Below are 193,009 nucleotides of genomic sequence, written 5' to 3'. Positions count from 1 at the left end.
GTCAAAGACATCCTGATCGCTTGTGTTGATGGACTGAAAGGCTTTCCAGATGCAATCAATACCGCCTTCCCTGAAACGCAGATCCAGCTCTGTATCGTCCATATGGTGCGCAACTCGGTGAAGTATGTCCCGTGGAAGGACTACAAGGCTGTTACCGCTGATCTTAAGCGGATTTACCAATCAGTGACGGAAGAAGAAGCCCTGCAGGCACTGGATCAGTTTGCCGAGCGCTGGGACGATAAATATCCCCAGATCAGCCGTTCATGGCGCACCCATTGGGACAACCTGAACACCCTGTTTAACTACCCTCAGGACATTCGCAAAGCGATCTACACGACCAACGCGATTGAGTCTTTGAACAGTGTGATCCGCAAGGCGATCAAGAAACGGAAGCTGTTCCCGACGGACGATGCGGCGAGAAAGGTCGTCTATCTGGCGATCCAGGATGCCTCTAAAAAACGGACCATGCCCATCAGAAACTGGAAGGCAGCCCTGAACCGATTTATGATCGAATTTGAAGACCGCTTGGCGGATTACATTTAACCCTGGCAGTTACACAGAATTATTTACAGGGTCGGTCTGAATTACTACACCTGACCCATTCTGGAAAAATCGGCAACCGCCAGACCAAGTATGAAGTACTACTATTAAAAATCACACATAATTACTTGCAGGAAGCCGTTAGATTTTCAGTACCTCTCTAGTCAAGCCCAATGGATGCGCTCCACCTGCCATTTACACAAAATGACACATCAGTCTGATCAGTCATTTTAAAGCTGAGAATCCGCCGTGAACCATCCAAAGACGCTTCCCACTCTAACTTGCAATCGATGTTGTCGCATTGACCAATAAAGCAACGATCGTCACGTTGAGTAAAGCTCCCGCGCCGCTGGCAACAGGGGCATTGCTCAAGCTCTTTTATTATATCTACACTAGTATTCAATACTGCCAGACTTAGACTCGCATTTTCGGTTTTCAGCTGACTTCCTATTTTACCCAGCTCTTCACAGGAAGGAAGGGATACCAAGCGGCAACTCTTTGATGATAAGTACTCAAACGCTGAACTATCAGCCATCATTTTCATCACAGACTTGGGAATCAGGTCGATTTCCTGCCCATACTTCTGCGCCGTTTGCTTCAGTAGCCAAACACTGAATAGCGAAACAACCCGTTCCTCGACATAAAAATCAAGAGGCGAAAGTACCAACGGACCATCATCGGCTCCATCTATCCAAGCGGAAGGGTGAGGTACTGCATGATCGCTGTACAAACAACAGGGGATGCTGAGGTCACTGCCCTTGGTATAGCTACGGAGCCCCTCTGAAACCCAAGAGACAATAGGGACTAGCCTGATACAGGCCCCAGTCTTTTCGCTAGTAACCTCCCAATGAGACCCGTCAGAACTAACCCTTAACAAGTTTGATAATCGTGTAAGGTCAAAACTACTATCTGAGCTCTGCACTATGTTGTAACCAAGCTCTTTCAATGCCCGAAATACAACAGAGCCACAATAGTCAAAGTATGCCGCTTGCTTCCTTACATTAGCCTCAAGCGTCTCTTCAGGTGTGAGGTTATCGTTGTGATTTTCTTTGCGTAGGGTATTCCAGATTTTTGGTAGGTGCCGGTAATGCTGGTCATGTGAAAGAATATTCGTCTGCTCTACTTGACCCGCAACTTGAGCTGATTTTGGAATCAGCCGGTAGAACTTCTGTTGTATCAAACCCCTAATGCTTTGATGCTGTTTCTGGAGTTGCTTTAGAGTTTTTTCAAGGCTGTCTAAGGCCTCGAGCGCTGCACCATCATTCGTAAAGGTTTCACCCCAGATTGAATAGAGCTTTCGGCTAAGCCGATAGTTGATCTGATCTGAACCCTCTAATCTAAGTGCATCTGTCAGGTTTTTAGTTAAAGCCTCAATTTCCTGAATGCGCCTGGCTAAAAACTGCTCCAAGCGATCCAGTAGCCTCACGTAGACCCTATTCTCATAAAGGTGAAACTCATCCTCACTAACCATACCCATAATTTTGCGTGGCTGAATTCCGGTTAGCGTTCTACGCTGCCAACACTCGGAATGTGCTGCAAGATGTCTTTCGGCAGTATGAGCCAAGCGTTTGGCTCTACTGACTGGCAGTACCATTTCATCGTACCGCATGTCAAAACGAGGGCGACAACTGATTTCATGTAAGTGCCCCCTGTCAATAACATTACCCAGCAACACCTCCAGCTCGTTCAAAACTCCCTTTTCATTAAAGAGTCGAGACGGAAGTAAAGGTGACGGAAAGTGCCGCCCTTCAAAATCAATAAGTTCACTTATCTGCAGTAGCGCCAGTTCAACATTTTGCTGATCTTTATCCCCTTCGTTCATGCTGCATGCAAAGCTACAATCCTCCAGCGTAACCCGCTCGGAACCGTCTTCAGCCAAAATACTGCCGGAAGCCAACTCTGTATGGTCATTGATTCTATTGTTAGCTAATAGTTTGTATCTCGCAGCGATAAACGGAGAGGGCACGTCCCTCTCGCTTATCTTTTGTTGCGTCAACCGGTCAAAAAGCATTAGAAGTTACGCTCCATTCGCTTCTTGTCTTTAGTTATACAATCCAAAGAACCTTCAGGTACACCTGTGAGCTTGAGCGTCTTCCAAGTACTTAGTAGTGCATCTTCAATCGCATCCAAGTCACTGATGTTAATGTCAAAACGCCCCGTCACCTTACCGCGTCGGAATAGCTTGGTAGCGAGTAAATGATCAAGCCCTTCCTCCATCGTTCCGCCCGCCTCCATTACCACCGGAATAAACCGACTAGCATGACGCTCAAGGCGATTGCCCCAATTTAAATCAAGACGATCTTCCAGAGTCATTAACAGTTCGCTCTCAATCAACCCCTTGAGCAATTGATCTATACCGCCTTTATTCTTCAGGCAAGCGGTATCAAAGGCTTCAACCAGCGAATTGAAGCTGTAAAGTACATTCGGCTCGTAGGCATCAGCATTAAAGCGATCTTCATTTCTGACTAATTCCATCACATGGGAACGGTCGTATGTTTTATCCGCAAACTCATTCGTGGTTTCATCATGGTTAGCCGTACCAACAAACCAGATATTCTCCGGGACCTTTAGAACTCTCCCATCCTTAAGCAGGTGAGGTGAATTTTTCTGATCATTTTCAAGTAGGACGATCTCACGGTCCTGCGGCTGCTTTTCCATAGCGGAAAGAAAGTCAGCAAAGTACTGTTCCGGGCGTGACAGGTTCATTTCATCCAGCAGAATAATATTAATTCTGTCTTTATACTCCGGGAGCTGAGCACGATATAACGCTTGTAGAACCTCACGTTCATAATATTTCTTCTCAAACGCGTTATAGTGTCCCAGCAGATCATCTTTATCCCGCCAACCAGCCTGGACTGCGATATCTGTACAATTCCCACCCACCACTTTAGCAAAAGCCTTTGCCAAACTTGTCTTGCCAGTTCCGGACATTCCCTGAAGGATATGTAGATTACTCATAGCCAAACCACCCAGAAACAGCCGAATATCTTTTTCCCGGTAATAGAGCGGTGCTTTAGGATAAATACACGCTATGCCAAAGCGTAACTGGTCAGCAAAGCCCTTAAGTCCTGGAATAGGCTGAAGATTAACAGCCTCCCTCTTATGTTTTTTATCCATCATTGAAAGTGCAGGAAAGACCTCACTTCCTTGTTGTTTTTCAATCAGATCATCCAACTGGACTTGCAGCCCTGAAATAGCAGAATCCAGCGTTTTGTTGTGCAACTCTAATATTCTTTTTTCTTTCTCCAGGTTGTGTTTTGCAGCTGTACTTAACCTGGTTTTGTGTAATTCATTGTTGGCTTCTTCTAAATCACGACGCAGCTCTGAAAGGGTATCGCGCTGATCACCAACCAGCTCCTCCAGAGCTTCACACTTTTCTTCTAGGTCATCCTGATCTGATGTATGCAGTTTTGCTTTAAGCGCCTTATTTTTCTGTCGTAACTCTTCAAGTTCATCCTGAACGTCTTTGATATCTGCATCATCTAAAGATCGTTGAAGATCCTTAAACTGAATCAGCTCCTTTTGTAACCTTGCGAGCTTGTTCTGATCCTGTCGCCGATTATCCCGCTCCTGTTCGAGCTGACTCTGGAGGCAGATAATTTCAGAACTGAAGCCATCTTTAACTTTGCTTTCAAGCTCGCTTTCCCATTCTTGCTGTGCCCGCTTTCTAGCCTCCAAAATCAGCCGCTCTTGCAACAAGGCTTGTTGACTATGTTCCACGCTGGCTTTTTCACGCTCCAAATTCTTACGTTCAGCATTTAATAAAGCTTGCTGTTCGGAACTCTGTCGAGACCTGTCTGCCTCAAATAATTCCCTCTCACACTTTAAGTTATTCTGGTGCTCAGTTTGCTCAGATTCAATTAGCTTATACAGTTCAAGCAGCTCATGCTCCAGACTGCTTTTCAGGTCTTCGACCTGCAACAACGCCGCCTTCTGTTCAGAAACAAAACCAGCTTTAGCATCAGCTTCACGTTTACCCAACTCACGTTCTTTTTCCAGTAAGGTTCTCTCGAGTTGCCTCAGAGATTCCCAATCATTTTGCAGCTTCTGGTTATGCTCTTTTTCAAGCTCAGTAAGCGACTTCCGTTTCGCCTCCAGCGCCTCTCTCTGCATATTAACAAACCCTGCTGAGGCTTCAGACTGCAAGGTTTCAAGCTCATCCTGCCACTGGACCTGGGCTTTCATCTGTTCACTAAGGTCCAACTGCTTATCAGATAACGCAGCTTTTTCCTCTACAAGGCAATCCTGCTGGCTAACTAACTCTCGCTCCCTCTGTTCTAATTCTTCCCTGAGTTTTTCCGCTTGCATGGAAAGTTTTTCATAGTTATTTTTGGCAGTTTCATGCTCATAAATGGCCAGTTTAACTGCCTCCAGCAGATGAAGAATTTCAGTCAAAGCGGCTTCAGCCTTTTGCTTATCCTCTGTATTCGCATCTTGAAGGACTGTTATATCTGCTCCCAACGGCTTTAAGTTTTGATCGCTGGGTAGAGCAGAGTTTATTTTCTGCTTCAGCTGCTCAAGAACGCCACTATTAGCCTCTGTATTTTTCTTAGGTGGCGACGTTCTATTTCGTGAATTCCTTGATTTCTTAGACATAACTTACTTCATATTCCCTAATAAAGTTTGAATCCATTGTGAGGTGAAACGAGCACACTCAAGTGCCTGCTCTCTGTTTGATTGCTTCCCTGAAGCATGAGATACCGCATTGCGGGCATCTGCTATATCTAGAATTTTTGAGATAGCTAACTCTTCTGGCTCAAAACCAAAGAGCGGATGTGCATTTTGTGAAGGCAGAGTAAAGAGAGTCGCGGCCAACAGCGGTCGTAGTGAGCCCTTGTATTCACGGCTGGTCGCGGCATGATGAATACTGCCTGATTTCTGGGATGCCAAGTTATCCAGATCAGAATCTGCTAGGAATGCACGCCCAATTTCCTCTAAAGCGCTGCGTATATCATCCCGCTGCCAGTTGCGTTTAATGAAATGCTTATTGGCCACAGGCCAATCATCCAACATCCACTTAAAGCAGCATTCAAATACTTTTTGTGCCTGTACGATCAAATCATTACAGTCTTCAACCCGAATATCCTTATCTTCCTTGGTTTCTGACAATATCTGTTCCCGACGCAGTAAAGCACCAAGGTACATCATCAAATGAGGAATCTTATGAGCCTGGTTAAAGTGCGTAAACGCTTTAAAATCGACTTCAGCGGCCAACCGCCGGTTCATCTCTTCCCAGGTTTCCTTCTCAGGAATCTCTCCAATGAATTTACTTAATTTTCTGGCAAAACCCTGATTTTTTCGCGCTTGCATGAACACTTCTTCACGCAAAAACTCAGCCTTGGGTGTAATGGCCAAAGGATCAGTAACGGCCCAGTGCTCGGTTTGATCTTCAATCGCCCAGCAAAACACATAGGCCTTAAGCGGTTTAAACTCGATAAGATCAATTTCGTCAGCTTTAAATTCCTTCTGCCGACAATCCAGCTCACCACGTACCTTCTGATTGTGGATAGCATTGTTTCCTTGCTGAACGGCTTCCCAAAACGATCGGATGTCGGGCCTATCAGGGGTACTGACGTGACAACTCAGCACAAAAGGTTTTTCCTCCCAGCCCGTTTCCCGGTTAGCCATAAATACAGGATACCCTTCAGTTGCTGCTGGTTCCGGATCGATATAAGGCAGTGAATGAGCCACCCTCGGCCAGAGTTTCAGGCTGAATACATCCTGAAATACATACGCAGTAGTCAGACTACGACGGGCCTCCAAATCATTTTCGAGTAACCGGCAACCTTCATCCGTGAGTTGACCTTTTGAATCCAACCACCCATTAGGCTGTAATTGAGAGACGGTAATATAAAGCACCATCTCCTTCTCTATACCCATCCAGCCCGCTATCTCATCAGCATTTGATTTACCCGCCTGTATCAAACCCAAGATCGTGCGCTGAAAAAGGTTCAGATGATTGCGGCTAGCATCTGGTGCAAGCACCTCCCAGACCCACACTGGCCAAAGAAAAGACGTCCCTCGGGGAGCCCTTTTTCCTTCAAAAAAATTAAGGTAGCGATTAGTAAACCTGTCCATGAGATCCTTCACACAACTTATAGAATGCTGGTAATGATGGGGCCGCTCTCTCCGCAGCGGGATGAGTAGCCATTGCCTTGTCTCCCACCAGGATCAACAATCGGTGTTGCCGGCTCATAGCCACATTGAGACGATTATCTAATCGCAGGAATCCATAAGCTTTGGTCAGCGCATCGTCATCATCCGGGTCTATATGCCCCTGAGATGTCCGAACGATCGACAACAACACCACATCAAATTCTTTACCTTGAAAGGCATCCACTGACCCCACCCGTAACCGCTCTTTTTGCTTTCCCTGCTCATCGCTGAGAGATTGCCATTCCGGTTTAATCTGGGGCGTATTGCCTTTTCCAGCTTCCGTTAGCCCTTCAGATATCATCGCCTTAAGAATATGATTCACTTGCGCACTGTAAAAAGTAATCACTCCCACGCTCAAATCAGGGCAGCTTTTTAGTATTTGTTTCGCCTCTCTGGCTATAGCCCCGGCTTCTGCATCCCGCTGCAAACTTCCCTTGTAACGGTAACTTTTACCATGTGATACCGGCACATCAATCCAGCCACACACCTTGCCTTCGTAACCGGGGACATGGTGTTGAAAGTCACTTTCTTCCAGTCCTGGTTTGACTTCATCAAGCCCGTATCTTTCGTAGAACTGCTCACTGATAAACTTCCCTAACATCGGGTGCATTCGGAACTGGGTATCGAGCATAACAACCCGTTTTGGTTGTCCTTTATCCTCCAGCTCTTTTAAATTCTGCATCATACGCTGGAACAAGCTGGTGTTGAGCATCTCCTTATGCACCTCACTAAGTTCAAATTTTTCAGCCAGCTCATTTTCCACTTTGGGCTCAAGAAGATGTGGCAGCTGACGATGATCTCCGACAAGCACAATACGCTGTTTACCCATGGACATAGGTACCATTAAATCGAGAGGGTTAGCTCGTGCGGCCTCATCCACGATCACTGCGTTAAACTTCAGTCCATCTTGATAAGAAACCTGCTTTAAATTCGTCATTTGCTCACCTGCCGCCTGCTGGCAGGTAGCCCCTAATACCGAGGAGTATTCTGCAACAGCTTGTCTGATGGTGTCTGGTGTATGTTTCAGTGCCGAGCGATATTCATCCAACACGGTCAGATACGCTAATGAGCGGGTGGATTTAATCTGCTGCTTAATTTCATCATGTATGTCATTGAGCAGCTGGCACGACTCTGCGCTGATGACCTGTTGAACGTGGCGGGGGCGATAATCCGGCATCAGTTGATCAATTAGCACTTTCTTCAACCGCTTCAGCCTAGCAAGCTGCTCGCCACCAACCCGACCTCCATTTACAAAAAACTCAAGTAACTGCCGGTTCGGTTCAGCCAGGCTGAAACCCTGACGTTCACAACTATCCAGTAGCCGGATGCACTGAATAACACCATCGTCATCAAAAGACTTGGCTGTTGTTCGTAACGCTCTGACTCTGCAAATCAACAGTCTATTATCTGCCGCTGTAGCGGTGGACACTCCCTCCAAAAAAGCGTCCGTCCATGTTTGCCAGCGCTGTTCAACTGACGGAGACAGCCTGATCTGAAACTGCTCCTCCAGCCTATCTAAGGAACTATTGATACGTTTAATCAGCTCCTGCTTTTGCTGGAAATCCGGTTTGGAAACCCTCAAAACAGTCAGCTGCTTTTGCAAGGTTTTCATTTCAGAAAACACCGGTTCATCAGCCAACAGGGGAGTCAAACTAGCATCTAGTGCATTTACTTTTTCCCGGCACCAACCCGTTATCGGGTTTTCATTCTGATCACCGTATTTACGACGTTTGCCACCTACTTTAATGGCAGGGAGGCCAAATACATTTGATCGCTCCATCACGTTATCAACAGCATCATGCTGAAAACTCGAGACCAGCATCTGATGCTGTATGGGCTGATCCTTTTGCTCTTCTGACAAACGTACTTGTAATGCGGTGATGACCTGGGTTTTACCGGTTCCGGGCGGGCCGATAATGATAGCAACATCGGGAGTATTCATAGCGACCTTCAACGCCTCTCTCTGCTTAGGCGTTGGCTCCCCTTTAAAACGTTTACGTGCTGCGGCACTGAGCGGTCTTATCTTTTTAGGTCGCTCATAGGGTATTGCGCTCCCTTCCAGTAAGTAATGCAGTTGAGGCATAGGGTTATTACGTTGCTGAATACTGTTAACGGCCTGTTGGCGCCTTGAGCGCACAGTGCGGTCACCACGCATAGAAATGCATATCACTCCCTCTTTCGGTGGTGGTTTATCTCTATCCGCATCCAGGCGAAGTGTTACCATCCCATCATCAATATCGATAAGCTCACAAAGCCAAGGAACTCCTCCCGCTTTGCCCAAACCGGTACCTTCTAGATCTTGAGTGTGCTCTAACCAATCTGGGAGATCCCGCATCACTTCGAGCATCAGATCACCCCGTGCACTTTTCTCCTTTCCCAGCAAGATTTTCCATTTTTCAAGGAACGCTTTACCTCTTTCGGATATGACACTGAAAATCCATTCCCTCGATTGCTCTCCTTTGTCACACTCTTTGAATGACAGCGCGCCTAACTGGGTAGCCGCTTCGAGGTTCATCACCCATTCCATATCGCTGTACTGCTGCCAGAGCTGCATATAACCACCGTGGCTTCGCACCGTTTCTTCCAGTGCGTGCCGATGAATCGGATTACTAAGCTGACCGGCAACGGATGCATCAACAAATTTTATATCACCTGTTAACAACCTTAGTGCAGCTCCACTGCGCCGGGAGCGGGAGAGCTTAGTCAGCGTCCAGTAACCATCCAGCTCATCCAGAGTCGCTATCCATTCTCGGCCGCGAATCTCCAGCGTCCCCTCTTGACTGCCAGCATAAACTGATACAAAAAGCCGTGGCTGATCATCCCCTTCCAAGATGAACTCATCAGTCAACCACTTCGAGGCAGCCTCGATAGAGTCATCGGCAATTTCATTACTCTTTCTAAGCACCTGTGCATTTCGAGTACTGATACCAATATCAATATTGAGCACTGTCGGCGCATCTGCAATCTCGACACTGCGTATATAAAAGCGCCCTTTCTTAATAGATGTCAGCGTCCATAAAGCCTGTGCTCTAGTGATTTTAAAGCGCAGATCTTCGGCAGATTGAGTAGGCTTTACCTTTAAATTCTGATCGTTCTGAAACAGATAAAAATAACCGCCTTCTTCTGTTACCGTTATTTCATCGCCAATAGACCAGGCCTTAGTGTCTATCCGTTGTTTATCACAACTGGATAACTGTATGGCCCGCGGAGCCAGGCCTGAAAATGTCCCTAACTTCATACCACCTCCTACCAGACAAATTTCCAGACCGGGTGGGAACTGTAACCCGCCTCATCCTTGTGACGCAGATGAAGCGCATATTCCTCACCAGCACGACTTTCATTTTTTAAGCGCTGCAACCTGTCCAGCACGTATGCTTTTCCATCTCGTTTCCGCTGTAACTCAACATAGCCATCAGGGGCCGGCACAATAAAAACACCATCGCCACGAAGTATGATGGAACAGATTATCGGAGACTCGCTATACAGCTCCGTGCCTAAAGGCGCTAGGTGAAAATCAGTTTTTTGGTCAAGATTCAGTAGCTGTACCGAGGGGGTAGATATCCAGGGAGATTCACCTGAAAGGGCGTCTTCATTGTAGAAATAATGGTGCAAACACAGATGAGAACGCTCAGGTTGCACGGTTTCACAAAAAGGACATTCAAGAGCCGTATTGTAAATAAATGTAGCACCACACTCTGTTTTGTTACTACACACCAGTGTTGAACCAGATGCTTCATCTAAGGCGTCAGCCCATGTACTCATATCCGGGCGTTCGGATAAGCAGTCACGCCCAACGCTGAAACACCGATTGAACAATTTCCTTAGCTTTTGAGTGGTGACAACTTCCCAAGGTAATCCATTTCCAGGTATCCAAGCATTGCTGTCATCACCTTCATCGTAAATCCAGGGAAGCTCACCGCGCTCAGATTTTTCCTGAGCCCTTTCCATCTCACCATCATCCAATTCAGCATCTTCCATGACCAAACCAGAATTATAAGGATGGCAATGCGCAAGCAGTTGCAGCGCAATCACGGCAAAGCTCCAGCAGTCGGTGGACATATTCACACCAGATTCCTCCCGCATAATTTCGGGAGCCCCATAACCTGGCGTGTGATAGTCCCCGTAACCACCACGCTCGCTAACACAAATATTGTCGCAATCGATCAACCACAGTTGATGATGTTCTGTCGATTCGGAAATAAAGATATTGGCCGGAGATAGATCACCGTACGCCAACCCTCTGGCATGGAGATTGGCCATGGTTCGGGCCAACTCTTTAAGCAGTAATAATCGCCGCTTGAGGCCACCCGTCTGGTTATACCCTTCCAACGGGGTATCTTCGTTTTCAGCTAATGCAAGATGCGCCTTTTCCAAGGACTGCGTTAATGGTTCCAGACCATCCATCAACTCCATCACATAACCATTTTGGCTAGCAGGCTTAGTAATCACCTCAACCGGGCGGGCAATGTTTAGTCCATCCAAATCCTGCTGCATTAACCATCTAACGTGACGTAACCAAGACTTTCGCTTTTCCAGGACTTTTTCTGTCTGAATTTTCACCAGTACACCAGGCATATCCGTCGCGCAAACAACACCCTGCCCACCCTGCCCAATTTTAGCTTTTAGGGTGTAAACCGTGCCCTTACGGTCTGCAACTTTACGATTTCCCACTTTTTTCTTTTGAGTACTCGCCTGTACCTTCGCTTCTTCTGTCATCTTACATCCTGTAAATCAGCGCGATTGTCTTATCGTCAGAATGAGACGGAGTAGGCCAAGACTCCAACTCATTAGTTATCCACTGTTTTCCATAGCGCCGCCCCATATGCCTCATCTTCATGATCACCTCAGGAACAAATGTATCCATTTGTTCAAGATCATCACTAATACCATCGGTCATCAGCGCTAAGCCTTGTTTCGGCTTCGTTAACCAAATTGTGCGACAGACCCAATCACTGTACTTACGCGATACCCCTAGGCCCGTCGTCTCGTTACCAAAGGTATTTTCAGAACGTCCTGACAGCAAACCACGTCCATCATTAGCCTGATATAGAACCGCACCGTCCCCTAGCTGTAGCAATCGTGTTTCGCCTGTATTTTTACCCCAAGCAATCAGACTGGTAGCAACGGCATCGTTCGCTGCAATAGAACCGAGAAGAGCCAACCAGTTTTTGTAAATGCAGTGAATAAGCTCCCGATCGGGTACGTCAAATGGCAACGCCTTTACCGCCATCAACACCGCCTTACAAACAGATCGGGAGCCAATATCTGAATGAGGCCTGGATCCCATTCCATCACTGACAACCGCTAACCAACCCGTCCTCCAGCGACGGGTGAGAACCGCATCCTGATTGGACAGGTTTTGAACAATATGACCGGGGCCCCGGACAGAGGCCGCCTGTAAATAAAATCCCACTCTAGAAATCCAAATCTAATTCATCATCTTCTGGGATCTCATCGTAGGTAATAGCAACTGGTTGATTAGGCGTCGTGCTACGCGAACGACTGGTAACACTCATACTCACAGCCCGGAAGAACTTAATAATGTCCTGTGCATTACTGGCTCTAAACAATGGCGCCTCCAGATCGTTGATGAAGTCATTCATCATCACTTCATCAGCATCGCTGCCAATGGCCATCGCCATGCGCGTTGCCTTTTGTGCTCGTTCAGCACTGCAGAACGCACTGAACTGCCCCTCCCAGTCGTCAGTTGGATGGCCATCGGAAATCAGCACAATTACCGGACGGTATGCACGTGAAGAAATTTTCTCTTTATCTTCAATAAGCTCTTTAGCAATAGTCAGCGCCTCCCCCATAGGTGTGCCACCAGTTGCGTAAAAGTCTTCAAAATGGGTGATTTGATGAGCAGGGGTTAAAGCAAGGTGTGTCTCAGCGTTCCCGCCAAAAGTGATAACCGAAAGGTGTATCTCAGCATTTAGTCGACTCTCTTCGGCAAAGCTGGCAATCATTCCGCGAATTGCCTGATTCATAGCATCAACTTTTCCGTCGACGCTCATGCTTCCCGAGGTATCAGCCAAGATAATAACCGGAATTGGACGCGCACTCTTAGCCGCAAATTTTTTCATGTTTATCTATGTCCTTATAAAGTTTTGAATATATAGATTGTTTAAGTCTATTCATGCCAGTTCCAGAGCGGCCGTTTTTCGAGTACAAATGACAGAAAGTGATACCACTTATTACTCTCATCACCGTGAATCAGTGTAAGCCTCTCTCACGACGACTCGTGGGACGAATCTGGCGAAAATTTCTATTTCGGTAGACGGTCAAAATTCTATTTGAGATCTCATCCACAACCACCTGAATATTTTCCAACGCTCTAACATCGATACCCGCATGACTAAAGCGTTCTACATCTTTATGACCGACTACATAAAAACGAGCTCTACGACTATGAATAACCCTGCCATGCTGCAACACCGATTGAACCTCCCCCAGGTTAATTGATCGTTGCGACATCCGTGTCTGGGCATGGTGAGACAACTCAAAGTGTTCATCATTATCCGTTTTATCGGCTTGGGTAAGATTGGTGTCAACAATGACGTCTCTCATAATATTTATCCCAGCAGTGATATTTACTACCACTATTGCAGATAGCGTGCCACCTACAAAAAATAAAATTATCCATTTAATATCAATCAGTTAACAAAATAAAAATAAAACAAAAGACAACCAACCAATACAAAAAATTACCCAAAGATAAATAAATTTACCCCACAAGATCGTTACCTAGTCCCTTATCTACCTCCCATCCCCAGACACCCAGTACCTGAGTACCTGAGTACCTGAGTACCTGAGTACCTAGTCTTGTACTCAGTCCTAATGAGTAACGCCATGTCAACTTAACTCATCCTGAAAAATCCATTCAGGGGCATCCCCCGAAGGCAGACAAAAATGATCGTCGTCCAGGCAAAATGGGATAACGTGCAAACTCAGGTATTTATCATAATGAAATACCGGTAACGGTTGACTTAAGCGCCCATGCTTTGGGTAAACCAAATAAACGCATCCGGTGCCCCCCAGATATTTCTGACCATAGGCATAAAGTTGGTATATATCTGCCTGACTCAGGCCATAAGTTTTTTCATCGTTACCCGCCACATGATTTTTATTCTGATCAAGTAACTTCCATTTACAGTCCAGCACTGCAACCGGCTTAGCTCTGGTCCTAATTAAAAGGTCCGGCCGAAGCTGAAATAGACTTTTGTCATTATGTGAATCGATAAGATAACGACTAGCCGCCTGCTCCCTCAGCTGAAACCCGGTAGCCAACTGTCGCTCAAGTACACGCGCTACATACTTCTCGAACAGATCGTTCATAGGAAATAAAAAGGACTGGCCAAAATGGGCGCCCGCAAGCGTAAATGGCGTTTGTTCATTTAGAATAAATTCGCACCATGGCTTACACGCCCGGTAGTGCTGCATATTTCTATCTAGCTGCCATCGACTAAAATCGTTGCGGTATTGACTGGACGCAGGAATGTCATCAAAAACAAACAACAATTCACGGGCAAGGCGCTGATTCTCCAACGACTGACTCCAACGTAACACCTGCTTAAGCGAAGAATGAAGCAGTCGGTTCTCCGGCCTGTCAGGCAGAAAGTCATCGTACTCGACCTGAAAATGATGCTGCCGTCCTGGTGGCTGGCGCAGCTGAGCCGCTATTTGTAACCGTCCACGCAAATAGGTGGTTTCATCTCGCTGGCTGCGGTAGTCAGCGCGAATACCACGCCTGACTAACTGCTTAACCTCTAACAGAAAGTGGCCAATCAAAACTTCCGGTAAGGGCTGTTTAAATAACTGGAGATGAGCGCGCTCAAACTCGCGCATATTAAGGCCATACACCCGGTTAAGCATTTTTATTAACAAGCGACGGCCACACAACAAACTGGCCTCATCAGAGTGTTCACTGTGCTTAGGAAGAATCTCGATATGCGTACCACAAGGTGTGGTTACCGACCCCACGTAGTTAAGCACCTGCAAGTGCAAATGCCCATCTGCCTTTCGGGGCCGAACAAGCTGTTTATGCTCGCCGTCACCACAGGCCTCAGTAAGCAGCCAGTCCCAAGCTGAAGCCGGTATCACCTGCCTATTGAGATCAGTGCTTATAGAGGATGGCAAGCCCTCCCTAGCCAGCAAGCCATATTCTCGTATGACAAAACCAGTCATACTTAATTATCCGCCTTGGCTGCCGTATCACTGGCCGGCGAATATATACCGATATAAGCATCAGCATTTTTTAGCGCTTCCGAATTAAGTTTCCACACTGACTGGATATTAGTATCCGCTTTCCAATTTGCCCCCATCAAACGCCGCATCGTTTGGTCAGTGTGCCGCTGGACAATAAATTGAAGATGTTTTTTATTCTTAAGGTGATCGCCCAGTACACGGTGGATTATTGCCCAATCTTCAAAGAAATATTCTTCCAAAAGCGGGATAATTTGCGTCTTAAAGATAGTAGCCAGGTCATCAATACCGGAACTTGAGGACAGCCCCATAAAATAGCTATGACCAATGGTATGATCCCGGTCATAAAACAGCTCTATACGCTGGTTGATCGTTTTCAGAAGAAGACGAACATCAATACCTGCAACGACCACGCCTCTTAGTTGGTGCATATCGGGCATCACTTCAACAAACTGAAACCGGCGGCGCAGGGCAATATCAATTTTCGCCAAACTGGTATCGGCGGTATTCATTGTGCCTATTACATGCAGGTTAGCGGGTATCGAAAACTCCTCTTTGCTATAAGGTAGTGTTACCGACAAAGCCTCTGCCTGCCCCTTACGCTTACCAGGCTCCAGCAATGTAATTAACTCACCGAAAATTCTGGAAATATTACCTCGGTTAATCTCATCGATAATTAACACATGAGGAGAAGCCTCAACTGAATCGCTGGTTACACCTTTGTCGATGTTATAGGTATCATATACATACTTTGCTATGGACTTCACATAGCTTCCACAATAAAGATTTTCAGGTATCTCACCGAGGGCAACCTTCTTTACATGGTCAATATTGGCAGGCAGCTCACGCTGTTCCATCGAAGCCTCTGGCAAACAACTAAATGTTTTACCGCCACGATATGACACAGAGAATCGTTTACCTGTAGCTGTCAATAATCGAAGAGGTTCCTCCGAACACAGCTCTTTAACCTGAGCAATAGCCTCATCAAGCCCGCCTGAATACCTCACTGGGTCAGCTCGCTCACAAATTTTCTTAAAGAGCCCATCTTCAACTGAGTAACTAATCTGGCCGCCATTACTTTCTGCCTTTAATCCCTCGACAAAATCCTCATAGCTAAAACTCTGATGAAAAGTAGTAAATACAATTTGTCCTGCCTGAAGCAACTGATCAAAACGACCCTTCAGGGTCAACCTAACCTCATTAGCCGGCAGAGCTGACTCAGACAGGGATTTGACCAGCGCCGGGTCTGCTATGCTCACCGCCTTTTCAATGGTGCTGTAAGTCTTACCTGTACCAGGGGGGCCGTAGAGTATTTGATTTATCCCAGTTAAACCCGAAGAGGGCTTAATCACGGAACCGGATATAGTCGGGGGATAGATAAGAGCGGTCTGAACATTAGTACCGGGCTCTGGCGCACCATCAAGAAGGTATTCCTTCAGTGAATAAACAAACGTATTTACCAGAAAATCATCTTCCTCCTCTAAGCCGCACATTCTAATATCTTTCATAACTCCGGCATTTAAATCAAACCAATTTCCTGAACTATCAACATTAGCCCCATACTTCTTTTCGTTCCATTTAGATATGAAATTTTGCAGATGACTAAGATTTAAAATAGTACACAATAGATCGGGAGCGCAGGCACAGAAAAATCGATTAATGACGCCATGTTTTACTGACGTAAACAGACCACCCTCCTTTGCCTTTTTTGCCCACTTAATAATTTCTTTATAGGTTTCAGCTGAAGGGTTATTTATTATTTTTCGACTAATATCCGGTAATTGCTTCTTGAGGTTAGTAAATTCATGGGTGCTAAGCATTCCCGGCTGAACACCTGAAATACCATTACTTGCTGACCGCCAATAGTTCTCAAGAAAGTCATCCGCCGTAAAATCAAACGTACCTACATCAATTTCAGAACATGACTGGCAGCGATTTCGATAGGAATTGATCCATTCAGTACGAGGGTTACTCTTATATTGAGTAAAAAGCCTGATCAGCTCACTGTTTTCATCTGCAATAATTTTTATATCCATACCCATCTCTCTGGCACGGAGAATAAAACCATTGATATTACCCCTTCCCCACTGATTGCTGACGTAGAATTTTTGTCCATCAACATCAAGCACCGGATCGCTTAAGAAATATCGTTTTTCTACATCTATCGATTTCTCAAGCTTGGTTTGATAAGCAACCTCATCCAAAACAACATCTTTTGCATTGGAAATATCCAAAAAATTTTCGCGTATATCTAAGTATGAAAAACCCGATTGATTAGCATATTCCCTAACCACGTTAAGAACCAACGGCCCTTTTCCATACGTTTTCCCATTAAACTGATACTGCGTATTATCCCTTGGCACCGTACTATCACTCCATAATCAACGGGCTTAAACAAAAACATGCCTATCTCTACTGCTTGAGAGTTTTCCCGACACTCAGTTCCGGCATACCCCCCTTTGGGAAGCCTATACCTAAGCGGGTATTTACTACGAACCAGTTATCTAAAATAAGGGCTAAGCCACACTCTCTGCCATAGCATTAGCATTCACCTTCCGAATGCGGCTAAATAGCTCAACCACCTTATCTTCGTCAAAGAAGCCGTAAGCACTTTCAGAGTGATCATCGGTAAACGGCGGCTCAAAGATATGTCCCATATCCAGAATGCCGTTATCCATCAGATGATCGATCACCTTATTGACGAAGTTGATCTGCTCAGCGTTATAGATACCCTCATCCAGGAAATCACTGAAGGCTTCTTTGGCGGCTTGCATATCCAGCCCCACCAGCTGCCTGATAAAGCTGCCCAGTGGCTTATCTTCAAGGACTTTTTCACGATACGCCTCAACATCAGACATACCGCTGACATCCAGCAACAAGCCTTCCAGCACATCCAGATCAGATTGGGTAATCGGCTTGTTACGTTTCAGCTTTTGGATGGTGATTTGGTCTTGATGTTCTTTGATATAGAGCTCGGTTTTCTTCCGGTATTGGGCCAGATCGATACCCGGTGAGGCATAAACACCCGTGACATCACGTATACCCGTGATCTCATCTTCGAAATCGGTATACACCACCTCTTTCTGCTCTTTATCCAGCGCAAACATCAGATTACGCAGGCGACGGCGCATATCCTCCAAGGTGCTGACATGCACATCCTGCCAGAATGCGATGGTTTGCACGGACTGAATCAGCTCCAGTTGTGCCAATACATCAGGAATGGTGGTTTTCGCCTCCAACTGTTGAGCAAACTCCATCACCCGTGTTCGGCTCGCGTCTGGAATCATCCCTTTTTCCAGCTGTGCCAGTTGCATAGTCAGTACAATATTGTCGAAGCGATTCGCCAGGTTGTTCACCTGCTCATCTTCATTGAACGCCTGCGCTTCAGTCGGCAGCTGTGAGATCTGGTTTTCCAGCTCCGTGTGTTTGGTATCATCAATATCATCCCAGTGGGGGCGCTGTAGAAAAGGTTCCACCGCTTTGCGCTTTGGACGGACGATAAAGTTATCCAGATTCATCCCGCTCACCTGATGGTGCAGCATATCCAACTGATAGCCATTCAATGTGGTGAGCAGCTCACAATCCTCTGGATGCTCCTGCCGATACTTCGCGTCGCGCAGCCGCCCATTAAGCAAAGTACTTAAACGCACCCGCTTTTCGAACACCTGCTGTGTCACTGGTTTCGCAATATGAGTGGGCACACCGTTAGGGTTGGCATCAAAAAATTCAAAGTTCTGACAGTAATCAAACACCTTAAAAGTGGTTTTATCGTCCCGAGGCCCAAACAGGTTGGGACATAAACGCGTGCCGCGACCGATCATCTGGGTGAACTTCACCTTGGATTGCACCACTTTAAACAACACCAGATTAACCACTTCCGGCACATCAATACCGGTATCCAGCATATCAACCGAGATCGCAATCCTGAGTGCCGGATTCTCCTGATCAAAATCCTTGCCATCATCTTCACTAAACGCATCAATCAAGCTTTGGGCATAAGAGTTCTTATAGGTGATAACTTGTGCCAGCTTTCCTTTCCACTTGGGGTAGTTCTTGTCGAACATCTTTTGTAGAAATTCAGCATGGTCGTTGTTCGCCGCAAAAATGATCGTTTTACCGATCACATCTCCGCCTTCCACATGAATACCACCGTGCTCATCTTTACCCAGCAGCTGGGCAAACATCTTCTCGGCGGTGTCTTCGTTGAACAGGAACTTATTCAATTCAGACGGCAGCACCTCATCCCGCCCTTCCAGCTCAGATTTAGCTTCCCACTCCGCCTGCTCTGCCTTACTCAGTTTGTTGTACTGAATACCTTCACGGATAAATTGAGTTGCGACGGATATTTTGGTCGGCGGTACCAGATAATGTTCGGCGTACGCACTTTCATCTTCATACGCATAGGTGGGCATACCATCTTGCAGATCAAAGATATCGTAGGTGTTCTTTTCCACTTCATCTTTAGGAGTGGCGGTTAAACCCACCAGCAGGCCATCGAAGTACTCAAATATCTGCCGGTATTTGGCATAAACCGAGCGATGCGCCTCATCCACCACAATCAGGTCAAAATACCCGACGCCAAACGGACGCTCGTCGGCGGGCCGATCAAGCAGGTTTTTCATGGTGGGATAGGTAGAGAAGTAGAGCCGATTTTTCAGGCTGTCTTTCTGCAAGCCTGAATCCAGAATCGTGCAGCTGATACGTGGCAGCTGTTTGACGAAGTTCTTTTTCGCCTGCGTTAACAGTGCATTGCGATCCGCCAGAAAGAGGATATTTTTGATCCAGTCATGTTTAACCAGCAGATCTACCAGACTGATCACAGTGCGGGTTTTACCGGTGCCGGTTGCCATGACCAACAGGGCTTTACGCTCCCGCTCCTGCTCGAAGTGCTGCAAAATATGGGTGATCGCCGCCTTCTGGTAATGACGGTTGGTAATATCGTCGTTGATTTTGGCGCTGAGGCTACCGGATTCAGGCGCAAAAAACGGCTGGCGATCATGTCGCCGCTTAATCATCAACGCCAGCTCTGCCTGCGTGTAAAAACCCTGCACGCTGCGCGGCGGATACTGGCAGTCATCCCAAAGGCGGGTTTCATAGCCATTGCTGTAAAAGATGATCGGGCGGACGCCACACTGTTTTTCTAAACAATCGGCGTAGAGTTTCGCCTGATGCTGCCCATCTTCCGGGCTACGTTGCGTACGTTTCGCTTCTACCACCGCTAAGGCGGTACCATCATCCCCCCAAAGCACATAATCCACATAGCCGTTGCCGTTAGGATTTGCCTTGGAGATTGACATACCGGTGACGTTGTATTCCCGGTCACGCTCTTTATCCAGCGGCCAGCCTGCTTCATGCAGCAGCGCATCAATCAGGTAGTGACGGGTTTCCGCTTCGTTATAGTCGTGTTTGTCTTCACTGGCTTGTGCGGTTTGTTTGATTTGTTCTATCTGCGCCAGCAGTGCTTCGTTTTGCGCGCGCTGCTCAGCGTTTTCCTTTAAGAGTCTCTCATGTTCTTCGCGCTTAGCCTGATCGGCGTTGGCTAACTTTTCCTCCAGCGCCTTAACCTTTTCAATGCTCTTAATGGCCTGCTGGGCCAGCTCAAGTTCGAGTTCGACGCGTTGCGGAATCAGGGCCTCATCAAAGGCAGGAATGCTGAATTCACTGCGCAGTATGCCCGCGGGCAGCGGCATATAGGTGCGGACAAACCAGTACAACACATGGTGCAGATCTTTCACACTTTGCAGGGCAGCACGTTGCGGCGGCGGTTTTTTATCGTGCACCGCCGCATTACCGATCTGGATAATCAGTTTGAGCTTGGCGAACAGTCCATGCTTCAGGTTCTGCTTAAAGTCCTTATCGTGGATCAGGCTCATCAAGGTAGTATCGTGGCGCGGACGCTGGAGCCAGTTATCGATATCAAAGACGGTTTCGACCATCAGCTCCAGACAGTTGCGGGCATAAAAGGCACTGACACGCGGATCGCGTTTAATCGCCACTTCCGCCTCTTGCGCCCGAACCAATAACTCATCACAAGCGGGTAATTCCACCGCCATTTGAGAGAGAAATACAAAATTGGATTGCTGAGCCATAAAACCGTCCTTAGTTTCTGATCACGATAGCTGTTGTTTAAGCGACCTGTTGAGCGGGGTTTAGGTTAAGTTCACCTTTGAAGGCACGTTGCATGAGGGAAGAGAAACCATCACTAACTAGGACTTTCATTGACTTATTCATCAACTTTTCTGCTCTCAGCTTAAGGTATATCTCTTCGTACTTCTCTTGAACATCCTTTGGCGGAAGGATTACCTCAAGAGTTTTCAGTTTGCCCTTAGATATATTTTTCATTGAGCCTCCAGAACCGCTAGCAAGCTTACTAATTTCTGCTCGCATACCAATATTCGTTAAAAGCTGCCATACAAAAACTGATGAGATATTCTCTTCATCAACCCAAACAAGCCGCCATAACTTATCTGGCAAAACTAAACCTGAAAACTCGTCAAAAACCATCGTCGTTGCACCAACCAACTCTGTCGTATTTGCTCGACTAAACAACAGATCATTTTTTCGTACAAAATGCTCTTCAGGCGGCTCATAGTCATTTGGCAACGGTTTAACCTCCTGAGACTTAAACTCTCCAGAAGTAACTGCACTAATTTTTAGAACCTTATTCCTATATTCAGTGCTATCGTCATCTGCCGCTACCAGACTCTTACCCCCAACATAATCAGAAACGATGGTAGACAGAGGCACTTTATCCCATCCTTTCGGATTGTTCACTGGATCACCAAACATATCAATAAAGACAGACTGGGCGAGGTTGTTTAGCTCCTGCTCCATCTGCTGGCAGTCTTTACGCAGTTGATCGGCTTTTTCTAAGACCGCGGCAATCTGCTTTTGGGTTTCTAGTGGGGGGAGTGGGATTCTACTCTCCTTAATCACCTTATCAGTTACGGCAGGATAGTTAGCACCCGTAGCTTTCCTAACCATATCTGATATGAACTGAGCGGACTGCACCCAAAACTTCAGATAGTTAGGACAAAGTGTTTTGTTATTCGCTCGTAATACACTGTATCCCGTTGAGGCTGTAGCACCGTCCAACTCATCTGGAACCATCGCTACACCATTAAGATTTGGCCTGACGGTTGAAACCAATACATCATCCCGCTGGACTAACTGTCTCGCGCGACTTGGAGCCTCTGACGGAAGTAAATTGAGAACTGCTGAAACATCTACGTTCTTGTCATTTTTATCGACAGAACTTAGATCTATATATTTAAACCAGTTTTGGAGGTCCGAACTCTTGGGGTTCCAGGTTTTTACTTTTTCGACATGTTCCCCTATTGGAAAAGACATTAAACTCACAACAATCCCTCCAATTCTTTCACACCCGCCGCCATCTTATTCTGCAACGCCTTAATCCGCGTCAGAATCTCCTTCGGGCTGTCGTACTGAATCTCTTCATACACCACTTCTTTATAGCGATTCAAACTCAGGTCAAAATCGTTACTTTCGATATCCGCCACCGGCACCATAAAACTCTGCTCGGTACGCTTACGTGAGTATTCTGGACCGTCTGGATTAACCCGCCCGTTATCCGTCAGGCTTTGATAGCGGCTGATAATATCGCTGATATTGCTCTGTTTATGGGTGGGGGTTTCACCCTCTTTACAGAGCTGAGTGCGTTTATCATCCAGCGAATAACCGTCGGCCTGCATATCGTAAAACCAGACGTTATCGGTGCCGCCGGAGTTGGTTTTGGTAAAGATCAGAATCGCGGTACTGACACCCGCGTAAGGCTTAAATACACCGGAAGGCAGCGAGATCACCGCTTCCAGTTTCTGGCCTTCAACGATCTTCTGCCGAATCGCTTTATGGGATTTGGTGGAACCAAAAAGTACACCATCCGGCACAATCACCGCTGCACGGCCACCGACTTTGAGCATCCGCAGTATCAACGCCAGAAACAGCAGCTCGGACTTTTCGGTCGGTTTCTTTTTCTTCACCTCAACCTGTATTTCGTTGCCATCTTCATCAAGCTCGATTTTAAAGGTGGGCTTAGGTTTTTTGGTGACGGGGCTTTTACCCAAGGCGCGCAGCAGATCCGGCGCGACAATATCGAAATCCACAGAGCCTTTAAATGGCGGGTTGGCCAATATCAGGTTGAAGGCTTCGCTGATATTGTCGTCGCCCTGATCTTGCAGGCTGTCGCGGTAGTGCACGGCAGGGTTTTCAATCCCATGCAGCAGCATGTTCATAGCACCGATGCGCAACATATGTTTATCGAAATCGTAACCGGTAAACATATCGTTGTTAAAACGCACGCGGTTCACCGGCTGGTTAATCTCCTTGCTGTGATGCGTCTCGACATACTCTACGGCAGCCATTAGGAAGCCACAGGTGCCCGAAGAAGGGTCACAGATCGTGTCGCCCGGCTTAGGCTGCATCAGCTCAACCATCATGCCGATGATATTACGTGGGGTACGGAACTGACCGTTCACACCCGACTGTTGTAGCTTACTTAACAGGTATTCGTACAGATCACCTTTGGTGTCTTTGTCGTTCATATCAATGGCGCTGAGTAACTGCACCACCTGATCCAGTAGCTTGGCAGACGGGATCATAAAGATCGCGTCTTTCATATGCTCAGCAAAACTACCCTCTGCCTGTAGTGTTTTGATCTTAGGAAAGACTTTGTTCTGTACGATATCCAGCATCACGTCTGGATCTTTATCTTTGAAGTTGTTCCAGCGCAGCGTTTGCTCATCCGGGCCAAAGGTCGGATCTTTCAGCGGCAGGCCAGTTGCCTGTGATCGGCGTTCTGCGGTACGTTGCAGCTCGTCCAAACGGCGAATAAAAAGCAGGTAGGAAATTTGTTCGATAACTGAGATCGGATTGGCCACGCCTCCCGTCCAGAACATCTCCCATACCTGATCGATCTGACCGCGAATTTTACCTGTTAGCATCTGTTTCTTATACCTTATCTGCTGAACAGCTTGTTCATTACGTTCAGCATTTATTGCTTTTGACGATGGCAGCAGCTGCATAATATTTATTACCTGGTAAGTATTGATATACAGGTAAAGGCGAAAGCCGTGCCAACTGTTAATTGATGTCTAATTTCTCTATGTAGTTGCTGAGCGTCTGGTAGTTATTTAATCCCAACAGCTCGGCCGCTTTTTTCTTTTTACCCTGTGCTACTTCCAGCGCCAGAGGAATATAGTGGCGCATGACATCATCACATAATGCCTGAACATCAATACCTTGCGAGACATCCTGGCCTAAGAGATCGGATTCCCGCTCAGGCATACGAAACAATGCCTGATCGATATCGGCCCGTGTAATCACATCAGACTGGCTCCACAGGGCTGCGCGAAGCAATGTAGAGTGCAACTCGCGTATGTTACCTTGCCAGGGCTGCCTTAAAATAAGATTTCTTCCCTCGACAGACACTTTTTTATCTTTCAGGTGTGAGTCAGACTGGCCAATCGCCGCCAATAGGTAATCGGTTAACCGGGATATATCCCCCTGCCGCTCTCGCAATGGTGGAAGGTGCAACACCCCCACTGCCACACGATAGAACAGATCCTCCCGAAAACGACCTTCACTTACCTCCAACATCAGATTTCGATTGGTTGCGGTGATAATACGTACATCAACCTGCTGCTCACTCTCAGCACCTATTGACGTAAACGAGCCGTCTTGCAAGACACGTAACAAGCGCACTTGCACGGATGCTTCCAGCTCACCAAACTCATCCAGAAACAGAGTGCCACCATTGGCTTGCGCAAACACCCCGGCTTTATCGACATTGGCGCCTGTGAATGCGCCTTTCTTATGCCCAAACAAAACGGAATCCACCAGATCAGTTGGAAAAGCGCCGCAGTTAACCGCAATAAACGGCTTGCCAGCACGCTGACTGGCGTTATGAATCGCCCGCGCAAACAACTCCTTGCCCGTGCCGGACTCACCGTAAATCAGCACAGGAACTTCACGCTCAGCCAGCACAGTGGCTTGCGATTTGAGGGTTTGCATCTGTGGATTATGCGTGATGATGTCATCAAAGGCGGCATCAATCGGCACCTCAGCCGCAGCAAGTCGACTTAAGGTCGCCGCCGACAATTTATCTGCAGCGGGCACATACTCTGCGGAAATGTCGAAGGGGATAACTGCCTGCTCGACACCCTGTTCCCGGGAAGACTGCCAGAAAGTCGCGGTATAACGCGTCTTGCCCAACAGAATCCATACCGCCTGCATGGCGGGGGTTCCGGGGCTTAATAGGATGTGCAGCTGATGTTCGTTATCGCGGCCTATCACCTCGGCCAGTAACGACTCAGCGCTTTGATATATCTCACCGAAGTGAATGGGTGATGAAAGGTCTACCCGACGCGCATTGATACTCTTCCCAGTCTGCTGTTGTAACCAGCGAAGGTAAGGCTCAACTTCTTGCTCAGGGTAATTATAAAGTAGCTCAACACAATCGTAGGATTGTGCAGACAGCGTAGCAATGAGTGGCCCACGGTCAGCGTCTTCAGCGTCGTTGCATTTTAGATCGTGGCCACCGATCCAGCTGACCAGTGTTCGTTCCATGAATATGATCCTTGACTCGCTGCAGCAGATCGGACAATCCACAAATGAATAACTCACAGAGTTGTACGATTGCGTCCAGATCAATTTTCTGAGCAGTTTCTTTATGATGCAATGCTACTGCATTAGCGGTGAGGATAGAACCAACATATATTGCCAACCAAAATCATCAAGCGTAACAGGAGAAACTTACCAACACGCCAACACAAATAGCCCCTAGTATTGCCGCCAGATTTCTACAGCTTAATCAACACTCCTTTCTTGGCTTAAGTTAACGCCTTTTATATCACCCCTCACATCCGCCAAACCTATCCCTGCACCTTCTATCAAGAAGTAGAGGCGTCCACATTTGAATTTGTTGATACTCGATATATCAGGATAAAAAGAAAATGATGATTAATCACGTAGGAGGCATATCCATTTCAAACTGTTCACACCAGTCATCGGGCTTTGTATGGCGTTCTCCGGCAACCAGATCACACAACATCGGATAGATTAGAGGGGGGCGATTTACAAAACACACAGCAGATTTCGGACCATCGAGCCTCAGTTCATTACTGGGCCGGATGTAGTAGCGACAATGCCAACAACAGTGGCCCGATTCCAGACAACGTTTTTCTGAGATGCCCATGAGAATGCCTGCCCAGGTTCAACCACACATATTCATTATAGAGCCGTATTACCCACTCATTTCTGATCAGTTACGCATTTTTCTCAAAAACCACCGGCACTTTTGATACGCACTCTCACTGAACGAGAGAAGCTAACTTTCAACCCTCCCCCCTTCTCCAGGAAGAAAGAAGTACATCAAAAAGCAGACCTCACTTCTATCTAAGCAATGGGGATTGAGCACTCGAAGTTAACCAGCTATTTGTAAACTAATAACCCACTCAGCGAACCTAAACGCCACTAACCTCCCAATGCATCGCCCTTACCAAAGTTAGTGCCAGTTAGGCTATCCGTTCTAGCCTTATAGAAAGCCAGTGAACGCATGACCCTATACTGACCCTAATTCAGACACAAACAAAAACAGCCGCTCGGCATGATCCGTAAGCGGCTGTTTTTGTTAATAATTTTGGTAGGACCAGGCGGATTCGAACCGCCGACCTCTACCATGTCAAGGTAGCGCTCTAACCAACTGAGCTATGGTCCTGAAGTGCCGCGTATTATAGATTTCTTTGTTGCTGACGCAAGCCCAATTTTCAATTTTTTGGCAACAATGTTGTAGCAGAGCACAATTCAAAGCACGATACTTACATCTCAGTTTCTAGGCTCGCCCTTGCCACAGAGATATTTACACACCAATCGGTCCAGCTCTCCCTGGTCTTCAAGACGCGTGATACTCTCGTTCATCGGTTTTAGCAGTGCCTTTTTATCCACATGTAAACGAAACATCACGGGATTACTTTCGTACGGCAGTGAGATTTCGTACTTTAGATTTCCTTCACGCTGGTAACGCAGGGCCAGAACTTCCTTCATCAGTCCGACCTCATTCCATCCTCGGTGCACCCGTTGAGCAATCTGCCACTGGTTAGAGAAGTCTTCGCGAATCAGGTCATCCGGGACGGAGGTACCACGAACGGTAGCCACACGACGGTTCTCCAGGTCTTTGAGGATAAACACCGGAAAAGAGAGTTCCGGACTGTAGATAATCACTTCATTCACAATGCCAAACGGACGGCTATAAAGGGATACTTGCTTTAGTTCAGGAGGTACTTCCAAATTCACCGACACTCCCGCTTCAATGTCGATTTCTCCTGATACAAAGTGGCGGCGCAAACGGGCCTGTGAAAGCGGCACAAACTCCAAATCTACGTCCAGGTCGGCGGCCACCAACCGTAACGTATCAACGTACACACCCTGATATTCACCACCGTCATCACGCCAGAAGAACGGAATCTGCCCCGGTAACGGCATCCCCACGCGCAATGTTTCGGCAAGTGCAGTGCCACACACACTCCCCAGCAGCAGATACGCTAACACCTGAACGGGGGAACACCTCCCCAAAATGGCACGCAAGGACATATTTCAAATATACTCTGTGTTAGTCTTATTTCAGATGGCTTAGAACATAATTGATCTTTACATGCCAACCCATTCAGCTCAACCGCCTATGTCGGTACTAATGTCGGTGACACTGCCGTGCACGTAACAACAGTCTCCGCAAAACTGCTCGAGCCGGTACTGCAACTGGCACGCCACTTCCGTCAGGCAGCAGGTCAGGATCTACAGAAACAGATTCTGGACATTGCTGCGCTCTCTGAGCAGGAGTTTACCAAACCCGGTGCTCGTTTTCCGGCAGCACGTTATCCCGCCGTACTGGAAACATTAGCCACCGTCAGCAATAACCCGCTCATAGCGCTTAACCTTGGTGAAGCAACTCAGCCCCGAATGCTGGGCTCGATCGGCTTCTTGATGTCCACAGCGCAAACGCTTGAATTGGCGTATCAGACACTGATCGATTATCTGCCGCTGCTGTTCGAAGGCGCGGTGTTGCAGATGGAACAGACCGTTGAAGGCACGCAGCTGACGCTTGAACTGAATCATAACGATCCACGGGCGGTGGAATACTTTCTCGCATGTCTGATCAATTGGCCACGCTGGTTAACCGGCCATCAGGTACCTGCCCGCGCGGTGCATCTAACGCTATCGGAACCGGAGAATATTCAGCCTTACCAGCAGTTTTTCGCTGCTGAGGTGACCTTTGGCGCGCCGCGCAATCAGTTGATGCTCAGCAGTGAATACCTCAGCCTGATCTGTCTTGATGCCAACAGTGAGATGCATCAACTGCATCGGGAGTTTGCCGATTCTCTGCTGAGCAAAGCGGCACTGCAAAACGCGCTCACCGCACAGACTCGCAACCTGATCCGTCAGCAGTTAGCCGAAGGCGGCGGTTCGGTGCGTCGCGAACAGATCGCTGCTGAAGTAGGTTTAAGTCTTCGCACTCTGCAACGAAAACTCGGCCAGCAAGGTAGTAACTTTCAGGACATTTATGACCAGACCCGTCGCGAGGTGTGTCTTCAGCTAATCCAGCGAGGACAGTTGAGTTTCGGAGAGATATCCTTTCAGCTCGGTTTTTCCAACCAGTCTGCTTTTCAAAAGGCCTTCAAGCGCTGGATGGGCATGGCGCCCAGCGAATATCGCCAACAGGTTAAACCTGCTGAAATTGATGCCATGGCCGTGCAGACACCCCAAACACAGGATGTAGACTGGCTCCAGGGCGATGATCGTGAGCTGATACTGAAGCAAAAACTCCGCAGCCTCAGTCATTTCAGTCGGGAGCTGCTCGAATGGGCTGCCATTTCAGGACACGTTTTCGATCTTAATCAACTCACCGATGTCACGGGAAATCCACTCGCCCGACTGGCTATTCACTTTTGGCCCGCAGAACAAGCCGGATTGATCATCGCTCTGAACGATAACGAGGATAAGACCCGTTACCGCTTCGCAAATGACGAGATATGGTCACACACCTACGAACACATTCAGATAGACGATCGCCAACACCGGCATCAGCGTTACGGCGAATCGTTGCATGACGCGTTACCGGCAGATGCAGGCTTAGAACGGATCAGCGAAGTGCTGCTTCATCTGGACCAAAGCCCCGTCGACACCTGCACACCTGATGCATTGCGCCAACGGCTGAAACTCACACTAGATGCAGCCTCACTGGCCAGAGAGGTCCAGGATTATCAATCAGCCAGCCACTATATGAGCGTCGCCAGCAGGCTACCTGAGGTAGAGGGACTACCCTCCCTTAAAACACGCAGGCTGCAGTGTGCCGATCTTCTGCTACTCGCGGGTGATATTGCTGAGGCCGAGCATACGATAAACGCACTTACGATCTCTGACCTTAACGTCACCGAAGCAGGTCAGATTGCTTTGATTCGTGCACGGATATATCAACATCAGGGACAACACGCTAAAGCGCTAAAGTATCTGCTTGAACAGCTAATACAACTTGATCTGCCACTGCCTGATCACGCCAACGATCAGCTGTCACTGCTGCTTAAACAGCTCACGTTTATCACGGCACAGTTCAGCGCTCAGGCGCTGACAGAGATGGGGGAGTCAACGGATGATCAGCAACATATCCGCCTCCAGCTGCTGGAACAGGTTAGTCTGCTTGCCCGCCAGCAAAGCCAACCGCTACTGTCCGCTTGTGCCATCGGCCGGATGACTGAGCTGAGCTTGCACCACGGTCGTACCCCCCAAACCGCATTTGCCTTCGTCAGCTATGCCTGGGTTGCCAGCTGGTTCTGTGCCGACTTCTCTTTGGCGCAGACCTTCTCAGCACAAGGCATGCAACTGGCCTCTCAGTTCGGCGGCGTACCCCAACCGGAAAACCATCTGTCTACCTACAAGAGTGGCAATCTCACCACCAGCGCAGCCCTAATCCACAGCAGTCAGGTGCAGCACTGGTTCACGCCGCTGGAAAAGGTGCAGGAACAGCTGGAACACATCGATTCGCTAACCGGTAGCGAAGGACAATGGCTGCAACAAAGTGAATGTCGCTTGCTGCAGGCACAGCTGAACCTGTTTAGCGCCAAACCACTCAGAGAACAACGGGAACACCTTCAGGCACAACATCAACAGATGCTGGACCAACAACAGCAACATCAGGCCGACCGCTTACAGGATTCTGTTCTGAGGTTGATCGATCAGCTCACCGATCAACAACCCGTCCCATCAAATGTGCAATACAAAGACGGCTGGCAAGCCGTCAGCACCATCATCAGCGCCCTGTTACTGGACCAGCAACACCTCTGGCCTCAGCTTTATCCGTGGGAAGCCCCTCTGGAGAATGAGCTGGCGGGCTACTTCAGTGTCAGCGAAGCGCTGTTCTGTACTGCGATGATGCGGCTGATTCAGGCTCAGCAACAACAAGCCTTAAGCCGCCGCCGTCAACTGGAGGTGGCCCATCTTGAATCACGCATGGAAATTTGGGCCCGCCACTGCCCGGATAACTTCAACGGTCAGCTATACCTGTTACGGGCAGAACTGGCCCGGTTGAACGACGAATCTCCGGGACGATTTTTTGAGCAAGCGCTGAATGCAACCGAACGTCAGAACTTCAGCTTTCACCGCGCGCTGATCTACGAACGTTATGCTGACTATCTCAGCGCAGATGAGCAAAACCATCTGGCCCGATTCTGCCTCAATGAAGCTCGTTGGTTCTACGAAAAATGGGGGGCAGACGCCAAGTTAAAACAGCTGGCACAGCGCCTCGCTTTGCTGGCAAAATAGTCATTCAAATAACAAGAATTGCAGTAGCGTATGACACCCTGGAAAGTATTGGTCGTAGATGACGAAGAAGGTATCCACGGCATTACCCGGATGATTTTCCGTGGTTACGAGTTCGAGCAGCGTCCCATTGAGCTGATCAGCGCCATGAGCAGCGCCGAAGCCAAACAGATGCTGACACAACATCCCGATACTGCCCTAGCGCTGCTCGATGTAGTGATGGAAACCGACAATGAAGGTTTATTGTTGGTGGAACATATCCGCAACCATCTCAATAATCAGGATATCCGTATCGTTCTGCGCACTGGCCACCCGGGGTACGCACCTGAAGCCCAAGTGATTGTGAACTACGATATCAACGATTACCTGAGCAAAGCGGAACTATCAGCATCACGCCTGCTGACCTCTGTGGTTGTCGCCCTGCGTTCTTTCCGGGATATCAAATCAGCACGGCAGCAAGCCGCAGCCCATCCGGAATCCTCAGCGACTGACAATCAACTACTGCAATCCGCTGCGGATCAGCTGAACAGCCAAATACAGCCGATTTTGAAACAGAGCCAGCGCCTGCAACAGTTTGATCTGAACCCGGTCGCCAAAGACCTAAGTGCTAACCTTCACGCCCAGCACCAGCGTTTGCATAACAGCATCAACCTGCTTCAGGAGCACGATACCGATCACAGTACCGACCTGATCGAGCCGGTTAAGCTGATGGATGAAATGTTACACACCTTCCTGCCACAAAGCCGAAGCGATGGCTGGTTGCTGGATTACAGCATCGATAGCGCACTTCCTGCGCAGATCAAAGCCGATCCGAAACTGTTACGGCGTTTAATGATGAGTGCGGTTGAACTGGCGATTGTGCAAGCTCACGGCCACGACCTGAAGCTCACTATGCAACGCGCGCCTCAGAACGATCAGTTCATCTTCTCGGTCGAACAAACCAATGGGCGGACAGTATTTAGCCGTGATACCTGGGCTGCGCATTTGTTGGTACAGATCGAATTGTTAGCACAACAGCTTCATGGACAACTGCTGGAAGTGGAAGACAACGGCGCGCTGCGCTGTGTTTTACCGTTGTAGCGGACTCATCTATCTTCGTCAGTGTGTGGGTATCGCCTTTAGCTCGACCCAACCTGCAGATCTGTTCCTCGCCCTCGGGCAGCTGTTCAGCTGTTCAGCTGCCGGTAGCCTAAAGACTGCCCTACAATTTTTCCGCGATAAATTCAGACACCAACCTAGTTCTCTTGCCCACCTCAAAAGGCTGGATACGTGCTATCCGGCCAAAAGATATACCTGTAGGGCAGCTTTTAAGCTGCCGGTAGTCTGGAGGACTACCCTACAATGTGTGCGTAATTCAGATCAGCGGATAACACCAAACGGTATCTCTTGAATTACCTCTACTAGGAAGTCGGATACGCAAACCACGCACACAAATGTCTCTGATTACCAGCCGATACGCCTGTAGGGCCGCTTTTAAGCTGCCGGTAGTCTGAAGACTACCCCACAATGTGCGTGCAATTCAGATCAGCGGATAACACGAATTGGTCTCTCTTGAATCACCTACTTCGGGAAAAAGGATACAGAAACACAAATCGCACGCACGGATGCTGATCAATTCAGGCGGGATGGGTGGGGATTCGGGATAAAAAACGCAAAAGGAGGGGCAGCAGCTGCATAGCAGCTGCTTGGGGTAGAAAACAACAGGGCTTCAGCTGTTTCCCGCCGCTCTGATATCTGCGCATATCAAAGCGGTTGAGCTCGGTAGTGGTCTGATTGACGCTTAGTTTTCAGACAACATGTAAATCGTCGCTTCTTCTCGCTGACGGTCGATCCATAGATCAGCGTCTTCACGGCTGTGGCTAAAGAACACCACACGTGACGTGATGCTCAATGTGCCATTGCGGCCAATTTCGTGGCGGTATACCCACCAGCTGTTGTCAGCAATCTGGCGAACTTTCAGTGCAAAATGAATCAGAGCGGCCGGGCGGAACGGATTTGTGGAAGTCATGATAGCGTCGTGTATTTTTTAGGGTCCAAAGTAAAAATTAAACGCTGCGCCCTCGCCCGAGTGCACAGCAGCATGTATTTCAGAGTGTTCATCACAGTAACGGCCCAGAGCTGAACCGTTACTGACTTCATACACAGGTTTATTTTGCCTGTGCCAGTTCCAACAGTTCACGGATTGCGACGGTATAGATAGCGAAATCCTGCTGGGCGCTGTTACGGATGTCGAGCAACAGACGCTGCCAGCGGTTCAGCAACACTTCGTTGCTCTCGAACCAACGGCTGACCAGTGCTTCTCCGCTCTCATCGGTATCCGCTTCAACATCTTCAACATCAGCACTCAAGACGCTGACAGTGATTGCTTGCTGATGGCGGGTCAGGTCTTCGCGGAAACCGTCACGCGCCATAGTTTCCCAATGGTTGCTGGTTTCCAGCTCTTTCACCTGATGGTCGAACCAGTGCAGCTGCAGACGATCGCCCAGACCAAAGTGGATCTGTGCAACTTTCTCCAGCGGTTGATTGGTCTCTTCCGCCGCCTGAATCACACCCAGCAGGGCATACAGGCTGTCCGCGCCCGCCACCACAGTGGCCAGTTCGGTTGGCACACCGGCAGTGACCAGATCATTGTGTTTCTGCTGCCAGCGTTCCAGCGGCTCACCGTTAAGCAAGGACTGCAACTGGCTGCTGATCTGCTGTACCGCTGGGCGGAACTGAGACACCGCACCCGCCACATCCATGGATGGACGCTGATGACGCAGGAACCAGTATGTCGCACGACGCACCATGCGGATCAGGTCAGCCATCATCTGCTGCTGCAGTGCCGCTTCAACCTGGTTATCCAATGCTTCGATATCACGCCACAGCTGCTGGACGCCAAACACATCACGTGCGATGACATAAGACGCAGCCACCTCAGCAGCCGCTGAACCGGACATCTGGCTCAGGCGGTCAGCAAAGGTAATACCCACGGTATTCACCATGCCGTTGGCAATCTGGGTAGCGATGATTTCGCGACGCAGACGGTGCTGATCGATCTGCTGATCGTAACCGTCGATCAGACGCTGAGGGAAAGCGGTCATCACTTCCTGACTCAGGTAGTCGTCTTCGGTGATCCAGGAATCGCTCAGTCCTTCTTTCAGTTCAGCCTTGATGTAGGAGATCAGAACCGACAGTTCCGGACGCGTCAGACCTAAACCGGCCTGCTTACGCTCCTGCAGCTGTTCTTCCTGCGGGATAAATTCCAGCTCACGGTCCAGCTTACCGTCATCTTCCAAACGGTTAATCAGGCGAGTGTATTCATCCATCGAGTTACGGGCATGGTTATGCGCGATACTGATCGCCTGTGCCTGCTCGTAGTTGTTCTGCAATACCAGGTCAGCCACTTCGTCAGTCATCTCGCGTAACAGCGCGTTACGCTGCTTCACGGTCAGGTCGCCATTGGCCACCACTTCGTTCAGCAGGATCTTGATGTTGACCTCGTGGTCGGAGCAATCCACACCACCGGCGTTATCGATAAAGTCGGTGTTGGACTTACCGCCGTTGGCACAGAACTCCATACGGCCCAGCTGAGTAAAGCCGAGGTTACCGCCCTCACCCAGTACACGACAACGCAGCTCATTACCGTTCACACGCAAACCATCGTTGGCCTTGTCACCGACATCCGCATGGCTTTCGTGGGTCGCTTTCACGTACGTGCCGATACCACCGTTCCAGATCAGATCGACCGGTGCTTTCAGCAACGCATTGATCAGATCATTCGGGTTCAGACGGTCCGCTTCAATCGCAAAGCGTTTTTTCATTTCAGGCGTAATATCGATCCACTTCGCAGCACGACTGAAGATACCGCCGCCGGCAGAGATCAACTCGGCGTTGTAGTCTTCCCAGCTGGAACGTGGCAGTTCAAACATGCGCTTACGTTCAACAAAGCTGCTCGCTGTGTCTGGGTTTGGATCGATAAAGATATGCAGGTGGTTAAAGGCAGCGCACATCTGAATGTGTTCAGACAGCAGCATGCCGTTACCGAATACATCACCGGCCATATCACCCACCGCAATCACACTGAACGCTTCAGACTGCGTATCCAGCCCCAGTTCACGGAAGTGCAGCTTGACGGATTCCCATGCGCCACGGGCGGTAATACCCATGCCTTTATGGTCATAGCCCTGCGAGCCACCGGAGGCGAATGCATCACCCAGCCAGAAGCCACGGTCTTCAGCAATTTCGTTCGCGATATCAGAGAAGGTCGCGGTGCCTTTATCTGCCGCTACTACAAAGTACGGGTCGTCTTCGTCATGACGGACCACATCCACCGGCGATACCACTTCACCTGCGACCAGGTTATCGGTGATATCCAGCAGTGCGCTGATAAAGATCTTGTAGCTGGCGATGCCTTCGTTCAGCCAGGCTTCACGACCACCTGTTGTTGGCAGCTGTTTCGCAACGAAACCACCTTTCGCACCCACCGGTACGATGACGGAGTTTTTCACCTGCTGGGCTTTTACCAAACCCAGTACTTCAGTGCGGTAATCCTCCAGACGGTCGGACCAGCGCAGACCACCACGAGCGACTTTACCGCCACGCAGATGCACACCTTCAACCCGTGCGGAGTAGACAAACACTTCAAACATCGGACGCGGTAGCGGAATATCGCTGATCTCACGCGGGCTCAGTTTGAAGGAGAAGTAATCTTTCAGTTCACCATCAGCGGTACGCTGGAAGAAGCTGGTACGCAACGTGGCTTTGATCAGCTCAAGGAAACGACGCAGGATCTGGTCTTCGTTGAGATTCGCCACTTTATCCAATGCATCCACGATGCTGGATTCAATACGACCAGCCAACGCAGCAACCTTGTCACTGCCCTGACGCTGAGGCTCAAAACGTGCACGGAACAGGGCAACCAGCAAACGGGTTACCTGAATGTGGCTGGACAATGCACCGGCGATATACGGCTGCGAGAAACCAAAACGGATCTGCTGACTGTAACGGGAATACGCACGCAGCATAGCCACTTCGCGCCAGTTCAGGTTCGCACCGATAACCAATTGGTTGAATTCATCATTTTCAGCACCGCCGCTCCAGATTTTGGCGAAGGCATCCTGGAAGACATCCTGCACTTCATCCAGTTCTACCGGCTCAGATCCCTGATAGATCAGCGTGAAATCGTGCATCCAGAACTGGCGGCCGTCTTCACGGCGTACGGCGTAAGGGTGCTCACCCACCACGCGCATGCCGAGGTTTTCCAGCACGGGGATCACGTCGGACAACACCAGCGGCTCATCAGCAACAAACAGCTTAAAGCGCAGGATTTCAGAGCTTTGTTCCAGTACGCGATAGAAGCTCATCGTGATCGGCTGTTCGGCACTCAGGGCTTCAATGCGCTGAATATCGTATACCGCGCTGGCTGGGCCAAAGTGTTCGCGGTACGCGCTGGTGAATGCAAAACGGTAGCTGTGCAGCAGTCGGTTGCCCTGCTCTTCACCACACACATCGGTCAGCGCCGCATGCAGATCATCGCTCCAGTCGCGGGAGATATTCACCACGTCCTCTTCCAGCTTGGCCATATCCAGCGTCGGAGGGTTATCCGGGTCGATACGCAGTACAAACTGTACGCGAGCCAGAACAGATTCACTGAATGTGGTGGTGAAGTCCGTACCGGTAGCACCGGTGGCCTTCATCAACAGATCCTGAATCTGCAAACGCAGTTCGGTGGAGAAAATGTCACGCGGTACAAAATAGAGGAACGTCATGAACTGATTGCAACGATCCGCACGTACCAGCAAACGGGCTTTACGGCGTTCGTTCAAACTGAAGATGCCCATGGCGATCTCCAGCAGCTGTGCTTCAGTGGTCAGAACCAGCTCATCACGTGGCAGATCATTCATGATCTGCAGCAAATGCTTACCATTGTGGCTACGCGGATCAAAGCCAATACTTTCCAATACCGCTTTGGCTTTGTCACGCACAACAGGGATAGCATGCATCGGCTCGGAATAAACCGCCGAGGTGTACAAACCGTGGAACCGGATCTTACCAACAACGTTGCCGTCTGCATCAAACTGCTTCAGTACAATACGGTCCATGTAGGCCGGACGGTGTACCAGTGAGTAACGTGCATCTTTTGCAAACATCAGCGGCGACGGTTCCAACAGGAACTCCCGCTCAGCATCGCGCAGGTCACCCAGAGTACTGTCTGAAGCGGCGGCTTTATCTAGCTTAAAGATACCCAGCTCAGAACCCGCCACGGTCATCACCTGATCACCTTCAATACGGATCTCATCGTATCCGAGGAAGGTAAAGTGATCGTCCAGCATCCAGCGCAGGAACGCCTGAATCTCTGCTTGCTCACCCTGTTTTTCGAGATCGGCCAGCATCGCTGCTGCACGGCCCTGCATCTCGGAATAATCGCTGACTGCCACACGGACATGCTCAAGCACTTTATGCAGGGCAGAGAGGATCGCTTTCAGTTCAGCATCATCACTGGTGCGATCGACTTCAAGATAAATAAACGACTCGGCAGACGTACCTTCTACGGACTTGTCACACAACTCCAGCAGATCACCGTTATCATCACGACGGGTAAACAGGATCGAATTATGGATTGTGTGAATCACCAGACCACGGCGGTTCAGTGCCATACGGACCGAATCAACCAGAAACGGCATATCGCTCTGTACAATCTCGATGACGGTGTGCTGAGCACGCCAGCCGTGTTGTTCCAGATCCGGGTTGTAGAGACGTACCTTTGGCGCGTCTGCATTAAAGTTCTGCAGGAACTGCCAACACGACAATGTCGCGCCGTAGAGGTTATCCAGAGAGCGTTCATTCAGCTCTTCGTGGGTCGCGGTCTGATAGTAACGACTTGAAAAGTCGGTCACCTGCGTGGCCATATCGGCAGACAGACGTTGCTGTAAAAGGTCAGTAAGCGGTGACAGCAACGAACTGCTGTCGCAGAGTTGGTCAGACATTGTCGTTTATTTATCCTGTTTAGACGTTAATTTTATAGTTATGCAAGTATAGAAGCATGAACAACTTAGTGCTGCTCAGTACGTAGATTCTTTTCCCGAATTTCCACCCCAAAACAGGACAAACTCCCGTTTTTATGACCTTTTCTTACCGGATGATTTTTAGCTCAGTTTTTGAGCAAAAGGACAGAGCAATTGGCACGTTCAACGACCCGCGCAGACACTGACCCAAGTAGAAATTCGTCTACCCGCGAACGATGATGGGCGGACATCACCACCAGATCGATCGCCTTATCTTTTACATATCCCACAATTTGCTCAGCCGGTGAACCTTCATACACTTTCAATACAGGCTTCACTTCTTCCGGCAATTCATCCTTGGCAAACTGCTTAAACTGACGTGCGACTTCGGTCACCGCTTTCTGGTGCTCTTTCTCGCTGAAAAACGAAGCGACCAGCGAGTTACTGAAACCCGGTACAACGGTGATCAAATGTAACTCTACCCCGTTTTCGCGAACTTCCCTTAGGGCCAGTTGAAGGGACTTTTTAGTGAACTCTGGCTCAGCCAGATCCACCGGTACTAGTACTTTTGTAAACATCAGCCATTCCTCCGGCAATACCCGACTGCATAACCATGCAGTCGGGATGCACATGTTTATGCTGCAGCAGGTTGTGCCACAGGTTCTTCTTTACGACGACGTCGCTGCAATACGATCAGCAAAGCCAGCAAGGCGATCGCCGGAATATAGATCAGCTGTTTTGGCGGCTGCACTTGTGGCGCTTCCGCTCCGGTAATCACTTGATCGAAGGCCAGACCGGCATGTTCCGCCGCACTGTCAAAGCCCACGTAGTCGACGATGGTTTTGCCATCTTTGTCCAACAATTCGATACCGGTTGATGCCAGTCGCGCGGCGCCGTCTTCACCTTCACCCAAATTCAGGATAGCCAGGAAGGAACGCGCGTTACCCACATCATCTTCACCATCAATCCAGATACGCAGCTCGGTACCCGGTTGCAGATTCCCTGCTTCCTGCACCAATGCGGACGGGCTGATCTGCTGATACGGCTCTACGATGCGATCCATCCAGAAGCCCGGACGGAACAACGAGAACGCAATCAACAGCAACAGACAGGTTTCGTACCAGCGGTTACGGGCAAAGAAGTAACCCTGTGTGGCCGCGGTGAAGATCAGTATGGCGATGGTCGCCACGATAAAGACCTGAATACCTTCCAACCAGGTCACATCAATCAGCAACAGGTCGGTATTGAAGATAAACAGGAATGGCAGCGCGGCCGTACGTAAGCTGTAGCTAAACGCCTGGAAACCTGTCCGGATAGGATCACCACCGGAGACGGCTGCCGCGGCAAATGAGGCCAGACCAACCGGTGGGGTCACGTCTGCCATGATGCCGAAGTAGAACACGAACAGATGCACCGCGATCAACGGTACGATCAGTCCGGATTCCTGACCCAGTGAGATCACCACTGGCGCCAGTAAGGAAGAAACAACAATATAGTTGGCCGTAGTTGGCAGACCCATACCCAGAATCAGACTGAGAATCGCGGTCAGAATCAGCATCAGCAGCAGGTTGCCCATCGACAACACTTCCACCAGATCAGCCAATACTGATCCCACACCGGTCTGAGACACCGCGCCAACGATGATACCGGCGGTCGCGGTCGCAATACCGATACCGATCATGTTTCGTGCACCCACGATCAGACCGTCAACCAGTTCATTGGCACCCTGACGCAGACGTGCACTCAGATTCCCCTGCTGGCGGAAGTACGCCATCAGCGGACGCTGAGTCACCAGAATCACGATCATCAGGATGGTTGCCCAAAATGCAGACAACCCCGGTGACAAACGCTCGATCATCAAACACCACACCAGCACGACGACCGGCAACAGGAAGTGCAAACCGGATTTAACGGTTGGCCCAACTTCCGGCAACTGCAGCATCGGTGCGTTTGGATCATCCAGCGCCAGATCAGGCACACGGGATGCAAAACGGATCAGGTAGAGATACACCACCACCAGCAACGCCGCGATCACCATGCCCGCAAAGTCACCAAACACCGGTTTAATCCAGCCAATGCCGTAGTACACAATTGCAGCAATACCCGCCGTGGTCAGGAACCCGGTCAGGATACCGATCAGACGCAACTGCCATGCTTTCACTGCAGTACGACGTGGCAAGCCATACATGTTCTGTTTCAGTGCTTCCAGATGCACGATGTAGATCAGCGCGATGTAGGAGATCAGCGCAGGCAGAAATGCATGGGTGATAACTTCCACGTAGGAGATCCCCACGTACTCCACCATCAGGAACGCCGCAGCGCCCATCACGGGTGGCATAATCTGTCCGTTCACAGACGAAGCGACTTCAACCGCACCGGCTTTTTCGGAGGAGAACCCCACCCGTTTCATCATCGGGATGGTAAACGTACCCGTGGTCACCACGTTGGCAATAGAGGAACCGGAGATCAAACCGGTCAGACCGGACGATACCACCGCCGCTTTTGCCGGACCGCCACGCATGTGACCCAGCAGCGAGAACGCAACCTGAATGAAGTAGTTACCGGCACCCGCTTTATCCAGCAGCGCACCAAAAAGAACAAACAGGAATACAAAGTTGGAGGAGACGCCAAGCGCAATACCAAAAACGCCTTCCGTGGTTAGCCATTGATGGTTAACAAGCTCTTTTAGTGTGACGCCTTTGTGCGCAATCAGCTCCGGCATGTACGGACCGGCCAGAGAGTATGTCAGGAAGACGATTGCAACGATCATCAACGGTGGACCCAAAGTACGACGGGTCGCTTCCAGCAACAGGATCAAACCGGTGATAGACACCACCAGATCCTGAGTATTTGGCAAACCCGGACGGCCCACCAGCTGCTCGTAAAACAGATAAATATAAGACGCACTGAACGCACCCAGCAGGCACAGGACAGTATCGGTCACAGGAATATGGTGTCGGGGAGATCGGGCCAGCGCAGGATACGCGGTAAAAGCGAGGAAGGTCGCAAATCCCAGATGGATCGCCCGGACTTCGGTGTCGTTAAAAATGCCAAAGCTGCCAATCAGCGGCCAGTCATAAAACGGCAGTGGAGATGCTATCCACAGCTGAAACAGGGACCAAAACAGCGCAACTGCCAACAACAGCTTACCCTGCCAGCCTTCAGGAATTCGTGCGCCCGTATCATTGGCAGCAACCATCTCCTGAAGTTCTTTTTCGTCGACCTGATCCTGTCTGCTTTGCAGATTCGTCATATCAGCTCCAAAAAAACAGAATGAAAAAAAGAGACCTCTGCCCTACTCGGGCTGATCTGCACATCAGAAAGTGAGCAAGACAAAGGTCTCTGGAGAAGGCTTAAAGCCTCCTAACTAAAAAAAGCGCGGGAATGCAGGCTTACATCCAACCCTTTTCTTTGTAGTAACGAACCGCACCGTCATGCAGAGGAGCAGACAGGCCGCCAGAGATCATCTGCTTAGGATCCAGGTTGTTGAAAGCAGGGTGCAGACGCTTGAAGCGATCGAAGTTATCGAATACCGCTTTAACCACCTGGTATACAGTGTCAGCGTCAACGTCAGCGGAGCTTACGAAAGTTGCAGCGTTACCGAAGGTTGCTACGTCTGCGTCAGAACCTTTGTACAGGCCGCCTTTGATGGTTGCATTTGCATAGTAATCGTTTTCAGCGATCAGCTTGTCGATCGCAGCACCTGTTACAGGGATCACTTTTGCATCACAAGAAGTCGTTGCTTCTTTGATCGCACCGGATGGGTGGCCAACGGAATAGATCATCACGTCCAGCTTGTTGTCACACAGTGCCTGAGCCTGCTCAGAAGCTTTCAGCTCAGCTGCCAGCTTGAAGGAATCACGCGTCCAGCCTTTCTCAGCCATGATCACTTCCATGGTGCCGCGAGTACCGGAACCTGGGTTGTTCAGGTTGACACGTTTGCCGACCAGATCATCGAAAGATTCAACACCGGAGTCTGCACGGGCAACAACAGTGAATGGCTCGTTGTGTACGGAGAACAGTGCACGCAGGTTTTCAAACTTACCCTGATCCATGAAGGTCTTGTGCTTAGTGCCGTTCAGCGCGTGGAACTGCCAGTCAGACTGGGCCATGCCCATGTCCTGCTGACCCTGACGGATAGCGTTGATGTTCGCTACAGAACCGCCGGTAGAAGGCGCAGTACACTTGATGCCGTGGTCTTTAGTTTCACGGTTTACCAAACGGCAAACAGACTGGCCTACAACGTAGTACACACCTGTCTGACCACCCGTACCGATAGTCACATAGGTTTGTTCTGCACTCACTGTGGTTGCAGAGAAAGTAGCAGCCAGACCAACCGCTGAGGAGAAAAGCGTCGTTGCGAGTTTGTTCTTCAGAGACATGGGAACCCTTCTTATCGTTATTTACCCGCAATGCGGGCAGTAAATAAGTTCTTTACAGCAGCTCACTCGCTACTGTCCTTTTTCCCTGCCATCTAATGTGAAACACATCAATGTGACAGGAATACCGTCTTAAAGGAGACCCCTCTAACATAGGGGAAAGGCAGCACCACCCAGACCGCCTTCCATGCCAACAAAACCTCCTCGCGTGCCACTTTTCACAATACCCTGCGCTAAGTTGCCAAAAAGGGCTAAAGTCTGCCTATATAAGCCGTGGCCGATGGTGTTATTTCCCGCTTGTTTAACGCCAGCGGTTTGTGAAAAACTTTCTGCCTCAGCGATCACTATTAGGAAGACGCTTATTTATGAAAAACTGGCTGTTTCTGGGTGTTGCCATTGCATCAGAAGTCATCGCGACCACCGCGCTAAAATCCAGCGATGGTTTTTCTAAGCTGTGGCCCTCCCTATTGGTGATCTCAGGGTATGGTGTTGCCTTCTATGCACTGTCGATGACCCTGCACACAATACCTTTGGGGGTAGCGTATGCGATCTGGTCAGGACTGGGGATTGTATTTGTGAGTGTTCTGGCGCTACTGATTTACGACCAAAAGCTGGACCTTCCCGCAGTCATCGGTATCGGCCTTATTGTTCTGGGCGTGATTGTGATCAATCTGTTTTCCAAAACCTCTTTGCACTAGATAAAGACGCTATGAGCCTGCTGCAACGCATCAACCAACTTCGTTATCAAAAGCCATTGGGGATTCGCCTGCTGGCGGCAATCTTGCTATGCAGCTCCGCGATCACACTGATCGCCACCGGCACACAGCTCTGGCTCGACTACCGTTACGAACTCTCCGCCATTGATGAACGCCTGCAACAGATCGAAGCCAGCTCGCTGAACAGCCTCTCTAACAGTCTGTGGGAAATCAGCCCGGATCAGATTCAGGTTCAGCTGGACGGTCTCTATCAACTGCCCGACATCCAGTATCTGGAGATCAGCTCACAATATGGCGACTTCTATGCAGCGGGTAAGCGACCGGAAACCGGTCCGATCGTTGAGCGACACTATGATCTGCAGCACAAAGCCGCTAACAGCACCGTGTATGAGGTGGGCAAACTGACCCTGATTATCAGTCTGGATGAGGTCTACCGCCGTCTGGGTGATAAAGTGCTGGTGATCCTTGCCTCACAGGGGATCAAAACGTTTCTGGTCTCGATCTTTATCCTCACCATCTTCCACCGTCTGATCACCCAGCATCTGGGCACGATGGCGCAATATGCCCGTCGCCTGAAACTGGATCATCTGGACCGCCCGCTGATTCTCAAGCGCAATGGCAAAGCCCGCGATGACGAACTCAGCCAGGTGGTGGATGCGATGAATGGCATGCGGGAATCAATGCTGAAAGATATGAGTAAACGTGCCGAAGCTGAACATGCCCTGGAGAAACTGAACACTGAGCTGGAACAAAGGGTCACGGATCGCACCCAGCAGCTGGAAGAGCGTAATCAGGAACTGCATGAGACACTGGAAAAACTGCAAGCCACCCAGCAACAGCTGGTTGAATCCAAGAAGCTGGCAGCCCTGGGGGGACTGGTAGCGGGTGTTGCCCATGAGATTAACACCCCAATAGGCATTGGTTTTACAGCAGCCTCTTTCCTTGCGGATCAGGCCACACTGCATAAGCAACAACACCCAGACGATCCACTGGCGGATACCGCGGTGGAGAGCAGCCAGTTAATCTGCCAGAATCTGGAGCGTGCCGCCCAGCTGATCAGCGCCTTCAAACAGGTATCGGTCGATCAATCGAGCGAGCAACAGCGTCAGTTCGACCTGATCCAGTATCTGGATGAGATTTTGCTCTCCCTGCGTCCACGCCTGAAACGCTGTAACCCTGAAGTTATCATCAACGGTCCTGACCATCTTCTGCTCGACAGCTATCCGGGCAGTTTCTATCAGATCTTCACCAACCTGATTTTGAATTCGCTGCTGCATGGGTTTGAAAATCAGCCCGGTGGAAAGATCACCATTACACTCACGCCACAAACGGACAGCCTGAAGATCGATTACGCGGACAACGGTGTGGGAATTCCAGACGGCTGGCAGTACAAGCTGTTTGAACCGTTTATGACCACCAAACGGAATCAGGGCTGCAGCGGTTTAGGGATGCACATCACTTTCAACCTGGTGAGCCAGCTCTTAAACGGACATATCTGTTGTGTACCCGATGAGAGCGGCGCTCACTTCCAGATTGATCTGCCATTAGTGACCACGGCTTCAACTGAAGCGATCCGCTAAAGCACTTACCGGAGGTGTTAGGGCTGGAGCAGTCCAGCGTCCTGGAAGTAGCGTTGCGCGCCCGGATGCATGGGCGCCGCCAAAGACGGCTTCACCATATCTTCAATCTTTAAGTCGACAAAGGCAGGATGCATGCGGCGGAAACGCTCGAACTGACTGAACAGGGATTTCACCACGGCATACGCCACTTCATCCGGCAGATCAGCACGGGTAAACAGAGTCGCATTCACACCCGCAGTTGTGACATCAGGCTGACTCGCATCATAGTAATCCCCCCGCAGGGACAGCGGGTGATAATGAGGATTGGTGGTGGTCAGGGTTTCAATATCTTCCAATGACAGGCTGACCAGCTGACTGTCGCAGTCACGCAATGCTTCCTTAATCGCACCGCTGGGATGTCCCACCACATATAAGGTGGCATCGATGCGGTTTTCACACAGCGCATCGGCCTGATTCGCCGGTGCCAGCTGATGCACCTCAGCGAAATCATCCAGGCTCCAGTTGCGTGTTGTCATCAACATCGCCATTGTGATCCGCTGACTACTGCCCTCTTTGCCAATATTGATACGTTTATTGTAAAGATCAGCGAAGCTCTTGATGCCGCTGTCGGTGCGGCTGAGTACTGAGATGTATTCTGGGTACAGGCTGATCAGCGCACGCAGTTGTGGGTCCGGGCGGTCAAATTTACCGCGACCGTTCACCGCGTTGAAAAGCTGGCCCGCTTCAGCAATGCCCATGTCCAACTTGCCGCTGGAGACTTTTCGAAGATTCGTAACAGAACCGGGCGTATTACGCACCGCACAGCGAATGCCATGCTGCTCTCGGGTCAGATTCACCAGACGACACAAAGCGCCGCCAGCCGGGTAATAAAGACCCGTAACACCACCGGTACCTAAAGATACGAGACGATTTTCCGCATAGGCGGGGTTCAGCGCGCACAGGCTGAATGCAATGCTAAATACTACGCAACCGGTCAGTTGCTGCAGCCAATCTCTCATTATTGTTCTCTTGGATCTGCACAATCAGCGATGGGCCAGTGTATCAAAGTTCCGAGCCAGTCACATAGAAAGCAACAATACGTCAGTGGCATCCAACACTGGGCAACTAAACCAAACCTGTAGGGCACCCCTTCAGGGTGCCGGCAGGCTGGAAGCCTGCCCTACAATATACAAACACCATGTAGGTTGGCGACGAGCTAAGCGATTCCCAACATCCATCCGATTCCACAATCACAAACTGATCAGGTTGTGCTCCAACGCATACTTGGTCAGCCCTGCGGCCGTTTGAATATTGAGCTTCTGCTTAATGTTCTGACGGTGGGTTTCAACTGTACGCACGGAGATATCCAACGCACGGGCGACTTCTTTATTTACTTTCCCTTCGGCGATCAGCTTGAGCACCATCTCTTCACGCTTGGTCAGACCGGTATCCGGTTTTTCGGGCTGGTCACTTTTGGAGAACTCACTGAACAGCGCCTCGGAAGCCCCCGCGCTAAAGTAGGTCCCACCCTGATGAACGGTCTGGATCGCACGAATCAGCTCATCGGATGATACATCCTTCAACACATATCCCGCCGCGCCACTCTGGATCATCTTGACAATATATTCGCGGTTCTCATGCATGCTAAGGATCAACACCCGCGCTTCCGGCTGATCGTTCTTAAAATGCTCTGCCGCTTCCAACCCATTCATCACCGGCATGGAGATATCCATCAACACCACATCAGGTTTGAGTTCGGCCGCTTTTTCCAGCGCCTGCTGCCCATTGTTGGCCTGCCCAATCACCTCGATACCGGGTTCGCTTTCCAGCCGGGCACTGATCCCTTCCAACACTAACGGATGATCATCCACCAGCAAGATACGGATGGTGCTGACTGCCGGATTGTCCTGGGTTCCGATGTGAGGCATAAGGTTCTCTTCTTAAATTGGGATCAGGTTACAGGTTCCAGCCTAAACATAGCACGCACGCGGGTGCCCATGGAGGGACGACTGCGAATCTCAAAACTACCGCCCAGCAATTCGGCCCTTTCGCGCATATTCATCAGACCGATCCCTTCGTGCTGTGAGCGGTTTGGCAAGGCAAAACCACAACCGTTATCTTTAAGATCAATCCGCAGGGTATTGTCCTGCGGCCAGATTCTGAGCACAACTTCAGTTGCCTGCGCATGACGCTCTACATTGGTAATCGCTTCCTGCACGATACGGTACAGGGTGATCTCAATATCATCGGGCAGTCGATGCTCAGGCAACTCTAAACGGATATTGTTATGGATGCCGGTGCGTTCAGCAAAATCATCCAGCATACTCACCAGCGCAGCTTTCAGCCCCAGATCATCCAGCAGGCTCGGCCGCAGATCATGGGAGATCTGCCGAACTTCCTGAATCGCCTGATTTAACACATCACCGGCTTTATCCAGATTTTCTTTCGCACTCGCCGGGTCAGACTCTAGTCGATCACGGCCCAGCTCAATCCGAAACTTCACCGACACCATCAACTGGTTAATCCCATCGTGCAGCTCACGGGCAAAGTTGCGTCGCTGATTCACCTGAAACTGCACGTACTTGTGGATAATCGCGCGTAACCGCTTGTCCGCTAACTGACCCGCATGCACGTTAATCGCCACACCGATCAGAATAATAATGATCACCGTCCCGGCCAGAATCATCAGTACAGTGAAAAAGGTGTTACGGATATTTCGGTCAACTAGCCCACGCGTCTTAGCCACTTCTTCTGCGATATCGTCGACATACAGACCGGTGCCCATCATCCAGTTCAGCTTAGGAATATTCACCACATAACTGAGCTTGTCTTCCAGTCCGCCTTTTGAGGGTTTACGCCAGTGGTAACGAAAATACCCGCCACCGTCTTGTGCCTTTTGCAGTAACTCACGTATCACAAAATTGCCGCGTTGATCCTGTAGGTTAATCAGGTTTTCGCCCACCAGCTCCGGCTGCTTGGGATGGACCAGATTGATACCTTGCTGATCGTAGGCAAAAAAGTAACCGTCATCACCGTAGGTCAGACTGTGCAGAATACGCTTAATTTCAGACTCCGCCGCCCTATCACCCGGCTCATAATCCGCAACAATATGGGCAATAGAGGTCATCGCCAGGCTGAGATAGTTCTGCAACTCGTTACGTTTGGCCGCCAGCAACTGTTCTTCGAAGGTGCTGATCTCCTGTTCCGACAGATCATGCGCCTGCCGCTGACTGATCAGCGTAATCGCGGCTGTCATCAGAATCAGAGGTAGCAACGCCAGCAGGAGTATTTTGGACTTGAGTGACATAGGAGAATGATAATTCCAAATTGAATTCATCGTGCCTGACAGCTGAGTAAAATTCCATCAGCTGCGATCTATTCTAGGTAGTAATACGTAGAGATTGCGTACTAATACTCATCGTTTTCAGATTAGAATAACCGACAGTGATATGCAGGGATAACAGGGAAATACAGATGAACGATTCAGCAGCCACACTGATGCAGGATGTAGAACGAGTCACTCAAGGCGCACTGGCCAGTGGTGCATTGCAATCCATCGACACAGCCTATGAACATGTCACGGATGCCGGGCAAAGCTTTTTGCTACGCACCCTCTCCAACCTGAAACGCAAAGAAGATGCGGCACAACGTTTAAAGAAAGCGGGAGATACCCGCCGTAACCCCTTTAAACCCTATGACGAAGCCCTGTATGTACGCGATCTCGGCGATGACCATATCTGCTTGCTAAACAAATTTAACGTCGTCGATCACCACCTGCTGATCGTCACCCGAGAGATGGAATCTCAGCAAGATAAGATCAAGCAACGGGATTTTCAGGCACTGGCGCAGGTGATGCAGGAGATCGACGGACTGGCCTTTTATAACGGCGGCAAAATCGCCGGTGCCAGCCAACCGCACAAACACCTGCAACTGATCCCGCTGCCCATGACCGCCTGTCAGGAGCTGCCCTTCTCTGACGCCCTGAATCAGCTGAAACCGGGACACCCCAACAGCCGTCTAGAACTGGGCTTCCGTCATTCGGGAATGCAACTGCCTGAAGGCTTGTTTGATGATCCGTCCCACGCCGCCGATGCCTTGAAAAACACCTACAATCAACTGCGCGAAGAACTGGAGATTAAAGACGATGGGCTGCAAACCACCTCGGCTTACAATCTGCTGATCACCCGCAAGTGGATGCTGATGGTCCCGCGCACTAAAGAGTCATTCGAGGGCGTCTCATTTAACTCTCTGGCCTTTGTCGGTGCCTTGCTGGTCCGGTCAGAAGAGGAAGCGGTTAGGCTAAAAGAACATGGTTTGATGAAAGTGTTGGCGAGCGTTTGCTAACCCCTGAGGTGCATATCTCACCCATACCCGCTTCTTCGCACACCGCCAAATTCGCGAGTAACGTAAGCCACTGTATGGATTCCCACGGGGGACCATGGGAACCAGAAAAATACCCGGATCGTCGCACGCCGCCAAACTCTCTGGTAACGTAAGCCACTGTATGGATTCCCACGGGGGACCATGGGAACCAGAAAAAGCCCCGGATCGTCGCACGCCGCCAAACTCGCGAGTAACGCAAGCTACTGTATGGATTCCCACGGGGGACCATGGGAACCAGAAAAAGCCCCGGATCGTCGCACATCACCAAACTCGCGAGTAACGTAAACCACTGTATGGATTCCCACGGGGGGACCGTGGGAACCAGAAAAATACCCACATCTCCGTACACCGCCAAACTCGCGTGTAACGTATACCACTGTATGGATTCCCACGGGAGACCGTGGGAACCAGAACAAATTCCCATAGAGGAGCACGGGAATCAGAGCTATATCTGTAGCAGCGGTCTCCGACCGCGACACATTCCCACGACCAAGATATGTCGCCCTTGGAGAGGGCTGCTACAAGGGTCGGGTAGAGGGTTAGACGTCTATTCCTACCTCATCCGATTCAACAATCTCGGATTCCCGCTTACCCGCTTCAATCCACTCCTGCATGGCGGAATGATTCAGCACCGCTGCCATATAAGTACGGCTCAGATCAGACACCTCAATCCCATAGGTCTCAAAGCGGGATGCCACCGGGGCAAACATCACATCGGCGATACTGAATTCGCCAAACAGCCAAGGACCTTGATCGGCGAAGCGTGCACGCAAGCCCGACCAGATCGCATCAATGCGTGCCACATCCTGCATCGCAGCCGCAGATGGCTCGATCCTGCGTTTGGCTCGGCAGTTCATTGGCATCTCGCTGCGTAACGCCATAAAGCCGGAGTGCATCTCGTTCGCCACAGCGCGCGCCTCAGCACGGGCGGCTTTATCCACAGGCCAGCCGCGGCCATCCAGATAGGTTTCGCTGACGTATTCGCAGATCGCCAAAGAGTCCCATACGGTCAAATCACCGTCCAGCAGCACCGGCACTTTGCCGGCCACGCCCAGCTTTTCGAGCTCGCGGTAAAACGTATCGGTATGTAGCAGCAGGCGGGTGTCTTTGAAGTCGAGATTAAATGCGGCCAGCATCAGCCAGCCGCGCAACGACCATGAAGAGTAGTTTTTGTTGCCAACAATCAGTTCCATGAGTAAGTACCTGCTTCCGTTGAAAGTGCAGGTATTCTTACCGTTCGCTGGTGCAAAAACTAACGAATAGTATTGATGCCACCTATTCGTAACACTGATGGATCAGCAGCAACCGCCGCCACTGCTCTCACCCTGAGTGTCTGTCTCGAAGGGCATCAAGGTGCCGCAACCATCAAAGATACCGTAGTGGTTGTCCCAGTTGCCGATGTAATCAAAGTGTTCCTGGAAACGGGTATCGTGCAGCATCCGCCAGGTATTTCCGCACACCGGAAACACCTTACCCTTTTGGATACTATGATGCGCATCCAGCTCAAACACCTCCGGAATATGCTCGATGGTGCCTTTATAAACCACGACCTGACCGTAATCTTCACAAGCATCTTCCAGCTCCGCAATTTTGAACAGACGGTAGGTGGCAGAGTAAAACCCGATATGGCCGATCTTCTGCTCGATTCGTTCATTGTCGATGGTGATCGGGCGATCTTCCACCAGACGCGGATCGGCAAAACCCGCTTTCTTCGCCAGACGCAGGAAATCGTTCCAGTACAGTGCACCGGAGAGGCATTCGCCATAAAGCTCAGGATCAGATTTGAGTGATTCCGGCACACGGCGATCCGCGTAAACATCAGAGAAATACAACTCGCCACCCGGCTTCAGCAGACGGTAAGCTTCACGAAACACCGCTTCTTTATCCGGACTCAGGTTAATCACACAGTTGGAGACGATCACGTCGAAGCTGTTATCCGGCAGGTCCAGTTCATCCAACTTTTCAATATAGCCCTTGTGGAATTCGACATTGCCTTCGCTGTAACCAAAGGTGTCCTGATGATAGGCCAGATGTCGGTTCGCCACCTCCAGCTGCGCGTCGGTCATATCCACACCCACGACACGACCGGATTCGCCCACAAACTGCGACAACACATAACAGTCACGGCCACTGCCGCTGCCAAGATCAAGAATTGCACAGCCTTTCAGCTGTTCCGGTGCGACCAGACCGCAGCCGTAGTAGCGCGCCATGACCTCATCGTGCACCTTCGCCAAGGCATTTTTAACAAAGCGTGGCATTGAATCATCTGTGCAGCAGGCGTTTGTTTGCAGATCATCACTGCCCTGCAGTACCTCACCGTAGTATTCCTGAACCTGTTCGTGCATCACTCTACCTTTATTACTGAGCCCATCACGGATATCCAACGGATACCCCTGTATCGAAAATACTGGATTTGATCACTATCGAGAGCGGGTAATATATCCCGTTGTGGCGGTTCTTGAACACCGTCAGCCATCATCTCTGCACTCTCTAACCACATCCGAACCACATAATGACAACAATTCGGGTGAGATTGCTCCCCTCCTTCAATTCGGCTATAACTCAGCGCACGACCTTCAGCGGATGACACCCTCGCCACAACAACTGCGACAACACGGGCAATCATCGCCACCGACATGGATACCAAGGGATAAACGATGGATATCGAAGCACTGCGCAGCTTTATCGCTTTTGTGGATACCGGCAGCTTTACCCGTGCCGCCAAGCAGATCCACCGGACCCAAAGTGCGATCAGTATGCAGATGAAGAAGCTGGAGGAAGCGACCGGCAAGGAGCTGTTCATCAAAGAAGGCCGTAATCTGGGTCTGACCGAACATGGCCGTAAACTGGCCAGCTACGCCCGACGGTTACTGGCGATTCACGATCAGGCCCTGAGCGACCTCAAACACCGTAGCGATCACCCGCCACTGATGCTCGGCTGCCCCGATGACTATGCTGATTCTGTCCTGCCCACACTGATCGCCCTTCTGCTGGAAACTCATCCTCAACAGGAGATCAGCATCCTCTGCGCCAGCAGTACCCGCCTACGTGCCCTATTGGATCGCGGCGAGATCCACGCGGCGATTCTGACCCGCGCACCGGAAAACGATGAAGGTTACCTGCTGGTACATGACAAAGGTGTCTGGACTCACGGCGGGTACCCTGAACTGTTAGCACGGGATGTACTGCCGCTGGTGCTCTATGACGCCGACTGTAAATTTCACAGTACCGCCATTGATGCACTGGAAAAACAGAACCGTGCCTATCAACTGATCGCCACCTCCTCCAGCGCTACCGCTCTGAAAGGTTTGTTGCACAAAGGGATCGCGATCAGCGCGCTGGCACGCTCAACGGTTTCCAAGGACTTAACGGTCTTGGAAAGCAGCGACCTGCCAGACCTCCCGGCGATCGATATTGTGTTGGCGCTGGCGCCTCACCCCCACCCCGTATTAACGACCGTGGGCGCGATGCGCATATCAGACGCATTCGGTAAAAAAGAAGACAGCTGAAGCGCGGATGATAGCGCCTAACCCACAGCATACTCACACAACGTCTCTGGAAGATCTCCGCCGCCACGTCGCCGTGAGACAAAAATTGCACTACCCGGCAGCGCTTTGGCCTCTTTCTTAGCCTGTGACGCCAGCTCGGCCACCTCGTTGTGTGAATCACAACGCCCCGCATCCGGGTGTACTACACCAATCGCCAGCCCCAATAGTGGGAAGAACCGGGGTTCTCCGTGACGATCCAACGCTTCTATCCCCTTACGCTGCAGATCCTGAGGCGAATAGAAAGAACGCACCAGATCCTCAAACTCCTTAATGATGCGCTCGCAACTTTCCTGCCAGCCATCCCCCCGATAGATCACCACGAAGTCATCACCACCGATATGCCCAACAAAGTTATGGTTGCCGGATGCATGCCGGTTAAGCAGCTCGCCCATCAGCCGAATAACCTGATCACCTTTTGAGTAGCCATAGCAGTCGTTGTAAGGTTTGAAGTTATTCAGATCAAAGTATGCCACCCGGAAATCAATTAACTGGCGCAGCATTAAATCAATCTCACGGTTGATCGGCACATTGCCCGGCAGCAACGTCAACGGATTCGCGTAACGCGCATTGCGGATCTTCAGCTCGGTGATACGCTTCAACAGATCGCGCACACTGCCCATCCCCAGATAGCTGCCTTCCTGCGTAATAATAATGTCCTGCTTTAGCGCAAACTCATCCTGATCGGTCACAATCTGAGAGACGCGGGCCAGCGTCGTCGTGCTTTCAACTACCAGCACGTTCTGACTGAGCATCTTACTCACCGGTTTGTGCTCGTAGAGGGCACGCCCGTACTGTGATGAAAACATCTCCAGCAATTCGCTTTTTAACACCACACCGATCGGTTTACCTCCCACCAGCACCGGGATTGTGGTCAGTTCTGTATTCTGCCGAAACAACTGACTGACAAAACCGATTTTGTCATCAGGCGCGAGAGTCGGAGAGGATTTCAATAAGCTAAATGCGGTATCACTGATGTCTTGCGGACTCTCAGCATTGGCCTCCCAATAACTGGCATCGGGCAAAAACGTATCTGGCTCAAAAGTGGGGACCACACCGGGACGGCCTAGCAAATAGCCCTGACCAATCATCACACCCAGTTGCTGCAAGGCTCTCAGTTCATTACTGCGTTCGATCCCCTCAGCAATGATGTTACAACGCATCGTTTGCGCGATATTACAGATAGAGCGCACAAACTCCTTTTTCACCGGGTCCTGATCAATATTGGAGACAAAGTGCTTATCGATTTTGACGTACTCCGGGCGTAGCTCCGACCAGAGCTTCAAACCCGAGTAACCGCTTCCCAGATCATCAATCGCAATCGCAAACCCCATATCACGGTAATGCTGCACCGCTGCCGCAGTCAGGCCATAGTGATCAAACGGATGCTGTTCTGAGATCTCGATAACAATATCGCGGGTCGGGATATCCAACTCGCGCAACAGCTCTTCAGTGAAGCCGGTCTGATGTTCCGTCGAGCTTAAAAGGGAGGCGCTGATGTTCAGAAATAACTTAGCGTCAGGTCTGAGCTCTGCGTAACGTTGCAGGGTCACCCGCCGACAGGCAAGTTCAAGCTCATTCTGCATTCCCTGCTCGATGGCGACACGGAACAACGCATCAGGATATTCAAGATCAGAACCAGAAGGTCCTCGAATCAGGGCCTCATAGCCAACCACTTCATTGCGCCGCAGATCCACAATGGGTTGAAAGTGGGGATGAAGGAGGTCCTCATTGAGAATCCTCTTGAGGTAAACCATTTCGTCCGAACCCGAGCCTAACCTCTTCTCCATGTCTCACTCCAATGCGCTGTCAGTTCAAACCACGCTACAACATGCAGATTGCAGTGAGGTGACACCCGCAGAGATCACACCCCGAATCACCGGCCCAACAAAATCATCCCTATAAATAGTATGTTCGCACGCGATGGCATCATGCTCTGAATGCTGCACCGCAGCGTTCAGAAGCGGACAAAACAGATCAATCTCGGAAAATCCCTCTTAAGTGGTATGCGTTATATACGACTTAAGAGCGGTATATTTATTGACCAATCAGGCACATTTTTTGCGCCTTTAAATTTTCTGGATAAACCGCAGCATTGCGATATTTTTTCCTGCTAATAAAAAATCTTCAAAAAAATAAATCGAACAACCAGTGATAACCTAGATTTACTTCCTAAAAACAAAAGCAATAAAGATCCGGAGATTTCGTATGTTGATTGGTGTACCTAAAGAGATTAAGAACCACGAATACCGTATTGGTATGACCCCTGCTGGTGTACGCGAGCTGGTTGCTGCGGGCCATGATGTTATTGTTCAGCGTGATGGCGGTACAGCTATCGGCCTGACCAACGAACAGTATGAAGCAGCAGGCGCCAAACTGATCGACACGGCTGAAGAGATCTTTGCCAGCGCTGACATGATCGTTAAGGTAAAAGAACCACAGCCAAACGAATGCCGCATGCTGCGCCCAGGACAGATCTTGTTCACCTACCTGCACCTGGCTCCGGACCCAGAACAGACCAAACTGCTGGTCGAATCCGACGCAGTTGCCATCGCATACGAAACTGTTACTGACGAAAACCGTGGTCTTCCACTGCTGGCACCAATGAGTGAAGTGGCTGGCCGTATGGCAATCCAGGCAGGCGCACACTCCCTGGAGAAAGCACAGTCTGGCCTCGGCACCCTGCTGGGTGGCGTACCGGGTGTAGCACCAGCTAAAGTTGTTGTGATCGGCGGTGGTGTTGTGGGTATCAACGCTGCACGTATGGCCATGGGTATGGGCGCAGACGTTACGATTCTGGATCGCTCCCTGCCACGTTTGAAAGAACTGGATGCTTTGTACGGCCCACAGCTGAAAACCCTGTACTCCAGCGCTGAAAGCGTAGAGCAGGAAGTGGTTGCCGCAGATCTGGTGATTGGTGCAGTACTGATTCCGGGCGCAGCAGCACCTAAGCTGGTAACCCGTGAAATGCTGACGAAGATGAAAGACGGTGCGGTACTGGTCGACGTTGCAATCGATCAGGGTGGCTGCTTCGAAACTTCTCGTGCAACCACGCATCAGGAACCAACTTACATCGTAGAAGACGTGGTTCACTACTGCGTAGCGAACATGCCAGGCGGCGTAGCACGCACCTCTACCTTCGCTCTGACCAACGCAACACTGCCATTCGCACTGGCACTGGCGAACAAAGGTTACAAACAGGCACTGCGTGATGATGCACATCTGGCAAACGGCCTGAACGTACACCGCGGCACCATCAACTACGAAGCAGTCGCGAAAGATCTGGGCTACGACTACGTACCTGCTGAAGAAGCGATCGCTTAATCTATTGATTAATAGCTAAACGCTGAAACTAAAAATCCGGTATACCGCGAGGAATACCGGATTTTTTGTGCCCAATAGATATCGGCATGCTAGAAGAGATTGATGCTTCGTATTACATCGTGTCGAAATACTGCCGCAGTTCTTGCTCCGAGGCTTGATGACGAAATGCCAACTTACCGTCGATCAGAATATTGGGGGAATGGCGGATATTGTAGGTCTCAACCAGCTCAGGGTGATCCTCAAGGTACGCTATTTCATAGCCCACCCTCAGGTCTTTGAACTCCTTCTCTAGGTTTGGCACCGAAAAGTCCGTTCTGGTCACCAGTAACTGAACGCGCATTAGAGCACTCCCGGTCGGTTTGCTGGCTAAAGTATAGCAAGGGCGGTACACGTGAACGCCGCTACAGATCGCTTTTCCTGCGGGACCGATGCCCGTTGGCAGCATCACTTTTTCTCTGTGAGTAGATAAACCCCTAACCACCCCATGGGACCGAGGAAAAACACACAAGCTTGCACCTCAGCAATCGCAAGCGCATGGGTATCGCAGAACTGTTCACCCTTCCGGTGGTAGTAACGGCCCAACAACCGCACCGCACTCACACCACCGACACACCAGGTCGCAACCAACGCAATAAATAACAGCCCGAGAGAACTCATGGTATGACTCCTAAGCAACCCTCTGCTAAGTGCGAGAATAGCTTTCTGTGGCCAAGTCTCAGATTGAGATTCGTTCTCAATTGAGTATAACACTCCCCCAGTTTTGTCAGTTTTCGTCGCACGCGCCTTCATTTTCTTGCTGAAATTCTAAGCGCCGAGTTAGTCTGTCTTATTGTCCTGAATATAAGGCTCCAACACTTTAAACCAGCTTTGCACCGTATATTCATACTCTTCAATACACAGCTCCGCCCTCTCTTCCGAAAGCGCACCGTCCTCAAGAATCGCCGCATATTGCTCGGGATCGCTGCCGTACACATGACACAAGGTACTGAAATACCGCTGATCGTCTAAGCTGTGCTCATCCCAGAAATCTTCATCACCGAGTGTATCCCGGTCGTCACTTTCCAAATCAAACAGATCAGCAGCACTCAGTGCAATCTCCTGTCCATTATCGAAAAACTCGATCAGCAGAATCGTCGCCAGCGCATCGGCTGCATCTTCCTCTTTACCCAATACCGGCAGCTCATACATCGCTATGGCTGCATGGGCAAACTCATGAAACAGCGTATGCATCAGCGCATCTTTCGTGGCTTCCTCTGCGGTTACACCGGTTTCTTTATAGTTTGCCTGTTTAAATCGGTCTTTAATCTCGGTAACAAAGGAATACGGAATCAGGATTCTGTTCTCTGCCACATCATACAAAGGCCCCTCTTCCCCCCCGATAAAGAACACCAGTGATTCAGGCAGCTTAAAGTAACCGTCGATAAAGGTAGTAACTGATCCAATCGTGTTAGATGTCTTCAGTTCTTTGCTTATGGCGGTTTCGACCGCACCTTCGGGTTTGGCGTATTCGACGCGAACATCATTCTCAGCATAGGCGGCAGCCGAGGAAAGGAGAGAACATGTGACCAGTAGTAGTGTTCCAATGAGTTTCATGGATACTCCAGATTAAACAAACCCGTTAGCGATAGAGGCTGAAGAAAAGTAGTTCGCAAACACACCCTATCTCAACTCCGTACTGCTCGCCCTTCTCTAGTAGAAGATTCAAGCCGCCTAGTTGTTGTTTCTAGATCTCAACCAAGCATTCCAAGGCTTGAGAAGACATCGTAGGCACGATTTCTGTTACTTCATACGTGGCAAGACTTTCTCGATGAAACGGATCTTGCACAAGGATCTTATCCAGCTGCTCACGCCCGTCTACCGTGGCAAGAATAACCCCACCCGTACGAGGAACTTTGCGGCCAGACAGCTGAAAATTTCCCAAGCGGTATTGTTCGTTTAGGAACTCAACATGCTCAGGAATAAACTGATCAACGGTTTCCAGGGGTGCTACATAGGTCAGAGATACGATAAACAAGGTTATTCCTTTTTATACGTCAGCAAGCTTGCGGGGTAGTGAACATTTTACGTCTGAGGAACCTGTTGCGATCAACGCCACCTTAAGCGTACAAAAATCGCTGGTTAGACTTGTTGAGGCATGAAACAAAACCAACTGTTTTTGTTCCGCTTAAAAGCTGGGTTATACCGGCTTCGTTTTCACAGCCTAAGTCGGCTTTTCATTGCAGACAAGCATGTCGATGAATTTTGCAAACCGCCGCTGTCTGGTCTCGGGTTTCTTCGCACTTATCAATCCGTGCGCGATAACATAACGGCTCGATTTAGTGAGCGTCTCAAAAAACTGTTTCGCCTTCGGCTTACTCTCTAGTGCATCCAGGAAATCAGCCGGTACTTTCATTTCACTTGCCGTATAAGCATTCTCCCAACGGCCGTCTGCTTTGGCGGCACGAACGTGCACGAGTCCTGACTCCGTCATCCGGCCCTCGCTTATCAAACGCTCCGCATGCTCTCTGTTCCTTTTCGACCAGTTGCTTCGCGCCTTTCTTGGAGTGACCCGCTGGAGATAGGCTTGGTCATCAATCGATTTCTTCACGCCATCGATCCAGCCCCAGCAAAGCGCCTCGACCACGACATCGTCCCAAGTGACGCTCGGAATCCCAGTCTTCTTCTTGAAGATCTTCACCCACAGCTCTGTTTCAGTGGCGTGATTCACCTTGAGCCACTGGCTGAGATTTTTCGGTGATGTAAAGGTTATGATTTTTGCTGGATCGGGTTCTGGCATAGAACTAGATTCTCTTCGGCTGCTCCGACCTACAAAGAGCAGATACTTGGCTAGCGCAATTGCGCACAAAGTGAACGATCTTTGAGGCCCTTATTATGTAACTTCTCAGTTGAAGTACATGCCCAGATGTTCCATTAGCTCAGCTCTACTGTAATCAGAGTAGGTAACATATATCCCGTAAATGGCTAACACTCTAAGCCCCCACATCATCTTAGCTCTGGCTGATCTAGCTGCTTCAAAGAGAGGATCATCTTGATCTGTTTGCAAAATGATATATCTCTGGACCATGCCATGAAGCATTCCTCCAACGAGGAAAAGAGAAATTAGACCAATCAGCGCACCGTATTCTTCCGAATAGATCAGAAGCCCGAACGCTAAAACTGCTGAAAACAAACCCGGCATCCCTTCTCCTTGAATTCAGAACGTTCAAATTGGAGCTAAGAAAGCTCTCAAACGTGCACTGGTCCTACTCAAATCAGGTGCCACCGAAGCAGGCCACTTGGATTATTTTGTTAGCTGTTTCAGGCCACAGAGTAACCATTTTGTATATTCAGCACCAGATGATGAGTTTGTTTCAATTACTTTCTTTAAAGTAACTTCATAAATCCCATTAATTTCTGAGTGTTCAACTTCGCAAATTGACTCTTCTGATATCTTCCCAAAATAATCTTCATTATCAGATAAATTACGAACTCTATAGCGCTTTGTTTTTACATCCAAACCTAAAAGTTCTGCTTTAAAAATAACAGCCTCAGACATATCGATATTAATTTTGCTTACTGCTTTATAAGCATTTAATATTGTATCTTTTTTTAGCTCCAAACTCTTTCCTCGCTCGAGATTAGGCGACCCCCAGTCAACTTTTAATGGTGTATCTAATTTTGCGAGAGACTTCAGAAAGACTTTATATTTCGACGCGACTCTTCCTTGAAATTCATGCAGTTTGTTACTTATGACGTCTTCATTATCACCAGCTTCAAGTAGATTTATTAGTTCCATTATTGCATCCGATGCTAACGACCTATTAAACAAGTCGCTAGATGAGTCCGACTTAAGCTGAACACCAAAAGAACCATCAAAAATCTGTGTTGCTTTAAATTTTGTTTCACTTAATATATCGACTGCAATCGCCCCTTTTAAAGTAGGCTCACCTTCACAATATTGACCAAGGGAATCGACTAAACTTTGAAGTGATGTGAGTATTGTTCCAAAACCTTTTATTTCAAATTCTGGAAGCTGGCTATCCGTAGGGTAAAGATGAATATTAAATGTTTCTCTTCTAGACGAAATGGCTGCTTCAGTAGCATCGATTGCACCAAATCCAACTATATAAGGGCTATCAGTTTGTAAATATGCACCCGGCTTTGGAAGATCTTCAACGTTTATTTGTTCAGAGAACTTATAGTCAACTTTAGCTTCGCCTTCGAAGTTAGATTCTACGTGAAATAGATATCCATCTTCCGGTAGTTCGAATGCTTCTCGCAAGGTTATTTTTTTACTAACAACCGAAGATAATCTGTCATTTGAAATAGGAAGATATAGCCACTCGAAGCTATCATAGTCATCAAAGGTTGATAGCACTAAATACTGTGCACCTGACTTATTCCGACAACTAAATATTCTAGGAATATCGAAAAACTGAAATGTATTTACTAACCTCAGATCTCCTAAAACTGTATTTATTGGGAGGTTAAGCATTTAAAGCCACCTCGTTTTCTAAACATGTAAACTTATCAGCCATCTCTTTTTTATCTACCGATGACCATAGTGTGTTATGCTCATTAGAATTCCTTGATGGTGTTTCAGCTATTACGCCATCATTAGAATTGAGTTCTGCCACGGCTAATTTTTTCTTGGCTAATGCTGGAACTAAGTCAACCATTTGTTCACAAGCATTTTTATTTTTATATACAGAAAGACCTCTCGCTTGGCAAGCTTTTTCACCCCAATCCTGATCTGGTTTTAACTCAAAAAATGATTTGAAGTCTTTTTCTTTTGGATTGGCTCTATTGATGAATCTATATACCTTACCAGATACAGGCTCTGCGCACCCCGGTGGGCACTGCTCTGGAAAGTGATCAGGCCATTTTTTCATTATAAATTTCCATATTTGTAAAAACAGCTACCCCCTGCTTTGGGGCTGACTTGTAGCTACGAAAAGGCGAAAAGGCGAAAAGGCAGTCCCAGCCACGCAGTGGCGACAACAGCCGACTGTATGGTTACTTTCTCGCGTTTTTTATAACCCAATAAGCTCCGACCACTACCACAATACCGATCGCTGTATGAACAACTTGTTTGCTTATCGACTTGTCGTGTATAGCTCTATTTGCGAAGGATTCACAGTTATTTGCAACAAGGTTGTATATCCCCTTACCACCCCGCTTGATCTCTTCTATAGCTCTATTGGCAACCGTTAAGTCGGAATAGGCACCGTCATTTGCTGCAATTTTTATTTCACCGTTTGGCATATAACGCTTACAAAAGTCATGATATGTGGCAATTTGGTAACCCGTATGCATATTCTCCGCTACATACACATGACCATCTTCTAGGTTTTTCCCAAGAATTATTCCATGATGTTTGGGGCCTACATGACCAAGAGCCGTGATTGGCCCAACTATTCGAGAGCCGGTGACATCGATTTGTTGCAGCTGCATATTCATCCCTGTTCGTATGGTTGAAACCCAACATTTGTATAAGAAGGCCGCTCTCTTTGCCCCATAGATAAAATAGGACCTAAGGGCTACTAACAGTTTGACCGGAAAGGAATAATTGACAGAAAATCGCGGTATTCCTCCCTGACAAACCGAGCGTTCTCGCTTTGTGCAGATAATAGGCGGTCTCGTTATCTAACCCCACCCAACGTCTATCCATTTGACTTAGATGAAGTTTTAGCAGAAAGAGCGTTGGAAAACGAGCGCTTTAGGTCAATCAACGCTACGAAAATTGGGGCTGGTAGCAGCTCTCTCCATCTGCGCAGATGAGCACTTGTGGACTCTGGGTAATTTGGGCATTCATCGATAGGCGGCGATTTCGGTATGGGGATCGTGGAGGTGAGGTCAATGGTTCCGATGGATTTTTGGAAGTACCGTGGTCCAGCTGAAGTTGGGCAAGCAGGAATCCCAGCAGAGCGATACGAATGTAGAAACGAACGTGAAGGCATAAACGCCCGTTGGGCGTTGGCAGGCTAAAGCGTGCCCTACAAAATCAGAGGACATAAAAAATCCCCCGTTGCAGCTACGAACCACAGCGAGGGGAAACTTACTCAAGGTAAGTCCAGAAGGATGTGGCAGCACATCAAATCGATAGGCTGCCGGGGTGGAACTGGGTTGTAGCAGCTCGCTCCGAGAGCGACTGCCTGTTCGTTCCAAATGGGAGGTATGTCGCGGTCGGAGACCGCTGCTACAGAGTGTATTTTTTAGGATACGAAAGGGACGAAGATTATATCCCGTTAATTAGGCCATTTAGGTCAGGCCATAAAACGCTGGGAACAACAGGATCGAAGCCACTACCGCCACCTGCATCAGGATGAATGGCATTACACCACGGTAGATATCCACAGTCCGCACGTCAGGCGGTGCGACGCCTTTGAGATAGAACAGACTGAATCCAAACGGTGGGGTCAGGAAGCTGGTTTGCAGGTTCATGGCGATCAGGATGGCGAACCAAACAGGTGCGATACCCAGTGCATCCGCCACCGGTGCCAGAATCGGTACGATGATGAAGCTGATCTCGACGAAGTCGATAAAGAAACCCAGTATCAGAATTGCCAACATGGAGAGCAGCAGGAAGCCCGTTGCGCCGCCCGGCAGGTCGGACAGAATCTCTTCTACGATGTAGTCACCGCCGGTGTAGGTAAACGCCATGGAGAAGGCGGTGGCACCCAGCAGGATGGCGAAGACCATCGCGGTTACTTTGACGGTTTCTGAGGCGGAGTCGAAGACCATTTTCCAGCTGAACTGACGGTACATTGCCGCCAGCGCGATGGCACCAATACCACCCAAGGCAGAGGATTCAGTCGGTGTGGCGATACCGGCGAAGATAGAGCCCAGTACGATCAGGATCAGGGCCAGCGGCGGAATAATCGCTTTCAGCGCTTTCACATACTGCTGACGCTTGTTTTCAACATCCTCATCCATCGGCAGCGCAGGGGCCGCTTCCGGTTTCATCCAGCTGTAGATCAGGATGTAGATGATATAGGCGCCGATCAGTACAAAGCCCGGTCCAATCGCAGCCTGAAACAGGTCACCCACCGGAATACCCAGCACGTCACCGAGAATAATCAGAATGATGGACGGCGGGATGATCTGTCCCAATGTACCGGAGGCACAGATGGTGCCGCACGCGAGTGACTTATCGTATTTGTACTTCAACATCACCGGCAATGAGATCAGACCCATCGCGACCACGGATGCCCCTACAACGCCGGTGGATGCGGCCAGCAGTGCGCCAACTAAGACGGTCGAGATCGCCAGACCACCTCGCACACCGCCGAACAGTTTACCCATGGATTCCAGCAGCTGTTCTGCCAGACGGGTTTTCTGCAACACGATCCCCATAAAGATAAACAGAGGCACGGCCATCAGCACCGTATTTTCCATAATGCTTTGGATACGGAACGGCATGAAGGCAAACATCTCCGGGCCTTCTGCCAGTATTCCAAACAGCAGCGCAACGCCGCCAAACGTAAAGGCCACCGGGAAGCCAAACAACAACATCCCCAGCGCCACAAAAAACATGACTATACCGATCATAATTGTATTACCTGTTAGTGCGTTTAATGCGTAGGAGGCTGGTAGCGTGCAACCGGATGATGACCCAGCAGGGTATTGACTGATTTCAGCATCAGACCGACACCACTGATGGCGATAGAGAAGAAGGCAAAGGGAATCACCGCCTTGATAATCCAGCGATACGGCAAACCACCCGGATCACCGGAGGTCTCGCCCAGCTCATACGCTTCGCTGGCAAAACCTACGCCGTACCACGCCACCAGCAAGGCAAACGGCAGTAACAAGAACAGAGAACCCAGCAGATCGATCCACGCCTTTTTGTTGCCCGTCAGGCGTTCATAGATCAGATCGACACGTACGTGGCCACCCGTGCGCAGGGTGTATGGCACCCCCAACATGAACATGGCCGCAAACAGGTGCCATTCCAGCTCCTGCATACCGATCGATACATCGTTAAACAGGTAACGCATCACAACGTCGAAGAAGACGTTAAATAGCATCAGGATAAATAACAGGGCGGCAATCTTACCCAGCAGGTCAGAGAAGGTATTGATCGCGCGTTCCAGACGGAGCAGAAACATAACAGCGCCTCTAGAGTAGAGATGGGAGGAGACTGCGTGAAAGCGTCACGAGCGCAGCTTAGGCAAGGCAAAGCTTGGCGAGAACGCGCAGTCATCGTGCCCGTAGGGTATTACGAACCGTAAATGAGCATTTTGAGCCAAGCTTTAACGCCGCCTAAGCCAGCGCAGTAGGTTTCACGCAGTCTCCAGCGGATTTACTGAGACGACAGACTGTTCAAGTAGGCCTTATCGGAGATGTCGGTCCATACACGGGATTTCTGCATGTACATCGCCTGAGAGGTGATGATCTCTTTCGCCAGCGGATCAGCCGCTGCTTTCTCTTTCAGCAGTTCAGTGTTGGCGGTTTTCATCGCACCGATCACGTCAGCTGGGAACGATTTGATCTGGATATCAGGATGCGCTTTTTTCATCAGATCCCAGTTTTCCGCTGACATGTGGTAAGACTGGATGTACATGTCGTACGCCGCTGTACGCATCGCGACACGCAGGATCTCTTGCAGATCGGCAGGCAGTTTTTTCCAGGTACGCTCGTTCACAAGGAACTGCAACTCAGTCGCAGGCTCATGCCAACCGGTGTAGTAGTACGGTGCGATTTTGTGGAAACCCATACGCAGATCAAGAGATGGGCCTACCCACTCCAGCGCGTCGATGGTGCGGCGTTCCAGTGCGGTGTAAAGCTCACCCGCTGGGATGTTGGTTGGCTTCGCGCCCAGTTTTGCCAGTACTTCACCCGCAAAACCCGGAATACGCATTTTCAGACCTTGCAGGTCATCCAGCGAGTTAATCTCTTTCTGGAACCAACCGCCCATCTGGTTACCGGTATTACCACCCGGGAAGCTCATCAGGCCGTATTTGCTGTAAACCTTCTCCATCAGCTCCATACCGCCACCGTTGTAGAACCAGCCGTACTGCTCTGGCGCAGTCATACCAAAGGGCATGGTGGTGAAGTACAAGGTGTTAGGCACTTTGCCTTTCCAGTAGTAAGACGCGGAGTGGCCCATGTCGTACTGACCGGCACGCACCATATCGAAGATACCGAACGGTGCTTTGTGTTTGTTTTTGGAATCGATGGTGATCTTCAGACGACCGTTGGACATGGTCTCGGCCATTTTCGCCATGTTACGTGGCGCGTCACCAAAGATTGGGAAGTTGCTTGGCCAGGTTTCAGCCATCTTCAGGCGATAAACTTTGTCGTTATCCGCAGCCTGAGCAGGTGCAGCCAATGCCGCGACACAGGCTGCCGCCGCGATCAGTTTTTTAGTGAAGGTGAGCTTTATCATTTTTGTTTTATTCCTCAGTGTGGACTCTAATTCGGGACCTGAGCAGTACGGAGATAGATTGCCCTGCTAAGGCCAAAGCCAACATTCGGAATAGTTCGCAAGCCGCCTGAAAATACTACGTAGGCCCGTGCGTAGAAGTGCGTTGAGGTGTACGTAAAACTACGCAAACGCTTGTTTTAACAGGGATACAATTTGTTGTACACGTTAAGGAAGGGATTCTTCTGCGGGAAATCGACCAACAACTGATCAATTAATAACCACTGGATTTAAAAGAGTTTTTTGCGAAATTCGGTCTAGTACGGTTTAATGCGTGACTTGCTGCGCAGATCCTGTGGCAGCTGGGTTTCCCGTCAGTTTCCGGTAAGGATGTTTCTATGAACGATGCCTGCTTCCAGCTTAAAGGTAGCGCTGTCAGCATTATTGTACTCGAGCTTTATCACTACTCTGTTCCATCCTTTACCGAACTCCTTGGCGACAAAGTGCGTCAGGCTCCACAGTTCTTTCAGCAGTCACCGGTGGTGATCAGTCTGGAGAAACTTGAAGAGACTCAGTCACTGGATTTTGCCAGCCTGCTGGAGATCTGCCGCGAGTTTCATCTGCAACCGATGGCATTGCGTGGTGTACCTGAACATCTGCTGGCCTCAGCACGTGACTGCGGTCTTGCACTGATTCCGGCAAACCAGCGTAACAGCACAGAGCTGGACACCCGTCAGACAGAAGATCAACCCGATGCGCAGGCAGAAGTGGTTGTGAAGAAGATTGTTGAAGAGAAACTGGTCCGTCGCCCAAGTAAGGTGATCACCCGTCCGGTGCGTTCCGGTCAGCAGGTGTATTCCGAAGGCGATCTGATCGTGATGTCGCAGGTGAGTGCTGGCGCGGAAGTTCTGGCCGAAGGTGATATCCACATCTACGGCACATTACGTGGTCGCGCGCTGGCCGGAGTAACCGGTGATACGAATGCAAAAATTTTCTGCCAGAATCTGTCTGCCGAACTGATTGCGATCGCCGGTAACTTTATCTTAAGCGATTCACTACAGAATAAATGTTGGCAGGAAGCGGCCTACATCAGCCTTGAAGATGAAAACCTTCAGGTGCGGGCGCTGTCTTAACAGATCGCCATAACCACTAAATTTAGGGAATTTTCGAAAGCCGTCGAATGCGGTTCGGAAACATCCACACAAAATTCGAATAATCAGGAGAAGACCTTGGCCAAGATTATCGTCGTGACATCCGGGAAAGGCGGTGTCGGAAAAACTACTACCAGTGCAGCTATCGGAACCGGGCTGGCACTGAATGGCTTTAAAACCGTTGTCATCGACTTTGATGTGGGCCTGCGTAACCTGGACCTGATCATGGGTTGCGAACGTCGTGTGGTATACGACTTCGTAAACGTGATCAAAGAGGAAGCGACGCTCAATCAAGCACTGATCAAAGACAAGCGTACGGATAACCTGTTTATCCTGCCTGCGTCCCAGACACGTGACAAAGATGCGCTGACTCAGGAAGGTGTGGAGAAGGTACTGGACGAGCTGTCTGAAACCTTCGATTACATCATCTGCGATTCCCCTGCGGGTATCGAGAAAGGTGCGCAGATGGCACTGTACTTTGCCGATGTTGCCATCGTGACCACCAACCCTGAAGTCTCTTCTGTTCGTGACTCCGACCGTATTCTGGGTATTTTGCAGAGCAAATCCCGTCGTGCGGAAAATGGCGATTCTCCGGTAGAAGAACATCTGCTGCTGACCCGTTACAACCCCACCCGTGTCGAAGACGGCGAGATGCTGAGCGTAGCCGATGTGGAAGATATTCTGGCGATCCCTCTACTGGGTGTTATCCCGGAATCTGAAGCCGTGCTTAAAGCGTCCAACGCCGGTGTACCGGTGATTCTGGATACCGAAGCAGATGCGGGTCAGGCATACGACGATGCGGTTCAGCGCCTACTGGGTAAAGAATTGGAGCACCGCTTCCTGCAAGTGCCTAAGAAAGGATTCTTCCAGCGCATTCTGGGAGGCCGTTAATGAGTTTCTTCGACTACTTCCGCAGCAACAAAAAGCCTACGTCGGCTGAGCTGGCGAAAGAACGTCTGCAGATTATCGTTGCCCACGAACGTGGCAAGCGCACCAACCCTGACTACCTGCCTAAAATGCAGCAGGAGATCATCGATGTGATCAAGAAATACGTATCCATCGATCAGGATAAAGTCAGCGTGCAGCTGGATAGCAACGAAGATTGCTCCGTATTGGAAGTGAACGTTACCCTGCCGGATTGATCATCAATCCCGCTCTCCCAAAAAGGGGACAGATCTGTTTTCGCTTCACTGCGAATCATAAATCTGTCCCCTTTTTTGTGCCCCTTCTTAACTACCAATGCAATAACCGAGCAACTGTAGGGCAGGCTTCAGCCTGCCGGCACCCTGAAGGGGTGCCCTACAAATGTCTTGTAGCAACCATCGATCCCTGTTCCCTCGGGATCCCACGCTCTTACCCTACTAGCCGCTACCCATACTCTTCTCTGTTCCTACGTAATAACAGAGCGACTGTAGGGCTGGCTTTCAGCCTGCCGGCACCCTGAAGGGATGCCCTACAATAGTTGTTTTAATCCTTATTCTCCTTAAACTCACACTCGACCATCGCCAACCACTGCCCATTACTCCTTGACAGAAACAGGCACTGACCGCACATTATCGATAACAGCGACCTTAGCGATGGATACACCTCATGAGCACAGGAAGCACCAAGGATATTGCCCATCAACTCGCCCAGTTGGCCTATGCACTGAGCGCCGAGAAAGACCATGAGCGCCTGTTGGAGCAGATCATAGATGGCTGTATCAGCCTCTCTAATGCCGATGGCGGTTCGCTCTACACCCTCTCTGATGAAGACAGCAACGAACTGGTTTTCCGTGTGTTACGAAACCGTTCATTAGCGCTGAATACCAAACCAGAAAACCTGCCCAGTGTTCTGCTGCATACGGAAAGCGGTGGCGAATCCAAACTGGTCGCCGTTCAGACGTTCCTGACAGAAAAAACAATCAACGTTCCCGATGCCTATCGCTGCGGTCAGTACGACTTCTCCGGGACTTTGGCATTCGACGACCAGCTGAACTATCGCTCCCAATCCTTTCTGTCAGTGCCGCTGAAGGATCACGAAGGTCAGATGATCGGCGTCATGCAGTTGATCAATGCGCAGGACGAACAGGGTAATATCGTCGCGTTTTCCACTAAACAGGAAGCCCTGTTTGAATCGGTTGCGTCTCTGGCAGCAACCGCGCTGACCAAGCAAAAGCTGATGGACGGTCAGCGGGTGCTATTCGAATCCTTTATCCAGCTGATCGGCCGGGCCATTGACCATAAGTCACCCGTGACCGGTAAACACTGCGAACACGTACCTGAAATTGCGATGTTACTGGCCGATGCCGTGAACAGCGCAGACCATGGTATTTATGCGGATACGCAGTGGGACGATGAGGAGATGTACGAGCTGAAAGTAGCGGCTTGGTTACATGACTGTGGCAAGATCACCACACCGGAAGCGATCATCGACAAAGCGACTAAGTTACATACCTTAATCGACCGTATTGAACTGGTTGAAGGCCGCTTTCGTGAACACAAACAGCAACTTGAAATTGAGTTGCTGCGCGCCCTGCCCAGTTTAGACCTAACAGCAGCTGCGGATGCACAAACCGAATTTGAAGCACGCTGTGCACAACTGGACGATGACCTCACCTTCCTGCAAAAAGCCAACATCGGTGGCGAGTTTATGGCTCCCGAACATCAGGCACGTGTCGAGCGGATCGGCCTCTCTGAATGGGTGGATGTGAACGGCCAGACCCGACGTATGTTGTCCGACGATGAGATTAAAAACCTCTGCATCACCCGTGGCACTCTGACCGAAGACGAACGTCAGATCATGCGTGACCACATCAAAGTCACCATCGATATGCTGGAATCCCTGTCCTACCCTCGTAACTTAAGCAACGTGACGGAGATCGCCTGCAATCATCACGAAAGCCTGAACGGGAAAGGTTATCCCCGTGGGTTGGATGCTGAGCAGCTTTCACTGCGGGCGCGCATTATGTGTATTGCGGATATTTTTGAAGCCCTGACTTCGGCTGATCGTCCGTATAAGCAGGGGATGAAGCTATCACAGTCGATGACCATTATGGGCCGTATGGTGGAAGAGGGTCATCTGGACCCGGATCTGTTTGCGCTGTTTGCCCACAGTGGGACGTATCGGAAGTATGGGGAGCGGCATATGGCTGAGCGGCAGTTGGATGAGGTGGATTTGGGGAGTTTACCGGGGTTGAGGGAATACGCTTGAGCGTCTCTTCTTTGTGACTACGACTGATATTTTTCAATCATTGTTGTAGTACTGGTTTCGCTCTTGTTGGGCGAGGTAAGGGGAGTATCTGAACTCCCCTTACCAATCCCCGTCAGCCCCACTACTTGTTCTGCTTCGCAGAATACCCTGTGCGTTTCGAAATAAAGCTAAACGAATAAACTCGGCCTACAGCCTCAGACAGAATTCGTTTTTAACGCTTTCTTTCTGCAATGCTCGGCTGCGTAAAGGGGCCATACTCCCTCAGCAAACTGATACCACTTCACCCCGTAGAAAAAGTTAGATTCAAGGGCATTGTCTCAACGCTGGCACAATCGATAGCCCCTCTACGCAGCTGAGCACTGGAATAATCAGTCGGCTTAAAGCGAGGACTGTTTGAGGCCAAAGGCCGAGTTCCGCAGCTTCGACTGATTATGAAGCGCACAAGGAACCTCGCAACGCGAGGCAAGTAGTGGGGTTGGCAGGGATTGGTAAGGGAGGGCCAACACCCTCCCTTACCTCGCCCAACAGGGGCGAAAGTAGGTATATCCGAATAACACCCAATCCACATTAGGTGCAGAAGAAAAACCTACTTCGAAGAATGATTATGCACCCCATCCCAGTCATCAGCTGGCGCATCAATCTGGCTCGTAATCCGCTCCCGATACAATTCAATCAACACCGGGCTGATCACCGCCTCATCCATCTGATCCAAAAACGCCAGTGCCTGCTGCCATTCCCGCGAACGATACGCCAGTAACATCGCTTCAAACCGTTCAACCTGTTCAGCAGCGGCGGAGTCCAATTCGGATTCCAGACAAAGTGGCTGATACAGCGTCACCGGTTCAGCGCGCCCTTTCACACGCGCCCGATCCAGTTCCATAAACCGGTATTCAGGCACCCGTGCCACCAGCTCACCACTGACTAAGATCGACACCCCATAAAATTTAGTCAATCCTTCCAGACGCGCACCTAAATTCACCGCATCCCCCATCACGGTGTACGCCAAGCGGAAACTGGAACCCATGTTCCCTACGTTCATCTCACCACAGTGAACACCCATACCCACCGAGATCGCGGGTAAACCTTCACTGGCAAGCAACGCATTTACGTTTTCCAGTTCGGCCTGCATTTTCATCGCTGCATCCAGCGCATGGCGCGGATGTTTAGGATCTTCCAACGGCGCCCCCCAGAAGGCCATGACAGCATCACCGATATACTTATCCACTGTGCCCCGATAACTGTGGATCACTTCCGTCATCGGTGTCAGGTAGACGTTCATCATCCGTGTCAGCTGCTGCGGGGAGAGTGATTCAGACAACCCGGTAAACCCGCGGACATCCGAGAAGAACACGGTCATATCACGGCTTTCACCCTGTAGCTGCGCTTCTGCACCTTCGGTATTCAGCTCGGCCACAATCTCCGGTGGAATATACTGACCAAACACACCGGCCAGCTGCTTACGGTTACGGGTTTCGAAGAAGAAACCGGTCATCTGCTGGAACAGGAACAACACTACAACCAGCACCAGTGTGTAGCCCAATGGGATCACCCACATCAAGGCAGCCCAGGCATATACATTAAGTGCCAGCACCATACTGAGCCAGACCAGCGTCAGCAGCCCACCCCAGATCACCGACAAGCGTGGGATCAGCAACGACATCAGCAAACCACTGAGTACCAGCTGCACCAGTTCCACCGCCACGGTGTAATCCGGCTGGTGATGGATACGTTCATCCAGCATGCCGGACAAAATGTTCGCGTGTACTTCCACACCAGGATAACGGCTGCTCATGGGCGTAACCCGCAGGTCGAACAACCCCGCCGCCGTGGTACCGATCAACACAATCGCGCCGTCCAGCACGTTAGGATCGGCGGTGCCACGCAGGACATCGGTGGCCGACACATAAGGGAAACTGCCTTGCGGTCCACGGTAAGGCACCAGTACAGCACTGTGTTCATCAACCGGCACGGGGATACCTGCCACTTCCACTGCGGTGATCGCGTTGTGTTTTCCGGTGGCATCCGATTCGATCACCGGTACTACTTCGGTTTCGCCGAACAGCGCCATCATCATCGACAGCGCCAGTGATGGGTAATACTGATCTTCATAACGCTGTAGCAGCGGCACACGGCGATACACGCCGTCCACATCAACAGATGGATTGTCGAAGAACCCGCCCCATAATGTGCGTTCCTGTAGCAGCGGCAGGTTGCCGATCATGCCATCGGCGGTGGGAAACGGGATCGACTTCAAACGAGGGTCAGGTGCCAATACCGGCGCGGACAATGCCCCGACTGTTTGTGCACCGGTACGATCCAGCGTGCCGTGATCAAAGGGAAACCCTAATACCACCGGCCGTGAATCAATCGCATCGGCAAAACGCTGATCGGGATAGAGATAGGTGGATAACTTCAGCAGGTCTCTTACATTGAGATTGGACTCGCCTTCTGAGATTTGCTGCAAGGTGTACCGGCTGATCTGGGTATCGGGTTCAGGAAAGACCGCATCAAAACCCACAATCGCAACGCCGTATTGATCAAACAGTCGATCAACCATCGCCGCTACCTTGTCACGGCTCCAGGGCCAGCGTCCCTCTTGTGACATGGTTCTTTCATCCACATCCACAATGACGATACGCGGGTCCTGCTCGTTCAGCAGAGTCTGCTGCAACCGCAGATCGTAGAGATCCAGCTCAAACCGCTCCAGTAACAACGGCCGGTTACCGGTCAATACCGGGATTAGCACCAGCAGCGTCAGGAACAGGCCAAACAAGATGCGGATTTTGCGTTGATTCATAACGGTTTCATCCGTGATAACTCCGTTTAAAGTCGGGCGTGTTTATTCAGCAGCAACACGTTGTAGCTGTGGATAATCGAGATCACCGGACAGGATTTTGTTTACACCATCCGCCAGCAACGTCGTCATACCCTCTTCCAATGCTTGTCGGGTGATCTTCCCAACATCCGCGTTATGGTTGATCAGATCACGAATCTGGTCACTGGAGACCAACAGTTCATGGATCGCCATACGGCCACGATAGCCGGTGTTCCCACACTCGGCACACCCTTTCGGTTTGTAGAGGGTAGATGCCGGTGTCAGCAGCAGATTCGGATCACCCGATTTACGGACCAACAGCTCCACTTCACCCGGTGTCGGGTGGTACGGTTGTTTGCAGTCACTGCATAACTTACGCACCAGTCGCTGGGCCACAACCCCAACCAAAGCTTCTGAGAAGTCATCCGGGTCCAGATCCAGACCCAACAAACGGGTGATAGTTTCCGGTGCAGAGTTGGTATGTAGGGTGGATAACACTAAATGGCCGGTTAAGGACGCGTCGACCGCCGCTTTCGCAGTTTCCCGGTCACGCATCTCGCCAATCAGGATGACATCCGGGTCTGCCCGCAGGAAAGAGCGCAACGCTGCCGGGAAATCCAAACCAATCTTCGGCCGTATCTGCACCTGCAACAGGCCTGACTGGGTGATCTCTACGGGATCTTCCGCCGTCCAGATCTTCTTATCCGGGGTATTCAACTCTGACAACAACGCATGCAAGGTGGTTGTTTTGCCCGAGCCGGTCGGCCCCACCACCAGCAACAGGCCATGTGGACGGGTCATCAACGTCTTCAACTCACGTGCATTACGCGGGTTAAAGTTGAGTTTGTTGAACGGGATCGGCTCGCCACTCTGCAGCAGACGCAACACCATCGCTTCGCCATTCACCGTCGGGAGGGTGGCAACACGAAACTCCAGCAGCTGGTTTTGCATCCGCACGCTGAACTTACCGTCCTGCGGAATGCGGCGTTCGGAGATATCCATGTTCGCCATGATTTTGATGCGGGAGATGATCGCACGGGTGTGATTGTTGGGGATCTGGATACTCTCCTGACAATCTCCATCAATACGTAAGCGCACCCGTGTAGGCTCACGCTCTTTGCCCGGTTCTATATGCACATCCGAGGCGTTCCAGCGCTTCGCATCCAGCAACAACTGGTTCACCAACTGAACCACATCCGAGCCCTGACCATCCAGTTCTTCGATCTCTTCGATCTCTCCCAGTCGGTCATTGCTGGACAGTACCAGCTCAACTTCATCGGTTTGTTCGCTGGTGTCTTCAAACCCGAGCGATGCCAGGCCAAGGTATTGGTGAATATCATCCACCAGACCGACACAGATCTGCACATGACGCGTACCCAACAAGTGCGCCATCGACAGTACCCGCGAGGTATCGTTGGGGTCATCGATCAGGATGATCACCTGATCATCACTTTTGCCGTTCGTCAGCAGCGCCAGGTTGTTACTTTTCAGGTAACTGAGTTTGATGTTCTCGCATACGGGGTGGATCTGGTAGGTTTCAGGCGCATAAGGCACAAACGGTACTTGGTAATAACTTTCCAGAGAGCGCCCGATCTGCTCCGTGGTTAAGTGGGCATCATTGCGTAACAACCGGGTCAGCGGAAACGCGCTGCTCGCTTGCTTGATGTAACGTTGCAGCTGGTAGGGTTCCAGCAGCTGTTCATTGGTCAGGTATTCGTAAGGCCCATTGGTACAGCCAAAGTCTGCCCGGAATTTTTGCGCCAGTCGCTGAGCAAACGCTTCAGCCTTGAGCATATCCTGCTGATCAAAACTCGCGCCATCACTGCGATTGATAATCTGCAACACGCCCAGCAACACCTGTTTATGTTCGATGGGTACAACCACCATCGAGCTGGACTGAAAGGTGATATTTGCCGTGAAGCTATCGTTATACCGCAGGTTGGGATGGATCTTCTTCAATTCATCCGCATCACGGACATCTTTGATCAACAGCGGCTTGCGGGAAAATGCCACATATCCCGAGATGGAAGTGGTACTGACAGGCACGCGGATTTCGGTGAGATCATCACCACTTTTACAGCGGGAATAGATATCGGTGCTGGCGAGATTGCGCTGGTAGATGGTAATACGTTCTGCTTTGAACAAACGCAGAATCGCGTGTTCTACCAGCGGAAAGGCGTCTGTGAAACTGCTGGACTGATTGATCAGGCTCAGAACTTCGCTCAGGCTCGCATAAAACTGGGGCGAATCCTTTAACATCTCTTTACTCATACACACCTTGGCGCTTCAGGTCTCCGTTTGACCTGATTCTAAAGAGCGCCGGGCGTGCTGGAAAGCCTAAGTTAGTGTCGAAGCACTTAAGCCCACATTCAAGTGTCGCGGATAGAGGTGTGGGGGGCTCTTATTCCAACTGCCTGATGCGATACCCTTTTACCTGCAACTGCTTGAGCAAACCATCCGGTCCCAGCAAATGTGCAGCCCCCACCAGCACAAACTCCTGCTCCGGGGTATCAAACATATCTAGAATCTGCGGCATCCAGTTGTTATTTCGTTGCACCAGCAGCTCCTGATATAACTTCGGATAATCGGTTGGCATACCATCGAGCACCGCCTCTTCAAGCGCTTTTACATCACCGGAACGCCACGCATCGATGATGGTGCGAATACCCTCTCGGGTTTTATGCGCATCGTCCAGGGTTTGGCTGACAAACTGATCTTCAACGCCCTCGCCCATATTGGCCACAAACTGCAGGTGGTCATCGATCGACTCAAGCCCCTGAACCGGCTTACCACGTGCCTGAGCCTGATTGTGGAAGATGGTATCCACACCTTCATGCTGAATTCCCGCTTTGGCCAGTTCGATGCTTAGCACGGTCAGTGCAACACCGGCTGGCGTCAGGCGTTCAAACATCGTAATAGGCACGCCCTCGGCGCTCGCAAACGCTTGTAACTTGCCGAAGGTTTCGGCACTCACCACGTCACGCAAAGAGCGCCCATCCGAATAGGTCAGCATCCCCAGCAAACGCATGGAGTTCTCTGGCAAAGTCAGTTGCGAAACATCGGTCTCCAGTACCAGCACATCGGTATTGTCGAATATACGATGAAACGTGGCGGGCAACGGCAGATCACTTGATGACAAAACGTGGATCGTCCCCCCTAAATAGAGGCGGTCTTTTCCCTTCTCTATCTGCCACACTGAAGTTTCTGCATGGGCAACGCCAAAGGACAGCAACGCCCCTGAAATCCATAAGGCCAGCTTGTTCATTCCCTAGTCTCCCGTCATCCAATCAATATGCTTCAGCATAGCAGTCCACCCCACAGAAGCGCAGGCATGACTCAATTGTCATACAGATGAAAAATTATGTTAATTCAATAATCTGTAAATATGCGCTATGTTTATGATCCGAAAGCGAATAGCACACACTTTGAGGTTGTTGTAGAAATGGAGCGTTTGTCGCAAAGCGATCTGAACATCCTGCTGGTTGAACCATCAGCGATGCAACGGAAGGTCATCGAGCATGAGCTGAATCACGAACAAGTGACAGCAATCGATCAGGCAGCCACCATCCACGAGGCAGTACAGAGTATTGGCGCGGTCAGCCCCGATCTGATTGCCAGTGCCTTGTATTTCGAAGACGGCACGGCACTGGATCTGCTGCGACAAGTACGTGAACTGCCACACTGTGCTGAAACCCCTTTTATGCTGGTGACCAGTGAGACCCGTCTGGCACAGCTTGAAGTGTTTAAACAGTCCGGTGTTGTGGCCATTCTGCCAAAACCGTTCACCCGCCAGCATCTCAATAGCGCACTCAACGCAACGGTTGAATTGCTGTCGCCAGAAGAGCTGGAGCTGGAAAACTACGAAATCACATCGCTAAAAGCTCTGGTTGTGGATGACAGCACCATGGCCCGCAAGATGATTTCTCGGGTATTGAATAATCTCGGTGTCACGGACATTGTCGAGGCAGTTGATGGTGCAGAGGCGATCGCCGAGTTGTCGGAAACCATCGTGGATTTTGTCGTGACCGATTTCAACATGCCGAATGTCGATGGCGCAGAACTCACGACCTATATTCGCAACAGCAAGAGCTTGTCATCACTACCGGTGATGATGGTGACCTCTGAACAGGACGAAACCAAACTCAGCCATATTAATCACTGCGGTATTGACGCACTGATCGACAAGCCGTTTTCACCGGTCGAGGTTAAATGCCTGTTACACCGCCTACTGGACTGAATAACCGTCCCCACTGACATCAGAACAAAAACAGCCCGGTTGAGATTTCACCGGGCTGTTTTTGTTCTGGCTGACGCTGATCGCTTAACGCTCCTTCGCAGCCTTCAATGTGTCTTCCATCGCCTGCGCATAATCAGGTCTGAGCTGAGACCAACTCAGCGAATGAACATCAGGAACCTCAGCCTTCCCCTCACTCAATCTCGCTTTATGCCAGAGGATACAATCCGCAGCTATCTCGGCCTCTCGCCCAATATCCTTGCCGCAGTCGTCGTAGATATAAGATGCTGCAAACAACTCAGGGTAAACCTCCCGACCCGGTAACACCGGAATACACCCCATTGCCACCGCTTCAAGCACCGACAACCCCTGAAATTCATGGGTTGCGGTAGACAAGATCACATCTCCGGCATGCAACCAGTTCAAATATTCCTCACGGCTCTCGGCATAGCCAAACTGATCCAGTCGATGCGTGAATTCCATTTCAATCTGATCAAAGTCTTTTGGCGAATGACGAAAGCGCTCCCCCAACACACAGAGACGAAAATCGATCCCACGCAGCTCCAGTACACGCAGTATGGCCAGTAAACGATCCGGGCCTTTATCAAATTCCCAGCGGGCCGCCCAGATCAAACGTAAAGGTCGGTTGTTAAACGGTTGCTCGCTACTCCAGACAATTGCAGGCTCAGATGCGGGCAGGGAGTCTGCAAAAAGACTGTCGGGCAATGGCACATGCACCACCTCACAACGGGCCGCCAGTTGATCAATCAACCCTGTGGGTACTTGATCAGGTAACTTCTTCAACAGCTTTCGACTGCCGTTCAGGAAAGTGCTGCGGTTGTACTCGGTGTTAAACAACACCCGATCCGCAGCCAGCGCAGTATAGATATTGAGGATCTTCGGCTCGACACTGCCATATTCCCGGCCCGACTCAGGGTAGGCAAACTGGTTCTCGTGGAAATAGACCAGTGTTGGAATCGTCGCCAGTTGGGGGGCCATCCCTTTCAGCGCCGACAGATCCGTCATCGACGTGGCGATAATCAAATCATACGGCTGACTAAGAACAGCCTGCTCCCCAAATGCCCAACTCAGGCTATTCCCCCGAATCCGCCAGGAAAAGTAACGCGGCGGCAGGCTTAGTACCTGCCAGTCATGCTCAGGGAACTGAGCCACCAGCCCTTTACGCCAATAGATATGGCTGGTGGCATCATATGCGGAAAGCAGGAGAATTTTCATGGATGCGATAAAACCTTTGGAGCAACAGAGGCGCAATAATGGAAAACAGAAGAAACAGTTCAGCGGGCCATTCTAGCGCAATCGAACGAAGCACCTAGCAACATTCTTTCCTTGAGCGGGCTTTCATGAACATTAAACAAGCCAACCTATTAGACATTTGCCGCATCTTTCCTGTATAATCCGCCGCTTTTACCACTCCTGACAGCTCCCTCCGCGGGCAATTGTCTCTTTTTTGCATACAGGTATCCATTTAATGTCCGAATCTGGCACCCAGCCGACTACTTTCACCTCTCTTGGGGTTGCAGAGCCCATTCTGCGAGCGATTAACGAGATTGGTTATGAAACACCTTCCCCAATTCAAGCTGAAAGTATCCCGCCGCTGCTGGAAGGTTCAGACCTGCTGGGTATGGCCCAGACTGGTACCGGCAAAACTGCAGCATTTGCACTGCCACTGCTGACACGTTTGCAGACTAACCGTCGCGAGCCGCAACTGCTGGTACTGGCGCCGACCCGTGAGCTGGCGATTCAGGTGGCTGAAGCCCTGCAGAGCTACGCTAAGTACATGAACGATTTCCATGTCCTGCCTATCTATGGCGGTCAGAGCTACGAAACCCAGCTGCGTCAGCTGCGTCGTGGCGTACAGGTTATCGTGGGTACTCCGGGCCGTGTCATGGATCACATCCGTCGTGGTTCTCTGAAGCTGGATAAGCTGGAAGCACTGGTTCTGGATGAAGCAGACGAAATGCTGCGCATGGGCTTCATCGACGATGTTGAGTGGATTCTGGATCACACGCCACCAACACGTCAGATCGCACTGTTCTCTGCAACTATGCCACCACAGATCAAGCGTGTGGCACAGAAGTACCTGAACGATGCGAAAGAAGTGCGCATTGCTGCCAAGACAGCTACTGCCACCACAATTTCTCAGAAATACTGGCGCGTAAGCGGCCTGCATAAGCTGGACGCTCTGACCCGTATTCTGGAACTGCAGCAGTTTGATGCGATGCTGATCTTCGTACGCACCAAATCTGCGACCGAAGAGCTGGCAGAAAAACTGTCTGCCCGCGGTTACTCCGCTGAAGCGCTGAACGGTGATATGTCTCAGCAGCAGCGTGAGCGTACAGTTGAGCGCCTGAAAAATGGCCGTACCGATATTCTGATCGGCACCGATGTCGTCGCTCGTGGTCTGGACGTTGAGCGTATCAGCCACGTTCTGAACTATGACATCCCATACGATGCTGAGTCTTACGTACACCGTATCGGCCGTACCGGCCGTGCTGGTCGTACCGGTGAAGCGATTCTGTTCGTTGCACCCCGTGAACAGCGCATGCTGCGCACTATCGAACGTGCGACTAAACAGCCAATCGAGCGCATGGACCTGCCAAGCGTAGGTGATGTGAACGAGAAACGTGTTGAACGTTTCATGCAGCGCATCAGTGACACTCTGGATAATCAGGACGTATCTCCATACCTGGATTTGCTGTCCGAATATCAGAAAGAACACGATACCGATCCGTTGAACATTGCTGCGGCACTGGCACTGTTGGCACAGGGCGACCAGCCACTGCTGATGGTTGAGCCACCACCACGTCCAGAACGCGAGCGTCGCGATGACCGTGGCACACGCCGCGAACGTGGTGACCGTGATCGCGGTGATCGTGGTGATCGCGGCCGTCGTCGTGAATTCGACCGTGCTGCTAAGCCGCTGAAAGGTCGTCCGGATATGGATATGGAACGCTTCCAGATCGCTGTCGGTCACCAGCATAATGTTCAGCCTAAGAACATTGTTGGTGCGATTGCGAACGAAGGTAACATCACCGCATCGCTGATCGGCCAGATCGAAATCTATGACGATTTCAGCACCGTTGACCTGCCATCCGGTATGCCTAAGGAAACACTGGCGAAACTGAAGCGTACTTTCGTATGCGGTCAGCGCCTGAACCTGCGTCAGGCAGAAGATTCTGAAGGCGCACCTAAAGGTCGTCCACCACGTAAGCGTCCTAGCAACGGCGGCGGTAAGCGTCCACCTCGCAAAGACAGCTAATACAGTGAACGATTAAAAAAAGCGGACTCAGGTTTAACCTTTGTCCGCTTTTTTATTGCCTGCTTTCCAGAACCGCTATATTGCTCAGATTGCCTAATCGACCTGTCTTAGCAGCTCCTGATAGGTATCACTGCGCCGGTACTCACCCGGTGTCATCCCGGTCCACTTCTTGAATGACCGGAAGAACGCAGAGGGCTCATCAAACCCCATCAGACTCGCCACATCGTTGATCGATAGCTGCGGTGAGTTGATATACCCCAAGGCAGCCTTTTTACGACACTCATCTTTAATCTTCTGATAAGAGGTCTCCTCTTCCAGCAGACGACGACGCAGTGTGGATACAGACATGTTCAGGCGGCTGGACACCTCTTCCGCACTTGGTGCTTCACGGCTAAAGTCATTCCCCAGCAACGCCACCACCTGAGATTTCAGGCTGCTGTCGTCACTCACTGTTGCGATCAGCTGATAGGGCGCAGTTTTCAGGAATACCCGCAGTGACTCATCGTTATGTACCAGCGGATAATCCAGATAGTAGGAGGGAAAGACAAACGCATTGTCATGCTGGGAAAAACGCACCTCTGACTGAAAAAGACGACGGTAGTGCTCATGGTCTTCAGGTTCAGGATAGGCAAAATAGACCGCTTTCAGATCCACCCGCGTACCAATCATCCAGCACACAAAGTTGTGCCACATCGATAATGACGTGCGAATCCGTGCCGGATTTTCATCACGCAACAACTCATCGATGTCCATGCCAGATGCATCGGTGGTCGCAATCGACACTTTGGCGTACCGTCCTTTACGTACCAATAACGGCTTCACATTCGAGCCACGGCAGATTTCGTGAAACGCACTGGCCCGATAGATCGCCTTTTCCAGTGACTTTGCGTGAATGATGCTGTAACACATCATGCGAAACGTACCGTTAGGTACCTTACCGCCCCCTAACATGCCGAAATACTCATCCTGAGCGATGTACATCATACGTTGATAAAGCACACCCAGCTTTTCAGCAGAGAATTCACCCTGCCCGTTAATGTCGGACAGGCTCAACCCTTCTTCCTGTAGCAGCCCCTCAACATCGTATCCCTGTGATTCTGCCTGACTGATCAGATGTCTGACGTAGTTAGCCGGCACTGTTTTTTTATTTTTCATTACCACTCCGGAGCCCGAAAATACGGCTATTCTTAATCCGCCGATATGTGTACGAAGGTATTTATGGCTTGAATTTGACACCAAAGCAAGTCTCACCCGAACCATTTTGTCATTAAATGTGGAGCCAAATGTTATTGTTAAGACAGCCACCCAACCGCCAGTATTGGACACTACCGATTTAAGGTAAACAGGAGCAAACGGCGGCAACAAGGGTAAACAAGCTCATTAGGCCCTTTTTTATCCGCGCACGCTCATTCACCCCATCAAAAAATAACAATCTAAGGTGAACGAAATGGCAATAGATTTGCGAAGCACTCGCAAAGGCAGTTTCCCGCGAACGGCACCCCAGCGATACCTGTTACCGGTGCTTTTGGGAAGCTCCATCTTCAGCACCTCTGTTTCAGCAGTTGAATTTCAGCTGGGTGAGATTGAGGGACGTTTTGATTCTCAGGTATCAGTAGGCGCCAGCTGGCGTGCCACGGACCGGGACCCCGGCCTGATCTCTCCTGCCAATGGCGGCAGCAGCACCAGCCTCAACTCCGGCAGCTATGATGACGGCGACCTTAACTTTGATAAGGGCGATGCGTTTACCCAGATTCTCAAAGGTGTGCATGATCTCGAACTGCGTTACGAAAACGTAGGGGCATTTGTACGCGGTAAATATTGGTACGACTTTGAGCTGAAAGATGGCGATCAGGACCACGGTAATACGCTCAACGGTTACACCGCGAACAGCAGCCTGAGCGATAAAGGCTTTAACGATTACGCTAAGTTTTCCGGCGCCGAACTGCTTGATGCCTACCTGTTTGCAGAGCTGGAAGTAAACGAACAGCCACTGGATATCCGACTCGGCCGCCAGGTTGTTAACTGGGGTGAAAGCACCTTTGTACAGGGTGGCATCAACGTCATTAACCCCGTCGATGTGAATGCTTTCCGTCGCCCCGGGGCTGAAGTGAAAGAAGGCCTCTTGCCGGTGAATATGGCCTTTGCGTCTCTGGGACTAACGGACAACCTCAGCGTAGAAGGCTTTTACCAGCTTGAATGGGAACCCACCGCGGTCGATGGTTGTGGTACCTATTTCTCTACCAACGATTTTGCGGCAGAAGGCTGTAATGGCATCCGCGTTACCAGCCGAAATATCGCCGCGACACAAGTCCCTGACAGCACCTACTTTCAGGGCCCTCTGGTGGTAGAACGTAATGCCAACGGCCGCCGAGAAGCGGACGATGATGGCCAATACGGTTTTGCACTGCGCTACTTCGCAGAAGAACTGAACAGCACCGAGTTTGGTTTGTACTTCTCTCAGTATCACAGCCGCTTACCTCTGATCAGCGGTGTGAACACCCCAATCTCTCCAACGGGCTTGTTCACTCAACTGGTCGGCGCGGGTGTACCCTCCTCTGTCGCAACAGCACAAGCGTCCGCCGCTCCATTCATGAGCGAGTACTTCATCAGTTATCCGGAAGAGACCAAAATGCTGGGCCTGAGCTTCTCGTCCAGTTTGGGTGACATCGCCTGGTCTGGTGAAATCTCCCACAAACGTGATGTGCCGGTACAAATTAACGGTCCGTTACTGGTGGGCGCAATCCTGACTCAGTTTAGCGGTGGTATCGGTAACACCGGCGCTGATAATCTGATCTCCAGTTCAGGTCTGGGTGCGGAAATACAGGGTTACTCCCTGTTTGATGTAACCCAGCTACAGAACACCTTTATTCAGTTCCATGACCGCGTACTGGGTGCGAGTCGACTGGCACTGATCGGTGAGATTGCATGGACCCATGTCCACTCACTCGACGAAGGCGCAAACGCGCTGAAATATGGCCGTGCGGGTGCCTTTGGGTATACCGCAGGTGATACCGAAGGCTTTGTCACTGAAAACTCCTGGGGTTACGTTCTGCGAGCAAACCTGAACTACCCTGACGCGTTCTCCGGCGTAAACCTGACGCCACAGATCAGCTTCAAGCACGGTGTCGAGGGTTACGGTCCACAACCAGGCGCAGCGTTCAACGAAGGAGAGAAGTCAATCAGTCTGAGTCTAACGGCTGATTACCTGAATCAGTACAGCGTTCAGCTTGCCTATACTGATTTCTTCGGCGGCGACTTTAACGCGTTGGATGACCGTGACTTTATCTCTCTCAGTGCGTCCGTTTCGTTCTGATCAGCCCTATACTCAGGAGACTCTCACCATGCAATTTACACGTAAATCTCTGGCTCTGGGTATCGCGCTGCTAGCCGGCAGCTCCAGCCTTTTCGCCGCAGTATCACCGGAACAAGCCGCACAACTCGGCCAGACACTCACGCCGATGGGGGCAGAAAAATCAGGTAATGAAGCGGGCACGATCCCACGCTGGGAAGGTGGCCTAAGTACCAGTGACAACCGCTATGCCGATCCATTTGCCAACGAAAAACCGATTGTAACCATCACTGCTGCAAACCTTGATCAGCACAAGGCTTATCTGTCACCGGGTCAGCAAGCGATGTTTAAGAAATTCCCGGATACCTACAAACTGAATGTGTATCCAACCCATCGTACCGCGAAGGTGCCGGAAAATATTCAGGCCTCCACGAAGGACAATGCCCTCAACGCCGCATTGGCAAATGACGGCAACAGCGTCTCTAACCTGTCCGAAGGTGTAGCGTTTCCAATTCCGGCTAACGGTTTGGAAGCGATCTGGAATCACATGACCCGCTATCGCGGCGGTTCACTGGAACGTACCTTTGTACAAGTACCTGTGCAGGCGAATGGTAACTTCACGCCGGTGAAGATTAACGAAAAGATGTCCTGGCCCAACTATCTGGATGGCAAGAAATCGAATCAGGAAAACATCCTGTTCTACTTCGTGCAGCAGGTACAGGCACCGGCCCGCCTAACCGGTAACGTGCTGCTGGTTCACGAGACCGTCAATCAGGTCACACAGCCCCGCCAGGCCTGGACCTACAATGCCGGTCAGCGCCGTGTACGCCGCGCACCTCAGATTGCCTACGATGCACCTGGTACCGCAACGGACGGTCAGCGCACCACAGACAACCTGGATATGTTTAACGGGGCACCCGACCGTTATGACTGGAAGCTTGTCGGTAAGCAGGAGATGTATATCCCCTACAACAGCTTCAAACTGGCGGATCGGGAGCTGACCTATAAAAACATCCTCCAACCTGGCCACATGAATCCGGACCTGACCCGCTATGAGCTACACCGGGTATGGAAGGTCGAAGCAACGCTGAAGGAAGGTGCCCGTCATATCTACGCTAAGCGAACCTTCTACATTGATGAGGATAGCTGGCAGATCGCAGTGGTTGATCACTACGACGGTCGAGGAGAACTCTGGCGTGTCGGGGAAGCCCATCAGCTGCAATACCGTGATGTAAACGTTCCCTGGATCGCCGCTGAAGCGTTATATGACCTGCAATCCGGTCGCTATCTGGTCGGCAGCCTGACCAACGAAGAAGGCATCGGCTTCGATTTCAGTAAACGCTTTAAGTACAAAGACTTCACTCCACAAGCAATTCGCCGCTTAGGGAAGCGATAACACCTGACAGCCCCACAAAAAAAGCAGAGCTTAAGCTCTGCTTTTTTATTTCCGATAGCCCGGCCTCTTATTCACTTATCAGACATCAGCTCAAGACTCAGGGAAGTATCATCTGAGCCGTCCATAGATTGAAAATGAGAGATCAGCTCCTCCATCGAAACAGGTCGGGAAAAGAAATAGCCTTGCTGTTTATCACAGTTAAGGTCTTTCAGAATGCTACTACTGATCGCTGTTTCGCAGCCTTCGCCCACCGTGCGCAGGTCAAGGCTTTTCGCAAGCTGGACGGTCGACTGAACAATCGTGAAATGACGGAGATCCGTTTCCATATCGAAGATAAAGGAACGATCAATTTTCAGTTCAGATACCGGCAACCGACTCAGATAACTCAGCGAGGAGTAGCCCGTACCGTAATCATCGATGGAAAACTCCACGCCACGCTTCACCAGCGCCTGCATCATCGTGCAGGCATATTCAGGATCACTCATCAGTGCATTTTCGGTGATCTCCATCACCAACGTCGGACGCGCAGGAAAGCGCAGCATAATCGCTTCAACGGATGTCAGAAATCGCTCTTCCAACAGATTCAGCGCCGAGATATTAATCGACAACGCAAGCGGTTTTGAAAGATGAGGCTTTAATTGTTCATAGTCAGTCAAAGCTTGCTCAAGTACCCAGCAACTCAGCGCGTTGATATCGCCACTTAACTCAAGTGATGGGATAAAATCATCCGGCGATATAAAACCCTGTGTCGGATGCTGCCAACGAATCAGGGCTTCTAAGCCACTCACCGCACCCGTATCACTATCAATCTGAGTTTGGTAATGCAGACAGAACTGCTTGTTCTCCAAGGCCTGTTTGGCATCCGTCATCAGCGTCAGGTTATTCAGGGAATGTTCGTCCAGTTGAGGATCAAAGCGGGCAAACGCACTGCGACTTTTTTTACAGTGATACATGGCAATATCGGCAAACTTCATCAGCTGCTGCGCATCAGACGCCTGATCAGGAAAAGACACCAGACCAATACTGACAGACAGCTGAAGCTGGACAGCATGTAACAAAAACGGCGCCTCGAATTTTTGTAAAATGGTATCTGCAATCGTTCGCGCCGGGGCATCACCGTCAAGCACACATGCAAACTCATCCCCTCCCAGACGGGCGAAAAAACAATGCGGGGTCTGAAGACACTTTAAGCGCAGCCCAATGTCATACAGCACCTGATCTCCGCTCTGATGCCCTAACGTGTCGTTAATATTTTTAAAGTCATTAACGTCAAGTATGCCTAACCAGAACGATTTGCCTGCTTGAATGCGGGTATCCAACACCTCTTTTAGCTGAATTCGATTGGGCAACCCTGTCAGGGAGTCAAAACTCGCAAGCTTTTCGAGTTTCTGGTGCTCGGATTCGATCGTGCTTTGCAGGAGATTGAGCGACCCCACCAGCGTGTTCAACTCATCACCTTTGTTGAACTCCGTAACCGACCGTTCAATATTAAAGGGTTTCGCGCGGGAATAATGTTTGCCCAACTGATCAACCAGATGCCTCAGATGTCGCATGAGCATGCGATCAAACAGGTAGATGATAAACATCGATACCAAAAAGGTTTTCACCGCCTGTGTAATCAATATCACGACAAATGTATCCAGCAAACGGCCGTAGATACCTTGCAGTGACGCTTTAACATGTAGTTGGCCCAACAACCTTGGACTGTCACGATGGATATAGGTCAGCGCATAACTCTGTTGAAGCGCATCCTCATCAAGGTCCTCCCCAACGGACAACAGTGTTTCCCCGTCACCATCTTCGACGGAGATAAAACTGATGTCTTGCTGCCTCACCAAACCTTGCAACTGTATTTCCAGTGACGACAGGTTATAGGTCCAGACACTTTGGGAGATACTTTCCAGATTTGATATTCGGACCTGCTCCAGACGCTGATCCAGAACATTCAATTCATAACGATAGTCACGCCACAACTGCAACCCTGTCAGTAGCAACGTAATTGCAGTGCTGAAGAGAAGGATCAGGATCACAAACACCCGCGATACATCACCGCGAAATAATGATTGCCAGATACGTCTCAATACACCGCTCACGATTAGTCCTGAGAGCTCATGACTTGTTCGATAATTTGCGCCACCCGTCCCCTGTCCAGCATCTCCTGCAGCGCATCGCCTAACGGTTCAGCCAGGTCGGCATTGCCTTCATTTAATAGCAGATGAAGCGGTACTTCAGCGAGCGCAGGGGCATGCAGGTGAAATCTTGATATACCCTGCCTGCGCAATTCGTAGAGTCCATTCAAATCGCCCAGAAGTGCAACATCAATACGTTGATTATCGAGCATTTTGAACATCGCATCCGCTGAATCCAGGATGTGTGACTCTACAGGTTGAATACGGCGGATATTGTTCACATGAATTTTCCAGCCCGTGACCGTACCGACAGAATACGGTTTCAGATCATCCCACTGGGTAATACGGATTTCAGGAGAACGCGTAAACGCGACAAAGCGAGCGGTATAAAAGCTGGGTTTCACGGGGACTAAGGAGGGAAACTCACGCTCAATGATCGGCTTTACCCGGCAACATTCTGCATCATCGATACCTTCAGCCACCAATTGCAGCGAGCGTTCAGCGGATACCGGTTGCACATGAATATTGACGCCTATTGTCTGGCCCGCTTCGGCTAGCACCCGGCTATAGATCGTCGAGACCGGCGGCGTAAAGCCCGTATTTACATGCAGATCTCTCGCTGGTACATAAATTGCCACGGCCATCAAAACAACACCAAACAACACCTTCCCGATTCTACGTCGCATGTCTGCTCCCTCAGAAATAGATGGGTTCCAATCAGTCTAGCAGCAATTTTCCGAGCCGAATTTTTGACTAACCATTCATATTAGTACCCACGATAAGTCCGTGGGGATTGGAAGCATTCTCTTTCTACGCCTATTATGATCTGACGCATAGATATCAAACTGTTGATTTCGCTAATATCCTCCTCTGATTAAGGACTAGGTAACAGGGTTCCATGGAGGACTAGTGGGTCGAGCACGATCCGATCATCGGAGGATGCCATGGGCATCAAGCAGTCTCGACAGATAGTTTTCATTTTTTTAGTGCCCGCTTTACTGACGGTGATGTTGCTCGCCTGGTTTTTGCGCTCAGAACTTGAACATTGGGCCATTAAAAACTGGTCAGCCGATCACCATGAGTTTGCCCAGCTACTCGGCGACCAGCTCAGTAATGACGTCACCGAAGCCGCAAACCTGCTGCAATTCAGCGCTAAACTCCCGGCGTTTTCTGCGCCCCTCGACACCACGCTGATCGAACGTTCCTTGAACGGTATCCCGTTGGGTGAAGATCAGGAGAAGCGTGACATTCTGGATGAACTCAGCCGTCGCGGAGATTTCTCCGTACTGTTCCTACTGACGCCTGAGGGTGATCATTACCTTTCTCATCCCTACGAAGTACAGCGCTCCCTACAAAAATATAACCTCGCAGACCGTACATATTTTCAGTCAGCAACCCAGAGTAAAGCGCTCGTTATTTCTGACAGTTTTATAGGCGCGGACAGCATACCTGCGGTGGCCATTGATGTGCCTATTCTTGGGAACGACGGTGAGATCATCGCTCACCTTGGTGGCGTCCGATATCTACGCCAGATTTCAGAACGGCTGAATGAAGCTCATATTGCCCCGTTTGATCGGGCAATTCTAATCGATCGCAAAGGCAATCGTATTGCCGATAGTCATCCAGATGCCGCCGATCCACAGATGGAGCGCCCCATCGCTCAGACACCCGTCATTGAGCATGTCAGAAACGAGCATCAAGTGATTATCAACCAAACCACCGATCCGAACGGACTGGTCTGGCTCTCTTTTCGACGTCAGCTGAGTACTGGGTGGGAGTTACAGCTGCTGCGACGTATGGACCGGCTGCAGAGTGAAATATCACCTCAGGTCAAGAAAACGATCTGGTTAGGCATTGGGATCGTTATTCTCACCAGCATCATCGGCGCTCTAGTGGCTTTGAGGTTCAGCCGTCGCTGGCAAAAAGCCGATGCCGCGCTCAAACAGGCCAACGAAACACTGGAGCAGCGGGTCAGGGAACGTACACAAGACCTGGAACATTCAGAGATGCGCCATCGCACATTGTTTGAATCAACCGCGGATGCTGTGCTGCTGGTCCTCAACCACCAGCTCATTGATTGCAATGGTGCGGCCATGCGTATGTTTGGCGCCAGAAGCAAACTGGATCTCATCTCCCGATCCGTCTCCGATCTGTCTGCAGAACACCAAAATGGAAGCGCTGGGGCAAAACTCATATCGCTTATCGAACTGAAAATGGCTCAGGCTCACTCCGAGGGGAGCCTGCGTTTTGAGTGGCGGCACAAGCGATTGGATAACAACGAGACCTTCCATACTGAAGTCTTACTCAGCCGTCTGGTGTTAAATGGCGAACCTATGCTGCAAGCGACGATTCGGGATATCAGTGCCCGCATTCGTAACGAAGAACGTATCCGCACACTGTCACAAGCGATAGAACAGAGCCCGGTATCCGTTGTGATCACCGATACCGAAGGCAATATCGAATATGTTAACCAGGCCTTTGAGGAGATTACCGGATACAAAGAAGCAGAAGTGCTGGGTGAAAATTCACGCATGCTCAAATCCGGCAATACACCACCCCGTCGCTATAGCGAACTCTGGAAAGCTATTCAATCCGGTCAGGCATGGCAGGGCGAATTTCAAAACAAACGTAAAAACGGGGATATTTTCTGGGAACAAGCCCATATTGCACCGGTTATCGACACAGACGGCATCACTAAACACTACCTTGGTGTCAAACAAGATGTCACGGTCCATAAGCTGCAGGAAGAACGCATCCTGCATCAGGCACTGTTTGATAGCCTGACCGACTTGCCAAATCGCTTCCTGGCGCTGGATCGCCTTGATCAGATGATCAGCGATGCAAAACGTGACAATGACCTGATTGCGGTGATGTTTCTGGATCTGGATGACTTTAAGAAGGTCAACGACTCCCTCGGACATGAAACCGGCGATATCCTGTTACAGCACGCCGCCAAACGCCTGAATTGCGTTGTGCGAGAACAAGATACCGTCGGACGTTTAGGTGGCGACGAATTCATTGTCTTACTGGGCGGGCTTAAGCAACCGGAGGATGCACTGCCAGTGGCGGAAAAACTCCTGCATTGTTTTCAGGACCCGTTCAAACTCCAGCATCGCGAACTGGTCGTTACCGCCAGCATGGGTATCGCCATCTACCCTGACAACGGTGAAAGCCCTGCAGAACTACTGCGTAATTCAGATACCGCCATGTACGCCTCAAAGGCACAGGGCTGTAATACCTGTCACTTCTTCACTAAAGAGATGAACATGGGCGTCACCCGGCGCCTGGCACTGGAAGAACAACTCCACGGTGCGCTGGGGAACAGTGAACTTGAAGTGCTCTATCAACCCTTGGTGGATATCCACAGCCGCAGCATCATCGGAGCCGAAGCGCTGCTGCGTTGGCATAACCCAACACTTGGCGAAATATCACCCGACGAATTTATTCCTGTCGCAGAGCAAACAGGACTGATCATCCCAATCGGTGAATATGTACTGGCCCAGGCACTGGAAAAGACCGCCCAATGGGTGCATCAACGTCAATGGCCCTTCAAAATTGCCGTCAACCTCTCTCCCCGTCAATTCAGGGACGAAAGACTGGTCACCTTCATCGAACAACAGTTACAGGCAAACAGTGTTCCAGGCTCTCATCTGGAGCTTGAAATTACCGAAGGCGTGCTGATGGGCGATCACGGTTATATCAATAGCGCGCTGGAAACCTTGTGTCGTATGGACATCGGTATCGCAATGGATGACTTCGGTACCGGCTACTCGTCTCTCAGCTATCTGCGCAGCTATCCGTTTGACACCCTGAAGATTGACCGCAGTTTTATCAACGATATCAATGTGGATCCCGCTGATCGCGAGCTGGTCAACGCCGCGATTGCGATGGCCCACGGCTTGGGCTTAAAAGTGGTCGCAGAAGGGGTCGAAACCGAAGAACAGCTGGAATCACTGGCAACGCAGTACTGCGATGTGGCGCAGGGTTATCTGTTCAGCAAACCGGTGCCACCTGAAGAGATCAGCCGTATGCTCATCAAGGGGCGCTTTACGCGGTCTTAGTCCTCATAAAAAAAGCCACGACCAAGATAGATTTCCTGGCCGTGGCTTTTCTATTACCGGAACTTGTCGGGCAGCTATCACCACCCGATCATCTTTAGTTCAGACGTTCAAATACCGTCGCGATCCCCTGCCCCATGCCGATACACATGGTCGCCAAACCAAAGGTGCCATCCTTCTGATCCAATACGTTTAGCAGCGTAGTGGATATACGTGTGCCAGAACAACCCAGCGGATGACCCAAGGCAATTGCGCCACCGTTGAGGTTCACTTTGTCGTCCATCTGATCCAGCAATTTGAGGTTTTTCAGCACGGCCAAACCCTGCGCCGCAAACGCTTCATTCAGTTCAACCACATCCAGATCATCAACCGTCAGCCCTGCTCGCTTCAATGCTTTCTGGGAAGCAGGCACCGGACCAAAACCCATGATCGATGGATCACAACCCGCCACCCCCATGCTGACGATGCGTGCACGTGGTTTCAGGCCTAGTGCTTCAGCTTTGGCCGCAGACATCAGCAACATCCCAGACGCGCCATCAGAGAAGGCAGAGGAGGTACCCGCCGTCACTGTACCCACTTTAGGTACGAAAGCCGGTTTCAAACCACTCAAGGTTTCGACCGTGGTTTCAGGACGGATCACCTCATCCGCTTCCAGCAGGCTCTTAAAGCCGTTTTCATCATGCCCTTCAACCGGAATGATCTCGTTGTCCCAACGGCCTTCAAGCGCCGCTTCATGCGCCAGACGGTGGGAACGCGCACCAAACTCATCCTGCATCTCACGTGAGATACCGTTCATTTTGCCCAGCATCTCAGCCGTAACACCCATCATCATCGCCGCTTTAGCAACCTGCTTGGACATCTCCGGATTGATATCAATACCGTGCAGAATGGACAGGTGCCCCATATGCTCGACACCACCGGCCATATACATATCACCGTTGCCGGTCATGATGCCCTGCGCTGCGGAGTGCAAGGCAGCCATCGAGGAGCCGCACAAACGGTTGACCGACTGCGCCGCCACAGAGTGTGGGATACCTGCCAGTACCGCAGCGTTACGGCCAATGTTAAAGCCTTGCTCTTTGGTCTGGTTCACACAACCCCAGATGATGTCTTCGATCTCTGCGGCGTTGACCTGATCATTACGCTTCAACAGACCGTTCATCACAGCAGCAGACAGTGCTTCAGCACGGACGTTACGGAAAGAGCCATTTTTTGATTTGCCCATCGGCGTGCGCACTGCATCAACGATGACAACGTCATTAGGTTTCAGATTCATTGTTCTCTCTCCATCCTTAACCGAAGTAGGTTTCGCCAGCAGCGGCCATCTGTTTCATCTTCTCAGTCGGCTGATACAGCGGACCCAGTGCTTCGTATTTCGCGGCCATGTTGCAGAAGTTATCCAGCCCCATCTTATCCAGATAGTGCAGCGGGCCACCTAAGAACGGTGGGAAACCAATACCCATGATCAGGCCCATATCCGCTTCAGCCGGTGAGGCAACGATGTCGTCTTCCAGACAGCGTACCGTTTCGATACACAGCGGCACCATCATGCGTTCGATGATCTCTTCATCTGTGAACTCACGGGCAGAACCCACAACACCGTCCAATAGCGCATCAACGCTGTCATCCGGCAATTTCTTCGGTTTGCCTTTGCGATCCATTTCGTAACGGTAGAAACCTTTCGCATTCTTCTGACCAAAACGTTCCAGCTTGAACATCCGATCGATGATGTTTTCACCTTCGTGCTCCATGCGATCAGGGAAGCCCGCTGCCATCACACGATCAGCATGATGGGCAGTATCAACACCGACCACATCCAGCAGGTAAGCAGGCCCCATCGGCCAGCCAAAGCGCTCCATCACCTTATCGATCCGGCGGAAGTCGGCACCGTCACTCAGCAATGCAGAGAAGCCACCGAAGTACGGGAACAGGATACGGTTGACCAGGAACCCCGGACAGTCATTCACCACAATTGGGGTTTTACCCATCGCCTTGGCATACGCGACAGTACGTGCAATCGCGGACTCAGAGGTTTTTTCACCCCGAATCACTTCCACCAGCGGCATTTTGTGTACCGGGTTGAAGAAGTGCATGCCGCAGAAGTTTTCCGGCTTTTCCAACGCAGTCGCCAGATCGGTAATCGAAATCGTAGACGTATTGGAGGTCAGTACCGCACCTTCTGGCAGGTGTTTTTCAGTCTCCGCCAGTACCGCTTTCTTCACGTTTGGATTTTCAACCACCGCCTCAACCACCAGGTCGACACGATCAAAATCGCCGTAGCTCAGAGTCGGTGTAATGCGGTTGATTACCTGCGCCATCTTAGCCGCATCAATACGCTTACGTTTCAGCTGACCGCCCAATAGCTTATTGGCTTCGTCCAGACCCAGCTGCAACGCCGGTTCTGCGATATCCTTCATCAGGATAGGTGTGCCTTTAGATGCGGACTGATAAGCAACACCACCGCCCATAATGCCTGCGCCCAAAACGGCCGCCATTTTCACCGGCTCAGCCTGCGCTTCATATTTTCCGGTGATCTTCTTGATCGCCTGATCTTTCAGGAACAAACCCACCAAAGCACGGGTTACATCATTCTTCGCCAGCTTAGCAAAACCCTTAGCTTCAATTGGCAATGCTTTGTCACGGGGCAGGTTGGCGTGCTTCTGAATCGTTTTCAATGCTGCCAGTGGCGCGGGATAATGTGGACCGGCTTTGCCACCGATGTAACCTTTAGCACTCTCAAAGGCCATCATCTGTTCGATCTGATTCAGTTTGATCGGCGACTTTTTCTCTTCACGGCGCGCCATGTAATCAAACTTGCCTGCAATACAGTTGCGCAGCAGATCAAGCGCCGCTTCCTGTACCTGCTCGACCGCTACAACGGCATCTGCTGCACCGTCTTTCAGTGCGGCTGCGGCGCGCTTTTCCACACCGCCACAGATCCATTCATTGGCGTTATCCACACCAATCAGACGCGGCAGACGTACCGTGCCACCCCAACCCGGATAGATACCCAGCTTCACTTCCGGCAGGCCCACTTTCGCACCGTCCGCCATCACGCGGTAATCGGTACTCAGGCACAGCTCAAAGCCGCCACCCAGTGCGATACCGTTGATCGCAGTAACGGTTGGACAGGGCAGATCTTCGATGGTGTTGAAGATCTGGTTCAACTCCATCAATGCCGCAACAATGGCCTCCTCTTCATGGGAGAACATCTGGTTAAACTCTTTAATATCCGCGCCGACGATGAAACAAGACTTGGCGCTGGAAAACATCACACCTTTGAGATCATCCCGAGCCGACAGCTGAGTGACCGCTTCGCGCAGTTCCCCCAACGTCGCCTGATCCAGCTTGTTGATGGACTCGTTTTGGTTATCAAACACAAGATTGAAGAGACCTTCTTCAACCGCTTCCACACGGATCGACTGACCTTGGTAAAGCATCTGATTTGCTCCGTTTATTTTTATTCTCAACCGCGCCATCCGGCGCGGCCGCTATAAGTAAATAGTTGTTGCTTACAATTTGCCCGACATCTCAGGCACCACATCAAAGAGATCCGCAACCAGGCCGTAGTCAGCCACCTGGAAAATTGGTGCCTCCTCATCCTTGTTGATCGCAACAATCACTTTTGAATCTTTCATTCCAGCCAGATGCTGAATCGCGCCGGATATACCTACTGCAAGGTATAGCTCAGGTGCCACCATCTTGCCGGTTTGTCCTACCTGCATATCGTTAGGTACAAAGCCTGCGTCCACCGCAGCTCGTGACGCACCAACAGCAGCGCCTAGCTTGTCTGCCAGCGCATATAGCAGGTCGAAGTTTTCTCCGTTACCCATGCCACGGCCACCGGAAACCACCATCGACGCCGCGGTCAGCTCAGGGCGATCACTTTCTGCCAGCGCTTCGCCGACAAACTGTGACAGACCAGCATCACAGGCTTCACTGAAGGTTTCGATTGAGGCACTGCCACCTTCCGCTGACACCGCATCAAAAGCTGTACCACGCACAGTGATCACTTTCACCGCATCCGAAGACTGCACAGTCGCGATCGCATTCCCGGCATAGATTGGACGCTTAAAGGTATCCGCACTTTCCACGGTCATAGTGTCAGACAGCTGATTCACGTCTAACAGCGCCGCGACACGCGGTAGCAGGTTTTTACCGTTGGTGGTTGAGGGGGCCAGTATGTGGCTGTAGTCACCCGGCAACGCGAGAACCAGCTGGGTAATATTCTCTGCCAGCTGATGCTCATAGACAGGGGCATCGGCCAAAATCACTTTATCCACGGCAGGTACAACGGCTGCGGCATCAGCGACAATCTGACAGTTAAAGCCTGCCACCAACAGATCAACCTCACCGCCGATCTGTTGTGCAGCGGCCAACGTCGTCAGGGTGACCGGTTTCAATTCGTTGTTATCGTGTTCTGCAATAACCAGTAAACGCATCTGAATAGCCTCCCCTTAAAGTACTTTGGCGTCGTTTTTCAGTTTGTCGATCAGCTCATCGACCGAGCTAACCCGGATACCCGCCTGTCGCTCAGGTGGCGTTTCCACCTTCAGCAAGGTCAGCGCCGAGGTCACAGCAACACCCAGATCATCAGTACTCAGAGTTTCCAGCGGCTTGCGCTTGGCTTTCATAATATTGGGTAGGGAGGCATAACGCGGTTCGTTCAGGCGCAGATCGGTGGTCACCACCGCAGGCAGATTAAGTGCGACAGTTTGCAAGCCACCATCCACTTCACGGGTGACGTTGACCTTACCCGCGTCGACGTTTACTTCGGAGGCAAAGGTGCCTTGCGGCCACCCCATCAAAGCAGCCAACATCTGACCTGTTTGATTGTTGTCGGAATCGATCGCCTGCTTACCCAGTACAACCAATCCCGGCTGTTCTTTCTCAGTTACTTTAGCGAGCAACTTGGCAATGGACAGCGGGTCCATCTGAGCATCCGCGTCGACGCGAATACCTCGGTCAGCGCCCAGTGCCAGTGCGGTGCGGATCTGCTCTTCGCATTGTTTAGTGCCAATCGACACTACAACCACTTCATCCGCGATACCGCTCTCTTTCATCCGCACCGCTTCTTCAATTGCGATCTCACAGAACGGGTTCAGGGCCATCTTCACATTGGCCAGATCTACATCGGTGTTATCGGCTTTCACACGTGCTTTGACGTTGTAGTCAATCACACGCTTTACTGCGACCAGTACTTTCATCATCGGCCCTTCTTGATGTTCAGGTTATGCCTAAATACTAATCGGAGGGCTGATTTCAACAATGACAAAAACCAGCTCATTTACTGACAAAAAATACCAAGCAACAAAAAACACAACAATTTCAAACACTAAGACACAAACAAAGAACTAACACAAAGATTCAAAAACCATAAAAACGCCTAATATCAGACCATTCCAAAGGCGACATGACGTGTCCTACCCCAAACACCTTGTCGCGGTCGGAGACCGCTGCTACTTTGAACTGATGCCAATCACTAACAAGGATGTTACTCATGGCTTTATCACGCTTTCGTTCCCAAAACCTACGTATCGGTCGAGTTTCAGCAGACCACCAAATTTATATGGTTACTAGCGTCACCTATCAGCGACAGCAATACTTTCAGAATCTGTATGCGGGGCGATGCGTCGTACAGGCGCTTAGACAAGCAGAACAATCCACTCATACACTTGCTTACGTCGTCATGCCGGACCATCTACATTGGTTAATGCAGCTGAAAAAAGGCTCTTCGCTGGAAAATTCAGTACGTTTTGTTAAAGCAACCTCCGCTCGTTACATTCATCAGAATGCAGTTTTGTCAGGAAAAATTTGGGCAAAAGGTTACTATGATCAAGCAATACGCAATGAAGAACAGGTGAGGGATTTCGCACGCTACATCACAGCTAACCCTCTTAGAGCTGGATTAGTTAAGTCAGTTAAAGATTATCCATTGTGGGATGCAATCTGGCTGTAACAACGAACTTAGGCGGCCTACCGCGATGATTTTTTTGTAGCAGCCCTCTCCGAGGGCGACAAGATCTAGCACCAGTCTTACCTATTTTGTCGCGGTCGGAGACCGCAGCAACAACATAATTCGATACCGTAATGCACAAAAAAACCGGCACTAGGCCGGCTAAAACTCACGAAGGTGGATTGCTTGGGTGATCTGGCTCAGACCCTCATGTGGGTAATTCTTCGTTATACAGCTCAGGCAGGTAGGTTTTAATCACCTCGCTGTCCTGCGCCCAGGTACGGCAGGTGTTTAACATCACCTGCGCGCCTAACTTCATGACATCCGCTTTTGCACTAGGCCAGAGGGTTTGCACGGCTGTGGTGGCGATCGGCATCAGCAGCTCACTCAGGTGTGTACAGCCCTGAACGCCGCCTAATAGTTCTTTACTCTGACGCTGCCATCCGGGACCAATTCGGGTGCCTTCCAGCTTTTTAAAGACGCCCACCACCCCCGGACACATCCTGAACGGCGAGGCATCGATATACGCTTCAACGCTGTGAATCAACAACGTCTGATCGACGGTGATCCGCAAACCGAGGTTATGAAACGGCTCACCGGCAGCAACATAACCACCGCGCTCGGGGTTATCGATGGGTTTGCTTTTCACATCCTGCATGTGGCCTTCGATATCCCAAAGACCATCTTCACGCTGATAACCGTTACAATTTACCGTGCGCTGATGCGCTATCACACGGCGAGCGGGTTTCGATAATGGCATCAGCTCACCTTGTCCAGATCATCCAGTGTTGGCATCGGTTCTTTCAGCATTCGGCGTAAGATTTTTCCGACATTAGACTTTGGCAGATCGTCAGCAAATTCGACGTATTTTGGCACTTTGTAACGGGTCAGACGCTCTTTACACCAGTCACGAATCTCTTCCCGTGTCAGGTCTGGTGTTTTCGCAACGACAAACAGTTTCACCGCCTCGCCACTTGCCGCATCTTCCACACCGACCGCTGCGCACTCGATCACATCAGGATGGGAGCTCACCACATCTTCCACTTCGTTGGGATAGACGTTAAAGCCAGACACAATGATCATATCCTTGGCACGGTCGACGATACGGAAGTAACCGTCAGCCTGCCGTACGGCAATATCTCCGGTCATAAAGTAACCATCCGGCGTGAAACATTCGCGGGTTTCGGACTCACGTTGCCAGTAGCCACGCATCACCTGAGGGCCTTTCACGCAGAGCTCTCCCGGTGCATCCACTGGCTGTTCTTCACCATCCTGAATAATCCGCACATCGGTGTGAATCATCGGACAACCGATGCTGCCGATCTGCACCGAAGCGGGTTCATTCATACAGACCGCAGGGGATGTTTCTGTCAGGCCATACCCTTCGATGATGGTGCACTGTGTAGTGTCTTTCCAAACATCCGCTGCCGCATGGGTCAGCGCCATGCCGCCTGAGATGGTAATTTTCAGGCTGCTGAAATCCAGAGCCTGAAAGGACTCTTTGTTACACAGAGCCACAAACAGCGTGTTCAAGCCGATAAAGGTGGAAGGTTTCCACTGCCCCAGCTCTTTAACAAAGCCGTCGATATCCCGTGGATTGGGGATCAGGACGGAGTGCCCGCCAGAGATCAGAACCGCCTGCGCAATCGTAAATGCATAGATGTGATACAGCGGTAACGGTGAGATTACCAACTCTTGCCAGCCCTCTCCGCTCTCTTTGATACGTTGCTGGCCTTGCAGCATATTGGACAGCAGGTTCGCGTGGGTCAGCATCGCCCCTTTAGACACACCGGTCGTGCCACCGGTGTACTGTAACGCGGCAATATCCGAAGGGCGGCGGCGCACCAGAACAGGCACATCGCCCACGTATTTAAGCAACGCTGTGCGCAGAGAGATCGCCCCTGGAAGATGGTATTTAGGCTCCATCTTTTTCAGATACTTCACCGCAGCATTCAGTAACGTGCGTTTTACAAAGCCATGCAGATCACCCACCTGGGTCACAAACAAGTGCTTCACATCGGTGTTGTGAATAATCTTATCCGCTTTGTGCGCCATGCTTTTATGGATGATCAGGGCTTTAGCACCGGAATCTTTGAACTGGTGCTCCATCTCCGAGGCGGTATACAACGGGTTGGTGTTCACCACCACCAGCCCCGCACGCATCGCACCGTAAAGTACGACCGGATACTGAATCAGGTTGGGCAGCTGAATCGCAATGCGATCTCCCGGCTGCAGATCGGTTTCCTGTTGCAAGTAAACCGCAAACGCGGCCGATAAACGATCCAGTTCCGTATAACTCAGTGTACGACCAAAACTGGTGAAGGCCGGTTGATCCGCATAGTGACCAACGGCATACGCCAATACATCAGGGATAGTCTGAAAACCCTGTGGATTAATATCCTCAGGGATGCTGTCCGCTGCAGGGATCTGCCCTTCCATCACAACCTCGCATGCTGTTATTTTTATTGTTACGGTGTTTTAAAACAGTCGTGTAGTGTAGCCGCTAAATCAATTAATTGACCGGAAACAGTACCGCCAGTTTCGTCGCAATCATGATGTCACCTTCAGCCTGAATACGGCCCGTCATAAAGGCTTGCATGCCATCGGTCTCACCGGACATCACCTCCTCCAGTGTTGTGCTGTCCATGTTCAGGGTCACAGTTGGGGTATCGTGCTCACCTTCTGCCACCTGACAATCACTCTCGGCTACAGTCACACTCCAGTGTGCATCACCATCGATCACGTACTGAAAGACAGCATCCGTATCCGCTGCAGCAGCTGGGTTAAAACGGGCTTTCATCTCGGTAAAAATTGCATTCAAATCGGCCATGGAACTGGTCCCCTTATTCTTAGTATTGCGGTAACGTTTGGCATTCAGTTTCAACAGACCACGCGTTAGTGCGCGGCCTGCTGAGGTATTTAAAAAGCGTCTTAGCGTTTTCATCAGAACTGGAAGTGTTCATCATCAAGTGACATCAGGTTGTCAGCACCTGACACCATGGTTGCCACCAGACCACGGGTACGTGGCAGGATTCGCTGGAAGTAGAAACGTGCAGTGGTCAGCTTCGCTTCGTAGAACGCTTTATCGCTGTCACTCTCGGCCAGCTTCTGCTGCGCTGTTTCAGCCATGCGTGCCCAGAAATACGCCAGCGTGACGTAACCGGAGTACATCAGATAATCCACGGAGGCCGCCCCCACTTCATCGCGGTTCTGCATCGCTTTCATACCCACCTGCATGGTCAGCTCGCCCCACTCTTTGTTCAGCGTCAGCAGCGGATCGGTAAACTCTTTCAGACCGGTATTGTCAGACTGTGCCTGACAGTATTTGTGGATAATTTTGGTGAAGCGTTTCAACGACTCACCCTGTGTCATCAAGACTTTACGTCCCAGCAGATCCAGCGCCTGAATCTGGGTGGTACCTTCATACAACATCGAGATACGGCTATCACGCACATTCTGCTCCATGCCCCACTCGGCGATATAGCCGTGTCCACCAAAGACCTGTAAGCCGTGGTTGGCAGACTCGAAGCCCACTTCAGTCAGAAAGGCTTTAGCGATCGGCGTCAGCAGTGCCAGCAAACCATCCGCTTCGGCACGTTCTTCAGGAGAGGCCTGATGAACTTTATCGACCAGCTGTGCGGTGTAATAGATCATTGCGCGACCACCCTCAGCAAACGCCTTCTGGGTCAGCAGCAATTTGCGCACTTCCGGATGCACAATGATGGGATCTGCCGCCTTATCCGGGCATTTAGCGCCGGTCAGGGAACGCATCTGCAGACGGTCTTTGGCATACGCCAGTGAGTTCTGAAAACCCCATTCAGCATGTGCCAGACCTTGCAGTGCAGTACCGATACGCGCGGTGTTCATAAAGGTGAACATGCAGTTCAGGCCTTTGTTTGGCGGGCCAATCAGGTAACCGGTGGCTTCATCGAAATTCATCACACAAGTGGAGTTACCGTGAATCCCCATCTTGTGTTCCAGAGAGCCACAGCTAACGCCGTTACGATCACCCACACCACCAGCGGCAGGCATAAATTTCGGTACGATAAACAGAGAGATACCCTTAGTGCCTTCCGGTGCATCCGGCAGGCGGGCCAGTACGATATGTACGATGTTGTCTGCCATATCGTGCTCACCGGCAGAGATAAAGATTTTGGTACCGCTGATGCGGTAGCTGCCATCGTCGTTTGGCTCAGCCTTGGTACGCAACATACCCAAATCCGTACCGCAGTGAGGTTCGGTCAGGCACATCGTGCCGGTCCATTCGCCGGAAACCAACTTGGTCAGATAGGTTTCTTTCTGGTCCTGAGTGCCGTGTGCTTCGATGGTATTCATCGCACCGTGGCTCAACCCCGGATACATGCTCCACGACCAGTTCGCCGTGCCTACCATCTCATTCAGCACAATCCCCAGTGACTCGGGCAAACCCTGACCGCCCCACTCGGGATCATGGGCCAGTGACGGCCAGCCACCTTCAACAAATTGCTGATACGCATCGCGAAAACCTTCAGGAGTGGTCACACCCTCTTCGCTCCACTGGCAGCCTTGCTGGTCGCCAATCTGATTCAGCGGAGAGAGTACTCGCTCAGAAAACTTAGCTCCCTCTTCCATGATGGCCGCAACCATATCCGGTGTCGCTTCTTCGCAGCCGGGCAGGTTCTGATAGTGTGCATTCAGCTCCAGCACTTCATTCAGAACAAAACTCATATCACGTAAAGGTGCCTTATATTCCGGCATAACAAATCCCTCAATTCCTATTATTTTTCTGTCAGCCCCGGCCTGGGGATGCCCGATAAATCGATACAGGCTGACTGCCTTTTATTTAATAACAGGATGGTTCAAAGCCCTTAATCCGCCAATAACAAAAGCCACCAGTTTTAATGACAAAAATTACCACCACATCTAAAAACAACATTAACACACTGAATAAAAAGAACTTTTATACAGAAATATCAAGGCTATTTTTATGACAAGTTATGAATAAAAGACACGTTCAGGTAGACGAAACAGAGATACTGTTCACTTAGGAAAGCAGCCTTGATGGGGCTAAAACAGACAGTCACATGTGCTAAGTATGTGACGAGGCGTACAGGCGAGATCGGAACAAGTGCCACAGGTCTTATACAGACCTGTGGCAGCATCGGGTGGTTTAGCTTACAGCGGTATCCACTTCCTTAATCAGTGGTTTCAACGGTTCACTTAGCCCCGCCCGCAATACCAGAATATCGGTATTCAGCCGGTCCAATATCCGCTCAGCGGTATTACCCAGTAATGCTGCGGACATACCCCGTCGCGCATGCGTACCAATGACCACCAGCGACGCATCGATCTCCTTGCTGACGTTAGGAATCCAATGCTCGGGCGGCCCTTCGCCGATGTGTAGCTGATCAACCGTCAGATTCATATCACTCAGCACTTTCTCTGCACAACGCTGTGCGCGCTGGTCGATCAGCACCTGCGATTGCATTTCAGGCTCTGCCCCCTGCATCGCCGGAGGTGTTGCGATCACTGCATGCAGCGGCACGTCCAGTGCCCGCGCAATGAAACCTGCCAACATCAGGATGCCCTGATTATTCGCACGTAATGCGGGGTTATGGGTCGTCGTATTCACTGCCGCCAGAATCCGGCCATGTGCCCAGTGATGATCATGTTTCACCAGCAACACCGGACAGGGAGTATTACGTAGCAACTTCCAGTCTCTGGGGGCCAATAGCTTGCGGCTACTGTGGCGTGGATCACACCCTTTCACCAACAGGGCGAAGTGATCTTGCTTCCAGCGTTTACACACCGCATCAATCAGATCGTCAGTCACCACCTCCTGCGTGAAGCGGATCTCGGTTTTGGCCAAGGCATCCATATCCGCTTCGATACCACTCCAGGGAGTCGACTTCCCCACCCAGATTAGCTCCAGATCACAGACCATACGCTCCGCAATCAGCAGCGCCCGATGTAAAGCATTACGGCTCTGCGGACCACTATCCAGCACCACCAAAATACGTTTACTGAACAACATGAACTGGCTCCTTCTTTTTGCTATGCAGCAAACACGCTAACGCTGGCAGCAATATCAATGCGCCGAGCATATTCCAGATAAACATAAAGGTGAGTAACACGCCCATATCCGCCTGAAAACGGATCGGTGAGAACACCCAAAGCACAACACCAATCGCCAGGGTCAGTCCGGTAAAGGCCACCGACTTACCGGTACTTTTCAGGGTTTCAAGATAGGCATCAGACAGGCTGTAACCTTGCACCAGATAGGTATTAAGCTTGGAATAGATATAGATGCCGTAATCGACACCGATCCCCACCCCAAGCGCGATCACCGGCAGTGTCGCCACTTTTACACCAATACCCAACTGGGCCATCAGCGCCTGACACAGCAGTGATGTCAGCGCGAGCGGTGCGATGATGCAAAATACGGTTTTTATAGAACGGAAGGTCAGCAAACAGAGCAGACTCACCACCCCGTACACCCAGAACAGCATCTCGTATTGGGCCACGCTGATCACTTCGTTGGTCGCGGCTTCAAACCCCGCATTACCCGCCGCCATCAGGAATTGAATCTGCTCGGAGTTATGTTCACTGGCGAACACTTCAATTGCCTCCGTGACCCGCAGTAAGGTATCGGCCCGATGATCATCCAGAAAGATAATGACAGGCAGTAGTGAACAACTGGCATTCATCAATCCCGCAGGCACATACGCCAGCGACGCATTGATCACCATCTGATTGCGACTCACTGAACGCCACTTCAGGCTGCCTTCATTCAGGCCCGCCGTGACACGCTCTGAAACATCTGCCAGAGAAATACTGCTCTGCACACCCGCCACGTTTTTCAGGCTGTGCTGAAATTGATCCACCAACGTCAACGTCTCAAAGCTACTGCACTGCTCCTCGCCCGTTTTCACCATCACCACAAAGGTATCGCTGGAGGTAGAGTAGTTCTCCGTAATGAATTTGTTGTCCAAATTATATCGGGAGTCAGCGCGTAGCTCGGGTGCCCCCGTGTCCAGATCACCAATCTTCAGATCGCTGCTGAGCACAAAGCCAACCACCGCCAACCCACCCGCAACCATCAGGGCGGTCGCGGCACCACGGCGGCAAGTGAATACGGTCAGCACTGACCAATAACTGTGCTCACGATCAAAACTGTTGCGCGCTCGATTAATCGCACGCTGCCCCACCCCGGCATAGGACATGAGCACCGGCAGCAATAGCAGGTTGGTCAGAATGATCACCGCCACGCCAACAGACGCAGCCACCGCCAGATCCTGGATCACCTCAATCTCGATCACTCGCAGCGTAACAAACCCAATGCCATCCGATAGCAACGCGATCAGGCCGGGTATAAAAATGGCACGAAACGCACGCTGTGCTGCCAACCGACGATCTGCACCTTGTGCAGACTCCAGCGTAATCGTATTTACGATCTGCACACCGTGACTAACCGCAATGGCAAACACCAAAAACGGCACCAGCATTGAATAGGGGTCCAGCCCATAACCCAGAAGATTCAACAGACCCAGCTGCCAGATAACGGCAACAACTGAGCAGGCCAACGGAATCAGTGTGCCCATTACACTGCCTGAATAGAGGTAAAGCAGGACCAAGGTCACCACAAAAGCGATGGCAAAGAACAGCGCAACCTGGGTTGCACCGTCGATCAGATCACCGACGATTTTGGCAAAACCTGTGATATGAACCGCAATACCTGCACGTTCATACTTATCGCGAATCAGCGCTTCCAGCTGATGGGAGAACTGCTGATAGTCGAGCTTTTCGCCGGTCTGCGGGTGACGGTCAAACAGTGGCACCTGAATAATGGCGGACTTGAAATCGTTAGCGACCAAGCGGCCGACCTGCCCCGAGCGCAGGATATTGATCCGTACTTGTTCCAGACTGTCTGGCGAACCATCATAGGTTTGCGGAATCACCGGACCACCGACAAATCCCTCTTCAGTAACTTCAGTCCAGCGAACATTGGGCGTCCAGATCGATTTCAGTGCCGAGCGATCCACACCGGGAATAAAGAACACTTCATCGGTCACCTGTCTGAGGGTGTCCTGAAATTCAGCAGAAAATATATCGCCTTCTGTCGCCTCAACAGAGATACGTACGCTGTTGCCCAAACCTGCGAGATCATCACGATACTGAAGGAAATTATTCACATAGGGGTGATCGGACGGGATCATTTTGACAAAGCTGGCATCCGGCCGTATCTGACTGGCTTGCCAGATCAATCCCAATGTCAGCAAGGCAAACAGGCCAACAACCAAGCCTCGGCGGAAGAACAGAAAGCGCTCCAGCAACTGCTCGCTGGTTTTAATGGGTGTGAGTAATAAACGGGTCATGTTCATCAGGAACGACCTCCCTGATCTGAAGGCACTGTGGCCTGTGTCACGTTTGCATCCAGTGGTACACGCGTCACTCCCGCCTCACCCACTAATATAAGTTGCTGTCCGAGCACGACACCCGATGAAAAGCTGGTCCGTGTGGATGCAGCAAGGGGCACAAATGCGGTGTCCTGTTGCTGAAGTAACAACCCGCCCTGCCCCAGCAAAATCAGCTGTCCGTGTGAATCGGTGACGGCAGCATTGATACTACTGGTCGTTGAGACCTTGATCGGTGTCCAGCCTGTACCAGAATCTGAGCGAAACAGATGTCCGCGCAAGCCCATCAGATAGAGCCCCTTAGACTCCTGCATCGCAAAGAAAGACCCTTCATAAGGCGACTCGATAACCTGCCATGCGGTGTGCTGCTCATCACTTTTGATCAGCAACCCGGCCTCCCCCGCGAGAAACAACGAACCATCTGTTGTTGCCTGAATGGCATTCAGATGAAAACGATCAGGGTTTGGAATCAGATGATCCATGCTCTGCCAGCTCTGACCGCCGTCTCTGGTCTGTAATAGCATCCCATAAGCCCCGGCGATATAACCCAGATCCCGATTGGCAAACCATACGTCCAACAGCGGCGTACTGGCACCGTCTTCAGCAGCAAACTGCGCATCTTCCAGTGCATACTCCAGCGTCTCTCTATCGGTGCCTTCAAGCTCAGACGATTGATCCAATCCGGCGAGTGCCTGCTCCAGCGTTTCGATGCGGTTCTGATTAATGCCTTCACCGTCTATCTGCAGATGCCAGCTTTCACCGCCATCTTCGGTGCGCAATACAACACCATCATGCCCAACGGCCCAACCGTTCTGATCATCCACAAAGTTCACCGCCGTCAGTAGCACGCTGGAAGGTACCTTGGCCTGGCGCCAGCTGTACCCGGCATCGTCGGACAACAACACCGCACCTTGCTCTCCCACCGCGACCAGACGGGAGCCTGCCAAAGCGATATCCAGCAGCAATACGTTACTGGCAACGATTTGATCGGTACGGGTATGAAGTACTAACGACGGGCGTTCCAGACGATCTCCGGAAGCGGCCAATGCAGGAAACGAGAAAACGATGCCAGATAACAGGCAGCATATGGTCAACAGAATGGATGTTGAGCTTTTGTTCATAGGGGACCCGATTATTATATTTGTTTCGGTAATCACGCTTTGCCTCGTCCAAATCGATGCTCATTCCGAATTGAGACGTTCTATCAGCTGCTTCGCCAATACAAATAGCTGTCCATAGAAAATGGGCAATCAAAGCTGTTACAGCAGTGTCATGGATCAGGCTGTTAACAGCAATAACATTTCAACGCAGGTTTAATGACATAAATCGTTATCACCTGTGAAGATCAAGAATCAGTGGCTTATAAGGAAAGACCACATATCTCATAGATAGTGACTAATCTGTTCAGTCTGGCCTCAAGAACAATAAGATCAGGGGCGATCTATACAACCACCCCTGCAATCAGATTCAGATCGCTGCCGCCAGACGCGTCCCTTGATCAATGGCACGCTTAGCATCCAGCTCGGCCGCTACATCCGCACCACCAATCAGGTGAATGGGTTTACTGCTGATCTGATCAGCCAGTGTACGGTTGGGTTCCTGCCCCGCACAGACCACCACGTTATCCACCGCCAGCACTTCAGGCTCACCACCCACCAGCATGTGCAAACCCTCATCATCAACCTTCAGGTATTCACACTTGCTGAGCATATGAACACCTTTCTTTGCCAGATCGATGCGGTGAACCCAACCCGTCGTTTTACCCAACTGGGCGCCGACCTTGCTCGCTTTACGCTGCATCAAATAAACTTCACGTGCCGCCGGTTCAAACGACTTTTCAACACCTTCAACACCACCCCGTGCCTGCAGAGACATATCGATCCCCCATTCGGTCATAAAGGCTTCGATGTTCTGGCTGGTTGACTGGCCCTGATGAATCAGTACTTCGCTGATATCAAAGCCGATACCCCCGGCACCAATCACAGCCACTTTTTGTCCAACCTCGGCACCGCGCATCACATCCAGATAGTTCAGCACTTTAGGGTGATCGATCCCTTCAATTTCCGGGGTACGCGGGGTGATACCGGTCGCCATCACAACCTCATCGAAATCACCCTGCTCCAGCGCTTCGGCACTGACAAACTCACCCAGCTTCAGCTCCACACCTGTCAGCTCAACCTGACGCGCGAAGTAGCGCAACGTTTCGTAAAACTCCTCTTTGCCCGGAATCCGTTTGGCCACGTTAAACTGCCCACCGATTTCAGACTGCGCGTCAAACAGGGTGACCTGATGACCGCGCTTTGCAGCTGTTGTGGCAAATGCCAACCCCGCCGGCCCTGCACCCACTACCGCGAATTTCTTGGTTTCATTGGCTGGGCTGATCAGCAGCTCGGTTTCATGACACGCACGAGGATTCACCAGACAGCTGGTCAATTTACCTGCGAAGATATGGTCCAGACACGCCTGATTGCAACCGATGCAGGTATTGATCTCATCGGCCCGGGATTCTTCCGCTTTAACCACAAACTCCGGGTCAGCCAGAAACGGACGCGCCATCGACACCATATCGGCGTCACCTCTCGCCAGCACATCTTCTGCCACCTGCGGCATATTGATACGGTTAGAGGTGATCAACGGAATACTCAGCTCAGCACGCACCCGTGCGGTAACCCAGGTAAATGCCGCGCGCGGCACCTTAGTGGCAATGGTAGGAATACGCGCTTCATGCCAGCCAATACCGGTGTTGATAATGGTGGCACCGGCCTGCTCAATGGCTTTACCCAGTTGCACGATCTCCTCAAACGAGCTGCCGCCCTCCACCAGATCCAGCATCGAAAGACGATAGATAATGATGAACTGTTCGCCGACCGCTTCCCGTACACGGCGCACAATCTCAACCGCAAACTGGATACGCTGCTCGTACTCACCGCCCCACTGATCATCGCGGTCATTAGTGCGCGTGGCGATAAACTGGTTGATCAGATAACCTTCCGATCCCATGATCTCAACGCCATCGTAGCCGGACTCTTTCGCCAGACAGGCACAGCGTACAAAATCCTGCATCTGCTGCTCGATCTGGTCTTCACTCAGCGGCTTGGGAGGAAACGGGTTGATCGGTGCTTTAATCGCCGATGGCGATACCAACTGGGGGCTATAGGCATAACGTCCGGTGTGCAGAATCTGCATGCAGATCTTACTCCCCGCTTCGTGCACGGCATCCGTCACCACCCGATGTTTAACCACATCCTCATTACTGGTCATCATGGCGGAACCCTGATGCACTACACCCTCTTCATTGGGTGCGATCCCCCCGGTGACGATCATTGCCACGCCACCGCGCGCGCGTTCAGCATAGAATTCCGCCATACGTTCAAACCCGTTCGGACGCTCTTCCAGTCCAAGATGCATGGACCCCATCAGGATACGGTTTTTTAACGTGGTAAACCCCAGATCCAGCGGTTGAAACAGATTCGGGTAGTTCGGGTGGGTAGTGTTCATCTCAATGATCCTTTGGATTCTTATTTTATCGGCTCAGGCTTAAATCAAGGGTTCAGGCTTACGTCAGTGGCTCAGTGACTGGACGCAGACCTTCATAGTCAGGTGTGGTCTTCCCCATCTTAGCGGTGAAGGTTTGTATCATATCGGTCGGCTGGAACATCCCGGCCTGCCAAGTCGCCATCATCGTCAGGCTATCCGCCACACTGTGATCACGCGCATAGTTCATCATCTGTTTAGTGCCGGTGACAGCCAGCGGAGAACGCTCGGCGATCTGCTGCGCGATCTGCATCACCTCTGCCAGCATGCTGTCCTGATCGTCATACACACGATTCACAAAACCACACTGCAGCGCTTCAGCCGCGGGCATCTTACGGGCGGTATAGGCCAGTTCGCGTGCCAAACCGGGTGCAATTAGACGTGGCATACGCTGCAATGTACCCAGATCAGCAGCCAATCCCAATTCAGTTTCTTTCACCTGAAAGAACGCATCCGCCGTGCAGTAACGCATGTCGGCCGCGCAAACCATATCCACAGCACCGCCAATACAACCACCCTGGATGGCCGTGATCACGGGCATCCGCACCTCTTCCAGCACGTTAAAGCAGGCTTGTAGCTGCTGCACCAGACGGCGCATGCCTTCAGCCTGCCGACCCCGTTCTCCCTGAAACAGCGTTGGATTCGGATTACTAAAGACCTCCAGATCCATACCCGCGCTAAAGTGCTTTCCGGTTGAACTGATCACGATAACCCGCGCGTCAGCCGCTTCATCAATACTTCGGATGGCAGCGGGTAGATCACGCCAGAACGCCTGATCCATCGAGTTGTAGGCATCCGGTCGATTCAACTGTAAATGCGCGATATGCCCTTCCAGGGACAGGCTGAAGTTGGCGTAACTCATAGATAATCCTCACTTAGGTCTTCCGATGATCGATCAGTTTTCGAGCAGATCACAGACTCACGATACTGTTCAGATAGCTGCAAACTAACCCATCTTGACACCGTCAAGTTATAACTCAATGTTGACGCTGTCAAGATGCGTTGCTAGATTTCGCCCTATGACTCAGGACAAGAAGACTTATCATCACGGTGATCTACGCCAATCACTGCTTCAGGCAGCGACCGATATTATTCGCGAGGGCGGTGTGGATTCGCTGTCCATGCGCAAACTGGCTGACAACGTAGGCGTCTCACGTACCGCGCCCTACCACCACTTCAAAGACAAAAACGAACTGCTCTGCGCCATAGCCGAAATGGGTTTTAGTGACCATATCCACGCGGTCAGTGAGCTGCCGCAACAACATGCTGATCTGGATAAACGGGAACTGTTCGAGCTGTATGTATTGAGCTACATCCGCTTCGCGGATAACAACCCGGAAACCTACGACCTGATGTTTGGTAAAGAAATCTGGAAGCTGGGCAAACCGACCGAGTCGTTAAAAACGATCTCCAAACGCTGTTTTCAGCACTGGCTGGAATGGATTGAAACCTTGCAGGCACAGAAAATTCTAACAGACCAGCACCCGACATTGCGGGTTGCGCAAGCGAGCTGGGCGACACTGCATGGACTTTGCCGACTGCTCAACGACGGCATCTATGTGAACAAGAATGATCTGGAAGAGATGGGACGGACAGCGGCTGCGATGCTATTGGCGCAAAACCGAGTAGATTAGGTATAGTGCCGGACAATTCTAGCCGTCAGGCCGGTCACCAGCGTGTAAGGGATGGTATCGCAATATCCGGCGACCTCGTTGATGGATAGGTTCTCACCCCAGAGTTCGACGCTAGCACCGATCCCCGCAGAGGGGATATCAGTCAGGTCTACGGTCATCATATCCATGGAGACACGACCGATTATCTGCGTGCGTTCCCCATTTACCATCACCGGCGTACCGTTTTTAGCCTGTCGTGGATAGCCATCGCCATAACCCATAGCCACGGTTCCTACACGGGTTACTCTGTCTGCAGTCCAGCTCGCACCGTAGCCCACGCTTTCACCGCGTTGAATCTCCCGAATCGCAATGACCTCAGATAACAAACTCATCGCCGGTTTAAGCTGGGCAGCGTGTGTCTGATCAATATCGAAGGGAGAGATACCATAAAGCATGACACCGGGACGTAACCAATCACCTTTTGCTTCCGGCCAGCCTAGTGTTGCTGGGGAATTGGATAAACTATGCGGGGCCTGAATTCCCTGAACAGTTTGCTGGAAACATTGGATCTGTTGGTGTGTCGCAGGGGAACCCAGCTCATCCGCACAGGCGAAGTGGGTCATCAACACAATCTCGCCGATATGAGGCAGCGCGCGCAAACGCTCATAGGCGGAACGAAATTCTGTCGCGGGAATGCCCAGACGGTGCATCCCGGAATCCATCTTTAACCAGACGTTGATCGGGGCGGAGGGAGTGAAACGGGACAACGCATCAATCTGATGCGCGCTGTGCACAACACTCCATAAACCGTGCTGGTCGATCAAGGGCAGTTCAGATGGATCGAAGAAACCTTCAAGCAACGTCACCGGTACTTTCACACCGGCCTCACGCAAAACCATCGCCTCCTCAATCGAGGCAACACCAAACGCATCGGCTTCCGGCTCAAGCATACGCGCCACAGCAACTGCACCGTGGCCGTAAGCATCCGCTTTCACCACGGCGACAGCATTTGTCGTTGGATGCAGCGATTTCGCCAGCCGATAGTTGTGACGAATCGCGTCCAGCCGAACGATTGCCCGTGCTTTGCGACTCAAAGGTTTCTCCGGTAAGCGGCGAAAATTACTCGCCGATCACCATGATCGCTTCAACTTCGATGTCTGCTTCTTTAGGCAGCTGCTTAACAGCGTACGCAGCACGAGCCGGGTAAGGCTCTGCGAAGTAGCGGGACATCACTTCGTTAACAGTTCCGAAGTATTTCAGATCAGACAGCAGGATGGTGACTTTAACCACGTCAGCCAGCGTACCGCCGGATGCTTCAGCAATCGCATTCAGGTTCTGGAAAACGCGCTCAGCCTGAGCTTCAAACGATTCGGTAACCATCTCCATAGTTTCTGGTACCAATGGGATCTGGCCGGAGATGTATACAGTGTTACCCGCTTTCACTGCCTGTGAGTAAGTACCGATTGCTGATGGGGCATTTTCAGTGCTGATGATGCTTTTGTTCATGATTGTTCCTTCAAGACTAAAAAGACAAATTAGTTGATTACACGCTCAACCCGGTGCAGGACAAGTCGGGCCAATTCAGGTGACGTCCATATAATGACAGCAAAAAAGAAAAAAAACAGAGGCGGGAAAGCCCTCGCCTCCAAAGGTCATCGGACGTCATGAAGTGGGTTAAACGTTTACAGGTGCGGACCGGCATGTGACCGATCCACACAACTGTCTTAACTGTAGCGGGCCACGGACAGGCCTGCTGTGCTGATATGCGGTTCACGACCACAGATCAGATCGGCAACATAACGGCTGCTGCCCAGAGACATCGTCCAGCCCAATGTACCGTGGCCGGTGTTGAGGAACAGGCTCTTGTATTTGGTTTCACCCAGAACCGGCACACTGTCCGGTGTCATTGGACGCAAGCCGCTCCAGAATTCTGCTTTGGAAAGATCACCACCGCCGTGGAACAGGTCGTCCACCACGTGATCAACACTGGCACGACGTTTCTCTGGCAAGCCCAGATCGTAACCGGTGATTTCTGCGGTACCGCCCACACGGATACGGTCATCAAAACGGGTCACAGCGACTTTATAAGTTTCATCCATCACGGTAGACACCGGTGCACGGCTTTCATCAACAATCGGCAGCGTCAGGGAGTAACCTTTGATCGGGTATACCGGCACTTTGATACCGATCTGTGCCAGCAACAATGGACTGTAGCTACCCATCGCAACAACATATTTGTCAGCCGTCAGTAAACCGGCAGAGGTGTGAACGCCAGTCACGTCACCTTTTTCAACGTCTAGCGCATCAACGCTGGTGTTAAACATGAACTTCACACCCAGTGCTTCACACTCTTTGGCCAGAGATTGGGTAAACTTGAAGCAATCACCGGTTTCGTCACCCGGCAGGCGTAAACCACCCACAATCTTTTCGTTCACGTACGCCAGTGCAGGCTCTGCCTTCACACATCCTGCAGTATCCAGTGCTTCAAATGGCACATCACACTCTTTCAGGATCGCCATATCTTTGGCAGCACTGTCCAGCTGCTTCTGGGTACGGAATAGCTGCAACGTACCACCGGTGCGCTGTTCGTAATCAATGTCAATTTCTTTGCGCAGATCAACAAAGCAGTCGCGGCTGTATTCAGCAATACGCAACATACGCTCTTTATTCACAGCGTAGGCCGCTTCGCTACAGTTACGCAGCATTTTGCTCATCCAGATGTACATGCTACTGTCGAGCTTTGGCTGAATCGCGAGCGGGGCCAGATCCTGCATCATCCATTTCATGGCTTTGATTGGAACGCCAGGCGCGGCCCAAGGCATCGCATAACCAGGTGAAATCATCCCTGCATTGCCGTAGCTTGTTTCGAGCGCAGCTTCAGGCTGACGGTCCACGACAGTGACCTCGTGACCTTCTTTAGCCAAATACCACGCGTTGGTTACACCGATTACGCCACTGCCAAGCACAAGAACTTTCATTAATTCACCTCTGATTATTATTTGATCTATACGAGATATATAACCATTCTATGATAAGATCGTCAGAATATTTCTTTGTATTTGACCAGTTATCAGATAACAATCTAATAAAAAATAATAAGCGCAGAAAATATTATGGAATCTAAGCGTAAGCCTTTGAAAAAAAGAAAGTTTGACCGAATTGATCGCAACATTTTGCGGATCTTGCAGCAGGAAGGTCGTATCTCCTACACGGAGCTTTCAGACCGTGTGGGACTCTCAACCACACCCTGTATGGAGCGTGTAAAACGGCTGGAAAAGGATGGTGTCATTGAAGGCTACTACGCACGCATCCATCCCGAAGCACTGGATTATCATATGCTGGTGTTTGTGGAAATATCCCTCTCCTATCAATCACCGGACGCGTTTGGTCTCTTCAATCAAGCGGTGAAGAAGCTACCTTATATACAGGAGTGCCATCTGGTCTCGGGTGATTCCGATTATCTGCTGAAAGCGCGCATCAGTGACATGTCGCAATATCGGGAGCTGTTGGGCGATATGCTGCTGACGCTGCCGGGGGTAAAAAACTCGAAGAGTTACATCGTGATGGAAGAGGTTAAAGAGACTCAGGAACTGCCGGTGCCGGATCGCTAAGCAAGTGTCTGTAACCAGTCTCTCAGAACGCGGGCGCTGGATCCTTCTGCCGTTCCTTTAGGGATCAACAGGTAGTAGTCACAACAGGACGCTACCGGCGGGAAAGGAGCGATCAGGCGCCCGGATTCCAGCTCCTCGGATACCAGCGATCCCCGCGCCAGCGCAATCCCCAGACCCGCATCCGCCGCCGCAATTGCCATATCTGCCCGGTTAAAGTAGTGCCCCCGGGTACTGGAGACATTGTTTAATCCACACTGATCCAACCAGTATCGCCACTCCGCATCACGCGGTGAGTCCGGCCAGGGCATGGAATCATGCAACAGTGAGATTTTCTGCCAAACCGCCGGATCGTTCCAATCGGCATCCGGCATATAATTGGGGCTGGTCACCGGCAACAAGGTTTCGTGCATCAACAACTGCGCTTCAAAGTCCTGATACTCACCATTGCTGTAATCAATCGCCAGATCAAAATCGCCGCTGGTCAGATCCAACAAGGCAGCATCGGCATAGGTTTCAACACGGATATCCGGAAACTTGCGATTAAACGTACGCAGGTGGGGGATCAGCCATTTGAAGACGAATGATGGCGTGGATTTGAGACGAACCACATCTTCGGCGCTGCGTTTCTGCAGCATCTCGACTACCGATTCTATCGCCTCTACCGATTGCTGCGTTACGAGTAATAACTCTTTACCTTCCGGGGTCAGAAGAATACCCCGTGGCTGACGCTCAAACAGTTTCATCCCCAGCTTATCTTCCAACTTGCGAATCTGCTGACTGACTGCGCCGGTGGTCACGGACAACTCTTTAGCGGCATCAGAAAAGCTAAGATGTCGACCACAGGCTTCAAAATGAACCAGTGAAGCCAATGTCCGGGAGGTGAGTTTTGTCATCTATGACCTGTAGAAAATGCAGCCTTTAGTAAAACTAAACAGCCTTTAAGAAACTATCGTTTGTTTTATTACTGATCTGATCAGACAATAGTCTAATCATTTAAAGCAGGAATAGCGATGACCTCTCTGAACATTACTGCGGACGAAAAATCCCTGCTGAGTACCGGCCAGCCTTTAGTCTGGCTGAACCCTAACTATCTGAATGCAGAGGCCGCACCAGAGACTCCGGACATCGCAGGAATCTACGATGCAGAAGCACGCTTATTACGATTTGCACCGCTACTCAGCATCCTGTTTCCCGAATTGATCGAGGCTGACGGCCTGATTGAATCCCCTCTTCTTCCTGCTCCCACGCTCAACACAGCCATCAACCCTCTTGGGGGGCAACTCTTCCTTAAAGCCGATCATGAGTTGCCTGTCGCCGGTTCGATCAAAGCCCGGGGCGGTATCCACGAAGTCTTATGTTTTGCTGAACAGCTCGCCCTTGAAGCAGGCTTACTTGACGATACCAATGATGACTATACGAAACTTGCGCAAGAAGAAGGCCGCGCACTGTTTGCAGATTACACCATGGCGGTTGGCAGCACCGGAAATCTGGGGCTGAGTATTGGCATTATGGGTGCTGCACTGGGGTTCAATGCTGTGGTGCACATGTCATCGGATGCCAAAGAGTGGAAGAAAGAGCGTCTGCGTCATCGTGGTGTAAAAGTGGTGGAGCACACTGCCGATTACGGCGCCGCTGTCGCAGCAGGCCGCGCCGAGTCTGACGCCGACCCACGCAGTTATTTTGTGGATGACGAAAACTCCCCCCGCCTGTTTATGGGTTATGCGGTCGCTGCCTTGCGTTTAAAGCAGCAATTGGACGCAGCAGGCATCGAGATCAACGCGGACACACCATTGTTCGTATATCTTCCGGCCGGCGTAGGTGGCGCCCCCGGTGGAATCACATTTGGCCTGAAAACCCTGTTTGGCGAGAACGTCCACTGCTTCTTCGCTGAACCGGTACAGGCACCCTGCATGCTTATGGGCATGGCAGGTGATGCGGGACAGGAACCTGTTCCGATCTACGAATTGGGTTTGCAGATCGATACCGATGCCGATGGGTTGGCGGTAGGGACTGCATCCCAATGGGTGTGCGATGCAGTGCGTCATCAGGTTTCCGGTGTGTATACGGCAACCGATGAATCACTGTATCGGCACCTTCATCAGCTAAAAAAGCTGGAAAGTGTCGAAGTAGAGCCATCAGCAGCTATAAGTTGTCGTGGTCCGGCTATGCTTAACACAGGCACGGGCAAACAGTATCTGAACGCCCACAATGTAGCTAACTCATTGAAAAATAGTATACATATCGCCTGGTTAACCGGTGGCTCGTTTGTCCCTGATAAGGAATATCAACGCTATCTTGAAAAAGCGATAAAAATTTCCAATTGAAAAAAAGTTCAATAAGAGATACTTTGTTTCCTATTGGAAATAACAATCCAATTAGATAAACAAGGCAAGGCCACTTGCCGACGTCCTCATCAGGACAACCAGCGACTATAAAAATAACAAGGGGAGGTATCCTTCTGATGGAAGCTCTAAGTTCCATAATTGGTGACATTAACGGTATTGTGTGGGGTTGGCCGATGCTGATCCTTATTTTGGGCGTAGGTTTCTTTATGAGCCTGGGTCTGAAATTGATGCCAATTCTGAAACTCGGTACGGGTTTCAAACTGCTCGCAAGCGGTACATCCGCTAAAAAAGGCGAGGAAAGCGAAGGTGAGATTCCTCCTTACCAAGCTCTGATGACTGCAATGTCCGCGACCGTAGGTACGGGTAACATTGCAGGTGTAGCTACCGCGGTATTCCTCGGTGGTCCAGGTGCACTGTTCTGGATGTGGCTCACCGCTCTGGTGGGTATGGCAACCAAATACTCCGAAGCCGTTCTGGCCGTTAAATTCCGTGAAGTAGACGAAGAAGGCAACCACGTTGGTGGCCCGATGTACTACATCAAAAACGGTATGGGCAAGAAATGGGCATGGTTGGGTACAGCATTTGCTGTGTTCGGCGCAATTGCCGGTTTCGGTATCGGTAACACTGTACAGTCCAACTCTATCGCTCAGGTAATCGAAGCTAACTTTGCTGTTCCTACAGTAGTGACTGGCGTGATTGCTATGGTTCTGGTGGGTGCGGTTCTGATGGGTGGTATCAAGCGTATCGGTTCTGTTGCCGGTGCACTGGTTCCATTTATGGCTGTCGCGTACATCATTGCAGGTTTGGTCGTTCTGTCCATCAACGCTGATCAGATTGGCCCTGCCATCTCCCTGATCATCGACAGCGCTTTCACTGGCCACGCGGCTGAAGGTGGTTTCGCTGGTGCTGCAGTTTGGGCGGCTATCCGCTTTGGTGTGGCACGTGGTGTATTCTCTAACGAAGCAGGTCTGGGTTCTGCGCCAATCGCTCACGCGGCGGCACAGACTAAAGATCCAGTTCGTCAGGGTCTGATCGCTATGCTGGGTACTTTCCTGGACACCCTGATCGTATGTTCCGTAACTGGCCTGGTTATCGTAACGTCTGGTCTGTGGACTTCCGGTGAATCCGGTGCTGCACTGACATCTGCTGCATTTGCTCTGGCGCTGCCGGGTGTAGGTAACTATCTGGTTGCTATCTCTCTGGCAATTTTCGCCTTCACTACCATCATCGGCTGGTCTTTCTACGGCGAACGTTGCGTAGAGTTCCTGTTCGGCGTGAAAGCTATCAAACCATACCGCGTTCTGTGGATCCTGGCTGTACCTGTTGGTGCAACCCTGAGCCTGGACTTCGTATGGCTGGTAGCGGATACACTGAACGCTATGATGGCACTGCCTAACCTGATCGCTATCTTGGTACTGAGCCCAGTTGTCTTCAAACTGACTCGCGAGTACTTCGAGCGTCAGAACGGTACTCTGGCTGCAGAGAACAAGTAACAGCTGATCTAATCACTGTTCTGCAAAAAGGGGCCTTCGGGCCCCTTTTTGTTGGTCTGAGTTTAATAAGCATCCTACTTTCCCACCGAAAATGAACAGATTTGTGACTATTTTCAGTTTCAATTCATATCAACCCAATATTATGAACTCAACAACACCGGTGACCCTCAATCGCCCAGTTGTGTGCTTGTGATCTTCGATTCAGTTCATGCGTGTACACGAAGATCAGACTCAGAGTTCTCTAGACAACCCTACTTCGCCGCCTACCCCAAGGCGGCTTTCTTTTTTCTACCGACGCTGGCTTGGTAGAATGTCCTCTTCAGGACAGGGAACATCTTCATGACAAAACTTATCTACATTACCGATCCTCTTTGCGGTTGGTGCTGGGCCTCGGCACCGATAATGGCGGCCGCTAGCAAAACCGCAACAGACTTAGGGATTCCCTTTGAGCTCCTGCACCGGGCATTGTTTACTGGGGACATGGTGCGCTGGATGAGTCGAAGCTTTTCAGATTATGTGACGGAAGCAGATCAACGTATTACTGCACTATCTGGCCAGCAATTTTCTGATACTTACCGGAACAACCTGCTTTATCAACCTGACCTAATCTTTGATTCCTGGCCCACAGCGGTCGCGCTTCAAGTGATTAAAGCCCTCAAACCGGGTCAGGAATATGCCTTCTTTTGCCAACTGCAGCGCTTACGCTTTGATGAAGGTAAAATTATCACGGACAGCTCGGTACTCACCGAAGCCGCAACCCTGGTGGGTATTAAAGCGATCGATTTCCACAATGCATTTTCCTACAGCCCTTCGATAGCCGACGCAGCCAAGCTGCGATCAACGGGAAGCAATCAGCTTACAGAATCAGGCCCTGAGTCAGGGGGTTCCCTGTTTGTTGCTGGAACGTGATGGCAGTCTCGTTCGCCTTCCTCTCGAGTCCTGGTTTGCGGATCCCGAAGGCTTTACTCAGCTTCTTCAGCAACAACTGATCACATCGCCTTAATAGCGCGTGGCGTTTATAATGGCCGCCGCTTTTAATACCGGACCTGTAACATGCAACGTGCTGATATTCTTCTGACCGAACAAGGTCTCGCCCAATCCCGTACCCACGCCCAGCGTTTATTAAAAGGCGGCAAGGTTTCTATTCGCTCAGGCGCAGGCTGGCAGGTGATCAGCAAACCCGGCCTTAAACTGGACCCGGAGACAGAGTTTCAGGTGGAAACCGATGAAGCCGACCGTTTTGTGTCTCGTGGTGCACTTAAACTGTTGGGTGCCCTGCAACGATCACAGTTGGACGTTACCGGACTCATCGCAATTGATATTGGCCAATCAACCGGCGGCTTTAGCGACTGTCTGGTGCAGTCCGGCATTCAAAAAGTCGTCGGTATCGAAGTCGGCCATGATCAGCTTGCTGAGCGTTTGCGGCAGGACGAACGTGTGCTGTGCTTTGAAGGCGTCAATGGTCGCGATCTACCCGCAGAGATGCTCTTGAAACACAGTCACGCCGACGGCTTTGATTTGGCGGTGATGGATGTCTCTTTTATTTCCCAGACAAAAATACTGCCTTCACTAGCGCCTTTGTTGCGTCCGGGCGGTTACCTGATCTCGCTGGTAAAACCTCAGTTTGAGGTCGGTAAAGCGGGCATTGGTCGAGGTGGGATCGTACGTGATCCATCGCTCTACCCCAAAGTGGAAAGCACCATCAAATCTCACTGTGCAGAGCTGGGTCTGGAGGTGCGGGACTACTTTGAAAGTCCGATTAAAGGCGGCGACGGAAACCGGGAGTTTCTGATCATTGCGCAAAAACCGGAATTCTGTTGAAACGGCTAATTTCCGTTTCAATACACGGGATAGTGGATTCGACCCTTAGCTACTAGATATAGCTCACTTAAGAACCCAGATAGAGTTAACAACACTGACTTTTGACGAGTCACTTATTTCAGCATTTTTATCTGTGTTGAAGCATGTGAAGAGTCTCTATAAGGTAAACGGATAAAGGTTGCTGGACTAACCCATTATGTATATCGATCTGCAAGATCTCTTCTGGCTGGCACTCATCAGCTTCTTGTGTCTTCACTGGTGGAAGGCCCAGAAAGTTAAAGAGATCGCCTTCAAACACACGGTACGCCACTGTAAAGAGATGGACCTTCAGCTGCTGGACGGCAGTATTGGGTTACGCGCGCTTTGGTTGAAGCGGGGCAACGACGGTCGCCTGCACTTCTGGCGATCTTATGTGTTTGAGTTTACGGCAACCGGCGACGACCGCTATAAAGGCCAGGTCGTCATGCTGGGGCATAAAGTCACTGATATTCATCTCGACCCTCACCGCATTTGATACGGTGCCAGACCGGATCTTGATCCGGATCATCTCAGTCTTGTATAGGATCTTCACCGCGTCTCCAGCTGTACTAGACTGAGTGTGCTCCTTGTTTTAGAAACGTTTTTTCTGACCCTTTGCTGACTATTTTTAGTGACATTTCATGAGGACACGCCGATGAGCGAGTTACAGAATTTCCGCTTAATGGCCCGCTATAACCAGTGGATGAACGATACACTTACCGAAGCCGCACTCTCCCTGCCTGAATCTGCATTGATGCAAGATCAAGGGGCATTTTTCGGCTCGATCATGGGAACACTTAACCACTTGTTGGTTGGCGATATTATCTGGCTCAAGCGCTTTAGTACCCATCCAACTGGCTTCCACTCCCTGCATCCTCTGGAAACCATGCAAAAGCCGGACGCCCTGGATGCACGGCTGTATGATGACCTTGAAACCTTTTCCGTTGAACGTCAGGGGTTGGATATCATTATCAGTGAATGGTGTGATGAGATGAGCGAGGCTGATCTTGACCATAACCTGAGCTACAGCAATATGGCCGGTGTGCAATCCTGCAAACGCTTTGGTTTTCTAGTGCAACACCTGTTCAATCACCAGACTCACCACCGCGGACAACTCACCACACTGCTGTCCCAGCAGGATGTGGATGTTGGCATCACCGATCTGCTGACCCTGATCCCGGACGCACACTAACGCTTAAACGGCCTCAACGAAAAACGCCAGCGTCATATGGACCGCTGGCGTTTTTGTATCTGTGTCAGACGCTCTTTTATGAAGAGCAGGTCAAACTGATCCCGCCCGCCCAATCCGGCGGTGCGGCGGAATATCGCTCCATATCAGGATGTTCATCACCCGGATGGCGCAACAACGCAAGCAACTGATTAACCGGAACGTAGTTACCCGTATTGGCTTCGCGAATCGCTTCCTCTGCCATATAGTTTCGCAGCATATATTTTGGGTTCACCGAACGCATTTGCTGACGCCGGATCGGAAAACTGGCCGCCTCATCAGCCAAACGCACATCGAATTGATCCATCCAGGTATCAACCGCTTCGCGGTGAAAGAAGAACGGATATAACTGCTCACGATCACCCTGATAATCACACAACGTGCGGAAGAAACGATTGAAATCAACGCGCTGTGCCGCAAACAGGCTCAACAACGATTCTATCAAACCCGCATCATCTGCTTGAGAGGTGACTAACCCCAAGCGGGCTGAAAGGCGCTGATTTCGGTAGGCTACAAACTGGTGGGAATATTCACGTAACACCGCTTTCAGATCATCCTCCCCCACCATGGGTAGAAACGCCTCTGCCAATGCTGTCAGGTTCCACTGCACAATATCCGGCTGTTGCTTGAAGGCATAGCGACCAGTTTCATCACTGTGATTGCTGACAAAGTCGGGACGATACTCATCCATAAAGGTGTAAGGGCCGTAATCAAAGGTCTCACCCAAAATAGACATATTGTCGGTATTCAGTACGCCGTGCACAAACCCATACGCCTGCCACATTGCCACCATGTAGGCCGTACGTTCAGCGATCTGCTGATACATTGCCAGATAAGGGTTTTCTGCGTCTTTGGCATCAGGGTAATAACGCTCGATGCTGTAATCAGCCAAACGCTTTAGGTCTTCATGCTGCTTGCTGTAATAGAAATACTCGAAGTGACCAAAGCGGATATGACACGGCGTGACACGCAGCACCGCCGCACAAGACTCCATCCCTTCGCGCATCACCTGTTGCTCACTACCAATCAGACACAAGGCACGAGTCGTAGGAATACCGAGGCCCTGCATCGCTTCGCCTACCAGGTATTCACGAATACTGGAGCGTAAAACAGCACGGCCATCGCCGAAGCGCGAATAGCGGGTTTTACCCGCGCCTTTCAGATGTAGGTCCCAGCGCTGCCCCTGCTTGTTGACCACTTCACCCAGCAATAAACCACGCCCGTCCCCAAGATCCGGGTTGTAATAGCCGAACTGATGCCCTGTGTATTTCATCGCAAGTGCATCACTGCCCGGCAACGGCGCATGACCACCAAAATAATGGGCCAGTTCCGAAGGGTTGATCGCACAGGGGTTCAGATCCAGCAGGACAGCCACTTCTGGATTAAAGCTGATCAGATGGGAACCCGGCAACGCTTCCGGCAATACCTTGTGATAGAAATGCTCCGGTAAACGCGCATAGCTGTTATCAAAATTGAGCGATTCCAGTGTGGCGAAGGTCTCAGACATCAAGTACATCCCAGTGTTCGATTTGACCATTACCCTACCATTTTAATCAGGTATTTTCACCCCACAGCTTTTCCGTGAATTGAGACAATACACAGACTCCAATACGACTAATCACTCCGCCAGACGGGGATTATGTTAGATTAGAGCGATAAAAAATGTCAGCGACGAGAAATTCAAATGAACGAACCGAGCTATCAGGAGAAGTTCTGGCAGATCATTAGCCTGATACCGTCAGGCTCTGTCGCCACGTACGGGCAGGTCGCTGAACTCGCCGGATTACCAAGTATGGCCCGAGCGGTCGGACGTACATTGAGCCAACTACCAAAAGATACTCAATTGCCGTGGTTTCGGGTTATCAATGCCAAAGGTGAGATTTCGTTTCCCAAAGACAGCCCACCTTATCAACGTCAGAGATCTTTACTCGAAGCGGATGGAGTTGTTTTCATCCGAGGAAAAGTATCGTTGCGGCAGTATAAGTGGCAGCCATAAAGAGCTGCCATCCCTCACACCTTCAATACAACAATCTTTAACGGGAACTGGCCATCAGGTGACGGGAAGTCCACCTCTGGCGTAATAACTTCATAGTCCCGAACAGGACGACCCGCCTTATCCGCGCAGCGCCGCACGACAGCAAGCCACTCATCAAGGTCAACCTTAGCCACATTATTGGTACAGATCAGTGTGCCGCCCTCTTGGGTCGCTAACAGAGAGGGTTTCAGAACACTGGGGTAGTCGCGGATCAGGTCCACCGTGCCAAAATGACTTTTCGCCCAACGCGGAGGGTCCAGAAAGACCAGATCAAACTGCCGTTCATCAATACGAGGAAACGGGCGCGGCTTCTGACCTCGACGTACACGCTGTTTGACGGGGATACCCGCGTATTGCTTCGCAGCAGTAAAAAAGTCACTTTGCACAAACTCAATCCGAGCATCATCGATGCCATTCAACTCGGCATTTTCCCGACCGACATCCAGATTGCGTGTTGAGAAATCCACATTAACCACTGCTGTTGCGCCCGCCTTTGCAGCACAGACACCCACACCACAGGTGTAGGAAAAGAGGTTAAGTACCGATTTACCTTCTGCCAGCTCCAATATCTTGCGTCGCCCTGCCCGCATATCAAGGAACAGCAGAGGATCTTGTCCCTCATGTTTCCCACGTACGCGGTAATTGACGCCCAACTCTTGCCCTACGTATTCAGATCGCAACAGTCGGCTGTCATCGCTACGTCGGGAGTTCTTCGCACTACGGTCGTTATAGACCACTTCTTCTGGTGAAAAGATCGAAGTACATTGCTGCTCAATCTCTACCAAATTCGCATCGGATACCGGCTCATGGAAGCTCTGGATCAGCAACTGAGGACCATATCGGTCCACCGTCAGGCCGGACATACCTTCGTTCGTGCCATGAAACAGACGATAACAATCCGTATTTTCATTGTGCAGAGATGATAACAGTTCACTGCGATTATCCAGTGCTGTCGCCAATAGTTGTTTTAGATCGCTCATTTTCCACCTAACTGCTGTAACAATGACTGGATTGCATCAAGGCGTAACAGAGCATCATCACTTTCTAACAATAACTGCTTCTCTGCCGGACTAAACGGCAAAAACTCAGCCAGTTTATAACCCACCTCAGTGGCATTACGGTAATCTATTTCCAACCCGATCATCTCGATCATAGGGTGCTTTTGCAGATCCTTTAGCAACTGCACCAATGCCTGATGTTTTTCTGCCACATTTGTCTGCTGATCAGCGGCAAGATATTCACACTGACCAATCAGCAAACCATCCGCCTCTGCGCGATGAGTATGAATCATGACTTTATGAAGTCCATCCAGCTCAATACCCAACAGATCATTCGGCAATGGGTGCCAGTCGGCAATCTCACCGTAACAACCGACGGAACAAAATGGCTGACCTGGCTCTGATTTAGTCTTACCCGGTAGCGACTGGACCATCACGAACCCACTCTCATTTTTCATCGCCTCCTTTACCATCCTTAGATAGCGGGGCTCAAAAATTTGTAGCGGTAAACGTGTTCCTGGAAACAGCACAACCGGCAGCGGAAATAGAGGGAGATCGACCATAAGTCACCTTTGAGATAGGAGCGCCAGTATATCAAAGGCCAAATCGACTGATACCTTACACCGGGGCTAAAACGCAAAAAGGGCAGCCGAAGCTGCCCTTTTCTTAGAATAGCTAACAGGTAATTACTTACCAGCCAGTTACTTCTTTCAGTGCGTCACCAATCTGCGCCAGGGAGCGTACAGTCTTAACGCCTGCATCTTCCAGAGCCGCAAATTTCTCATCAGCAGTACCTTTACCGCCGGAGATGATCGCACCTGCGTGACCCATACGCTTGCCTGCAGGAGCAGTTACACCAGCGATGTAGGAAACAACAGGCTTAGTTACGTTTGCTTTGATGAAAGCAGCAGCTTCTTCTTCAGCGGAACCACCGATCTCACCGATCATAACGATCGCTTCGGTCTGTGGATCGTTCTGGAACATTTCCAGAATATCGATGAAGTTAGAACCAGGGATCGGGTCACCACCGATACCAACACAGGTAGACTGGCCGAAACCGTAGTCAGTAGTCTGCTTAACTGCTTCATAAGTCAGAGTACCGGAACGGGAAACGATGCCCACTTTACCTGGCAGGTGGATGTGACCTGGCATGATGCCGATCTTACATTCGCCCGGAGTGATAACACCTGGGCAGTTAGGACCGATCAGGCGAACGCCCAGCTCGTCACACTTAACTTTACATTCCAGCATGTCCATAACCGGGATGTGCTCAGTGATACAAACGATCAGTTTGATACCACCGTTAGCAGCTTCCAGAATGGAATCTTTACAGAATGGTGCAGGAACGTAGATAACAGATGCTTCAGCACCAGTCGCTTCTACAGCTTCTGCAACAGTGTTAAATACTGGCAGACCCAGATGCTCAGAACCACCTTTACCAGGAGTTACGCCACCAACCATTTTAGTGCCGTAAGCGATAGCCTGTTCAGAGTGGAAGGTACCCTGACCACCAGTGAAACCCTGACAGATTACTTTGGTGTCTTTGTTAATCAAAACGGACATGATTATTTACCCTCCGCTGCTTTTACTGCCTGCTGAGCTGCGTCAGACAAGCTAGTTGCGGCGATGATATCCAGACCAGACTCAGCCAGAAGCTTGGAGCCCAGGTCAGCATTGTTACCTTCCAGACGTACAACAACCGGTACGTTTACACCCACTTCTTTCACTGCGCCGATGATGCCTTCTGCAATCAGGTCACAACGAACGATACCGCCGAAGATGTTAACCAGTACGGTTTTCACCTTGTCATCAGCCAGAATCAGTTTGAATGCTTCGGTAACACGCTCTTTAGTCGCGCCGCCGCCAACGTCCAGGAAGTTAGCAGGGAAGCCACCGTGCAGAGCAACGATGTCCATAGTACCCATTGCCAGACCTGCACCGTTAACCATACAACCGATGGTGCCATCCAGAGCAACGTAGTTCAGATCCCACTCAGCTGCGTGCGCTTCGCGCTCGTCTTCCTGAGATGGATCGTGCATAGCCTGCAGATCTTTGTGACGGTATACAGCATTGCCGTCGATCGCTACTTTAGCGTCCAGACAGTGCAAGTTGCCTTCGTCAGTAATAACCAGCGGGTTGATTTCCAGCAGCGCCAGATCTTTTTCCTGGAACATCTGTGCCAGACCCAGGAAGATCTTAACGAACTGCTTGATCTGATCGCCTTCCAGACCCAGCTTGAACGCCAGCTCACGGCCCTGATAAGGCTGTGCGCCAGTCAGAGGATCGATTTCAGCTTTCAGGATTTTTTCTGGAGTTTCTTCTGCTACTTTCTCAATTTCCACACCACCTTCAGTAGATGCCATGAAAATGATACGACGAGAAGAACGGTCTACAACTGCGCCCAGATACAGCTCGTTAGCGATATCGGTGCAATCTTCTACCAGAATTTTAGCAACAGGCTGGCCGTTTGCATCCGTCTGGTAAGTCACCAGATTTTTGCCCAGCCAGTTTGCTGCAAACTCTTGTGCTTCAGCAGGGGAGTCAACCAGTTTCACACCACCAGCCTTACCACGGCCGCCAGCGTGCACCTGAGTCTTAACAACCCACTTATCGCCACCAATTTTTGTAGCTGCTTCAGCTGCAGCTTCTGGAGTATCTACCGCGATTCCTTTAGAAACCGGCAGACCATATGTGGCAAACAGTTGTTTACCCTGGTACTCGTGAAGATTCATGCTCTAATCCGTTGTGTTGTCACTAGTGTGTTTTTCTGCAATCTCGTATGGAGAGTTACGATGTTGCAGCCCAGATGGGATTTCAACGACAAACTTTCATACAACGGCCAGGTACCCCCGAAATGGTGCCTGGCCGAGTAGTTTAAAACGTCAGGTTAGCGTTTTTTACGATTCGCAATGTGGATTGCGTGGCCATCCACCGCCAGAGCGGCTTCGTGCACTGCTTCACTCACGGTTGGGTGAGCGAAAACGGTTAGCTGCAGGTCTTCTGCGCTAGAGCAGAATTCCATAGCAATCGCCGCCTGAGCAATCAGCTCGGATGCGATACCGCCAACCATGTGGACACCCAGAATGCGGTCAGTTTCTTCGCATGCAATCATCTTAACGAAACCATCGGTATCGTCAGCGGCCATTGCACGACCAGAAGCAGCAAACGGGAATTTGCCCACTTTGATCTTCACACCATCAGCTTTCAGTTCCTGCTCGGTTTTACCGACCCAGGCCAGCTCAGGATGGGTGTAGATGATGCTCGGAATCACGTCATAGTTCATCTGAGCTTTGTGGCCAGCAATGATGTCGGCAACCATAATGCCTTCTTCGGACGCTTTGTGCGCCAACATCGGACCACGTACGGAGTCACCGATTGCGTAAACGCCTGGTGCACCCGTGCGGCACTGCTCATCAACAAAGATGAAGCCGCGTTCATCCAGCTGTACGCCGGAATCTTCAGACAGCAGACCGTTAGTCTGTGGCTTACGACCAACAGCTACGATCAACTTGTCTACAGTGATTTCCTGCTCGCCTTTGGAGTCAGTGAACTTCACTTTAACTTCTTTGCCGTCAACGATCTCAGTACCGGTTACGCGAGCACCCAGCTGAATGTCCAGATTCTGCTTCTTGAACAGCTTAGCTGCGTCACGAGCAACATCTTTATCCGCTGCTGCCAGGAAGTCATCCATCGCTTCCAGTACAGTAACCTTGGTACCCAGGCGAGCCCATACAGAACCCATCTCCAGACCGATAACACCTGCACCGATAACACCCAGACGTTCTGGGATTTCATCGATATCCAGTGCACCAGCGTTGTCCAGAATCAGACCGTCAGTCAGTGGCGCAGGTGGGATGTTCACAGGTACGGAACCAGATGCCAGAATCACGTTCTCAGCATCGTATACCGCAGCAGTACCATCTGCAGCAGTAACTTCAACCTGCTTGTTCGCCAGCAGCTTACCCATGCCCTGCAGCACAGTAACGCCATTTGCTTTAAACAGACCACCGATACCACCGGTCAGGTTGCCAACGATTTTGTTCTTACGGGCAACCATCGCTTTAACATCCATAGACACGTCGCCTGTCTGGATGCCGTGCACATCAGCGTGCTGTGCTTTGTGGAACTGATGGGTAGATTCCAGCAATGCTTTAGACGGAATACAACCAACGTTCAGACAAGTACCGCCCAATACAGCAGCACCTTTGTCATCAACCCATTTTTCAACACATGCAGTCTTCAGACCCAGCTGAGCCGCACGAATAGCAGCTACGTACCCACCAGGGCCCGCACCTACGACGATTACGTCGAATTTCTGTGACATGTCTCTTTACCTATCCTATCAATTCACTCGTTATAGTTTTGGGCTGACTTAGACTTCCAGCAGCATACGTGCAGGATCTTCCAGAAGGTCTTTAATAGTCACGAGGAATTGTACAGCTTCCTTACCGTCAATCATACGGTGGTCGTAAGACAGGGCCAGGTACATCATCGGCAGGATTTCAACCTGACCGTTGACCGCCATTGGGCGCTCCTGGATCTTGTGCATACCCATGATTGCAGTCTGAGGCGGGTTCAGGATAGGTGTCGACATCAGGGAACCGAATACACCACCGTTAGTGATGGTGAAAGTACCGCCCTGCATATCGTCCAGACCCAGCTTACCTTCACGACCACGCTTACCGAAGTCAGCAATTGTCGATTCAACATCTGCCAGGCTCATTGCATCTGTATCACGCAGAACCGGAACCATCAGGCCACGATCGGTAGATACTGCGACACCGATATCCTGGTAACCGTGGTAAACCATGTCGTTGCCGTCGATAGATGCGTTAACCGCTGGGAATTTCTTCAGTGCTTCAGTCGCAGCTTTCACGAAGAAGGACATGAAGCCCAGACGCGTACCGTTGTGGGTTTTTTCGAACAGGTCTTTGTACTGCTTACGCAGTTCCATAACCGGCTTCATGTTCACTTCGTTGTACGTGGTCAGCATTGCAGCGTTCTGCTGTGCTTCAACCAGACGTTTAGCGATAGTGGCACGCAGACGTGTCATAGGCACACGTTTTTCAACGCGCTCACCGGTTACGATGTTCAGTGCCGCTGCAGTTGCGGAAGCTGCAGGTGCCGCTGCTGCAGGTGCTGCTGCAGGTGCTGCTGGCTTGTTTTTCAGGAAGTTCTGAACGTCTTCCTTAGTGATGCCGCCGTTTTTGCCGGTACCTGGGATCGCAGAAGCATCCAGACCGTTTTCGTCGATCAGCTTACGTGCCGCTGGACCAACTTTATCCGCATCGCCTGCTGGCGCTGCTTCTGCTGCAGCGGCAGGTGCTGCTGCACCCGCTGCGCCTGCTGTGAAGGTTGCCAGTACTTCTTCGCTCAGTACGGTGTCGCCTTCGCCTTTCAGGATCTCTGCAACAACACCGTCTTCAGGTGCTACTACTTCCAGTACTACTTTGTCTGTTTCGATATCTACAATCAGCTCGTCCGCAGAACACGCTTCACCTGGCTGCTTGTGCCAGGTTGCAACAGTACCGTCTGCTACTGATTCAGGGAAAGTCGGCGCTTTAATTTCGATGGACATGTTATTTCCTTTACCGTTGCTCCGTCAGGTGATTACTTTCGATCACCTGATCAACCGTTGATTGCTTCGTTAACCAGTTTTTCTTGCTGCTCAAGGTGTACAGATACGTAACCTACAGCAGGTGCCGCTGCGTGCGGACGACCTACACCTTCAAGGTGCAGATTAGGATTCTGAGCGTGCAGAATCGAACGCATGTGATGCTGACTGCAGTACCAGGCGCCTTGGTTCATTGGCTCTTCCTGACACCAAACCACAGACTCCAGATTTGTGTACTCACCAAGCGCACGCGCCAGATCCTTCTCAGGGAATGGATACAGCTGTTCGATACGAATGATGGCAACATCATCTTTTTCCAGCTCTGCACGACGGTTATACAGGTCGTAGTAGACCTTACCGCTACACAGAACAACACGCTTAACCTTGCTCGGATCCTGCTGATCAGTCTCAGCAATCACTGGCTTGAACATCGTGCCTTCAGCCAACTCTTCCAGAGTCGAGGTTGCCTGCTTGTGACGCAACAGACTTTTCGGCGACATAACAACCAAAGGCTTACGCAGAGGTCGAACGACCTGACGACGCAGCAAGTGGAAGATCTGAGCCGGAGTTGTAGGAACACACACCTGAATGTTGTGTTCAGCACACAGCTGGAGATAACGTTCCAGACGTGCAGAAGAGTGCTCTGGCCCCTGACCTTCAAAGCCATGAGGCAGAAGCATAGTCAGGCCACACAGGCGCTGCCATTTCTGCTCGCCACTTGTAATAAACTGGTCAATAACAACCTGAGCACCGTTAGCGAAATCGCCGAACTGAGCTTCCCAGATTACCAATGCATTAGGTGTAGTCGTTGCATAACCATACTCGAATGCAAGTACCGCTTCTTCAGACAAGTAGGAATCATGCAATGTCAGACGCGGCTGTTCTGGAGATAAGTTTTCCAGAGGCGTATGTGTTTCTGCATCTTTCTGGTTGTGAAGAACCGCATGACGGTGGGAGAACGTGCCTCGACCAACATCCTGACCGGTAATACGTACCGGGTGGCCTTCTGCCAGAATAGAAGCGTATGCCAACGATTCTGCCATACCCCAGTTCAGGGCCATTGCACCCGCAGCCATACGCTTACGGTCATCAATGATTTTCTGAACCTGACGCTGCACAGTGAATCCGTCTGGCACGTCACACAGCTTGTTACCCAACTCTTGCAGGAGCTTAAGGTCAACACCGGTTTCGTGGTCAAAGACCCACTTATGGCCAAGGTATGGACGCCAATCAACGAAGAGCTCTTCGTTTGGCTGCTGCACAAGAGACTGTACTACGTGCTCACCGTTTTCCAGTGCAGAACGGTAGTCTTTCTCCATCGCCTTGCTCTGTTCAGCGGTGATAACACCTTCGCTGATCATCTGCTGGGCATACAGCTCACGCGTTGTTTTCTGTTTCTTGATTTGAGCGTACATCAGTGGCTGAGTACCGGATGGTTCATCCGCCTCGTTATGGCCACGACGACGGTAGCAAACCAGATCGATAACAACGTCTTTTTTGAATTCGTTACGATAGTCTACCGCCAGCTGAGTCACAAAGCGTACCGCTTCCGGATCGTCTCCGTTTACGTGGAAGATTGGTGCAGACACCATCTTCGCGACATCAGTACAGTACTCAGAAGAGCGGGAGTCTTCTTTTTTGTTGGTGGTAAAACCAACCTGGTTGTTGATAACAAGGTGGATTGTACCGCCGGTTTTGTAAGCACGGGTCTGAGACATCTGGAATGTCTCCATCACCACACCCTGACCAGCAAATGCCTGATCACCGTGGATGTTGACTGGCAGTACCGTTGTACCTACCGCATCATCACGTCGATCCTGACGAGCACGTACAGAACCTTCAACAACCGGCGCTGAGATTTCCAAGTGGGATGGGTTAAACGCCATCGCCAAATGAACCTCACCGTCAGCGGTCATTACGTTGGAAGAGAAACCTTGGTGGTACTTAACGTCACCGGACGTTTCCACCATTTTCTTACCTTCAAACTCACCAAACAGCTCAGCCGGGTTCTTACCAAAGATATTCACCAGCGTGTTCAGACGACCACGGTGGGCCATGCCGATCACAACTTCTTTAGTACCCTGCTTGCCTGCACGCTGAATCAAAGAGTTCAGGCAGACAATCATGGATTCGCCGCCTTCCAGACCGAAGCGCTTAGCACCGGCGTAGCGGGAACCCAGATATTTTTCCAGACCTTCAGCAGCCGTCAGGCGCTCAAGAACCATCATTTTCTTCTCAGGCTCAACCACAGGGTGGGAACGACTTGGTTCCAGTCGGGACTGAATCCAGCGTTTTTCCTGAGTGTCAACGATGTGCATATATTCTGCACCGACGGTGCCACAATATGTCTTCTTCAGGTCAGCCAGAATATCTTTTAGCGGCGCTTCTTCTGGACCGAAGAACAGGGAACCGAGCTGGAAGACTGTGTCGTAATCGGCTTCAGACAGTTCATGGAAGCGAGGATCCAAATCAGGAACGTCTTCACGCTCCAGCAAACCCAGCGGGTCAATGGTTGCTACCTGATGACCACGTACGCGATATGCGTTGATCATTCGCAGAACGCGAACCTGCTTCTTCTCATGTTCTGAGCTAACAGAACTGACAGCAGCTGGTGCAGCGCGTTTCTGGTTTTTAGCGAGGTACAGGAAATGTTCCTGGATAGTTGAGTGCGGAACATCCTGTGTAAGGTTGTCACCCACTTTAGGTAAACGATCGAATTCTTCACGCCATTCTTGTGGAACAGCACTTGGATCCATCAGGTAGGTTTCGTACAGTTGTTCGATGTAGGAAAGGTTGCCACCGTAAAGGTGCGCATTTTTCCACATCAACTCCATGATGCCTTCTTGCATTCTTGATCACCCTGGCTCAGGGGGCTTTGCTAAGCTTTACCAGCCGATTCGCTGTCCAGCCTGCCCCTCTTTGACGTTACCGTATATTTACTCTGCCACCACAGGCGTCCCTGTGCTTGGCGGTTGCTATTCTATAGCTTTTCACAGGAAGCTTTAAATAATTCTTTGTGTGAATATCACCGAATTGTCATTTTTTTCTAATCGGACAATTAGTCTTTCTCATTCAGCACAAAAAGAACAAAAAAAAGCGGTGCCCTAGGGCACCGCTTTTTATTAGGTCGCTTGCTGAATGAGCATGTTGCGAATCTTACCGATTGCCTTGGTCGGGTTAAGACCTTTAGGACAAACATTCACACAGTTCATGATGCCGTGGCAGCGGAAGACACTAAAAGGGTCATCCAAATCAGCCAGACGCTCGCGCGTTGCGGTGTCTCGGCTATCCGCTAGGAAGCGGTATGCCTGCAGCAGGCCCGATGGGCCAATGAACTTGTCTGGATTCCACCAGAAAGACGGGCAAGACGTTGAACAGCATGCACAGAGAATACACTCGTACAGACCGTCCAGCTCAGCACGTTCTTCCGGAGACTGCAGACGCTCGATCGCCGGTGCCGGCGTATCATTGATCAGGAACGGCTTAATCTTCTCGTACGCTTTGTAGAACTGAGTCATGTCTACAACAACGTCACGAATAACCGGCAGACCCGGCAACGGACGCAGCACAAGCTTGTCGTTCTCTACCACTGCGGACAGCGGAGTGATACAAGCCAGACCGTTCAGGCCGTTCATGTTCAGACCATCGGAACCACAAACACCTTCACGGCAGGAGCGACGGTATGCCAGAGACGGATCTTTGTCCTTCAGAAGCTGAAGGAGATCCAGCACCATGATGTCCTTACCACCAGGGATATCGATATGGATATCCTGCATGTAAGGCTTGTCATCAGTCTCAGGATTATAGCGATATACACTTACCAGCATGATAACAACTCCTTAGTATGTACGAATTTTAGGCGGGAACGCATCCATGGTTTTAGGTGCGAAGTTAACCGCACGCTTACCGATACGTTTTTCACCCGGGAAGTACATGGAGTGGCACAGCCAGTTCTCGTCATCACGCTCGGTGAAATCGTTACGTGCGTGAGCACCACGAGATTCCTTACGGACTTCAGCTGCAATCGCAGTTGCTTCAGCAACTTCCATCAGGTTCTGAAGTTCCAGAGCTTCAATACGCGCAGTATTGAACGCCTGGCTCTTATCTTCCAGATGCAAGTTATCAACTTTAGCGCGAATACCTTTCAGCAGCTCCAGACCTTTCTGCATGCTATCGCCGTCACGGAATACACCGAAGTACAGCTGCATGGTGTCCTGAAGTTCTTTACGAACAGCAGAAACACTTTCACCACTGGTAGAGTTGTTCAGCTTGTTCAGGCGAGCCATCGCACGTTCCAGATCTTCGTCTGTCGCGTCGGTGTTCTCATAACCTTCCTGCAGCTGCTTCTCAATCTGGATACCTGCCGCACGACCGAATACAACCAGGTCAAGCAGGGAGTTACCACCCAGACGGTTAGCACCGTGTACAGATACACAGGCAACTTCACCACAAGCAAACAGACCTTCAACGATCTGATCGTTGCCATCAGCGTCCGGCGCAATCGCCTGACCACCGATGTTGGTAGCAACACCACCCATCTGGTAATGACAAGTTGGTACAACTGGGATTGGCGCTTTAACCGGATCAGTTGCTGCAAACGTCTTAGACAGTTCACAGATACCTGGCAGACGAGAGTGCAATACTTCTTCGCCCAGGTGATCCAGCTTCAGGAATACGTGATCACCCTCTTCACCACAACCACGGCCATCCAGAATCTCCAGAATCATAGAACGTGCTACCACGTCACGACCTGCCAGATCCTTCGCGTTAGGAGCATAACGCTCCATGAAACGCTCGCCGTCTTTGTTGATCAGGTAACCACCTTCACCACGACAACCCTCTGTTACCAGAACACCCGCACCCGCAATACCGGTTGGGTGGAACTGCCACATCTCCATATCCTGAGCAGGAACACCTGCACGCAGAGACATGCCCATACCGTCACCGGTATTGATCAGAGCATTGGTAGTAGAAGAGTAGATACGACCCGCGCCACCAGTTGCCAGGACAGTTGCCTTCGCTTTGATGTATACGGTTTCGCCGGTTTCGATGCAGATAGCGATACAACCAACGATTGCACCGTCAGCATTTGTCACCAGATCTACAGCGTACCATTCGTTCAGGAAGGTAGTGCCGGCTTTAACGTTACCCTGATACAGGGTGTGCAGCAGTGCGTGACCAGTACGGTCAGCGGCAGCACAGGTACGAGCAGCCTGACCGCCCTCACCAAAGTTTTTAGACTGTCCACCAAACGGACGCTGGTAGATACGACCAGCTTCAGTACGAGAGAATGGCAAGCCCATGTGGTCCAGCTCAAATACAGCCTGAGGACCTACAGAACACATGTATTCGATAGCGTCCTGGTCACCGATATAGTCGGAACCTTTAACGGTATCGTACATGTGCCAGCGCCAATCGTCGTTTGGATCAGCGGAAGCAATTGCACAGGTAATACCACCCTGAGCAGATACTGTGTGTGAACGGGTCGGGAAGACCTTGGTTACACATGCAGTGTTTAAACCGGACTGTGCCAGCTGGAGTGCAGCTCGCATGCCAGCACCACCGCCACCGACAACAATTGCGTCGAAAGTTAGCGTACGCAGCTTAGACATCTTTTAGATACCCCACAGAATCTGGATGCCCCAAACGACGTAAATAAACGTCACTAGTCCAGAGCCTGATTGAAACAGAAAACGCAATCCAGTTGGCTTGATGTAATCTGTAGAAACAGACCACAGGCCAATCCATACGTGTGCAGCCATAGACAGCAACGCAAGCAGGGTAAAGATGCGCATCGCTGTGCCTTCAAACAGCGAATTCCACATTTCGTATGTCAGTTCGGCACCAAATGCCAGATAACCGATCATAAAAATAGTGTAAGCAGCAAGAACGACAGCAGTTACACGCTGGATCATCCAGTCGTACAGGCCACTGCGGCCAAAGCTAGTAATACTAGTTACCATATCCATACTCCCGCCAGAAGGACTGCTACAGCGCTCAGACCCAGTGTGATCTGAGCAGCTTTCAAGCCACTTTCCAGTTCTTCACAGTGTCCGAAATCCATTACCAGGTGTTTGATGCCCGCAAAGAAGTGATACAGCAGTGCTGATACACATCCCCACGCAATCAGCTTCGCAAGGAAGCCATTCTCGAACATTTCAACGGCTTCGTTGAAGCCAGCTTCTGATTCCAGGGATAGACCCAGTGCATACATCATGAACGCAGCAGCAACAAAAAGTGCTACGCCGGTCGCACGGTGCAGAATGGATGTAATCGCCGGAAGCGGCTGTTTGATTGTTCGCAGATCTAGGTTTACAGGTCTTTTCTTATTCACGGCTCTTGTCACACTTTGCTGCCCTCTTGCAGGGCATGGTTGCTAGGAAGTGCTATAAAGATAAGTACCTCGTCCAAAAAGCTCACGTCCCTTTAATTCGGCACTTGTAGCGCTTTTAAGGCACATAAACTTCGGTGCGAGAGTATAAGCATTTCGTAACCACAATACAACGCGACACTCCCGCTCTACGCCCTTTGTCTAGGTCTGCAGGGGTTAACCACTCTGAAATACAACTAAATTCCTATTCAGCAAAAGAACAAAAATTGTTAAAAGTTTGTCTTGAATTGCTGCGATGCAATAAAGCAACCCATGGTCTGCGTTGACAAACGCTTCGCAGACTCTATATTGGGTGTGCCTTTTATATTGGGCAAACTCCAACAAGTGATTCTGATTTAGTCGCCTAAATCAAAATAAAGAGATGTCTTAATGCGTTAAGGCGTCCATATAACTAACAAAATGATAGGAGCCTGTAATGGCTGATAAGAAAGCACGTTTGACCATCGACGGTCTGGATGAAGCAATCGAACTCCCTGTCTATACAGGCACAGAAGGCCCCGACGTTGTTGACGTACGCCCACTGACTGGTAGCGGCCGCTTCACTTATGACCCAGGTTTCGTATCTACCGCTGCATGTGAATCCAAGATCACATACATCGACGGTGGTGCAGGTGTGCTCTTACACGGCGGTTACCCGATCGAACAACTGGCAGAACACTCTGACTACCTGGAAGTGTGCTACTTGCTGCTGAACGGCGAACTGCCAACCCCTGAAGAAAAAGACAAGTTCGTCAACATCGTTAAGAACCACACCATGGTTCACGAGCAGATGAACCACTTCTTCAATGGTTTCCGTCGCGATGCTCACCCGATGGCAATCATGGTTGCCTGTGTAGGTGCACTGTCCGCCTTCTACCACGATTCCCTGGACATCGATAACGCTCACCACCGTGAAGTCTGCGCATACCGTCTGGTAGCTAAAATGCCAACTATTGCGGCAATGTGCTACAAGTACTCCATCGGTCAGCCGTTCCAGTACCCTCGTAACGATCTGAGCTATGCAGAAAACTTCCTGCACATGATGTTCGGTACGCCTTGCGCTGAGTACAAGCCTAGCCCGGTTCTGGCGAAAGCTATGGATAAGATCTTCCTGCTTCACGCAGATCACGAGCAGAACGCTTCTACATCCACTGTCCGTCTGGCTGGCTCCTCCGGTGCCAACCCATTCGCATGTATCGCTTCCGGTATCGCTGCTCTTTGGGGCCCTGCACACGGTGGTGCCAACGAAGCTGTACTGACGATGCTTGAAGAGATTGGTGACGAATCTAAGATTGAAGAGTTCGTAGCACGCGCGAAGGATCCTAACGATTCTTTCCGCCTGATGGGCTTCGGTCACCGCGTCTACCGCAACTTCGACCCTCGCGCTAAAGTCATGAAGAAAACCTGTGACGAAGTACTGCACGAACTGGGTATCGACGACGATCCGTTGCTGAAAATTGCCAAACGTCTGGAACAGATCGCACTGGAAGATGAATACTTCGTACAGCGTAAACTGTACCCGAATGTAGACTTCTACTCCGGCATCATCCTGAAAGCAATTGGTATCCCAACCACAATGTTTACAGTGATCTTCGCGCTGTCCCGTACTATCGGCTGGATCTCCCACTGGAACGAGTTCCACAGCAGCCCGAACAAGATCGGTCGCCCACGTCAGCTTTACACTGGCCCAAGCAAACGCGACTATCCTGAATAAAACGCTGCGTTGCATCAAAAAAAGCCACCCTTGCGGTGGCTTTTTTGTGCTTTTTTGAAATTCTCTCCTACACTTACGGCTCGTTTATATGCCTGTATATTGTATGGAGATCTTCACCCGTGCTACCCAAGCCTCTCTATGAGTCTTTGCCTTATTTCTGCCTTGTATTTGGGGCTATGAATATTATTTTCCCCACCGATCTTCTGCAGGCGATTTCCGGTGGCATTCTCTACAGTAGCGGATCAGCCATCTGGATCATGCGCTCCAAAAACCGCCGCGCAGATGCACTACATACACCACTGAACCCCCATCGATATTTGCCCTGGCATGAAGCCTCTTTGCTACCAGAACCGCTCTACGAAGCGATCCCATTTATCTACATCCTTATTGGAATTCTCCTACAAAGCCACACGGAAGCCAGTACGCTACACTACGCAGGCTGTGCAGCCATTACTCTGGGGCTTGGATTGCTCATTATCAGACATCGAAACCGCTCCCCCAAGGAACACTCACACTCGCTACATCTTAAAATGTAGAGAACCATATTTCAGACACAAAAAAGCCGACACTCACGTCGGCTTTTTTGTGGAGCAGTGTTACGTATCAATCAACGAATGTAGATTCGATCTTATGGATACTCAGGTCAGCACCGTTGTATTCCTGCTCTTCATCCAAACGCAAACCCATAAGGGCCTTGATTACACCATAAACGATGAAGCCACCCACCAGAGCAACAGCAACACCCGCTACAGTACCAATCACCTGAGAAGCCAGACTTACACCACCCAGACCACCAAGCGCCTCGCTGCCAAAGATTCCCGCAGCAATACCACCCCAGGCACCACACAATCCGTGCAACGGCCACACACCCAACACATCATCGATTTTCCACTTGTTCTGCTGAATGGTAAACAACCAGACAAAGATCACACCGGCAATACCACCCACCACTAACGCACCAATTGGGTGCATTACATCAGAGCCGGCACAGACCGCCACAAGCCCCGCCAGTGGGCCGTTATGGATGAAACCCGGGTCATTACGCCCAACGATCAACGCGGTCACAATACCGCCTACCATCGCCATTAACGTATTCACAGCCACCAGACCAGAAATACCATCCAGTGTTTGCGCAGACATTACGTTGAAACCAAACCAGCCGATAGACAGAATCCAGGCACCCAGCGCCAGAAACGGAATATTGGATGGCGGGAACGCCACCAACTTTCCACCACGGTAACGACCTTTACGGATACCCAATAGCAGGACCGCTGCAAGTGCAATCCAACCGCCCACACCGTGCACAACAACAGAACCTGCAAAGTCATGAAATCCGGCACCAAACGAGCTTTCAAGCCATGCCTGAAAACCATAGTTCCCGTTCCAGATCATGCCCTCAAAGAATGGGTATACAAACGCCACTGTCAGCGCTGACGCCAAAAGAACCGGCCAGAACTTAGCACGCTCCGCAATACCACCGGAGACGATAGCCGGAATCGCTGCTGCAAAGGTCATTAAAAAGAAGAACTTAACTAACTGGTAACCATTCCCCTCAGCCAGCGTTGCTGCATCCTGGAAGAACGTCACATCGTATGCAATCCAGTAACCGATAAAGAAATAAGCGATCGCAGACACGCCAAAATCAGTCATGATTTTAACCAGCGCATTCACCTGGTTCTTATGGCGTACGGTTCCCACCTCAAGAAAGGCAAAACCGGCATGCATGGCAAACACCATGATGGCGCCCATCAGTATGAAGAGCGTATTGGAACTCTGAACGAGTGTTTCAACGGCACTGTTAACGTTTTCCACTGTTAACTCCTGCTTGTATATGACCTTATGCACCATTAACTAGCCCGATCAAACAACCAGGCACCATTTTAGTGCGTTATTTTAGTTATCAATGCCCTGCTTTTGCATCAGCGTCCTTTGGTTGCGCTACTTCGGGTCACCCTGAAACCGTTGGATTTCGGGGCCCTCCATGAAGGAAGCGCCAATAAAGTGCATACCATCACAATGCTGATGCGAAAACAGGGCACAGTTAACCGGCTATATATGCAGAGAATGTGCCAAAAGAGATCACTCGGGGCGAGTGATCTCAAAGCAGACATGAATACGCTGGTTACGCTTAAAGTCAGGATCCAGCGTTTGTTGTGTGATATCCCGAACCTGGAAATCACTCAAAGCATCGTAATCGAGCTTAAACCGACGATAGTTATTGGAGAAAATCAGCTTGCCACCCGGACGCAATAACCCCATCGCAGCTTCGACCAGCTCTACATGATCACGCTGAACATCAAGTACGTTAGACATCTTCTTGGAGTTGGAAAACGTCGGAGGATCCATAAAGATCAGATCGTACTCCGGCTTGAACTGGCTATGCAGCCACTTAAAACAGTCTGAGCGAATAAAGCTATGCGCCTTACCTTTGAAGCCATTCAGCTCCAGGTTACGCTCAGCCCAGTTCAGATAAGTAGACGACATATCCACACTGGTCGTCGATTTTGCACCGCCAACAGCAGCATGAACCGATGCAGTGCCTGTATAACAGAAGAGATTCAGCACATCTTTACCCTGCGCTTCCTGCTGAATACGCTGCCGCACCGGACGATGATCGAGGAACAACCCTGTATCGAGATAATCTTTCAGATTCACCAGCAAACGACAGCCGTGTTCGCTGACTTCGAAGAAGTGCTGGGTCTGGGATTGCTTCTCGTACTGAGACGTACCCTGCTGACGCTTACGCTGTTTTAACGTAATACGCTCTGCTGGCATATCCAGCACAACAGGTAACGCTGCCATGACCTCATTCAGACGGGTGAAGGACTTAACCTTATCCACTTTCTTTGGTGGTGCGTATTCTTGCAGATGTACCTGATCACCGTAGATATCCACAGCCACCTGATATTCAGGAATATCCGCATCGTATACGCGATAACACTGAATATTTTCGCGCCTGACCCACTTAGACATCTGCTTCAGGTTCTTACGCAAACGGTTTGCAAACATCTGTGCGCCTTCGCTGAGCTCTGCGGGCTCAGCTTGCGCTTCAGCTGCTACAGACTTCTCTTCAACTTTGTCGGAAATACCGTATATAAACAAACGGCTTTCTATCGCACCGTTGAAGAATTTGTACTGTTTATCTGCACGCAGCCCCATCACTTTGCATAGCTCAGGATTGCCGGTAAAAATCGCCGCCTGCCATCCAGGGAACTGTCGCTTAAGCAGATCGCCCAAATGACGATACAGGAACATCAACTGGGATTCTTCACCCAAACGTTCCCCATACGGCGGGTTGGTCAGCATCAGGCCCGTTGCCGCTTCTGGCAAATCGACACGCTGCATATCCTCGATACGCCCCGTGCGAAACTCAATGAACGCATCAACACCCGCACGTGCTGCGTTATCTTTTGCCGTCCGCAACACTTTAGAGTCCATGTCCCGGCCTGCAAACTTAGTCGTCAACGCCATCAAGCCGGCATCTCTGCGCGCTTCGGCATCCTGTATCAACGACTGCCAGATATCACGTTTGTGCTGCAGCCAACGATTGAAACCGTAGTAACGACGATGCAAGCCAGGAGCGATATCAGCCGCCATCATGACTGCTTCGATAAGCAACGTTCCTGAACCACACATAGGGTCCACCAGCAACGGGCGCTCGGCAGCGGCCGCAGGCCAGCCGCAACGAATCAGTAGCGCAGCCGCCAGGTTCTCTTTTAGCGGCGCTTCACCCGCCCGCAAGCGGTATGCACGACGGTGCAGACTGTCGCCAGACAGATCCAGGCTCAGCGTAGCAACGCCTCTCTGAATATGGACATTGACCCGGATATCAGGCGTCTGCCGCTCAACCATCGGGCGACGACCGGTCTGGGCGCGAATTTGATCAACAATCGCATCTTTGGTTTTTAACGCACCAAAATGAGTATTGTTAATTCCGTCAGTCCGCCCATTAAAGTCAATCGTCAGACTGCCCTCTGGACGCATGTGCTCTAACCAGTTGATCTCTTGCACGCCCGCGTAAAGCTGCTCTGCAGTCTCAACCTCAAACTGATGCAATGACATCAATACCCGGTTAGCCAAGCGCGACCACAAACATACGCGGTAGGCGTCTTCCAGCTCTCCCTGAAAATAAACACCCGCCACCGTCTGCCGGGTTTCATCAATCCCCAGGGCGTGCAACTCCTCTTCCAGCAGCAACTCAACCCCTTTTGGGCAGGTGAGAAAAAAGTTCATGGTTGTCATATACCTACGTAAGTTTTCAGAGATAAGCTGAATTCAGTTCAATACTAATCAATAATTCTATAAAACTATTCATGCTTAAATGAGTGTCTGACACCCTTTGTTAAGCTGATGAATACGTTCAGTTTTTGCACTAGCGCTCGGGTTATTTTTATTACAACACCGTAACAAGATAGCTAATTTAAATCGTAAAGCGCCGGTTTTTTCGATATGAATATAGTTCTGTGAAGCGCACATTTAAAGATTGCGTCACAGATAAGCAAAGGATACCAAGTCTCTGGTATCTGCTCTCAACACAAGATTAATTAAACAGAGAGGCTCCAACAGATGAAGAGACAGAAACGAGATCGTACCTCTTCCCTTTTCAACCGTGGTTTTAAGGCAGGTCTAGATGGTAAGTCCCGGGACTTTTGCCCTGTTAGCACTATCGAACTGCGTAGCCACTGGATGAGCGGCTGGCGCGAAGGCCGTGAAGCCCACTGGGGCGGCCAAACAGGCGTATCCTCGATTCAGATGAATCCGTCACTTCATTAACAGCTTCGGCATACTAATTTCGAGAAGCTCCCCACCAAGGGAGCTTCTTTCGTATAGCGCTCAATTAACCTTTTAGAGCCTGAATAGCGCGTACAGAATCGGTAACAAGCTGCGGTCCGTGGTAGATAAAGCCGGAGTAGATCTGAACCAGACTTGCACCCGCCTCGATCTTCTCTGCCGCATCAAAGCCTTCGGTAATACCACCCACTCCAATAATAGGCAGCGCACCATCCAGAGCATTCGCTAAAACACGAATTGCACGGGTCGACTTATTACGCACTGGAGCGCCCGAAAGACCACCGGCTTCCTGTGCAAACGGAGAGCCTTCGACTCCTTCACGCGACAGCGTTGTGTTGGTCGCAATAACCGCGTCCATCTCATATGCTTTCAAAGAAGAAGCAACTAGCTCGAACTCTTCCTCTTCCATATCCGGCGCAATTTTTACCGCGATCGGTACATAACGATCATGCAGTTTTGCCTGACGCACCTGCTCAGATTTCAGTGCATCCAGTAGGCTGTTCAACGACTCGCCGTATTGCAGCGTGCGCAGCCCCGGAGTATTTGGAGACGAAACGTTAACGGTGATATAAGACGCGCGGTCATACACTTTGCGCATGCAGTACAGGTAATCATCATTGGCTTTTTCGTTCGGAGTATCTTTGTTCTTACCAATATTGATACCCAGAATGCCTTTATACGTACTCTTCTGCAGATTTTTCAGCAGATGATCAACACCGTCGTTATTAAAGCCCATGCGGTTAATAATCGCATTCTGCTCAGGAAGACGGAACAAACGCGGCTTTGGATTACCGGCCTGAGGGCGAGGTGTCACAGTGCCCACCTCAACAAAGCCAAATCCCATCGCGGCCAGACCATCAACGGCGATACCGTTTTTATCCAGACCAGCTGCCAAACCCACACGGTTAGGAAAGGACAATCCCATGACTTCAACCGGATCGCTAAGCTCAGCAGCCCCCATCAATTTGTGGAAACCAAGATCAGATGCGATGTTCATGGTGTGCAACGCCACTTCATGGGACGTTTCTGGATCAAAGCGGAACATCAGGGATCGAGCGAGAGGATATAGCATGCGGGGTACTCGGCGTATTCTGCATTGGAAAAATTTGCCGCAGATTATAGGCGACCCAGCCCTTTTTTAACAGGGCAGTGCCATCGGGAACCCAGAGTTACGCCAGTTTTTCAATCTTCTGAAAGCGCCCGTTACGATCAAAACTGATCCGGAACCGACCTGAAATTCCATGATGCAGAAGATAGGGTTTTAGAATGTGCGCAGGAAAACGCACCCGCCGACCGTCCAGCGCCTGGGTTACAACATCACGGGCACTGCCTTGATACACCCGCAGATATTCCTCTGCGGGCAAATGAAGATCAAAAACTATTTCATTCATTTCTGTACTTAACTGTATCACTGGCGACAAAAATATTGCCACCAGCCTTATTACTCTATCGCGTTATATTCTGTTTCAGTGGATTCGCTAAACTCGCTGTTTTTAGCCAGATCAAAGAGTTCACGAACCGCGACAGTGTACATCGCATATTCTTCTCGTTCCGCACTTTTTAACTCAGTCAGAACATTTTGCCAACGCTGTACATGCACGGCATTGGTATCGGCCCACTGAGCCACGACATCCGGCATGGAGCGACCACGACGATAATATCCCAATACGTTTGAAATCAAGGCACGCTGCTGCCAGTCCATGTCATCGCGAAATGCCTCACGGGCCAGCGCCTGCCAGTAGTTGTCCACCTCCAGCTCGTTCAGCTGGCGTGCGAACCATTGCAACCCCAAACGCTCCCCCAGTTCAAAATAGGCGTGAGCCACTGTTTCAACACCGATACGGGTTTCACGAGCCACTTCAATAATTCCCAACGCACTGTATAAACTCCGCGCCCCCGCAACCTGTTCTGCCAAACGTTGCGGCACACCCGCATCCAGATATCGTTGATACGCCTGATCCCAGATCACCTTAGGCTCGCCGCACAACAGCTCACCTAACTTCTTGCTAACCTTGCCAAGCTGCGCAGTAAATAACTGGGCCTCATCGCTACAGTTCAATTCTGATCGACGATTGCGCACAAACCAGCGTGTTGTGCGCCGTGCCAGATGCTGTAAGTCATTCATCATCTGGATCTGGATATTCGCCGCCACCTTAAAATCCAGTGCTTCGATCTGCGCCCAGACCCGCCCGAGATCCAGAATATCCCGCGCCAGCACATAAGCCCGTGCAATCGCCGCATCATCTGCGCCGGTGGATGCACGCAGGCGATCAACAAAATTAATCCCCATCAGGTTTACGATATGATTCGTAATCTGTGTGGCAACGATCTCCCGGCGCAGACGATGCTGCTGCATTTGAGGCATATATTGCTCAGCCAGTACCGCAGGAAAAGCGGTTTCCAGCTCTCGTGACAGGTAGGGATCATCTGCCACGCGTGCTTTGATTAACGCTTCTTTCAGATCCGCTTTGCTGTAGGAGATCAGCACCGACATCTCTGGCCGGGTCAAGCCCTGCCCGGCACTCTTACGCTCGGCTAATTCATCGTCTTCTGGGATAAATTCCAATGCACGGTTCAGCTTACCGTCCTGTTCCAGTGTCGAGATAAACCGACGATACTCCGCCATACCTCCATACGAACGTGCCTGGGCCATACTGATCGCTTGTACCTGACGATAGTTGTTCTTTAACACCAGTTCAGCGACCGACTCGGTCATATCTTCCAACAACCGGTTACGCTGCTTATCCGTTAAGTCACCATCGGATACGATCTGATTTAACAGTATCTTGATGTTTACCTCGTGGTCAGAACAATCCACACCACCGGCATTATCGATAAAGTCAGTATTCATGCAGCCGCCCGCTAACGCATATTCAATACGTGCCAGCTGTGTCATCCCCAGATTGCCGCCCTCGCCAATCACTCTGCAGCGCAGCTGGTTAGCATTAATACGTAAGCCATCGTTGGCTTTATCCCCCACATCGGAGTGGCTTTCACTCTGCGCTTTAACATAGGTGCCGATGCCACCGTTCCAGATCAGATCAACCGGTGCAGCCATCAACGCAGAGATCAGCTCGGCCGGGGTTACACTTTTCTCGGTTAATCCTGTGAGGGACTTCACTTCGTCGCTAAGTTTGATTGCTTTTGTCTCGCGCGAGAAAATCCCTCCTCCCGCAGAGATCAATTTGGTGTTGTAATCACTCCAGCTGGAGCGCGGCAGATCAAACAGCCGCTGACGTTCTTTCCAGCTTCGTGCGGCATCCGGGTTGGGATCGATAAAAATGTGCATATGGTTAAATGCCGCCACCAGACGAATGTGTTTCGACAGCAACATACCGTTACCAAACACGTCTCCCGCCATATCCCCAATACCCACCACCGTAAAATCGTCTTTGTCGGTATTGATGCCAATCTCACGAAAGTGCCGTTCAACCGACACCCAGGCACCTTTGGCGGTAATACCCATGGCCTTATGGTCATAGCCCTGGCTACCACCGGACGCAAAAGCATCTCCCAGCCAAAATTCATACTCTTCGGAAATACGATTGGCGATGTCCGAGAATGTCGCCGTGCCCTTATCAGCCGCAACAACCAGATAACTATCATCGTCGTCATGCACCACGACATCAATCGGACGTAACACCTCACCCTCTTTTAGGTTGTCCGTGATGTCCAATAACCCTCGAATGAAGGTCTCGTAACAACGAACCCCCTCCTCCTGCCATGCCTTACGATCCATATCCGGGTTCAGATGCTTCGCGACAAAGCCCCCTTTTGCCCCCACGGGTACAATCACTGCATTTTTGACTTGTTGCGCTTTGACCAAACCCAGCACTTCAGTGCGATAGTCATCATAACGATCAGACCAACGCAGCCCGCCACGCGCCACCCGACCGCCACGCAAATGCACGCCCTCCATCCACGGCGCAAACACAAAGATCTCAAACATTGGCCGTGGCAACGGGATATTCGGAATCTGCTCAGGCATCAGTTTGAAGGCGTAATAATGCTTCAAGTGCCCCTTTTTCAGCTGGTAATAATTGGTTCTCTGGGTTGCTTTAATCAAGGCTAGGTATTGTCGAATGACACGATCTTCATTCAGGCTCGGCACCTCCTCTAGCGCCGATAAGATGTCTGCTTCTAACTGATTCTGACGCTCTTCACTATGTTCACTCGGATCAAACCGTGCTTCGAATAGCGCTACCAACTTTCCGGTGATACTGACCTGATTATTCAGGGCGGCACTGACCCCTTCACTACTGATGTTGAACCGGATCTGTTTCATATACGCACTGTATGCACGCAGAATGTTCACTTCACGCCAGCCTAGCTGAGCCGGTAATACCAGACGGTTAAATTCATCACTTTCCGCGTTGCCGTTCCAGATATTCAGAAACGCATCTTCGAACAGCTCCTTTCCTTCATCAAAGCTAATTCTAGCTTTGCCGGTATAGATCAAATTGAAGTCATGAACCCAGATCTCCACGTTCTTCAGAATCATCCGATAGGGATGCTCATCGATGACACGTAAGCCCAGCTTCTCCATGATCGGTAAAACATCCGATAACGGCAGCGAACTCCCCAAGTTAAATAACTTGAAGTTGAGGGTATCCTGATCTTTTTCCAGCGCACGATAGAAGCTGAACGCAAGTGGCCTCTCGTGACTCAGCGTCATCATATGGCCGATATCAACAACCGCGGTACGGGGAAGAAAGTCAGATCGATAGCTGTTCGGGAAGGTATCACCATAGCGATGAAACGCAGCTATACCATTCTCCTCTCCCATCGACTCCACCAGCGCATCATAAAGATGATCCCCCCAACTACGTGCCGCCTCACGGATCATGTCTTCCAGCGCCAATACATCAATATCCGCTTTAACTTCTTCACCACTGCGGAGAATGTATTGGGTGCGTGCCAATATCGATTCAGAGAAGTAGGTATTAAATTCCACCTGATTGCAGCCGAGCTCACGACAGAGAATACCTTCGACGGCCAGGCGAAACTCGGTGCTGTATACATCACGGGGGGCGTACACTAAACACGAGAAGAACTGTCCGAAATGATCACGCCTCAAAAACACCCTGATCTGACGGCGTTCATGGATCTGCAAAATCCCCATCGCCGTATCGACTAGCTCTTCAACCCCAATCTGGAACAGGTCATCTCGCGGATAGATCTCCAGAATCTGTAACAGCTCCTTCCAGTCATGCCCTTGTGAATGCAGACCAGAGCGTTCCATGACCTGATCAACCTTATGGCGAATCACCGGAATCATCCGAGAACTCTGGATATAGACATTTGAGGTGTATAACCCCAGAAAACGCGCCTCCCCCACCAACTTACCTTTCTTATCGAAACGCTTAAGACTGATGTAATCGGGGTAAGTCGGACGATGCACTTTTGATTTGGTTGGCGATTTCGAAAAGGAGAGGATATCGGGGATCAAAACGAACTCCCCCGCATCCCGATTGCCTTCATTCACCAGTGTCTCGCGGCAGTGCTCATCACAATATTTCAGGAGCCCGAGCTGACTGCCCATAATAGCTTCAAGACGCTTCTCTCCGTTCTCTTCGACCAACTCAAATTCGTCATAGCCAAGAAAGGTAAAATGATTTTTCAGCCAACCGATAAATGCCCGAACTTCGGCGATGTTATTTTCATCTAATCCGTGCAGCGAGCTACCAAACACCTGCTCCAGCGCATCACATTGCGCCATCATCGGCTCAAAATCCTCGACCACCATACGAACATCTTCCAGTATCGCGCGAATACTGCTTTCCAGTTCAGCCAGTTGCTCTGGGTCCGTATGGCGATCCACTTCAACGGAAACCAGACACTCCCGTTGTGCGGTTTTCGATCGACTGTCTTTGCTTAGCAGGGAGGTAAGATGGTGGGTTTCGTCGCGTTTGAGGGTAAGGACAGCATTGTTAATCGCATGGATTCGCAGGTTACGCTGATTCAGCTCCATACGGAGAGAATCTACAATAAACGGCATATCCTGATGCAGCACTTCTACAACCGTATGAGTAGACTGCCAACCATGAGCCTCATAGTCCGGATTAAACACCCTGACTTTCGCTTCATCAGGTTTACGCTGTTGCAGAAACTGCCAACAGGCTACCGTTGATCCATAGAGATCATCCAGACGCCATTCACAGAAATCCACAGGTGACGCTGAAGCATAATAGAAACGAATAAAACCGTTTAACTCACGGGCCCGTTCCTCAGGCAACCGGCTGTTAATCTCTTCGCTCAGTTGAAAAAGTAGTTGAGCCTTACTCTCAGCATCATAACGCGGCATATCCATTCCATCCTTGCAGTAGCCAGTTCAACGAGTCAGCATCTGTCTCATAAAATATAAGCCTGACTTAGCGTATATATCCAGCAAGCACCGCTATATTTCTACGCTTTTATAGCGAGTAGGACCACAGTAACAATCCGGTTTGATAAGCACCTGCGCTTTACCCATAATAGTCGGGTCCTGATTTGAAGCCCGTTGGAACGCTCTATATATGCGAAAGTTGTTACTGTTATGCTCCCTGATGAGCCTGCCCACACAGGCGGCTGTCAATGCTCAGGTGAACGTACAGACCCTGACTCTGGGGGAAGCCCTGCAACTAACCATCGAGGCCGATCAGAAGGTTCGCCAAAATCCTGACCTGTCTGCTCTGAGCGCCCAGTTTCGCATTGTGGGCTCCAAACAGATGACAATATCCAGTTACACGGGCGGTGAGCCCCGTTTCACAACCCGCTGGCGGGTGATACTGCGCCCCCTAAAGCAGGGCGCGATCTCTATCCCTGCCATCCGTGTGGGTGATGAAAGATCACTACCCATCTCTTTAATGGTGCTCGCCAACGAACGCAGTTCCAATCCGCTCTTGTCACGTCAGTTAATACTGGAAACCGAGCTGGACACCAATGAAATCTATCTTCACAGCCAGTCTATTCTGACGGTCAAGCTGTTTCATAAGCAGCCTCTACCCGACGATGCACGACTTTCGCACCCCGTGACGACAGATGCCGTCATCAAACCACTGGGCGAAGACCGACGCTTTAGCACCCGCGTTCGTGGTCAGAATTATCAGGTCCTAGAACGTCGCTACGGTATTTATCCACAGCAAACAGGTCTGATTCGTCTGGAACCGATCACTTATAATGACGGCAAACCCCGTAGCCTGGACCAACCGCTGCAAAAGAATGCCACTGAGATCGCGGTCTTACCTCAAGCGCATCAAAAAAGACCGGGCTACTGGCTGCCCACAACTCAGATCCTGTTTGAAGATAACCTGCAACCGCGTAACAGCACCACAATGGGGCAACCCATTAAACGTACACTGACGTTAGAAGCACACGGTATCATCGCATCCGAGCTGCCCGCACTCAGCCCACTTAAAAACGAGCTGGCCGACATCCAGCTGGATAACGTTATTCTCGAAGAACAGATGACCGACAAGGGGATTATCAGTACACGCTCTGAAGAACTGACAATCACTCCCTATGAGCGCGGCGAGATCACCTTGCAGGAGATACGTATCCCTTGGTGGGATGTCAGTCAGGATCGGGAAAAGGAAGTCGCACTGGCAGCGCGTTTAATCAATGTCTCAGCCGCCAACAGCGCAGATACATCCAACAAGAATGAGAAGGTTGTTCTTAGTGATGCCGTCGCGGCAACAAATACCGAAGAAGTGGCAGAAAGCACACCACAATCAGAAGGACAGAGCACTTTACTCATTTGGATACTCACCGCATTGGCGGTGATCTCCAGCCTTGGTTGGTTATATTCCTTCCATCGTATTCGCAAAAGCAAAGAAAAAACTCCCGAAGTCACGCCGCTGGAAAACAGTGTGGAAGACATCGAGCACTACGATCTGGCTGAAGCCAGCAGTTTTGGCGAGTTGACTCAGGCATGCGACCAGAATCATTGCGCGGCGAGCCAGATACTCCTGCTGGAATGGGCGCAACACTCATGGCCGGATGATGAAATCTACAACAATGAAGATGTAGCTCGCGCCTCAGGCAGTCAGACCCTACAGTTGTTACTGATGGATATGGAACATCATCTTAGCCACGACGAAGAACACCTCTGGAAAGGCGATCTTCTGATCGAAGCATTGGATAAGATCCGTGAACGTAAGCTCTACGGCAGCTATTAGGGAAAATGTGAACAAGTCCCGTAGGCGCTCTGGCTTTCGGGAAAGTTCACAATCAAGGAAGCGCTTTGCCGTAATCCCCAAGGGGCACACTGTGTCTAGACCTTACAAAAAGTGCTGACATCGAGTGAAAACTTTCCCGAAAGCCCCGCCGGGCAAGCCCTTAAGCCTGCATCTGCGATGTTGCTGTTCTTGTTAAGGACTAAGGCCATTAACTGCAAACAGCGCCTTGCATCTACAGGCTTAAGTGCTTGCAGAGCACTGACGGGACTTAATTCGCACCTTCCTTAAAATATATCCGCCAGCGCCTCATCCAGTTCAGGATACTTAAATTCAAAACCCGCCTGCATCAAACGTTGTGGATAAACACGCTGCCCTTCGAGTAACAGCTCCGCGCCATCACCCAGCATCAACTCAATCACAAACGGCGGTAACGGTAATTTTGCCGGACGCTTTAAAGCCTGCCCCAAAGACTGCGCGAAAGATCGATTCTGACTTGCTTCAGGCGCAGTCAGATTAAAAGCCCCCTGCAAGGTCTGATGCCGCAGTAAAAAATCGATTGCTCTCAACTCATCCTGCAGATGGATCCATGACATCCACTGTTTGCCGTGACCGATCGGTCCACCCAATCCCATACGAAACGCCGGCAGCATTTTTTTCAATGCCCCACCGTTGCCAAGTACAACGCCTGTGCGCAGCAGGCAGACCCGCACGCCCAGATCAGCGGCCCGCATCGCTTCTTCTTCCCAATCAGCACACAGAGAATGGGTAAAGCCCTGACGGACAGCACTGGCCTCAACCAGAAGATCATCGCTGGCATGCGTGCCGTAGTAACCGATGGCCGATCCACTGATAAACACGCCCGGCTTATTGTCGGACATTGCCATCCAATCCACTAACGCATGCGTCATCGTCAATCTGCTATAACGCAGCAACTGTTTACGTTTTTCACTCCAACGGCGATCTGCAATGGGTTCACCACACAGATTGATCACGGCATCGAACTTTTCACCATCAACCTCCATCAGTGAAGTCACTGCCCTGACAGAGCCTCCAAATAGCTTATGCGCTTTTTTCGGATTGCGGGTTATACAGGTAAAGTTAACTCCATGTGGTTGACGCCATTTGATAAATGCCTGACCAATAAAACCGGTCCCCCCGGTAATAAGCACGTTCATCGCACACTCCCTTGAATCGCGTTAACCTGATACGCTTACGTTAGATTTTAGTCGTCAGATCTGTAGTTTGAGAGAAATAAAACATGTTTACTGGCATTGTTCAGGGTAAAGCCACCATCCGATCCATCGAAAAGCAGGATCAATTCATGCGTTTGCAGCTGGAACTGCCACCAGAGCACGCAAACAACCTCCAGCTGGGTGCCAGTATTGCGGTCAATGGCACGTGCCTGACCGTCACAGCCTTTAACGGCAACCTAGTCAGCTTTGATCTGATTATGGAAACGCTGAAAGTCACCAACCTCGGCCAGTTATCTGTTGGAGCTCTGGTTAACTTTGAGCGTGCAGCGCGTTTTGGCGATGAGATTGGGGGTCACCTACTCTCAGGTCATATTCACGATCAGGTCTCCATATGCAAGATTGAGCGCCCAGAGAACAACTGCATCCTTTGGTTTGAAGTCAGTGAACAATGGCTGAAGTATATTTTGCCAAAAGGATTCGTCGCATTAAATGGCTGTAGCCTGACAATCGGAGAAGTTAAAGATCAGCGTTTTAACGTTTACCTGATCCCGGAAACGCTCTCTCTTACGGTCTTCGGAGACGCTCAGGTTGGTGATTTGGTTAATCTGGAAGTGGACCCTCATACCCAAGCGGTTGTCGAAACCGTTGAGCGTTATATGCAACAGCATTCACATTAAACTAGACGGAAATACAAAGCATTCTTGGTCACAAACCCAGGTCATAAATCCTTAACCACGGTTTGTTATAGCGTCAAGATTATTTGAAAATTTCTGTGTAATTAAAGTTGCGACTTGATCTTAATGGCGTATACTGATTTGGCTTGAAATTTCGGCAGTGTTCGTGTGCCCGACTACGATGTACCCACTGGAATACCTCGTCAGAGCCTCATTAGTAACACCACGATTTCTTAGCACTCAGGCCTTAATAAAAGAAAAAAGGCTTTAATTTCAAAACGTAACAAGAAGGTAAGACTAATCATGGCTACTGGCATCGTAAAATGGTTTAACGACGAGAAAGGTTTCGGTTTCATTCAGCAGGAGCAGGGTCCAGACGTATTTGTTCACCACACTGCTATCCAGTCTGAAGGTTTCCGCTCTCTGCAGGAAGGCCAGAAAGTAGAATTCACCGTTGCTCAGGGTCCTAAAGGTCCACAGGCTGAGAACGTAACTGCAGCATAATTTTTATACTGTAGTATATTATCAGGGCGACTTGCCTGGTCGTCCTGATCTGTATTTCCCGCACGATTGCTTCATAAAGAAATACCTTTCAAGTTCTTCCACTTCGTATCGCTTCCGAACCCTCTAAGCATCAAATGTACTGTTACGTATATTCATACGTTACGTAAAATTTCTACGCTTATCCGCTCACAAAAAAAGCTTCACTTCGTTATTTGTCAGCGACCGATAATCACCCGCGTTTAATTGAGCATCTATTTCTAGGGCACCGATCCGTTCCCGATGTAAACCAATCACTTTATTGTCAAAGAATCCAAACATTCGCTTCACCTGATGATAACGTCCTTCATACAACGTGAGTTTGGCCCGGTGGTCAGAAAGGATTTCAAGTTGAGCAGGTAGCGTGGTTAGATCTTCATACGCGAAATAGATACCACGACGAAACACATCAGCATATTCCGCTTCTATCTTATCTTCTGTTTCAACCAGATAAACCTTTGGAATACGCGTTTCCGGCTGGGTCACTTTACGAGACCAACGCCCGTCATTGGTAATGAGCATCAAGCCCGTGGTGTTCAGATCTAACCGCCCCGCAATATGCAGATCAGCTCGTAATGCAGGCGGCATCAGATCCAGCACCGTCTCGTGTTTCTCATCGACCGTTGCACTCACCACTCCTTGCGGTTTATGCAGCATGTAGTAACGGGCCGCCTGGTCCTGTAAAACCCGCTCATCCAGGCTGATCTTCTGCATCGGTTCAACCTGCAGCGAGCCGTCCCGGCACACTTGTTCGTTGACCTGCACACGCCCGGCCAACAGCCATTGGCGCACCGCTTTGCCGCTCTCTCGGGTTTGTTGTGTAAGAAATCTATCCAGTCGCATGGGCGCTATTATGCCAGAGTTCACCATTAGACCGCCCATACAGCAGCACTTCAGATACAATAAAACGCATCTTCCGTTGATAAGGTGCCCCTGAAAGATGCTTACCCCTCAAACATTTTCCATCCGACCGGCGCTTGAAAGTGAAATTGAGTCGATCTGTTTGCTTTGGCTAAAACTAGACGCCAGCAAAAAGCAGCAACCTTTCGGCGGCGATCTGCAGGATGAAGTGAAACAACGTACTGAAAATTTAGTCACTCATAGTATTACGTCAGAAACCGCGATCTCGCTGGTCGCCGAAACGGAAAACGGGCTAGTAGGGACGTTGTCAGCGTATGTTTATGAAAAGCCAGCGGTCGCATTGCCCAAGATAGCCGTTCTGTATTCTCTTTGGGTTGAACCGGACTTGCGTCGCCACGGTATAGCATCCGCACTTTTACAAGCTGCCGAAACACAGTTGAAGGCAATGGGGGCCCAGTGCCTCCAAGTCGCATGGGACAGTGATAACCCAACAGCCGCTGCATTTTGGCAAAGAGAACAGTTCACAGCGTACGAAGTTATTGCCAGCAAAACGTTGAAATAGATCCCTCTCCTTGATCCTGAACGCACTTTTGACACAGACCTGCTGGGAAAAAAGCATTACAATCCAACCACGACAGAAGAATGTTGCTCCATTTAGATATTCAGAGAAATAAAATACCCATGAAACTCGACCCACTCGACCTGGCAATTCTTGATCAATTACAAAAAGATGCTCGTTTGTCGAACCAAGAGCTTGCTGAAAAAGTAGGCCTTTCACCCTCCCCTTGTTGGCGTCGGGTAAAGCGTCTTGAAGAGGTTGGCGTTATAAAAGAGTATGTAGCGCTATTAGCACCTAAAGAGATTGGCGTGCCTGTTCTCGCTTATGCTCAGGTATCTCTGAACGATCACCGCCCGGAATCATCAGAGCGCTTCGACGCTTTTGTCCGCTCCAGCGCCCAAATCTTAGAATGTTGCTCAGTCAGCGGCGAATACGATTATCTGCTGAAAATCGCTTGCGGCAGCATGGAAGCCTACGAAACTTATATCAATCGCGAGCTTTTACGTCAGACCGATATCCGCTCGATGAACACCAGCTTTGTCTTAAACCAGAAAAAGTCCACCACCGCGCTTCCACTCTAAACCTCTCGATATACCCTAATCTCATCGCCTGATCACTTTTACGATCAAAGGCAGGGATTACTTTGCGCCCAAAAAGACAAGAAAAATAATTCCAACTTTTTCCTAAAAAAGAAATAAAATTCCAACCATAGAACAATTCACGCATCTTCTGTCCAAAATTTGATCTGGATCTAAAGCCCCGTATGGGTAACTGCGTAACATGGCTCAAAATGATTCATTTTTCACATAGGTGTGCACCAAAAAACTATCATAAGCACACCCAAGGAGCCGATATTGAACGCCGCCGAACCCAGATCCGCAGATCTGCGCCAGTTTATCTCTGGTAACGAAGCTATAGCCCAGGCAGCCCGTGATGCGGGTGTGAAAGTTGCTGCAGCTTATCCAGGCACACCTTCCACTGAAATCCTTGAGTACGTTTCTCAGTATCCCGACATCTATTCAGAATGGTCGATCAACGAGAAAGTCTCTCTGGAAGTGGCCATTGGTGCGTCAATGGCAGGCAGTCGTGCTCTGTGTGCAATGAAACATGTCGGAATGAATGTTGCGTCCGATGCTTTTATGACTCAGACATTGGTCGGCGCTGTCGGCGGCCTGGTTATCGTCGTCGCGGATGATGTGGGTTTGTCATCATCGCAGAATGAACAAGACTCCCGCTATTGGGGCCGCTTTGCTCACCTGCCGATACTCGAACCCAGCGATGCGCAAGAAGCCTATGAAATGACTCGGGCGGCCTACGGTATCTCCGAGCAGTTTGAGGTACCAGTCATCGTTCGCCTGACCACCCGTATCTGCCATGTGAAAGGTGTCGTCATTAACAGCGAAGCCGAAGCCCATACAGGTACTGGGTTTAAGAAAGATCCTGCGCGCTTTGTCATGGTTCCCGGTAACGCTAAGAATCGAATTCCAATGATGATGGCACGCGATGAAACCTTAAAAAGTTTTGCTGCCGACACCGAGCTTAACCGCATCGACACAGGTTCGGATACGCGAGTTGGTTTCGTCACATCTGGCGCGGCCTACTATCACGTGAAAGAATCGTTCCCGGATGCGCCGGTATTTAAACTGGGTTTCAGCCATCCAGCACCCATTGAGAGCATTCGCAGCTTCGCTGGAGATGTGGAAAAACTGGTTGTGGTCGAGGAGGTCGAACCGCTTCTGGAGACCGAACTGCGTGCCGCCGGTGTAGACGTTTACGGCAAAGATCTGCTGCCGAAAATTGGCGAATTGTCACCATCCGTTATTACACCGCCGGTCAGTAAACTTATTGGGGAAGCCATTGCGGAAAGCGAACTGATTCCTACCGCACAAGTATTCCCTCGCCCTCCGACCATGTGTGTCGCATGTCCACATCTGGGCATCTATTACTGTCTGTCTCATGTGAAGAACACCATCATCTCTGGCGATATCGGCTGCTATACACTCGGGGCAGGGCACCCTTGGAATGCACTGGATACCACCATCAGCATGGGCGCCTCACTGAGTGTGGCTCAAGGCTTGGATAAAGGCCGCGCAGAGTGCGATGAGAACAAGAACGTGCTCGCGGTCATTGGTGACTCTACGTTCCTGCACATGGGCATGCAGGGCCTGCTAGACATCACCTACAACAAGGGCAACGTCACTATTCTGCTGCTGGATAACCGTGCGGTGGGTATGACGGGCGGACAGGATGCACCGTCGTCAGGCCTTAACTTGCATGGCGAACAAACCATGCAGGTAGACTTCCGCAAGCTGTGTGAAGCCCTGGGTGTAAAACCGGAGCGGATCCACGAAGTCAATCCGTACGAGATGCCGATTCTGTTTAAAGCACTGCGACAGGAGGTCAAAGTGCCTGAACCGTCGGTCATCATCACCAACCAACCCTGCGTTCTCACCGAACGCTACAGCAAGCTGCCACCGCTGAAAGTAGACGCGGACAAATGTACCGGTTGCAGCAACTGTCTGGATGTCGGCTGTCCGGCTATTCTGGTTGATCGTCGTGAGACCGTTGTGAAGCCAAACGGGAAAGAGAAAGAGCTCGCCTTTGTCAGCATCGATACAGCTGCCTGCACAGGCTGTAATTTATGCACTAAACCTTGCGCCCCAGATGCCATTATTCCGGCTTACAACGTCACTAAAATAGATGCGGTGGAAATCAAGTGAATAACGAAGTGACTAATATTCTCGTTGTCGGCATCGGAGGGCAGGGTGTGATGACTGCCGCCGATATACTCGCCACCAGCGCGCTTTCTCTGGGCTACGATGTCAAAAAAACGGAAGTGGCCGGTATGGCACAACGTGGCGGTGTTGTGACCTCTCACGTCCGATTTGGGCCCAAGGTCTACTCGCCTGCAATTCAAGCTGGGGATGCTGATCTGATGCTCGCGTTTGAACCGGCGGAAGCGCTGCGTTGGGCATCTCATCTTAAAGATAACGGCCTGGCGATGGTCAATACCTTTGCACAGGAACCACCCGTTGTTTCAATTGGTTTATTTGATTATCCGGATGAACCAATCGAAAAGATGAGGAAAATGGGTGTCGAAACTCATGACTACAATGCAGGACAATCTGCGATTGACCTGGGTGATCGGCGTTTGGTTAATAGTATTATGCTGGGTGCAATTTCTGATCGCTTACCATTTCCTGCCGGTACCATCGAAAATAGCCTGACAGCACGCTTTAAAAATAAAGGGGAAGCCCTGCTTGCTCTAAACCATCAGGCGTTTGAACTGGGCCGCAAAGCCTTCTCCTGATCACCCCTCACGCATGCGCCGGTCGTTGAATAACGATCGGCGCTATACCTGCCTTTTCTGGCTCCGTAAGCCACACTCGATCCCGCAACCGGTTTTTTGCAGTTCCTTCGTCAAAAATTTCGTTTTATATTTGTCACAGCTCGCCGATAACCTTTAGTACGGAGAGAACACCGGGGACAGGATGAGTAAACATTCGTTGGAACGGGAAAACAGAGAACTCAAACGATCGCTGCGTTTGCTGGCCTCCAAGGTCGAACGCAACGAAGCTATCGTAAAGAGTTTTTTTGAGATGGAGATACGTCTTCTCTCCTGTACCCAGTTGTCTGAACTGTTGGACCTGATCCTGATCGAGTTTCGTGAATACTTCCGTCTTGATGCGGTAAACCTTGTACTGTTTGATCCTGAGCAAGCCGCACGTACCCTGCTTGAAGACTATGTTCCTCCTCCGCCGGCGAACACCCTGCGCTTTGTTGAAAACCAACGCTTGCTAAATACCCTCTACACCGACAAAAAGCTCGTTGTAGGAGAACCGGACGATTCGATCAAAGAAACCGCATTTCCGGGTTCCCATTACATTTTGTCCTGCGCCCTGCTGCCACTTGAACGCCACAACTGCATCATTGGCAGCCTTCATCTAGGCAGCGGAGATCCGACCCGATACTCCAATGCGCTGATGTACGACTACATCAAGCATCTGGCATCCGTCATATCGATCTGTATAGAAAACTGTATCAACTACGAAAATATGAAGCGGATGAGCATCATCGATATGCTGACCCGCGTGAACAACCGGCGCTCGTTCGAGATTGAAATTCAAAGGGAAATATCTCGCGCCAGCCGCAGTGAATACCCACTGAGCTGTCTGTTTCTGGATCTGGACTACTTTAAACTCGTCAACGATAAATATGGCCACTTATCTGGTGACCGCGTACTACGAACGGTCGGCGGCTTTTTGAAGCAACAGCAGCGTAAATCAGACGTTGTGGCGCGCTATGGCGGTGAGGAGTTTTCGATTCTCTTGCCAAACTGTGATGAACTTCAGTCCGTTCAACTGGCAGACAACCTGCGGGAAAAATTTAATGCCCTCATCTTCCGCAGCGATAAGGGTGAACCTTTTCGAATGACCACCTCGATAGGGGTTTCAACCTGTTATCCTGCAACGTATACACGAGATACTTTCGAAAGGCTTGCCTATAACCTGATCTCCGCCGCTGATAAAGCGGTGTACCACTCAAAAGCGGCGGGTCGAGACCAGGTTCAGTTTGTTGCTACCTCAGGATCAGAAAACCCCGTGAAGCCAAATTTGGAAGTGGTATAACATACTCGTCTGCTTGGATAGGTAGCGATATCCCTGACGCCAGAAAACAACTACATCAGAAGTACACAATCCAGCATATAGAATTACTCTGCCCCGCGTGTTTACCCGGGTCTTCTATTCGTTCATGTCCACCAAAAGCTCTTTATATAACTCGGTGTATTGCACAGCCTGTTTTTCACCAAATAGAGGATCATCAGACTTCGGCAATTCAGTGATCAACTGCGCCCAATCCTGATCTGTCGCAACGCCCTGAATCATTGGAAACAGCGATCCCTCTTCGAGGTTAAGATGCTCATCCTGTTCATCCAAAAACACTTCCAGCTTGTCGGTAAATTCATCCATCGGAATCACCGCATCGTGCAAGATACCATCAATGGTTTCTGATAATTCCAAACAGGTCACACGCATATTCTGATGGGCTTCTTCACAGTTTGTGAGTAATGCATCCAGTTCAGAACTACGACCATGGAAGTGACGGTACAAACCGTCCTCACGGGGGTGATGATATGCATCGGCATAATTTGAAATGTAATCAATCACATCAGCCATCAGGCTGAAGTTCGGATGATTCCCCGCCCTAAGTTTTTTAACCTTAAGACGCAAGATCGCTAACATCTTGTTGAGATTGATATGATCCTGGTGCAACTCATTCAGGATGGTCATAACGAAGCCTCCAGTAATTGTGTGCATATGACTAACTATATAGCTCGGCATCGCTTTATGTTTTTGACACCTGTCAATCAGGTATCAAAGACGATCACAAAAACGTTAAGTGACGTGTCACGCATGTATGAATACCGAGGTCAGTTTTCAGGACAGCAACAGAGTCTAACTGAGCATTATGACAACACTTCTTCGAGAAAGTGAGCGGTCTGACGACAACCAGAGGCGGACAATTTTTCATCACCTCTGCTTCTCTCATCAGGATAATCTGAGGCATTCACCAATCAACGCACGCATGCGTCTCATCAGTGTTTTCCGACCAGATTCCGCGTTTATCTCCTCCCAACTGCGTTGCTGTAATGCTTTAGATACCAATAAGGATAGCTCGTCCGGTGTCAACGCGTGCCAAACTGAACGATTTTTCAACGCACGAATGACTAACTTGCGAATGGGTGCGATACAGCTTTCATAACTACGATTGTGTTGAACGAATGCTTCCAGATCACGCAGGTCGTGTCGGCTAAGGTCGGTATCAAAACGCATCCCTTGAAGCAGCATTGGCAATACTTCAACTTCCAGGTCCCGTAAGTTGTACCCCAACAGCAAAGGCAGCTGCTGAGTAAAACGATCACGTAAGTGGTTAAACATCAAACGTCCGGGGTCAGACAACGGGCGGCACACCAACGCTGCATGAGTCCCGCTTACGGCATCACGGTTCTCTCCCAGTCGAATCGTACCAAAGCCATTGTTCTGCCAAAACAGCAATAACTCTTCGGTCGCACCAAAGCTAGATCCCAGGTAATCCCATTGATGCTGCATGCCATACTCAGCAATCTCACGTAACATCTGACGAGCAACACCCTGTCGTTGCAACATCGGATGCACTGCGATGCGCATAATCCGACCACAACGCAAAGGGGCAGCTTCCAGATAACCTTCCTGACCAATTACGGTTTGCGGTAACAGATGCCCCTTCGGGCGACGGGTACCTTCCCAAAGCGCCTGGGCCAATTCCACTGAAATAGGCCCCTCTTCCGCAATCAGGGCCGCGCCGACCACCTGCTTGTCCTGCTGGGCAACCCATACCGTCAGGTTTGGACTATCGAGTAAGATACGCAGATCACCGGGGGTTGTACGGTAATGTGCCAATACCAGCAGGCCAAATAACTGTTTGAGCAACACATCATCGGCCAGTAGCTGATCCCTCTCCACACAGCGTATTGTCAGCGCTTCGCCATCACACCGCTGCGCTTGATCTTCAGACAGCGCCTCCGCATTCAGCAACAAGCTTTCAAATATGAAGGCTTCCAGAGGATCGCCCCCAGACCAGCGTATCGGCTCCAGTAATTCGATGGCTTTCCAGTTCGGTGTGCGCCGATCCAGTTCACGCCGAAAACGCACAGCAAATCCCTGTCCTGTGCCTTCATAACCGTGAATCGTGGTAGAGAATACAATTCGAGGGAAACGATCTAAGAGACGCGTCAGCACAGGTGCAGGAATCGCCGCGGCTTCATCCACCAGCAAAACGGCCCCATGCCCATCGATACGACAGGCGTCATCGGGGGCAATATATTGCAGTACTGTTGAACCGCAAGTGACACGCCCCTTTTCAACCTGCACCGGTGCTAACTGTGCGGCCGCATGCGTAAAAACCTCGGCGACATTATCAACAGACGGCGCCGTTACCCACACCTGCTGGTTACCCTTGAGCATCAGTTGACTTGCGGTAATACCCAATGCTGCGGATTTACCACGCCCCCGATCTGCGGTCATCACCACAGGACGCCGGCCACGAGACAACGTTTTTATGATCAGTTCAACGGCTTTGTGTTGATCCGCAGACGCATAAGGCGCAGATACAGTATTGTGTCCAAAAGGGGATGGTATCGAGTGTTCATAAGGCTCGGCGTGAAAGCCGTCACGCGTCAGCAGTGCCAGTTGATCCTCTTGGTGAATCAGCGAAACCAATCGACGGATAAAACGTCGCCCTACCGCGTCAACACCGTACGGCTCAACCACCAGCGCTTTGTGCTCCGGATCTTCATATTCGTGCCAGTCGTTCAATTCAGGGCACAATAGAATCAACAACCCGCCACCACACAAGGTGCCACTAATTTGGCCAAAGGCATTGGGATTAAAACCGTCCCAGGCATCAAAGATTAGTAGCTCGGTTTCACGTCCGAGATAACGATGTAAATCACGAGACCCCACACCTGTGCTTCCGGCAGGCGCTTGCTGAGAGACCCAGAGTTTCCTATCCGCGTGAGCGCACAACCAGCCCTGAATCTGTTCAGCCTGTGCGATTGTCCAGTCATGATCACCGGACACTACCAGCAACTGACGATGATTATTGCGCCGGGCTCCTTCCAGCAATTGCACGACAGTTTCGCGCCGGGTCATTCTTACCTCCATCACTACCCTAATACCTATCCGAGCGATCCTGCGAACGCCTATAAATGCCTAATATATAACACGACATTGCTGCGAACTGATCACAGACTGCATGCATTGTAGCTGAATTGCTCGCTGAGTAATTGACTCAGGACTATGCTGTAGGTACAGGGCTTAGCCTAAGGGGGTGCTATTGTCTGATACGCTTTATCTGGTTCTTGATCAGGGCGGGCAAGCGAGCCGGGCGCTGATTTTCAACGATTACGGGGAAAGTTTAGCTCAGTCCCGCGTTGAACAAAAAACCGATATAGGGAATACCAGCCCCGATCCGAAATGGATTGTAGATTCCCTGCGCCGAGCCGCTACCAATGCTTTGCAACAATTAACGCCTCAACAACATTGCCTGCCGATGCGCGCAGCACTCATCTGCCAACGCTCAAGCTGTCTTTGCTGGGACCGAATCTCAGGACAGCCCCTGACACCCCTGATTGGCTGGCAGGATAAAAGCGGACAATCCATCATCGATCAGCTTTATCACCACCATCAGGAGATTCAACGCATCTCTGGATTGGTTGCCAATAGCCACAGTCCAGCCAGTAAATGGGCCTATCTGTTATCCGCAAGCGCCATGATCGAGGCTCAAAGACGTTACCAACTCGCCTGTGGCAGTCTCGCTTCATTTCTAATTTTTCATCTGTGCCGCGAACATCCGTTTTTGATCGATCGCGTTAATGCGGCCCGTACCCAGCTCTATTCACTTGAAGCCAGAGATTGGAGCAACCCGTTACGTGCCCTGTTTGATATTCCCGCTGAATACCTTCCAGACATCCGTCCCAGCCTCTATCGATATGGCACCTTAGAGTTGGCAGGATTACGTATTCCCTTAAAGCTGGTCTGCGGAGATCAACCTTCAGCGCTGTTTAGCAACGGCTGGCCAAATCCCAGCGCCCTTTCCGTCAATATGGGGACCGGCGCATTTATCCAGATGCCACTCCTCGTCGAAGCGCAGGAGCGCCCACAGACCCGGCTGCTCGTAGCGCCCGCCTACAGTGATCTGAATGATGAATTGCTCGTCCTTGAAGGTACGGTGAACGGTGCGGCCACAGCATTGAACCTGACCAGTCTGCCACTTGGTCTGAACTACCAGAACAGTGATAGCTGGCGACAACGTTATCAACCCCTGCCCCTGTTTGTGAACGGTGTGGGTGGCTTAGGCTCGCCGGATTGGTGCAGTGTGGAAAGCGGCTGGCAGGGCTTACCGCCCTTTGATCCGAAATCAAAAGTACTGGCGGTTGCAGAAAGCATACTGTTTCTGATTCAACGGAATATCATCGCCATGCGCAATGTCGGTAGCTTTCCCACCAGCATTCATCTCAGTGGAGGGTTGAGCCAACTCGACTGGATGGCACAAGGATTAGCGAACCTGAGCGGACTTAATGTACATCGAATGACCGACCCGGAATCTTCATCCAGAGGGGCCGCCTGGTTGCTCAGTCGCAGTCCTGACTGGCGCAGATCCGGGGAGCAAGTCTTCACGCCTGCGCCTTACAGTGCACTACCAGCCCGTTTTGACAGCTGGACACAATTGCTTCATGCAGCTCTGTTAGCCGCCAGCAACCGAAGGTGAGCGGTGTCCGCCACAGGGGCACGTTTCCCCAGAGTTCCTCTTAACCGTTTCACCAGTTGTGCCGCCGTAGCACGATAATCAGTTAGCTTGCCGCCGTATAGGATGGCCAACCTGGGATGCTTAAGATCATCAAACAAAAACTGCGTATCACGACTGCGGAAAAACGCTGCCCGATCCGAATGGGGCAATACCCTTAATCCACAGAAGCTACCTTCAGGCCTCAACTGATGCCCCGGCAGATAAGTATCCAATGTCTGCTGGAGATATTCGACTTCACCCTGTAAAGGTGTCACATCATCTGGATCACCCTGATACAGCCTTTCAGTGGTCCCCACTAAGGTTTTATCTTGCCAAGGCAAAATAAACACCGCCCGCCCGTCACTGGGCGCTTCCACATAGAGGCACTGTTCACTCAACCCTGCCGGATATACCAAATGAGTGCCTTGCACCAGATCAATCGTCAAAGGTCGCCAGCCCGTGGTTGGTGTTTCAATCTGGTTTAACACCTGATTCACCCAAGGACCCGCAGCATTCACCAGTACCCGGCAACTCGCACGTTGCTTTTTCACGGTCTCATAGTAGGTCACCTCGTAACCTGACTCAGATCGAGTGGCAGCGTCAAACCGTGCCGGACAACACAGTGCAGCCCCCAGACGCTGAGCAGATTCCCCCACCGCATGGGTCAGCGCCTGATCATCTGTCTGACCATCAAAGTAGCGAAATATATGCGTTAACCCATCGGGCTGCAGGCCCTTTATCTCGGACCAACGCGCGGGAGGCAATTCCGAATACAGCCCTGTTTCACGTAACCCGGTGAGCAGGTAATACGCACGCAACGCCCAGCGAATTTGCGTCGCACTATAATGTCCACCGTCATACACTGGAATATAAAAACTGCGCAGTTTGACCAAGTCAGGGGCGAGTTTTAGTAGTCGATCCCGCTCATTCAGGCATCGTCGTACTAAATTCAACTGTCCTGTCTGCAAGTACCTCAACCCTCCATGAATCAACTTGCTAGAGCGACTGGACGTTGCCCCTCCCCACTCCTTTTCTTCAAGGCATAAAACGGAATACCCAGCTGCAGCTGCAGCCTGAGCAATTCCAACGCCGTGAATCCCTCCGCCGATTATCGCAACATCGTAATCAGCCATAATGCCCACTCCACTCCGTTAGTAGATCACCACAACGATGGGTTTCCAGATAGGCGGCACCGCGTTTTAACCAATGCGCGGCCCGACGAACGGTATCAACTTCATACACCACAACGGGGATGCCCAACTGATCCAGATGCTGGCGATGCCTGACACGCCTTTTATTCACAAACAAAATATCAGGATGCAGCTGGCTCAGGGTTTCTTTGGTCGGCGGCCAGCATCGAGTCACCAAACCGATTGATCTCCATCTTCTGCGGGCTGCCGCCAGAAATTCAGCATCAAAACTGATCAGGGTGGCCCTGGTTTCCAGTGGTTTCAGCACGGTTATTACCGAGTTAAGTACCGTTTCAATTCCAAAGTAATCTATCGATTCCTCTTTGATTTCAACGAATAAAGACAGGGAGGGATATAGAGTGGCCCACTGGATAACCGCTTTCAGGTCGGGAATTGCCTCACTCACAAACAGGTCACCCAGCCGACTCGACTCTGACGCAGAAAAGGCATTCAGCTGTGAGCGTGTGAGTTCTGTAATTTTATGGTGCGCACCACAGATACGTCTCAGATCAAGGTCATGAAACAATACGGGTATGTGATCAGCAGTGAGCTGAATATCAAACTCCAATCGTTCCAGGCCTTCATCCACTGCTTTCTGCAGAGACACCAAGGTATTTTCAGGGTATCGACTTTGAAAACCTCGATGGGCAACCAGGCGTTTTTTCAACTGTGCTGCACGCATCCTTTTACCTCCGCGGCAAGCCATAGGCCTTCACACAATACGTTAAGATTAGCTGAAAGCCCTTTGGCACGCCGCCCTCCCATACAGACTGGACAGTCTATAGATTTGAGAACAACGTTTCGCTTTCTGCAAAACAGACTAAACTTAGCAGTCATGGGCTTCGCAGAACCTACCCTATGCTGTCGCGGAGAATGGACTCACCTTTGATATGACTTATGACTTTTAGCGTCAAAGTTACATAAGAGGGATTTTATGCGCGTTCTCAAAAGCATCACGATTAAGCAGAAACTCATCATTCTTTGCTCTCTGGTTCTGCTCGCACTCAGTACAGTCATCGCAAGCACCGTCTATCAGATGGCGCAAATTCGCGATGAATTGACCGCAATCGCCGAAGAAAATATCCCGATGACCGAGCTTGTTAGCGAAGTGGTCATTAAACAGTTAGAGCAAGCAATCAGTTTTGAGCGCGCACTTCATTTCGGGGTCTATCAGGCCTTATCCTCCAACACACATGATGCCGCTTCTCGTTATAACAGCAACCGTGACAGGTTCTTTAAACTCGATGCAGAGGTCAACGACCTGTTCGTAAGGTCCGAATCCTTCCTCAAAACCTTAGAAGAGCATGCTGATTCACAATCAAATCGGGACAAACTGATCGAGTTTGAAAAGAAAACCCTCTCCATCGATCATGCCCACAAGCAATACACCCAACACGTAACTGAAGTATTTAAAGCGCTGGAATCCAACAACGTCTTACGTGCCGAGACGCTTGCCGCAAAGATCGAAGTCGAGGAGGATCAACTTAACTCCGCGGTAGAACATCTGTTGATCGACCTGGGAAAATACACCGAAGCTTCCGCCATTCGTGCCGAACAGCATGAAGAACAGGCTTTGACCAATGTTCTGATTATCAGTCTTATCGCCATGATAATGGTTGTTGTGTTTTGCATACTTATCAGTCGTTCGATTACCCGTAAGATCGCCCATGTACGTGATGCCGTCGGAGAGATATCCATCAATCTGGACCTGACAAAACGGGTCGATATCCGCAGCAAGGATGAATTAGGCGAGTTATCTACGGATCTGGATCATCTACTGAATAACCTGCTTAGTAGCGTCAGCAATGTGGTCAACGCTTCATCTCAGCTGGCCGCCGCCTCCGAAGAACTATCTACTATATCCGTACAGAACAGCGCATCCATGGAGAAACAGTCATCGGCAACCGATGAAGTGGCCGATGCAATTCAGAAGCTATCAGACTCTTCCATCGAAGTGGCCCGCATCTCGTTACAAGCAACAGAAGCGGCCAACACCGCTGATATTGCGACGCGCAACGGTCTCAATGTAGTGGGGGCCAATCTCGCCGCCATGCGCAATCTTGAACACAAGGTTGATTCTGCAACCCAAACTATTTCACAGCTTAACGAAGACTCTAAAAACATCTCAGCCGTATTGGATGTCATTCAGTCCGTGGCGGAACAAACTAATTTGCTGGCACTTAATGCCGCGATTGAGGCCGCACGCGCGGGGGAAGCAGGACGGGGGTTTGCCGTTGTCGCAGACGAAGTAAGAGAACTGGCTAACCGCACTCACCGTTCGACTAAAGATATCCGCACGTTAATCGAATCCCTACAAACCGGCTCGGAGCGTGCAGAAGTCACCATGCAAGCCAGTCAACACGAAGCAAATGAAGTCGCGCGTCAGGCAGAAATTGCAGATGAAGCCCTCGCAAACATTGCTCAGGCCGTCACCGAAATCACCCGGTTCAGTCGACAGATTTCAGAATCAGCCGAAGAGCAAAGCCATGTTGCAGGGAACGTAAACAAAAATGTGATGATGATCCGCAGCAGCGCCCAGGAGAGCTCAGAAACAACCCGGCAAACCACAGAATCCAGCGAAGCCCTGTCCGAACTCGCTTGCAGCCTGCAGGATACAGGCGCACGTTTTAAGATTGGCTAACCTCTATTCCTTGGATACTCGGTAACAAAAAGACACCGACGAAGTTCGTTGGTGTCTTTGCCAGAGCTCCGAATAAGATCAGTCGCGTTTATGCACTCTTCTCTATTTAGGTCTCGGAGTAGCCCACCAAAACCATATCGGCCGCTTGGGTACGCAACGGTATCAATGCCTGATACGCCTCCGAGTTAAACCAACCATCGAGTGAGTTCTGATCAGGAAAACGGATTACAACCGTGTCATTGTGATTATGTTCACCACTGAGTACACAACATTTAGCCCCACGAAAAACTAACTCTCCACCCCAAGGGGCGATCGTTCCGGGGACCTGTGCACGATATTCGGCAAACAGGTCAACGTCTTTGACTGTGATATGACCGATCACATAGGCGGGATTGTCGCTGCTCATAAGGATTCCTTAACTACGTTATGGACCAGGCTTCAACGACCTCCCTCACCGACAGCACACTCCGTTCGAGTAATCAGCCGTTTTTACAGAGAATAAGTAACCGATGGCAGGTCTGATGCATTTTCAGCCGAAGCGATAAACTGATTACGCCCTGCTTTCTGTGCGTCATACAGTGCTTTCTCGCTCGCTTCAATCAACCGTTCCGGTGTCAGCAAACGCGACGGCTGTAACGTCGCCACACCAATTGTCACGGTCACAACATCAGACACCGCAGAGGTGGTATGCGGAATCGCCAACTGACGAATATCCTCACAACACTGGGCCGCGAGTTGCTCAACCTGTTCATTCGTGGAGGGTAACAACAGCGCAAAGCGCTCATTATCAAAGCGCACAGCTAAATCTCCCGGACGGGAAATACGTTTGCGCAAATCATCAGACACCGCTTTCAGACATACATCTGCGGCTTTTTCTCCATGATGATGAAGATAGTGTTCGAAGTAATCCAGTTCAACCAACATCATTGAAAGTGGACTGAACTCACGTACGGCACGCCGGCATTCATTGGCGGTGACATTATCGAAATGAACACGATTGAATAACCCGGTCACTCGATCAGTCACACCCACCAGATCAACATTTTCACGCGTTGTCGTTAACTCCGCAATGCAACCGTTGAGTTCAGATTCAAGTACATCTGCGCGTTGTAGGGTTCGTTTCAGATAGTGTGATATCGCCGCCGTCATCGCGCAGCCGATAATTAATAGTATCGGCGCCATCAAATCGTCAGCGGGCATCGCCAGATACACGGAAACGGAAAAAAGGAAACCGGCCGCCGCAGCCAATAGTGCAGGACGAGGAAAACGCTTCACAACCGCACCCGTCTGTTTTTCTTCTTGTTGTTGATTCATGGATCTATTCCCGGCAGTGATACGGCTGAGTAAATACTGTTTCTGCGGGCAATGCAAACCAGATTCAAAACCAGCGTCGGAATCTACAATAAATAAGAAGGAGGACTAAGAATAATCACGCTCTATGCTCTGGTATTGCTGACGACAATGAGGGCCAGTCACTGTCTCACTGGCCCCAGTTATGATTACTTTGATTCAGGAATGTAAGCTCTTCGGTAGTGGAACTTCGACCCAGAATGCGGTTACGGTGCGGAAAACGTCCAAAACGGACGACTTGGTCACGGTGTTGATGGGCAAAGTCCAATGCACCTTGCGCGATCACTTTCTTATGAGGTGGCACTTCCATCAGTACCTGCTCAAAGCAGGCAATGCTCTGGTCTTGTGCCTCAAGGTCTTCCGCATGTTCCAAGGGCATATAAAAGAACTGTCGTTCAGCAAAGTCCAATGCCTGATCATGGCCTCGCCCTAACCCCATCCAGCACAACGCCAACGCCCGCTCATCTCCGCTGAATGCCTCGGGGCTGCTGCGGTACAAAGATCGCGTAAACTGATCTAGAAGAATAATCAGGGCCAAGCGCCCACGCGGGCTTTCAGCCCACAAATTCAACTCACCCCGCAATGCCTGGCGTACACTGCTACCAAACAACTCTTCGATCAGCTGATCGGTTTCATCACTGGCGCCCCACCACAACGCAGTGCGGTCAGTACTGGGAAAACCGTCCTCCATGGCACCAAACCAGAACTGCAATATCTCTTCGATCTGCACACTCACAACGACGTCCTCAACTCCGGTGTTTGTATTGTTATAGAACATCCCCAGCGTCTCTTAAAGGAAGAGTGCCACTGAAGCTGTAACTAACGGTGCTCTATTACGAAAAACTCACCGTTTCTGATGTTTTTCCCAGTTATCACGTCGCTGAGTTTCATTTTTTCGCAGCAAAACGTACGTCGCTCCCAAACCACCGTGCTGTTTTTGAGCAGAGTGAAAAGCCATCACTTCGGGGATCAACGGCAACCACTGATTTAAGTAACTGCGCATTACATTACCGGGGGCATCCTCGTGACTGCCACGTCCATGACTGACTACGACGGAACGAATACCAAAACCACTGCATTCGGTAATAAACCCCAGCAACTCATCCAGCGCCTGAGTCGGTGATTTCTTATGCAGATCTAAGCGTGCGTCAGACTGATACTTCCCGAGACGCACGTTCCGGTACACACCATCCTGTACACCATCCCTTTTCCACTCCAACGGATCGAATGGGTGAAGCAGGATTACCTGCTGAGTCGACAAGCTTTCATGCACATCACCTTCAGCAGCGTGACGACGTTCCTTTAAGCCCGCATCACCGCGCTTATCCTGATGCCCAATCAGATCTGCTTTATCACTCTGTTTGGCGGGCGTTACACCTTCGCCCATCATCATATCCATGAAATCAAGATCGTCAGAACTCATGTTTCCCCCCACTATCCAGACTCCGCGGCAGTATAAACAATCTCAAGATTTGACTACAACGCCCCTTCAGGGTTCAGCGTTAACGGCTGGATACAGCGCACTCTAACAGCCGTACTGCTGCTTTTTTACCGACGAGAATTAAAGGCAACTCATCCTTACCGATAATAACCACACAAAAAACATGATACATATCAAATTACACATACATATATTTATGTATCACTTTAAATCGTCCATCGGTTACACAATAATCAACACCTCTCTCCCAAAGCAAAAAAATAAAAGTGGAGCAAGTGAGCAGAGGCCTGATGCATATACGAAAGTTTCCCGCTGGAAGATCAGCGAGCTATCGAAAATGCGTTCCTTTTGCTGACCGACTCTTCACATAGTGTACTAACAAAAAGATGAGGTCCTGAAACATGTCGATGAGCGATCTGTATATCTACAACGATACCCAGATGAATCTCACCCGTGTGCGTAACGGCATTCTGGTGTTCACAGGCACTACTGATGACGGTACCGAACTTCGCCTGGAAGTTGGCGAAGAAAAGAAGGTCAAGCAGCTCGATGTTCTGGCAGTTGATGCCTGGAGCTTTGTCGATCTGATTCCCGATGCGTCTGCCATCCATGTTGGCCAGGTAAATTGGGAACAACTGCAGTAATAGTTCGATAGCCTCAGGGGCTCTCTCCCCCCTCAAGGTGACGGAAAGGGCGCATATAGCAATATATGCGCCCTTTCTTATGCAGCTCTTTTCTCAATCTTGAATGCAAGCTACAGTGTGTAAACATGATATGTGACGCAACGTGAGGTTAGGGATGCTACGTGTTTTGATTGTGTTTGCAGTGCTGCTTGCCGGTGCAGCCGCCTATGTTTTCATGAACAAATCGATAGATCTTGATCTTCCCGGTGTCCCTCCTGCCGAAACGACCACAACGCCAGCCGTTCAATCAGAACCGGACAGCGAGGTAGTCAAAGAGGTGGTCAAAGAAGCCCGCAAACATATTAATCAGATTACCGCCCCACCCGAACAGTCAATTAACATCGAAACTGCAGACCATTTTGTCACCGCCTCCCAACTGCTGGAACTCCCTCAACAACAGGTCGAAAGCCGTGCAGAACTGGAAATCGTGCAGGAATCCGGCAGCAAAACCTTTGGTGTAGACACTGGCGCTGTTACGCCAGCACCCGTTTTTGTCGGGGATCAAGTACTCAATCACGACAACCGTATCAAACTACAGGAACTACTCGACCGGCCCGAAACCAGCAGTAAGCAGGTGTACTACATCCACGCTGTGAATGACGGCGATGAACAAGGTTTATGGGGTATTTTGCAAACCGGCCTGACCCGAACCTTTGCAGAAGGAATTAAGCTGGGTGAAAAGAAAGACAAACTGTATGTAGACATACCACAGCAGGCCGATGAGAAGCTGAACAACAAACAAAGCTCCTTCCTGGGCAAAGTACTGCAAAACAAGGTCAAAACCACCTACATCTATAATTATCGTAGCGGCCGTCTGGGCGACGATCCGGATCTGATCGAGCCGGGCCAGCAACTGATCATTGTGCAGTTCTCAGAGGATGAACTGATCCGCGTGTACAACCACTTTATCAGCCAGTAAGCAGGGAGTTTTTGATGATTGATCTTTATACCTGGGGCACACCCAACGGCAGAAAAGTGTCCATCATGCTGGAAGCCTTGCGGTTGCAATACAATGTGCACCCTATCGACATTCTGGCCGAAGAGCAGTTTGGTGAAGAATTTCTGCAGATCAGTCCGAACAATAAAATCCCCGCCATTGTGGATCACGAAGGGCCAGACGGTGAACCTATTAGCGTATTTGAAAGCGGTGCGATCCTGCTCTATCTGGCAGAAAAATACGGTGAGTTTCTACCCGATGACCTGCGCAGCCGAACGGAGTGCATGGAATGGCTGATGTGGCAGATGGGCAACTTTGGCCCGTTTCTGGGTCAAGCACATCACTTTAATAAATTTGCCCCGGAACACGTCCCTTACGCGATCAAACGTTACAACACCGAAGCACAACGACTGTGGGGCGTATTAGAACAACGTCTGGCCGACCGGCAGTTCATATTGGGTGAAGACCTGTCCATTGCAGATTTTGCGATCTATCCATGGGCAATGCGGTATGAGTGGCAACATATAGACCTTAAAGCCTTTCCAAATGTCACCGGATGGATGCAACGTATGGGACATATTGAGTTCGTGCAGTTTGGTATGCAAGTACCCTGATGCTCCTCTCCCATCCCCCTGCTAATCTGCGGCGCAGAGCATCGATTTCATAATAAAAAACGGAACCTCATGGGTTCCGTTTTTTGTTTCGTACAATGAATCAGGCGAGGATTATCCCTGCTGAACTTTCCAGTGCACGGTTTGATTGGCGAAAAACGGCACAATAGGCTTGCCGCTTGGCAACGCAATTTCACCCGGAATTGTCCAATCTTCACGGATCAGCGTAATGCTGCCTTCGTTACGCGGCAGACCGTAGAAGTCAGGGCCATAGTGACTGGCGAATCCTTCCAGCTTATCCAACGCATCCAACTCTTCAAATACATGCGCGTACAGTTCAATGGCACTCCAGGCACTGTAGCAACCCGCACAACCACAAGCATTTTCTTTAGCCTCTTTCGCATGTGGCGCTGAGTCCGTTCCCAGGAAGAACTTTGGAGAACCTGACTGCACCACCGCGCGCAACGCTTCCTGATGCGTGCTGCGTTTCAGCACTGGCAAACAGTAATTATGCGGACGAACACCACCCACCAGCAGATCATTACGGTTCAACAGCAGATGCTGAGGGGTAATAGTCGCGGCAACGTTGTCAGATGAACCCTGCACAAACTGAGCGGCGTCACCGGTCGTAATATGTTCGAATACCACTTTCAGGGTGGGAAAAGACTCGACAATTTTCGCCAGCTTCTGATCGATAAACTCTTTTTCCCGATCAAAAATATCCACATGGCTATCGGTTACTTCTCCGTGCACCAACAGCAACATACCCTGCTCGGCCATCACTTCAAATACCGGATACATCGCTTCCAGCTGTGACACTGCCGCAGCCGAGTTAGTGGTCGCACCCGCCGGATACAGTTTAGAGGCAACAACACCGGCGGCTTTAGCGTCGATGATATCCTGTGCCGTAGTATCGTTAGTCAGATACAAGGTCACCAGTGGGTTAAAGTCAGAACCTTCAGGGCGCGCATCCAGTATCCGCTGACGGTATGCCATTGCCATCTCAGCATTGGTCACAGGCGGAACCAGGTTAGGCATGATAATAGCGCGCTGGAAGCAACGCGCAGTCGCGGCGACAGTTTCCGGCAACATATCTCCGTCACGCAAGTGCAGGTGCCAGTCGTCAGGGGTTTGGATGGTTAGCGTATTCATGCAGGTCCTTTCTATTCGGGTCAGCGGGGCGTGAGGATCAGCAGAGACTGCTCTGCTCACGGGTACACATTATACCGTATCAGCCACTTAGCTTCATCCGTCAGACCTCACAGTCAGAGCGTATCGACGCCTTGTTTTAGTAATCGACGAGAGAGCGTTTCATCCAGCTCGGGCAGATCCTCAACGCTCAATTCAATCATGTTCAGCTGATAGCGTTGATAAAGTTCTTTGCGACGCATTTTCTCAGCCAGATAACCGCTGCCATCCTGCTCATCCCAAAATTCGATATATAACCGTGCAGCCGGGATATAAAAGTCACAGGCAGCCTCTTCCTCGATAGGTAAACGACGTTGGCAGGCATGTACGATACCTGCGGTGTAAAGCCAGTCATCGATCTTTTGTAAGCCGGCAGACGGAAGCTGATGACCATCCAGGCACTGATAAACAGATACTTCGGACGCAAGCCGGACATTCCGCTCAGTATCCACACAACAGGCTTGAAGGGCGGGATGCTGCGCAATCGTTTCCGGCCACAAGACGTAAGGTACCCCTGATCGGGCATCCTCAGCCTGACGACCACCATAACGGGTGCCCGCGTCAGTCAGTCGCCAGCCTTTAATATGGCGTTCGATCCAACCAAGTTCATTGAAGATTCGATTCATCTGGACCGCAGAGCAAGACAACAACTTGCCAACGGCAGCAGCGCTGAGGAGCTGACTGTCCGGATTAACTAATGCCCGATGTTCAATCACCGTGCCAGGCCAGACAACATAGGTGCCGAAGCGCTTACTTTCCTTGTAATGACCACCTTCAAAGGTACCTTTGGCGGTCAGTGTCCAATGATCACCCTCACGTACAATCCAGCCCAATGCCTCCAACTCGGCAAACATCTGTTTAGATGATTTACCCAGTTTCTTAGCCAGTGCACTGGTCGAAAGGGATTGAACCTCCTCTGTCATATATCTCACCTGATCAAATGCAAAGAATAACTCCGCTCAGGCTAGCAGAAGAGCGATCAGTAAAACACTGTAAACGACCGCGTAACCCCACTCCCATCCGACCACTCAAGTAGACGGACGGGACAATCGGCATAGACCTGGTATTTAACTCAGTGTTCGCGGCGACGCGGCGCACCCGGCTGGCGTGGTTTTGCTTCATTCACTACGAGACTGCGGCCGCCCATTTCCTGACCGTTCAGCGCGCTGATGGCGGCTTTACCTTCAACGGCATTCGGCATTTCGACGAAACCAAATCCCCGGGAACGGCCTGACTCCCGATCCAGAACAATTTTGGCGGACTGCACGTCACCGTGCAGGGCAAAGGTCGCTTCCAGTTCGTTTTCCTGCATACGATAGGACAGGTTTCCCACAAAGATATTCATTTTCTGTTCTCAATTCCGTTCTGCCAGCTTATACGCAAACATTAATGCCCAACGCCGGTCCAATCAGACATTAATGACAACCCTCCACCGTGGCTGTACCCAGCCCCTCTATCAAAGCAGTCCGATGTGACAAAGTGGTTAAGATTTAATCGGCCGGTGGAATACGGATAAAAGAAACGGTGACAGGGCTGCGATCAAACTCGAATTCAGCCCCATATACGGTTATGTTAGGCCTGATAGACAGACAGGCATCGCACAGGAGTCCACACAGATTATGTACGCCAATCAAACCCTGAAACCCCGCGTTCTGATCATCCATACAGGTGGAACCATCGGTATGCGACCGTCTGAAGAGGGCTACAAGCCAGTTGCGGGATTTGAGGCGCTGCTGCGCGAAAAGTTGATTAACAGTGTGCATGACACCCTGCCAGAGTTTGATCTGATAGAGTTCGAGCGCTTAATTGATAGTGCTAATTTAGTGCCGGATGACTGGCAAACCATCGCCCAAACGCTGAGCGAACATTATGCTGATTACGACGGTTTTGTCGTGCTGCACGGGACCGACACGATGGCCTATACAGCATCAGCACTCTCCTTTCAGCTCAGAGGCCTGAACAAACCCGTTATCGTTACTGGTTCACAAATTCCGTTGGTCGAGTTGCGCAACGATGCGCTCGACAATTTGATCAGCGCGCTGATCATTGCAGGCTTTCACCCTGTACCCGAAGTGTGTGTCTATTTTAATGGCCGCTTACTCAGGGGGAATCGCAGCCGGAAGGTTAAGGCGACCGGATTGGATGCCTTTGATTCACCCAACTTTCCCTGGCTGGGTCAGGTGGGTATCCATATAGAATTGCATCAACAACTGATACGCACGGCTGGCACGCCAGACCTGTGCCCCACCCGATACTCACCCGGTGCCGTCGCCATGTTGCCTATCTACCCAGGGATGGCAGATGCGCAGATCCAATCGATTTTAGACAATGAGAAAATACGCGGCGTGATCCTACAGAGTTACGGCGTTGGCAACTTACCCAACAATAATGAACCGCTGATGCATCACCTGACACAGGCGGCTAAAGCAGGGGTGGTATTAGTGAACCTCAGCAGCTGCCTACAAGCACAAGTGATCCCCGGCGCGTACGCCTGCTCTGCAGGTTTAAATGAGATAGGGATCATTTCAGGGGGCGATATGACACCAGAAGCTGCGTTTACCAAGCTGCATACTTTATTGGCAACGCATGAGAGCAGCACACAGGTCTCAGACCTGATGCAACAGAATGTGTGTGGTGAGCTCGACTAGAGCTCAACCTCTTCCAGCCACTCCGATTCCTCGGGCTCCATATAGCGCTGTTCCAGCAACTCAGTCGCCCAATCTTCTGAGTTGGACAAACGTTGCAGCATTGCAACGGCGGTGACCTTGACGGCTGAAACCGGACTCCACATCGAACTGTTCAGACAGCGCCAATGGTTTCGATCCATATGCTTCGGATGTTCGATCTGATCAAGACAAGTTTCACAGATCATAATGCAGTGGTTAACATCCGGCTCGCTATCGAACGGTGGAACCTCAAAGATCTTCAGCTTGATTCCCTGAGCGTCGCACAGCTCACAATGAGCACTACAACGCCGCACCAACTCTTTGCCATATATCGACAAGCCGTGGTGACCGTGGTGTCTTTCATATCCTCTAGCCATAACAACATCCTTCCCTTCAGTCGAAATCCAATAATCCCGGCGCCACAGCTTTGTTACCCAATTCCTTGATAACACTTTCCGACGCGGGCAAGCGATCCTTCTCCTTCAGGTACTGATATATACGAATAGCAGATAATTTTGGATTTGGCCCAGCAGAAACGGAATAAATATTCAAAAAGTTGTTTAAAAAACAAACACAACAACCTCAGCAAAAGCCGTCAAAAACAGGGCGGTAGTATAGATAAACAAAGGGGTCTCATATACTGAGACCCCTTTGTGCCAGACTTTACTCCGGCTAAATCAGCCCATAAGGGCTTGCGGTTGTTACCACTGACCTTTTGCGGCCAACGGCTTTGATGCCATGCTTTCAGCAGACCATTCAACCCAGATATTTCTACAGTGTTGATGCCTGACACTGAAGGTTTCACGCCTCCTGAAACACGCCCATCAGTTAAAATTCTTTCTCTATGAGTATAGGCGAGAATGCTGGCATCTCCGGCGATGTGGCTTTTATAATGCGTGAAAAATTTTCACAGGGAATAGCCAGATGAATCAGTTGGGGACACCACTTTCAGACTCGGCCACACGAGTACTTATGTGTGGCGGCGGCGAACTCGGAAAAGAAGTTGTGATTGAGCTTCAACGTCTGGGCGTTGAAGTTATCGTTGTTGATCGTTATGCCAACAGTCCGGCCATGCAGGTCGCTCATCGCAGTCATGTTATTTCAATGCTTGACGGTGACGCGTTACGCCGTGTTATCGAAGCTGAAAAACCGGATCTGATTGTGCCGGAGATCGAAGCGATCGCCACGGACACGCTGCTCGAACTGGAAGCCGAAGGCTTCAATATCGTACCCACCGCGCGTGCCACTCAGCTCACGATGAATCGTGAAGGTATCCGTCGCCTCGCGGCGGAAGAACTGGGTGTAGCCACCTCCCCATACCGCTTCGCTGCAACCGAAGACGAGTACAGGGCAGCTGTGGCAGAGATCGGCCTGCCCTGTGTGGTGAAACCGATCATGAGTTCATCCGGCAAAGGCCAGAGCACACTCAAAACCGAAGATGAAATTTCCGCAGCCTGGGAATATGCCCAGGACGGTGGCCGTGCCGGGAAAGGCAAAGTGATCGTAGAGGGTTTCGTCGACTTTGATTATGAGATCACCTTGCTAACCATTCGCCACAACAACAGCACCAGTTACTGTGAGCCGATTGGTCACATCCAGGTTGCCGGCGACTACCGTCAGTCATGGCAGCCACAGGCGATGAGCGCCACCGCACTGGAACGTTCAAAAGAGGTCGCAGAGAAAGTCACTACGGCGTTGGGCGGCAACGGCCTGTTTGGTGTTGAGCTGTTTATCAAAGGTGATCAGGTCTATTTCAGCGAAGTGTCTCCACGCCCGCACGACACCGGTATGGTAACCATGATTTCACAAGACCTGTCAGAGTTTGCCCTGCACGCACGGGCTATTCTCGGATTGCCCATTCCTAATATTCATTTCCACGGTCCCTCTGCATCCAGCGTCATTCTGGTAGAAGGTCAGTCGACCCAAACGGCCTTTGGTAACTTGCAGCAGGTATTGGCTCAGCCAAACACTCAGTTACGTCTGTTCGGAAAGCCTGAAGTCGAAGGTGTACGCCGTATGGGGGTGGTACTGGCACGTGGTGAATCTGTCGACGCGGCCAAAGCGACCGCCATCAGCGCATCCTCTGCCGTCAACGTTACACTGTAATCTCAAGGCCTGGCGGATGTTATCCGTCAGGTCTTATTTCATCCTCGTCTTAGTAGCTCAACAGTGGAGTTTGTTGCTGATATCGGGGTTGATCCAGTTCATGCAATATAAACCCGGCAACATCTGCGCGGGACACCTTTCCGGCCACAATCCCCTGAAGATCCGTATGGACCTGAACATTATCCGTTGTGTCTCCGTTGGTGAGAAAACCGGGACGGACAATCGTCCAATCCAGATTGCTCTTGCGGACCAGCCCCTCCTGACGCTCTTTATCCTTATAGATCGTGCGTAACACAAAAGGCTGGAACAGTTTGTCGTAAAAGAAACCACCATGCCCCCGGCTATCCCCGGTACCAATACCCGTCACAACAATCAGACGTTTTATGTGGGCGGCATGCATGGCATCGATTAAGTTGCGGGTACCTTCTGAAAATAGACGAACCTTATCAAAGGTCGGCAGGATACCCAGCGAGATCACCACCGCATCATGACCGGGCACGATCCGCTGCAACGCAAAGAAATCCAGCACATCAGCGCGCTGACGGTGAAGGTAGGGGTGAGAGATTCCGATGTCAGTGGCGGCCCGCGCACAGGCCGTCACCTGATGTCCCTGATCCAGCGCTTTGTGTACTACCTGCAAACCGATCCCACGACTGGCTCCGATCACTAACAAACGCATAATCTGCCCTTACCCCTACGGTAGGAGATGCCGATAGATTCAGCACCTTTATGCATTCAATAATCGCTGCTGTACGCAGGCGGGTCAAACCCCAAAGTTTGCAGATCGTACGCCGTTCTGTGGATCTATAGCTTCAGATCAAATGCGTCCGCGTCCATCCATGCAGGAAAACGTTCACGAAAATCGTTTAGCGCCAGTGCATCCAGCGTAAAGGTTTCAACAAAAGCCTGATCCGGCACCTGATCGACCAACCGCTCTCCCATGAAGTCCACCAGCAAACTATCTCCGCTGTACGCCAGCCCTGAGCCATCAATCCCCACTCGGTTGACCCCAGCGACATAGGATTGATTTTCAATCGCCCGCGCTTGCAGCAACGTACGCCACGGATTACGCCGCGGCTTCGGCCAGTTCGCAACGTAGATCAGCAAGTCGTACTCATTGTGATTGCGGCTAAACGCGGGGAAACGCAGGTCGTAGCAAATTTGTGGCATGATGCGCCATCCCTTGTACTCAACCACAACACGCTCACGACCAGCCTCGTAATGGTTATGCTCCCCACCCATACGGAATAAGTGACGTTTGTCATAAACGGTCTGCTCTCCGTTGGGTTGTGTGAAGAAGCAGCGATTCCGGTAGTGATCACCCACCTGAGTGACCACACTGCCAACAATCGCCGCATCCAGATGTTCAGCCTGCTGCTTTAACCAGCGTGCGGTTTCACCATCAATAGGTTCAGCCAGTGTTTCCGGTGCCATGGTAAAGCCCGTGGTGAACATCTCTGGCAGCACGATTAGATCGGTTGTGCCTTCCAGCTCAGCAAAGATCTGCTCAAACTGCGTTCGGTTCGCTTCAGGCTGCTGCCAAACCAGATCCGCCTGTATCAGCGTGACTCTCAGATCTTGCATAGTTTCTCCGCGGCTGCTCGCAGGGTGTCATCACCTTTCGCAAAACAGAAACGCACCAAACGGGTCTCCATCGGTGCTTCACTGAACACCGAGATAGGAATGGCCGCCACGCCAGCTTCTTCGATCAACCAACGGCAGAACTCGGTATCCGGCAGATCACTGATGGCACTGTAATCCATCAACTGAAAGTAAGTGCCTGAGGTTTTGACACAGCTAAAACGACTGCCTTCCATCAGCTGACAAAACAGATCCCGCTTCTGCTGATAAAACGCTGGGAGTTCTTCGTAATGTTCCGGCATCTCATTCATCATATCAGCCAACGCCAGCTGAACCGGGGTCACGGTACTGAACGTCAGGTACTGATGAACTTTACAAAGTTCTGTACTCAATACGGCCGGAGCAATGCAATAGCCAACTTTCCAGCCAGTGGTGTGATAAGTCTTACCAAAGGACGAAACCACAAAGCTACGGGCAGACAATTCAGGATGACGTAACACACTCTGATGGGGTAACCCATCAAAGCTGATATGTTCATACACTTCGTCTGACAGTATCAGAATATCTGTGTCACGGACGATCTCAGCAAGCTGTTCCAGATCATCGGCACTCAGCACCGCTCCGGTTGGATTGTGCGGTGAATTAATCACAATCATTCGGGTACGTTGATTGATCGCGGCTTTAAGTGCGTTCCAGTCAATCGAGAATGTCGGTGGATTCAGCGCCAGATGGATCGCTTTACCACCATTGAGCTGAATAGCAGGCTCATAACTGTCGTACGCCGGATCAAACACAATCACTTCATCACCGGCCTGTACAACGGCTGCAATTGCCGCAAACAACGCTTCAGTTGCCCCGGAGGTCACCGTCACTTCGCTCTCGGCACAGGTCACGCGACCATAGATACGCTCGACCTTGTCTGCGATAGCGGTGCGTAGAGCGGGAATTCCGGTCATCGGTGCATATTGATTTGCACCGTTTTCGATGTAATGGGCCACACGTTTGCGCAGATATTCGGGACCGTCAAAATCGGGAAAACCCTGCGAAAGATTGATCGCGCCAGCGTCATTGGCAAGCTGCGACATCACGGAGAAAATCGTCGTGCCAACCTGTGGCAGTTTACTGTCAGGAAAGTGCATAGTTCTTGGCTCAGTCAGGCGGTTAAGAGGCAGCGAAACGCTGCCCGTCCATACTAAACCATTTCGCTATCGAGGTGAGAGAGCCAAGGTTAACGGAGTGTTCCCCTACCTTAAAAGATAATCAGGTGTAGTATTCCGCGCAGAAACATCCCGGCCAGTCCACCAATCACCGCAACACGCGCAACCTCACCAACTCGAGACCCCGCCGCCACTAAGACCGCAACGCCAACAATATCCAGAGGGTTAGTCGCAAATCCGACCATCCGATTCAGCTCATTGGCAGTAATCAGTCCCTGATCCATCAGATCCAGCGTGACGCCCATAAACGCGGTTCCGCCGGCAATATACTTGGTGACAAGCGGTAATACTGCCGCTTCAGGCAGACCGAGCAACGCCATCAGAGGCGCCAGCAATTCACTCATCAGATCAATCACCCCGGTCGCTTTCAGCCCATTCACCAGACAGAGTGCCAGCATCAGCATGGGTAGCATCGCCAGAGTAATGCGCATCCCCTCTTGCCCGCCGTCGGCAAGAATCTGCATTGCCGTTTTACGCTCGGACTTGGCGGGGATTTCCGGTTCAATCAGGGTGTCCTGCTCAGCTTCCTGATCACGTGGCATCAACAGATAGTAAGTCAGGCTGGCAGCAAATAAACCGCCGATCAGTGACGTCGCGATGGCAACCGGCATATTCAGCCCGACCGCCATCATGGGGAACACCACATTGGCCTGCGACATACAGAGCAACATCGCCAACGTCGCGGCAATCCGACGCTTGGCAATGCCATTACTATTCATCAGGCTGAGCGTCGCGACAGGGGCAGAGAAACTGACCAGCAGCATTTTGATCAGGGCAAAAACGCCCAGTCCGGGGATACCAAATACTTTCACAACGGGTGACAGAAGACGGGCAAAAAATGCCAAAATCCCTTTGGCGTCCATGAGCTTCATCAGCGCCAGCATCACAACCATAATCGGCATCAGGATGTATAACGCCATATCGATGGCCGTGCGTCCTGATGCCAGAATAACCTCAACCAGCTGTTCCACTGGATACTCTCCCTGAAGCAAAAGGGAAAAGTTTATCCACTTTTCAGGCCGATTGCGTTGGCACTTTGGCTAAGAGGCAAAACTATTTAATGACTGGTCTGACCAGAAAACGATTGTAAGGCTAATAGAAAGCATTCATTTATTGTTGAGGTTGATCAGCCTCTTCCGGCGGCGCTTCAAACGCCTCTTCGTACGGTTCGATCACGAAGGCCTCCAGGCTATACCCTGATGATGCCAGTTCATGGGTGATCGTTTCCGTCGACAACTTACCTGTTACCCAGATCGCGTCGTAAAGATTATCAACCTTGGTACCGGGTTCGAAGCGAACGTAGATAATCTGATTGGACGGTGGCGGTGGCACATGGATACAGGCACCAAAATACGGCACCAGAAAGAACTCGGTGACGTTCATACCATCACCTTGAACAGGCACTACAAAGCCAGGAATCTTAATCATCTTCCCTGCCATCTCTGGTACCACAGGGGCTGATGCCAACGCTGCCATCATCTGATCCATGTACTGAGTGGCTTGCGGGTCAAGATCATCCAACGACCCCAGATCATCTGGATTACCGAGCAAGGACTCCAGTGAAAACCCCGCAGGCATCAGAGCTTCCCACTCCAACTCCTCAACAGGCTCTCCATTAAAACTATCGGCGGCGCAGAGAGACGGCAGCAGGATTGCCATACATAACGTCAGCACACGCAGGATATTTTGAAATACAGATTTCATGAATTTACGCCATTAACTTTCTAACGATCAGATGCGAATGGTTAAACCATCCGCGACCGAGTATCGATAGGCCCGGTAACCGGGAATTAAGCCTACTAACGTACCACAGACAACAACCAGACCCAGTAGTTTCCACTGATAAACATTCAATGCAGTGAGCGGTACAAACACACCCACCTGTGTTTCGAGGAAAGATTGCGACAAACCGATACCCGCATACAACAATATAATACCCAAGCCGACACCCAGCACGGTCAACAATGCCGATTCCAGCGTCAGCAATAACAGTATCTGCCACGCCCGCGCGCCAACTGAACGCAGGATGGCCAACTCTCGGCGACGCTCATTCAGGCTGGTCAGGATAACCGTCAACATACCTACCAGCCCGGCCATGACGACGATCGCCGATACCAGCATCAAAGCTTTCTCTGCAATCCCAACCATATCCCACAACTGTTGCAGGGCGACGCCGGGCAGAATCGCCAGCATCGGTTCTTTACGGTAGTTGTTAATGGAGCGCTGCAGATGGAAGGTCGCCACCTTCGATTTCATCCCCACCAAAAATGCGGTGATCTGCTTTGGTTTCAGCTCTTTGGCAGCCGCCTCCTCTGCCGAGACAGCCTGACCTGGTATTTTCACCCCGGCTTTCCAGTCAATATGGATAGCCTCCAATGCCTGCAAGCTTAAATGTACCGTCCGATCGACCGGTGTACCGGTGCGATTGAGGATACCCACCACCCGAAAGGGCTTATCATCGTGTTTACTGAAACTGGCATTACCAATACCGTGAGCAACAACAATTCTGCTGCCGAGGGTATATCCCAGTTTTTTCGCAACCTCGGCCCCTAACACCACATCATACAATGACTCAAAACGGCGTCCGTCATCAAACGAAAGTGGATGCCGGTTACCGTAGCGGTAATGATCAAAGTAGCCTTCAGTGGTTCCCAGAACCCGATAACCCCGATGGGAATCGCCCACTGAAATAGGCACGGTCCAGGCAACATTTTTGTGATTTTTGACCAGTTCATAACTCTGCCAGGAGATATTGCTGGTCGCATCCCCCATGCGGAAAATGGAGTAGAGCAGTAACTGGATCTGGCCACTGCGCGCGCCCACGATCAGATCCGTACCTGACAGGGTATTGGCGAAACTGTTGCGGGTTTCAGTACGAACCTTTTCAACCCCCAACAGCAACATCACACTGACACCGATGGTCAGCAAGGTGAGCAAGGCCGTTGAACGCCGATGCCATAAACTGCGGGCGGTGAGACGTAACAGGATCATGCGTCGCCCCCTGAACGGTTTAAACCATGCAGATCCACCACCCGGTCAAAGTGGTCGTGTAAGGTCGGATCATGACTGACAAACATCAGAGTTGTTTCTTCCGCCTCGCACTCCTGTACCAGCAGTTGCAGAAAACGGTCTCGGTTACCCACGTCCAATGCTGACGTCGGTTCATCTGCGATAAGAATCTCCGGTGAGCCAATCAAGGCACGGGCGACAGCCACGCGCTGCTGCTGCCCCATCGACAGGTCGGTCACCGGACGGCGTAACAACGCACCACCTAACTCCAGATGATCCAGCAAGCGACGTGCAGAATCATCCACTGATCCGTCTCTCAATACGGCCTTGTCCCGTCGAGTCGTCGAAAATCCGCAGGGCAAGGTCACATTTTCAAGTACATTGAGATAGGGCAACAAGTTAAACATCTGGAAGACAAACCCAATGTGATCCGCACGAAACGCATCACGCTGGGTTTTGCTCAGCGCCTGCAGGCTGACATCCATCAGATGAATAGCCCCAGCATTGGGTTCCAGCACACCACCTATCAGGTTCAACAAGGTGCTTTTCCCGCTACCTGACGCGCCCTGCAAAAAAAGTCGTTCTCCACGCATCACCGTGAGTGATTCGATATTGAGCAGTGGCTGGTCTTTTGCCCAACCAAACTCCAACTTTTCCAGCGCAATAGCGGCTTGCACACTGTTCTCCTTAGAAACTGACGCGAGGATTATCCAGAGTCAGCAGTTTACCTTGCTGAGTCTGTGGCGTAATCAGCTGCAGGTGGATCTTTTCAATGGCCGGAAATGCTTTAAACATCAACACATCCAATCCGTTCAACTGTTTTGGTTGCAAACACTGATAGTAATAGTTCACACGCAGATCGCTATGATCACCACCTGCTTCGTCGTGCTCGTGCTCTCCGGCATGGTGCTCTGTATCATGATCATGTTCGCCATGTTCGCCATGTTCGCCATGTTCGCCATGTTCGCCATGTTCGCCATGTTCGCCATGTTCGCCAGAATGCTCGTCCATGTCTGTGGTTGAAGCCAGTTCAACCCGCCCTAGCCGGCAATCAGCAGCGGCAGTTAAAGCAAAAAGCTGGCCCGCTTGTTGTAGCTTTTTAATCGACTGCTGGAGCTTCTGCTTTTCTGCATCCGTCCGAGCAGTATGTTCGAACCCCATAATGTTGGCTGCTGGAGAGATAAATTCCAGCTCCAGATGTTTGCCATCCAGCGCTAGATTGAGCTCCGCAACACCATGCTGATGTACTGCGAGCGACCCACCTGCCCCATCACCCTCTTCCAGGGTATTTGCCTGCACCGCAGACCCGAGCAATGTCAGCCCTATCAACGCAGAGCCGGTGATGACTGATCCACTCTTTCGCTTGAACTGATCCATTTCCTGCTCCTGTAAGTTAACTCCTAAAAAGATAACTTCAGACTAAATGATACAATATAACATTTCAATTACAGCTCATTTATTTCAGCCAGAATACCGCCTAACACGTTAAGGGCTGCTTTACGGTCCGTATTCCAGGGATGGGTATAGCTGATACGAATGCAGTTACGAAAGTGATCGGCCGCTGTAAATAGAGCTCCCGGAGTGATCAGAATATCCTGCTCACGGGCACGGGCGTATACCTGCATAGAGTCGATGTGTTGCGGTAACTCTAACCACAACGTAAGCCCGCCTTGAGGAACAGAGCTGGCGCAGGGCATCGGCCACTCATACTGGATCGTTGTGATCAGTTCATCGCGCTGGGCCTGAAGGTTGGGGATATACCGTCTCAGATGCCGGTCATAACCTCCATCCTCAATAAAAGAGGCGACGCCTTGCTGCACATATCGACTGGTCGCTAGCGAGGTCACCAGCTTCAGACGCTGAATCTCCTCACGCCAGCGTTCTGAAATCACCCAACCGACACGCAAGTCACGTGACAGGGTTTTCGAAATAGAACCACATAAAATCACACGCCCCTGACGGTCCAGCGCCTGCAAAGGCGGCATCGGATGATCAAAAGCAAGTTCACGATAGATATCATCTTCAACGATATGGAAATCATACTGTTCTGCCAGCACCAATAACTGCTTACGGTTTTCCAGCGGCATCAGCGCTCCGGTTGGTGTGGCAAATGAAGGGGTAACAACACAAGCCTTTATCGGCCACTTTTCTGCGGCCTGCGCCAGAACATCCAGATCCATACCCTGTACGGGATCGCTGGGAATCTCGATCGCTTTAAGCCCTAACCCTTCGAGGAGCTGCAATACACCATAAAAACCGGGCGACTCTACAGCCACCAGATCACCGCGCTGACATAAACACATCAAGGCAAAAAACAGCGCCTGCTGGCACCCTGTGGTAACAGTCAAATCACAGGCATCAACCTGACACCCCTGTCGCTTGTAACGACGGGCGAGAATATCGCGCAGCTGCTGACTGCCTGCCGGTTCATCATAATATTGATGTAAACCTTTTTGCCGCCGCAGTTCACGGGCGACCGTGCGATTCAGTTGCAGCAGCCCCGGCGGCAGTGCTTCCCGGGTGCCGGCATCTGGCGAGATATCAAATGCTGCACTACGACACATCAGCTCCTGTGTCACCGCGTTCACGGAAACGGGCACCGGCGCAGGTGAAGAGACGATGTTGCTGGAGGGGGCATTGACCGGCATCGGTTTGTATTGCGGCCGTACAAAGAACCCCGCTTTAGGACGAGATTCGATCAATCCACGTGCTTCCAGTCGGTTAAGGGCGTGCATCACCGTGGTTTTAGACAAACCTTGTTCCTGCACCAACGTCCTGATCGACGGCAGACGATCTCCCGGTTGCCAGCGTCCCTGCTCAATTTCCTCAGACAATTGCTGCTCAAGCGAGCGGTACAAAAAATTGTTCATCGCCCAATCTGTACCCTATAAAGTTTATTTTTTTATACCTGTCCCTATTTTGTCATCGGTATAGAGTAATGCACAAGTAAAACAAGGTATCTGAGGGTCTGTATTGGTGGTGGCCACCTCACAGACCCCAGCTTCCCTATTGGAGAATCAGATGGAGCCCATCCCCGTCATTAATCAGCCAACCACAACAACCGCTGTGGGTGGCAAAATCCATGTTCGCCTCACCCAAGGCTTTTATCAAAACCTGCGCCGTCTGGTTAGCGGAACCTTACTCTTCCTGTTCTTTGGCCTTGCCTGGGTGGAAGTGGATGGCCAGCCGTGGTTAATGTTCGATTTTGATCAGCATCGCATCAATTTGTTTGGCACCCAGTTTTCCTGGTTTGACCTGCCTCTGATGGCCGGATTAATGATTGCCGGAACAGCATTGCTGTTTCTGGTGGCGGTTGGCTGGGGACGGTTGTGGTGCGGTTTCGCATGCCCCCAGAGCATCTGGAGCTGGTTGTTTATTCGTATAGAACAGATGACTGAAGGCCGCGCCAGTGTCCGCCGTAAAGGTGACAGCCAACCCCTGACCGGAAATCGTCTGACCCGTCGAGTTCTGAAACATACATTATGGGTACTGCTGGCAACGGCGACAGCCGTCACCTTCACCGGTTATTTTGTGCCAATGCGCGAACTGGTCATGAATATGCTGACGCTGGAGCTATCCATCTTCAGTACGTTCTGGATTATCATGATGGCAGCCCTGACCTACGTGAACGGCGGTCTGGTGCGTGAAAAAGTCTGTTTCCATATGTGCCCATATTCACGCTTTCAAGGCGTGATGTTTGACCGGGATACCCGCACCGTTACCTATGATGTTGCACGCGGCGAACCTCGCCATCACAAATCACAAACGGCCACGGACACCAAAGGCGACTGCATAGATTGCGGACTCTGTGTTCAGGTATGCCCAACCGGCATCGATATTCGCAACGGTTTGCAATACGAGTGCATCGACTGTGCCGCCTGCATCGATGCCTGTGATGCGGTAATGGTTAAGACCGGACGGGAAACAGGACTCATCGGGTTTCGTTCTGAGAACCAGATAGTCAAACAACCGTCACCCCTCTGGCGACCACGCCTGCTGACTTACATGCTGGTGATGTTCAGTGCAACGGCAGCTGTGATGTATGGTTTCACCCAACGTACGGAAATATTGGTGGAGATTCGTCGCGACCGCCAACAACTGGTGCAACAACAGGATGACGGTACCGTCTGCAACTTGTACCGAGTCAAAGTGGAATCCTTTACCGGCACTCATGAAGCGATCAATGTAGCGGTCAAAGCTGACTTCAGTATCGACGTAATGGGTCAGCAACAGATTGCTGCCAACGAAATGAATCAGTGGTTACCGTACCGTATCTGCAGCTCAGACCGCTATTTGAAAGGCAACCTGCCACTGCAGTTCAATGTGAGCAACAGTAGCGCACACGAGAGCAAGAAAACGGTCTTTATGACTGTCGCAAAGCGTTAAGCAACAGGAATAACCCAGCGCTGGATAACCCTCGGGTTATACCAGCGGCTTGGGTTTACCGGTATGAAACCCTTGCAAGTAATCAAAACCTATCGCTTCAGCCGCCTGCTTTACCGCCTCGCTATGGACAAATTCGGCCACGGTTTGTGCGCCTACCTTCTGACCGAAAGATACAATCATCTCTGACAACATGCGGGTGTTTGCATCCGTATCCAGATGACGGATCAGCGAGCCATCCACTTTTATAAAGTCTATATCCAGCTTAAGAAGGTATTCGAAGTTGGAGTAACCCGAGCCAAAGTCGTCCACTGCTATCCGACAGCCTGCTTCTTTTGCCTGTGCAATAAACTGACTGACTTGCGTATAGTTTTCGATACCCTCTGACTCAACAATCTCAATAATCAGCCGGTCTGCCAGCTCATACATCTGGGCTTTACGTAACAAGGTATCGACCGTTTCTGTATTGAGGATATCGCGAGCTGTCAGGTTAATACTGAAATCTTCCGTACGCGTACTGAAATGCTGAAACGCTTTGTAAATCACTATCCGGGTCAGGCTGTCATACAAACGCGCCCGCTTTGCAGCTTCCAGAAATGCATAGGGCGAATGCAACTCACCATCCTCATCGCGCAACCGCATCAGACATTCGTATTTTTCGACCTCCCCGCTGCGGGTGCTGATAATCGGTTGTGCGAAGACTTCAATCCGATCATGCCGGATCGCATCACGAATACGCCCAACCCAGCTGATATTATCCTCGATTCGCTTCTTAAGACGGCTGCCCTGTCCATACACTTCGAACGCGAGCTGCTTTTCCTGGGCACTGTGCAGCGCTATATCCGCTTCAATAAACGCACTGGTCCCTGAACCCGCACCGATCACAACACTCAGTGGAAATTGCTGATCTTCAATTATGACGGGATAGCTGGAAATTCGACGCGAAAGTTCATTACAAAGAGAGGTGACCTGATTCACATCTAATCGTTGTGACGTCAATACGCCAAAGATGTCGCCACCCAGGTGGTATAATTTGGTGTCCTGACTGATCAGACGCTGCATCATCACAGCCAGCGCTTTCAGCACCTGATCCCCCACGGTATAACCGTGATACTCATTGATCTCACTGAAGTCACTGACATCGATCAGCAAGAAAGAACGCTCACCGTCGGCTTCCAGATCAGCAGTGAGTTTCTGGCGGTTGGGTAGTCCCGTAAGTGGATCGGTGAATTGGCGCTCAATCAGCGACTGCTGTTCAATCAGATCAGTGACATCGGTCCGAATCGACATAAATTCGTTGATCTGTCCCGATGGATCCAACATGGGAACAATCACTGAATCTACGTAATATGCCGTCCCATCTTTGCGTCGGTTCTTAATCACACCCTGCCAGACCTTTCGCGCACGAATGGTCTGCCACATGTCCCGAAACAGCAGTTCCGTATTGTCCGGATGACGGATCAACCTATGCGTGGCACCAATGAGTTCTTCACGGCAGTAACCGGAGATACGACAGAATTGATCGTTCACGAAGGTGATGGTGCCATAAGGATCCGTTTTCGACACAATTGAACTGACGTCGACTGCACGCTTATATTGTTCCAGCAGCGATCGGTTCAACGTCAGTTCGTTAAACACACTTTTCTCAGCCTGGCGGGAGAACTCACCCGACTTTTTCTGAGACTCAGGCAGCGCAGCATTCTTGTCATCATTCAGCCGGACTACATCTTCATTTTCAAAGGCAGACACCTTATTTCCCACCCTTAACTAACACTCGACTGATAAACATAAATTCAGCATCTATTTGAACTGGCAGATAATTACCAGTCTCAGGCTATCGGCACGCCCGATAAACTCTGCAATAAAATAAATGAATTATACGAAAGAAAGTACCCACAAAAAATAAGGATATTTACCGAGTTTATCTTATTGAAAAGTCAATTATTTTCGCTGATCAGTCGCAGTTTGGCCGAACGGGATAAACGTTTCACTTGCGCCTCACGCTTGCAGGCATCAGAGCGATTAGGTTGAGACTCTTGCCAGATCATAGCAACAGGCTGACGGGTGCGGGTATAACGGGCACCACCTTTGATCTCCCCGTTGTGTTCACGCAAACGGCGCACGGGATCAGTCGTCACACCGGTATACAGTGTGTCATCGGCACAACGTAGGATATAAACAAACCAACTATTCATAGGTTTGAATTATAAGAAGTTTTCCGAAGAAAGTACGCTCCTCTGTCTATCTGCGGCAAAGTGGACAAGAACAATACTGACCAATAATTGACCAATCCAAAAACTCGGCGTAAAAAGTAAACGGAGGAGATAGGCATTCCCTCACTTGCTCAGGGATGAATAAGGCAAAGGGAATGCACTGCCTCCCTCTGTGTTCAGTATCCCTGCCTTACCGATACGTTGCAGGAAGCACACTCATGACCACTATTACACTGACCGAAGAACAATATAAAAACATCATTCAAGACTTTTATGCCCCTCCGGAAAAGCGCAGTCGTCTGAGTCAATCTGAAACCGTTGCCATCGCTGATGGATTGAACAAAAAAATTGATATCCCCATCTTCTTGAGCGAAGAAAAAGAGCAGAAAATCCTTGTCAAAATCGTGACTAAAATCGACGGTTTCCTTTACGACAATCTCCCCAACGAGGTCTATGACCTGATCCGCAGTTTGCCGGAAGGTATCAGCGACGACGAAGCACGTCGCATTGTTGCCAGTTTTTCAAAACTCGCAAACGACAAGATCGATATCAAATACATCCCCGAAGTCCTTGAATACATTGCTATCAGCTTTGTGATTAATGTATTAGTCAATGCCATGCGTAAAAACTGGACCTTGGGGAAAGCGCTGGAAACCTTTAATGCGATCGAAAGCCCTTCTGAAGCCCATATGGAATGGGACTTCCCTGACGGTAACGGCTAACCGCCTATCAGACTGCAAGTTAAACCAGTACTGAAGACAGATCACCGAACTGATCCGTCAGCCAAAGCACAAGATTCAGGGTGAAGAAGGACATGATCGTTGCGGTGACCAGGGCGGCAGCACACACCTGCTGCTGCCCGTACGCCTGTGCAATCAGTGGGAAGACGCCCGCCATAGGCACTGCCGCAAGCAATACCGCACATAGCTGCAGTACGGGGTCAAATGCCGGTAACAACCATACACACAGCGCCACCAGACAGGGATGTAATACTAACTTGAACACCGTCATCTGGCACAGGTCCATACGCTGCCCGCTTATTGAGATTCCGACCAACATACCGCCAATGACGAATAACGAGAGCGGTGCGGCTGAACTAGCGAGCATATCAATCGCCTGCATCACCGGTGCAACGGGTTGCCATTGCGCCGCAGAGGCCAAAAAACCCAATGCAATCGCAATCACCAGCGGATTACATAATGTCTTCAGGAAAGCAGTTTGGATAGCATGCCGCACATGACCGGAGCCATTGCCTGCCCACTCCGCCAACACGATGGTCAACGGAATCAGTACGATCAAATCCACCAGCATCGATAATGCTGCCGCTGCCACAGCGACAGAACCAAACAACTGAGTGACCAACGCATACCCGATAAAACCATTGTTTGATAATGCACTGCCTAGCCCAAGAAACGCAGCGCGCTCCAGCCTCACGCCGCGTACCTTCTTCGCCCACCAGACACTGACTAACAACGACAAAACCGACCCTAGCACAAAGACTTGAAGATATTGGCTGTTATAGACGTCGCTCACCGGGCGTGAGGACAGAGCTTTAAACAGTAAGGCAGGCAAGGCGAGATACACCACAAAGGTGCCCATACCACCGATAGCCGCCTGCGGCACCAGCTTCACCCGCACCAATAGATAACCCAGGGCAATCAACAAAAAAATCGGAGCTGTAATCGTAAGTATCGCCAGCACTGTATAGGCCCTTTAGCGTCCATCAGAAAGATATACACAAGAAATTTATTAACCCGGCGGGTTAATAAATTGGCTCAGGGATGAGCCAACATTGGATGCATAGGCCAATGCGAGCCCCCGCAAAGCATGCAGTTTCACATAGTTGCGCCAACCTGGAGGGGCCGACGGACAAATGGGTATTTATTACCTGTTTGTCCAACAGGTTAATAGTTAAGATGCTAACATGTTCGTTCACTTGTACTGTCCCTATTTTGAGGGATCGCTAAAAGCGCTTTATGCACTTGCTGCAAGCGCGTAAAATACTCGGTTTAATCAACTCCGCGAGCCTTTCCGTGACCCAAGCCCAGTTTTCCAGTCTGAACCTGCCCCAATCTATGCTCGATAACCTGAAGCAGATCGGTTACAACGACATGACACCTATTCAGGCTGCCAGCCTTCCGGAAATTATTGCCGGACAGGATCTGATCGCTAAAGCGAAAACCGGTAGTGGTAAAACCGCGGCTTTTGGTATTGGCGCACTGACCAAACTCGAACCGCGTAACTATAAGGTTCAGTTGCTGGTTCTGTGTCCTACGCGAGAGCTCGCGACTCAGGTCTCTAAAGAGTTACGCCGTCTGGCACGCTTTCAGCCAAACGTTAAGATACTGGCGATCTGTGGCGGCCAGCCTATCGGCCCACAGATCGGTTCACTTCAGCATGGTGCTCATGTGGTTGTTGGTACACCGGGTCGTATCAAAGACCAT

Annotated in this window: 153 protein-coding genes and 1 tRNA gene (1 of these 154 running past the window's edge); 48 read left to right on the top strand and 106 right to left on the bottom strand. The window is 50.6% G+C overall.

Features of this window, described 5'->3' with window-relative positions; genetic code table 11:
• The coding region (locus tag IOQ59_RS06015) for an IS256 family transposase (RefSeq protein WP_193952369.1) at positions 1–543 on the top strand (543 nt) is incomplete at its 5' end.
• A 157-nt stretch (positions 544–700) separates the two neighbouring features.
• On the opposite strand, the gene IOQ59_RS06010 is transcribed toward IOQ59_RS06015, so the two are convergent.
• The 16 genes from IOQ59_RS06010 to IOQ59_RS05935 form a co-directional block, all read right to left on the bottom strand.
• Positions 701–2,551, bottom strand: coding sequence for a hypothetical protein (locus IOQ59_RS06010; RefSeq protein WP_193952368.1), 1,851 nt, complete (start codon positions 2,549–2,551; stop codon positions 701–703).
• A complete protein-coding gene (locus IOQ59_RS06005; RefSeq protein WP_193952367.1) occupies positions 2,551–5,136 on the bottom strand; it encodes an AAA family ATPase in 2,586 nt (861 codons plus the stop codon). Before IOQ59_RS06005 ends, IOQ59_RS06010 begins: the two co-directional genes overlap by 1 nt.
• Before the next feature lie 3 nt (positions 5,137–5,139).
• Entirely contained in the window at positions 5,140–6,618 is a 1,479-nt protein-coding gene (locus IOQ59_RS06000) for a hypothetical protein (RefSeq protein WP_193952366.1), read from the bottom strand.
• Positions 6,602–9,934, bottom strand: coding sequence for a DEAD/DEAH box helicase (locus IOQ59_RS05995; RefSeq protein ID WP_193952365.1), 3,333 nt, complete (start codon positions 9,932–9,934; stop codon positions 6,602–6,604). The genes IOQ59_RS06000 and IOQ59_RS05995 overlap by 17 nt, the downstream gene beginning before the upstream one ends.
• An 8-nt stretch (positions 9,935–9,942) precedes the next feature.
• A complete protein-coding gene (locus IOQ59_RS05990) occupies positions 9,943–11,412 on the bottom strand; it encodes a protein kinase domain-containing protein (protein ID WP_193952364.1) in 1,470 nt (489 codons plus the stop codon).
• 1 nt (position 11,413) lies between these two features.
• Positions 11,414–12,109 carry a PP2C family serine/threonine-protein phosphatase gene (locus IOQ59_RS05985; protein ID WP_193952363.1) on the bottom strand — a complete coding sequence of 232 codons (696 nt, stop codon included), beginning with the start codon at positions 12,107–12,109 and terminating at the stop codon, positions 11,414–11,416.
• Position 12,110: 1 nt separating this feature from the next.
• Positions 12,111–12,779: a vWA domain-containing protein gene (locus tag IOQ59_RS05980; RefSeq protein WP_193952362.1), complete on the bottom strand. Its 669-nt coding sequence runs from the start codon at positions 12,777–12,779 to the stop codon at positions 12,111–12,113.
• Positions 12,780–12,909: 130 nt separating this feature from the next.
• Positions 12,910–13,263 carry a DUF4258 domain-containing protein gene (locus IOQ59_RS05975; protein ID WP_193952361.1) on the bottom strand — a complete coding sequence of 118 codons (354 nt, stop codon included), beginning with the start codon at positions 13,261–13,263 and terminating at the stop codon, positions 12,910–12,912.
• Positions 13,264–13,548: 285 nt separating this feature from the next.
• On the bottom strand, positions 13,549–14,880 hold the full coding sequence (locus IOQ59_RS05970; protein ID WP_228050711.1) for an McrC family protein: 1,332 nt from the start codon (positions 14,878–14,880) through the stop codon (positions 13,549–13,551).
• Between the two features lie 2 nt (positions 14,881–14,882).
• Positions 14,883–17,261 carry an McrB family protein gene (locus IOQ59_RS05965; RefSeq protein ID WP_193952359.1) on the bottom strand — a complete coding sequence of 793 codons (2,379 nt, stop codon included), beginning with the start codon at positions 17,259–17,261 and terminating at the stop codon, positions 14,883–14,885.
• Positions 17,262–17,414: 153 nt separating this feature from the next.
• Entirely contained in the window at positions 17,415–20,987 is a 3,573-nt protein-coding gene (locus IOQ59_RS05960) for a DEAD/DEAH box helicase family protein (protein ID WP_193952358.1), read from the bottom strand.
• 37 nt (positions 20,988–21,024) lie between these two features.
• Positions 21,025–22,248 (bottom strand): restriction endonuclease subunit S, encoded by a 1,224-nt coding sequence (locus IOQ59_RS05955; RefSeq protein ID WP_228050723.1) that lies wholly within the window; start codon positions 22,246–22,248, stop codon positions 21,025–21,027.
• A 5-nt stretch (positions 22,249–22,253) separates the two neighbouring features.
• Positions 22,254–23,858: a type I restriction-modification system subunit M gene (locus IOQ59_RS05950; protein WP_193952356.1), complete on the bottom strand. Its 1,605-nt coding sequence runs from the start codon at positions 23,856–23,858 to the stop codon at positions 22,254–22,256.
• Between the two features lie 139 nt (positions 23,859–23,997).
• Positions 23,998–25,482 carry a sigma-54 interaction domain-containing protein gene (locus IOQ59_RS05945; protein ID WP_193952355.1) on the bottom strand — a complete coding sequence of 495 codons (1,485 nt, stop codon included), beginning with the start codon at positions 25,480–25,482 and terminating at the stop codon, positions 23,998–24,000.
• Positions 25,483–26,555: 1,073 nt separating this feature from the next.
• Positions 26,556–26,632: transfer RNA gene (locus IOQ59_RS05940), tRNA-Val, on the bottom strand.
• Between the two features lie 107 nt (positions 26,633–26,739).
• Positions 26,740–27,504: a substrate-binding periplasmic protein gene (locus IOQ59_RS05935; protein WP_193952354.1), complete on the bottom strand. Its 765-nt coding sequence runs from the start codon at positions 27,502–27,504 to the stop codon at positions 26,740–26,742.
• 117 nt (positions 27,505–27,621) lie between these two features.
• On the opposite strand from IOQ59_RS05935, the gene IOQ59_RS05930 reads away from it, so the two are divergent.
• Both IOQ59_RS05930 and IOQ59_RS05925 read left to right on the top strand, forming a co-directional pair.
• The gene (locus IOQ59_RS05930) at positions 27,622–30,726 is read left to right on the top strand and encodes an AraC family transcriptional regulator ligand-binding domain-containing protein (RefSeq protein WP_193952353.1); all 3,105 of its coding nucleotides are present in this window, start codon (positions 27,622–27,624) and stop codon (positions 30,724–30,726) included.
• Positions 30,727–30,756: 30 nt separating this feature from the next.
• Positions 30,757–31,803: an ATP-binding response regulator gene (locus IOQ59_RS05925; RefSeq protein ID WP_193952352.1), complete on the top strand. Its 1,047-nt coding sequence runs from the start codon at positions 30,757–30,759 to the stop codon at positions 31,801–31,803.
• A gap of 700 nt (positions 31,804–32,503) precedes the next feature.
• Here the strand turns inward: IOQ59_RS05925 and IOQ59_RS05920 are convergent.
• The 5 genes from IOQ59_RS05920 to IOQ59_RS05900 all read right to left on the bottom strand — a co-directional run bounded on the left by IOQ59_RS05920 (position 32,504) and on the right by IOQ59_RS05900 (position 42,091).
• Positions 32,504–32,731: a hypothetical protein gene (locus IOQ59_RS05920; protein WP_193952351.1), complete on the bottom strand. Its 228-nt coding sequence runs from the start codon at positions 32,729–32,731 to the stop codon at positions 32,504–32,506.
• 139 nt (positions 32,732–32,870) lie between these two features.
• The gene (locus tag IOQ59_RS05915; RefSeq protein ID WP_193952350.1) at positions 32,871–37,691 is read right to left on the bottom strand and encodes an NAD-glutamate dehydrogenase; all 4,821 of its coding nucleotides are present in this window, start codon (positions 37,689–37,691) and stop codon (positions 32,871–32,873) included.
• A 164-nt stretch (positions 37,692–37,855) separates the two neighbouring features.
• Complete coding sequence (locus IOQ59_RS05910; RefSeq protein WP_193952349.1) at positions 37,856–38,287, bottom strand: universal stress protein; 432 nt, start codon at positions 38,285–38,287, stop codon at positions 37,856–37,858.
• A 56-nt stretch (positions 38,288–38,343) separates the two neighbouring features.
• On the bottom strand, positions 38,344–40,962 hold the full coding sequence (locus tag IOQ59_RS05905) for a TRAP transporter permease (RefSeq protein WP_193952348.1): 2,619 nt from the start codon (positions 40,960–40,962) through the stop codon (positions 38,344–38,346).
• 139 nt (positions 40,963–41,101) lie between these two features.
• A complete protein-coding gene (locus IOQ59_RS05900; RefSeq protein WP_193952347.1) occupies positions 41,102–42,091 on the bottom strand; it encodes a TAXI family TRAP transporter solute-binding subunit in 990 nt (329 codons plus the stop codon).
• 362 nt (positions 42,092–42,453) lie between these two features.
• Between IOQ59_RS05900 and IOQ59_RS05895 the strand changes: the two genes are divergently transcribed.
• Complete coding sequence (locus IOQ59_RS05895) at positions 42,454–42,786, top strand: SMR family transporter (protein ID WP_193952346.1); 333 nt, start codon at positions 42,454–42,456, stop codon at positions 42,784–42,786.
• Between the two features lie 11 nt (positions 42,787–42,797).
• The gene (locus tag IOQ59_RS05890; protein WP_193952345.1) at positions 42,798–44,384 is read left to right on the top strand and encodes a sensor histidine kinase; all 1,587 of its coding nucleotides are present in this window, start codon (positions 42,798–42,800) and stop codon (positions 44,382–44,384) included.
• 17 nt (positions 44,385–44,401) lie between these two features.
• On the opposite strand, the gene IOQ59_RS05885 is transcribed toward IOQ59_RS05890, so the two are convergent.
• From IOQ59_RS05885 to IOQ59_RS05875, 3 genes are all read right to left on the bottom strand, one after another.
• Positions 44,402–45,382, bottom strand: coding sequence for a TAXI family TRAP transporter solute-binding subunit (locus IOQ59_RS05885; RefSeq protein WP_193952344.1), 981 nt, complete (start codon positions 45,380–45,382; stop codon positions 44,402–44,404).
• Positions 45,383–45,613: 231 nt separating this feature from the next.
• On the bottom strand, positions 45,614–46,291 hold the full coding sequence (locus IOQ59_RS05880; RefSeq protein WP_193952343.1) for a response regulator transcription factor: 678 nt from the start codon (positions 46,289–46,291) through the stop codon (positions 45,614–45,616).
• 23 nt (positions 46,292–46,314) lie between these two features.
• On the bottom strand, positions 46,315–47,670 hold the full coding sequence (locus IOQ59_RS05875; protein ID WP_193952342.1) for a cache domain-containing protein: 1,356 nt from the start codon (positions 47,668–47,670) through the stop codon (positions 46,315–46,317).
• Between the two features lie 167 nt (positions 47,671–47,837).
• Between IOQ59_RS05875 and IOQ59_RS05870 the strand changes: the two genes are divergently transcribed.
• On the top strand, positions 47,838–48,707 hold the full coding sequence (locus IOQ59_RS05870; RefSeq protein WP_193952341.1) for an ATP adenylyltransferase family protein: 870 nt from the start codon (positions 47,838–47,840) through the stop codon (positions 48,705–48,707).
• Positions 48,708–49,285: 578 nt separating this feature from the next.
• On the opposite strand, the gene IOQ59_RS05865 is transcribed toward IOQ59_RS05870, so the two are convergent.
• Both IOQ59_RS05865 and IOQ59_RS05860 read right to left on the bottom strand, forming a co-directional pair.
• Complete coding sequence (locus IOQ59_RS05865; RefSeq protein WP_193952340.1) at positions 49,286–49,939, bottom strand: glutathione S-transferase family protein; 654 nt, start codon at positions 49,937–49,939, stop codon at positions 49,286–49,288.
• A gap of 102 nt (positions 49,940–50,041) precedes the next feature.
• Positions 50,042–51,091, bottom strand: a complete 1,050-nt coding sequence (locus IOQ59_RS05860; RefSeq protein ID WP_193952339.1) for a methyltransferase domain-containing protein — start codon at positions 51,089–51,091, stop codon at positions 50,042–50,044.
• Positions 51,092–51,403: 312 nt separating this feature from the next.
• Between IOQ59_RS05860 and IOQ59_RS05855 the strand changes: the two genes are divergently transcribed.
• A complete protein-coding gene (locus IOQ59_RS05855) occupies positions 51,404–52,255 on the top strand; it encodes a LysR family transcriptional regulator (RefSeq protein ID WP_193952338.1) in 852 nt (283 codons plus the stop codon).
• Between the two features lie 17 nt (positions 52,256–52,272).
• Here the strand turns inward: IOQ59_RS05855 and IOQ59_RS05850 are convergent, their stop codons facing one another.
• The gene (locus IOQ59_RS05850) at positions 52,273–54,081 is read right to left on the bottom strand and encodes a GGDEF domain-containing protein (protein WP_193952337.1); all 1,809 of its coding nucleotides are present in this window, start codon (positions 54,079–54,081) and stop codon (positions 52,273–52,275) included.
• 418 nt (positions 54,082–54,499) lie between these two features.
• Between IOQ59_RS05850 and ald the strand changes: the two genes are divergently transcribed.
• Positions 54,500–55,615 (top strand): alanine dehydrogenase, encoded by a 1,116-nt coding sequence (gene ald, locus IOQ59_RS05845; RefSeq protein ID WP_193952336.1) that lies wholly within the window; start codon positions 54,500–54,502, stop codon positions 55,613–55,615.
• Between the two features lie 112 nt (positions 55,616–55,727).
• Here the strand turns inward: ald and IOQ59_RS05840 are convergent, their stop codons facing one another.
• From IOQ59_RS05840 to IOQ59_RS05785, 12 genes are all read right to left on the bottom strand, one after another.
• Positions 55,728–55,955 (bottom strand): hypothetical protein, encoded by a 228-nt coding sequence (locus IOQ59_RS05840; protein WP_193952335.1) that lies wholly within the window; start codon positions 55,953–55,955, stop codon positions 55,728–55,730.
• Positions 55,956–56,059: 104 nt separating this feature from the next.
• A complete protein-coding gene (locus IOQ59_RS05835; RefSeq protein ID WP_193952334.1) occupies positions 56,060–56,272 on the bottom strand; it encodes a hypothetical protein in 213 nt (70 codons plus the stop codon).
• Between the two features lie 159 nt (positions 56,273–56,431).
• Positions 56,432–57,208, bottom strand: a complete 777-nt coding sequence (locus tag IOQ59_RS05830; RefSeq protein ID WP_193952333.1) for a DUF4344 domain-containing metallopeptidase — start codon at positions 57,206–57,208, stop codon at positions 56,432–56,434.
• 130 nt (positions 57,209–57,338) lie between these two features.
• On the bottom strand, positions 57,339–57,629 hold the full coding sequence (locus IOQ59_RS05825) for a YciI family protein (protein WP_193952332.1): 291 nt from the start codon (positions 57,627–57,629) through the stop codon (positions 57,339–57,341).
• A 186-nt stretch (positions 57,630–57,815) separates the two neighbouring features.
• Positions 57,816–58,391 (bottom strand): YdeI/OmpD-associated family protein, encoded by a 576-nt coding sequence (locus tag IOQ59_RS05820; RefSeq protein WP_193952331.1) that lies wholly within the window; start codon positions 58,389–58,391, stop codon positions 57,816–57,818.
• 105 nt (positions 58,392–58,496) lie between these two features.
• Positions 58,497–58,793, bottom strand: a complete 297-nt coding sequence (locus IOQ59_RS05815; protein ID WP_193952330.1) for a hypothetical protein — start codon at positions 58,791–58,793, stop codon at positions 58,497–58,499.
• 102 nt (positions 58,794–58,895) lie between these two features.
• Positions 58,896–60,089, bottom strand: a complete 1,194-nt coding sequence (locus tag IOQ59_RS05810) for a DUF6575 domain-containing protein (RefSeq protein WP_193952329.1) — start codon at positions 60,087–60,089, stop codon at positions 58,896–58,898.
• Positions 60,082–60,486, bottom strand: a complete 405-nt coding sequence (locus IOQ59_RS05805) for a hypothetical protein (RefSeq protein ID WP_193952328.1) — start codon at positions 60,484–60,486, stop codon at positions 60,082–60,084. The genes IOQ59_RS05810 and IOQ59_RS05805 overlap by 8 nt, the downstream gene beginning before the upstream one ends.
• A 124-nt stretch (positions 60,487–60,610) precedes the next feature.
• Complete coding sequence (locus IOQ59_RS05800) at positions 60,611–61,048, bottom strand: hypothetical protein (protein ID WP_193952327.1); 438 nt, start codon at positions 61,046–61,048, stop codon at positions 60,611–60,613.
• A gap of 807 nt (positions 61,049–61,855) precedes the next feature.
• Complete coding sequence (locus IOQ59_RS05795) at positions 61,856–63,145, bottom strand: TRAP transporter large permease (RefSeq protein WP_193952326.1); 1,290 nt, start codon at positions 63,143–63,145, stop codon at positions 61,856–61,858.
• A gap of 23 nt (positions 63,146–63,168) precedes the next feature.
• On the bottom strand, positions 63,169–63,705 hold the full coding sequence (locus IOQ59_RS05790) for a TRAP transporter small permease subunit (protein ID WP_193952325.1): 537 nt from the start codon (positions 63,703–63,705) through the stop codon (positions 63,169–63,171).
• A 194-nt stretch (positions 63,706–63,899) separates the two neighbouring features.
• The gene (locus IOQ59_RS05785) at positions 63,900–64,985 is read right to left on the bottom strand and encodes a TRAP transporter substrate-binding protein (RefSeq protein ID WP_193952324.1); all 1,086 of its coding nucleotides are present in this window, start codon (positions 64,983–64,985) and stop codon (positions 63,900–63,902) included.
• Positions 64,986–65,359: 374 nt separating this feature from the next.
• Between IOQ59_RS05785 and minC the strand changes: the two genes are divergently transcribed.
• The 4 genes from minC (at position 65,360) to IOQ59_RS05765 (ending at position 69,304) form a co-directional block, all read left to right on the top strand.
• Complete coding sequence (gene minC, locus IOQ59_RS05780; protein ID WP_193952323.1) at positions 65,360–66,094, top strand: septum site-determining protein MinC; 735 nt, start codon at positions 65,360–65,362, stop codon at positions 66,092–66,094.
• A gap of 96 nt (positions 66,095–66,190) precedes the next feature.
• On the top strand, positions 66,191–67,003 hold the full coding sequence (minD, locus tag IOQ59_RS05775) for a septum site-determining protein MinD (RefSeq protein WP_193952322.1): 813 nt from the start codon (positions 66,191–66,193) through the stop codon (positions 67,001–67,003).
• The gene (gene minE / locus IOQ59_RS05770) at positions 67,003–67,254 is read left to right on the top strand and encodes a cell division topological specificity factor MinE (RefSeq protein ID WP_193952321.1); all 252 of its coding nucleotides are present in this window, start codon (positions 67,003–67,005) and stop codon (positions 67,252–67,254) included. The genes minD and minE overlap by 1 nt, the downstream gene beginning before the upstream one ends.
• A 448-nt stretch (positions 67,255–67,702) precedes the next feature.
• Positions 67,703–69,304: an HD family phosphohydrolase gene (locus IOQ59_RS05765; RefSeq protein ID WP_193952320.1), complete on the top strand. Its 1,602-nt coding sequence runs from the start codon at positions 67,703–67,705 to the stop codon at positions 69,302–69,304.
• A 586-nt stretch (positions 69,305–69,890) separates the two neighbouring features.
• On the opposite strand, the gene IOQ59_RS05760 is transcribed toward IOQ59_RS05765, so the two are convergent.
• The 3 genes from IOQ59_RS05760 to IOQ59_RS05750 all read right to left on the bottom strand — a co-directional run bounded on the left by IOQ59_RS05760 (position 69,891) and on the right by IOQ59_RS05750 (position 75,384).
• The gene (locus tag IOQ59_RS05760) at positions 69,891–72,101 is read right to left on the bottom strand and encodes a CHASE2 domain-containing protein (RefSeq protein WP_193952319.1); all 2,211 of its coding nucleotides are present in this window, start codon (positions 72,099–72,101) and stop codon (positions 69,891–69,893) included.
• Between the two features lie 42 nt (positions 72,102–72,143).
• On the bottom strand, positions 72,144–74,390 hold the full coding sequence (locus tag IOQ59_RS05755; protein ID WP_193952318.1) for a GspE/PulE family protein: 2,247 nt from the start codon (positions 74,388–74,390) through the stop codon (positions 72,144–72,146).
• 130 nt (positions 74,391–74,520) lie between these two features.
• Positions 74,521–75,384, bottom strand: coding sequence for a TraB/GumN family protein (locus tag IOQ59_RS05750; RefSeq protein WP_193952317.1), 864 nt, complete (start codon positions 75,382–75,384; stop codon positions 74,521–74,523).
• 120 nt (positions 75,385–75,504) lie between these two features.
• Here IOQ59_RS05750 and IOQ59_RS05745 point away from each other — a divergent pair, with 120 nt between their 5' ends.
• Positions 75,505–76,356 (top strand): response regulator transcription factor, encoded by an 852-nt coding sequence (locus tag IOQ59_RS05745; RefSeq protein WP_228050710.1) that lies wholly within the window; start codon positions 75,505–75,507, stop codon positions 76,354–76,356.
• 84 nt (positions 76,357–76,440) lie between these two features.
• Here IOQ59_RS05745 and IOQ59_RS05740 read toward each other — a convergent pair whose 3' ends face one another.
• Positions 76,441–77,589 carry a tRNA-queuosine alpha-mannosyltransferase domain-containing protein gene (locus IOQ59_RS05740; protein WP_193952316.1) on the bottom strand — a complete coding sequence of 383 codons (1,149 nt, stop codon included), beginning with the start codon at positions 77,587–77,589 and terminating at the stop codon, positions 76,441–76,443.
• 253 nt (positions 77,590–77,842) lie between these two features.
• Here IOQ59_RS05740 and IOQ59_RS05735 point away from each other — a divergent pair, with 253 nt between their 5' ends.
• Positions 77,843–79,633, top strand: a complete 1,791-nt coding sequence (locus IOQ59_RS05735; protein ID WP_193952315.1) for a DEAD/DEAH box helicase — start codon at positions 77,843–77,845, stop codon at positions 79,631–79,633.
• Positions 79,634–79,726: 93 nt separating this feature from the next.
• Here IOQ59_RS05735 and IOQ59_RS05730 read toward each other — a convergent pair whose 3' ends face one another.
• On the bottom strand, positions 79,727–80,788 hold the full coding sequence (locus IOQ59_RS05730) for an AraC family transcriptional regulator (RefSeq protein WP_193952314.1): 1,062 nt from the start codon (positions 80,786–80,788) through the stop codon (positions 79,727–79,729).
• A gap of 292 nt (positions 80,789–81,080) precedes the next feature.
• Between IOQ59_RS05730 and IOQ59_RS05725 the strand changes: the two genes are divergently transcribed.
• Positions 81,081–82,946 (top strand): DUF1302 domain-containing protein, encoded by a 1,866-nt coding sequence (locus tag IOQ59_RS05725; RefSeq protein ID WP_193952313.1) that lies wholly within the window; start codon positions 81,081–81,083, stop codon positions 82,944–82,946.
• Between the two features lie 28 nt (positions 82,947–82,974).
• Positions 82,975–84,318: a DUF1329 domain-containing protein gene (locus IOQ59_RS05720; protein ID WP_193952312.1), complete on the top strand. Its 1,344-nt coding sequence runs from the start codon at positions 82,975–82,977 to the stop codon at positions 84,316–84,318.
• A 71-nt stretch (positions 84,319–84,389) separates the two neighbouring features.
• Here the strand turns inward: IOQ59_RS05720 and IOQ59_RS05715 are convergent, their stop codons facing one another.
• Both IOQ59_RS05715 and IOQ59_RS05710 read right to left on the bottom strand, forming a co-directional pair.
• A complete protein-coding gene (locus tag IOQ59_RS05715) occupies positions 84,390–86,411 on the bottom strand; it encodes a putative bifunctional diguanylate cyclase/phosphodiesterase (RefSeq protein WP_193952311.1) in 2,022 nt (673 codons plus the stop codon).
• A gap of 2 nt (positions 86,412–86,413) precedes the next feature.
• Positions 86,414–87,133 (bottom strand): substrate-binding periplasmic protein, encoded by a 720-nt coding sequence (locus IOQ59_RS05710; protein ID WP_193952310.1) that lies wholly within the window; start codon positions 87,131–87,133, stop codon positions 86,414–86,416.
• 258 nt (positions 87,134–87,391) lie between these two features.
• On the opposite strand from IOQ59_RS05710, the gene IOQ59_RS05705 reads away from it, so the two are divergent.
• Positions 87,392–90,508, top strand: a complete 3,117-nt coding sequence (locus IOQ59_RS05705; RefSeq protein ID WP_193952309.1) for a bifunctional diguanylate cyclase/phosphodiesterase — start codon at positions 87,392–87,394, stop codon at positions 90,506–90,508.
• 94 nt (positions 90,509–90,602) lie between these two features.
• Here IOQ59_RS05705 and fadA read toward each other — a convergent pair whose 3' ends face one another.
• From fadA to IOQ59_RS05685, 4 genes are all read right to left on the bottom strand, one after another.
• Positions 90,603–91,781 (bottom strand): acetyl-CoA C-acyltransferase FadA, encoded by a 1,179-nt coding sequence (gene fadA / locus IOQ59_RS05700; RefSeq protein WP_193952308.1) that lies wholly within the window; start codon positions 91,779–91,781, stop codon positions 90,603–90,605.
• A gap of 16 nt (positions 91,782–91,797) precedes the next feature.
• The gene (gene fadB, locus IOQ59_RS05695) at positions 91,798–93,945 is read right to left on the bottom strand and encodes a fatty acid oxidation complex subunit alpha FadB (protein ID WP_193952307.1); all 2,148 of its coding nucleotides are present in this window, start codon (positions 93,943–93,945) and stop codon (positions 91,798–91,800) included.
• Between the two features lie 72 nt (positions 93,946–94,017).
• On the bottom strand, positions 94,018–94,947 hold the full coding sequence (locus IOQ59_RS05690; protein WP_193952306.1) for an electron transfer flavoprotein subunit alpha/FixB family protein: 930 nt from the start codon (positions 94,945–94,947) through the stop codon (positions 94,018–94,020).
• 15 nt (positions 94,948–94,962) lie between these two features.
• Positions 94,963–95,712, bottom strand: a complete 750-nt coding sequence (locus IOQ59_RS05685) for an electron transfer flavoprotein subunit beta/FixA family protein (RefSeq protein WP_193952375.1) — start codon at positions 95,710–95,712, stop codon at positions 94,963–94,965.
• A 293-nt stretch (positions 95,713–96,005) separates the two neighbouring features.
• On the opposite strand from IOQ59_RS05685, the gene IOQ59_RS05680 reads away from it, so the two are divergent.
• Complete coding sequence (locus tag IOQ59_RS05680; RefSeq protein ID WP_193952305.1) at positions 96,006–96,464, top strand: REP-associated tyrosine transposase; 459 nt, start codon at positions 96,006–96,008, stop codon at positions 96,462–96,464.
• 205 nt (positions 96,465–96,669) lie between these two features.
• On the opposite strand, the gene IOQ59_RS05675 is transcribed toward IOQ59_RS05680, so the two are convergent.
• The 9 genes from IOQ59_RS05675 to IOQ59_RS05635 all read right to left on the bottom strand — a co-directional run bounded on the left by IOQ59_RS05675 (position 96,670) and on the right by IOQ59_RS05635 (position 109,250).
• The gene (locus IOQ59_RS05675) at positions 96,670–97,221 is read right to left on the bottom strand and encodes a DUF2889 domain-containing protein (protein ID WP_193952304.1); all 552 of its coding nucleotides are present in this window, start codon (positions 97,219–97,221) and stop codon (positions 96,670–96,672) included.
• A complete protein-coding gene (locus IOQ59_RS05670; protein WP_193952303.1) occupies positions 97,221–98,900 on the bottom strand; it encodes an AMP-binding protein in 1,680 nt (559 codons plus the stop codon). Before IOQ59_RS05670 ends, IOQ59_RS05675 begins: the two co-directional genes overlap by 1 nt.
• 73 nt (positions 98,901–98,973) lie before the next feature.
• The gene (locus IOQ59_RS05665) at positions 98,974–99,291 is read right to left on the bottom strand and encodes an SCP2 sterol-binding domain-containing protein (protein WP_193952302.1); all 318 of its coding nucleotides are present in this window, start codon (positions 99,289–99,291) and stop codon (positions 98,974–98,976) included.
• Positions 99,292–99,404: 113 nt separating this feature from the next.
• Positions 99,405–101,198 carry an acyl-CoA dehydrogenase C-terminal domain-containing protein gene (locus IOQ59_RS05660; protein WP_193952301.1) on the bottom strand — a complete coding sequence of 598 codons (1,794 nt, stop codon included), beginning with the start codon at positions 101,196–101,198 and terminating at the stop codon, positions 99,405–99,407.
• 412 nt (positions 101,199–101,610) lie between these two features.
• A complete protein-coding gene (locus IOQ59_RS05655; protein WP_193952300.1) occupies positions 101,611–102,474 on the bottom strand; it encodes a universal stress protein in 864 nt (287 codons plus the stop codon).
• Positions 102,461–104,821 carry an efflux RND transporter permease subunit gene (locus IOQ59_RS05650; RefSeq protein ID WP_193952299.1) on the bottom strand — a complete coding sequence of 787 codons (2,361 nt, stop codon included), beginning with the start codon at positions 104,819–104,821 and terminating at the stop codon, positions 102,461–102,463. Before IOQ59_RS05650 ends, IOQ59_RS05655 begins: the two co-directional genes overlap by 14 nt.
• Positions 104,821–105,975 (bottom strand): WD40/YVTN/BNR-like repeat-containing protein, encoded by a 1,155-nt coding sequence (locus IOQ59_RS05645; RefSeq protein WP_193952298.1) that lies wholly within the window; start codon positions 105,973–105,975, stop codon positions 104,821–104,823. Before IOQ59_RS05645 ends, IOQ59_RS05650 begins: the two co-directional genes overlap by 1 nt.
• 346 nt (positions 105,976–106,321) lie before the next feature.
• Positions 106,322–108,352: an NADPH-dependent 2,4-dienoyl-CoA reductase gene (locus tag IOQ59_RS05640; protein WP_193952297.1), complete on the bottom strand. Its 2,031-nt coding sequence runs from the start codon at positions 108,350–108,352 to the stop codon at positions 106,322–106,324.
• A 58-nt stretch (positions 108,353–108,410) separates the two neighbouring features.
• Complete coding sequence (locus IOQ59_RS05635; protein WP_193952296.1) at positions 108,411–109,250, bottom strand: crotonase/enoyl-CoA hydratase family protein; 840 nt, start codon at positions 109,248–109,250, stop codon at positions 108,411–108,413.
• A gap of 157 nt (positions 109,251–109,407) precedes the next feature.
• Between IOQ59_RS05635 and IOQ59_RS05630 the strand changes: the two genes are divergently transcribed.
• Positions 109,408–110,022, top strand: coding sequence for a TetR/AcrR family transcriptional regulator (locus IOQ59_RS05630; RefSeq protein ID WP_193952295.1), 615 nt, complete (start codon positions 109,408–109,410; stop codon positions 110,020–110,022).
• Here IOQ59_RS05630 and alr read toward each other — a convergent pair.
• The 3 genes from alr to IOQ59_RS05615 all read right to left on the bottom strand — a co-directional run bounded on the left by alr (position 110,019) and on the right by IOQ59_RS05615 (position 112,979).
• Entirely contained in the window at positions 110,019–111,095 is a 1,077-nt protein-coding gene (gene alr / locus IOQ59_RS05625) for an alanine racemase (RefSeq protein WP_193952294.1), read from the bottom strand. The genes IOQ59_RS05630 and alr overlap by 4 nt on opposite strands.
• A gap of 25 nt (positions 111,096–111,120) precedes the next feature.
• A complete protein-coding gene (locus tag IOQ59_RS05620) occupies positions 111,121–111,510 on the bottom strand; it encodes a RidA family protein (RefSeq protein WP_371871831.1) in 390 nt (129 codons plus the stop codon).
• Positions 111,511–111,725: 215 nt separating this feature from the next.
• Positions 111,726–112,979, bottom strand: coding sequence for a D-amino acid dehydrogenase (locus tag IOQ59_RS05615; RefSeq protein WP_193952292.1), 1,254 nt, complete (start codon positions 112,977–112,979; stop codon positions 111,726–111,728).
• A 135-nt stretch (positions 112,980–113,114) separates the two neighbouring features.
• On the opposite strand from IOQ59_RS05615, the gene IOQ59_RS05610 reads away from it, so the two are divergent.
• Positions 113,115–113,612: an Lrp/AsnC ligand binding domain-containing protein gene (locus tag IOQ59_RS05610; RefSeq protein WP_193952291.1), complete on the top strand. Its 498-nt coding sequence runs from the start codon at positions 113,115–113,117 to the stop codon at positions 113,610–113,612.
• On the opposite strand, the gene IOQ59_RS05605 is transcribed toward IOQ59_RS05610, so the two are convergent.
• Complete coding sequence (locus IOQ59_RS05605) at positions 113,609–114,505, bottom strand: LysR substrate-binding domain-containing protein (protein ID WP_193952290.1); 897 nt, start codon at positions 114,503–114,505, stop codon at positions 113,609–113,611. The genes IOQ59_RS05610 and IOQ59_RS05605 overlap by 4 nt on opposite strands.
• A gap of 117 nt (positions 114,506–114,622) precedes the next feature.
• Between IOQ59_RS05605 and dsdA the strand changes: the two genes are divergently transcribed.
• The 6 genes from dsdA to IOQ59_RS05575 all read left to right on the top strand — a co-directional run bounded on the left by dsdA (position 114,623) and on the right by IOQ59_RS05575 (position 120,481).
• Positions 114,623–115,936 carry a D-serine ammonia-lyase gene (gene dsdA, locus IOQ59_RS05600; RefSeq protein WP_193952289.1) on the top strand — a complete coding sequence of 438 codons (1,314 nt, stop codon included), beginning with the start codon at positions 114,623–114,625 and terminating at the stop codon, positions 115,934–115,936.
• A gap of 137 nt (positions 115,937–116,073) precedes the next feature.
• Positions 116,074–117,450, top strand: a complete 1,377-nt coding sequence (locus tag IOQ59_RS05595) for an alanine/glycine:cation symporter family protein (RefSeq protein ID WP_193952288.1) — start codon at positions 116,074–116,076, stop codon at positions 117,448–117,450.
• A 339-nt stretch (positions 117,451–117,789) separates the two neighbouring features.
• Complete coding sequence (locus tag IOQ59_RS05590; RefSeq protein WP_193952287.1) at positions 117,790–118,359, top strand: hypothetical protein; 570 nt, start codon at positions 117,790–117,792, stop codon at positions 118,357–118,359.
• Positions 118,360–118,503: 144 nt separating this feature from the next.
• Positions 118,504–119,271: a TlyA family RNA methyltransferase gene (locus tag IOQ59_RS05585; protein ID WP_193952286.1), complete on the top strand. Its 768-nt coding sequence runs from the start codon at positions 118,504–118,506 to the stop codon at positions 119,269–119,271.
• A gap of 196 nt (positions 119,272–119,467) precedes the next feature.
• Entirely contained in the window at positions 119,468–119,785 is a 318-nt protein-coding gene (locus tag IOQ59_RS05580; RefSeq protein WP_193952285.1) for a DUF3301 domain-containing protein, read from the top strand.
• A 159-nt stretch (positions 119,786–119,944) separates the two neighbouring features.
• Positions 119,945–120,481 (top strand): DinB family protein, encoded by a 537-nt coding sequence (locus IOQ59_RS05575; RefSeq protein ID WP_193952284.1) that lies wholly within the window; start codon positions 119,945–119,947, stop codon positions 120,479–120,481.
• A gap of 76 nt (positions 120,482–120,557) precedes the next feature.
• Here the strand turns inward: IOQ59_RS05575 and IOQ59_RS05570 are convergent, their stop codons facing one another.
• Positions 120,558–122,024 carry a protein adenylyltransferase SelO gene (locus IOQ59_RS05570; RefSeq protein WP_193952283.1) on the bottom strand — a complete coding sequence of 489 codons (1,467 nt, stop codon included), beginning with the start codon at positions 122,022–122,024 and terminating at the stop codon, positions 120,558–120,560.
• A 177-nt stretch (positions 122,025–122,201) separates the two neighbouring features.
• Here IOQ59_RS05570 and IOQ59_RS05565 point away from each other — a divergent pair, with 177 nt between their 5' ends.
• Positions 122,202–122,513, top strand: coding sequence for an MGMT family protein (locus tag IOQ59_RS05565; RefSeq protein ID WP_193952282.1), 312 nt, complete (start codon positions 122,202–122,204; stop codon positions 122,511–122,513).
• Between the two features lie 14 nt (positions 122,514–122,527).
• On the opposite strand, the gene IOQ59_RS05560 is transcribed toward IOQ59_RS05565, so the two are convergent.
• From IOQ59_RS05560 to sdhC, 11 genes are all read right to left on the bottom strand, one after another.
• Positions 122,528–123,532, bottom strand: a complete 1,005-nt coding sequence (locus IOQ59_RS05560) for a class I SAM-dependent rRNA methyltransferase (RefSeq protein ID WP_193952281.1) — start codon at positions 123,530–123,532, stop codon at positions 122,528–122,530.
• Positions 123,529–124,113, bottom strand: coding sequence for an LON peptidase substrate-binding domain-containing protein (locus tag IOQ59_RS05555; RefSeq protein WP_193952280.1), 585 nt, complete (start codon positions 124,111–124,113; stop codon positions 123,529–123,531). Before IOQ59_RS05555 ends, IOQ59_RS05560 begins: the two co-directional genes overlap by 4 nt.
• A 127-nt stretch (positions 124,114–124,240) precedes the next feature.
• Complete coding sequence (gene sucD / locus IOQ59_RS05550) at positions 124,241–125,113, bottom strand: succinate--CoA ligase subunit alpha (protein WP_193952279.1); 873 nt, start codon at positions 125,111–125,113, stop codon at positions 124,241–124,243.
• Between the two features lie 2 nt (positions 125,114–125,115).
• Positions 125,116–126,282 (bottom strand): ADP-forming succinate--CoA ligase subunit beta, encoded by a 1,167-nt coding sequence (sucC, locus tag IOQ59_RS05545; protein ID WP_193952278.1) that lies wholly within the window; start codon positions 126,280–126,282, stop codon positions 125,116–125,118.
• A gap of 155 nt (positions 126,283–126,437) precedes the next feature.
• The gene (gene lpdA, locus IOQ59_RS05540; RefSeq protein ID WP_193952277.1) at positions 126,438–127,874 is read right to left on the bottom strand and encodes a dihydrolipoyl dehydrogenase; all 1,437 of its coding nucleotides are present in this window, start codon (positions 127,872–127,874) and stop codon (positions 126,438–126,440) included.
• 48 nt (positions 127,875–127,922) lie between these two features.
• Positions 127,923–129,128, bottom strand: coding sequence for a 2-oxoglutarate dehydrogenase complex dihydrolipoyllysine-residue succinyltransferase (gene odhB, locus IOQ59_RS05535; protein ID WP_193952276.1), 1,206 nt, complete (start codon positions 129,126–129,128; stop codon positions 127,923–127,925).
• 50 nt (positions 129,129–129,178) lie between these two features.
• Positions 129,179–132,013, bottom strand: coding sequence for a 2-oxoglutarate dehydrogenase E1 component (locus IOQ59_RS05530; RefSeq protein ID WP_193952275.1), 2,835 nt, complete (start codon positions 132,011–132,013; stop codon positions 129,179–129,181).
• A 273-nt stretch (positions 132,014–132,286) separates the two neighbouring features.
• On the bottom strand, positions 132,287–132,991 hold the full coding sequence (locus IOQ59_RS05525) for a succinate dehydrogenase iron-sulfur subunit (protein WP_193952274.1): 705 nt from the start codon (positions 132,989–132,991) through the stop codon (positions 132,287–132,289).
• A 12-nt stretch (positions 132,992–133,003) separates the two neighbouring features.
• Positions 133,004–134,776, bottom strand: coding sequence for a succinate dehydrogenase flavoprotein subunit (sdhA, locus tag IOQ59_RS05520; RefSeq protein ID WP_193952273.1), 1,773 nt, complete (start codon positions 134,774–134,776; stop codon positions 133,004–133,006).
• Between the two features lie 3 nt (positions 134,777–134,779).
• Positions 134,780–135,127, bottom strand: a complete 348-nt coding sequence (gene sdhD / locus IOQ59_RS05515) for a succinate dehydrogenase, hydrophobic membrane anchor protein (protein ID WP_193952272.1) — start codon at positions 135,125–135,127, stop codon at positions 134,780–134,782.
• Positions 135,121–135,498, bottom strand: a complete 378-nt coding sequence (gene sdhC / locus IOQ59_RS05510) for a succinate dehydrogenase, cytochrome b556 subunit (RefSeq protein WP_193952271.1) — start codon at positions 135,496–135,498, stop codon at positions 135,121–135,123. The genes sdhD and sdhC overlap by 7 nt, the downstream gene beginning before the upstream one ends.
• A 472-nt stretch (positions 135,499–135,970) precedes the next feature.
• On the opposite strand from sdhC, the gene gltA reads away from it, so the two are divergent.
• Positions 135,971–137,248 (top strand): citrate synthase, encoded by a 1,278-nt coding sequence (gltA, locus tag IOQ59_RS05505; RefSeq protein WP_193952270.1) that lies wholly within the window; start codon positions 135,971–135,973, stop codon positions 137,246–137,248.
• Between the two features lie 176 nt (positions 137,249–137,424).
• Positions 137,425–137,784 (top strand): hypothetical protein, encoded by a 360-nt coding sequence (locus IOQ59_RS05500; RefSeq protein ID WP_193952269.1) that lies wholly within the window; start codon positions 137,425–137,427, stop codon positions 137,782–137,784.
• Between the two features lie 67 nt (positions 137,785–137,851).
• Here IOQ59_RS05500 and IOQ59_RS05495 read toward each other — a convergent pair whose 3' ends face one another.
• Complete coding sequence (locus IOQ59_RS05495; protein ID WP_193952268.1) at positions 137,852–139,060, bottom strand: ammonium transporter; 1,209 nt, start codon at positions 139,058–139,060, stop codon at positions 137,852–137,854.
• A gap of 267 nt (positions 139,061–139,327) precedes the next feature.
• Positions 139,328–141,481, bottom strand: coding sequence for a bifunctional 23S rRNA (guanine(2069)-N(7))-methyltransferase RlmK/23S rRNA (guanine(2445)-N(2))-methyltransferase RlmL (gene rlmKL / locus IOQ59_RS05490; protein WP_193952267.1), 2,154 nt, complete (start codon positions 141,479–141,481; stop codon positions 139,328–139,330).
• 333 nt (positions 141,482–141,814) lie between these two features.
• On the opposite strand from rlmKL, the gene rmf reads away from it, so the two are divergent.
• Positions 141,815–142,021: a ribosome modulation factor gene (gene rmf, locus IOQ59_RS05485; protein WP_193952266.1), complete on the top strand. Its 207-nt coding sequence runs from the start codon at positions 141,815–141,817 to the stop codon at positions 142,019–142,021.
• A 64-nt stretch (positions 142,022–142,085) separates the two neighbouring features.
• Here the strand turns inward: rmf and IOQ59_RS05480 are convergent, their stop codons facing one another.
• From IOQ59_RS05480 to IOQ59_RS05470, 3 genes are all read right to left on the bottom strand, one after another.
• Positions 142,086–143,111, bottom strand: coding sequence for a quinone-dependent dihydroorotate dehydrogenase (locus IOQ59_RS05480; protein WP_193952265.1), 1,026 nt, complete (start codon positions 143,109–143,111; stop codon positions 142,086–142,088).
• 97 nt (positions 143,112–143,208) lie between these two features.
• Positions 143,209–143,430 (bottom strand): DUF2835 domain-containing protein, encoded by a 222-nt coding sequence (locus IOQ59_RS05475; RefSeq protein WP_193952264.1) that lies wholly within the window; start codon positions 143,428–143,430, stop codon positions 143,209–143,211.
• Between the two features lie 50 nt (positions 143,431–143,480).
• Positions 143,481–148,343, bottom strand: a complete 4,863-nt coding sequence (locus tag IOQ59_RS05470) for an NAD-glutamate dehydrogenase (protein WP_193952263.1) — start codon at positions 148,341–148,343, stop codon at positions 143,481–143,483.
• A 211-nt stretch (positions 148,344–148,554) separates the two neighbouring features.
• Here IOQ59_RS05470 and IOQ59_RS05465 point away from each other — a divergent pair, with 211 nt between their 5' ends.
• On the top strand, positions 148,555–150,195 hold the full coding sequence (locus tag IOQ59_RS05465; protein ID WP_193952262.1) for a BatD family protein: 1,641 nt from the start codon (positions 148,555–148,557) through the stop codon (positions 150,193–150,195).
• Between the two features lie 284 nt (positions 150,196–150,479).
• Here IOQ59_RS05465 and IOQ59_RS05460 read toward each other — a convergent pair whose 3' ends face one another.
• Complete coding sequence (locus tag IOQ59_RS05460; protein ID WP_193952261.1) at positions 150,480–151,370, bottom strand: TIGR01777 family oxidoreductase; 891 nt, start codon at positions 151,368–151,370, stop codon at positions 150,480–150,482.
• An 83-nt stretch (positions 151,371–151,453) separates the two neighbouring features.
• On the opposite strand from IOQ59_RS05460, the gene IOQ59_RS05455 reads away from it, so the two are divergent.
• Both IOQ59_RS05455 and IOQ59_RS05450 read left to right on the top strand, forming a co-directional pair.
• Complete coding sequence (locus IOQ59_RS05455) at positions 151,454–152,065, top strand: riboflavin synthase subunit alpha (protein ID WP_193952260.1); 612 nt, start codon at positions 151,454–151,456, stop codon at positions 152,063–152,065.
• A gap of 300 nt (positions 152,066–152,365) precedes the next feature.
• Positions 152,366–152,566, top strand: coding sequence for a cold-shock protein (locus IOQ59_RS05450; RefSeq protein WP_193952259.1), 201 nt, complete (start codon positions 152,366–152,368; stop codon positions 152,564–152,566).
• 186 nt (positions 152,567–152,752) lie between these two features.
• Here IOQ59_RS05450 and IOQ59_RS05445 read toward each other — a convergent pair whose 3' ends face one another.
• The gene (locus IOQ59_RS05445; protein WP_193952258.1) at positions 152,753–153,445 is read right to left on the bottom strand and encodes a pseudouridine synthase; all 693 of its coding nucleotides are present in this window, start codon (positions 153,443–153,445) and stop codon (positions 152,753–152,755) included.
• Positions 153,446–153,542: 97 nt separating this feature from the next.
• Here IOQ59_RS05445 and IOQ59_RS05440 point away from each other — a divergent pair, with 97 nt between their 5' ends.
• The 5 genes from IOQ59_RS05440 (at position 153,543) to IOQ59_RS05420 (ending at position 158,650) form a co-directional block, all read left to right on the top strand.
• Positions 153,543–154,025: a GNAT family N-acetyltransferase gene (locus IOQ59_RS05440; protein WP_193952257.1), complete on the top strand. Its 483-nt coding sequence runs from the start codon at positions 153,543–153,545 to the stop codon at positions 154,023–154,025.
• Between the two features lie 119 nt (positions 154,026–154,144).
• Positions 154,145–154,603, top strand: a complete 459-nt coding sequence (locus IOQ59_RS05435) for an Lrp/AsnC family transcriptional regulator (RefSeq protein WP_193952256.1) — start codon at positions 154,145–154,147, stop codon at positions 154,601–154,603.
• 273 nt (positions 154,604–154,876) lie between these two features.
• A complete protein-coding gene (locus IOQ59_RS05430) occupies positions 154,877–156,742 on the top strand; it encodes a thiamine pyrophosphate-dependent enzyme (protein ID WP_193952255.1) in 1,866 nt (621 codons plus the stop codon).
• The gene (locus IOQ59_RS05425; protein ID WP_193952254.1) at positions 156,739–157,332 is read left to right on the top strand and encodes an indolepyruvate oxidoreductase subunit beta; all 594 of its coding nucleotides are present in this window, start codon (positions 156,739–156,741) and stop codon (positions 157,330–157,332) included. Before IOQ59_RS05430 ends, IOQ59_RS05425 begins: the two co-directional genes overlap by 4 nt.
• Positions 157,333–157,513: 181 nt before the next feature.
• Complete coding sequence (locus IOQ59_RS05420) at positions 157,514–158,650, top strand: sensor domain-containing diguanylate cyclase (protein WP_193952253.1); 1,137 nt, start codon at positions 157,514–157,516, stop codon at positions 158,648–158,650.
• A 114-nt stretch (positions 158,651–158,764) separates the two neighbouring features.
• Here the strand turns inward: IOQ59_RS05420 and IOQ59_RS05415 are convergent, their stop codons facing one another.
• Both IOQ59_RS05415 and IOQ59_RS05410 read right to left on the bottom strand, forming a co-directional pair.
• On the bottom strand, positions 158,765–159,313 hold the full coding sequence (locus IOQ59_RS05415; protein WP_193952252.1) for a hemerythrin domain-containing protein: 549 nt from the start codon (positions 159,311–159,313) through the stop codon (positions 158,765–158,767).
• 258 nt (positions 159,314–159,571) lie between these two features.
• Entirely contained in the window at positions 159,572–161,713 is a 2,142-nt protein-coding gene (locus IOQ59_RS05410) for a tRNA(Met) cytidine acetyltransferase TmcA (protein ID WP_193952251.1), read from the bottom strand.
• A 184-nt stretch (positions 161,714–161,897) separates the two neighbouring features.
• On the opposite strand from IOQ59_RS05410, the gene IOQ59_RS05405 reads away from it, so the two are divergent.
• Positions 161,898–163,331 (top strand): FGGY family carbohydrate kinase, encoded by a 1,434-nt coding sequence (locus tag IOQ59_RS05405; protein WP_193952250.1) that lies wholly within the window; start codon positions 161,898–161,900, stop codon positions 163,329–163,331.
• Here IOQ59_RS05405 and IOQ59_RS05400 read toward each other — a convergent pair.
• Positions 163,295–164,482 carry an FAD-dependent oxidoreductase gene (locus tag IOQ59_RS05400; protein ID WP_193952249.1) on the bottom strand — a complete coding sequence of 396 codons (1,188 nt, stop codon included), beginning with the start codon at positions 164,480–164,482 and terminating at the stop codon, positions 163,295–163,297. The two genes, IOQ59_RS05405 and IOQ59_RS05400, sit on opposite strands and share 37 nt — an antisense overlap.
• Positions 164,475–165,221 (bottom strand): glycerophosphodiester phosphodiesterase family protein, encoded by a 747-nt coding sequence (locus tag IOQ59_RS05395; RefSeq protein ID WP_193952248.1) that lies wholly within the window; start codon positions 165,219–165,221, stop codon positions 164,475–164,477. The genes IOQ59_RS05400 and IOQ59_RS05395 overlap by 8 nt, the downstream gene beginning before the upstream one ends.
• 252 nt (positions 165,222–165,473) lie before the next feature.
• Here IOQ59_RS05395 and IOQ59_RS05390 point away from each other — a divergent pair, with 252 nt between their 5' ends.
• On the top strand, positions 165,474–167,180 hold the full coding sequence (locus IOQ59_RS05390; RefSeq protein WP_193952247.1) for a methyl-accepting chemotaxis protein: 1,707 nt from the start codon (positions 165,474–165,476) through the stop codon (positions 167,178–167,180).
• 106 nt (positions 167,181–167,286) lie between these two features.
• Here IOQ59_RS05390 and IOQ59_RS05385 read toward each other — a convergent pair whose 3' ends face one another.
• The 4 genes from IOQ59_RS05385 to smrA form a co-directional block, all read right to left on the bottom strand.
• Complete coding sequence (locus IOQ59_RS05385; RefSeq protein WP_193952246.1) at positions 167,287–167,586, bottom strand: DUF1330 domain-containing protein; 300 nt, start codon at positions 167,584–167,586, stop codon at positions 167,287–167,289.
• A gap of 83 nt (positions 167,587–167,669) precedes the next feature.
• Positions 167,670–168,494, bottom strand: coding sequence for a diguanylate cyclase domain-containing protein (locus tag IOQ59_RS05380; RefSeq protein ID WP_193952245.1), 825 nt, complete (start codon positions 168,492–168,494; stop codon positions 167,670–167,672).
• A gap of 166 nt (positions 168,495–168,660) precedes the next feature.
• Complete coding sequence (locus IOQ59_RS05375) at positions 168,661–169,266, bottom strand: DUF924 family protein (RefSeq protein WP_193952244.1); 606 nt, start codon at positions 169,264–169,266, stop codon at positions 168,661–168,663.
• Between the two features lie 108 nt (positions 169,267–169,374).
• Positions 169,375–169,953 carry a DNA endonuclease SmrA gene (gene smrA, locus IOQ59_RS05370; RefSeq protein ID WP_193952243.1) on the bottom strand — a complete coding sequence of 193 codons (579 nt, stop codon included), beginning with the start codon at positions 169,951–169,953 and terminating at the stop codon, positions 169,375–169,377.
• 419 nt (positions 169,954–170,372) lie between these two features.
• Between smrA and IOQ59_RS05365 the strand changes: the two genes are divergently transcribed.
• The 3 genes from IOQ59_RS05365 to IOQ59_RS05355 all read left to right on the top strand — a co-directional run bounded on the left by IOQ59_RS05365 (position 170,373) and on the right by IOQ59_RS05355 (position 172,205).
• Positions 170,373–170,615 carry a hypothetical protein gene (locus tag IOQ59_RS05365; RefSeq protein ID WP_193952242.1) on the top strand — a complete coding sequence of 81 codons (243 nt, stop codon included), beginning with the start codon at positions 170,373–170,375 and terminating at the stop codon, positions 170,613–170,615.
• Positions 170,616–170,769: 154 nt separating this feature from the next.
• The gene (locus IOQ59_RS05360; protein WP_193952241.1) at positions 170,770–171,573 is read left to right on the top strand and encodes a hypothetical protein; all 804 of its coding nucleotides are present in this window, start codon (positions 170,770–170,772) and stop codon (positions 171,571–171,573) included.
• Between the two features lie 14 nt (positions 171,574–171,587).
• Entirely contained in the window at positions 171,588–172,205 is a 618-nt protein-coding gene (locus IOQ59_RS05355) for a glutathione S-transferase N-terminal domain-containing protein (protein WP_193952240.1), read from the top strand.
• A gap of 111 nt (positions 172,206–172,316) precedes the next feature.
• Here IOQ59_RS05355 and pyrC read toward each other — a convergent pair whose 3' ends face one another.
• From pyrC to rbp, 3 genes are all read right to left on the bottom strand, one after another.
• The gene (gene pyrC / locus IOQ59_RS05350) at positions 172,317–173,354 is read right to left on the bottom strand and encodes a dihydroorotase (protein WP_193952239.1); all 1,038 of its coding nucleotides are present in this window, start codon (positions 173,352–173,354) and stop codon (positions 172,317–172,319) included.
• Between the two features lie 113 nt (positions 173,355–173,467).
• Complete coding sequence (locus IOQ59_RS05345) at positions 173,468–174,313, bottom strand: hypothetical protein (RefSeq protein ID WP_193952238.1); 846 nt, start codon at positions 174,311–174,313, stop codon at positions 173,468–173,470.
• A gap of 149 nt (positions 174,314–174,462) precedes the next feature.
• Positions 174,463–174,735 carry an RNA-binding regulator gene (rbp, locus tag IOQ59_RS05340; protein ID WP_193952237.1) on the bottom strand — a complete coding sequence of 91 codons (273 nt, stop codon included), beginning with the start codon at positions 174,733–174,735 and terminating at the stop codon, positions 174,463–174,465.
• A 274-nt stretch (positions 174,736–175,009) separates the two neighbouring features.
• On the opposite strand from rbp, the gene ansA reads away from it, so the two are divergent.
• Positions 175,010–176,038, top strand: a complete 1,029-nt coding sequence (ansA, locus tag IOQ59_RS05335) for an asparaginase (RefSeq protein WP_228050707.1) — start codon at positions 175,010–175,012, stop codon at positions 176,036–176,038.
• On the opposite strand, the gene IOQ59_RS05330 is transcribed toward ansA, so the two are convergent.
• Positions 176,035–176,433, bottom strand: a complete 399-nt coding sequence (locus tag IOQ59_RS05330; protein WP_193952236.1) for a phnA protein — start codon at positions 176,431–176,433, stop codon at positions 176,035–176,037. The genes ansA and IOQ59_RS05330 overlap by 4 nt on opposite strands.
• Before the next feature lie 547 nt (positions 176,434–176,980).
• Here IOQ59_RS05330 and purT point away from each other — a divergent pair.
• Positions 176,981–178,162 (top strand): formate-dependent phosphoribosylglycinamide formyltransferase, encoded by a 1,182-nt coding sequence (gene purT, locus IOQ59_RS05325; protein WP_193952235.1) that lies wholly within the window; start codon positions 176,981–176,983, stop codon positions 178,160–178,162.
• A 49-nt stretch (positions 178,163–178,211) separates the two neighbouring features.
• On the opposite strand, the gene IOQ59_RS05320 is transcribed toward purT, so the two are convergent.
• From IOQ59_RS05320 to IOQ59_RS05280, 9 genes are all read right to left on the bottom strand, one after another.
• On the bottom strand, positions 178,212–178,841 hold the full coding sequence (locus tag IOQ59_RS05320; protein ID WP_193952234.1) for an NAD(P)-dependent oxidoreductase: 630 nt from the start codon (positions 178,839–178,841) through the stop codon (positions 178,212–178,214).
• 125 nt (positions 178,842–178,966) lie between these two features.
• On the bottom strand, positions 178,967–179,746 hold the full coding sequence (locus IOQ59_RS05315; protein WP_193952233.1) for an amidohydrolase: 780 nt from the start codon (positions 179,744–179,746) through the stop codon (positions 178,967–178,969).
• Positions 179,734–180,882 (bottom strand): pyridoxal phosphate-dependent aminotransferase, encoded by a 1,149-nt coding sequence (locus tag IOQ59_RS05310; protein WP_193952232.1) that lies wholly within the window; start codon positions 180,880–180,882, stop codon positions 179,734–179,736. Before IOQ59_RS05310 ends, IOQ59_RS05315 begins: the two co-directional genes overlap by 13 nt.
• 110 nt (positions 180,883–180,992) lie before the next feature.
• Complete coding sequence (locus IOQ59_RS05305) at positions 180,993–181,931, bottom strand: nucleoside recognition domain-containing protein (protein WP_193952231.1); 939 nt, start codon at positions 181,929–181,931, stop codon at positions 180,993–180,995.
• Positions 181,932–182,070: 139 nt separating this feature from the next.
• Complete coding sequence (locus tag IOQ59_RS05300; protein ID WP_193952230.1) at positions 182,071–182,664, bottom strand: DUF3299 domain-containing protein; 594 nt, start codon at positions 182,662–182,664, stop codon at positions 182,071–182,073.
• 27 nt (positions 182,665–182,691) lie between these two features.
• The gene (locus IOQ59_RS05295; protein ID WP_193952229.1) at positions 182,692–183,951 is read right to left on the bottom strand and encodes an ABC transporter permease; all 1,260 of its coding nucleotides are present in this window, start codon (positions 183,949–183,951) and stop codon (positions 182,692–182,694) included.
• The gene (locus IOQ59_RS05290; RefSeq protein WP_371871830.1) at positions 183,948–184,646 is read right to left on the bottom strand and encodes an ABC transporter ATP-binding protein; all 699 of its coding nucleotides are present in this window, start codon (positions 184,644–184,646) and stop codon (positions 183,948–183,950) included. The genes IOQ59_RS05295 and IOQ59_RS05290 overlap by 4 nt, the downstream gene beginning before the upstream one ends.
• A 10-nt stretch (positions 184,647–184,656) precedes the next feature.
• Positions 184,657–185,346 carry a DUF2796 domain-containing protein gene (locus IOQ59_RS05285; protein WP_193952228.1) on the bottom strand — a complete coding sequence of 230 codons (690 nt, stop codon included), beginning with the start codon at positions 185,344–185,346 and terminating at the stop codon, positions 184,657–184,659.
• A gap of 68 nt (positions 185,347–185,414) precedes the next feature.
• Positions 185,415–186,839 (bottom strand): aminotransferase-like domain-containing protein, encoded by a 1,425-nt coding sequence (locus IOQ59_RS05280; RefSeq protein WP_193952227.1) that lies wholly within the window; start codon positions 186,837–186,839, stop codon positions 185,415–185,417.
• 151 nt (positions 186,840–186,990) lie between these two features.
• Here IOQ59_RS05280 and ccoG point away from each other — a divergent pair, with 151 nt between their 5' ends.
• Positions 186,991–188,355, top strand: a complete 1,365-nt coding sequence (ccoG, locus tag IOQ59_RS05275; RefSeq protein ID WP_193952226.1) for a cytochrome c oxidase accessory protein CcoG — start codon at positions 186,991–186,993, stop codon at positions 188,353–188,355.
• Positions 188,356–188,391: 36 nt separating this feature from the next.
• Here the strand turns inward: ccoG and IOQ59_RS05270 are convergent, their stop codons facing one another.
• Positions 188,392–190,101 (bottom strand): EAL domain-containing protein, encoded by a 1,710-nt coding sequence (locus IOQ59_RS05270; RefSeq protein ID WP_193952225.1) that lies wholly within the window; start codon positions 190,099–190,101, stop codon positions 188,392–188,394.
• A gap of 188 nt (positions 190,102–190,289) precedes the next feature.
• Positions 190,290–190,547, bottom strand: a complete 258-nt coding sequence (locus IOQ59_RS05265; protein WP_193952224.1) for a GIY-YIG nuclease family protein — start codon at positions 190,545–190,547, stop codon at positions 190,290–190,292.
• Between the two features lie 236 nt (positions 190,548–190,783).
• Between IOQ59_RS05265 and IOQ59_RS05260 the strand changes: the two genes are divergently transcribed.
• Positions 190,784–191,287 (top strand): hypothetical protein, encoded by a 504-nt coding sequence (locus IOQ59_RS05260; protein WP_193952223.1) that lies wholly within the window; start codon positions 190,784–190,786, stop codon positions 191,285–191,287.
• A 19-nt stretch (positions 191,288–191,306) separates the two neighbouring features.
• Here IOQ59_RS05260 and IOQ59_RS05255 read toward each other — a convergent pair whose 3' ends face one another.
• The gene (locus IOQ59_RS05255; RefSeq protein WP_193952222.1) at positions 191,307–192,266 is read right to left on the bottom strand and encodes an AEC family transporter; all 960 of its coding nucleotides are present in this window, start codon (positions 192,264–192,266) and stop codon (positions 191,307–191,309) included.
• A 275-nt stretch (positions 192,267–192,541) separates the two neighbouring features.
• On the opposite strand from IOQ59_RS05255, the gene dbpA reads away from it, so the two are divergent.
• Positions 192,542–193,009, top strand: partial view of an ATP-dependent RNA helicase DbpA gene (gene dbpA / locus IOQ59_RS05250; protein ID WP_228050706.1) — the 5' portion only. 972 nt of this gene lie beyond the right edge of the window; 468 of the gene's 1,440 nt are visible here — the first part of the coding sequence; the start codon lies at positions 192,542–192,544; its stop codon lies beyond the right edge, outside the window.

Source organism: Pontibacterium sinense (genome assembly GCF_015209595.1).
Classification (GTDB): Bacteria; Pseudomonadota; Gammaproteobacteria; order Pseudomonadales; family Balneatricaceae; genus Pontibacterium; species Pontibacterium sinense.
This window is presented reverse-complemented; position numbering and strand designations above follow the sequence as displayed.

Bases quoted from the DNA above. Each gene is read 5' to 3' on its own strand.
- sdhD (WP_193952272.1), bottom strand. From the start codon at position 135,127: ATGGTAACTAGTATTACTAGCTTTGGCCGCAGTGGCCTGTACGACTGG.
- IOQ59_RS05980 (WP_193952362.1), bottom strand. From the start codon at position 12,779: ATGAAAAAATTTGCGGCTAAGAGTGCGCGTCCAATTCCGGTTATTATC.
- IOQ59_RS05815 (WP_193952330.1), bottom strand. From the start codon at position 58,793: ATGCCGGGTTTGTTTTCAGCAGTTTTAGCGTTCGGGCTTCTGATCTAT.
- IOQ59_RS05640 (WP_193952297.1), bottom strand. From the start codon at position 108,352: ATGAACACTACCCACCCGAACTACCCGAATCTGTTTCAACCGCTGGAT.
- IOQ59_RS05310 (WP_193952232.1), bottom strand. From the start codon at position 180,882: ATGCACTTTCCTGACAGTAAACTGCCACAGGTTGGCACGACGATTTTC.
- IOQ59_RS05610 (WP_193952291.1), top strand. From the start codon at position 113,115: ATGGAATCTAAGCGTAAGCCTTTGAAAAAAAGAAAGTTTGACCGAATT.
- IOQ59_RS05685 (WP_193952375.1), bottom strand. From the start codon at position 95,712: ATGAAAGTACTGGTCGCAGTAAAGCGTGTGATTGACTACAACGTCAAA.
- IOQ59_RS05880 (WP_193952343.1), bottom strand. From the start codon at position 46,291: ATGCCTCACATCGGAACCCAGGACAATCCGGCAGTCAGCACCATCCGT.
- IOQ59_RS05445 (WP_193952258.1), bottom strand. From the start codon at position 153,445: ATGCGACTGGATAGATTTCTTACACAACAAACCCGAGAGAGCGGCAAA.
- IOQ59_RS05920 (WP_193952351.1), bottom strand. From the start codon at position 32,731: ATGACTTCCACAAATCCGTTCCGCCCGGCCGCTCTGATTCATTTTGCA.
- IOQ59_RS05915 (WP_193952350.1), bottom strand. From the start codon at position 37,691: ATGTCTGACCAACTCTGCGACAGCAGTTCGTTGCTGTCACCGCTTACT.
- IOQ59_RS05975 (WP_193952361.1), bottom strand. From the start codon at position 13,263: ATGAGAGACGTCATTGTTGACACCAATCTTACCCAAGCCGATAAAACG.
- IOQ59_RS05945 (WP_193952355.1), bottom strand. From the start codon at position 25,482: ATGGAACGAACACTGGTCAGCTGGATCGGTGGCCACGATCTAAAATGC.
- IOQ59_RS05750 (WP_193952317.1), bottom strand. From the start codon at position 75,384: ATGAACAAGCTGGCCTTATGGATTTCAGGGGCGTTGCTGTCCTTTGGC.
- IOQ59_RS05295 (WP_193952229.1), bottom strand. From the start codon at position 183,951: ATGATCCTGTTACGTCTCACCGCCCGCAGTTTATGGCATCGGCGTTCA.
- IOQ59_RS05580 (WP_193952285.1), top strand. From the start codon at position 119,468: ATGTATATCGATCTGCAAGATCTCTTCTGGCTGGCACTCATCAGCTTC.
- IOQ59_RS05970 (WP_228050711.1), bottom strand. From the start codon at position 14,880: ATGACTGGTTTTGTCATACGAGAATATGGCTTGCTGGCTAGGGAGGGC.
- IOQ59_RS06010 (WP_193952368.1), bottom strand. From the start codon at position 2,551: ATGCTTTTTGACCGGTTGACGCAACAAAAGATAAGCGAGAGGGACGTG.
- IOQ59_RS05525 (WP_193952274.1), bottom strand. From the start codon at position 132,991: ATGCTGGTAAGTGTATATCGCTATAATCCTGAGACTGATGACAAGCCT.
- IOQ59_RS05315 (WP_193952233.1), bottom strand. From the start codon at position 179,746: ATGCAAGATCTGAGAGTCACGCTGATACAGGCGGATCTGGTTTGGCAG.
- IOQ59_RS05735 (WP_193952315.1), top strand. From the start codon at position 77,843: ATGTCCGAATCTGGCACCCAGCCGACTACTTTCACCTCTCTTGGGGTT.
- IOQ59_RS05565 (WP_193952282.1), top strand. From the start codon at position 122,202: ATGAACGAACCGAGCTATCAGGAGAAGTTCTGGCAGATCATTAGCCTG.
- fadB (WP_193952307.1), bottom strand. From the start codon at position 93,945: ATGCTTTACCAAGGTCAGTCGATCCGTGTGGAAGCGGTTGAAGAAGGT.
- IOQ59_RS05895 (WP_193952346.1), top strand. From the start codon at position 42,454: ATGAAAAACTGGCTGTTTCTGGGTGTTGCCATTGCATCAGAAGTCATC.
- IOQ59_RS05935 (WP_193952354.1), bottom strand. From the start codon at position 27,504: ATGTCCTTGCGTGCCATTTTGGGGAGGTGTTCCCCCGTTCAGGTGTTA.
- IOQ59_RS05675 (WP_193952304.1), bottom strand. From the start codon at position 97,221: ATGCCATTATCGAAACCCGCTCGCCGTGTGATAGCGCATCAGCGCACG.
- pyrC (WP_193952239.1), bottom strand. From the start codon at position 173,354: ATGAATACGCTAACCATCCAAACCCCTGACGACTGGCACCTGCACTTG.
- IOQ59_RS05585 (WP_193952286.1), top strand. From the start codon at position 118,504: ATGCAACGTGCTGATATTCTTCTGACCGAACAAGGTCTCGCCCAATCC.
- IOQ59_RS05285 (WP_193952228.1), bottom strand. From the start codon at position 185,346: ATGGATCAGTTCAAGCGAAAGAGTGGATCAGTCATCACCGGCTCTGCG.
- IOQ59_RS05990 (WP_193952364.1), bottom strand. From the start codon at position 11,412: ATGACAGAAGAAGCGAAGGTACAGGCGAGTACTCAAAAGAAAAAAGTG.
- IOQ59_RS05795 (WP_193952326.1), bottom strand. From the start codon at position 63,145: ATGATCGGTATAGTCATGTTTTTTGTGGCGCTGGGGATGTTGTTGTTT.
- IOQ59_RS05345 (WP_193952238.1), bottom strand. From the start codon at position 174,313: ATGACAGAGGAGGTTCAATCCCTTTCGACCAGTGCACTGGCTAAGAAA.
- IOQ59_RS05570 (WP_193952283.1), bottom strand. From the start codon at position 122,024: ATGTCTGAGACCTTCGCCACACTGGAATCGCTCAATTTTGATAACAGC.
- IOQ59_RS05885 (WP_193952344.1), bottom strand. From the start codon at position 45,382: ATGAGAGATTGGCTGCAGCAACTGACCGGTTGCGTAGTATTTAGCATT.
- IOQ59_RS05840 (WP_193952335.1), bottom strand. From the start codon at position 55,955: ATGCGCGTTCAGTTACTGGTGACCAGAACGGACTTTTCGGTGCCAAAC.
- IOQ59_RS05400 (WP_193952249.1), bottom strand. From the start codon at position 164,482: ATGGCTGATTACGATGTTGCGATAATCGGCGGAGGGATTCACGGCGTT.
- sucC (WP_193952278.1), bottom strand. From the start codon at position 126,282: ATGAATCTTCACGAGTACCAGGGTAAACAACTGTTTGCCACATATGGT.
- IOQ59_RS05660 (WP_193952301.1), bottom strand. From the start codon at position 101,198: ATGCCGGAATATAAGGCACCTTTACGTGATATGAGTTTTGTTCTGAAT.
- IOQ59_RS05590 (WP_193952287.1), top strand. From the start codon at position 117,790: ATGACAAAACTTATCTACATTACCGATCCTCTTTGCGGTTGGTGCTGG.
- IOQ59_RS05465 (WP_193952262.1), top strand. From the start codon at position 148,555: ATGCGAAAGTTGTTACTGTTATGCTCCCTGATGAGCCTGCCCACACAG.
- rbp (WP_193952237.1), bottom strand. From the start codon at position 174,735: ATGAATATCTTTGTGGGAAACCTGTCCTATCGTATGCAGGAAAACGAA.
- IOQ59_RS05890 (WP_193952345.1), top strand. From the start codon at position 42,798: ATGAGCCTGCTGCAACGCATCAACCAACTTCGTTATCAAAAGCCATTG.
- IOQ59_RS05575 (WP_193952284.1), top strand. From the start codon at position 119,945: ATGAGCGAGTTACAGAATTTCCGCTTAATGGCCCGCTATAACCAGTGG.
- IOQ59_RS05680 (WP_193952305.1), top strand. From the start codon at position 96,006: ATGGCTTTATCACGCTTTCGTTCCCAAAACCTACGTATCGGTCGAGTT.
- ccoG (WP_193952226.1), top strand. From the start codon at position 186,991: ATGGAGCCCATCCCCGTCATTAATCAGCCAACCACAACAACCGCTGTG.
- IOQ59_RS05320 (WP_193952234.1), bottom strand. From the start codon at position 178,841: ATGCGTTTGTTAGTGATCGGAGCCAGTCGTGGGATCGGTTTGCAGGTA.
- IOQ59_RS05265 (WP_193952224.1), bottom strand. From the start codon at position 190,547: ATGAATAGTTGGTTTGTTTATATCCTACGTTGTGCCGATGACACACTG.
- IOQ59_RS05595 (WP_193952288.1), top strand. From the start codon at position 116,074: ATGGAAGCTCTAAGTTCCATAATTGGTGACATTAACGGTATTGTGTGG.
- IOQ59_RS05330 (WP_193952236.1), bottom strand. From the start codon at position 176,433: ATGGCTAGAGGATATGAAAGACACCACGGTCACCACGGCTTGTCGATA.
- IOQ59_RS05730 (WP_193952314.1), bottom strand. From the start codon at position 80,788: ATGAAAAATAAAAAAACAGTGCCGGCTAACTACGTCAGACATCTGATC.
- IOQ59_RS05395 (WP_193952248.1), bottom strand. From the start codon at position 165,221: ATGCGTGCAGCACAGTTGAAAAAACGCCTGGTTGCCCATCGAGGTTTT.
- ansA (WP_228050707.1), top strand. From the start codon at position 175,010: ATGTACGCCAATCAAACCCTGAAACCCCGCGTTCTGATCATCCATACA.
- IOQ59_RS05615 (WP_193952292.1), bottom strand. From the start codon at position 112,979: ATGAAAGTTCTTGTGCTTGGCAGTGGCGTAATCGGTGTAACCAACGCG.
- purT (WP_193952235.1), top strand. From the start codon at position 176,981: ATGAATCAGTTGGGGACACCACTTTCAGACTCGGCCACACGAGTACTT.
- IOQ59_RS05875 (WP_193952342.1), bottom strand. From the start codon at position 47,670: ATGTCACTCAAGTCCAAAATACTCCTGCTGGCGTTGCTACCTCTGATT.
- IOQ59_RS05635 (WP_193952296.1), bottom strand. From the start codon at position 109,250: ATGAGTTACGCCAACTTCAGCCTGTCCCTGGAAGGGCATATCGCGCAT.
- IOQ59_RS05560 (WP_193952281.1), bottom strand. From the start codon at position 123,532: ATGAGCGATCTAAAACAACTATTGGCGACAGCACTGGATAATCGCAGT.
- ald (WP_193952336.1), top strand. From the start codon at position 54,500: ATGTTGATTGGTGTACCTAAAGAGATTAAGAACCACGAATACCGTATT.
- IOQ59_RS05720 (WP_193952312.1), top strand. From the start codon at position 82,975: ATGCAATTTACACGTAAATCTCTGGCTCTGGGTATCGCGCTGCTAGCC.
- IOQ59_RS05810 (WP_193952329.1), bottom strand. From the start codon at position 60,089: ATGCTTAACCTCCCAATAAATACAGTTTTAGGAGATCTGAGGTTAGTA.
- IOQ59_RS05655 (WP_193952300.1), bottom strand. From the start codon at position 102,474: ATGTTGTTCAGTAAACGTATTTTGGTGGTGCTGGATAGTGGTCCGCAG.
- IOQ59_RS05605 (WP_193952290.1), bottom strand. From the start codon at position 114,505: ATGACAAAACTCACCTCCCGGACATTGGCTTCACTGGTTCATTTTGAA.
- IOQ59_RS05765 (WP_193952320.1), top strand. From the start codon at position 67,703: ATGAGCACAGGAAGCACCAAGGATATTGCCCATCAACTCGCCCAGTTG.
- IOQ59_RS05630 (WP_193952295.1), top strand. From the start codon at position 109,408: ATGACTCAGGACAAGAAGACTTATCATCACGGTGATCTACGCCAATCA.
- IOQ59_RS05995 (WP_193952365.1), bottom strand. From the start codon at position 9,934: ATGAAGTTAGGGACATTTTCAGGCCTGGCTCCGCGGGCCATACAGTTA.
- IOQ59_RS05480 (WP_193952265.1), bottom strand. From the start codon at position 143,111: ATGCTATATCCTCTCGCTCGATCCCTGATGTTCCGCTTTGATCCAGAA.
- IOQ59_RS05555 (WP_193952280.1), bottom strand. From the start codon at position 124,113: ATGGTCGATCTCCCTCTATTTCCGCTGCCGGTTGTGCTGTTTCCAGGA.
- IOQ59_RS05870 (WP_193952341.1), top strand. From the start codon at position 47,838: ATGAACGATTCAGCAGCCACACTGATGCAGGATGTAGAACGAGTCACT.
- IOQ59_RS05910 (WP_193952349.1), bottom strand. From the start codon at position 38,287: ATGTTTACAAAAGTACTAGTACCGGTGGATCTGGCTGAGCCAGAGTTC.
- IOQ59_RS05420 (WP_193952253.1), top strand. From the start codon at position 157,514: ATGAGTAAACATTCGTTGGAACGGGAAAACAGAGAACTCAAACGATCG.
- IOQ59_RS05530 (WP_193952275.1), bottom strand. From the start codon at position 132,013: ATGCAAGAAGGCATCATGGAGTTGATGTGGAAAAATGCGCACCTTTAC.
- IOQ59_RS05755 (WP_193952318.1), bottom strand. From the start codon at position 74,390: ATGAGTAAAGAGATGTTAAAGGATTCGCCCCAGTTTTATGCGAGCCTG.
- IOQ59_RS05380 (WP_193952245.1), bottom strand. From the start codon at position 168,494: ATGAATCAACAACAAGAAGAAAAACAGACGGGTGCGGTTGTGAAGCGT.
- smrA (WP_193952243.1), bottom strand. From the start codon at position 169,953: ATGAGTTCTGACGATCTTGATTTCATGGATATGATGATGGGCGAAGGT.
- sucD (WP_193952279.1), bottom strand. From the start codon at position 125,113: ATGTCCGTTTTGATTAACAAAGACACCAAAGTAATCTGTCAGGGTTTC.
- IOQ59_RS05830 (WP_193952333.1), bottom strand. From the start codon at position 57,208: ATGAAACTCATTGGAACACTACTACTGGTCACATGTTCTCTCCTTTCC.
- IOQ59_RS05900 (WP_193952347.1), bottom strand. From the start codon at position 42,091: ATGTCTCTGAAGAACAAACTCGCAACGACGCTTTTCTCCTCAGCGGTT.
- IOQ59_RS05670 (WP_193952303.1), bottom strand. From the start codon at position 98,900: ATGGAAGGGCAGATCCCTGCAGCGGACAGCATCCCTGAGGATATTAAT.
- IOQ59_RS05645 (WP_193952298.1), bottom strand. From the start codon at position 105,975: ATGAACAAAAGCTCAACATCCATTCTGTTGACCATATGCTGCCTGTTA.
- IOQ59_RS06000 (WP_193952366.1), bottom strand. From the start codon at position 6,618: ATGGACAGGTTTACTAATCGCTACCTTAATTTTTTTGAAGGAAAAAGG.
- IOQ59_RS05650 (WP_193952299.1), bottom strand. From the start codon at position 104,821: ATGAACATGACCCGTTTATTACTCACACCCATTAAAACCAGCGAGCAG.
- IOQ59_RS05725 (WP_193952313.1), top strand. From the start codon at position 81,081: ATGGCAATAGATTTGCGAAGCACTCGCAAAGGCAGTTTCCCGCGAACG.
- IOQ59_RS05820 (WP_193952331.1), bottom strand. From the start codon at position 58,391: ATGCCAGAACCCGATCCAGCAAAAATCATAACCTTTACATCACCGAAA.
- IOQ59_RS05955 (WP_228050723.1), bottom strand. From the start codon at position 22,248: ATGTCTTTTCCAATAGGGGAACATGTCGAAAAAGTAAAAACCTGGAAC.
- IOQ59_RS05690 (WP_193952306.1), bottom strand. From the start codon at position 94,947: ATGCGTTTACTGGTTATTGCAGAACACGATAACAACGAATTGAAACCG.
- IOQ59_RS05785 (WP_193952324.1), bottom strand. From the start codon at position 64,985: ATGATAAAGCTCACCTTCACTAAAAAACTGATCGCGGCGGCAGCCTGT.
- IOQ59_RS05745 (WP_228050710.1), top strand. From the start codon at position 75,505: ATGCGCTATGTTTATGATCCGAAAGCGAATAGCACACACTTTGAGGTT.
- IOQ59_RS05950 (WP_193952356.1), bottom strand. From the start codon at position 23,858: ATGCTAACAGGTAAAATTCGCGGTCAGATCGATCAGGTATGGGAGATG.
- IOQ59_RS05865 (WP_193952340.1), bottom strand. From the start codon at position 49,939: ATGGAACTGATTGTTGGCAACAAAAACTACTCTTCATGGTCGTTGCGC.
- IOQ59_RS05860 (WP_193952339.1), bottom strand. From the start codon at position 51,091: ATGCACGAACAGGTTCAGGAATACTACGGTGAGGTACTGCAGGGCAGT.
- IOQ59_RS05705 (WP_193952309.1), top strand. From the start codon at position 87,392: ATGGGCATCAAGCAGTCTCGACAGATAGTTTTCATTTTTTTAGTGCCC.
- IOQ59_RS05260 (WP_193952223.1), top strand. From the start codon at position 190,784: ATGACCACTATTACACTGACCGAAGAACAATATAAAAACATCATTCAA.
- IOQ59_RS05475 (WP_193952264.1), bottom strand. From the start codon at position 143,430: ATGAATGAAATAGTTTTTGATCTTCATTTGCCCGCAGAGGAATATCTG.
- IOQ59_RS05850 (WP_193952337.1), bottom strand. From the start codon at position 54,081: ATGGAGAAGAGGTTAGGCTCGGGTTCGGACGAAATGGTTTACCTCAAG.
- IOQ59_RS05470 (WP_193952263.1), bottom strand. From the start codon at position 148,343: ATGCCGCGTTATGATGCTGAGAGTAAGGCTCAACTACTTTTTCAACTG.
- dsdA (WP_193952289.1), top strand. From the start codon at position 114,623: ATGACCTCTCTGAACATTACTGCGGACGAAAAATCCCTGCTGAGTACC.
- IOQ59_RS05740 (WP_193952316.1), bottom strand. From the start codon at position 77,589: ATGAAAATTCTCCTGCTTTCCGCATATGATGCCACCAGCCATATCTAT.
- IOQ59_RS05355 (WP_193952240.1), top strand. From the start codon at position 171,588: ATGATTGATCTTTATACCTGGGGCACACCCAACGGCAGAAAAGTGTCC.
- IOQ59_RS05365 (WP_193952242.1), top strand. From the start codon at position 170,373: ATGTCGATGAGCGATCTGTATATCTACAACGATACCCAGATGAATCTC.
- IOQ59_RS05455 (WP_193952260.1), top strand. From the start codon at position 151,454: ATGTTTACTGGCATTGTTCAGGGTAAAGCCACCATCCGATCCATCGAA.
- IOQ59_RS05905 (WP_193952348.1), bottom strand. From the start codon at position 40,962: ATGACGAATCTGCAAAGCAGACAGGATCAGGTCGACGAAAAAGAACTT.
- odhB (WP_193952276.1), bottom strand. From the start codon at position 129,128: ATGTCCATCGAAATTAAAGCGCCGACTTTCCCTGAATCAGTAGCAGAC.
- gltA (WP_193952270.1), top strand. From the start codon at position 135,971: ATGGCTGATAAGAAAGCACGTTTGACCATCGACGGTCTGGATGAAGCA.
- IOQ59_RS05665 (WP_193952302.1), bottom strand. From the start codon at position 99,291: ATGGCCGATTTGAATGCAATTTTTACCGAGATGAAAGCCCGTTTTAAC.
- IOQ59_RS05410 (WP_193952251.1), bottom strand. From the start codon at position 161,713: ATGACCCGGCGCGAAACTGTCGTGCAATTGCTGGAAGGAGCCCGGCGC.
- IOQ59_RS05280 (WP_193952227.1), bottom strand. From the start codon at position 186,839: ATGAACAATTTTTTGTACCGCTCGCTTGAGCAGCAATTGTCTGAGGAA.
- fadA (WP_193952308.1), bottom strand. From the start codon at position 91,781: ATGAATCTGAAACCTAATGACGTTGTCATCGTTGATGCAGTGCGCACG.
- IOQ59_RS05800 (WP_193952327.1), bottom strand. From the start codon at position 61,048: ATGCAGCTGCAACAAATCGATGTCACCGGCTCTCGAATAGTTGGGCCA.
- IOQ59_RS05805 (WP_193952328.1), bottom strand. From the start codon at position 60,486: ATGAAAAAATGGCCTGATCACTTTCCAGAGCAGTGCCCACCGGGGTGC.
- sdhA (WP_193952273.1), bottom strand. From the start codon at position 134,776: ATGTCTAAGCTGCGTACGCTAACTTTCGACGCAATTGTTGTCGGTGGC.
- IOQ59_RS05450 (WP_193952259.1), top strand. From the start codon at position 152,366: ATGGCTACTGGCATCGTAAAATGGTTTAACGACGAGAAAGGTTTCGGT.
- IOQ59_RS06005 (WP_193952367.1), bottom strand. From the start codon at position 5,136: ATGTCTAAGAAATCAAGGAATTCACGAAATAGAACGTCGCCACCTAAG.
- IOQ59_RS05500 (WP_193952269.1), top strand. From the start codon at position 137,425: ATGAATATTATTTTCCCCACCGATCTTCTGCAGGCGATTTCCGGTGGC.
- IOQ59_RS05835 (WP_193952334.1), bottom strand. From the start codon at position 56,272: ATGAGTTCTCTCGGGCTGTTATTTATTGCGTTGGTTGCGACCTGGTGT.
- IOQ59_RS05760 (WP_193952319.1), bottom strand. From the start codon at position 72,101: ATGAATCAACGCAAAATCCGCATCTTGTTTGGCCTGTTCCTGACGCTG.
- IOQ59_RS05360 (WP_193952241.1), top strand. From the start codon at position 170,770: ATGCTACGTGTTTTGATTGTGTTTGCAGTGCTGCTTGCCGGTGCAGCC.
- IOQ59_RS05855 (WP_193952338.1), top strand. From the start codon at position 51,404: ATGGATATCGAAGCACTGCGCAGCTTTATCGCTTTTGTGGATACCGGC.
- IOQ59_RS05790 (WP_193952325.1), bottom strand. From the start codon at position 63,705: ATGTTTCTGCTCCGTCTGGAACGCGCGATCAATACCTTCTCTGACCTG.
- minC (WP_193952323.1), top strand. From the start codon at position 65,360: ATGAACGATGCCTGCTTCCAGCTTAAAGGTAGCGCTGTCAGCATTATT.
- IOQ59_RS05385 (WP_193952246.1), bottom strand. From the start codon at position 167,586: ATGAGCAGCGACAATCCCGCCTATGTGATCGGTCATATCACAGTCAAA.
- IOQ59_RS05925 (WP_193952352.1), top strand. From the start codon at position 30,757: ATGACACCCTGGAAAGTATTGGTCGTAGATGACGAAGAAGGTATCCAC.
- IOQ59_RS05390 (WP_193952247.1), top strand. From the start codon at position 165,474: ATGCGCGTTCTCAAAAGCATCACGATTAAGCAGAAACTCATCATTCTT.
- IOQ59_RS05440 (WP_193952257.1), top strand. From the start codon at position 153,543: ATGCTTACCCCTCAAACATTTTCCATCCGACCGGCGCTTGAAAGTGAA.
- rlmKL (WP_193952267.1), bottom strand. From the start codon at position 141,481: ATGAACTTTTTTCTCACCTGCCCAAAAGGGGTTGAGTTGCTGCTGGAA.
- lpdA (WP_193952277.1), bottom strand. From the start codon at position 127,874: ATGTCACAGAAATTCGACGTAATCGTCGTAGGTGCGGGCCCTGGTGGG.
- IOQ59_RS05435 (WP_193952256.1), top strand. From the start codon at position 154,145: ATGAAACTCGACCCACTCGACCTGGCAATTCTTGATCAATTACAAAAA.
- IOQ59_RS05710 (WP_193952310.1), bottom strand. From the start codon at position 87,133: ATGCGACGTAGAATCGGGAAGGTGTTGTTTGGTGTTGTTTTGATGGCC.
- IOQ59_RS05415 (WP_193952252.1), bottom strand. From the start codon at position 159,313: ATGACCATCCTGAATGAGTTGCACCAGGATCATATCAATCTCAACAAG.
- IOQ59_RS05300 (WP_193952230.1), bottom strand. From the start codon at position 182,664: ATGAAATCTGTATTTCAAAATATCCTGCGTGTGCTGACGTTATGTATG.
- IOQ59_RS05960 (WP_193952358.1), bottom strand. From the start codon at position 20,987: ATGGCTCAGCAATCCAATTTTGTATTTCTCTCTCAAATGGCGGTGGAA.
- minE (WP_193952321.1), top strand. From the start codon at position 67,003: ATGAGTTTCTTCGACTACTTCCGCAGCAACAAAAAGCCTACGTCGGCT.
- rmf (WP_193952266.1), top strand. From the start codon at position 141,815: ATGAAGAGACAGAAACGAGATCGTACCTCTTCCCTTTTCAACCGTGGT.
- IOQ59_RS05460 (WP_193952261.1), bottom strand. From the start codon at position 151,370: ATGAACGTGCTTATTACCGGGGGGACCGGTTTTATTGGTCAGGCATTT.